Origin of the sequence: Escherichia sp. B1147 (assembly GCF_001660175.1) — a bacterium.
GTDB lineage: Bacteria > Pseudomonadota > Gammaproteobacteria > Enterobacterales > Enterobacteriaceae > Escherichia > Escherichia whittamii.
Map to the genome: position 1 here is coordinate 111,277 of NZ_LFHY01000013.1, position 193,925 is coordinate 305,201.

A 193,925-nucleotide genomic window follows, 5' to 3' on the forward strand; every position below is an offset into this window, starting at 1 on the left:
CGGCCAGCCGAGGATCGCAATGGCCATAATCGGTTTGCCGCCCATCGCGAAAATATCGCTGATGGCATTCGTCGCGGCAATGCGGCCAAAATCGAAAGGATTATCAACGATCGGCATAAAGAAATCGGTGGTGCTGATGACACTGGTGCCATTACCAAGATCGTATACTGCCGCATCGTCGCGGGTTTCGTTACCCACGAGCAAATTCGGATCAACAAACTTCGCCTGCTCGCTGTGCAGAATGGTTTCCAACACTTTTGGGGAAATTTTACAGCCGCAACCTGCTCCGTGGCTGTATTGGGTCAAACGAATCGACTTCTCGCTCATGGACATCTCCTGTCAATGCAATCCGGGTATGGTAACCTTCATTCCGTGAAGTGATAAGTGAGAGTGTCTGAATTCCTGCGCCTTTGCTCATAATCCAGACAGTTTTGCGAAAATTATCAAAAATAAGTGACAAATGGCGTCGGATCCGGAACGTTAATCGACGTTGATGCTTTCAATTGCGGCGTGCCGAGATAAAGAAAGCCAACAATTTTATCCTGCTCCCGACAACCGAACGCCTCACGCACCACCGGACTTTCGGTTAACCCACCACTACGCCAGATGCCGCCAAAGCCCTGGGCAACCGCCGCCATTTGCATCGCCATCACCGCGCAACCCGCTGACATTTCCTGTTCCCAACGTGGGACTTTATGATTTTCTTCACATTTCGCCACCACGGTGATGATGAGCGGCGCACGGAACGGGGCATTACGGGCTTTGTCGATAGCTTTATCATCGCTACCCGCAGCAATTGCGCCCTGTTGCAGAACGTTACTGAAACGTTCGCGCCCTTCTCCTTCAATCACAAAAAAGTGCCACGGTTGCATGGATTTATGGTCCGGTGCACGCATTCCGGCACGCAGGATATTTTGCAGTTGTTCGCCAGTCGGAGCAGGTTCAGCCAAACGAGAGGCGCTGCGGCGGTTGATCAATAGTTCGAGTGCATCCATTTGATTAACTCCTGTCATAATGTTTATTCACAAAATTAACACGAGAGTGGATTTTGTTACAGCACAGTCCGCGATTCCTGCTGACAAGTGCCGGTTGGGTCATTACGATAACCACATCTATTGCACCTGTAACAGGTGTGACTTTTAGTCTGGGAGAATACATGCGAACCCTTTGGCGATTTATTGCCGGATTTTTTAAATGGACGTGGCGTCTGCTCAATTTTGTCCGTGAAATGGTACTTAACCTGTTCTTTATTTTCCTCGTGCTGGTTGGCGTGGGGATCTGGATGCAGGTCAGTAGTAGCGATACCAAAGAAACCGCTGGTCGTGGCGCATTACTGCTCGATATTTCCGGCGTGATCGTCGATAAGCCCGACAGCTCGCAACGGTTTAGTAAGTTAAGCCGCCAGCTGCTTGGCGCCAGTTCCGATCGTCTGCAGGAAAATTCGCTGTTTGATATCGTGAACACTATTCGCCAGGCTAAAGATGACCGGAATATCACCGGTATCGTGATGGATCTGAAAGACTTTGCGGGCGGCGACCAACCGTCTATGCAGTACATCGGCAAAGCCCTGAAAGAGTTTCGTGACAGCGGTAAACCGGTTTACGCCATTGGCGAGAACTACAGCCAGGGACAATATTACCTCGCCAGTTTCGCCAACAAAATTTGGCTATCCCCGCAAGGTGTGGTTGATTTGCACGGTTTTGCCACCAATGGCCTGTACTACAAATCATTGCTGGATAAGCTAAAAGTTTCCACACATGTGTTCCGCGTGGGGACTTATAAATCTGCCGTTGAGCCGTTTATTCGTGATGATATGTCCCCGGCAGCCCGCGAAGCCGATAGCCGTTGGATTGGCGAACTGTGGCAAAACTATCTCAACACCGTTGCCGCTAACCGCCAGATCCCTGCCCAGCAGGTATTCCCTGGGGCGCAAGGGCTACTTGCAGGCTTAACCAAAACGGGTGGCGATACTGCAAAGTACGCACTGGACAACAAACTGGTCGACGCGCTGGCAACGAATGCCGAAATTGAAAAAGCCCTGACCAAAGAGTTTGGCTGGAGCAAGTCTGATAAAAATTATCGCGCCATCAGTTATTACGATTACGCACTGAAAACTCCAGCAGATACCGGCGACAGCATCGGTGTCGTCTTCGCTAATGGCGCGATTATGGATGGCGAAGAAACTCAGGGGAATGTTGGCGGCGATACGACCGCGGCACAAATCCGTGACGCTCGCCTTGATCCAAAAGTAAAAGCGATTGTTCTGCGCGTAAACAGCCCTGGTGGCAGCGTAACGGCTTCTGAGGTGATTCGCGCTGAGCTGGCAGCCGCCAGAGCAGCTGGCAAGCCGGTGGTTGTGTCAATGGGCGGAATGGCGGCATCTGGTGGTTACTGGATCTCCACGCCGGCCAATTACATTGTGGCTAACCCGAGCACCCTGACCGGTTCTATCGGTATCTTCGGCGTGATCACCACTGTAGAAAACAGCCTCGATTCGATTGGTGTACATACCGATGGCGTGTCTACATCACCACTGGCGGATGTTTCCATCACTAAATCGCTGCCGCCAGAAGCGCAGCAGATGATGCAATTGAGCATTGAGAACGGCTATAAGCGCTTTATCACGCTGGTTGCCGATTCGCGTAATTCGACGCCAGAGCAGATTGATAAAATCGCCCAGGGGCATGTCTGGACCGGTCAGGATGCGAAAGCGAATGGACTGGTCGATAGTCTCGGTGATTTCGATGATGCAGTTGCCAAAGCGGCTGAACTGGCAAAACTGAAGCAGTGGCATCTGGAATATTACGTCGATGAGCCGACCTTCTTCGACAAGGTGATGGACAACATGTCAGGTTCAGTACGGGCGATGTTGCCAGATACGCTCCAGGCCATGCTACCTGCGCCGCTGGCCTCGGTCGCTTCAACCGTTAAAAGCGAAAGCGACAAGCTGGCAGCCTTTAACGATCCGCAAAACCGTTACGCGTTTTGCCTGACCTGCGCCAACGTGCGTTAATCCCTGCAAATATGTGGCCGATATGCTGTCGGCCACACTCCTGAACCGGACTGTCTTTCACTTCCTCTCTCCACTACATTGCCTTGATCATTTTGCACCTGATAAGGAGTCATCAGTGAATAAGGCACCTTCTTTAATTGCCGCTATCGTCCTCGGACTGGGGATCAGCGCCTGCGGATACTTCGTAGGTGATGGTGTTAAACATTTAAAAACCAACAACCGTTATGTGAACGTACGAGGACTTTCGGAAAAAGAAGTTCGCGCCGATACGGCTGAATTAACAATTGCTATCAACTTTAAGGGTAATGTTCCTGGCGAACTTTTCCCAAAACTTGAAGATGCGCAGAACAAGATTATTGCCGAATTCCACGCTCAGGGGATTAACGACAAAGAGATAAACGTGGGTCAATGGACAAGTAAGCGAACGGAAGCCTTTTACCTCAAAGACGATCCGACGATGCCACGCTTTAACGCTGACGGGTCTGTTACGATAAAAACGCATAACGTTGCTGCTGTCGAAAAAGTCGTCGCGAAATTAAACGACCTGCAAATCGCCACAGATGGCGCCATCGCTGATAGCAAAATCGCCTATCGTTTCAACGGCATTGGCGCACTGCGCGCGGAGATGATTGCTGCCGCGACAAAAGACGCACGCAACGCAGCATTACAGTTTGCGACGGATTCAGGTAGTCAGGTAGGGTCCATTAGCGATGCGTCGCAAGGCGTGTTCCAGATCTTCGCCAGTGGCAGTGACGAAGATGATCCCTCGGCGATTAACAAAACGGTGCGTGTAGTCACGACCGTAACCTATGCGTTGCAGGATTAATCATTTGTCCCCGGCGGGATGCCAGTCCCTCTGTTCCGCCGGACTTTTCTCATATCCGCAGAGTATCCAGGTGCGCTCGCTGCCCCTCACGTATATACTTTTGCTCTTTCGGTATCATTCATATCAATATCATGCAAAAGAAATCAATTTACGTTGCCTACACGGGCGGGACCATCGGGATGCAGCGTTCCGAGCAGGGATATATTCCGGTGTCGGGCCATCTACAACGCCAACTGGCGCTGATGCCGGAGTTCCATCGCCCGGAGATGCCGGATTTCACCATTCATGAATACACGCCGCTGATGGATTCTTCTGATATGACGCCAGAGGACTGGCAGCATATTGCTGAAGATATTAAAGCGCACTATGACGAGTACGATGGTTTTGTCATTCTGCATGGCACCGACACGATGGCGTATACCGCCTCTGCGCTGTCGTTCATGCTGGAGAATCTCGGAAAACCGGTCATAGTGACAGGGTCACAAATCCCATTGGCCGAATTACGCTCTGACGGACAAATCAATTTGCTGAATGCGTTGTACGTTGCGGCGAACTATCCCATCAACGAAGTCACACTCTTTTTTAATAATCGCCTGTATCGCGGCAACCGCACCACCAAAGCTCATGCCGATGGTTTTGATGCCTTCGCGTCACCAAATCTTCCGCCATTGCTGGAAGCGGGTATTCATATTCGCCGTTTAAATACCCCCCCCGCCCCGCACGGCACAGGTGAGCTGATCGTTCATCCGATTACACCACAGCCAATCGGCGTGGTGACGATTTATCCGGGGATTTCTGCTGACGTCGTACGTAACTTCCTGCGTCAACCGGTTAAAGCGTTGATTCTGCGCTCTTATGGCGTGGGTAATGCGCCGCAAAACAAAGCATTCCTGCAAGAATTACAAGAAGCCAGCAATCGCGGAATTGTGGTGGTTAACCTGACACAATGTATGTCCGGTAAAGTCAATATGGGCGGTTATGCCACGGGTAACGCCCTCGCCCATGCCGGCGTTATTGGCGGTGCGGATATGACCGTAGAAGCCACGCTAACCAAACTGCACTACCTACTCAGCCAGGGTCTGGATACCGAAACCATTCGCAAGGCCATGAGCCAAAACCTGCGCGGCGAACTGACGCCGGATGATTAAGGAGACTGTAATGCCCCAACGCGCCCTGTTACTGGTCGATTTACAAAATGATTTCTGCGCTGGCGGCGCGCTGGCTGTTGCGGAAGGCGATAGCACGGTTGATGTCGCTAATGCCCTGATACGCTGGTGTAAAGCGCGTGGTGAAGCGGTCGTCGCCAGTCAGGACTGGCATCCGGCCAATCACGGCAGTTTTGCCAGTCAGCATGGTGTAGAACCTTATACCCAGGGTCAGCTTGACGGCCTGCCGCAAACCTTCTGGCCCGATCACTGCGTACAACACAGCGAAGGTGCGGCGTTGCACCCTCTGCTGGCGCAAAATTCGATTGATGCAGTGTTTCACAAAGGTGAAAATTCTTTAGTCGATAGTTACAGTGCTTTTTTTGATAACGGACGTCGGCAGAAAACCGAGCTCGATGGCTGGTTGCGCGACCATGAAATCAATGAGTTGATCGTTATGGGGCTGGCTACTGACTATTGCGTGAAGTTTACCGTCCTGGACGCGTTGCAGTTAGGTTATCGCGTGAACGTGATTACCGATGGCTGTCGCGGTGTGAATATCCAGCCACAGGACAGTGCGCACGCGTTTATGGAGATGTCAGTTGCTGGGGCAACATTGTACACACTGGCAAACTGGGAAGAGACGCAGGGATAATATTACGCTGGCCTACAATTCTGTACTGACGTTGTAGGCCAGACAAAGTGCGTCTGCGGTGCATCTGGCATTTGACGCAATCAACGAAGACTCAATTCATACCAGAAATTCGTTCCAGCGATACCTTCCGCGTTTCGATGCCAAAAATAGAGAGGACCAGCGCACATAACACCAACATGACACCAAGCACCATAAAGACCGTTACCGAACCATAATGCGTTAATAACGCCGCGACGCCATACGGAGTGAAGACCGCGACGATTCGTCCTACTGCATTAACAAATCCCGAGCCGCGCAGGCGTAAATGGGTTGGCCAAAGTTCCGGGATATACACCGCAGAGGCGAAGCAAACATACATATAAAGAAAGAAGATCATCATCAGGCCATAACCTAAGATGGCCCATTCTGTAGTTTGTATAGAATATATATATCCCAACACGGCAATAATTATAAGCAAAGACGAGCCAAATAATCGGCGAGGAAAGTGATCAATAACTAACGCAGCAATAAATATTCCAACCGGAGCGCCTATCATAATAACAGCCGTCATTAATATCGATTTATCAACATCAATTCCGGAGTTAACAAATATGGTAGGTATCCATACGGTGATAGTATAAAGCGAGATGTTCATCGCAATTAACACCGTAATCGCGACTAACGTGCGCTGCAACATCTCGCCTTTGAATAGCAACCAAAAAGTACCATTAATTTCATTGTTCTGACTTGTGCTTTGCCTGAAAGCAAGTGGTGTTAGATGAATACCCTTCTCTTTTTCGATTTGCTGCTCTACTTCACGAAGTTGACTTTCTGCTTCCGCTAATTGTCCGATACCCACCAGCCAACGAGGCGACTCAATAAAATATCTACCAGAAAGTAGCCATGCTAACATTATCCCAATACCGCCCAGCAAAAACATTATCCGCCAACTAAAGAAAGCAATAACGGCAACGCCTATCGCCGCTGACAACATGGGCGACCAGTTGCCGACAAATGAGAGTCTCGCGGACCATTTTCCACGCACCAGAGCGGGAATAAATTCAGTAAACGACGCATAGCCAACCATAATCAGCGCCCCCATTCCTGTCCCCATCAGGAAACGAAAGAAGATGAGCCAGTACATATCAGGGACGAAAGCAGCGCCTGTCGCCGCAATGCCAACAATAAGAAGATTTATGCGGAATGCCCGGCGCCGTCCACAGTAATCACCAATGAATCCACCGGTAAGCGAACCGATGAAATAACCAAACATCAATGCCGACGTAAAAGCAGCATTGAGGAAATTATTTGACCATCCATTGCTTACCAGTTTTGCTAAAACAACATTACCTGAATAACTTAAAAAACCAGTTAATAACAGACTAAAGCTGATTATGCCAAATATACGATAATGAAACCGGGCCAAAGGCAGGCGGTCCAGTCTTGCGCCAATTTGATCATATTGTTCCATTTGGTGCCTCGAATTTTGCTAAAAAAGGTAGCAATTGCGGCAAAGTTACTTGCCGCATTTTTATCATCATTTTATTTCACAGGCGCTGGAACAAATAATATTGACAACGTGTGATTAAATTACCACACAAGTTGGATATTATTGTCTTTGCAAAATCCTTCCCATTCTGCACCCGGTGATTTATCAGTTATTATGTAATTAATATGGCTAAAGTCAGCTAACTGGACAAAAGCTTTGCGATCAAACTTGGAGTGATCGACTAATAACGCGACTTCTGTCGCCTGGCGGATCATTGTCTTTTTGATCTCAGCTTCCGCTTCGTTAGAGTCCAGCGCGCCACTGTTAATATCAAGACCTTTACAACTCATTACCATAACATCGACGTGATAACGACTGATGATCTCTTTAGTAATTCGTCCTTGCAGGGAAAGCGTGTTTTTGTTCAGCTCCCCGCCGGTTGAAACAACCTTAATTTCTGACTGAGCCAGTACATGAATGGCTTCCGCCGAGTTGGTTAGTAATGTCAGGTCATTACGGTCCTGCAACAATTTGAGCAGTTCCATGACGGTACTACTAGAATCTGCCGCCATGGTGGTTTTATTGTCGATAAACGGCAGCGCTTTCCGAGCAATAAGCTGCTTCTCTTCATAAAACGACGAAGCTCGCTTATAGAAATGAATATTTTCCGTCAACATTGCTGTGTTCAGAACCGCGCCCCCGTAAGTTCGGGTCAAAAAACCTTCATCTTCCAGCTTCTCAAGATCGCGGCGAATGGTTTCTTCAGTTACCTGAAAAATCGAGCTCAAATTCGAAACCGTTACTTTTTTATCGTTGGCAACCATTTGTTTAATTGCCTGAATCCTGTCTTTTGCCGCCACGATTACACCCCTGTCTCTTTTTACATCACATTAGTGCGATTATCGCATAAGCGATATTTACTTTCAAAATAACCAGTCTGAATCACAGATTTAAATCATAGATTACACAGAAACAGAGGTGAATCGTATTTCACTTTAACGCTCCAGGGCTTCTGCCATTTTCCTCATCAATAATGTATCGGCATCTGATAAGTTGATTGCCAGTGCGGCCACATTTTCACGTACCTGTTCCGGTGCAGTTGCTCCACTGAGAATGGAGATTAAATCACTCTGTTTTAATATCCACGCCAGCGCCAGAGTGGGAATTGTGCACTGATAACGCGCACAAAGTGGCCGCCACTGTTCAAGCATATCAATCACTTTGAGCATGTTTTCACGCTGGAACCACACTTTATTTGCCCGAGCGCCGCCTGGAATATAATCGCGAGTGATGGTGCCTGTCAGCAACCCCTGTTCTAACGGTGAATAGACCTGAACCACAATGCCATTATCACGACATAGCGGCAGCAGTTCGTTTTCCATTGCCCGGTCGAGGATGCTGTATTTCGCCTGAATAATATCCAGCTCACCATATTGCAAATATTCGCGTATATGGTCAGCTTCGACATTAGCAGCGCCTATCGAACGAATCTTCCCTTCGGCCTTCAGTTCATTAAGTACTGCGACGGTTTCTGCAATCGGCGTAAAACAAGGCGGCACTGACTGCCAGTGCGTCATATAGATATCGATGTAATCAATGCCGAGACGTTGCAAGCTGGCATCGACTTCTTCGCGGATAGATTCCGGAGAGAGATTTTTGTACAACTGACGATCGCCGACTTTGTTGAATAAACTGCCTTCTCGTTCCCAGACAATACCGCATTTTGTTTCGACAACAATTTGTTCGCGTGGCAATTGTTTTAACGCCTGGCCGACAATAATTTCACTATTACCAAAGTTATATCCCGGCGCAGTATCAATCAGGTTAATGCCGCAACGATGGGCTTCAATAATTGTATCAATACAAATTTGCCGATCGAGATCGCCATTCCATGCAGGACCACCGCCAATGGCCCATGTCCCCAACCCCATCTGTGAAAGCGTTATATCCGTTGTGCCTAAAGGTATCTTTTTCATTTGCCTTCATTACCCTTCGTATTCTTCCAGCAATTGTTCGACCAGCTTTCTGTTTTTCACACCGGTGGTGGCACCAACACTCAATACCGATATAGCTGCCGTTGCATTGGCAAAGCGCGCGCAATCACGCAGTTCTTTACCTTCCAGTAGTGCCGCAATAAAACCCGAAGCAAAGTTATCACCCGCGCCAATGGTGTCGATAGCCGTAATTCCCGCTACCGCCGGCACCTTCATCGTCATGTCACCGCACTTGATAAAGCAGCCGTTTTTACCCGTCTTAATCACCACCGTTTTTACACCGCACTCAAGAAAGCAGTCAGCAATTTCATCTAACGTCTCTTTCCCGGTGAGTAATTTTGCCTCGGCAAAATTAGGAAACAGATAATCGACAAAACCCAATGCCTCGCGAATATCATCCAGTGTTTCATTCAGGCGCGGCTTGACCATATCGGCACAAATAATCATCTGCCGGGCTTTAGCTTGCGTAAAAATTTCTGTTAATGCGTTACCATCAAGTAGCGGACTATTGAATATACTGGCTAGCGATAATAACTTCGCCTGAGAAAATCGCGCAAAGTCGACATCATTAATATTCAATTTCCACAAACTGCCGTTGCGATTAGTGACAAATGTCCGCTCGCCGTCCGCAGTAACCAGACCTACATTAATAGATGTATCAATATTCACATCTTGCTTCAGGCTCTGAATATCGATTTTCTCTTTGCGGCAGTGCTCCAGGATAAATTGTCCTGCGACATCTTCACCGACGCGGCTCATTAATGCCGTGCGATGCCCCAGGCGAGAAATAATCGTCGCTTCATTGATTGCGTCTCCCCCCGTGGTCATAGCTATTCTTTCAAGCGGATAAGAATCTACGTCAAAAATTTTTTTACTGACCGGCTGCAATGGAATATCAACGATAGCGCCACCTATACATATAACATCAAGATTGTCCATTGCATCATTCCGCCTTGCCGTCTGAACCAAATAATTTGATTTTTTCTAATGCCCTTTCTTTAACTGCTTTACGGACTTCTCGCTCTAAATGCAAGAAAGGCTGTTCCTGATTTTCTTTCACTGCCACCATTGCGGCCTGGCACAATTCCGTATGAATATTGATTTTCGCTATACCCAATGAAATCGCGGTTTTAATATCAGCATCACTGATCCCTGATGCACCATGCAATACCAGAGGAACAGAAACGGCTTCGCGTACACGCTTTACGACTTCAAAGTTCAATTGCGGCTCAGATGTATAAACGCCATGCTGATTCCCGATAGCCACTGCCAGTGAGTCACAGCCAGTGCGCTCAACAAATTCCGCCGCCTGGTCAGGGTCAGTATAGTGATAGCCTGCCAGGGCTTCTTCATAAACCGTTTCATTACCTACATGGCCTAACTCTGCCTCTACCGGAATACCCAGTGGATGGAAGAAATCAACGGCCTCTTTGGTCAGACGTATATTTTCTTCGAAATCAAACGCCGATGCATCGCGCATTAAGGAGTTCATTCCATGAGTCCAGGCATTATGGATAATTTCCATACTCCGGCCATGATCCCAGTGGGTAATTACCGGCACCGTTGCTTTTTGTGCCATTGATACCATCATATGCGAGAAATCTTCGAATGATGTATTCCCGACAAATCCCGTACCAAAAGAAATAATAACCGGTGATTTTGCTTCTTCTGCTGCATCGATAACCCCCATTAACATTTCGGCATTCCATACATTAAAATGGGCAATGGCATAATGTTTATTTGTGGCATCTCTTTCCCAAAATCTGATATCTGCTAGCATATTCCGTTCTCCCGTATTAATTAATCGCTAATTTTAATAACGCCTTTAATAATGTCGCGTTTGTTGTTAACCGACTCTTCAAATGCCTGTTGTACATCCTGATAATCGTATATATGCGTTACCATCGATTTCACATCGAATCGCCCTGATGAAATAGCTTCAATCGTGACCGGATAACGGTTGGCATAGCGGAATACCGTCTGGATAGTGACTTCGCGATTGATTTTGAGAAAGTTGATGGCCGAATCGCCGGGTACAGTGCCGACAATCATAATTTTTCCACCGCGCATCACCAGATAAGGAGCCTGCTTTACCGTTACCGCAGAACCTGCTGTTTCGAAAACAATATCTGCGCCCATGTCATCGGTAAATTGCTGACAGCACGCAATAGTGTCTTGTTTAGCGCCGTTGATGACCAATGCCGCGCCGAGCTGTTCCGCCATTGCCAGACGTTTTTCCAGCACATCAACCACGGCAATTTCCGTTGCCCCGAGGCATTTACACGCTTGCAAAGTCATTAAACCAATACAGCCCGCGCCCAGAATGACAATCTTTTTGCCTGGTTTAACATCTGCCAACATGGCGGCGTGCATCCCAACCGCCGCAGGTTCTACCAGCGCCCCTTCCATCGTGTCCATATTGTCGGGCAATTTGTAAGTAAAGCTCTCCGGATGACACAGATAGTGCGTCAATGCACCACGGTAATTCGGTTGCGTCGCCATAAAATCAACGTCCGGGCAAATGTTGTATTTGCCTTCAAGGCAGTAACGACAGTGGCCGCAAGGAACGCCAGGTTCGATATTTACTCGATCTCCTGGTTTAAATTGACGCACGCGGCTTCCCACTGCAACAACCGTCCCCGCACATTCATGGCCCAGGCCAATTTCCTGATTTGGGTCTTTTGGCGGCATAAACGGCCCTGATTCAAAACCATGCACATCCGAACCACAAATACCGACATATTCCACTTTAATCAGAACTTCATCTTCTTTGGGTACGGGTAAATCTGCAGCAATAATTTTCATGGTGCCCGGTACTGCTAATATTGCTTTTGAATTTTTCATATCTCCCCCTAAAAATTATTTATTGGTCACAGTTTCAATACTTAGACTTTCAACCGAGACACCTTTGGTTTCTATTCCAATGGTGGCGATAGCAATTGCAACAATAATTGAAACTGAGCCAAGCAGAACAAATACCCCAGTAACACCATAGCTGCTGAGTAGCACTGCAACGGCATAAGGTGCAGCAATACCACTGATTCGCCCTACTGCATTCGCCAGACCCGAGCCGCGCAATTTAGCTTCTGTCGGCCAAATCTCCGGCACATACACCGCCGAGGCATAACACACGTACATATAGACGAAAGTAATCAGGAAAAATCCAATTAAGGTTATGAGTAACATACTGGTTTGCAGTGAATAGATATATCCGAGCACCGCAATCAGAATTAATAGCCCAACCCCCATTGTTTTACGCGGAATTTTATCCATGACTAACATGGCAATAAAAATGCCAAACGGCGCGCCAAACATACTCATAGTATTTAAGACAATGGAGTCTTTTAAATTAATCCCCTGGGTCATGAATATCGTTGGCAACCAGTTAATTAACGTGTACTGCACAACGTTCATGGCAATAAGTACACAAGAGCCTAAAATAACGCGTCTTAGTAATACTCCCGTCAGTAGGGCAGAATAAGGCACCGTTTGTGGCGCTTTACCGTCATCAGCAATAACCACTGGCGGTAAGGGTTTACCTGTCCGGCGTATGACGCCTTCTTCAATGTTCCGCATAACTTGCTCTGCTTCCTGATACCGTCCGCGCGATTCCAGCCAGCGCGGTGATTCAGGAAAGTAACACCAGGCAAGCGCAGTAGCGATAAGCGACAATATTGCGGGAATGAGCAGTTGTACCCGCCAGTTCCACTCGGCGCTAATTAGCGGTGTAAGTCCCATCGCAATCAATGAACAGAGCGGATATGACCAGTTGCCAATAAATGAAACCCGACTGGACCATGTTCCACGATTTCTGCCGGGCATATATTCAGTGAAACCGGCAAACAGAGTAACCAGTAATGCCCCCAGCCCGACCCCCATCACAAAGCGGCAGGCAATCAGGAAATCCATATTTGGCGAGAAAGCGCCGATGACCATAGAGACAATATGAATGGCCTCATAGAGGATGAACGCGTTTCTGCGTCCGGTTTTGTCTCCGATAATGCCGCCCACCAGCGCACCGAGAAACATCCCGGCAGTCGTAATTGCCGAGAATGTGGCGGTGGTGGAATTATCTGTCCAGCCCAACGCTTTTAACTGCGCGAGAATCAAGCCGCCTACGGCATTACTCCAGCAGACAAGCAAGCCAAAAGCGACGACGGCAAACATTGAGGAATGCCAGCGACAATCCGGTAAACGATCCAGCCGGGCGCCGCAATACGGTTTTGTTATCTGTTCCATGCGATAACGTTCCTTCAGGAGAGTAGTTATTCGTCAAAGTCGTAAGTCATGATCACTTTGATTGCGGTTTTATCGACCATGGCATCAAATCCTTCGCGCCATTGGGACAGCCCGATACGATGCGTAATCATAGGTTTGACGTTGATAGCACCGCTGGCCAACAGGCGGATGGCATTGCGCCAGGAAGTAGAGTCATAGGCCATATGCCCAATGATGCTTTTGTTCCAGGCGGTAATGTCATTAATCGAAAAATCAAGGGGTTTAAAGCCCATGCCAACACGCACAACTTCCCCATTCGGACGCAGCATTTCGATAGCTTGTTTCAGTGCGATATTGGCTCCGGAGCATTCAATCACCAGCCCGAGATTGTCTTTGCCACAAATTTGCTGGCAACGCGCAACGACATCTTCGGTAGAACCATTTACCACCGCCGTCGCACCTAACTGTTTTGCTACAGGGAAGCGGACTGCTACATCTTCTTGCAGACCAACGACGACGATATTTACCGCCCCCATGATCCGTGCCATCTGTACAGAGAACAGCCCGAGAGGACCGGTGCCGATGACGACCACATCCTGACCTGGCAGGAATTTTGATTGTTGAGCTATGGATTTGTAGGCATTACAGATAGGATCCAGTACGGCAGCATCTTCATAATCAACACACTCGGGAATTTCCCACAGCGCATGACGATGGATTTTGAGGATTTCGCCAGGAACCAGGCAATATTTGGAAAAGCCACCGCCCCAGGTATTGTTATCCAGACCAAGATTCACTTTTTCTGTACAACACAGAAAATCACCTTGTTCACAGGCCGGACAAACGCCGCAAACGTGACCACTGTTATCTGAGACGACACGCTGCCCCACTTTCCAGTCTTTGACTTTTTCGCCAACCTGCGCAATTCGGCCTACAAACTCATGGCCACGAATCGAGTTAAACTCATCTGAACCGCTATCGACGTTGTAGTGTTTCATGTCTGCGCCACAGATAGCTGCGGCTTTAATTTCAATCACCACATCTTCCGGGCCACAAACGGGCCGTGGGACATCAATCATCTTATAGCCGCCAAAGGCCTTGCCAAACCGAGCCAGTGCTTTCATTGCGTCATCCTCTGTGTTTTGTTTTGCTTAGATGACCATCATACTTACCCACATAATTTTTGAGGTCAACATTAAATCTGTAAAACACAGATAATGATCTGCGTTTTACAACTCAGATCACAAATACGCAGAAAACCTGAGAATGGGTTACAGATTGATGGAAGGCGGAACGCAAAAGAGGAAAATTCAGCCGTGATCCCTACTTAACGAAAGAAAGGATCCAGGGATGAAAAATTTAGGGTGTTAATACAGACTTGGTGGTACGGAAAGGGTTAAAGCTACAAACGAAATCAACGAGGGGTCGGATAATTAATTTCAGGCAATCCCCTTTATTAATCACCTGTAAAGGGGATAACGCCGTCACTTAAACATAGCAATTGGCTTCGCCGTAATACCAAAATCTTCTTTCAGCTGCTGCTTGCTCTTCATCACCATCTGACCGTTGGTGTCGATAGTCATGTGTTGCGCATCTGTATTGTTTCGGGCTTGCCACAGCATGACCAGTTGCAGACAGTTCTCTTTTTGTTCTTCAGTCAGCGCAACACCATCTGGCCATTTTCCCAGTTCAACAGCGGTCGATAGACGCTGGTAAACCTCAGGCGTCATGCTGTTGATCATTTCATCAAGATTCATGATTTTTCCGCTCCTGTGGAATAAGTTGCTGAATCGTTTTTTCAACCGTTGATTTCTTCGCCATTTTCACCATCAGTGAAACGTAAAGAGGCTGAGTTAACACAATAACGTTCGCCTGTGGGCTGCGGGCCATCAGGAAAGACATGTCCAAGATGGGCATCACAGTTACCGCAACGAATTTCGATGCGCTGCATTCCATGTGACAAGTCTTTGATATAACGAATTGATTCTTCACTCACCGGTTCGTAGAAGCTCGGCCATCCACAACCTGAATCATATTTAGACTGGGAGTGAAACAGAGGGGCATCGCAGATCAAACAATGGTAAACGCCGTCACGCTTATTGTGCAGTAAGCGACCCGTAAATGGCGGCTCCGTTCCGTGATTCTGTGTCACGTAAAACTGCATCTCGGACAATTTGTTTTTCAGTTCGTCTGCCGAAGGTTTGTTAGCCATTTGCTCACATCTCACTTTAATCACGCTCACATTACGCGACCAATTCTAACAAAACATTAACACCAACTGGCAAAAATTTGTCCTAAACTTGATCTCAGCGAAATGGCAGCGCCTGAATCGTGATGAAAATCACATTTTTATCATAATTGCCCTTTAAAATTCTCGGCGCCGCCCTCATGTGGTTTCAGGCACAAAGGAAGAGTGAGGCAAGTCAGTCGCATAATGCTTAGGCAGAGGATTGATTTGTCGCAATGATTGACACGATTCCGCTTGACGCTGCGTAAGGTTTTTGTAATTTTACAGGCAACCTTTTATTCACTAACAAATAGCTGGTGGAATATATGACTATCAAAGTAGGTATCAACGGTTTTGGCCGTATCGGTCGCATTGTTTTCCGTGCTGCTCAGAAACGTTCTGACATCGAGATCGTTGCAATCAACGACCTGTTAGACGCTGATTACATGGCATACATGCTGAAATATGACTCCACTCACGGTCGTTTCGACGGCACCGTTGAAGTGAAAGACGGTCATCTGATCGTTAACGGTAAAAAAATCCGTGTTACCGCTGAACGTGATCCGGCTAACCTGAAATGGGACGAAGTTGGTGTTGACGTTGTCGCTGAAGCAACTGGTCTGTTCCTGACTGACGAAACTGCTCGTAAACACATCACCGCTGGTGCGAAAAAAGTGGTTATGACTGGTCCGTCTAAAGACAACACTCCGATGTTCGTTAAAGGCGCTAACTTCGACAAATATGCTGGCCAGGACATCGTTTCCAACGCTTCCTGCACCACCAACTGCCTGGCTCCGCTGGCTAAAGTTATCAACGATAACTTCGGCATCATCGAAGGTCTGATGACCACCGTTCACGCTACCACCGCTACTCAGAAAACCGTTGACGGTCCGTCTCACAAAGACTGGCGCGGCGGCCGTGGCGCTTCTCAGAACATCATCCCGTCCTCTACCGGTGCTGCTAAAGCTGTAGGTAAAGTACTGCCAGAACTGAATGGCAAACTGACTGGTATGGCGTTCCGCGTTCCGACTCCGAACGTATCCGTAGTTGACCTGACCGTTCGTCTGGAAAAAGCTGCAACTTACGAGCAGATCAAAGCTGCCGTTAAAGCTGCTGCTGAAGGCGAAATGAAAGGCGTTCTGGGCTACACCGAAGATGACGTAGTATCTACCGATTTCAACGGCGAAGTTTGCACTTCTGTATTCGATGCTAAAGCTGGTATCGCTCTGAACGACAACTTCGTGAAACTGGTATCCTGGTACGACAACGAAACCGGTTACTCCAACAAAGTTCTGGACCTGATCGCTCACATCTCCAAATAAGTTGAGATGACACTGTGATCTAAAAAGAGCGACTTCGGTCGCTCTTTTTTTTACCTGATGAAATGAAGTTAAAGGACTGCGTCATGATTAAGAAAATTTTTGCCCTTCCGGTCATCGAACAAATTACCCCCGTCCTCTCCCGTCGTAAACTGGATGAACTAGACCTTATTGTGGTCGATCATCCCCAGGTAAAAGCCTCTTTTGCATTACAGGGCGCTCATCTTCTCTCGTGGAAACCTGCTGGTGAGGAAGAAGTTCTGTGGTTGAGCAACAATACCCCGTTTAAAAATGGTGTCGCCATTCGCGGCGGCGTGCCGGTTTGCTGGCCGTGGTTTGGTCCGGCAGCACAACAAGGTCTGCCTGCTCACGGTTTTGCCCGTAATCTGCCGTGGACGCTGAAATCACATAGTGAAGATGCCAATGGCGTGGCGGTGACTTTCGAACTGACTCAAAGCGAAGAAACGAAAAAATACTGGCCACACGACTTCACGCTATTAGCGCATTTCCGCGTTGGTAAAACCTGTGAAATCGATCTTGAATCACATGGCGAATTTGAAACCACCTCTGCCCTGCATACCTACTTTAATGTTGGCGATATTGCCGGGGTGAGCGTCAGTGGTCTGGGCGATCGCTACATTGATAAAGTGAATGATGCAAAAGAAGGTGCACTGACCGACGGTATTCAGACATTCCCGGATCGTACCGACCGCGTGTATCTGAATGCCCAGGATTGCAGTGTGATTAATGACGAAGCGTTGAATCGTATTATCACCGTAGGCCACCAGCATCATCTGAACGTCGTTGGCTGGAACCCAGGACCGGCGCTTTCAGTCAGCATGGGCGATATGCCGGATGATGGCTACAAAACATTTGTTTGTGTAGAAACAGCTTACGCCTCAGAAAATCAAAAAGTCACCAAAGAGAAACCTTCACATCTGGCGCAATCCATTCGCGTTGCCAAACGTTAATTTGCGTTAGTTACTGTGCCGGATGCATGCATCCGGCATTACAGCAAATCACACCATATCCAGCGCAGTTTTTCCTTTTGGTGCCGGGTACGCTTTGTCCAGCATCGTCAGTTCTTCCTCTGAAAGTGTTAATTCCAACACTGCCGCATTTTGTTGAACATGCGCGACAGTTGCCGCTTTCGGAATCGCCATCACTCCCTGATGGCTGATCACCCACGCCAGCAAAACTTGCGCCGCAGTGGCATTGTGAGCATGAGCAATTGCGTTGACCACCGCATTTTTTAGCAAGCCATTACGTAAGCGCCCGGCCTGCGCCAACGGACTGTATGCCATCACTGGCATATGTTGTTGCTGACACCAGGGTAGCAGTTCATATTCAATACCGCGCGAGCCGAGATGATAGAGTACCTGATTGGTAGCGCACTGATTTCCCCCAGGCACCTGCCAGAGTTCCTGCATGTCAGCATAATCGAGATTAGAAACGCCCCAGCGACGAATTTTGCCCTGGGCGATCAGTTTTTCCATTGCCGCGACAGTCTCTTCAAAAGCGAAACTGCCAGACCAGTGCAATAAATAGAGATCGAGATAATCGGTATTGAGACGGCGTAAACTGGCTTCGCAAGCGTTAATGGCTTTTTGCCCGCCGGCATTCCACGGATAGACTTTGGAAACGAGAAAAACCTTATCACGCAGGCCGGATAATGCTTCACCAACCACCTTTTCGGCACCGCCATCGGCATACATTTCAGCGGTATCAATGAGAGTTAAACCAAGATCAATGCCCGCACGCAGTGCATCAACTTCGGTTTTGCGCTGGCTGGCGTCTTCGCCCATATACCATGTTCCCTGCCCTACGGATGGCAGTGAGACATCGCCACTAAATTGAATCGTTTTCTGTTGCATCGCGTCCTCCCAGTTTTTGCACCACCGTAAAGCAAAACAGGGCATTACGCCCTGTTTTTATGCACAAAATGCCCTGGAAAGGTGCATTATCAGAATTTGTAGGTGATCCCGGTAGAAATCAGACCAGTCCAGGATTTATCGACCATCGGGCTGTCGGTAACTTCATCGGACAGACGGGTGTAGCGCGCAGTACCGTAGACACTCCAGTCACCGGAGAAGTTATAGTTGGCGCTCAGTTCCAGATACGGACTCCAGCTATCATTCGGGTTATAGCCACGCAGACCGCTGCGAGCGGACTCTTTACGCGATACGCCATAATAGTATTCGTTATGGTTTTCGCTGTTCCACTGCACACCGATACCTGGGGTCAGAGTCAGACCACCGTTAGTGTAACGGTACAACCAGGCCGTATCCCAGACGATACCGTTGCTGTTATCCAGTGTGTCGGCTGCCAGAGAGGTCCGCAGATAACCGTACTGGGTAAAGTGAGCGTAAGACAGACCTGCCATCATGGTGCTCTTACGGTCATCCAGGTGACGCATTTGATGATCGCCACTGTCTTTGGCTTTAAAGTAGAGCGGTGACCAGTAAGCGGTAATTGAAAGTTTATCCGTCGCGTCATTCCACAGGTAGTAACCACCACCTAAGCCACGGAACCAGAAGTTATCGCCTTCATAGTTGATTACCGGTACTGGGTAAACATCGGTATCGTAATCTTTATAAGGGTGTTCAACGACACCTACGCCTGCGCCCAGGGAAAAATTACCTTCAGCGTGTGCTACGCCTGCAGACGTTGCGATAAGCACTCCAAGTGCCAGAAGTTTGAGTTTGGTCACAATTAATCATTCCTTAAACAAATGTTTAGCGGGCGACAAAGTTTACCCGTCAATACAACGAAACCCAAACTTTTTGCGTTTTCATTTCCAAAGGTAACTGTTTAATTTTCCTGACGCTGATGACGCCGTGCTTACAGACGAATGAATTCTGCGTTACTGGCGGCCTTATTCTTTACATTAGTTATGCAATTTTTATGGATGAGTTGTTGATATGCCATTGAAATTCAGAAAGCCGTGCAGGCAAGTTTCCCAATTGCCATCTACGCTTAATTTTGAAGGTGTATCACCGGGCACGTTGTTCTCACGGTCGGCAGGATGGCATGAGAGTTGCTGTGTTTTAGCAAGAGACGTCGTTCAGTTTACCTCTTCCGGGAGCCTCTACTATTCATATCAACGGCTCTTAACCTGTGCTAAAAAACGAAAGGACGGCATACCATGAATATATTCGATCACTATCGCCAGCGATATGAAGCTGCCAAGGACGAAGAGTTCACACTGCAGGAGTTTCTTACCATTTGTCGGCAAGATCGCAGTGCTTATGCCAACGCGGCAGAGCGGCTATTGATGGCTATTGGTGAGCCTGTCATGGTCGATACAGCCCAGGAGCCCAGACTTTCTCGACTCTTTTCTAACCGGGTCATCGCACGTTATCCGGCATTTGAAGAGTTTTACGGCATGGAAGACGCGATTGAACAGATTGTCTCTTATCTGAAACACGCGGCTCAGGGGCTGGAAGAGAAGAAACAAATCCTGTATCTGCTGGGGCCTGTGGGTGGGGGTAAGTCGTCACTTGCTGAACGACTGAAATCATTAATGCAACGCGTGCCTATTTATGTATTGAGCGCCAACGGTGAGCGAAGCCCGGTTAACGATCATCCGTTCTGTCTGTTCAATCCACAGGAAGATGCGCAGATCCTTGAAAAAGAGTACGGCATTCCACGCCGCTACCTTGGCACCATTATGTCGCCGTGGGCGGCAAAACGCCTGCATGAATTTGGTGGCGACATCACTAAATTCCGCGTGGTCAAAGTGTGGCCGTCTATTCTGCAACAGATTGCCATTGCCAAAACGGAACCGGGCGATGAGAACAACCAGGATATTTCCGCGCTGGTGGGGAAAGTGGATATTCGTAAACTCGAACACCACGCCCAGAACGATCCGGACGCCTACGGCTATTCCGGTGCACTGTGCCGCGCCAACCAGGGGATCATGGAATTTGTTGAGATGTTTAAAGCACCGATTAAAGTGCTCCATCCGCTGTTGACCGCAACCCAGGAAGGCAACTACAACGGGACGGAAGGTATCTCCGCCTTGCCATTCAACGGGATTATTCTCGCACACTCAAACGAATCTGAATGGGTGACTTTCCGTAACAATAAAAACAACGAAGCCTTCCTCGACCGTGTCTACATCGTGAAGGTACCGTATTGCTTGCGTATTTCCGAAGAGATCAAAATCTACGAGAAATTACTTAATCATAGTGAACTGACTCACGCACCATGCGCACCTGGCACGCTGGAAACATTGTCACGTTTTTCCATTCTTTCGCGCCTGAAAGAGCCAGAAAACTCCAGCATTTATTCGAAGATGCGCGTTTATGATGGTGAAAGCCTGAAAGATACCGATCCGAAAGCCAAGTCATATCAGGAATATCGTGATTACGCGGGCGTTGATGAAGGGATGAACGGTCTGTCCACGCGTTTCGCATTTAAGATCCTCTCCCGTGTGTTCAACTTCGATCACGTGGAAGTGGCTGCTAACCCGGTTCATCTGTTCTACGTTCTTGAACAGCAAATTGAACGCGAGCAGTTCCCGCAAGAGCAGGCTGAACGCTATCTGGAGTTCCTGAAAGGTTATCTGATCCCGAAATATGCCGAATTTATCGGTAAAGAGATCCAGACGGCCTATCTTGAATCCTATTCTGAATATGGACAGAACATTTTCGACCGTTATGTCACCTATGCGGATTTCTGGATTCAGGACCAGGAGTATCGTGACCCGGATACCGGTCAGCTGTTTGATCGCGAGTCGCTGAACGCCGAGCTGGAGAAAATCGAAAAACCAGCGGGGATCAGCAATCCGAAAGATTTCCGCAACGAGATCGTCAACTTTGTACTGCGTGCCAGAGCGAATAACAGCGGACGCAATCCGAACTGGACCAGTTACGAAAAACTGCGCACGGTCATTGAGAAGAAAATGTTCTCCAATACCGAAGAGTTGTTGCCGGTCATTTCGTTTAACGCCAAAACCTCAACCGACGAGCAGAAGAAACACGACGATTTTGTCGACCGTATGATGGAAAAAGGCTACACCCGTAAACAGGTACGTTTACTGTGCGAATGGTATTTGCGTGTACGTAAATCGTCTTAACAGCAACGGCCCGGTGCGGATACCACCGGGCCTACAACGACAGCGACCGTGGGCCAGACAGGCGGCAACACAGGCGTAGCATACAGTTGGCAAATGCAGTACGGGGGGCATATGACCTGGTTTATTGACCGGCGTCTGAACGGCAAAAATAAAAGCATGGTGAATCGCCAGCGTTTTTTACGCCGTTATAAAGCGCAAATTAAACAGTCGATCTCCGAGGCCATTAATAAGCGTTCGGTGACCGACGTCGACAGCGGCGAGTCCGTTTCCATTCCAACGGAAGATATCAGCGAACCAATGTTTCATCAGGGGCGTGGCGGCTTGCGCCATCGCGTTCATCCAGGCAACGACCATTTCGTACAGAACGACCGTATTGAGCGGCCTCAAGGCGGCGGCGGTGGTTCTGGTAGCGGTCAGGGCCAGGCCAGCCAGGACGGCGAAGGTCAGGATGAATTCGTCTTCCAGATTTCGAAAGATGAGTATCTCGATCTGCTGTTTGAAGATTTGGCCTTACCAAATCTGAAACAAAACCAGCAACGCCAGTTGACCGAATTTAAAACGCATCGCGCGGGTTATACCGCTAACGGCGTTCCGGCCAATATTAGCGTGGTGCGTTCATTGCAAAATTCACTGGCGCGACGTACTGCGATGACCGCGGGCAAGCGGCGGGAACTGCACGCACTGGAAGAAGATTTAGCGATAATCAGCAACACTGAACCTGCGCAACTGCTGGAAGAGGAACGCTTGCGCAAAGAAATTGCCGAACTGCGAGCTAAAATTGAACGTGTTCCTTTCATCGACACTTTCGATTTACGCTACAAAAATTACGAGAAACGACCCGACCCCTCCAGCCAGGCAGTAATGTTCTGCCTGATGGACGTTTCTGGCTCGATGGATCAATCCACCAAAGATATGGCCAAACGTTTTTACATACTCCTGTATCTGTTCCTGAGCAGAACATACAAGAACGTGGAAGTCGTTTACATTCGCCACCATACCCAGGCGAAAGAAGTTGATGAACATGAGTTTTTCTACTCACAAGAAACGGGCGGCACGATTGTTTCCAGTGCACTGAAACTGATGGATGATGTGGTAAAAGAGCGTTATAACCCGGCGCAGTGGAATATCTATGCCGCACAAGCATCGGACGGCGACAACTGGGCTGATGATTCTCCGCTGTGCCATGAGATTCTGGCGAAGAAATTACTGCCGGTTGTTCGTTATTACAGCTATATCGAAATTACCCGTCGTGCTCATCAGACATTGTGGCGAGAATATGAGCATCTGCAATCTACTTTCGAAAACTTTGCGATGCAGCATATCCGCGATCAGGATGATATTTATCCGGTATTCCGTGAACTGTTTCATAAGCAAAACGCAACAGCTAAAGACTAGCACCATCAGCCAGGTCATTATTACCTGGCTGATTTTTAGCTCACTGTAAATTATTTCATTTATTATATACGTTAGCTTACAATTGCTTTAAATATCACAGCGCAACGTTTACACAATTTAGTTCCAGAAAACAATCATTCGGAAAATTGATTAGGTTAACACGCATTTTCCCGGGGTTATTCTTTAATTATTTTTTATCGATAGTGAAAATTGATCCTGGTCAAAACTATATGTCTCGGCCATCAATAAAATCGAACACTCACATTGCTCTCCTTTTTATGATTTTTATGGGTACACAAAAGCTAAAAGCACACAGCTTTTTTATCTTCAGCTTACTGCTGACATTAGTTTTATTTTGCATTACCACCTTATATAACGAAAACGCCAATATAAAACTCATCCCTCAGATGAATTATATGATGGTTGTTGTGGCTTTGTTTTTCCTTAATGCCGTCATTTTTCTTTTCATGCTAATGAAATATTTTACTAACCGTGAAGTATTTCCAACACTCATTTTAAGCCTTGCATTCTTAAGTGGTATTTTCTATTTAACTGAAACCATTGTCATTATTCATAAACCTATCAGTGACAGTACACTTATTCAGGCTAAATCAAATGATGTTTCCATATTATATCTGTTTCGCCAGCTTAGTTTCATTTGCTTAACCGCGTTGGCTCTCTTCTGTTATGACCGCAAAAGTATTCTAACGAACAACAAGAAAAAAAACTGCATCCTGTTGTTGGCACTGATACCTTTCATGTTGTTTCCTTTACTGGCACACAACCTGAGCAGTTATAACCCTGACTATTCCTTATACGTCGTAGATTACTGTCCGGATAGCCATTCTGCGACCTGGGGAATTAATTACACAAAAATTTTGGTTTGTCTGTGGTCATGCTTACTGTTCTTTATTATCATGCGCACACGATTAGCAAGTGAACTTTGGCCTTCAATAGCGTTATTATGTCTGGCATCGCTCTGCTGTAACTTACTTCTGCTGACTCTGGATGAATACAATTACACCATCTGGTACATCAGTCGTGGTATTGAAGTTTCCAGCAAACTGTTTGTTGTAGCGTTTCTGATTTATAATATTTTTCAGGAACTGCAACTCTCCAGCAAACTGGCGGTTCATGATGTGTTGACCAATATTTATAATCGCCGTTACTTTTTCAACAGCGTAGAGTCGTTATTATCGCAACCTGTTGTGAAGGATTTTTGTATCATGCTGGTAGATATTAATCAGTTCAAACGCATCAATGACCAATGGGGGCATCATGTGGGCGATAAAGTGCTGGTTTCAATTGTCGATATTATCCAGCAAAGTATCCGCCCGGATGACATTTTAGCGCGCCTGGAGGGGGAAGTATTTGGTTTGCTATTTACCGAACTCAATGCTGCCCAGGCAAAAATCATTGCTGAACGTATCCGTAAAAATGTCGAACTCCTGACCGGCTTTAGTAACAGGTATGATGCTCCTGAACCAATGACCATCAGCATTGGCAGTGTTTTTTCAACTGGTGATACGCGTAATATCTCGCTTGTCATGACAGAAGCAGATAAAGCCTTACGTGAGGCGAAAAACGAGGGCGGCAACAAAGTGATTATTCATCGTCTTTGAGTGCAAAAATATTCACAGCCATGCTTTTTGCGTGGCTTTTGCATACAATTAATTTCTGATACCACTAAATTTCTCCTCCCCAACGGCACAGAGATGAGTATAATTAGCGCCCCTGTGCCAGGCCGCAATCGAACTTTAACTGGTTTTCTCATTTCACTAACCGAAGGAGTGCCATTTATCATGAAATTGCCCCATAGAATGCTCCGGCATTTTATCGCCGCAAGTGTCATTGTGCTGACATCTTCCTTCCTTATTTTTGAACTTGTCGCCAGCGACAGAGCGATGAGCGCGTACTTGCGCTATATCGTCCAGAAAGCGGATTCCTCCTTTCTCTACGATAAGTATCAAAATCAAAGTATTGCCGCACATGTAATGCGCGCACTTGCAGCAAAACAGCCAGAGGTGTCGCCAGAACAGCGACGAGCCATCTGCGAGGCTTTTGAATCAGCCAATAATACTTATGGACTAAACCTGACGGCCCATACTTATTCTGGCTTACGCGGGACATTACAGAGCGCATCCGATGACTGTGACACAATTGTGGAAGCAGCAGCGCTATTACCCGCATTTGATCAAGCGGTGGAAGGTAATCGCCATCAAGATGAATATGGTTCCGGTCTTGGGATGGCTGAAGAGAAATTTCACTATTATCTCGATCTTAATGACCGCTATGTCTATTTTTATGAGCCGGTCAATGTTGAATACTTCGCCATGAATAACTGGTCGTTTTTGCAATCAGGAAGCATTGGCATTAACCGTAAAGATATCGAAAAGGTGTTTACCGGTCGCACGGTGTTATCGAGCATTTACCAGGATCAGCGTACTAAACAGAATGTAATGAGCTTGCTGACGCCGGTTTATCTCGCGGGTCAACTTAAAGGGATTGTGCTGCTGGATATCAATAAAAACAATCTGCGGAATATCTTTTACACTCATGACCGCCCTCTTCTCTGGCGTTTTCTCAATGTTACGCTTACCGATGTAGATTCGGGCCGGGACATTATTATCAACCAGAGTGAAGACAATCTGTTTCAGTACGTCAGTTACGTCCATGACTTACCTGGCGGAATTCGCGTCACATTATCCATTGATATTCTTTACTTTATTACGTCTTCATGGAAAAGCGTTGTCTTCTGGCTGCTGACGGCATTGATATTACTGAATATGGTACGCATGCACTTTCGCTTGTACCAAAACGTGACTCGCGAAAATATCAGCGATGCGATGACCGGATTGTATAACCGCAAAATATTGACTCCTGAGTTGCAGCAACGCTTGCAACGCCTGGTTCAGGCTGGTTCTGCAGTCATGTTTATTGCTATTGACATGGACAAGTTAAAGCAAATTAACGACACACTGGGTCATCAGGAAGGTGATTTAGCGATTACTTTACTAGCACAGGCGATTAAACAGTCGATTCGTAAAAGCGATTATGCTATCCGTCTCGGTGGTGATGAATTTTGCATCATCCTGGTCGATTCGACGCCACAAATTGCTGCGCAATTGCCTGAACGTATCGAAAAACGCCTGCAACATATCGCGCCACAGAAAGAGATTGGCTTCTCTTCCGGCATTTACGCGATGAAAGAAAACGATACGATACATGATGCTTACAAAGCTTCTGATGAACGTCTGTATGTCAATAAACAGAACAAAAACAGCAGTTCATGATAATCTTCTGTGGTTGTTTAGTTATAAACCCAGGAGCGTGAAATGACCGAAATGGCTAAAGGAAGCGTGACGCATCAGCGCTTAATCGCTTTATTATCACAAGAAGGCGCTAACTTCCGCATCGTCACCCACGAAGCTGTGGGCAAATGTGAAGCAGTGTCAGAAATTCGCGGCACTGCTTTGGGTCAGGGCGCCAAGGCGCTGGTGTGTAAAGTGAAAGGAAATGGCGTTAATCAACATGTATTAGCGATACTTCCTGCCGATCAGCAGGCCGATCTGAGCCAACTCGCCAGTCACATTGGCGGGTTACGCGCCTCGCTTGCCAGCCCGGCGGAGGTCGATGAACTCACTGGCTGCGTTTTTGGCGCCATCCCGCCTTTCAGCTTCCACCCCAAACTCAAACTGGTTGCCGACCCACTACTCTTCGAGCGATTCGAAGAAATTGCCTTCAACGCGGGCATGCTGGATAAATCCGTTATTCTTAACACCGCAGATTATTTACGCATTGCGCAACCAGAGCTGATCCATTTCCGCCGTACTGTATAACTAGCCGGTCCGTTCAAGTAGCAAAACTGACAGTACCAGTACAACCGCAATGGCAAAAAACGATGACGTGATAATCAGTGTCTCAATGAACATTTGATCGTTCATGGTTTTACCCCTGGAGATAACTGTTTTCACGTTATTGTTAGCGTACCCAAATGGCAGTTTGATGACAATTCTCCTTATTTTTGATGCAAAAAGTGTAATTAATGTCTGATTCCTGCCCTCAGCAAGCGTAAAGTACAGGGAGTAATTATTTTTTGGCAAGGAAACCACGATGTTTGATGTCACTTTGTTAATCCTCCTCGGATTAGCTGCGCTGGGCTTTATCAGCCACAACACCACTGTCGCCGTTTCAATTCTGGTGTTGATCATTGTCCGTGTCACACCGTTGAGCACCTTTTTCCCCTGGATTGAAAAACAAGGGTTGAGCATCGGGATAATTATTCTCACCATCGGTGTTATGGCCCCAATCGCCAGCGGGACCCTGCCACCATCGACACTTATTCACTCGTTTCTGAACTGGAAATCATTAGTCGCGATTGCCGTAGGCGTGATTGTTTCCTGGCTTGGCGGGCGCGGCGTAACGTTAATGGGTAGTCAACCACAACTGGTAGCCGGATTGCTGATGGGTACGGTTTTAGGCGTAGCGCTTTTTCGCGGTGTACCCGTCGGCCCGCTTATTGCTGCTGGCCTGGTTTCGCTGATTATTGGTAAGCAGTAGTTTTTGCCGCAGTCGCCATAGCCATAAAAACAAAGTGCTATAGTGGCGTGGCAATGTTGCGTGAAAGGGAGAACAAACACGATGAATATTCAGTGTAAACGCGTCTATGATCCGGCTGAACAAGGCGATGGTTATCGCGTACTGGTCGATCGTCTCTGGCCGCGTGGTATCAAGAAAACAGATTTAGCACTTGATGAATGGGACAAAACCATCACACCTTCAACGGAACTACGCAAAGCCTTTCACGGCGAAGTGATCGATTTTGAAACCTTTCGCGAACAATATCTTGCAGAACTGGCGCAGCATGAGCAAGAAGGGAAACGACTGGCGGATATTGCCCGCCAGCAGACACTAACCCTACTTTATTCGGCAAAAAATACCACGCAAAACCATGCGCTGGTGCTGGCCGACTGGCTACGCAGTTTGTGATTCCAGCCCGGCATCCGGTTGTTATTTTCTATCAGCCGGATGATCCCTCCGCCATAATGCCCATTCATCAATCGTTTCACCGCCAGGTAATTTGCAATTGTTGCTGACCCCTTGCGCTGTTTGTACCGGAATAAGCACACCTCCCTTTTGCTGGCAGTAGACCGAAGCAGGATTAGCCATTCCAACATGTGGCGGTTCAGGTGCATCGGGCTGAGAAGTGGCTGAACACCCCGCCAGAATTAGCAGGCAAGGCTTAGCAAAACGGATAATTTTCATATAGTGATCTCGCACGTTTATCTACGCTTTAGAATATCGCGGTATCGCTTTGTTTTGCAGCACTATTTCTTTTACATTCACTTAAAATATATTACGGCTAGTTTCATCTCCGTTGATGATGTTTTATCATGCCTGTAAAGATTAAATAATCAGCATTTTACCCGCAGCATCCTGGAGTTCTTTCGTGTCAGATCAGATTATTGCCCGCGTCTCGTAGTCACTCGCCTCAGAACATTCTCTGGAAAGTCTGGTTCGGCAACTCCTGGAGATGCTGGAAATGGTCACCGACATGGAGTCGACGTATCTGACAAAAGTGGATATTGACGCACGCCTGCAATACATTTTGTTTGCCCGTAATAGCCAAAAAATGCACATCCCGGAGAATTTTACCGTTTCCTGGGATCAATCATTGTGCAAACGCGCAATTGATGAGAACTGTTTTTTCAGCGATGAAGTCCCTGACCGTTGGGGCGACTGTATTGCGGCACGCAATCTTGGGATCAAGACATTTCTGAGCACGCCGATTCACTTACCGGATGGCTCATTCTACGGCACGCTTTGCGCCGCCAGCAGCGAGAAACGCCCGTGGAGCGAACGCGCGGAGCAAGTTTTGCAGCTATTCGCCGGGCTTATTACACAATACATCCAAAAAGAGGCGCTGGTTGAGCAATTGCGTGCAGCTAATGCGGCGTTGATTGCGCAATCCTATACTGACTCTTTGACGGGGCTACCGAATCGAAGGGCAATTTTTGATAATCTGACAACACTTTTTTCTCTTGCGCGGCATCTGAAGCGTAAAGCAATTATTGCCTTTATCGACCTGGACAACTTCAAATTAATCAATGATCGTTTTGGTCATAATAGCGGCGATCTGTTTCTTATTCAGGTTGGCCAGCGCCTTAACACACTACACCAGAATAGCGAGATTATTGGCCGTCTTGGTGGTGATGAGTTTTTGGTTGTTTCGCTGGCCGATGAAAATGTCGATATCCAGTCATTGCGTGAGCGTATTCAACAGCAAATATGCGGTGAATATCACTTAGGTGATGTTGACTTGTTTTATCCTGGCGCCAGCCTTGGCATTATTGAAGTGGATCCTGAAACAACCGATGTCGACAGCGCCCTGCATGCTGCCGATATTGCAATGTACCAGGAGAAAAAACACAAAGTGAAAAAACCTTTTGTCGCGCATTCAGCTCTGGATTCCTGAGGCGTATTCACATCCTTTCCTTTGGTGGTAACATGCGAATCGGTATTGTTTTTCCCGTCGTGATCTTTATTACGGCAGTCGTATTTTTAGCGTGGTTTTTTATTGGCGGCTATGCGGCCCCAGGGGCATAAAGATGAAAAAAACAACGATTATTATGATGGGCGTGGCGATTATTGTCGTTCTTGGCACCGAGCTGGGATGGTGGTAACACTGCATCTGTAAAAATAGCAAAGGCTGCGAAAAAGCAGCCTTTGTTCTATTTCAGCGTTAGCTTTTGACTTTTCTGTAGATAAACAGCACGACAAGCGCACCGATCACCGCAACTACGAAGCTGCCAAAGTTGAAGCCATCGACTTTACCAAAACCAAACAGTGTACTGATCCATCCGCCGACCACGGCGCCGACAATCCCCAACAGGATAGTCATGAAGAATCCACCACCATCTTTACCTGGCATAATCCATTTCGCCAGAATACCAGCAATAAGCCCAAAAATAATCCATGACAGAATGCCCATTTTATCCTTCCTTATCTGTTTTGTATTAGCGCGTTAGTCGCTGATAAAAAGCATAGCACAACATCAAAGAAGTAAAAATTGTGATGAGCATCACGCATATTTTTTTTGCGATGGTGCATAAAATGGCGCCATTTTCTATCAGGTGAAATTACCAGCCACAAACATCATGTTCGTTTTCCGTGTCATAAGAGCGCACCGTGTTAACAAGATCTTTTAAAACTTCCGCCGCCACTTCTGGCACCAGCAATGTCATCGGTGTCTCTGTTTCGTAATCAACAGAGACACCATTACTGTTATTGGTGACGGTTACGGTATACGTTGCTTTGCCCATAATTCATCTCCCGCTATGAATGACTTTCCGTTGTTTTGCACCTTCCATCAAGACTTCAGGAGCAACGAAGAAGTCGATGTTGAAATAAGTATCGTCAGTCATGGCTTCAATGTTGTGCCATTTTTCTGGCGGGAACACTGCAAATTGCCCCGCTTCGATAAGGATCACCTGATCAGGTTCTGTGCTGTGTTCATCAGCATAGCCGAGATATTTGACCGCCCCATGCATAACAGACAATCGAGGGTAAACCCCCGGACGCGTTCCTTTATCAAGATGACGTTCGAATATTCCGGCAGGTGCGGTTTGTTTATTCCAGAAAGGCGTTGAGCGCGTGTGAATATAATTCTGTGGGATTTGTAGCATCCTTCTCCCTCCTTCGGTAAATGCGCTGAAAACCGTTTATTCCAGCCGTTTCAGAGTACGCCTGATAATTTGCATTTTAAATACCATTTATTGGTTACTTTTTAGCACCGTATCAACGTCCAGGCGCGGTGGCGTTCAGGAGGGAAGCCCGCGGTATCGCGGGCGGAAAGCATTAAGATTGCAGCGTCGCCAGTCGTGCGGCAAAACCGACAAACATCAAACCAATCAGAGAATTGCCTAGTTTTGCCAGTTTCTTTTTCGTGCGAATGTACTGCGTGACAAAGGCGCCGGAAATAATCAGGAAGCTCAAATAACAGAAGCTGACTATCTCAAGTGTCATCGCCAGGATAAAGAACGAAATACCCGTATGTGGCGCATTAACGTCGATAAATTGCACAAAAAATGACACATAGAATAAAATAGCTTTCGGGTTGGTCAGGCTCAATATTAAGGCGCGCTTGAAAATAGCGCCATATTGCGGTTCATCCGATTTGGTCTCGCTATTGTTGCCCTTCAGGGTGGCGTAAAGAATTTTCCCCCCAAGATACAGCAAATAAAACGCGCCAAGATAACGTACGATGTTGAATAATATCGGTGTGGTCTTAATCAATGTTGCCACACCTGCCCACGCCAGAAACATTAATACCGCATCACCAATAAATACGCCACAGGCTGCAAGATAACCACCTTTCACTCCACTGCTGACGCTATTTTTAAGCACAAACAGAGTATTCGGCCCAGGCACCAGCACGATAAAAATGGCCCCAACCAGATAGGTCCAGTAATTCAGAACCCCATATTCAGCGAACACGTTAACCTCTTAAATTTTCTTTGGGAAATGCGCGATTAAAGGTGAATATGCTAACCAATCTGTAGTGGCTTAGAAAGGAGAAAATCAGGTTTTAACCTGATAATAACCCGATAATTGAATCATTAATCAGGCGTGGTCCAGTGAAAAATTCGGGTAGTGCTCGGCAAAATACTGGCGTAAAAACTCTACCGTTATCCGCACTTTCGCTGATGTTGCCAGCCTTGATACATACACCGCCCAGACATTCGCGGGCTGATAATACTCCGGTAGTACCTGCACCAAATGGCCACTGGCAATATTTTCGCTCACATCCCACCAGGAGCGCAGCGCAATACCCTGACCATCGAGACACCATTGATGCACTATTTCACCATGATTAGACGATAGCGGGCCGGTGACTTTAATGGCGTGGTTTCCTTCTTTATTGCGCAATTGCCAGACGCCAAATGGATGATCGCGCTCTTTTATAACCAGACAAGGTAACGTAGAAAGGTCCGTGAAATGTTTCGGCGCACCATGTTGTGCAATAAATTCCGGCGACGCGCAAAGAATACGGTGATTGGTCGCCAGTTTGCGGGCGATTAGGTTAGGTGCAATGTCATCGCCAATACGAATATCGAGATCGACCCCTTCATTAACCAGGTCGACCAGTCTGTCTTCCACGTCAAAGCGTAATTCCAGTTGCGGATAAGCCTTTGCCAGCGCTGATAATGCCGGAGCAACCACTCGCCGTCCAAATCCAAAGCTACTGATAACACGCAACATACCTTGTGGCACGAGGCGCACGTCGGAGAGTTCATCCATCATCTGCCCGACATCCTGCAATATGCGCTGCGCCCACTCATAAATCCGCTCACCTTCTTCGGTGATCGTCACGCGACGAGTAGTGCGGTGTAATAACACCACGTTCAGTGTTTGTTCCAGCAGAGCGATACGCTTACTAACGAAAGCCGGAGAAACACCCAATTCTTCTGCTACAGCAGCAAAACCAGCCCGGCGAGCCACCAGCATAAAGACGCGCAAATCGTTCAGCAGCGGTAAATTATTCATGATTCGTGTTTTATGTTTCACCAGTTGCGGGGATTAATTCCTTTTCAGTCAATTATAGGATGAAGGTATTGTCAATTTTGATGGTCAGGAAGTGAGAACCCAATGATGAAAACGTTTCGGATCGCTGCAATACCCGGGGATGGAATCGGCAAAGAAGTCCTTCCTGAAGGGATTCGTGTGTTACAGGCTGCTGCTGAACGCTGGGGCTTCGCCTTAAGCTTTGAGCAGATGGAGTGGGCAAGTTGCGAATATTACAGCCATCACGGCAAAATGATGCCGGACGACTGGCATGAACAACTCAGCAGTTTCGACGCTATCTACTTTGGTGCCGTCGGCTGGCCGGATACCGTTCCGGACCATATTTCGTTATGGGGATCGCTGCTGAAATTTCGCCGTGAATTTGACCAGTACGTTAACCTGCGTCCGGTCCGCCTCTTTCCTGGTGTACCTTGCCCACTGGCGGGGAAACAGCCTGGCGACATCGATTTTTACGTAGTGCGCGAGAACACGGAAGGCGAATACTCGTCTCTGGGCGGACGACTAAACGAAGGAACAGAGCATGAAGTTGTCATCCAGGAATCGGTATTTACCCGCCGTGGCGTCGACCGTATTTTGCGGTATGCTTTTGAGCTGGCACAAAGCCGCCCGCGTAAAACACTGACTTCCGCCACCAAATCTAACGGTTTAGCCATCAGCATGCCGTACTGGGATGAGCGCGTGGAAGCAATGGCAGAAAATTACCCGGCGATCCGCTGGGACAAGCAGCATATTGATATTCTCTGCGCGCGCTTTGTGATGCAACCGGAACGTTTTGACGTGGTGGTGGCATCCAATTTGTTTGGCGATATCCTTTCCGATCTTGGCCCAGCCTGCACCGGCACAATCGGGATTGCCCCTTCCGCCAACCTGAATCCGGAACGTACTTTCCCGTCGCTCTTCGAGCCTGTCCACGGTTCCGCACCGGATATCTACGGTAAAAATATCGCTAACCCGATCGCCACGATTTGGGCCGGTGCAATGATGCTGGATTTCCTCGGCAATGGTGATAAACGTTTCCAGCAAGCGCACAATGGTATTCTGGCTGCGATTGAAGAAGTGATTGCTCACGGACCGAAAACACCTGATATGAAAGGCAATGCCACCACGCCACAGGTTACTGAGGCAATTTGCAAAATCATTTTGCGTTAAGGTCAAACCAGTTTATTTGAACCGCGTCACTGACGCGGTTTTTTTATTCATTCTCTTCAGTAAATAACCTGCGTCATTTCACCTTTTATTGTTTCCGTTTCGTGTTTTATGGCTTTCCGTATTCTTGATTGTTTAATTTATGTAACACGCAAATAATCAATTTGTTAAACGCAACAAAAACTCATTACCCTGCACATAATTACAACTGGCAAAAGCCAGCGACGGGCTTTTATGCCCAGGAGATGACTCATGATGAGCAACGTTAAGAAAAAAGATGTGCCGCTGATTAGCATCAGCCTGGTGGCAATTCTTTTCATCGCCGCCACATTAAGCCTTTTTCCACAACAGTCAGCCGACGCGGCCAACGCAATATACACTTTTGTCACCCGTACGTTAGGTTCCGCCGTACAGGTATTAGTTTTACTGGCTATGGGGTTAGTGATTTATTTAGCCACCAGCAAATACGGTAATATTCGCCTCGGCGAAGGTAAACCGGAATACAGTACGCTCTCCTGGCTGTTTATGTTTATTTGCGCCGGTTTAGGCTCCTCCACACTTTATTGGGGCGTGGCTGAGTGGGCTTATTATTATCAAACGCCTGGTTTAAATATCGTGCCGCGTTCACAGCAGGCACTCGAATTTAGCGTCCCCTACTCCTTCTTCCACTGGGGGATCAGCGCGTGGGCAACTTATACGCTGGCCTCATTAATCATGGCCTACCATTTCCACGTGCGGAAAAACAAAGGTCTGAGTCTTTCCGGCATTATTGCCGCCATTACCGGCGTTCGTCCGCAAGGCCCGTGGGGAAAACTGGTTGATTTGATGTTCCTGATCGCCACTGTCGGCGCGCTGACCATTTCTCTGGTGGTAACGGCGGCAACCTTTACCCGTGGGCTTTCCGCGCTGACCGGTTTGCCAGATAACTTCACCGTGCAGGCATTTGTTATCTTGCTTTCCGGCGGCATTTTTTGCCTTAGCTCGTGGATTGGTATCAATAACGGTTTGCAACGTCTGAGCAAAATGGTCGGCTGGGGCGCGTTTCTGCTGCCATTGCTGGTCCTGATTGTTGGACCAACCGAGTTTATTACCAACAGCATCATCAATGCCATCGGCCTGACCACGCAAAACTTCCTGCAAATGAGCTTATTCACCGATCCACTTGGCGATGGTTCATTTACCCGCAACTGGACCGTTTTCTACTGGCTCTGGTGGATCTCTTACACGCCCGGCGTGGCAATGTTTGTCACCCGCGTATCACGTGGTCGTAAGATCAAAGAAGTTATCTGGGGACTGATCCTCGGTAGCACCATCGGCTGCTGGTTCTTCTTCGGCGTAATGGAAAGCTTTGCCATTCATCAGTTTATCAAGGGGATAATCAACGTCCCGCAGGTACTTGAAACATTGGGCGGTGAAACGGCTGTACAACAAGTTCTGATGTCGTTGCCAGCCGGTAAATTATTCCTCGCCGCTTATCTGGGCGTGATGATTATTTTCCTCGCCTCGCATATGGATGCGGTGGCCTACACCATGGCGGCAACCAGTACGCGTAATCTCCAGGAAGGTGACGATCCTGACCGTGGGCTGCGCCTGTTCTGGTGCGTGGTGATCACACTGATTCCACTGTCTATCTTATTTACTGGTGCGTCGCTGGAAACCATGAAAACCACCGTGGTACTTACAGCCCTTCCCTTCCTCGCCATTTTACTGGTGAAAGTGGGCGGATTTATTCGCTGGCTGAAACAGGATTACGCCGATATTCCGGCCCATCAAATTGAACATTATCTCCCGCAGACACCGGTTGAAGCCCCGGAAAAAACGCCAGTGCTCCCTGCGGGAACCGTATTCAAAGGCGACAACTGAGCGCCATCATCCTAACAATAAAGGTATCCCTATGAGCAATCTGAGCCCTGACTTAGTACTACCTGAAAATTTTTGCGCCAACCCGCAAGAAGCATGGACTATTCCGGCCCGTTTCTATACCGATCAGAACGCCTTTGAACACGAAAAAGAGAACGTCTTCGCTAAAAGCTGGATTTGCGTCGCCCACAGTAGCGAACTGGCGAATGCTAATGATTACGTAACGCGTGAGATCATTGGCGAAAGTATTGTGCTGGTACGCGGTCGTGATAAGGTTTTGCGCGCGTTCTATAACGTGTGTCCGCACCGTGGTCATCAGTTGTTGAGCGGTGAAGGAAAAGCAAAAAATGTGATCACCTGTCCGTATCACGCCTGGGCATTCAAACTCGATGGCAACCTGGCCCACGCGCGTAACTGTGAAAACGTCGCCAATTTCGACAGCGAAAAAGCGCAGCTGGTCCCGGTGCGTCTGGAAGAGTATGCCGGATTCGTCTTCATCAACATGGACCCCAACGCCACCAGCGTGGAAGATCAGTTACCTGGTCTGGGGGCAAAAGTGCTGGAAGCCTGCCCGGAAGTTCACGATCTGAAACTGGCAGCCCGCTTTACTACCCGCACACCTGCCAACTGGAAGAACATTGTCGATAACTATCTCGAGTGCTATCACTGTGGTCCGGCGCATCCTGGCTTCTCCGACTCCGTTCAGGTTGACCGTTACTGGCACACCATGCACGGCAACTGGACGCTGCAATACGGCTTTGCAAAACCATCCGAACAATCTTTTAAATTTGAAGAAGGTACGGATGCAGCGTTCCACGGTTTCTGGCTGTGGCCGTGCACCATGCTGAACGTCACGCCGATCAAAGGGATGATGACGGTCATTTATGAATTCCCGGTGGACTCTGAAACTACCCTGCAAAACTACGATATTTACTTCACCAATGAAGAGTTAACCGACGAGCAAAAATCGCTGATTGAGTGGTATCGCGATGTGTTCCGTCCGGAAGATTTACGTCTGGTGGAAAGCGTCCAAAAAGGGCTGAAGTCTCGCGGATATCGTGGACAGGGACGCATCATGGCCGACAGTAGCGGTAGCGGGATTTCCGAACACGGTATCGCCCATTTCCATAATCTGCTGGCGCAGGTGTTTAAGGACTAATGACATCGGCGGCGGTCTATTCCGTCGCCGGGCTGATTTTTGATGGAGTACAGCAATGTCAGACTATCAAATGTTCGAAGTACAGGTAAGCCAGGTTGAACCGCTTACCGAACAGGTGAAACGCTTCACGCTGGTGGCAACCGACGGCAAACCGCTGCCTGCGTTCACCGGCGGAAGTCACGTCATTGTGCAGATGGCCGATGGCGATAACCAGTACAGCAATGCGTACTCACTGCTGAGTTCGCCACTCGATACGTCTTGTTATCAGATTGCCGTTCGACGGGAAGAAAACTCGCGCGGTGGTTCGCGTTTTTTACATCAGAAGGTGAACGCAGGCGATCGGTTAACCATTTCAACGCCTAATAACCTGTTTGCTCTGGTTCCCACGGCTCGAAAGTATCTGTTTATCGCGGGCGGTATTGGTATCACCCCTTTCTTGTCGCACCTTGGCGAACTTCAACACAGCAACATTGACTGGCAATTACATTACTGTTCGCGAAGTCCCGAAAGTTGCGCCTTTCGTGATGAGTTAGTCCAGCATCCGCAGGCTGAGAAAATTCATTTGCATCATTCATCAACCGGAACGCGACTGGAATTAGCGCGGTTATTGGCGGATATCGAACCGGGTACACACGTTTATACCTGTGGCCCCGAAGTACTGAATGAAGCGGTAAAAAACGAAGCCGCGCGTCTGAACATAGCCGCCGATACGCTGCACTTTGAGCAGTTTGCTATTGAGGACAAAACTGGCAATGCGTTTACACTGGTGCTTGCCCGTTCCGGTAAAGAGTTTGTGGTGTCGGAAGAGATGACTATTTTGCAGGTTATTGAAAATAATAAAGCGGCAAAAGTGGAATGTTTATGTCGTGAAGGGGTATGCGGGACCTGCGAAACGGCAATTCTGGAAGGTGAAGCTGACCATCGGGATCAGTATTTTAGCGATGAAGAGCGTGCCAGCCAGCAAAGTATGTTGATCTGTTGTTCACGCGCGAAGGGTAAACGGCTGGTGTTAGATTTGTAGTTTGTCTGAAGCCGGACGTGGCGCTGGCTGCGCCCTGTCCGGCTCAGGAAAGTTTTACTGCGGATATTCCTGCAATAAATTGTGCAATGCTTCTGCCATCAATTCACCACGCCAGCCGGAAACCAGCTCTGGTAAATTGTTCTGTGGTTTTAATTTCCAGTGCCAGTTCAGCAGTTGGTTGATTTGCCGACGCGATGCCAGCAATTCGACGCTGATCTTGTGCGTTTCGCTCACGTCAGTAATCAGCGACTTAATCGCTTTAAACGCTTTGCGATAACCAGGCATATCCATCAGGTTAAGCATCGGCTGCGGTAATGCCTCTTCCGGCAATGCCTGCGCTTTCTCTACCAGCGCCAGCAGCGTTTTACCGTGGAAGCGAATTTCACTACCGGATAACCCCAGGCTGTCCAGTTCGCCAAGACTTCCCGGCATATAACGCGCTACCGACCACAAATGTTCTTCACGCACGACAAAGTTCACCGCCAGATCGCGCTCCCGCGCCTTGCGCAGCCGCCAGTCAGCGAGCAGTTGCAGGCAGGCCAGTTGGCGCGTTCTTAATTGCCAGGCATTGGTGATATCACGCCATGCATCTTCCGGCGCAACAATCTCCTGGCGACGCGTTTGCATCAGGCGACATTCATCCAGCGCCGCAGGTAGCCAGCCAGAGGATTCGGTTTCAACCATCAGCTTTGCGGTGATCGGCAATAAATACCAGACGTCCGCTGCCGCGTATTCGCACTGACGTTCGGTTAGCGGTCTTGCCAACCAGTCGGTGCGCGATTCGCTCTTGTCCAGCGTAACGCCAGTATACTCTTCCACCATGGAGGCAAATCCCCACGACATCGGGCGTCCGCAGAAAGCAGCAAGGATTTGCGTGTCAATTAGGGGTTGAGGTAACTCGCCAAAGACATTGAGGAACACTTCCAGATCCTCACTGCCCGCATGGAGAAATTTGGTGATGGACGGATCGCGCAGGATCGCTTTCAGCGGTGACCAGTCGGTGATCCCGAGCGGATCGATTAGCGCCAGATGCTCGCCATCGAAAAGTTGAATCAGCCCCAGCTGCGGGTAATAGGTGCGCGTACGAACAAATTCAGTATCCAGGGCTATCGCCGGAAAGGCACGGACAGCTTCACACAAAGAAGCCAGCGCATCGTCCGTGGTAATCATTTGGTAATTCAAATTGAAATCTCTTTAGTGGGCGTCAAAAAAAACGCCGGATTAACCGGCGTATGACGACTGACTTAACGCTCAGGCTTTATTGTCCACTTTGCCGCGCGCTTCGTCACGTAATTCTCGTCGCAAAATTTTTCCGACGTTAGATTTCGGTAACTCATCACGAAACTCCACCAGCTTCGGTACTTTGTAGCCCGTGAGCTGACGGCGGCAAAAGGTCACCAGTGACTCTTCGGTAAGCGACGCGTCTTTTTTCACTACGAAGATTTTCACCGCTTCGCCACTGGAGCCGGAAGGTACGCCAACAGCCGCCACTTCCTGTACGCCAGGATGCTGCATGACCACATCCTCAATCTCGTTGGGATAGACGTTAAAACCGGAAACCAGAATCATGTCTTTTTTACGATCGACAATGCGCAGGAATCCTTCTTCATCCATCACCGCGATGTCGCCGGTGTGTAACCAACCGTTTTTGATGATTTCATCGGTAGCATCCGGTCGCTGCCAGTAGCCCAGCATCACCTGTGGACCTCTGACACAAAGTTCGCCCGGTTGCCCCGGTGGTACTTCGTTATCATCATCATCCACCAGTTTGGCTTCCGTCGATGGCACCGGTAATCCAATGCTACCGCTGTGATAATCAATGTCGTACGGGTTAACGCTCACCAGCGGCGCACACTCGGTCAGACCATAACCTTCAAGCAAATATTGTCCGGTCAGTTTCACCCAGCGTTCTGCCACCACTTGTTGAACAGGCATCCCACCGCCTGCGGAAAGATGCAGACTGGAGAAATCCAGTTGCTGGAACTCTTTATTGTTCAGCAACGCGTTGAACAAGGTGTTAACGCCGGTGATGGCGGTAAACGGATATTTCGCTAACTCTTTCACCAGCCCCGGAATATCGCGTGGGTTAGTGATTAGCAAGTTCTGCCCGCCCAGTTCAATAAACAGCAGGCAGTTAATGGTTAGTGCAAAAATGTGATACAGCGGCAGCGCCGTCACCACCAGCTCTTTACCCGGATGCAGCAATGGCCCATAAGTGGCGTTAACCTGTTCCAGATTCGCCAGCATATTGCGGTGCGTCAGCATCGCGCCTTTCGCCACCCCAGTGGTGCCGCCAGTGTACTGCAGGAAGGCTAAGTCTTCCGGCACCAGTTCAGGTTTGACATACTGCATACGGTAGCCGTTATGCAGGGCGCTACGAAATGAAATGGCATCTGGCAGATGATATTTCGGTACCAGACGTTTGATGTATTTAACAACGAAGTTAACCAGTGTGCCTTTCGCTGTCGAAAGCTGATCGCCCATACGGGTCAGGATAACGTGCTGAACTGCGGTTTTATCGACCACTTTTTCCAGCGTATGAGCAAAGTTGGACACAATGACAATCGCCGATGCGCCGCTGTCATTGAGCTGATGCTCAAGCTCGCGCGGGGTATACAACGGGTTGACGTTTACGACGATCATCCCGGCACGCAAAATACCAAACAGCGCCACCGGATACTGCAATAAATTAGGCATCATCAGTGCAACGCGATCGCCCTTTTTAAGCCCCAGCCCTTGTTGCAAATAAGCGGCAAACGCGCGACTGCGTTCTTCCAGCTTGCGGAAGGTCATTACCTCCCCCATATTCATAAATGCGGGCTGATCGGCGTAGCGCGCGACCGACTGCTCAAACATATCTACCAGAGATTGATAACGGTCAGGGTTGATCTCCGTCGGAACATCCGCGGGATAACGGTTAAGCCAAACCTTCTTCAATTCTTCACCTCTATAATGCGTGTTCGTCGTCATCGCAACCCCAAGTGATAAACATGTTATTAACATAATATTAACTCATCTTACCAGCTTGATAATTACCCAAGGAAAAGGTTGCGAAGCGCGTCACTATTTATTTTTATCTTTACCGTAAGAATGCAGAAACAGCGGACCAGCCGCTGTTTCTTTTTCTTTAAAAACAAGCAATTATTCAGTCACAACTGTTTGTACTCTCGCGGGACCTGGATTATACCAGCCCCAGCCGCCGTAACCATAGGGCCAGCCCCGCCCACCATAAAACCAGGGATCAATCGGCTGTGGCGGCATAATCACCTGCTGGGTTAAATGCCAACGTTTGTAACCCGTTGCCTGCATTACCATAAATTTATAGGGCGTGTTGCCGATTTTGCCGTCAACCGTACCGGTGATAGGCCCGACAACTGTCACCAGCTGCCCTCGGAAATCGACCGGATCAAGAAAACCATTCACATCGGCATAAATGCGACCGCGAGAAGGCTCTCCCAGCGTCGGTCTGGCTCCGCTGTCCAGCGGTACGGTGGCAATTTCCAGGCGGGTTTTCCCTTGCTGGTTTTGCACCGTAACCACTTTACCGCCAAATCGCGCCTCCTGACCAACGTACAGCTGCGGCGCACTCATCACCCGAACTAAATCTTGTTGCGGCGTTGGACTACTGCCTTTAATGGCGTCCGGCACAGTGACACAACCGCTCAGTATTAGCGCAAACGTACCTGCCAGTATGCCTTTGATAACATTGTTTTGAACCGCCATGATGCGACTCCTTTTTCTCAGGGCATACTCTTAAGATTCATTCTTTGCCTGGAAGTTTCTTCCAGGCAACGTTGTTACGCAAATAAACCGGCTCGGCATGTTCCACCGCCACCGTTTTACCCTCAGTCAACATCTGACAGGCAATTGGCAGCATATCTTCTGCGGCAGGCAGTAACACTTCGCCATCGCGCAAAATCAGCCCGCTCTCTTTACCGAGATCCGGCCAGGCTTGCCAGCCTGTACCCACGGTCAGCCATTCACCGGAAAGCTGTTGCATCCGCTCATGAACAAGTTCTGGTTTGAGTACGGCTTCGGTTTCTTCACCGTGCCAGATACCGTTTTCATCACGCTGATATTCGGCCCAGTAAACTTCGCCCATTCGTGCGTCAATGGCTGCCAGTACGCGGGTTGCACCAGTTTTGCGCCATGCCCCTTGCGCCATCGTCATAAGCGTGGAGACGCCAATCATCGGCAGCTCCGCGCCAAGCGCAAGCCCTTGTGCAATGCCAATACCGATGCGCACGCCGGTAAAGCTACCGGGGCCGCGTCCGTAAGCCAGAGCATTTATGTCAGTCAGGGAGGTTCCGCTGGTGGTCAGGATATCCTGCACCATCGGTAAGATTCGTTGAGTATGTTCACGAGGGCAAAGCTCGAAATGAGCATTGACAGCACCGTCGTTCCACAGGGCGACAGAGCAGGCCTCTGTCGCGGTATCGATAGCCAGAATTCGCATGGGTCTTCGTGCTTAGATCAATAAAAAGGCGCGCATCATACCATACTCCGTCACAAATTACCTGGAGGAAGGTATCGCAAGAAAACGAACCGCACGGGCAATATCACGTGTACGCGGCGCGGGCGGCAGGCTGGCAAGGAAAGTGGCGCCATAAGGGCGCATCACCAGCCGATTGTCGCAAATCACCAGCACACCGCGATCGTCGGCGTCGCGAATTAGTCGCCCTACTCCCTGTTTGAGAGTAATGACGGCATCTGGCAGTTGCACTTCGTCGAACGGATCGCCACCGCGCAAACGGCAATCTTCCATCCGCGCTTTTAACAGTGGGTCATCCGGCGAGGTAAACGGCAACTTGTCGATAATCACCAATGACAACGTATCGCCACGCACGTCCACCCCTTCCCAGAAACTGCTGGTTGCTACAAGAAGCGCGTTACCGGCGCTGACAAACTGCTGCAACAGTTGGCCTTTGCTGGTTTCCCCCTGCAACAAGACGGGAAGCGTCATGGTGGCGCGGAACTGCTCGGCCAGATCGCGCATCATGGCGTGCGAGGTACAAAGCATAAAACAACGACCATTATTGGCTTCGATGATCGGTCGCAGCATTGCTGCCAGTTGCCGCGCAGACCCCGGCTGATTGGTTTGCGGCAGGTTACGCGGCACACAGAGTAACGCCTGGCGGCTGTAATCAAAGGGGCTGGGCAACAGCAACGATTCAGCCTGTTCGATACCAAGCCGCGAAGTGAAATGATGCAGATCGTCATTCACCGACAGCGTTGCCGAGGTAAAGATCCAGCTTCCGGGCTTTTGCTCCATTAACTCTTTGAATTTATCCGCCACGCTTAACGGCGTCAGCGCCAGGGTAAAATGGCGTGAGGTACATTCGTACCAGTAGCTATAGCCCGGCTGATTGATCTCTTTTAGCCGTTTCAGTCGTGTGCGATATAACGTGGCGCGTTCAAATGCCCCATCCAACAAGGCGGAGCGTCCCAGCGACAGTTTCGCCACGTCATAACAAAGTTCAAGGGTGTCATCGAGCAGTAAAAACGCTCGCTGAATTTGCGGATTGGCTAACAGTTCGCGCAGGTTGCCGCGATAGCCTGGCTCACCGAGTTGCAGGCGAAAATCCTGCGCGCTCTGGGCAAGGCGATCAGCGCACTTTTGTAACTGTTGGGTATCTTTTAATTCGGTGCGGTAGGCAATGGTGATGTCTTTTGCCAGGTCGAGCAGTTGTCGACTGGAGAGTGACTGACCAAAATACTGGCTGGCAATATCCGGCAATTGGTGGGCTTCGTCGAAGATCATGACGTCTGCTTCCGGGATCAGTTCGCCAAATCCGCTCTCTTTCACCACCATATCTGCCAGAAACAGATGATGGTTTACCACCACCACATCGGCGTCCATCGCTTTTTTGCGTGCTTTGACCACAAAGCAATCTTTATACATCGGGCAATCGCTGCCGAGACAATTATCGTTGGTGCTGGTGACCAACGGCCACGCCTGCGAATCTTCCGCCACGCTAACGCAGGTGCTGATATCGCCATCTACCGTCTGATTTGACCAGGAACGCAGCAGGATCACATCGCTTAAGGTTTGTACTGGTAAATCGCCGCCCGCCAGCGCCTGCTGTTCGAGACGTTCGATGCAGAGATAGTTTGAGCGCCCTTTCAGCAACGCCACGTTGCCCGTGTATTTCAATGCCTTTGAGACTGTTGGCAAATCGCGGCTGTAGAGCTGATCCTGCAACGCTTTTGAGCCGGTTGAGATAATGACTTTCTTTTTCGCCCGCAGCGCAGGGGCAAGGTAGGCGTAGGTTTTGCCCGTACCGGTTCCTGCTTCCACCACCAGCGGCTGGCTTTTTTCTATCGCCCCGGTGACGGCTACCGCCATCTGTCGCTGTGGTTCTCGCGGCTTAAAGCCAGGTATCGCTTTCGCCAGTTGACCGTCTGGTGCAAAATCGTCCGTCACACTACCCCCTGTTGATTTGAACAGGGATTATGTCAGGCCAGGTTGCTTTTCGCCAGCTGAAGTGGTGACGACGACCTTACATTGTGGCAGTCTTTGCAGCACAAAAATGGAATGATAATGAGGACAAAATGATGACTATCGTTCGTATCGACGCCGAAGCCCGCTGGTCTGATGTGGTGATCCACAACAACACGCTCTATTACACTGGTGTACCGGAAAACCTCGACGCCGATGCTTTTGAGCAAACGGCAAATACGCTGGCGCAAATTGACGCCGTGCTGGAAAAACAGGGCAGCAATAAATCGAGCATTCTGGATGCAACCATTTTCCTTGCCGATAAAAACGACTTTGCGGCAATGAATAAAGCATGGGATGCCTGGGTTGTCGCGGGCCATGCACCGGTGCGCTGCACGGTGCAAGCGGGCCTGATGAATCCGCAGTACAAGGTTGAAATTAAGATTATCGCGGCGGTTTAATTCCAGAAAAAAAATTCTATCACGGCAAAAGCCACACAATATTTTATCGAAAACACTGGCCGATTTTGAATTAAATGGCCAGTGTTTAAGCGCTGATTTTAGATGGGTAATGCCCCTTCAGGTTATTTATTCTTTATTTTTATTGATTCAGCGTTATTTATTCACAACTGATATTAATCAGCAAAATCAAATCATTATGCTAACTCTCTGAATTAACCTACTCTGGTTTTCTTCCTGCTACCTTTCTTGCCTGAAAACCCTGGCTGAAGCGATTCGATTTACAGTTAATTTGCGGTACATCACTACATAAACGGCCATGACCTGCTACCTTTAAAATACCTGAATGTCAATAGGTTAACTAATGAGATATCATTATAATCCCTTTGATATTGGACGCAATTTAAGGTCATATATAGCCTTGTTGTTCACATGGTTAATTTTAAGGAAAAGAATATGCCTGCAGTAATAGATAAAGCTCTGGATTTTATTGGTGCCATGGATGTATCAGCATCAACGCCAAGTTCTATGAATGAAAGTACGGCGAAGGGAATATTTAAATATTTGCATGATCTGGGTGTACCCGCGAGTGTCGCCGATATTACTGCGCGAGCCGACCAGGAAGGTTGGAATCCTGGATTCACGGAAAAAATGGTGGGATGGGCAAAAAAAATGGAGTCTGGTGAACGTATTGTGATTAAAAACCCAGAATACTTTTCGTCATACATGCAAGAAGAACTCAAAGCACTGGTATGAGTTAATTCTCTATCAGCAAAAATTGATCAGGACGCTTTTGTTGACCACATAAAAGCGTCTTTTTCTTGCCATCATAAACTCCGCCAAATTCACTCAACCAACACAGCTCCGTAAATCTTTGGATCAAATTCTGCAGGCCAGACGGTTCGTTTGTCATAATGCGCCCCGTTAAAACAGACATTCTGAAGATCTGTCCCTGCGAAATTAGCGCCTCTTAAATCGGCAGCGGTAAAATCTGCCCCACAAAGTCGTGCGTGGCTAAAATCAGCAGCAATAGGTCGTGACTGAGCAAAATTACAATTCGTCAGATCGGCGTGGTTTAACCAGGCACACATCAGGGCAGATCTCGAAAGGTTCCCCCCAATAAGGGAAGTTTTGATAAAACTGATATTACGCAGATGCGCATCATTAAACCGTGCACCATCCAGGCACATACCGTCAAAAATGGCACGATGTAAGTTCATGCCGGAAAAATCCCAGCCGATGAGACTATCCGTATCAAGATACAGGACGTCATCCATGACGAAATCGATACGGATCATTGTGTGTTACTCGTCTTCATCCTCAAAACGCGCCACTATCCGCTCGCCGGAATGATTGGCGCGTAACTCTTCGGCTACCAGTGCGATTGCCTGACCGCTGCTCATCCCCTGTGCCATTAATTCCTGAATACGCTCAACGGCTTTTTGCTGCTGTTCATGGGTGAGTGAAGGTAAACCTGCAAACATTGTTAACTCCTGCTAAATTGTTGGCGCTAATTATTTCATGCTACCCGGCACATAGCCAGTAGAGTCAGGACTAATGAAGACGTTATCTCCCGCTGTGATTACTTTGCCCTGGCGTCAGGACGCCGCTGAATTTTATTTTGCCCGCTTAAGCCACCTGCCGTGGGCGATGTTGTTACACTCCGGCTACGCCTGTCATCCGCATAGTCGCTTTGATATTGTGGTGGCTGACCCCGTTTGCACTTTAACAACTTACGCCAGTGAAACTGTTTTGTGTAATGGAGAAGCCCGCACAACAACCACTGACGATCCGTTAACAGTACTCCAGCAGGCGCTGGATCGCGCCAATATTCGTCCAACGCATAACGAAGATTTGCCATTTCAGGGCGGCGCGCTGGGGCTGTTTGGCTACGATCTGGGACGTCGGTTTGAGTCGCTGCCAGAAATTGCGCAACGAGATGTCGACTTGCCTGACATGGCGGTTGGTATCTACGACTGGGCGCTGATTGTCGACCACCAGCGTCAGCGTATTTCGCTACTCAGCCATCGTGATGTCAATGCTCGTCTGGCGTGGCTGGACAGCCAGCAAATAGCACCACAGCAAGATTTCCAGCTAACATCCGCCTGGCAATCCAATATGAACCGCGAGCAGTATGGCGAGAAATTTCGTCAGGTGCAGGAATATCTGCACAGCGGCGATTGCTATCAGGTGAATCTCGCCCAGCGTTTTCACTCAACCTATTCTGGCGACGAATGGCAGGCGTTCGTTCAACTTAATCAGGCAAACCGCGCACCGTTTAGTGCCTTCTTGCGTCTGGAACAAGGTGTGATTTTAAGCCTCTCACCAGAGCGGTTTATTCTTTGTGATGGTGGTGAGATCCAGACCCGCCCGATTAAAGGCACGCTCCCACGACTGCCCGATCCTCAGGAAGATAGCAAACAAGCAGAAAAACTGGCGAACTCACCGAAAGATCGCGCCGAAAACCTGATGATTGTCGATTTAATGCGCAATGACATCGGCCGTGTTGCCGTACCTGGTTCAGTCAAAGTGCCTGAACTGTTTGTGGTGGAACCCTTCCCTGCCGTGCATCATCTGGTCAGCACCATAACGGCACGCCTGCCAGAGCAGTTGCATGCCAGCGATCTGCTGCGCGCTGCTTTTCCCGGAGGCTCAATCACCGGCGCGCCGAAAGTGCGGGCAATGGAGATTATTGATGAACTGGAACCGCAGCGACGCAACGCCTGGTGCGGCAGCATTGGCTATTTAAGCTTCTGCGGCAATATGGATACCAGCATTACCATCCGCACGCTGACAGCGGTTAACGGTCAGATTTACTGTTCCGCTGGTGGCGGCATCGTTGCTGATAGCCAGGAAGAAGCGGAATATCAGGAAACTTTTGATAAAGTTAATCGTATCCTGAAGCAACTGGAGAAGTAAGACGTGGAATACCGTGGCCTGACACTTGATGATTTTTTATCGCGATTTCAACTATTGCGTCCGCAAATTAACCGGGAAACCTTAAATCATCGTCAGGCTGCCGTGTTAATCCCCATCGTCCGCCGACCGCAACCGGGCTTGCTGCTGACTCAGCGTTCCATTCATCTGCGCAAACACGCCGGACAAGTCGCATTCCCTGGAGGCGCTGTCGATGACACGGACGCGTCAGTTATCGCCGCTGCGCTGCGTGAAGCCGAAGAAGAGGTCGCCATACCGCCTTCAGCCGTTGAGGTTATCGGCGTGCTGCCCCCTGTCGATAGCGTAACGGGCTACCAGGTCACTCCCGTGGTCGGCATTATCCCGCCTGACTTACCGTATCGCGCCAGTGAAGATGAAGTCTCCGCAGTGTTTGAAATGCCCCTCGCCCAGGCGTTGCATTTGGGCCGTTACCATCCTTTGGATATTTACCGCCGTGGCGATTCGCATCGGGTATGGCTTTCCTGGTACGAACAGTATTTCGTATGGGGAATGACCGCAGGCATAATTCGTGAACTGGCGCTGCAAATTGGTGTGAAACCCTGACTATACTTATCTTTACATCTACAAAACACTACTAGAGACAATCATCGCAATATTAGTTAAATCGCGGTTTTTGATTAGTTTAATTCATGTGAATAGTTAAGCCTGTCGCCGCGTTCCCTCTTACACTATGCGCTGTTATTAGTTCGTTACTGGAAGTCCAGTCACCTTGTCAGGAGTATTATCGTGATTAGTCTATTCGACATGTTTAAGGTGGGGATTGGCCCCTCATCTTCCCATACCGTAGGGCCTATGAAGGCGGGTAAACAGTTCGTCGATGATCTGGTCGAAAAAGGCTTACTGGATAGCGTTACCCGTGTCGCCGTGGATGTTTATGGATCACTGTCATTAACGGGTAAAGGCCACCATACCGATATCGCTATTATTATGGGTCTTGCAGGTAACGAACCTGCCACCGTGGATATCGACAGTATTCCCGGTTTTATTCGCGACGTGGAAGAGCGCGAACGTCTGCTGCTGGCGCAGGGTCGACACGAAGTGGATTTCCCTCGTGACAACGGAATGCGTTTTCATAATGGCAATCTGCCGCTGCATGAAAACGGCATGCAAATCCACGCTTATAACGGCGATGAAGTTGTTTACAGCAAAACGTATTATTCCATCGGCGGCGGTTTCATCGTCGATGAAGAACATTTTGGTCAGGATGCTACCAACGACGTCAGCGTGCCGTATCCGTTTAAATCAGCAACCGAACTGCTGGCGTACTGTAATGAAACCGGTTATTCCCTTTCCGGTCTGGCGATGCAGAACGAACTGGCGCTGTACAGCAAGAAAGAAATCGACGAGTATTTCGCCCATGTCTGGCAAACCATGCAGGCATGTATCGATCGCGGGATGAATACCGAAGGCGTATTGCCTGGCCCGCTGCGCGTTCCACGCCGTGCGTCTGCCCTGCGCCGAATGCTGGTTTCCAGCGATAAACTGTCTAACGATCCGATGAATGTCATCGACTGGGTGAACATGTTTGCGCTAGCGGTTAACGAAGAGAATGCGGCGGGTGGTCGCGTAGTGACGGCCCCTACCAACGGTGCCTGCGGCATCGTTCCGGCAGTGCTGGCTTACTATGACCACTTTATTGAATCGGTCAGCCCGGATATTTATACCCGCTACTTTATGGCAGCCGGGGCAATTGGCGCGCTGTACAAAATGAACGCGTCTATTTCCGGTGCAGAAGTGGGTTGCCAGGGCGAAGTGGGCGTAGCTTGTTCAATGGCGGCCGCAGGTCTTGCAGAACTGTTAGGCGGTAGCCCGGAACAGGTTTGCGTGGCGGCGGAAATTGGCATGGAACACAACCTTGGTCTGACTTGCGACCCGGTTGCGGGTCAGGTTCAGGTGCCGTGCATTGAGCGTAACGCGATTGCCTCGGTGAAAGCGATCAATGCCGCACGCATGGCCTTACGCCGCACCAGTGCACCGCGCGTCTCGCTGGATAAAGTCATCGAGACAATGTACGAAACCGGTAAGGATATGAACGCCAAGTACCGTGAAACCTCTCGCGGTGGTCTGGCAATAAAAGTCCAGTGTGACTAATACTTTTCTTTCGCCCATCTGCAACGGATGGGCGAATTTCCCCCGCTTTCTCGTCTGCTGTAAATTTCCCCACTACACTTCCACTGTTGCGTCAGGCGATTGTTGCCATACGCTTACAGGGCGGCCCGCATGCAAAAAGCACAACGGATCATTAAAACCTATCGCCGTAATCGAATGATTGTTTGTACGATTTGCGCACTCTTTACGTTTGTGGCAACACTAAGCGTGCGATTTATTTCACAGCGGAACTTAAATCAGCAGCGGGTAGTGCTCTTTGCCAACCACGCCGTCGAGGAATTAGACAAAGTCCTGCTTCCACTTCAGGCGGGTAACAACGTACTGCTTCCCCTGATTGGAATCCCCTGCTCCGTCGCCCATCTCCCCTTACGCAAACAGGCGGCAAAACTGCAAACTGTACGGTCAATTGGCCTGGTGCAAGATGGCACGCTTTATTGTTCCAGCATTTTTGGTTATCGCAATGTCCCCGCTGAGGATATCCAGGCTGATTTACCCGCACCGCAGCCCCTTTTACGCCTAACTACCGACCGCGTATTGATTAAAGACAGCCCGGTATTGATTCAGTGGACGCCTTTACCGGGCAACGGCAGAGATGGCGTGATGGAGATGATCAACATCGACCTGCTGATGGCGATGTTGCTGGAGCCGCAATTGCCGCAAATAAGAACTGCCAGCCTGACGGTGGCCAATCGCCATTTACTCTATGATGTTGGTCTGGTTGATTCTTTACCTCCGCTTAATGGCAATGAACGTTACCAGGTTTCATCGCAGAATTTTCCTTTTATCATCAGCGTTAGTGGACCTGGCGCGACGGCGCTGGCGTTGCACTATCTTCCCAGCCAGTTTCCACTCGCGGTACTGTTGAGTTTACTGGTGGGTTACATCGCATGGTTGGCCACGGCCCATAGAATGAGCTTTTCGCGCGAGATAAATCTCGGGCTGGCGCAGCGCGAATTTGAGTTATTTTGTCAGCCCCTGCTCAATGCAAGCTCGCAGCAATGTATTGGTGTAGAGATATTGCTGCGCTGGAATAATCCGCGTCAGGGATGGATTTCGCCGGATGTATTTATCCCCATTGCGGAAGAACATCACCTGATAGTGCCGCTTACCCGCTATGTGATGATGGAAACCATCCGTCAACTCCACGTTTTTCCAATGAGCAGCCAGTTCCACATCGGCATTAACGTCGCTCCCAGCCATTTTCGCCGTGGCATATTGTTAAAAGATCTCAATTATTACTGGTTTAGTGCTAACCCGATTCAGCAGCTAATCCTCGAAATTACCGAACGCGATGCCCTGCTGGATGTCGATCACCGCATTGCACGTGAGTTGCACCGAAAAAATGTCAAGTTGGCGATCGATGATTTCGGTACTGGCAACAGTTCGTTTTCATGGCTGGAAACGTTACGTCCCGACGTCCTGAAGATCGATAAGTCTTTCACCGCAGCAATTGGTTCAGACGCAGTTAACTCAACGGTGACCGATATCATTATTGCGCTGGGGCAAAGACTGAATATTGAACTGGTGGCGGAAGGTGTGGAAACGCAAGAACAGGCGAAGTATTTGCGCCGTCATGGAGTGCATATTTTACAAGGGTATTTGTACGCGCAACCCATGCCGCTGCGTGATTTCCCGAAATGGCTGGCGGGCAGCCAACCGCCGCCCGCCCGGCATAACAGACACGTTACGCCCGTTATGCCATTGCGTTAGTGTTATTCGTCTTCATCGTGCGGCGGTTGCTCTTTAACAATGCGAACCAGTTCAACACGATAATCATTAGCTTCTACGATGGTGATATGCAGCGGTCCAACATCGATCACGTCGCCTGCGCGAGGAATGTGACCATTTGCAGAAATGACCAGACCTGCAACCGTCGCAATATCATCATCATCGGCAAGGTGCTCAACATCAAGCGCCTGCTGTAAGGCATGTAAGTCTGTACCACCTTTTACCAGCCAGCCGTCACCATCGGTAACAATTTCCGGCGTTTCATCTGCATCCGGAAACTCACCCGCAATGGCTTCCAGTACATCCAGCGGTGTAACCAGACCTTGCACCACCCCAAACTCGTTGGTGACGATAACAAAACTACCACGAGCACGGCGTAACACACCCAGCAGGTTAATAGGATCGAGGGTTTCCGGAACGATGATCGCCGGAGAAGCCGAAGCAATCGCCGTCACGTCAACACCAACTTCCAGCGCAACCAGCAGTTCTTTGGCACGCACAATACCGATGATTTCGTCCAGTTCACCACGACATACCGGAAACAGGCTGTGCGGTGAAGACAGTAGTTGCTGGCGGATTTCATCAACGCCAAGGTTCGCATCTACCCAACTGATTTCGCCTCGTGGCGTCATAATGCCGCGCAGAGAGCGTGACGCCAAAGTCAGTACGCCGTTAATCATATAACGCTCTTCTTCGGCAAAGGCACCTTCTGGAACCGGAATTGCCACTGGGTTATCGGCATCGTGCTGAATATTTGCCTGACGTTTACCCCCCATCAAACGCAGAATGGCATCGGCGGTACGCGCACGCAGCGGTAATGTCGACTGATGGCGAATAAAGTTACGGCGCGCAATCTGGTTAAACACTTCGATGATGATCGAGAAACCAATTGCTGCATACAGGTAGCCTTTTGGAATATGGAAACCAAAACCTTCAGCTACAAGGCTCAGACCAATCATCAACAGGAAGCTCAAACAGAGCACCACAACTGTTGGATGCTGGTTAACGAATCGCGTCAGCGGTTTCGATGCCAGCAACATAACCGCCATCGCAATCACTACCGCAGCCATCATTACCGGCAGATGGTTGACCATCCCTACGGCAGTAATCACTGCATCCAGCGAGAAGACAGCGTCAAGGATGACAATCTGTGTGACGACCACCCAGAAACTGGCATAACCTTTACCGTGACCGGAATCATGATCGCGGTTTTCCAGCCGCTCATGCAACTCGGTTGTCGCTTTGAACAGCAAGAATATCCCCCCGAACAGCATAATCAGATCGCGCCCGGAGAAAGAAAAATCCATTACGGTAAAGAGTGGTTTGGTCAGCGTGACCATCCATGAAATAAGTGATAACAGCCCCAGGCGCATAATCAACGCTAGCGACAGCCCCAACAAACGCGCTTTATCACGTTGTTTCGGCGGCAGTTTATCGGCAAGGATGGCGATAAAAACCAGGTTATCGATACCCAACACGATTTCAAGGACGACAAGCGTGAGCAGCCCCGCCCAAATCGAGGGATCCATTAAGAATTCCATGACAAGCTCCTGCTTAAGGAATAGCTAATCGACGCCAGAAATAATGCAGGCGAAACGAGAAAATACAAACAAAAGGTGCGGCAAAAAATGCCAATAAGGCAGGCGCTATTTGGCCTGATGCTGAAGTGACGTCGGTGACGATCCATACTGCGGGCTGCTGCCCTATACTCCTTGGTTGTTAAACGGGAGTTAAACATATCAGAGAGATCTCTGATTTGGCAAAGATTTACCTTCCTTTGCAAATGAATGTGACAACATTTTTTATTCTTTCGGAATTTTGTCAATTCAAGGTTAATTTACGGATCTTCATCACATAAAATATTTTTTTCGATATCTAAAATAAATCGCGAGGCACAAGGGGGTTTCTGGTTGTAGCCCTTATCTGAATCGATTCGATTGTGGACGAAGATTCAAAAATACATCTGGCACGTTGAGATGTTAACAATAATAAGGAGGTAGCAAGTGACCATTGCTATTGTTATAGGCACACATGGTTGGGCTGCAGAGCAGTTGCTTAAAACGGCAGAGATGCTGTTAGGCGAGCAGGAAAACGTTGGCTGGATCGATTTTGTTCCAGGCGAAAATGCCGAAACACTAATCGAAAAGTACAACGCTCAGTTGGCAAAACTCGACACCACTAAAGGCGTGTTGTTTCTCGTTGATACATGGGGAGGCAGTCCGTTCAATGCTGCCAGCCGCATTGTCGTCGACAAAGAGCATTATGAAGTGATCGCAGGCGTTAACATTCCAATGCTAGTGGAAACGTTAATGGCTCGTGATGATGACCCAAGCTTTGACGAGCTGGTAGCTCTGGCCGTAGAAACAGGCCGCGAAGGTGTGAAAGCACTGAAAGCGAAACCAGTTGAAAAAGCCGCTCCAGCCCCCGCCGCAGCGGCACCGAAAGCGGCTCCTGCCCCGGCAAAACCGATGGGACCAAACGACTATATGGTAATTGGCCTCGCGCGTATCGACGACCGTTTGATTCACGGTCAGGTTGCTACCCGCTGGACCAAAGAAACTAATGTCTCCCGTATCATCGTAGTTAGTGATGAAGTGGCTGCGGATACCGTTCGTAAGACACTGCTCACCCAGGTTGCACCTCCCGGCGTAACAGCGCATGTAGTTGATGTCGCCAAAATGATTCGCGTCTACAACAACCCGAAATATGCGGGCGAACGCGTGATGCTGTTATTTACCAACCCGACAGATGTTGAGCGTCTCGTTGAAGGCGGCGTGAAAATCACCTCAGTCAACGTCGGTGGTATGGCATTCCGTCAGGGCAAAACCCAGGTGAATAACGCGGTTTCGGTTGATGAAAAAGATATCGAAGCATTCAAGAAACTGAATGCGCGCGGTATCGAGCTGGAAGTCCGTAAGGTTTCCACCGATCCGAAACTGAAAATGATGGATTTGATCAGCAAAATCGATAAATAACGTATTGCGTTGATTATCAATCAGTTTTCACACTTAAGTCTTACGTAAACAGGAGAAGTACAATGGAGATTACCGCTCTTCAAATTGTGCTGGTATTTATCGTAGCCTGTATCGCAGGTATGGGATCAATCCTCGATGAATTTCAGTTTCACCGTCCTTTAATCGCGTGTACCCTGGTGGGCATCGTTCTTGGGGATATGAAAACCGGTATTATTATCGGTGGTACCCTGGAAATGATCGCTCTGGGCTGGATGAACATTGGTGCAGCTGTTGCACCTGACGCCGCTCTGGCATCTATCATTTCTACCATTCTGGTTATCGCTGGTCATCAGAGCATCGGTGCCGGTATCGCGCTGGCAATTCCGCTGGCAGCAGCAGGCCAGGTTCTGACCATTATCGTTCGTACTATTACCGTTGCTTTCCAGCACGCTGCGGATAAGGCAGCTGAAAACGGTAACCTGACGGCTATTTCATGGATCCACGTTTCCTCTCTGTTCCTGCAAGCAATGCGTGTGGCTATTCCAGCCGTTATCGTTGCGCTTTCTGTTGGTACCAGTGAAGTTCAAAACATGCTGAACGCCATTCCGGAAGTGGTGACCAATGGTCTGAACATTGCCGGTGGCATGATCGTGGTAGTTGGTTATGCGATGGTTATCAACATGATGCGTGCAGGCTACCTGATGCCGTTCTTCTACCTCGGCTTTGTAACCGCAGCATTCACAAACTTTAACCTGGTTGCTCTGGGTGTAATTGGTACTGTTATGGCAGTGCTCTACATCCAACTTAGCCCGAAATATAACCGCGTAGCCGGTGCGCCTGTTCAGGCTGCTGGTAACAACGATCTCGATAACGAACTGGACTAACAGGTGAGCGAAATGGTTGATACAACTAAAACTACCACCGAGAAAAAACTCACTCCGAGTGATATTCGTGGCGTCTTCCTGCGTTCTAACCTCTTCCAGGGTTCATGGAACTTCGAACGTATGCAGGCGCTGGGCTTCTGCTTCTCTATGGTGCCGGCGATTCGTCGCCTCTACCCGGAGAACAACGATGCCCGTAAACAGGCGATAAAACGTCACCTCGAATTCTTTAACACCCAACCGTTCGTGGCGGCGCCAATTCTGGGCGTAACCCTGGCGCTGGAAGAACAGCGTGCTAACGGTGCAGAGATCGACGATGGCGCAATCAACGGTATCAAAGTAGGTCTTATGGGACCGCTGGCAGGTGTAGGCGACCCAATCTTCTGGGGTACGGTACGTCCGGTATTCGCAGCGCTGGGCGCCGGTATCGCGATGAGCGGCAGTCTGTTAGGTCCGTTGCTGTTCTTTATCCTGTTTAACCTGGTACGTCTGGCAACGCGCTACTACGGCGTTGCATATGGTTACTCCAAGGGCATCGATATCGTTAAAGATATGGGCGGCGGCTTCCTGCAAAAACTGACGGAAGGGGCGTCTATTCTCGGCCTGTTTGTCATGGGGGCATTGGTTAACAAGTGGACACATGTCAACATTCCGCTAGTCGTCTCTCGCATCACCGACCAGACGGGTAAAGAGCACGTTACCACTGTACAGACCATTCTTGACCAGTTAATGCCGGGCCTGGTGCCGCTGCTGCTGACCTTCGCCTGTATGTGGCTGCTGCGCAAAAAAGTTAACCCGTTGTGGATCATCGTTGGCTTCTTCGTCATCGGTATCGCTGGTTACGCTTGCGGCCTGCTGGGACTGTAATACTGTTGTACACTACCGGGGCCTTTTGGCCCCGTTTTTTTATCTGGAGGATTAATGACAATCACGGAACTGGTACTGATTCTGTTCATCGCCGCACTGCTTGCTTTTGCGATATACGATCAGTTCATCATGCCCCGCCGCAACGGCCCCACCCTGCTGGCAATTCCTTTGCTGCGGCGCGGTCGTATCGATAGCGTTATCTTCGTCGGGCTGATTGTCATTCTTATCTACAATAATGTGACCAGTCATGGCGCACAAATAACCACCTGGTTATTAAGTGCACTGGCGTTAATGGGCTTTTATATTTTCTGGATCCGCGTTCCGAAGATCATCTTTAAACAGAAAGGTTTTTTCTTCGCCAATGTCTGGATTGAATATAGCCGGATAAAAGCAATGAACTTATCGGAAGATGGTGTCCTGGTCATGCAATTAGAACAGCGTCGGTTGATAATCCGCGTTCGAAATATCGACGATCTGGAAAAAATTTATAAACTTCTTGTTTCAACTCAATAAGTTATATCTTTAGCCAAAGCTATGTGAAGTGTATTTTTAATAACCAGACATAGCTTAGGCTATATTATCTCTTCGATAATTTGTTATTTATTTTAACGTTTCATTGAAATATAAATCTAAATGAAAATCGTTATCAATAAAACAATAAAATAATATATTCGCCCATTGTTTTATATTCTCAAAATATGTTAAGGTTGCGCCCTCATTTGGGGAGTAGCCGATTTCCAGACTCCGGAAATGTACGTGTCAACATACTCGTTGCAAAACGTGGCGCGTACGGACTGAACATTTTCAGTCAGGCGAGACCATATGCACATCAATCGCTATGCCTGCATGAGCGCGTTTTGTCGTTCATGTGTGCATGTTTGCGGGGGGCGGAGATGTGTTTTATGGATACCCCGGTCAGGACGTTGTCATGAATATCACTGCTACTGTTCTTCTTGCTTTTGGTATGTCGATGGATGCCTTCGCTGCATCAATCGGTAAAGGTGCCACCCTCCATAAACCGAAATTTTCTGAAGCCCTGAGAACCGGCCTTATTTTTGGTGCCGTCGAAACGCTGACGCCGCTGATCGGCTGGGGCATGGGCATGCTGGCTAGCCGCTTTGTCCTCGAATGGAACCACTGGATCGCATTCATCCTGCTGATATTCCTCGGCGGAAGAATGATTATTGAGGGTTTTCGCGGTGGAGATGATGAAGATGAAGAGCCACGCCGCCGTCATGGCTTCTGGTTGCTGGTGACTACCGCAATTGCCACCAGCCTGGATGCGATGGCTGTTGGTGTTGGTCTGGCCTTTTTGCAAGTCAACATTATCGCAACCGCGCTGGCAATTGGTTGTGCAACGTTGATTATGTCGACATTAGGGATGATGATTGGCCGCTTTATCGGTCCGATTCTCGGAAAAAAAGCGGAAATTCTTGGCGGACTGGTGCTGATTGGCATCGGCGTCCAGATCCTCTGGACGCACTACCACGGTTAATTTGTTCGCTGCCAGAGGTGAATATTAAAGTCCGTCTGGCAGTCGAATACTTCTTTTGCCACCAACGTTTGCCAGACATCTGGCTTCGCACGCCAGGCAAACGGCGTCATCTGTAACAACGCGACGGCTTCATCGCCGCGAAGACGCATCGGATACCGCAGTTCATCGCTCTGCTGTAATACAAAACCTTCCAGTTGTTCAGTATGGGGTGCATGCAGAAGTACTTCGTCGTAAATCAGCCCTTTCAACTCCATTAAATGTCGTGGCCCAGGGGTAACGGTAATTACCCACCCTCCCGGTTTGACGACACGCGCTAACTCTTCTGCTTTGCATGGCGCGTAGATGCGAATAATGGCATCCATACTAGCATCGGCAAAAGGCAGACGGTGGCTGGAAGCGACACAAAAGGTAACCTGCTTATAGCGTTTCGCCGCAGCTTTAATTGCCACTTTAGAGACATCAAGACCGAAGGTTGTCACTTCTGGCAATGCATCGGCAAAAGCATGAGTGTAATACCCTTCCCCACAGCCAATATCCAGTACCGCGGTTACGTGCTCATTAAGACATTCACGCAATTGAGCGACTATCGCATCACGAAGCGGCTGGTAATGACCGGCATCTAAAAAAGCACGTCGCGCCTGCATCATTTCTGCGCTGTCGCCTGGATCGCGGGATCGTTTATATTGAACGGGCAGCAAATTGACATATCCCTCTTTCGCCATATCAAATTGATGCCGCTGGGGACAGATATAGCTATTTTTTTCAAGCGATAGAGGCTGATGGCAAAGTGGACAGGAAAACGACATGAAAACTCCGGCAGGATACTAAATGCCGCAAGTGTAACGCGAATCGCGCTGCGGGCAAATATTCGAAGGTCGGAAGCGAGCATTTAACAAAGTAAAAAGCCTCGCTTTTCGACGAGGCTTTATAGCGAGATTGAAGTGCGTTAACACTTCAGATCAGTGAATTCGATCAGATAGCGGTTACGTTAACAGCTGCCGGACCTTTCTGGCCGTCCTGAATTTCGAACTCAACGTTCTGGCCTTCGGCCAGAGTTTTGAAACCATTACCCTGGATAGCGGAGAAGTGTACGAACACATCTTTGCTGCCATCAGCCGGAGTAATGAAGCCAAAACCTTTAGACTCGTTGAACCACTTAACCTGACCTTTAATCTTTGCCATTTGAAAAATTCCTTAGATTGTTTTCTTCGCCCGCAGGCATTACAGAGATAAAACTGACACATTACTGCTTGAGGCACTAATATAAGGTTCGGCAGAGAAGCGGTATTCAACGACAACGTGTTTACTCAGGACTTCTTTACTGAAAATGCCACACATAAACAGAACTGTACCTCGTTTAACCCAAAGCTGTTATCACATACAACGTTAATTATGGCAAGCCATTTTTAAACATGTCTCGATCAGCTGCACAAATCTCGATACGCCTTCCAGTTTTTTTGCACATTTATGCAACGAAATGCGTGTCGATATATCGAGACACTTAAGCAAACCAGTACAAACAGATGCCTGAACTGATGTGGTTTCTACCATAGTTCAATAAGATCCAATCTTCCAGTTCAGAAATACAATTTAATTACACAATGTGTGTGATATCACTTTTTATACTATGTAATGATAAAGTGTTATATAACTTTATCTCATAAAACAGTCAGTTAACAACATAAACAGATGCAATACTGAAGCCATATTCAAAGCATGTTAATAATGTAAAATAAGAAAAAATGATGAATAATAAAAAAATGAGGAGAGAAACGTTTCGCTTATAAACAATGCTGCAATTAATCACTATTCTGATGCAAACATCCCAATGACTCAGCACAAAAAATAACTTTTTCTGATGCCGAAATAAATGAACAAATAACAGGGTAAATAATCAAAATCCAATAAAGGATTAATTTGAATCATTATAGTGCATGTAAGAATGATGAGATGAGTAACCCATTAACACAGGGTTACTCAAATTGCAGGAAGGATTACCGTTCTGCTACCAGACGAATAATATCTTCACCCGTTTTTTGGTTCTCAGTAACCTTTTCATCCGCTTTTACAGGTTCGTTAGCTTCGCACAAGCGGCGTAACAGTACATTCTGCCGTTTTTGCTGCTCCAGCAGTGCCTCAAGCAGTTCAATCTGTTCGTTAGTCCGGGAACTGGCACGGTTGATGAAAAACCACAAGATGAGCCCAATAATGAGAACCACTACCGATACAACCAAAGACGCAATGTTCATCACGCCTGAATTTACAACTTCGTTCATTTAACCACCTCTAAGTAGAGGCGCCATTTTACCACTGCTACGCAGGAAGGAAATCAACTGATGAAAAAATGATATCACCACGGGATAAACTGATTGATGGCACAAATTCCGCTGAAAAATTGCACATCCTGATCGCACATTATGTTGAATACCTGCATCCATAGAAGCAAGCAAACCAGCACAGCGACAACCAGAACGACCCATCGAAACTTTTTCACTCCAATCTCCGTTTAACCTATCTTCTGCCTTTAAACTATCATGCGTTAGTTAAACGACGTCTAACTATGTCGATATTCGTGCTTTTTCGGAATGATACGCTTGCTTCAGTCCATATTGCCGCTACGATTAAGCAAACAAAAAGAGAAGAGGTCGTAATGCGATTTATTATTCGCACAATTATCTTGATAGCACTGGTATGGACAGGATTATTACTCAGCGGATATGGCGTTCTGATTGGAAGCAAGGAAAATGCTGCCGGGTTAGGGCTGCAATGCACGTATCTCACCGCGCGAAGCACAAGCACGGTGCAATATCTGCATACTAAAAGTGGATTTTTTGGGATTACAGATTGCCCGCTGCTACGTAAAAGCAATATCGTCGTCGATAATGGTTGATAGATAACGGTATGAATATCCACATCAAAACCACTGGATATAAAGTACTTTCATCTTCTGATCGAACGATATATCACCATTAACATTATTTAATCCACATTAAATGAAGAACCTGCCTGGATTTTATGCAGACAGGTTCTTATTCTAATCAGAATGGATAGTCGTGATATCCCATTTGTGCGGATATTTTGCGTGCTGCCGTATGCAACATCGCCACGTACTCCTGCAAACGTTCTTCAGAAAAACGCAGCGTCGGGAAGGAAATACTCAAGCCGGCAATCACCACACCAAAGCGGTCAAACACCGGAACAGCGATGCAGCGCAGTCCTTCTTCCTGTTCTTCATTATCTTCGCCGTATCCCTGCTCGCGAACCTGATCTAACACAGGTAATAACGCCTCTGTGCTGGTGATGGTCCGATCGGTACTGCGTTTATATTCCACGCCTTCAAGGATTTGCTTCACGTCATCGCGATCGCGCCAGGCCAACAGCACTTTGCCAATCGCAGTGCTGTACAGAGGATTACGACGACCAATCCGTGAATACATGCGCAAATTGTACATAGAGTCAATTTTGTGGATGTAAACGATGCTGTCTTCATCCAGTGCGCCAAGATGAATGGTTTCTTTGGTCAAACGGGAGATCTCACGCATCTGGATATCTGCACTGCGAATAAGATCGACGTTTTGTAACGCGCGAGCGCCAAGCTCAAATAATTTCAGGGTCAGAGAGTATTTCTCCGACTCCCCTTCCTGCGCAACATAGCCCAGGGTTTTCATGGTCTGTAAAAAGCGATAAACGGTGCTTTTTGACATCATGACGCGCTGTGACAGCTCGGTTATCCCTATTTCACGCTCTTCGCCCAGCGCCTGCAAAATGCCAAAAACTTTCAGTACAGAAGATACAGAATCAGGCTGTTTATCCAGATCTGCGTTAGCCATTTATCACCTCATTGCGAGTGTTTTATAAAAATCAGAACTGTTTTTTATTATAATTTCGCGCCTGGGTGGTCGCAATCCATCTTTTGCCGGTTAGTTACAATTCTGCGACATTCACCGTGAATATCAGTGCTAAAATCATAACCCTATTGATTATTGCCAAAAGATATAAAATTCCTATGCCAAAAGTTCAGGCCGATGGCCTGCCGTTGCCTCAGCGGTACGGCGCAATTTTAACCATTGTTATTGGTATTTCGATGGCGGTTCTTGACGGCGCTATTGCTAATGTCGCCTTGCCAACCATTGCAACCGATCTCCACGCCACACCAGCCAGTTCTATCTGGGTAGTAAACGCCTACCAAATCGCGATTGTTATCTCCTTACTCTCGTTCTCTTTTTTGGGCGATATGTTTGGCTATCGACGTATTTATAAATGCGGCCTGGTGGTTTTTCTGCTGTCATCATTGTTTTGCGCCCTTTCCGATTCACTGCAAATGCTCACCCTGGCGCGTGTAATACAAGGATTCGGCGGCGCGGCGTTAATGAGCGTCAATACTGCACTTATCCGCTTAATCTACCCACAACGTTTTCTGGGACGGGGGATGGGAATTAACTCATTTATTGTCGCCGTCTCCTCCGCTGCCGGGCCGACGATCGCCGCCGCAATACTATCTATCGCGTCCTGGAAGTGGTTATTTTTAATTAACGTACCGTTGGGCATTATCGCCCTTCTCCTGGCGATGCGTTTTCTGCCGCCAAATGGATCTCGCGCCAGTAAGCCGCGGTTTGACCTGCCCAGCGCCGTGATGAATGCGCTGACATTCGGCCTGCTTATTACCGCGTTGAGTGGTTTTGCTCAGGGGCAATCGCTGAAGCTGATCGGCGCTGAACTGGCGGTAATGATTATTGTTGGTATTTTCTTTATTCGCCGACAGCTTTCACTTCCCGTACCGCTGCTACCGGTAGATTTACTGCGTATTCCGCTGTTTACGCTATCAATTTGTACCTCCATTTGCTCTTTCTGCGCGCAAATGCTGGCGATGGTTTCCCTGCCCTTTTATCTGCAAACTGTGCTGAGTCGTAGTGAAGTTGAGACAGGTTTGCTTCTGACCCCGTGGCCGTTGGCAACGATGGTAATGGCTCCGCTGGCAGGTTATTTGATAGAGCGCGTCCATGCTGGATTGCTTGGTGCTTTAGGGCTGTTCATCATGGCGGCAGGACTTTTTTCACTGGTCCTGTTGCCAGCTTCACCTGCCGATATCAATATCATCTGGCCGATGATCTTATGCGGTGCAGGCTTTGGGTTATTCCAGTCACCTAATAATCACACCATTATTACCTCAGCCCCGCGTGAGCGTAGCGGAGGTGCCAGTGGAATGTTGGGGACAGCGCGTCTACTTGGTCAGAGTAGCGGTGCGGCGCTGGTGGCGTTGATGTTGAATCAGTTTGGTGATAATGGTACGCACGTCTCGCTGACGGCTGCGGCTATTCTGGCAGTGATCGCCGCCTGTGTCAGTGGTTTACGCATTACCCAACCGCGCGCGCAAAGCTAAAAAAAAGCGCGTCAACCAGGACGCGCTTTTTTAAAATGTACTGCAAGTTACTTCAGGTATTCACCCGTACGCAGGGCTTCAATACGTTTATCCAGCGGCGGGTGAGTCATGAACAACTCACTCAGCGATTTGGACTTACCATTGATACAAAAGGCCATCATGCTGGTTGCTTCCTGCGGCTCATAGCTGGTTTTCAGGCGCTGCAGCGCGGCAATCATTTTCTCACGACCAACCAGTTTGGCTGAACCTGCATCGGCATGGAATTCACGGTGACGCGAGAACCACATGGTGATAATGCTCGCCAGAATACCAAATACCAACTCCAGCACCGTCGCAACCGCAAAGTAGATCAGCGGGTTGCCGTTGCTCTCTTCACCCTCATCACGGTTACCGCCCATAAAGCCTGCGGCAAGCTGCGCCAGAATACGTGAAATAAAGATAACGAAGGTGTTCACCACGCCCTGAATCAGCGTCATGGTCACCATGTCACCATTAGCAATGTGGCTAATTTCGTGGGCAATTACCGCCTCAGCTTCATCCGGGCTCATGTTCTGCAGCAAACCGGTGCTGACAGCAACCAGAGAGGCATCACGACGAGCACCTGTCGCAAAGGCGTTGATATCCGGCGCATGGTAGATAGCTACTTGCGGCATAGCAATCCCCGCCTGACGGGCCTGGGTTGCTACAGTATTGACCAGCCAACGTTCCCTTTCGTTACGCGGTTGCTCGATCACTTCCCCGCCAACAGATCGTAATGCCATCCATTTGGACATCAGAAGCGAAACGAAGGAACCACCAAAACCGAACAGCAAGGCCATAATCATCAGCCCCTGAACGCTGCTCGACTGTATCCCTGTCAGGCTCAGTACCAGCCCGAAAACGACCATTACGGCCAGGTTCGTTAGCAGGAAGAGCGCGATTCGCATCATAATTTTCTTTTTACCTCAGTTTAACAAAACGCAATATGCGATACCCACATCGTATGGGTTACGCGACTATTTTCAAGTCTGGATAGAGCGTAAGTCACCAGAAAGACACAACTTTACATTTTGTAGCATCTGATTTACGGCATCTTGCCACTGTTAAAAAATCAGGCACAATTTCTTGTGCCTGATTGATGTTACTTGACGGGAGCGGGCTGTTCCGCTGGTCTGGATTTTTCCAGCTTCGCCAGATCGAGCGCGATATTCACTGTCTCGTCCAGATACGGATCTGGCTCCTTGTAATCTTTTGGCAAATCATCCAGCTTCTTCAACTCCGGTTTGCCTTCGCGTTTAAAGCGATCGTTCAAGCGCGCCAGACGCATCGCATCATCTTCATTGTTCTCTTTCTCACGCACAGCGTAATTCAGAGAAACAATATTGCGTTTGTCCTTCATGGCATTGAAACGAGCAATATCCTTCATGATGTTCTGGAATTCAGGATCTTTCGCGATACGCGCATTATGTTCCTTCAGCAATTCCGGCTCAAACGCCGATAAATCGCCTGATTTCACATAAGTAGCAGCATCAATGCTATCCCACGGCAGCGCGTTATCTTCGAATTTCTCTCCCGTTTCCGTCTCTTCATTGCCCGTCGGCATGATGATATCCGGCGTGACGCCCTTACGTTGGGTACTGCCACCGTTAACGCGATAGAATTTCTGGATTGTGTACTGTACTGACCCCAGCGCCGGCCATTCAGGACGTAACATCTGATCGTAGATACGATTCAGAGAACGATACTGCTGGACAGTGCCTTTGCCGAATGTCGGTTCACCTACAACCAGCGCGCGGCCGTAATCCTGCATCGCAGCGGCAAAGATTTCCGAAGCCGAAGCACTGAAACGGTCAACCAATACCACCAGCGGACCTTTATAGAACACCTGGCCGTCGGTATCACTGTCTTCGCGGACTTTACCATTGTTATCACGGACCTGAACAATCGGACCAGAAGGAATGAACAAGCCAGAGAGCGATACTGCTTCTGTCAGCGCCCCGCCGCCATTGCTACGCAGGTCGATGACGACGCTGCTGACATTCTGTTTTTCCAGCTTCTGCAACTGAACTTTGACATCATCTGTCAAGCCAACATAGAAACCGGGAATATCCAGTACGCCAACTTTTTCTTTGCCGACGGTCTTCACGGACATTTTAACTGCGCGGTCTTCCAGACGAATGCGTTCACGCGTCAGCGTTACCGTACGGGTTTTAGTCCCTTTACCAGCGGGTAAAATTTCTAAACGAACTTTACTGCCCTTCGGCCCTTTGATTAAGGCAACGACATCATCAAGACGCCAACCGATCACGTCAACCATCGGCTTGCCGGTTTGACCAACACCGACAATTTTGTCACCAACGCTGATAGCTTTACTCTTCGCTGCCGGGCCACCTGCCACCATCGAATTGATAACGGTGTAGTCATCATCCATTTGCAGCACCGCACCAATACCTTCCAACGACAAGCTCATTTCAGTATTGAACTGTTCGGTATTACGCGGGGAAAGGTAGTTGGTGTGCGGATCAATTTCGCGCGCAAACGCCGTCATTGCCAGCGAGAAAACATCTTCGCTGTTAGTCTGCGCCAGACGGCGAATGGCAAATTTGTAGCGACGAGTCAGGGTGTCACGAATTTCTTTATCCGTTTTTCCCGTCAGCTTCAGGCTTAACTCGTCGAATTTAACTTTGCTATCCCACAGTGCGTTTAACTCAGCCTCGTTTTTAGGCCACGGTGCTTTGCTGCGGTCCAGGTTATAAGTGTCGTTGCCGGTAAAATCCATCGGTTTTTCCAGTACCGACAAGGCGTACTGGTAACGTTCAAAACGGCGTTTTTGCGCCAGATTGTAGAGATCGTAGAAAACGTCAAGTTTACCGGAGCGCAGTTCATCGCCCAGCTCATTTTTCTTTTTCGCGAACTGTTCAACATCGCTTGCCAGCAGCACATTGTGGCTGTAATCAAGCAAGTTCAGGTAGCGGTCAAAGATTTTGGCCGAGAATGCCTGATCGAGGTCGAACTGGCGATAATGGGAGCGGGTAAAGCGCGACGTTACGCGCTCACTCACCGTCGCATGCTGCGTCTCTTCCTTTAATACCGGAATCTGATCAGCACGCGTAATATCTTCTACTGCGAAGGTCTGGCCTGCTATTGCAAGCAGGCCAGCTAACGCGGTAAGCCTAAAAAACATGTTCATGCCTGGCCCGGCCTCCGTTTCAGAACACCAGGTGTTCTGCGCGCACAATCAAAGACATACCCGAATTCAGCTGGACGCGGACGCCGTCTTTGGTGATTTCTAATACGGTGGCATCCATCGCATTTTGACCAGCTTTCACCTTCAGGGCTTGTCCGACAGTCAGAGCTGAAATGTCAGAAACTGGGGTGTGCTGTTCTTCGCGAGGTGCTTTTACTGTTTTTGGCGCTTTCTCAGCCGTTTTTTGCGCGCGAGGTTTGCGCTCGGCGCCTTCTTTACGGCGTTGCGCGGCAGGACGTGGCTTGCGTTCGCGGCGTGGTGCGTCTTCTTTCTCACCTGCAGCTGCGGCAGCTTCGCGTTTTTTCGCCTGCTGTTCGGCACGCTGCGCCTGGACGCGCGCTTTCGCTTCTTCAAGCTGCTTGCGAGCATGTTCTACATGCTGCTCGTCCAGCTCACCGCAGGGGTTGCCGTCGAGATCGACACGCGTCGCGCCTGGTTTAACGCCATACAGATAGCGCCAGCTCGAAGTGTAGAGACGTAAAGCGGATCGCAGTTGCGTTTTGCTAAGGTTCATTTCCCCAGCAACGCGATCGACCAAATCCTGAAAAATACCGATTTTCAGCGGACGCGCTTCACCTTCCGCACTGAAACAGTGGGGAAAACGTTCGGCCAGAAACGCGATTACTTCTTTACTGCTATTCAACTTAGGTTGATTTTCCATGAAATTTCCTGATTACAACGGACGTAGCCAACAAGCGCAGGCATGAACAGGCGTCATTATAATGACGTCATCAGTAAATGCTACGTTATCCGTTGATTATCCTGCGACGCTCGCAAAGAATTTTTTGTAATCCGTCGTTGCAAGCACCTTTTCAAGCTGTGCTACAAGCTGACGTAAGCCTTGCTCGTCCTCGTCTGTAAAGCGACCGAAGACGGTACTATCAATGTCGAGAACACCAATAATCTGATTTTTCACCACCAGTGGCAGGACAATTTCAGAATTACTCGCCGCATCACAGGCAATATGCCCGTCAAAGGCGTGAACATCCTCGATTCGCTGTACTTGATTGCGGGCAACTGCAGTGCCACACACGCCGCGCCCGACGGGGATCCGTACACAGGCAATTTTGCCCTGAAACGGTCCGAGCACCAGCGTATCGTCCTCAAGCAAATAAAACCCAGCCCAGTTTACGTCAGTCAGGCGCTCGTATAACAAAGCACTGGTATTCGCCAGCGTTGCCAGAAAACTGGTTTCTCCCGCCATCAACGCATTAAAGTCGCGGTTTAAGTCCGCGTAAAATTCTGTTTTGTTCATTATATAATCACTTGGTTGTCTTACCTGGAACTGCCAGCCTATTAAAATAAGCATTAAATGCGTTAATGCTCAAGATCATTCCCATCATGGGTTAAGATAAATGTTAATTCTTATTACATTTGGCATGTCATGGCTCTTAACACCCCACAAATTACGCCGACAAAAAAGATAACAGTGAGGGCAATTGGCGAGGAACTACCGCGTGGTGATTATCAACGTTGCCCGGAATGTGACATGCTGTTTAGCCTGCCCGAGATAAATTCTCACCAGAGTGCCTATTGCCCGCGCTGTCAGGCGAAAATTCGCGATGGACGTGACTGGTCGCTCACAAGGCTGGCGGCAATGGCTTTTACTATGTTGTTGCTAATGCCGTTTGCCTGGGGCGAACCTCTATTACATATCTGGCTGTTAGGTATCCGTATCGACGCCAATGTAGTGCAAGGCATCTGGCAGATGACCAAACAGGGCGATGCGATAACCGGCGCAATGGTGTTTTTCTGCGTTATCGGCGCGCCTCTCATTCTGGTGACATCTATTGCTTATTTATGGTTTGGCAATCGGCTGGGAATGAATTTACGCCCGGTGTTGCTGATGCTGGAGCGACTAAAAGAGTGGGTAATGCTGGATATCTATCTGGTAGGTATCGGTGTTGCTTCAATAAAGGTACAGGATTACGCCCATATCCAGGCGGGTATCGGGCTATTCGCTTTTTTCGCGCTGGTGATTTTAACAGCGGTGACATTGTCACATCTTAATGTTGAACAGCTGTGGGAGCGATTTTATCCGCAGCGCTCTGCCACGCGTAGGGACGAGAAATTACGCGTTTGCCTGGGTTGTCACTTTACCGGCTACCCCGATCCGCGCGGTCGCTGTCCACGTTGCCATATCCCGCTTCGCCTGCGCCGCCACCATAGTATTCAAAAATGCTGGGCGGCGCTTTTGGCTTCAATTGTCTTATTGTTACCTGCCAACCTGCTTCCTATTTCGATCATTTACCTGAACGGCGGACGACAAGAAGATACGATCCTTTCCGGGATTATGTCGCTGGCGAACAGCAATATTGCCGTTGCCGGAATCGTGTTTATTGCCAGTATTCTGGTGCCATTTACCAAAGTGATTGTTATGTTCACTTTATTGTTGAGCATTCACTTGAAATGCCAACAGGGGTTACGTACGCGAATAATGTTATTGCGGATAGTGACCTGGATTGGCCGCTGGTCGATGTTGGATCTGTTTGTCATTGCGTTAACCATGTCACTGATTAATCGCGATCAGATCCTTGCTTTTACTATGGGACCAGCTGCGTTTTATTTCGGCGCAGCGGTTATTTTGACTATTCTTGCTGTGGAATGGCTGGACAGCCGCTTACTTTGGGATGCACATGAGTCAGGAAACGCCCGCTTCGACGACTGAAGCGCAAATTAAAACTAAACGCCGTATCTCACCTTTCTGGTTGTTGCCATTCATTGCGCTAATGATTGCCGGTTGGCTAATTTGGGGGAGTTATCAGGATCGGGGCAATACCGTTACCATCGACTTTATGTCGGCGGACGGCATTGTCCCGGGTCGCACACCTGTTCGTTATCAGGGCGTTGAAGTCGGAACGGTGCAGAATGTCAGCCTCAGCGACGATCTACGTAAGATTGAAGTGAAGGTCAGTATCAAGTCCGATATGAAAGATGCGCTGCGCGAAGAGACGCAGTTCTGGTTGGTGACGCCGAAAGCCTCACTGGCGGGTGTTTCCGGACTGGATGCGCTGGTCGGCGGTAACTATATCGGCATGATGCCGGGCAAAGGTAAAGAGCAGGATCACTTTGTGGCGCTCGATACCCAGCCAAAATATCGGCTGGATAATGGTGATCTGATGATCCATCTGCAAGCCCCCGATCTCGGTTCATTGAACAGCGGATCGCTGGTCTATTTCCGCAAAATCCCGGTGGGACGCGTCTATGACTATGCGATCAATCCCAATAAGCAAGGCGTGGTGATTGATGTCCTGATTGAGCGTCGTTTCACCGATTTGGTGAAAAAAGGCAGCCGCTTCTGGAACGTTTCCGGTGTCGATGCCAATGTCAGCATCAGTGGCGCGAAGGTGAAACTGGAAAGCCTGGCAGCTCTGGTTAACGGTGCAATTGCCTTTGATTCACCAGAAGAGTCGAAACCTGCAGATCCGGAAGATACCTTTGGTCTGTATGAGGATCTCGCCCACAGCCAGCGTGGGGTGATCATAAAGCTGGATCTACCAGGTGGAGTCGGATTAAGCGCCGATTCAACGCCGCTCATGTACCAGGGGCTGGAAGTCGGGCAACTGACCAAACTGGATTTAAACCCAGGAGGCAAAGTCACCGGGGAAATGACCGTTGATCCCAGCGTCGTCACCCTGCTTCGTGAAAACACCCGCATCGAATTACGTAATCCGAAATTATCCCTCAGCGATGCCAACCTCAGCGCCCTGCTGACAGGCAAAACGTTCGAACTGGTGCCTGGTGATGGCGAACCACGCAAAGAGTTTGTTGTTGTGCCAGGCGAGAAAGCCCTGCTGCAAGAGCCGGATGTTCTGACGCTAACCCTGACGGCACCAGAAAGCTATGGCATCGATGCCGGTCAGCCGCTCATTCTTCACGGCGTACAGGTCGGTCAGGTTATCGACCGTAAACTCACCAGCAAAGGCGTGACATTTACCGTTGCTATCGAACCCCAGCATCGCGCACTGGTAAAAGGCGACAGCAAATTTGTCGTTAATAGTCGTGTCGACGTGAAAGTGGGTCTGGATGGTGTCGAGTTTCTCGGTGCCAGTGCCTCAGAATGGATCAACGGCGGGATCCGTATTCTGCCGGGCGACAAAGGTGAGATGAAAGCCAGCTACCCACTGTACGCCAATCTGGAAAAAGCCCTCGAAAATAGTCTTAGTGATTTACCCACAACGACCGTGAGTTTGAGTGCAGAGACGCTGCCGGATGTGCAGGCAGGGTCGGTAGTGTTGTACCGCAAATTTGAAGTCGGTGAAGTTATTACCGTACGTCCGCGAGCTAACGCGTTTGATATCGATCTGCATATTAAGCCGGAGTATCGCAACCTGCTGACCAGTAACAGCGTGTTCTGGGCAGAAGGCGGCGCGAAAGTTCAACTTAACGGCAGCGGCCTGACCGTTCAGGCATCACCGCTTTCACGGGCGTTAAAGGGAGCCATCAGCTTCGATAATCTCAGCGGCGCCAGCGCCAGTCAGCGCAAAGGCGATAAGCGAATTCTGTATGCGTCAGAAACAGCCGCTCGTGCGGTCGGTGGGCAGATTACGCTCCACGCTTTCGATGCCGGAAAACTGGCGATCGGGATGCCAATTCGCTATCTCGGGATTGATATCGGGCAAATCCAGACGCTGGATCTGATCACCGCACACAATGAAGTGCAGGCAAAAGCGGTGCTCTATCCGGAATATGTCCAGACCTTCGCCCGCGGTGGTACGCGCTTCTCGGTGGTCACACCGCAAATTTCAGCGGCAGGCGTTGAGCATCTTGATACGCTACTCCAGCCGTATATCAACGTCGAACCAGGTCGGGGTAATCCTCGCCGTGACTTTGAGTTGCAGGAAGCTACCATTACTGATTCTCGTTACCTTGATGGCTTAAGCATTATTGTCGAAGCGCCCGAAGTCGGTTCGTTAGGTATTGGTACACCAGTACTGTTCCGTGGTCTGGAAGTAGGTACAGTCACCGGAATGACGCTGGGAACATTGTCGGATCGGGTGATGATTGCGATGCGCATCAGTAAACGTTACCAGCACCTGGTGCGTAACAACTCCGTCTTCTGGCTAGCTTCGGGCTACAGTCTGGACTTCGGTCTGACGGGCGGCGTGGTGAAAACCGGCACCTTTAATCAGTTTATCCGTGGCGGGATCGCCTTTGCCACACCGCCAGGCACGCCGCTGGCACCGAAAGCCCAGGAAGGCAAACATTTCCTGTTGCTGGAAAGTGAACCGAAAGAGTGGCGTGAATGGGGAACGGCACTGCCACGATAAGCCACATAGCTCCGGCGTGCCTGCGCCGGAGCGTTTATGCTAAACTGCGCGCCTGTTTTTTTGCCAGTGGTACATACTCGTGGCCCAACAAACCGTTTATTTCCCGGACGCCTTTCTGACGCAAATGCGTGAAGCCATGCCTTCGGCGCTCTCTTTTGATGATTTTCTCGCCGCCTGTCAGCGCCCGTTGCGCCGCAGCATTCGCGTAAATACCCTGAAAATCTCCGTTGCTGATTTCCTGCAATTAACCGCGTCTTACGGCTGGACGCTAACGCCGATTCCCTGGTGTGATGAAGGTTTCTGGATTGAACGCGATGATGAAGAGACATTGCCGTTGGGCAGTACCGCTGAACATTTAAGCGGTCTGTTTTACATCCAGGAAGCCAGTTCAATGTTGCCCGTTGCGGCGTTGTTTGCCGAGGGTAACTCCCCGCAGCGGATGATGGATGTTGCCGCCGCGCCTGGTTCAAAAACCACGCAAATTGCCGCTCGCATGAATAACGAAGGGGCGATTCTTGCCAATGAGTTTTCCGCCAGCCGGGTAAAAGTGTTACATGCCAATATCAGCCGCTGTGGCATAAGTAATGTTGCGCTGACTCATTTTGATGGCCGCGTCTTTGGTGCTGCGCTACCAGAAATGTTCGATGCCATTTTACTGGACGCCCCCTGCTCTGGCGAAGGCGTGGTGCGTAAAGATCCCGACGCACTGAAAAACTGGTCACCGGAAAGCAATCAGCAAATTGCTGCGACCCAGCGGGAACTGATAGACAGTGCCTTTCACGCATTACGTCCTGGCGGTACGCTGGTCTACTCAACCTGTACCTTAAACAAGGAAGAAAACGAAGCCGTTTGTCTGTGGCTGAAAGAGACTTACCCCGACGCAGTAGAGTTTTTACCGCTTGGCAATCTCTTCCCAGGCGCGGACAAGGCGCTGACCGAAGAAGGCTTTTTGCACGTTTTCCCACAAATTTACGACTGCGAAGGCTTCTTCGTTGCCCGTCTGCGCAAAACACAGTCGATTCCTGCCTTACCCGCGCCGAAATACAAAGTGGGTAATTTCCCTTTTAGCCCTGTGAAAGATCGCGAATCCGCACAAATTCGGCAGGCAGCTGCGAGTGTCGGCTTAAACTGGGATGAAAATCTGCGCCTCTGGCAGCGCGATAAAGAACTCTGGTTATTCCCGGTGGGCATTGAAGCGTTGATCGGTAAAGTCCGGTTTTCCCGTCTGGGAATTAAGCTTGCCGAAATGCATAACAAAGGTTATCGCTGGCAGCATGAAGCTGTCATTGCTCTTGCCTCAGTCGCCCATGCTAACGCGTTTGAACTGACACCACAGGAAGCGGAAGAGTGGTATCGCGGGCGCGATGTTTACCCGCAAACCGCGCCAACTACAGATGATGTGCTGGTAACCTTCCAGCATCAGCCAATAGGTTTAGCCAAACGTATTGGCTCGCGACTGAAAAACAGTTACCCACGGGAACTGGTACGTGACGGAAAACTGTTTACTGGTAACGCCTGACTGCGCACAAAAAAAGCGCACGTTTTGACTGGCGAATCTCACTGCCTTGACTACGCTGAAAAATGGTGCGATCGGACTGGTCGTACCACAACCGGCAGATAAACGGAGAGCACGAAGATGAAAACCAGTGTGCGCATAGGCGCTTTTGAAATCGATGACGGTGAGTTACACGGCGAATCGCCAGGCGATCGAACATTAACGATTCCTTGTAAATCTGACCCCGATTTGTGTATGCAACTGGATGCCTGGGACGCCGAAACCAGCATTCCAGCTCTACTGAACGGCGAACACTCTGTCCTGTACCGTACCCGCTACGATCAAAAGTCTGATGCCTGGATTATGCGTCTTGCCTGATCCAAAAAGAACCCGTCGGCATGGCGGGTTATTTATTCTGGTTATTTCCCCGAAGTAAAATACTCTCCTAAACTTAACGGTACGGCACCACACTTCGAGGATGAAATGTTCGCGCTGGTACTTTTTGTTTGCTATCTGGACGCTGGCTGTGAAGATATTGTTGTTGACGTTTACAACACGGAACAGCAGTGCATCTACTCAATGGACGATCAACGGATCCGCCACGGTGGCTGCTTTCCTGTTGAGGATTTTATTGATGGGTTCTGGCGGCCCGCACAGGAGTACAGTAACTTTTAGTTACTGGAGTTGTTCCACCGTGAGTGTCCCTCCGAAGACGGCGCCGGTGTCTATATAATGCAAGTTTCCAATATCTACACGATGAGGTAATGGCGTATGGCCAAACCAGAAATGGTCAGCACCGCTAATTCCCTGCCCTTTTTGGCCTTCACGTAATCGCGAACGACTCCACAATACCTGGTGCAAATCGACTTCCTTTTGCCATTGATAAATGTCGTCTGGATAATCAGCATGGGCAATAACATGTTTGCCCGTGCAACTGTTTAATTCAAGAATAAAAGGCAAATGCTGGCATTTTTCGAGTGCCCTTTCTGCTTGCTTCTGTTGTTTATCTGTCAGCGCAGCAAACCAGTCGCCACCGTTCATATACCATAAAGACATCTGCTGCGCGGCCAGTGCATCTATCGCCATCTGCTCATGATTACCTCTTACCGCTCTAACCCAGCGTTGCTCCAGTAGTTGAAGACAACGCAAACTCTCCGGACCACGATCAATAACATCACCTACCGAGATCAATAAGTCTTGCCACGGGTCAAAACGGCAGTGCCATAATTTGATACGCAGTAGCCCAAGGCAGCCATGAATATCCCCTACCAACCAGATATGTCGCCAATGGCTGCCATCAATTTTCTGATAGGTGCGGCCTGCCTCTTTCATCAATTTTTTACTCCCGCGCAGAAGGTCACATTATTTTAACATAAATGTTAAAAAAGGCTGGACTGAAGCAGTAGAGTGTGTGTTATGGTTGATTGTGAAGTCAGCACAGGGAAAACAGTGATGTATTCATCCGTTGGCTTTATAGATAAAAAGAGACCGAATACGATTCCTGTATTCGGTCCAGGGAAATGGCTCTTGGGAGAGAGCCGTGCGCTAAAAGTTGGCATTAATGCAGGCTTAGTTGCCTTGCCCTTTAAGAATAGATGACGACGCCAGGTTTTCCAGTCCACATGAAAAGTGGTCAGAAAAAAGCGTCTTTATCATCCTTTAAAAAGTAAAAAACGCCCGGTCTGATAAAAGATCCCCGGCGTTTTTTTGGGAAATCAAAAGGCTAATTCAGGTAATTAGCAGAGTTTTTCAGCTCGTTCTATAAATGGCGTCAGGCTCATTTTTTCACCAGGTTTGTTGGGATCGTCAATCTGGATCACTGAAATAGGCTGGGCCTTAGTCTTCCCGCTGGAAACCTCTTTTTGCGCAACATCGTTCAAAGGGTATTGCACCAGGGTGCTGGGATTAATGACATACAGCGCATTACCCGGTCGGCATGTCAACATCACTTCTTCGCGATTAAACGCCCATTTGTCTTTGCCAATTTCAAAACGGCTGACGGTAATCACCTGAGGAGCCGCCAGCACCGCTGTGGAACTGGTGAGCAACAAAAACGCCAATATACTTTTTTTCATCATTTATCGTAATCCATCAAAACGGTTCCAGAGTTGCAAGCAGGCTGATAATCACCAGTACCACCGCACCTATCGCCCATTCGAGTTGAGTCATCCATACAAACCAGGGAACTGCCCGGACTTCGTCATGCCGCATTCTTGGGACCAGGACATAACGATTTGCCAGCGCGATGACCACCATAATCATAACCAGTATGACTTTGAGCAATAAGAGTTGGCCCCAGTAAGTGGCAAGCGTGGGGGGAAATCCCGTGATTAATAATGCATTGAGCACACCACTCACCAGCACGCCAATGACAGCAAAATGTCCGCACCAGGAAAAACGCATCAGCGCATGAATGGCGTGGCTTCTCCAGCGCCCTTTCACCAGGCGCATACACCAGATAACCGGCAGTAGCCCTCCAAACCATGCTGCAGCACAGATAAGATGTACGGCATGATTGGTCTGATGAATTTTTGCGGTTAATCCTTCATGTAATGTCGCGTGTCCCATCCCCGCCATCAGGATAAATTGCGCGGAGATCAGCATAAACAGTAACCGCAGCATATTCCGTGGTTGCATCAGGACGACGGTCAACGTAACGAGTGCGAGAACGATTTGCCAGAGCCAGACGCCTCCGAACTGCGTTTGTAACACCGACAGCCAGATACTCAGCGAAACTACATCTGGCCATCCCGCGCCCATCAACCCACCCTGAACGGCGAACATCGCTGCGGCACTGATCAAACTCCATGCAGCTGCCTGCTGTTGTAAACGCAAAAAACGCTTCGTCAATAATCGACGAATTGTCACTGGTGCCAACCATGCCCCGTACATCGCGAAGCCAAAAACCAGCATCAGAGAGATAAAATGGATAAATCGCAATGCGACCCAGGTAAGCGCTAGCATGCTTTATTTCACAGTAAAGGTGTACTGCCCTTTGGTTTTATGCCCATCCACCGAAACGACATGCCAGTCAACGGTATAACTTCCGGGATTCAGAGCGTCGGCAAGCGGAACGATCAATTGCTTTGTGTCTTGTTCATTACGCTTCGCGGGTAATGTTTTAACATTTTCATTTTTTGGGCCGATGATTTTGGCCCCACTGAATCCAGGTTCAATACCTTCAGAGAAATTTAAAGTAATGGCCTGTGGGGCAGCGGTCACCGCCGCATTCGCCGCGGGATACTGGTGCGTCAGATGCGCATGTGCCCAGACGGAAGGCGCCGCCAGCGAAACGGCAATTATTGCCAGTGTATGACGAAGAGAACGCGCAGTTGAAACCATATTATCTATTCCTTTTTGTAATGAGTTTTTTACAGAGCATAACCTTGTCTAATGAGAGAGTCGAGGATCATCAATTCAGGCTTGCCATCCTGGCTGACTCTTAGTAACTTTTGCCCGCAATTAACGAGGAGACACAGCATGCTGAAGAATCTGGCCAAACTGGATCAAACTGAAATGGATAAAGTAAATGTCGATCTGGCCGCTGCCGGAGTAGCATTTAAAGAACGGTACAATATGCCGGTGATTGCTGAAGCCGTTGAACGTGAACAACCTGAACACTTGCGCAGCTGGTTTCGTGAGCGCCTTATCGCCCACCGTCTCGCCTCTGTAAATCTGTCACGTTTACCTTACGAGCCCAAACTTAAATAAATCTTATATTAAGTTACACTTTCTTACATGGTGCCTGCTAAATTATAAGTATTTTCTCATACTCACCACTATTCGCAGACACTATGAAAAGGAAGTCATCATGTCGTACTGGAAAGTTGCAGCAGCGCAGTATGAGCCTCGTAATGCTTCACTCACTGAACAGGTAGCCCATCATCTGGAGTTCGTGAGGGCTGCCGCAAGACACCAGTGCGAACTGTTGGTTTTTCCCTCGCTTTCTCTACTGGGATGTGATTACAAACGACGTGCGCTTCCGTCTCCACCCGACCTCTCGCTTTTAGACCCGCTTTGTTATGCAGCAACAACCACGCGAATGACCATTATTGCGGGCCTTCCCGTTGAATATAATGAGCGTTTTATTCGCGGTATTGCAGTATTCGCCCCCTGGATGAAAACGCCAGGAATTTATCATCAAAGTCATGGTGCATGTCTGGATCAGCTTTCTAAAACCATCACTGTAGTGGATGGACAACCGGAAGGTATTGACATGGACCCGACTTGTTCACTTTTTACAACCGGGCAATGCATCGGTGAACCTGACATAATGGCTTCGACCCGACGCTTAGAGTTTTTCTCACATCAATACTCCATCGCCGTACTAATGGCGAACGCCCGCGGTAACAGCGCACTGTGGGACGAACATGGTCGCCTTATCGTCCGCGCCGATCGCGGTTCGCTTTTGTTGGTTGGTCAGCGCTCTTCGCAGGGTTGGCAAGGCGATATCATTCCATTACGCTAGGCGTTTTCTTCCTGGAGCATGACCATGTTGCGCATTATCGATACAGAAACCTGCGGTTTGCAGGGAGGGATCGTTGAAATTGCCTCTGTTGATGTTGTTAACGGGAAAATCGTCAACCCTATGAGCCACCTGGTGCGTCCCGACCGCCCCATCAGCCCACAAGCCATGGCGATTCACCGTATTACAGAGTCCATGGTTGCCGACAAACCGTGGATTGAAGAAGTTATCCCACACTATTACGGTAGCGAATGGTATGTCGCCCACAATGCCAGTTTTGACCGCCGGGTATTGCCAGAAATGCCCGGAGAGTGGATTTGCACCATGAAACTGGCTCGTCGTTTGTGGCCAGGAATCAAGTACAGCAATATGGCGCTGTATAAATCACGCAAGCTGAATGTCCAGACACCATCGGGTTTGCATCACCACCGCGCGCTGTATGATTGCTATATTACCGCAGCCCTGCTTATCGATATTATGAACACATCCGGCTGGACAGCGGAGCAAATGGCGGATATCACCGGGCGTCCGTCGTTGTTGACGACGTTCACGTTTGGCAAGTATCGCGGCAAAGCCGTATCAGACGTTGCAAAGCGCGATCCGGGCTATCTGCGCTGGTTATTTAACAACCTTGACAGCATGAGCCCGGAGTTACGTTTAACCTTGAAGCATTATCTGGAGAATGCTTAAACCGCTGATTGGCCTAGTAATGTCCCCTGCGCCAGGGCTATCAGAAAAGCATATTCCATTGCCACGCCTTCGTAGGATTTAAAACGCCCGGATTTACCGCCATGCCCTGAATCCATGTCGGTACAAAGCAGTAATAGATTGTTATCAGTTTTAAGCTCGCGCAACTTAGCCACCCATTTTGCCGGTTCCCAGTATTGCACCTGTGAGTCGTGTAAACCGGTCGTTACCAGCAGATGCGGATACGTCTGGGCGGTGACATTGTCATACGGGCTATAGCTTTTCATATACTCATAATATTGCGGATCCTGCGGATTTCCCCACTCTTCAAATTCGCCGGTAGTAAGAGGAATCGACTCATCAAGCATCGTTGTTACTACATCAACAAACGGTACCTGAGCAATCACGCCGTGGAATAGCTCGGGGCGCTCATTAATTGCAACGCCCATTAACATACCGCCAGCACTGCCTCCCATCGCATAACAGAGTGAAGGTGAACCGTAGCCCAGTTTTAACAATGCGTCGCAGGCATCGAGATAGTCATTAAAGGTATTTTTCTTTTTCAGGAATTTACCGTCTTCGTACCATTGCTGCCCCAGCTCACCACCGCCACGGACATGGACAATGGCGTAGACAAAACCGCGATCCAACAAACTCAGGCGGCTAGAACTGAAATCGGCATCAATGCTTGCGCCGTAAGAACCATATCCGTATACCAGCAGCGGGTTGTGGCCTTTCTGGAAATGCTTGCGATGATAGACCAGCGAAACAGGCACTTCGACGCCATCACGAGCGGTGATCCACAAGTGTTCGCTGCGATAATTCGCCGCATCGAAACCGGGAACTTCCGTTTGTTTTAGTACCCGACGCTCGCCAGTATCCATATCCAGCTCAAACAAAGTATCTGGCGTGGTCATGGAGGAATAGCCATAACGCAATCGTGAAGTTTCAGGTTCCGGGTTATAGGCAATCCAGGTGACATAAGCCGGATCATCAAAGGCAATGCCGATAACCTCCCGCGTTTTGCGGTTGATTTGCCGCAGACTGGTTAATCCACGCTGACGCTCTTCAACCACCAACCAGTCAGTAAACAGCGTAAAGCCTTCGAGCATGATGTTATCGCGCGGCGGGATTAACTCTTCCCACTGTTGCTCATCACGCATGCGGGTACGGTATAAGCCAAAATTTTTGCCGTTGCGGTTGGAGCGCAGATAAAACCGATGCTGGTAGTGATCAAGACTGTATTCGTGATCTTTGCGACGCGGTAAAAAGACAAACGGCTCGGCATCGGCCAGCTCTGCATCCAGCAAACGAACTTCGCTGGTAGTGGCGCTGGCAAGATGAATAACCACATAGTGTTTCGATGTCGTTTTATGCAGGCTGACATAAAAGGTATCGTCTTTTTCTTCGTAAATCAGTTTGTCTTCAGATGCTGGAGTGCCAATGGCATGCCGCCAGACCTGATACGGCAACAACGTCACCGGATGCTTGCGAACATAATAAAATGTCCAGGAGTCATTCGCCCAGACAAAGCTGGGTTCCACGTTATCCAGCAGTTCGGGATACCAGTTGCCCGTTTCCAGATTACGAAAACGGATACCGTACTGGCGTCGGGAAAGGAAATCTTCTGCAAGTGCCATAATCGTGTTATCGGGCGTAATCGCCATTCCGCCCATTGAATAAAATTCACTGTGCGCCGCCCGTTTGTTCGCATCGAGCAGAGTCTCCCACTCGTCCCACTCTTCACTGAACGCCGACTGACGCTGGTAGATAGCATATTCACAACCAGGTTCATAAATATGTCGGTAGCGATAGCCATTTTTGACGTAAGGTGCAGAGACTTCTCTTTGCGGTATTCGGTCAATGATTTCTTTTAATATCCGATCCTGCAAGGCTTGTTGCGAAGCCATGACCTGATGACCGTAACTATTTTCTTGTTGCAGGTAATCCAGCACTTCCGGCTGCGAGCGTGAGTCGTCCCGCAGCCAGTAGTAATTATCGATGCGCGTATCGCCATGAAGCGTCATAGCGTGGGGAATTCGAGCAGCTTGTGGTAGCATGTTATTGTTCTTTCTGGTTGAAACATCTTATAAGGGTGGCAAAACTCACCGGGGATGCAAGCGAAACAGGGTAGTCATTGCTTAGATGATGACAGGTAATGGCGTGAAAATCGAAAGGATGTAGCCTGCGAAAATTAATTCGCTCAAATAGCTGTGCGGTTTTGTATAGCCCGATACACCGACATATCAGGCTATACGGAGTGATATATTATTCAGACAAAGTACGTTTTTGCTGTTCGAGATCGCGTTCAATTCCTTCACGGACTTCCTGGGGAATTTTCAGCGCATCCCCCAGTGCATTCAGGTAACTGCGCTCCATGAAATGGTCAATATCAATAGCCGCACAGCTCAGGAAATAGATCTCCAGCGCCTCTTCTTCGTTGCGAATCCCCTGGGCCAGGCGCTGCGGGTCCAACGGTTGCTCGATTGCCTGTTCGATAAGTACACGCCCCTGCTCTTCAACACCAGCTTCACGCAATTGCTGGTCGATAGCAGCGCGTTCTTTACTATCGATATGACCATCGCTTTTGGCAGCAAAAACCAGGGCCAGGATTAAACGTTCTGTACGTTCATCCAGCGGCGTACTTTGGGTGCCGAATTGCGGTTCGTTCTGATGCGCCGCACGAATTTTATCTTTGTATTTGTTCCACAGTACTGTACCGGCAACCGCTCCGCCGCCGACCAGCAACGCGTTTGTACCGTATTTCGTTAATAGTTTACGTGCTGATTTATTCGCAACCAGCAGTCCTGCCAACCCGCCTAATGCGCCGGGGACTAAAAGTTTGCCCAATCCCTGATCTGTAGACGAAGAGGAAGAACTGCTTTGCCCAAGAAGGGATTGCAGTTGATTTAACCAGTTAGCCATGTTTGCTCCTCAATTCACCATTTTAATGGCAACAGCATAGCGAATGAGGATGTCAGAAAGTGTATATAGAGACAAAAGATGCGCAAATAAGCGGGACGGAAAGCAGTCCTCACAGGAAATTCGCGTCAGGTAAGGTGATTACTGTATATCGGGCAGTAAAGAGGGTTTTAGGTGATAGTGGTTTAACGTTTTGGGTGGCTTTGTTTGATGCTGATTGCCCGATGAGACGCTGTGGCGTCTTATCAGGCCTACGGCTCTGGCGCGTTGTTAGGCGGATAAGGCGCTCGCGCCGCATCCGCCAACGGTCAACCGAATTACCAGAAGCCATTAACGCCGCTGATACTCCGCGATTCCCGCTTTACAGTCCACATTAACCAGATAATGAATATCGGCACTTTTACCGCGTACGGTCAACGGCACTGACCATTTGTCATCTTTACCCTGAATATCCTGCAAACTAACCCACGCCACAGGATCGGCCTGACCGACGATTTTTTGATCGTCGGCCCAACGCGCAACGCGGTTTTGCTGATAATCACGTTTTACACTCGCAGCAATTCCGGCTGCATCCAAACCTTCACATTTTGGGAAAGTTACCGACTTGCTGGTTTCGTTATTGGCAGCAAAAACTGATGCACAGGCGGAAACCAACAACAGCCCCAACAACGCTCCTCTTTTTTTCATGTTTTTCTCCATAGCACAATGATTCAGGAGAAAGCATGGTACAAATTATCAGGAGCGCAAGTTGCTTCAGGCTGCGCGGGTTTCACCTTCCCCATCCGTGTCAGTCTCGACCACCTGAGGAGAAGGTAATTTACCGGTTTTCAGAATGGTACTAAGCACATCTTTTTGTTCTGCCAACCACAAAGAAAGCGCTTCACGCTGCTCGTCTTCCATTGTCACCGGAGAATTAGCCAACCATGTGTCGAGTAGATCCGCTGTATCGAGCATTTTGTCATAAGCATCGGCTTCCTTTTTGCTGGTAAACGACATCTTCTCTTCGCCCTCACGAATGACTACGTATTTAACTTCAACCGCCATTTGCAGCCTCTCATTATAACTGTAATTTTATACAGTATATTTCTTTTCAGTCGAGAAATCAACGCAAGCAATCAAGCAATAAAGACACGCGCAAACGTTTTCGTTTATACTTCACGCGGAATTAATCAGGGGATATTCGTTATGACGTTATTAGGCACTGCGCTGCGTCCGGCAGCAACTCGCGTGATGTTATTAGGTTCCGGTGAACTGGGTAAAGAAGTGGCAATTGAATGTCAACGACTCGGCGTAGAGGTGATTGCGGTTGATCGCTATGCCGACGCGCCCGCCATGCATGTCGCCCACCGCTCCCATGTCATTAATATGCTGGATGGCGACGCATTGCGCCGTGTGGTTGAACTGGAAAAACCACATTATATCGTGCCGGAAATCGAAGCTATTGCCACCGATATGCTGATCCAGCTTGAAGAGGAAGGGCTGAATGTTGTCCCCTGCGCGCGTGCAACACAATTGACGATGAACCGCGAAGGTATTCGTCGTCTGGCAGCGGAAGAGCTTCAGCTTCCCACTTCAACTTATCGTTTTGCTGATAGCGAAAGTCTTTTCCGCGAGGCGGTCGCCGCCATTGGCTATCCCTGCATTGTTAAACCGGTGATGAGCTCTTCCGGTAAGGGGCAGACGTTTATTCGCTCTGCCGAACAGCTGACTCAGGCATGGGAGTACGCCCAGCAAGGCGGCCGCGCCGGAGCGGGCCGTGTGATTGTTGAAGGCGTCGTTAAGTTTGATTTCGAAATTACCCTGCTAACCGTCAGCGCGGTGGATGGTGTTCATTTCTGTGCGCCTGTAGGTCATCGCCAGGAAGATGGCGACTATCGTGAATCCTGGCAACCGCAGCAAATGAGCCCACTGGCCCTCGAACGTGCGCAGGAGATTGCCCGCAAGGTGGTGCTTGCACTGGGTGGTTATGGTCTGTTTGGTGTCGAGTTGTTTGTCTGTGGTGATGAGGTGATTTTCAGTGAAGTCTCCCCTCGCCCGCATGACACCGGGATGGTGACGTTAATTTCTCAGGATCTTTCTGAGTTTGCCCTACATGTGCGTGCTTTCCTGGGACTGCCGGTGGGCGGGATTCGCCAGTATGGTCCTGCCGCTTCAGCCGTTATCCTGCCGCAACTGACTAGTCAGAATGTCACGTTTGATAACGTGCAGAATGCCGTAGGCGCAGGTTTCCAGATTCGTTTATTTGGTAAGCCGGAAATTGATGGCAGCCGTCGTCTGGGGGTAGCACTGGCGACCGCAGAGAGTGTTGATGAATCGATTGAGCGCGCAAAGCACGCCGCGGCACAGGTAAAAGTACAAGGTTAAATCTGACAAAAACACGCTATAAAAATGCCCGATTCACGATCGGGCATTTCAGATTGCTGACAAAGTGCGCATTTTTCATGTCAGATGGGACGTGAACGCCTTATCTGACCTACAAAATCTTATAAATTCAATATATTACGAATCACTCGTAGGCCTGATAAGCATAGCGCATCAGGCAATGTCGCGTTTGTCATCATCCTCAAAAATGCCCGCTCCATGATCGGGCATTTTGACTGTTACAGCTTCGCGCCTTCGACTGCTTCACGCGCCAGCTTAGTAATGCGGTCGTAATCGCCCGCTTCCAGCGCATCTGCCGGAACCAGCCAGGAGCCACCAATACACAGTACGCTTTTCAGCGCCAGGTAATCACGGTAGTTAGCCGGAGAAATACCGCCAGTCGGGCAGAAACGCACCTGGGAGAACGGACCCGCAATCGCCTGCAGTGCTTTCACGCCACCGTTAGCTTCTGCCGGGAAGAATTTGAACTCTTTCAGGCCGTAGTCCATACCCAGCATCAGTTCGGAAACAGTGCTGATACCTGGAATCAGAGGAATCGTACCTTCTGTCGCCGCTTTCAGCAGTGGTTCAGTCAGACCTGGGCTGATTGCGAACTGTGCGCCCGCTTCAGTCACTTCTGCCAGTTGCTGCGGATTCAGCACCGTACCGGCACCCACAATCGCTTCCGGTACTTCTTTGGCGATAGCACGGATAGCATCAACTGCACACGCCGTACGCAGAGTCACTTCCAGAACGCGCACCCCACCAGCAACCAACGCTTTTGCCATTGGCACCGCGTGTTCCAGTTTATTTACCACGATAACCGGTACTACCGGGCCGGTGGTCAGGATTGATTCTGCACTTGTTTTCCAGTTTTTCATCAGAGTTTTCTCTCGCCTGATTACAAATTTTGTCGTCTTAAAAAGTGATACAGGTTGCGCCCTGTTCAGCACCGGACAGTTTTTCACGCAAAGCGCTGAATAATTCACGTCCTGTTCCCACGCGTGACGCGCTCAGGTCAGGAATGTGTGGTTCGCGAGCTGCCAGTTCCGCTTCGTCTACCAGCAACGTCAGTTCGCCTGTCTGTCCATTCACACGAATGATGTCTCCATCGCGCACTTTCGCCAGCAACCCGCCATCGTAGGCTTCTGGTGTTACGTGGATAGCTGACGGCACTTTACCTGAAGCACCAGAGAGTCGTCCATCAGTAACTAACGCAATTTTGAAACACCGGTCCAATAATACACCAAGTGGCGGCATGAGTTTATGTAATTCTGGCATTCCGTTCGCTTTTGGTCCCTGATGACGGACAACAACCACACAATCGCGGTCCAGCAAACCTGCTTCAAAGGCCGGCATAACGTCATGCTGGCTCTCAAACACAACAGCAGGCGCTTCAATTATCTGGTTTTCAACCGGCACAGCAGAGGTTTTCATGACGGCACGCCCCAGGTTACCGCTTAACACTTTTGTCCCGCCATGATGAGAGAAAGGTTGTTCGAAGGAAGCTATCACATTGCTGTCGAGTGATTTTTCTGCGCCTTCACGCCAGTCCAGCTCGCCGTTATTCAGCCACGGTTCGAGGGTATAGCGCGAAAGACCAAAGCCTGCCACTGTATTGACATCTTCATGCAACAGACCCGCCTTGAGCAGTTCACGCACCAGAACCGGTACGCCCCCCGCCGCCTGGAAGTGGTTAATATCGGCCGGACCATTTGGATACAAACGCGCCATCAGAGGTACGACATCAGAAAGATCAGAGAAGTCATCCCAGTTAATCTGAATACCCGCCGCACGTGCCATCGCTACCAGGTGCATTGTGTGGTTAGTTGAGCCACCGGTCGCCAGCAACGCAACAATGCCATTCACTACCACTTTCTCGTCGATCATTTTACCGATCGGCATCCATTCATTACCGTTGCCGGTCATGCGTGTAACCTGGCGCGCAGCGGCTGCAGTGAGTGCATCACGCAACGGGGAATCCGGATGAACAAAAGAAGATCCCGGCAGTTGCATTCCCATAAACTCCACCACCATCTGGTTGGTGTTGGCAGTACCGTAGAAAGTACATGTGCCTGGGGCATGATAAGACGCCGCTTCTGACTCCAGCAGCGCCATACGATCCACCTTCCCTTCGGCATAAAGCTGGCGAATACGCACTTTTTCTTTATTTGGCAACCCGCTTGCCATCGGACCAGACGGCACAAACACCGCTGGCAGATGACCGAACGACAGTGCTGCCATCGTCAGCCCTGGGACAATCTTGTCGCACACACCGAGGAACAGCGCGCCATCAAACATGTTATGGGACAGCCCCACCGCCGCAGACATCGCAATGACTTCGCGGCTTAACAGCGACAGTTCCATACCGTCCTGCCCCTGAGTTACACCATCACACATCGCCGGAACACCACCCGCAACCTGACCAACCGCGTTGGCTTCATGCAGTGCTTTACGAATAATCTCCGGATAGTGTTCATAAGGCTGGTGGGCAGAGAGCATGTCGTTGTAGGAGGTGATGATAGCGATATTGTTACGCAACATGCTTTTCAGGGAGGCTTTGTCTTCTGGCTGGCAAGCGGCGAAACCGTGTGCCAGGTTACCACATGCCAACTGCGAACGATGAACGGTCGAGGTTTTCGCTTGTTCTATCCGGGCGAGGTAAGCAGAACGACTTTCGCGCGAACGTTCAATGATTCGATTTGTTACGCGTAACAATTGTGGATTCATAAAGGCTCCTGAAATTGAGTTGTCAGAGCAGGGTGATTCACAACGCGTTTCATTCAGAAGATTTATGAGTGAAACGCCTGTAACCGGAGCTCATAGGGCAGAAACGTTTCAGTCAGTGTAATAAAAAAAGCCCCGCGGGTGAATCCACGCGAGGCCTGAAAGTGTAAAAATTGTTCTACAATCTGTGCAAGATCATGTTACCGGTAAAATAATCCGTAAGGATAAGTCGAGATCTTACTCAAACTCATTCCAGGAGCGGCCATCACGGGTAATCATCGCCACCGAAGCAACCGGTCCCCAGGTTCCGGCCTGATACGGTTTCGGTGCATCGTTGTCCATCGCCCAGGCTTCAGTAATAGAATCCACCCATTTCCACGCTTCTTCCACTTCATCACGACGCACAAACAACGCCTGAATACCGCGCATCGTTTCCAGCAGCAGACGTTCGTAAGCATCAGCCAGATGCGTCTGATTAAATGTTTCTGAATAGCTCAGATCCAGCTTAGTGATTTGCAGGTTATGTTTGTGGTCAAGACCCGGGACTTTATTAAGTACCTGGATATCCACGCCCTCATCGGGTTGCAGACGGATAGTCAGTTTGTTCTGCGGCAGATCCTGCCACGACTCTTTAAACAGATTCAGTTCAGGCGTTTTGAAATAGACCACCACTTCAGAGCATTTAGTCGGCAGACGTTTACCGGTACGCAGGTAGAACGGTACGCCAGCCCAGCGCCAGTTATCAATGTCGACACGGATCGCCACGAAGGTTTCAGTGTTACTGCTTTTGTTCGCGCCCTCTTCTTCCAGATAGCCCGGCACTTTTTTGCCCTGGGCGAAGCCTGCGGTGTATTGCCCGCGTACTGTTTTTTCACGCACATTGGTGCGGTCAATTCGGCGCAATGACTTCAGTACTTTCACTTTTTCATCACGGATGCTGTCGGCGCTCAGGTCAGACGGCGGAGACATCGCAATCATGCAGAGAATTTGTAGCAGGTGGTTCTGGATCATATCGCGCATCTGACCGGCTTTATCAAAATAGCCCCAGCGCCCTTCGATCCCAACCTCTTCTGCCACCGTGATCTCAACATGATCAATAGTGCGATTGTCCCAGTTGTTCACAAACAGGGAGTTAGCAAAACGTAGCGCCAGCAGGTTCAGTACCGTTTCTTTACCCAGATAGTGGTCGATACGGTAAACCTGACACTCCTCGAAGTATTCGCCTACCTGATCGTTGATTTCACGCGAGGTCGCCAGCGACGTCCCCAGCGGTTTCTCCATGACTACGCGCGCTGGTTTGGCGTTCAGTTTTGCCTCGCCCAGCCCTTTGCAGATCGCGCCAAAGGTGCTTGGTGGCATGGCAAAATAGTTAATGGTGATACGATTTTTTTGATCCAGCATCGCGCCGAGACGACCGAATGCAGCCGTATCATTGACGTCAAGATTACAAAAATCCAGACGCGCACTCAGTGTGTCCCATAAACCTTCATCAATGGTTTCTTTCATGAAAGTTTCGAGCGCCTCGCGAACAACTTTTGTATATGCCGCTTTATCCCAGTCAGCACGCCCTACGCCGATAATACGGGTATCCGGGTTGAGCTGACCGGCTTTTTCCAGTTGATACAGGGAAGGCAGCAGTTTACGACGCGCAAGGTCGCCTTTCGCGCCGAAAATGACCAGGTCACAAGCCTGGGCTGTTTGCGTTACCGCCATGTCATTCTCCTTAAGTTAACTAACCCGGTACTTAAGCCTGGGTATACTTGTAATTTTCTTACGGTGCACTGTACTGCTTTTACGAGCTTGCGAAAACTGTAAACGCTTATCCACTCGTGCGATTACGATTAAACCGCGTAAAGTGCAGCAAAACTGATAAAAAAATCATCGTTAATGATGTTTTTTCATTCGAAAAAAATCTGACACCGATCATGTAATGAAAAAAAATGACAACTTTTTTATCCGCTTTTGTCATTAATACGACACACAGGCGTAATATCAGACCAAACTGCATTTCGATTTCTTTCAATGCGGAAATCGTCATTACCGTGAGTCTCTTTACATCATGAATATGCTGGAAAAAATCCAGTCTCAACTGGAACATTTGAGCAAATCAGAACGAAAAGTCGCCGAGGTCATTCTTGCTTCGCCTGACAACGCGATCCATTCGAGTATTGCTGCTCTGGCGCTTGAGGCCAATGTTAGCGAACCAACGGTGAATCGTTTCTGTCGCAGCATAGACACCCGCGGTTTTCCTGATTTTAAACTCCATCTGGCGCAAAGCCTGGCAAATGGCACGCCCTATGTTAATCGCAACGTTAATGAAGATGACAGCGTTGAATCATACACGGGGAAAATATTTGAGTCGGCAATGGCCACGCTCGATCACGTCCGTCACTCGCTGGACAAATCTGCCGTCAACCGTGCTGTCGATCTCCTGACTCAGGCCAAGAAAATCGCCTTTTTCGGTCTGGGCTCTTCGGCTGCCGTCGCCCACGATGCGATGAATAAGTTTTTTCGCTTTAATGTTCCGGTGGTTTACTCCGACGATATCGTGCTGCAACGCATGAGTTGTATGAATTGTAGCGACGGAGACGTGGTTGTGCTGATTTCTCACACCGGAAGAACCAAAAATCTGGTTGAACTGGCGCAGTTAGCACGGGAAAACGACGCGATGGTGATAGCCCTTACCTCCGCCGGTACACCACTCGCCCGGGAGGCAACGCTGGCAATTACTCTCGACGTACCGGAAGATACTGACATTTATATGCCCATGGTTTCTCGACTTGCGCAGTTGACCGTGATAGATGTGCTGGCAACAGGATTTACTTTGCGACGCGGCACAAAATTCAGAGATAACTTGAAGCGGGTCAAGGAAGCGCTCAAGGAATCGCGCTTTGATAAGCAATTACTTAAATTGAGTGACGATCGGTAAATCGATTATCACTGTTCTATCCTTATACGATATTCGCATGTGTTTAAATTACAACCACAATGGTTTTAATTTATGCGAATTCATGTTCAAGCAACACCTGGTTGTTTCAGTCAACGGAGTATTACATGTCCAGAAGGCTTCGCAGAACCAAAATCGTTACCACGTTAGGCCCGGCTACCGATCGCGATAATAACCTTGAAAAGGTCATCGCAGCGGGCGCAAACGTCGTACGAATGAACTTTTCTCATGGCTCGCCTGAAGACCATAAAATGCGCGCGGATAAAGTTCGTGAAATTGCCGCAAAACTGGGGCGTCATGTGGCTATTCTCGGTGACCTTCAGGGGCCAAAGATTCGCGTATCAACTTTTAAAGAAGGTAAGGTTTTCCTCAATATTGGGGATAAATTCCTGCTGGATGCCAACCTGGGCAAAGGTGAAGGCGATAAAGAAAAAGTCGGTATCGACTATAAAGGTCTACCTGCTGACGTCGTGCCTGGCGACATTCTGCTGCTGGACGACGGTCGAGTGCAGTTAAAAGTGTTGGAAGTTCAGGGCATGAAAGTGTTCACCGAAGTGACCGTCGGCGGCCCTCTTTCCAACAATAAAGGGATCAACAAACTCGGCGGCGGCCTGTCGGCTGAAGCGCTGACCGAGAAAGATAAAGCAGATATTCAGACTGCGGCATTGATTGGCGTAGATTACCTGGCTGTCTCTTTCCCACGCTGCGGCGAAGATCTGAATTATGCTCGTCGTCTGGCGCGCGATGCAGGTTGTGATGCGAAAATTGTCGCCAAAGTTGAACGTGCGGAAGCCGTTTGCAGCCAGGATGCAATGGACGACATTATCCTCGCTTCTGACGTGGTGATGGTCGCACGTGGCGACCTCGGCGTAGAGATTGGCGATCCGGAACTGGTTGGGATTCAGAAAGCGTTGATTCGTCGCGCGCGTCAGCTGAACCGCGCAGTCATTACTGCGACCCAGATGATGGAATCGATGATTACCAACCCGATGCCGACGCGTGCAGAAGTCATGGACGTGGCGAACGCCGTTCTGGATGGTACCGACGCCGTAATGTTGTCTGCGGAAACCGCCGCTGGTCAGTATCCATCTGAAACCGTTGCTGCAATGGCGCGTGTTTGCCTTGGCGCCGAAAAAATCCCGAGCATCAATGTATCTAAACACCGCCTGGACGTTCAGTTCGACAATGTGGAAGAAGCTATCGCGATGTCCGCAATGTACGCGGCAAACCACCTGAAAGGCGTTACCGCGATCATCACCATGACCGAATCCGGTCGTACCGCGCTGATGACTTCCCGTATCAGCTCCGGTTTGCCGATTTTCGCCATGTCTCGTCATGAACGCACTCTGAACCTGACTGCGCTTTATCGTGGTGTTACGCCGGTCTATTTTGATAGTGCAAATGATGGCGTGGTTGCTGCCAACGAAGCAGTAAATCTGCTGCGCGATAAAGGCTACCTGATGTCTGGTGATCTGGTGATTGTCACCCAGGGCGACGTGATGAGTACCGTGGGTTCTACTAATACCACGCGTATTTTAACGGTAGAGTAAGTTAGTTGCCGGATGCGGCGTAAATGCCATATCCGGCCTACAGTTCAATGATAATTCAACAGATTTAGAATCTTCTGAAGCAAACTTGAACTTATCATCAGGCGAAAGCCTCTCCTCGCGAGAGGCTTTTTTTATTTAATGGGATAAAGATCTTTACGCTTATACGGCTGGATTTCACCCGGTTTGCGAGTTTTCAGCAATTTTAAAATCCAGGTGTACTGCTCTGGTCGCGGACCAACAAAAATCTCAACTTCTTCATTCATACGCCGAGCAATGGTAGCGTCATCCGCCTCTAACAGGTCATCCATCGGTGGGCGTACCTGAATCGTCAGACGATGGGTCTTGCCATCATAGATTGGGAACAACGGAACGACACGCGCGCGACACACTTTCATCAGACGACCAATTGCTGGCAGCGTCGCTTTATACGTTGCGAAGAAATCAACAAATTCGCTGTGTTCAGGGCCATGATCCTGATCCGGTAAATAATAGCCCCAGTAGCCCTGACGAACCGACTGGATAAATGGCTTAATGCCATCATTTCGTGCATGCAAACGACCGCCGAAACGACGGCGCACGGTGTTCCAGACATAATCAAAAACCGGATTACCCTGATTATGGAACATCGCTGCCATTTTCTGCCCTTGTGAGGCCATCAACATGGCGGGGATATCAACTGCCCAGCCGTGCGGCACCAGAAAGATCACTTTCTCGTTGTTACGCCGCATCTCTTCGATGATCTCCAGCCCCTGCCAGTCGACGCGAGGTTGAATTTTCTCCGGCCCACGTATCGCCAGTTCAGCCATCATTGCCATCGCCTGAGGCGCGGTGGCAAACATCTCATCAACAATCGCTTCGCGTTCGGCTTCGCTACGTTCTGGAAAGCAGAGAGACAGATTGATCAACGCCCGACGACGTGAGCTTTTGCCCAGTCTTCCGGCCAAACGCCCCAACCGCGCAAGGATGGGATCGCGGAATTTCGCTGGTGTTAAGGCAATACCGGCCATTGCCGCCACGCCCAACCAGGCTCCCCAGTAACGAGGGTGACGAAAGGATTTATCAAACTCAGGAATGTATTCGCTATTATTTTTTTTCGTTTCCATGCTTTTCCAATTTCGGATAAGGCAATAATCAATCTGGTGGTAGTGTAACGGCGCAACTTGCCCCGCACCAAATAAAAAAGCCGGCACTAACTGTGTACCGGCTGCCAACGGGTATTAATTAATCAAATTGTAGCTGCGGTACAATCTCTTTGGCCTTCGCCAGGAATTCGGTACGATCGGCACCGGTCAGCCCTTCAGTACGCGGCAGTTTCGCTGTCAACGGGTTCACGGCCTGCTGGTTAATCCATACTTCATAATGCAGATGTGGCCCAGTTGAACGCCCGGTGTTACCGGAAAGCGCGATACGATCGCCACGCTTCACTTTCTGCCCCGGTTTAACCAGAATCTTACGCAGATGCATATAACGCGTGGTATAGCTACGACCATGACGAATCGCGACATAATAACCTGCTGCGCCACTGCGTTTAGCCACTACCACTTCCCCGTCACCCACCGAAAGCACCGGCGTACCCTGCGGCATGGCGAAATCAACGCCTCTGTGCGGCGCAACGCGAGCGGTTACCGGGTTCAGACGACGCGGGTTAAAGTTAGACGAAATGCGGAACTGTTTTGCCGTCGGGAATCGTAAGAACCCCTTCGCCAGGCCAGTACCGTTACGGTCGTAGAATTTGCCATCTTCAGCGCGAATAGCATAGTAATCTTTGCCTTCTGAACGCAAACGCACGCCCAAAAGTTGGCTTTGTTCACGTTTGCCATCAAGCATCTCACGTGACATTAACACCGCAAATTCGTCACCTTTTTTCACTTTGCGGAAGTCCATCTGCCACTGCATCGCTTTAATCACCGCGCTCACTTCAGCACTGGTTAAACCTGCATTTTTGGCGCTGGCAACAAAACTTGTCCCAACGGTTCCTTTCAACAGATTGTTAACCCACTCCCCTTGCTGTATTTCGCTGGTCATTTTAAAACCATTAGCGGCGGTGCGGTCATAGATACGAGTTTCGCGGCGAGACACTTCCCAGGTCAGACGCTGTAATTCGCCATCAGTGGTTAATGTCCAGGAGAGTTGTTGACCAATTTTCAGGTTACGCAGATCTTTATCAGCAGCAGCAAGTTGGGTGATATCACCCATCTCAATACCATATTGATTAAGGATGCTACTTAACGTATCGCCGGTAGAAACGACATATTCATGAACACCGGCTTCACCAGCGATTTTGTCGTCGAGTTCGTCCTGCGGAATGGCTTCATCTTCTTGCGCGGCTTGATCAATCGGCTCACTGGCCTCAGGTAAGAGAGAACGAATTTCGTTCTGTTCAAGCTCAATGGTTTTGACAATCGGCGAGGCGTCTCGGTGGTAAACATAAGGCCGCCAGACAGCGACGGCCAGTGTAAGAACGGTGAGCGACCCCAACATAACGCGGTGTGGTCGCGGTAAATTATTAAACGCCAGGGCGACAGAGCGGGCTATCTGTTGCACGTAATCACTTCCTCATTAATCTCCTTTCAGGCAGCTCGCGTACTGGTTAGCTAATTGATTCAGGAATTCTGAATAGCTCGTTTTGCCCAGTTTGATATTCGTCCCAAGGGGATCCAACGTTCCCATACGAACGGATGTCCCTCGTGCGACGCTTTCGACGACCGCAGGCCTGAACTGTGGCTCAGCAAAAACGCAGGTTGCTTTTTGCTCAACCAACTGTGTTCTTATTTGATGTAAACGCTGCGCGCCAGGTTGAATCTCTGGGTTTACGGTAAAGTGACCAAGCGGTGTCAGTCCGAATTGTTTTTCGAAGTAGCCGTAAGCATCATGAAAAACGAAATAACCTTTTCCCTTAAGCGGCGCGAGCTCGTTACCAACCTGTTTCCTACTTGAAGCTAATTGTGCCTCAAATTCCATCAGGTTGGCGTCAAGTTTGGCTCGACTTTGCGGCATAAGTTCCACTAATTTTCCATGGATTGCAACCGCTGTAGCCCGCGCTATCTCTGGGGAAAGCCAAACATGCATGTTGAAATCGCCGTGATGGTGATCTTCGTCACTTTTTTCCGCGTGGTCGTGATCATCATCAGCGTCGTGAATACTTTTCATCAGCAGCGGTTTTACACTCTCAAGCTGCGCAATGGTTACCTGTTTCGCTTCGGGTAATTTACTCACGGGCTTTTGCATAAACGCTTCCATTTCCGGTCCAACCCAGACAACTAAGTCCGCGTTCTGTAAGCGCTTTACATCAGATGGACGCAGTGAATAATCATGCTCAGAGGCCCCATCAGGAAGCAATACCTCCGTCTCTGTTACCCCATCAGCAATAGCGGAAGCGATGAATCCAACAGGTTTAAGCGAAGCGACAACGGCAGCTTCTGCTACCTGTGTTGCACTGCCCCAGAGAGCAGCAGATAATGCTGCGAAAAGAAGCGTTTTTTTATGTAACATAATGCGACCAATCATCGTAATGAATATAAGAAGTGTGATATTATAACATTTCATGACTACTGCAAGACTAAAATTAACATGACAAGTCTGGTTTCCCTGGAAAATGTCTCGGTTTCATTTGGCCAACGCCGCGTCCTCTCTGATGTGTCGCTGGAACTCAAGCCTGGTAAAATTTTGACCTTACTTGGGCCGAACGGCGCAGGTAAGTCGACACTGGTTCGTGTTGTACTCGGGCTGGTAACACCAGATAAAGGTGTTATCAAGCGCCACGGAAAACTGCGCATTGGTTATGTGCCGCAGAAGCTGTATCTCGACACCACGTTGCCACTCACCGTAAACCGTTTTTTACGTTTACGCCCCAGAACACATAAGGAAGATATTCTGCCTGCACTAAAACGCGTTCAGGCAGGGCATCTTATTGACGCACCAATGCAAAAGCTCTCTGGCGGTGAAACGCAGCGTGTACTGCTGGCACGCGCATTGTTAAATCAACCACAGTTATTAGTTCTGGATGAACCCACCCAGGGCGTGGACGTGAATGGCCAGGTGGCGTTATATGACCTTATTGACCAGTTACGTCGCGAACTGGATTGTGGCGTTTTAATGGTGTCTCACGATCTGCATCTGGTGATGGCAAAAACCGATGAAGTACTTTGCCTGAACCATCACATCTGTTGTTCTGGTACACCAGAAGTCGTTTCCCTGCATCCGGAATTTATTTCGATGTTCGGGCCTCACGGGGCTGAACAGCTGGGTATTTATCGCCATCATCATAATCACCGCCACGATTTACAGGGGCGAATTGTTCTGCGTCGGGGAAGTGATCGCGCATGATTGAATTATTATTTCCCGGTTGGTTAGCCGGGATTATGCTGGCCTGTGCCGCAGGTCCTTTGGGTTCGTTTGTTGTCTGGCGTCGTATGTCTTATTTCGGCGATACGCTGGCTCATGCGTCTTTACTTGGCGTGGCGTTTGGTCTGTTGCTGGACGTAAATCCCTTCTATGCAGTGATTGCCGTTACGCTGCTGCTGGCGGGCGGTCTGGTGTGGCTGGAGAAGCGTCCACAGCTGGCGATCGACACGTTATTAGGAATTATGGCGCACAGTGCCTTGTCGCTGGGCCTGGTCGTTGTCAGTCTGATGTCTAACATTCGCGTTGACTTGATGGCATATCTGTTCGGCGATTTGCTGGCAGTGACGCCGGAAGATCTCATCTCCATTGCGGTTGGCGTGGTCATTGTGGTGGCGATCCTGTTCTGGCAATGGCGCAATTTGCTGTCGATGACCATTAGCCCGGACCTGGCATTTGTCGATGGCGTGAAATTACAGCGCGTGAAATTGCTGTTGATGCTGGTAACAGCATTGACGATTGGTGTGGCAATGAAATTTGTCGGGGCGTTGATTATTACCTCGCTGCTGATCATTCCGGCGGCTACCGCACGTCGTTTCGCCCGTACACCGGAACAGATGGCTGGTGTCGCTGTTTTGGTGGGGATGATTGCAGTAACCGGTGGTTTAACTTTTTCAGCATTTTACGATACGCCTGCGGGTCCATCAGTGGTGCTGTGTGCTGCTCTGTTGTTTATTTTGAGTATGATGAAAAAACAGGCCAGCTAATTTCGCCTGAACACATTTGTCGGATGCGGCGCGAGCGCCTTATCCGACCTACGGTTCGTTATACATGCCAGGCCTGATAAGACACGAGCAGCGTCGCATCAGGCACATTGCCTGTGTCGGATGCGGCGCGAGCGCCTTAACTGATCTACGGCATTTCTGGCGGCGTGATGCCAAAGTGGTTCCACGCCCGCACTGTCGCCATACGCCCGCGTGGCGTTCGCTGCAAAAAGCCTTGCTGAATCAAATAAGGCTCCAGCACATCCTCAATGGTTTCACGTTCTTCGCCAATAGCCGCCGCCAGGTTATCCAGACCTACAGGCCCGCCGAAGAACTTGTCAATCACCGCCAGCAATAACTTGCGGTCCATATAATCGAAACCTTCGGCATCGACATTCAGCATATCCAGCGCCTGAGCGGCGATGTCTGCCGAGATGGTGCCATCATGCTTCACTTCGGCAAAATCGCGTACGCGACGCAGCAAACGGTTAGCAATACGTGGTGTACCGCGCGCCCGACGCGCCACTTCCAGCGCGCCATCGTCACTCATCTCAAGCCCCATAAAGCGCGCGCTACGACTGACAATATATTGCAGATCCGGCACTTGATAAAACTCAAGACGCTGCACAATACCGAAACGATCACGTAGGGGGGACGTCAGCGAGCCAGCACGCGTGGTCGCGCCAATAAGGGTGAACGGCGGCAGATCGATTTTAATCGAACGCGCCGCTGGACCTTCACCGATCATAATATCCAGCTGGTAGTCTTCCATTGCCGGATACAACACCTCTTCCACCACAGGCGAAAGACGGTGGATCTCATCAATAAACAGCACGTCATGCGGTTCAAGATTGGTGAGCATCGCCGCCAGATCGCCCGCTTTTTCCAGCACCGGACCGGAAGTCGTGCGTAAATTAACGCCCATTTCATTGGCGACAATGTTGGCAAGCGTAGTTTTACCTAAACCCGGAGGGCCAAAAATCAACAGATGATCGAGGGCATCGCCGCGCAGTTTCGCCGCTTTGATGAAAATCTCCATCTGCGAACGGACCTGCGGCTGACCAACATACTCTTCCAGTAATTTGGGGCGAATGGCGCGATCTGCTACATCTTCCGGCAAAGTCGTACCGGCAGAAATCAGACGGTCTGCTTCAATCATCCTTTACCTCATAACGCGGCGCGCAGGGCTTCGCGAATTAATGTTTCACTGCTGGCATCAGGACGAGCAATTTTGCTCACCATGCGGCTGGCTTCTTGTGGTTTATAGCCCAGCGCCACCAGCGCAGCAACCGCTTCCTGTTCAGCATCGTCGGTCGCCGGGCTGGCAGGCGACGTGAGTACCAGATCGGCGGCTGGCGTAAAGAGATCGCCGTGCAAACCTTTAAATCGGTCTTTCATTTCGACAATCAAACGCTCGGCGGTTTTTTTGCCAATGCCCGGCAGTTTCACCAGTGCCCCCAGTTCTTCACGCTCAACCGCATTAACAAACTGCTGCGCCGACATTCCAGACAAGATAGCCAATGCCAGTTTTGGCCCAACACCGTTGGTTTTGATCAACTCTTTAAACAGCGTACGCTCTTGCTTATTGTTAAAACCGTACAGTAGTTGCGCATCTTCACGCACCACAAAGTGTGTGAAAACAATCGCTTCCTGCCCTGCTTCCGGGAGTTCATAAAAACAGGTCATCGGCATATGCACTTCATAGCCTACGCCGCCTACTTCAAGTAACACCAGCGGGGGTTGTTTTTCCAGAATAATGCCTCTGAGTCTGCCTATCACATGACGCTCCTGCGTAATGAATCAAAGATAATGCTGTATGATAAAAAAATGCTGGATAGATATCCAGCGAAGGATGAAGAAAACTTGCGAGGCGTCTCGATTAACTGAAAAATGGCGCAGTATAATTCATTCGCTAAGTCATATTTAAAATAGATATTTAGTGGATAAAAGCATAAAAAAATAAACTTCTCCGCTCCTGCAAAAAATTTGTGGTATTAAGTATATTCATATTTATTTCAATGGAATGACAAAGTGAATATTAATTACCTTGCTGAATATGAAGTTGGAGATATCGTCTTTACATGTATAGGTACTGCCTTATTTGGTCAAATATCAGCTGCATCAAATTGCTGGAGTAATCACGTCGGGATCATTATTGGTCACGACGGCGAGGATTTTCTGGTCGCAGAAAGCCGAGTTCCTCTTTCGACCATAACCACCCTCTCCCACTTTATTAAACGTTCGTCAAACCAACGCTACGCCGTAAAAAGATTAGGCGCCGGATTAACAGAACAGCAAAAACAACGTCTGGTTGAACAGGTTCCCTCCCGGCTACGCAAACTCTACCACACCGGTTTTAAATACGAATCTTCCCGCCAGTTCTGTTCAAAATTCGTTTTTGATATTTATAAAGAGGCGCTATGTATTCCGGTAGGTGAAATAGAGACGTTTGGAGAACTGCTCAACAGCAATCCGAATGCAAAACTCACTTTCTGGAAATTCTGGTTCTTAGGTTCGATTCCGTGGGAACGTAAAACCGTCACGCCAGCCAGTTTGTGGCATCATCCGGGTCTGGTGTTGATTCATGCGGAGGGAGTAGAAACGCCTCAGCCCGAACTGACCGAGGCGGTATAACTTAACGCAGTCGCCCTCTCGCCAGGTTTAGTCGCGATTCGCTCATCTGCATCGCATTCTGACTAACGTGGCAGTGGGTGATGGCAATCGCCAGCGCATCGGCGGCATCCGCCTGTGGATTAGCGGGCAGTTTCAGCAAGGTGCGGACCATGTGCTGCACCTGGCTTTTTTCAGCGCTACCAATGCCCACCACAGTTTGCTTCACCTGACGCGCAGCATATTCAAACACCGGCAATTCCTGATTCACCGCTGCCACAATCGCCACGCCGCGTGCCTGCCCCAGTTTCAGGGCAGAGTCGGCATTCTTCGCCATAAAGACTTGTTCGATTGCGAAATAATCGGGCTGGAACTGGGTGATGATTTCCGTCACGCCCGCATAGATGAGCTTCAGACGAGACGGTAAATCATCCACTTTGGTGCGTATGCATCCACTGCCCAGGTAGGACAGTTGCCTGCCCACCTGACGGATAACACCGTAGCCGGTAACGCGCGACCCCGGGTCAATACCGAGAATAATAGACATCACGCGTCTCCGTTTTGTTGTTTAGCCGGCCTCATCAGAGGGTCGCTGCAACCTCATCAGAGATCTCACCGTTATGGTAAACTTCCTGCACGTCGTCACAGTCTTCCAGCATATCGATTAAACGCATCAGTTTCGGTGCAGTTTCTGCATCCATATCGGCTTTGGTTGACGGGATCATGGAAACTTCTGCGCTGTCTGCTTTCAGACCTGCCGCTTCCAGAGCATCACGTACTTTACCCATCTCTTCCCATGCAGTGTAGACGTCGATTGCGCCGTCATCATAGGTCACAACGTCTTCTGCACCTGCTTCCAGCGCAGCTTCCATGATGGTGTCCTCGTCGCCTTTCTCGAAGGAGATCACACCTTTTTTGCTGAACAGATAGGCTACAGAGCCATCAGTACCCAGGTTACCGCCACATTTGCTGAATGCGTGACGTACTTCAGCAACGGTACGGTTACGGTTGTCGGACAGACATTCAATCATGATTGCAGTGCCGCCAGGACCGTAACCTTCGTAGATGATGGTTTCCATGTTCGCATCATCATCGCCGCCCACACCACGTGCAATTGCACGGTTCAGGGTGTCACGGGTCATGTTGTTAGACAGCGCTTTATCAATGGCTGCTCGCAGACGCGGGTTGGCATCCGGATCGCCACCACCCAGTTTAGCTGCGGTCACCAGCTCACGAATGATTTTAGTGAAGATTTTACCGCGCTTTGCATCCTGCGCAGCTTTACGATGTCTGGTGTTGGCCCATTTACTATGACCTGCCATAAAAATATCTCCAAATAGCCCTGCCTGTTCAGGCAGCGTTAATTACATACTCTTCAATCGCCTGCCGGTTGCTCCAGGACATGGTGAGCGCCGCCGCAGCAGGCGCATCAAGCCACTTGTAGGCCAGATGTTCAGTGAAGACTACCTGGCGCTCGTGCGGTAGCGCAAGGCAGAACCATGATTCCGTATTACGCGTCACACCTGGCGCATAGCGATGACGTAAATGTGAAAAAATTTCAAACTCCACCGTGCGCTGACAGTCAATTAAGGTCAGTTGTTCAGCGACAACATCAATGGTGACCTCTTCCTTTACTTCGCGCATGGCAGCTTGCGACGCGGTTTCCCCTTCTTCCACACTGCCGGTTACCGACTGCCAGAAATCGGGGTCATCACGCCGCTGTAACATCAGCACCCGTTTCGTATCTTGTGCAAAAATGACCACCAGTACAGAAACGGGACGCTTATACACTTTATCCTTCACGCTGCCTCTTCGTTGGCTGTCTTCGCTCATCCCATTCACATAGTTATCTATGCTCATGGGAGTTCACTCAGTTGCCGCCTCGATGCACCGCAAATGATTTCGTGTATTTTATTCATATCAATTATTCTCAGCCTTCTTTACAACCTGAATGCTCAGTTCAGCCAGTGCAGTCGGGTTGGCAAAGCTCGGTGCTTCAGTCATCAGACACGCTGCCGCCGTTGTTTTCGGGAAGGCGATAACGTCACGGATGTTGTCGGTACCGGTCAGCAACATAGTCAGACGGTCAAGGCCGAATGCCAGACCTGCGTGCGGCGGGGTACCGTATTTCAGAGCGTCGAGCAGGAAGCCAAATTTCTCGCGCTGTTCCTCTTCGGTGATACCCAGAATGCCAAACACCGTCTGCTGCATATCACCATTATGGATACGCACAGAACCACCGCCCACTTCGTAACCATTGATGACCATATCGTAAGCGTTCGCCACCGCATTTTCTGGCGCAGCATTCAGTTCGGCTGCAGTCATATCTTTCGGTGCGGTGAACGGATGGTGCATTGCCGTCAGGCCGCCTTCACCGTCGTCTTCAAACATCGGGAAGTCGATAACCCACAGCGGTGCCCATTTGCTTTCGTCGGTCAGCGCGAGATCTTTACCCACTTTCAAACGCAGTGCGCCCATCGAGTCGGCAACAATTTTCTTGTTGTCAGCACCGAAGAAAATCATATCGCCATCTTGCGCGGCGGTACGATCCAGAATGGCTTCGATGATTTCCGCATTGAGGAATTTTGCGACCGGGCTGTTGATACCGTCCAGACCTTTCGCGCGTTCGTTGACTTTGATGTAAGCCAGACCTTTCGCGCCATAGATCTTAACGAAGTTACCGTATTCGTCGATCTGTTTACGGGTCAGCGATGCGCCGCCCGGAACGCGCAGAGCCGCTACGCGACCTTTCGGATCGTTCGCCGGACCTGCGAATACCGCAAATTCAACGGATTTCAGCAGATCAGCAACATCAGTCAGTTCCATCGGGTTACGCAGGTCCGGTTTGTCGGAGCCGTAACGGCGTTCAGCTTCCGCAAAGGTCATTACCGGGAAATCGCCCAGATCAACGCCTTTCACTTCCAGCCACAGATGACGCACCAGCGCTTCCATGACTTCACGCACTTGCGGCGCGGTCATGAAGGAAGTTTCCACATCGATCTGAGTAAATTCGGGCTGACGGTCAGCGCGCAGGTCTTCGTCACGGAAGCATTTGACTATCTGATAGTAACGGTCAAAACCAGACATCATCAGCAACTGTTTGAACAGCTGCGGAGACTGCGGCAGCGCGTAGAATTTACCTTTGTGCACACGAGAAGGCACCAGGTAGTCACGCGCACCTTCCGGCGTGGCTTTAGTCAGCATCGGAGTTTCGATGTCGAGGAAGCCGTGGTCATCCATAAAACGGCGCACCAGGCTGGTGATTTTCGCACGGGTTTTCAGGCGTTGAGCCATTTCCGGGCGACGCAGGTCAAGATAGCGGTATTTCAGACGCGCTTCTTCAGTGTTGACGTGGTTGGAGTCAAGCGGCAGAACGTCTGCACGGTTGATGATGGTCAGCGAGGACGCCAGCACTTCGATTTCGCCAGTCGCCATATCGCGGTTGATATTTTTTTCGTCACGCGCACGTACGGTGCCCGTGACCTGAATGCAGAACTCATTACGCAGTTCAGAGGCCAGCTTTAACGCGTCCGCACGATCCGGATCGAAAAATACCTGCACGATACCTTCGCGGTCGCGCATATCGATAAAGATCAGGCTACCAAGATCACGACGACGGTTGACCCAACCACACAGAGTCACCTGCTGCCCCACGTGGGACAAACGGAGCTGTCCACAATATTCTGTACGCATGAGATATCCCTTAACTTAGCTGCCGGCGGATGTCCCCTGCTGCGCAGGTGACCTAAGTCGCAGCGTTAGCTGTATGTCACAACTGAATGAAAAAAGGCGGCTATTATACTGGAAATTCTGCCGCACCGTAAGAGTCTGGCCCGCTCTGGAACGACTCGTTACCACTTTATATCAGGCCAGGAATCAGACTCTACCCTTGTTTGCTATAAAGGTGTTGCCCCAACACATAAAAATTAACAAAATTTGTCGTTCTGCCATCGGCTAATCGCATTAAGGTGAGAGGCTCGGTTTTGTTTTATCTGGAGTCATCATGCTTGAACTGAATACTAAAACCACTGCGCTGGTAGTGATTGATTTACAGGAAGGCATCTTGCCTTTTGCCGGTGGTCCGCATACTGCTGAAGATGTCGTGAATCGCGCGGGAAAACTGGCAGCGAAATTTCGCGAGAGCGGTCAGCCTGTGTTTCTCGTGCGCGTCGGCTGGTCTGCCGATTACGCCGAAGCATTAAAACAGCCGGTTGATGCCCCCGCGCCAGCCAGAACGTTGCCGGAAAACTGGTGGCAACATCCTGCAGCATTAGGTGCAACTGACAGCGATATTGAAATCATCAAACGTCAATGGGGTGCGTTTTACGGTACGGATCTGGAGTTGCAATTACGCCGCCGGGGTATCGATACAATAGTGTTATGTGGGATCTCAACCAATATCGGCGTTGAGTCCACCGCCCGTAACGCGTGGGAGTTAGGGTTTAATCTGGTGATTGCTGAAGACGCCTGTAGCGCTGCCACTACCGAACAGCACAACAACAGCATCAACCATATCTACCCGCGCATCGCCCGCGTGCGTCGCGTGGAAGAGATCCTCGACGCGTTATGATTTACATCGGTCTGCCGCAATGGTCGCATCCAAAATGGGTGCGATTGGGGATCTCCAGCCTGGAAGAGTACGCCCGCCATTTTAATTGTGTGGAGGGAAACACCACCCTTTATGCTCTGCCAAAGCCAGAAGTGGTTCTGCGCTGGCGCGAGCAGACCAGCGATGATTTCCGCTTCTGTTTTAAATTTCCGGCAACCATTTCGCACCAGGCGGCGTTACGGCATTGCGATGACTTAGTTGTGGAATTTTTAACCCGCATGTCACCGTTAGCGCCGCGCATTGGGCAATACTGGCTGCAACTGCCCGCCACGTTTGGTCCACGGGATCTGCCAACTCTTTGGCACTTTCTCGATTCTCTTCCTGGCGAATTTACCTATGGTGTGGAAGTTCGCCATCCGCAATTTTTTACCAAAGGCGAGGAAGAACAAACGCTTAATCGCGGTTTACATCAGCGCGGCGTTAATCGGGTGATTTTAGACAGTCGTCCGGTTCATGCAGCACGTCCGCATAGTGAAGCCATTCGCGACGCGCAACGGAAAAAGCCGAAAGTTCCGGTTCATGCCGTATTAACGGCGACAAATCCGCTGATCCGTTTTATCGGCAGCGATGATATGGCGCAAAATCGGGAATTATTTCAGGTCTGGTTACAAAAATTAGCGCAGTGGCGCCAGACCACTACGCCTTATCTTTTTCTGCATACGCCAGATATCGCCCAGGCACCAGAACTGGTACATACCCTGTGGGAAGACTTACGCAAGACTCTTCCAGAGATCGGAGCAGTCCCGGCTATTCCACAGCAATCTTCTCTTTTCTGAAATTGCCACCTATCATAGACAGGAGCCATCGGCCATTTTAAAGGGAGTTTGTATGGTAAGCGCGCTGTATGCCGTTTTAGGTGCGTTGTTATTAATGAAGTTCTCTTTTGATGTTGTTCGTCTGCGAATGCAGTATCGCGTTGCCTATGGCGACGGCGGTTTTAGCGAACTACAAAGCGCTATTCGTATTCATGGCAATGCGGTGGAATATATTCCCATCGCGATTGTATTGATGCTATTTATGGAAATGAATGGTGCTGAAACCTGGATGGTGCATATTTGCGGCATCGTTTTGCTTGCAGGTCGTCTGATGCATTATTACGGTTTCCATCACCGTCTGTTTCGCTGGCGACGTTCCGGCATGAGCGCCACGTGGTGTGCGCTGTTGCTGATGGTGCTGGCGAATCTTTGGTATATGCCCTGGGAGTTGGTTTTCTCCCTGCGTTAGCGCACAATACGCCACTTTCTTTTTCCCGGATTTTTACGTTATGTCTCACCGCGACACGCTATTTTCTGCTCCTATCGCCAGACTGGGCGACTGGACCTTTGATGAACGGGTAGCTGAAGTCTTCCCGGATATGATCCAACGTTCCGTTCCCGGCTACTCCAATATTATTTCAATGATTGGTATGTTAGCTGAACGCTTCGTTCAACCGGGTACGCAGATTTACGATCTGGGCTGTTCTCTGGGCGCGGCGACGCTCTCTGTGCGTCGTAACATTCATCATGATAATTGTAAAATTATCGCCATCGACAATTCCCCGGCAATGATTGAACGCTGCCGCCGTCATATCGACGCCTATAAAGCGCCTACGCCTGTTGACGTTATTGAAGGTGATATTCGTGATATTGCCATTGAAAACGCGTCGATGGTGGTACTGAATTTTACCCTGCAATTCCTGGAACCCGCCGAGCGCCAGGCATTACTGGATAAAATTTATCAAGGGCTGAATCCTGGTGGTGCACTGGTGCTGTCGGAAAAATTCAGTTTCGAAGATGCCAAAGTCGGAGAGCTGCTGTTCAACATGCACCACGACTTTAAACGTGCCAATGGCTACAGTGAGCTGGAGATCAGCCAGAAGCGCAGCATGCTGGAAAACGTAATGCTGACCGATTCCGTCGAAACTCATAAAGCACGCCTGCATCAAGCCGGTTTTGAACATAGCGAGCTATGGTTCCAGTGCTTTAACTTTGGTTCGCTGGTAGCATTAAAAGCAGAGGACGCTGCATGATCGACTTTGGTAACTTTTATTCTCTGATTGCCAAAAATCATCTTTCACACTGGCTGGAAACTCTGCCCGCGCAAATTGCCAGCTGGCAGCGCGAACAGCAGCACGGCCTGTTTAAACAGTGGTCCAATGCGGTTGAATTTCTGCCTGAAATTAAACCGTATCGTCTGGATTTGCTACATAGTGTGACGGCAGAAAGCGAGGAGCCGCTGAGTGCCGGGCAGATTAAACGCATTGAAACACTGATGCGTAACTTGATGCCCTGGCGCAAAGGGCCGTTCTCGCTATATGGCGTCAACATTGATACCGAATGGCGTTCCGACTGGAAATGGGATCGTGTTCTGCCACATCTTTCTGATTTAACCGGGCGCACCATTCTGGATGTTGGTTGCGGCAGCGGCTATCACATGTGGCGCATGATTGGCGCAGGCGCGCATCTGGCGGTGGGAATCGACCCTACGCAACTGTTCCTCTGCCAATTTGAAGCAGTGCGTAAACTGTTGGGTAACGATCAACGCGCGCATCTTTTGCCGCTGGGGATTGAACAACTTCCGGCACTGAAAGCCTTTGATACCGTCTTTTCGATGGGCGTGCTTTACCATCGTCGTTCGCCGCTGGAACATCTGTGGCAGTTGAAAGATCAACTGGTGAATGAGGGTGAACTGGTACTGGAGACGCTTGTTATTGATGGCGACGAAAACACCGTGCTGGTGCCGGGCGACCGTTACGCGCAAATGCGTAATGTCTATTTTATTCCATCAGCACTGGCACTGAAAAACTGGCTGAAGAAGTGCGGGTTTGTCGATATCCGCATTGCAGACATCAGCGTCACGACGACGGAAGAGCAGCGCCGCACCGAGTGGATGGTCACCGAGTCTTTGTCTGATTTTCTCGACTCGCATGATCCGAGTAAAACGGTAGAAGGTTATCCTGCGCCTAAACGCGCGGTGCTGATTGCGCGTAAGCCGTAAAAATTTAGCGCCCGTTTCCGGGCGTTGGGATCGATGACAAACGCCAAAACTGCCTGATGCGCTACGCTTATCAGGCCTACTCATCTCCTGCAATATATTGAATTTGCACAATTTTGTAGGCCGGATAAGGCGTTCACGCCGCATCCGGCATGAACAAGCACACGTTGTCAGCAAATTAGCGCCCGTTTCCGGGCGCTATTTATTTCTTACGCCTGAATGGCTGGCTGATCAAACGCCGTTAACTTCGGCGCATTGCCCGTATATTTTTCGATATACACCAGCGCAGAGTTACCAGCACAGGCATTCGCCAGTTGCGAGCTGGGGATATCCGCCGTTAACACGTTCGCACTGCCGTTTTTACACAAGCCATTTTCCAGATCCGGCCAGGCGCCTTCATGCACGCACACCACGCCTTTTTTGATCCCGTCAGTCACCACTGCGCCTGTCAGGATCTGACCACGTTTATTCCAGACGCGCACCAAATCGCCATTTGCAATACCAAAACGCGCGGCATCTTCGGTGTGAATAGTAATCGGTTCACGATCGGCAACCGCATATTTTTTGCGCAGTTCAGCGTAATTGAGCTGGCTATGTAAACGGTGTGCCGGATGCGCGGTCAGAAGCTGCAACTGCTTCTCGTCTGCGGTGCCTTTCCATTCATCAGGAGCCAGCCAGGTCGGGTGTGCGGGGCAATCCTTATAGCCAAATTTTTCCAGCGTTTTTGAGTAGATTTCAATTTTGCCACTTGGTGTACCCAGCGCATTTTTCACCGGATCGGCGCGGAAATCGCCATAGCGAACATATTGCTCGTTCTTCTCGCTGCGACGCATTTCAAGCAGTTTATTTTGCTGCCAGAAGGTATTAAACACTGGCATGCTAACACGCTGCGCTCGCGCGCCTTTCTGGGCGGCATCATAGAAAAATTTCAGCCACGCCATTTCATCTTTACCTTCGGTATAAATCTCTTTTCCGCCAGGTTTCAATAATTCCGCAAGGTCGGCAAATACTTCAAAATCGTTACGCGCTTCAAATTGCGGAGCGACAGCCTGCTTCATCGGCACAATATGCTGGTTGCTGTAATCGCCGGTCATCGTCAGGTCATTACGCTCAAACGATGTGGTGATCGGTAATACGATATCTGCGTGTTTGGCTGCTGCCGTCCAGTAGCATTCAGAAACGACAATCATCTCCGGTTTCTGCCAGGCTTTAATCAGGCGATGAGTATCCTGGTGATGGGTAAAGTTACCACCACCAGCCCACCAGATCATTTTGATATTCGGGTACGTTTGCTCTTTACCGTTGTGCTGATATTTGCCGCCAGGATTTTCCAGCGCATCGACAATACGGGCGACCGGAATCGCCGTCATTCCGCCATCATCAGCTTCCTCGCTTGCCTGTCCGGCTATAGCCGCAGACATTTCTGGTAGCACGCCGCCAACACGCGTTGGATTACCGCCGTTGGAGTAATGATAAGAGAAACCAAAACCGCCGCCCGGTGTACCAATTTGCCCTAACATCGCCGCCAGCGTCACCAGCATCCAGTGTTTCTGTTCGCCGTATTGCTGACGTTGGATCCCCCAACCTGCCATCAGCATCGTGCGATTCGCCGCCATCAGTTCAGCGAGTTTGACAATCTGCGCTTCCGGTACGCCAGTAATTTCTGCCGCCCAGGCCGCACTCTTCGGCGTATTATCGCTCTTGCCGGTCAGATACTCTTCAAACTGCGGATAACCAGTGGTGTATTTCTCCAGGAAGGCTTTATCGTGCTTACCTTGTGTCATCAGGGTATGCGCAATGCCTAACATCAGCGCCACGTCGGTCCCCATATTCGGCGCGATCCAGGTGGCGTTATCGCCAAAGAACTCGATCGTTTCGGAACGGATAGGGTCGATGGCAATAACCGGTTTGCCTGATTTCTTCAGCTGATGGAAGTATTCCAGCCCTTGTTCATCGGTACTGCTCCAGGCAATTTTTAAGGTATTCAGAGGGTTCATCCCCCACAACACCACCACCTGACTGTTTTCCAGAATCAGTGGCCAGGAAGTCTGCTGTTCATAGACCTCCACAGAACCAACAACGTGCGGCATGATCACCTGCGCAGCCCCGGTAGAGTAATCGCCACTATGCCCCGAATATCCCCCCGCAAGGTTCATATAACGTTGCAGTAAGGTTTGCGCTTTATGCAACACGCCAGAAGAGCGCCAGCCGTAAGACCCGGCAAAAATGGCCGAAGGACCGTTGGCCTTGCGAATGCGATTGTGTTGCTCATGAATCAGTTTTAATGCCTGTTCCCAGCTCACCTGAACGTAACTGTCTTCGCCACGACCTTTATCCGGTTGCAGTGGATTGTCGAGATAACTTTTACTCACCATCGGATGCTGAATACGCGCCGTGGTGTGTACCTGATCCGCCGCCGTAGACTGTAAGGAATTCGGGATAGACTTCGCCAGCGCGCCTGTAGAAGAAACAATCTTACCGTCCTTCACTTCTACGTTCATCGCTCCCCAACGACCCGCGGTGAGGATTTTTCCGCCCTTCTCTTCTGCCCATGCGGGTAACGGCGTAGCCGATGTCACCGCCAGCGCCCCGGCGGCAATACCACTATGTTTAATAAACTCACGTCTTGTTAATGTCATAACTTCCTCCCTGATCAACGAGGATCACTGTTTTTCGCTAATATCTTTGGCGTTGTACTGGAAGTACCGCGTCAAAATGTCCAGTTCGTTTTCGCTCATGCTGGTTCGCGCCCCCATTCCTTTGGCGATAGAGGGCCAGGCATTGACGGTGTAATGGTCAGCGGCAATAGGCGCATGGCAGCCAGCGCAATAGGTGCCATCGAGTTTTTCAGCGTATTGCCATAACGGTTTACGATCCGCTAATACGGGATCGATTAGCGCGCCCTGTAATGACGCCTGACGCCATTGATTACCGTATTCATCAGCCTGCCATTCCCAGTTTACCGTTAGCGCCTTGATACCTTCATCACTTAGTGTGGCTAATGCCAGGCGTTGACCTGCCGCCAGGTAGAGCGTGTTTTCACTGCCCTGCATTTGATAACCCTGTAACAGGACGATCGGTTGTTTGCCGCTGGCATCAACAACCGTGAGATCGGTGCCAGGATTCACAGTGGCCAGTTCGCCTATGCGGGAAGGTTTGAAAGGATAAATATGTGCGCCATTGGTCACTGAAGTGGCGGCCTGACTTTCCAGTTCATGCGCAGCGTTGTCATCCATTTTTATTTCTGGCGGGAAATGGGCAATCCCTTTATGACAATCAATACACGTTTCACCGTCCTTTTGTGCTTTGGTATGCATTTTCTGCGCAGATTCACTTTGCGATGCAATATCCATCGCATCAAAAGAATGGCAACTACGGCACGTTGCAGAGTCTGAGGCTTTTAATTCCTTCCATACTGTTTCGGCCATTTCCTGACGGTGGGCCTCGAACTTATCGTCACTGTCTATTTTGCCGCTAACAAATTCATGATAAATATCTTTAGATGCTTTTAATTTAGCAAATAAATAATCCATCCCTGATTTTGGTATATGACAATCAGAACATTCGGCACGTATACCTTTTTGATTGGAAAAGTGGACGGTTCCCTGATATTCCTCAAACGGTTTGCTCATTGAGTGACAGGAAAGACAAAATGCTGTTTCCGATGTTTTGTGTAACGCTTTTTGTGCCAGTAATAAACCGCCAGCACCAACCACCACTGCTATCAGCAGAAAAAATAACCAAATGCGTTTTTTCCCTCGCATAGATTCCTCTAATTAAATTCCAGGACACCGAAATCATTGTATAATTAAATATACAACGAATTAATAACTTACTAAATTCGGCACAACACTGCCTGAAATAACCGATAAAAAATATGATTTATTACAACTTAATCATTAATTATTAAAGAAGAGCTTACTGGTTATTTTGATATATATTTTCCAGTTTTGGTAATTTAAATCACATAATTAATATGAATATATAAAACATTTTTAGCAGCATGATTTAGCGCGCTATTACACGATAACTGTTCGTTTTTCATACTACTTAAGGATAAAAAAAGGCCCCTGTTGAAATTGCAGGGGCCTGGTACGAGCAAGCATCATATTGGGCGACATGATGCAACGGTAAAAATCATTTGGCCTGATGGCGTTCAATGATTCCTTTCATTTCAGCAACCGCCGCCCCGTCTACGACATAACGCGAATACTCGTCCGCGTGTGCATCTGATGACATGGACAATCCTTGATTACGATAGCGCATCGGTGAGGCTTGCCACGCTCCCGCGGAGCTATGGACTTCCAGCACTCCGGCATCGAGGAAGTGGTGCAGATTTTCTGCACGGACTCCTGCTCCGGCCATGATGATTGGAGTATCACCATAGGCAATAAGTTCCATAATTTTTGATAAACCTTGTAGAGCATCTGATTTTTGCCCGGAAGTCAGTACCCGGGCAATGCCCAATTGCGCAAGATTATTTAGTGTATTTAATGGGTTAGCACACATATCGAAGGCGCGATGAAACGTAACTGCCAACGGACCGGCAGCAGACATTATTTTTTCCATTCGTGGCATATCGACATTACCGTCAACATCCAGAACGCCCGTCACCAGTCCTGAAAATCCTAATTCACGTACTGTGCGGATATCCTCAAGAATGGCGGCAAACTCGCCGTCGCTGTAGCAAAAATCGCCACCTCGCGGTCGGATGATTGGATGCACAGGGATAGTAACCTGCCGGCGCACGGACTTCAGCACGCCCAGCGACGGCGTTAAGCCCCCTTCTTTCGGTGCCGCACAAAGCTCTATTCTGTCGGCACCGTTTTGCTGCGCCGTTAGTGCGCATTCCATGCTGTAACAGCAAATTTCCAGTAATGCCATTTTTGCTCCTTAATTACACCGACTGTTCACTGGCAACGATCTCTTCAATGGACCACGGATGAAACTTAATGGTTGTTCTGCCATCGGTGACCGCCAGAGTTGGATTCGGTAATCGCTCATGCTCGCCTTTTGGTGAACTTGTTTTCACCGAGATCCCCGGCAGGCTTAGTCCTTCATCAGAAAGCAACGCTAACGCGCGGGCATTCAGCGTTTCTGGCTCGCCCGGCAGAACGATTTCGATATGTTCCCAACCTTCGTGCGGGTAACGTTTTTCTCCGGGCCACGGTAACTCAACAATGGAAAACTGCCAGTGAGCAACCTGTACCGGTTCGTGCAATTTAAACAGACAAATTGGTCTGCCATTGATCATATTTTCTGACAGGAGTTCACCGCACTGTTCAAACCCGCGACGCCAGCGTTCAGCGGTGGTGTTTTGATGGCAGCGCAAGGATATGTGATCGGCAGCCAGCGGGGTGATATCCAGACCCAGACGACGAGAAAGTTCGTCTAATGCATGGATAAATCGCGGTAAATCTGTTGCAATATCCTGCAACTCGTCGATAGATTGCCAGTTCGCCATAATCACTCTTCGTCTTTCAGTAAAAGCGCTAATTTACCCTGTTGCCCTTCCCCAACCAACTGCTGATTTCATGTGGTACCCGATGCAATAGTAAAAACGGCAATGCGCCGCGCGCACGTTGCTGACGAAAACAGCCATTTGCAGTATACTCCCGCCCTAATTTCTTTAACTGGTGCGAGCAATTTTTGCTCGCTTCATCAATGTAAGGTATTCCGGTGAATATTCAGGCTCTTCTCTCAGAAAAAGTCCGTCAGGCCATGATTTCGGCAGGCGCGCCTGCGGATTGCGAACCGCAGGTTCGCCAGTCAGCAAAAGTTCAGTTCGGCGACTATCAGGCTAACGGCATGATGGCAGTTGCTAAAAAACTGGGTATGGCACCGCGACAATTAGCAGAGCAGGTGCTGACTCATCTGGATCTTAGCGGTATCGCCAGCAAAGTTGAGATTGCTGGTCCGGGCTTTATCAATATTTTCCTTGACTCGGCATTCCTTGCTGAACATGTTCAACAGGCGCTGGCGTCCGATCGTCTCGGTGTTGCTACGCCAGAAAAACAGACCATTGTGGTTGACTACTCTGCGCCAAACGTGGCGAAAGAGATGCACGTCGGTCACCTGCGCTCAACCATCATTGGTGACGCGGCTGTGCGTACTCTGGAGTTCCTCGGTCACAAAGTGATTCGCGCTAACCACGTTGGTGACTGGGGTACCCAGTTCGGTATGCTGATTGCGTGGCTGGAAAAACAGCAGCAGGAAAACGCAGGTGAAATGGAACTGGCTGACCTTGAAGGTTTCTACCGCGACGCGAAAAAACATTACGATGAAGATGAAGAGTTCGCCGAGCGCGCACGTAACTACGTGGTAAAACTGCAAAGCGGTGACGAATACTTCCGCGAGATGTGGCGCAAACTGGTCGACATCACCATGACGCAGAACCAGATCACCTACGATCGTCTGAACGTGACGCTGACGCGCGATGACGTCATGGGCGAAAGCCTCTACAACCCGATGCTGCCGGGTATCGTGGCGGATCTGAAAGCCAAAGGTCTGGCAGTAGAAAGTGAAGGCGCGACCGTTGTATTCCTTGATGAGTTCAAAAACAAGGAAGGCGAACCGATGGGCGTTATCATTCAGAAGAAAGATGGCGGCTATCTCTATACCACTACCGATATCGCTTGCGCGAAGTATCGTTATGAAACCCTTCATGCCGATCGCGTGTTGTATTACATCGACTCCCGTCAGCACCAGCACCTGATGCAGGCGTGGGCAATCGTGCGTAAAGCAGGCTACGTGCCGGAATCCGTACCGCTGGAACACCACATGTTTGGCATGATGCTGGGTAAAGATGGCAAACCGTTCAAAACCCGCGCGGGCGGCACGGTAAAACTGGCGGATCTGCTTGATGAAGCACTGGAACGCGCGCGTCGTCTGGTTGCCGAGAAGAATCCAGACATGCCAGCCGACGAGCTGGAAAAACTGGCCAACGCGGTTGGTATCGGCGCGGTGAAATACGCAGATCTCTCCAAAAACCGCAACACCGACTACATCTTCGACTGGGACAACATGCTGGCGTTTGAGGGTAATACCGCGCCGTACATGCAGTATGCCTATACCCGAGTGTTGTCCGTGTTCCGTAAAGCGGAAATTACTGAAGAACAACTGGCTGCAGCTCCGGTAATCATTCGTGAAGATCGTGAAGCGCAACTGGCTGCTCGTCTGCTGCAGTTCGAAGAGACGCTCACCGTGGTTGCCCGTGAAGGTACGCCGCACGTGATGTGTGCTTACCTGTACGATTTGGCTGGTCTGTTCTCTGGCTTCTACGAGCACTGCCCGATCCTCAGCGCAGAAAACGAAGAAGTGCGTAACAGCCGTCTGAAACTGGCGCAACTGACCGCGAAGACGCTGAAGCTGGGTCTGGATACGCTGGGTATTGAGACTGTAGAGCGTATGTAATCGATTTTTCGTGAGAGTGAAGCCTGATCAGGAGCACCTGATCAGGCTTTTTTATTACCATCTAAATGTATTCTGAAAATGAACATGCCATTGTTTTCTCGCTGTTGAGTAAGAGGTCAGAAGCGTAATATCCAGCCCCAGGAAAACGATAACGGTTGAATTTAAGGAATACAGTAGTGTTTAAATTTCTTGTATTAACATTGGGCATTATCTCTTGCCAGGCTTACGCAGAAGATACAGTTATAGTAAACGACCATGACATTTCACCCATAAAAGATTGTTGGCAAAAAAATTCAGATGATGATACTGACATTAACGTGGTCAAATCATGCCTGCGACAAGAATACAATCTCGTCGATGCGCAATTAAATAAAGCCTATGGTGAAGCTTATCGTTATATAGAACAAGTGCCACGCACAGGTGCAAAAAAACCTGATACAGAACAACTTAACCTGCTTAAAAAATCACAGCGAGCGTGGCTGGACTTTCGGGACAAAGAATGTGAATTAATTCTTTCCAATGAGGACGTTCAGGATTTAAGCAACCCTTATTCTGAATCAGAATGGCTATCATGTATGATCATACAGACCAACACGCGAACTCGTCAGTTGCAGCTATACCGTAATTCTGAAGATTTTTATCCAAGCCCTTTAACAAGAGGATAATTCACATATTGCTGGCATGTTTTGTTGCAAGCTATTCCTGATAAATCATTGCAACAAAACATGAAGCCGTTTAACCGTATTATTAAGTATGCACCTTATTTATACGTCAGCGATAATTCACAATCACTTCATTACGCTGCACCTTTAGCGGCGGAATTAACCGCCCACCACCTGGCACTTCCCAGATAAAGCGCAACGGTTCTGCCGCTGGTATATCGGAAAAGGCCACTGTACTCCCGCTCTGCCCGTCTAATTCGACACAACGAGATTGCGAACATAAGCGAACCCGCAGTCCCGCAGGGGTCGGGCCGATAAGCTGATAACGCCATGCCACCAGCGTCATTAATCCTGAAGCAGATTGTCGCGAAGAAAGAGGCGCTGACGACATCGACTCACCACGATGATTCAACGTCACGCCCGCGCTACTTGCCTGCCACATCCCCTCCCCGGCGGCTTGCGCCATCAGCGGAAACAATAACATTGCCAATAAGATTTTCATCATTTACCGCCAATTGTCGCCGTCATTCGGATTTGCCGATTATCAGAGAGTTCGAGATTCGACAGCACCACCAGTTGCGGCAGGCTGCGGCGCAGGAAGCGAGACAATAATGGTCGCAGCGCGTGGTTCACTAACAGTACCGGCGGCGCACCTAACATCTCCTGACGGGACAGCGCTTCCTGAGTCTGCGCCAGTAAACGATCCGCCAGCCCAGGTTCCAGTCCCCCTCCGCCCTGCAACGCCTGTAATAATAAACGTTCCAGCGGCGTGTCGAGGCCAATAACATTAACTTCATCTTTGCCGGGGAACCACTGCTGGGTAATCGCTCGCCCCAACGCCACGCGGACGACGGCGGTTAATTCATGCGGATCGCTCTGAATGGGCGCATGCTCCGCCAGCGTTTCGAGAATGGTGCGCATATCGCGAATCGCTACTTTTTCATCGAGCAGGTTTTGCAGCACTTTATGCAACGTGGTGAGCGTGACGACGCCTGGAACTAAATCTTCCGTCAGCTTTGGCATCTCCTGGGCGACGCGATCCAGCAGTTGTTGCGCCTCCTGGCGACCAAACAACTCTGCGGCATGCTGGCTAATGAGATGGTTAAGATGCGTTGCCACCACCGTGCTGGCCTCAACCACGGTATACCCCTGAATCTGCGCTTGTTCTTTCAGCGCACTTTCGATCCAGATAGCATTCAGACCAAATGCCGGATCGACGGTTGCCTCACCAGGTAACGTTCCGGCAGCGGTCCCCGGGTTAATCGCTAACCAGCGCCCCGGATAAGCATCACCACTGCCAATCTCTACACCTTTCATCAAAATACGATAACGTGCTGGTTGCAGATCCATATTGTCGCGAATGTGCACCACCGGCGGCAGGAATCCCATTTCCTGAGCAAATTTCTTGCGAATACTACGAATACGGCCCAACAACTCGCCATCTTGTTGGAAATCAACCATCGGAATCAGTCGATAGCCCACTTCCATTCCCAGGGAATCTTCCAGTTGCACATCATTCCACGTTGCTTCGACTACAGCATTATTCTCCGCCATTTTTACCGGCTTTGGTTCGGCAGGCGCTTTTTGTTCGCGCCCGCGTATCCACCATGCCAGCCCGAGCAATCCCGCCGTGAACAGTAAAAATACCAGGTTCGGCATTCCTGGCACCAGCCCCAGTAAACCGAGCACGGCGGCGCTTAACAACATAACGCTTGGGTTACTGAAAAGCTGATTCACCATCTGCTCACCAACGTCCTGATCGGTGCTGACACGCGTAACGATGACCCCTGCGGCGGTAGAAATTACCAGCGCCGGAATTTGTGCCACCAGGCCGTCACCAATGGTCAATAGCGTATAACTTTCCGCCGCATGCCCCATGCTCATACCATGTTGCAGCACGCCGACCAACAATCCACCGACAACGTTAATGACCATGATGAGGATCCCGGCGATGGCATCGCCACGGACAAACTTACTTGCCCCATCCATTGAGCCATAAAAATCGGCTTCCTGTGTTACTTCGGAACGGCGTTTTTTCGCTTCCTCTTCACCAATCAATCCGGCGTTGAGGTCGGCGTCAATCGCCATCTGCTTACCTGGCATACCATCGAGAACAAAGCGCGCGCCCACTTCCGCGATACGCCCGGCACCTTTGGTAATAACCATAAAGTTGATGATCACGAGGATGACGAACACCACAATACCGATAGCAAAATTGCCGCCAACGAGAAAATGACCAAATGCTTCGACCACCTTCCCTGCCGCCGCCGCGCCGGTATGGCCTTCCATCAAAATGATACGGGTTGAAGCCACGTTAAGTGCCAGACGCAACAGCGTGGTGAACAGCAGGATTGTCGGAAACGCAGCAAACTCGAGCGTACGCTGAGTAAACATCGCCACCAGTAACACCATGATCGACAACGCGATATTAAAGGTAAACAGCAGGTCGAGAATGAATGCGGGCAGTGGCAGCACCATCATCGACAATATCAGCAAGATCAAAATCGGTCCGGCAAGGATCTGCCATTGTGTTGATTTCAGATTTGCGGGCAGGCGCAGCATCGCGGCCAGATTACTCATGGGTCGGTTTCTCGTTGATAAAATCCAGGGCTTCCGGCACCGGAAGATGAGTAGGTTGTACAGGGCGTTGTCCCCCCGCCAGACGCCAGCGTTTCAGTTGCCAGACCCAGGCCAGCACTTCCGCCACGGCGGCATAGAGTTGACCAGGTATTTGTTGACCGATTTCGGCATGTCGATACAGCGCACGCGCCAGCGGCGGCGCTTCGAGAGTCGGGACGTTATTTTCAGCGGCTATTTCACGAATGCGTAATGCCACCAGCCCCACGCCCTTGGCAACGACTTTTGGCGCACTCATTTTGTTTTCGTCGTACTGCAAAGCCACTGAGTAGTGAGTTGGGTTATTGACGATAACGTCCGCTTTCGGCACATCGGCCATCATCCGCCGCCGCGCTGCAGCCCGCTGCATCTGACGAATTCGCCCTTTGACATGGGGGTCGCCTTCGCTTTGTTTGAACTCATCACGAATATCCTGCCGTGACATACGCAGTTTTTTCAGGTGGCTGAAGATTTGGAAAAAGACGTCAAATCCCACCATTGGAATAACGCCTAGCACAACCAGCAGCGCGCATAGCCCGACCAGATCCATAGCGTTTCCCATCGCGGTTATGGGGGACTCCGCCATTAAGCGCATCATCTGCGGCCAGTGGTGCCAGAGATAAAAACCAGTCACACTGCCAACCAGAAGGGATTTCAGTATCGCTTTCAGCAACTCCGCACCAGTTTGTGCCGAAAACATCCGCTTAATGCCTGGTAACGGATTAAGTTTGGAAAACTTTGGCTGCAAGGATTTACCGCTAAATACCAGGCCACCCAGCATCACCGGCGAAATGAGCGCCACCAGCACCACGCCGCTAATCAGTGGCAGCAGTGCCAGCATAGCTTCTCTGATCAGCAGAATAATTTGCCCGAGGATCAGATTCGGGTCCTTGATGATACTGTGATCAAAATGCAATCCCGCGGAGAGCATGCCCGACAATCGACGGGCCAGCGACACACCGCCAAACCAAATAACACACACGCCCACCAACAAAATCAGCAGCGACGTTAACTCACGGGAACGCGGGATTTGCCCCTCTTCCCGCGCTTTTTCAAGTCGGTGAGGTGTGGGGGCTTCTGTTTTGTCGTCGCTCTCGTCAGACACATCGCCAATCCTGGAAAGTGTAATAAGCGTGAATGATGCCAGAGCGAAAAGAGTTCAATGGTTAGAGTAAGAGGTAAAACAGGCGGGATTTATGGCTTTTGCCACCGCACACCAGGCATGGTGACATGTTTGTCGGGTACGGCGTAAACGCCTTATCCGACCTTGAAGAACTGATGTGACGGAGCCGCGTCACATCAGGCAATACAAATCAAAACCCAAGGCTATCCAACAAATCGTCCACCTGATCCTGACTGGCTACCACACCAGCTTTGCTGGTATCAACCTGTGGTCCATTCAGCAAGCTCTGGCTTTCACGCTTTGGACGTGCATCCTGTTCCGGGATATTTTCCAGCAGCACCATTAGCAGCTGGCGTTCAATCTCCTGAATGACATCCATCATCCGCTTAATCACCTGCCCGGTGAGATCCTGAAAATCCTGTGCCATCATGATTTCCAGCAACTGCGCATTGGTAAAACCAGTATGCGTCGGCACATCCGCCAGAAATTGCCGTGTATCGGTCACCAGTTCGCGGGCGTCGGCAAGGTCAATGGGATCGGCAAACCAGTCATCCCAGCGTTGGGTTAACGCTTTTGCTGATTTCTCCATGTGATCCTGATGCGGTTGTGAAGCCTCAACGCTGTTCAGCGCCCGTTCCGCAGCCTGGGCGGTCATCTGCACAACGTAGTACAAACGATCGCGGGCATCGGGGATGGCTTCCGCCGCTTCGGCAATGGCTTGGTCCAGCCCCAGCTCCCGCAGACTGTCGCGCAGCATACGCGTCAGGCTGCCGATGCGCGCAATGATATCGCCAGCTGAATTTTCATCAGCAGGTTTGATTGATGGTTGCATCATAGTCGCATCCTCACATGCCCAGTTTCTCAAAGATTTTGTTGAGTTTTTCCTCCAGCGTCGCGGCGGTAAATGGCTTAACCACGTAGCCACTGGCCCCCGCTTGTGCTGCGGCAATAATGTTTTCTTTCTTCGCTTCCGCAGTCACCATTAACACCGGCAATGCCGACATCGCACCATCAGCACGAATCGTTTTCAGCAATTCCAGGCCGTCCATGTTAGGCATGTTCCAGTCGGAGATAACAAAACCATATCCTCCCGTCTGCAACTTATTGAGAGCATCGGCGCCATCCTCCGCTTCCTCAACATTATTAAATCCAAGCTCTTTCAGCAGGTTACGCACGATGCGCCGCATGGTGGAAAAGTCATCCACAACCAAAAATTTAAGCTCTTTATCCGCCATCTCACACTCCTGATTTAAATACGTATCGCCTGTCCGGCACTGATTTTTGCCAGCATTTGCTGGCTTACCTGGCTAAGATCGACCACTTCGCAGACGCCACCCATATTGATGGCCTCGCGCGGCATGCCGAACACCACGCTGCTTGCTTCGTTTTGCGCAAGAGTCCATGCCCCTGCCTGACGCATTGCTAACATTCCCGCCGCGCCGTCGTTGCCCATGCCCGTCAGGATCACCCCAACAGCATTACGTCCTGCCTGTTTCGCCACAGAATGGAACAACACATCTACCGATGGCCGATGGCGATTAACCGCCGGGCCATCGTGAATTTTGATTTGATAATTCGCGCCGCTACGCGCCAGTTCCATATGCCGATCGCCCGGGGCGATATAGGCATGCCCCGGCAAGACGCGTTCTCCGTCCTCGGCTTCTTTCACGCCGATTTGACACAGCTTATTAAGTCTGTCGGCAAAAGAGCGGGTAAAACCGGGCGGCATATGTTGGGTAATTAACAGTGCCGGGCTGGATAGCGGCAACGGTTGCAATACGTGGCGAATCGCCTCGGTGCCGCCTGTTGAGGCGCCAATCGCAATCAGCTTTTCTGAACTCAACAACGGTCCGGCCTTCAGCGTTGTCGGTGCCGATAACGGTTTATGCGCGGTAAGGCTCGCTCTTGCGGCTGTACGCACCTTTTCAGCAATCATTTCGCTATACGCCAGCATTCCTTCGCGGATCCCCAGTTGCGGTTTGGTGACAAAATCTATCGCCCCCAACTCCAGAGCACGCAGCGTGACTTCAGAACCTTTGCCAGTCAGAGAAGAAACCATCACTACTGGCATTGGTCGCAAACGCATTAATTTTTCGAGGAAATCCAGTCCGTCCATACGCGGCATTTCGACGTCCAGCGTCAGCACATCAGGGTTGAATTTCTTAATCAAATCACGTGCGACCAGCGGATCGGGAGCGGTCGCTACCATTTCCATGTCGCTGTGGCTATTAATGATTTCTGTCATGATCTGGCGCATCAGCGCAGAATCATCGACCGACAACACCCTGATTTTGCTCATCGTTAATCCTTACTTAGCGCATACACCGTCTGTCCACGCAGGATGAAGCTGCGCTCAAGGTGGCTAAAGTTTTCAGAGTGACCCGCAAACAACAATCCGTCGGGTTTAAGCAGCGGAACAAAGCGGCGCAAAATCTCCTGTTGAGTCGTTTGATCGAAGTAGATCATGACGTTACGACAGAAGATCGCATCGAACGGCCCCGGTGCTGCGTACTGTTTCGCTAGCAAATTCAGCGGGGAAAAATCGATATAGTTCGCCAGTGCCTGACGCACACGCACCAGCCCTTGATGCGGCCCCGTGCCGCGCATGAAGTAGCGCTGGAGTTGCTGCGGCGTCAGGTCTTTCAGCTCTTCATGGCGATAAATGCCGCTTCTGGCTTTCTCCAGCACTTCGGTGTCGATATCGCTGGCGAACACTTTCCAGCGTCCGGGCGCGGTGCCCAGCGTGTCCGCCAACGTCATGGCAATGCTGTACGGTTCTTCACCTGTCGATGCCGCCGCACTCCATACGCGATACTCACCAGAACAGCGGCGGGCGTGCTCCGCGAGCAATGGGAAATGATGCCCCTCGCGGAAAAATGCCGTCAGGTTTGTGGTCAGTGAGTTAATAAACGCCTGCCACTCACCGCTGTGCTGATTAGATTCCAGTAAATTCAGATAGTGGCCGAAGTCTGCAAGCCCCAGCGAACGCAAACGACGAACCAGTCGGTTGTAGACCATGTCGCGTTTATGGTCGGCCAGGACTATCCCCGCACGTTGATAGATCAATTGACTTATCCGTCGAAAATGCGCGTCGGAAAGCGCCAGGCGCTCGGTCATCTGTAACAATAAAGACGTTTGCCCGCAGGGCAGAGATGATGTCATAGCGCCTTCTCAGTCACTTCAGGAAACCACTGATTCGCCCGTTGTGCCGTTGCAGCCGCTTCGTCTGCCAGTGCGACGTTTTGTTGCATCACCTGATCCATCTGGCTGAAATGACCGAGTGAGTAAATACTCATCAAAATGTTTCCCAGTTTGGATCTTGTTCAGAAATACGCAGTCGCGGCTGTGCGGGTGGTTGTTCAGTACCAGGACGGGATTGCGGTTTGTTCGTTTGCGAATTGGCAGCCAGACGGAATGTGGAAACGGCTTGCGTTAAACGGCTGGCCTGCTCTTCAAGGGCCGCCGCCGCGGAAGCAGATTCCTGCACCAGCGATGCGTTTTGTTGGGTGACGCGATCCATTTCCGACACCGCCAGCGCCACTTGATCAATGCCGCGACTTTGTTCATCCGATGCCGATGCAATCTCGCCCATAATGTCGGTAACTCGGGTGACGGCATTAACAATATTCGTCATGGTTTCCCCGGCACTTTCTACCAGCACCGAACCGGTATCAACGCGGGAGACGGAGTCTTCAATCAGCGTTTTGATCTCTTTTGCCGCCTGGGCGCTGCGACTGGCGAGATTACGCACTTCGCCCGCCACCACGGCAAAACCACGCCCCTGTTCCCCTGCTCGGGCGGCTTCAACAGCAGCGTTCAGCGCGAGGATATTGGTCTGGAAAGCAATGCCGTCAATAACGCTAATAATGTCGGCAATTTTCTGTGAACTGTCAGCAATTTCGTGCATGGTTTTCACCACGCCGTCCACGACTTTGCCACCATGCTGGGCAGTATCGGAGGCACTTTGCGCCAGTTGTGAGGCTTGACGAGCATTATCGGCGTTCTGTTTCACCGTCGCGGTGAGCTGTTCCATGCTGGCGGCCGTTTCTTCCAGCGCCGATGCCTGCTGTTCAGTACGAGAGGAAAGATCGGTATTACCCGCAGCAATTTCACGTGTACCAGCATAGATAGCGTCAGAACCTTCGCGCACATGGTTGACCGTGTCAGTCAGAGAGCGCTGCATATGTGAAACGCTCTGTGCCAGGTCGCCCATTTCACTTCGTCCGGCAATGCTGAGGGTATTTGCCAGATTGCCACCAGCAATTTCTCGGATGTGGGAAATGATCTTCGCTAACGGGTTAAGTAGCATGCGACGGATGCCATACCATGCCACCAGCAGAATCAATACCACCACCAACGCGATTACCGCCAGTTGCCACTGGGCAAATCGGTAATCATCCGCGTTGGCATTAACGATATCGCGATACAGTTTTTCACTACTGAGGGCGTACTGGGCAAAGGCTTCGCCCATCGCATTTTGCATTCCCTGGGTTGGCTGAGTGAAATAGGCTCCGGTATTGCCATAATCAAGATAATCAATCAGCTCTGTTAATGCTGTGTGATAGTTTTTATATTTTTCATCGATATTACGACTGGTAGCGACCATTTCAGGTAACGGCGCCATGATTTTGAATTTTTTATAATGGATTGCAGCCTGAGCCAATGTTTTCCTGGCGCTATCAAGCAATTCAGCTTTGGCGTTACTTTGTTGATTGGATGAATCCATCATCATCCGCACGGCTGAACGACTCAGGTTAATGCGCGTTTGCAGCATTAAATCCCAGGTTGAGGTCAGCTCGCTCTGCTGTTCCCGTAATTGATTGGAAACGACAAAACTTTTCTGGCTATGGTGAAGAGAAGAAAAAAACAGACTTCCGGAAATAAGCTGTAACAGTGCGAATACCCCCAGCACCATTACCAACAGCGTGACTACGCGGATACGGTTAATCATAAGGCACCTTCCTGAAAACAAGTTGATTTCGTTATCGGCAGGAAGGTGGGAAACTTTATTTCTGATGCCAGTCATGGCGAAATTAAAATAAAAAACCCGATATGCAGGGCATCGGGCTCATTTTATTTGAACACAGCGGGATAAATTATGCGACTTCTGACGCAGCGTTATCCAACAGCGCCATCTCTTCGCTATTCAGCAGCTTTTCGATATTAACCAGAATTAGCATGCGATCGCCCAGCGCGCCCAGGCCCGTGAGGTATTCTGTGGAAAGCGTCACCGCAAATTCCGGCGCCGGGCGAATTTGTTCCGCCGTCAACGAAAGAACATCTGAAACGCCATCTACCACAATGCCGACCACCCTCTGCCCAAGATTCAGAACGATAACCACCGTGTTATCGTTGTACTCCACATCGACCTGGCTGAACTTAATACGCAAGTCGATAATCGGCACAATCACGCCGCGCAGATTAGTGACGCCTTTGATAAACGCTGGCGTATTGGCAATCCGCGTGACCTGATCGTAGCCACGGATCTCCTGCACTTTCAAAATATCTATGCCGTACTCTTCGTCACCGAGAGTAAATACCAGAAACTCCTGGCCTGACGGTTCGCTGGCCAGCTTTGTTACATTTGTCATACCGGTCATATTTATTCCCTTTTTACTCAATCAGGCGGCGGTATTCGCCATACGTTGTTCGCGGTTTATTGCCTGCAAGGCGGAGACATCAACAATCAGTGCCACGCTGCCGTCGCCAAGAATGGTTGCAGCTGAAATTCCAGGGACTTTGCGATAGTTACTTTCAAGGTTTTTAACCACCACCTGATGTTGACCAATTAACTGATCCACCAGCAAGGCATAGCGGCGACCGCCACTTTGCAGAATGACAACAATCCCCTGTGTAGCTTCGGTTTTCGCGCCTGCGACGTTGAACACTTTCCACAGTTCGACGATGGGCAGATATTCACCACGCACTTCCAGTACTCGCTCGCCGCCTGCCAGTGGATGGAGATCGGCTTCAGGAGGTTGTAGTGATTCCATGACGGCGTTCAACGGCAGAATGAAAACTTCATCAGCAACGCGTACGGACATGCCATCGAGGATCGCCAGCGTTAGCGGCAGTAAAATGCGGATTGTAGTGCCAACGCCCTGCTTCGACTGGATTTCAACGTGGCCGCCCATCTCCTGGATGTTACGCTTGACGACATCCATGCCGACGCCGCGCCCGGAGACATCGGTGACCTGCTCCGCCGTGGAAAAACCAGGCGCGAATATCAACATCGCCACTTCGTCGTCAGTCATGTTGTCGCTAACGCTCAGACCTTGCGAGGCGGCTTTTGCCAGAATCCGCTCACGATTAAGCCCAGCACCATCGTCGGTCACTTCGATGCAGATGTTGCCGCCCTGGTGTTCCGCAGACAGAATTAAATTTCCAACGCTATCTTTGCCCGTAGCAAGTCGTTTTTCCGGCAGTTCAATACCGTGGTCGAGGCTATTGCGTACCAGGTGGGTCAGAGGATCGATAATGCGTTCTATCAGACTCTTGTCGAGTTCGGTGGAACTGCCCACCAGCGTCAGTTCCACCTGTTTGCCGAGTTTACCCGCCAGGTCGCGCACCAGCCGGGGATAGCGGCTAAAGACATATTCCATCGGCATCATGCGAATCGACATCACTGATTCCTGCAAATCGCGGGCGTTACGTTGTAACTGCCCCATGCTGGTAATCAAATCCCCATGATTCACCGGGTCCAGTTCACTGGAGCGCTGGGCCAGCATCGACTGAGTAATCACCAGTTCGCCAACGAGGTTAATCAGCTGATCAACCTTTTCAACCGCCACGCGGATGCTGGTAGATTCGCTACCGCGCGGCGGTTTTTCCCGTTCCACACGTCCTGCTGGCGCTTGTTCGGCTGCCAGTTTAAGTACCGGTGGCGTGGATATTTTTGGCGCGGATTCTACTGTTTCAAATGCAATCTGATCGGCCTCAATCACAAAACAGAGCACCGCTTTGATATCATCTTCCGCGATGTCGCCCGGTAATATTGCCGAAAGAGTATCAGCGGCTTTCACCACATCAGTTAACGTTGTCAGATAGCCCAGCTCTTCTTCCAGCAGATCGACTTCTCCCGCCTTCAGGCACGAAAGTAGAATCCGTCGCGGCGACTCACTGTTACTCTGCTCATCTTGCCGTTCACTTTTGGCAACCACACTTAACCGGGTCATGGCGGGTGCCGTTTCGCCTTTCGCTTCTATTGCCAGTTGACGTAAAGCCTGGCAGATATAGTCAAAGCTGGCGGCATCCGGCTCTTGCGACTGTTTATAAGCGTCGAGCTGTTCCTGCATGATGTCCTTCGTTTCCAAAAACAGATTGATAATGTCGGTGTTAAGCAGCATTTCACCGCGTCTGGCTTCGTCGAGCAGGTTTTCCATCAAATGCGTGGTTTCCTGCAATATGCTAAAGCCAAAGGTTCCTGCCCCTCCTTTGATGGAATGGGCTGCACGAAAGATGGCATTCAACTGTTCGGCATCTGGCGCTTCTGGCTGTAAATTCAGCAGATGCTGCTCCATATCGGCCAACAGTTCGTCCGCTTCATCAAAAAATGTCTGATAAAAATCGCTTATATCCATGCTCACGCTGTCACCTCGGTTCGGCTGATGGCATTGTGGGACTACTGACCTGCGGTGTTATCCCAGGTTTTTCCAGAACGCTTACCGGCTCATTCTGGCTTTCGGCGTTTTCATGCAAAATGGCCTGTTCGGCTTGTTTATTCAGTACCAACAGACTGATTCGACGATTAACGGCATCATCCGGACCGCGATCGCTTAAGCGCATGGTCGCCGCCATGCCGACAACGCGTAAAATTTTGCCGTCAGCCAGGCTCCCCACCATTAGCTCACGGCGCGACGCATTGGCGCGTTCAGTGGAAAGCTCCCAGTTGCTGTAACCTTTCTCACCATTGGCGTAAGGGAAATCATCGGTATGACCTGAAAGGCTTATACGGTTAGGAATACCGTTCAGCACCGGCGCAATGGCGCGCAGAATGTCGCGCATATAGGGCTCGACGTCTGCACTGCCAGTTTTAAACATCGGGCGATTCTGGCTATCAATTATCTGGATACGTAAACCTTCCTGTACCAGATCGATTTTGAGATGCGGACGCATCGCTCGTAGTTTCGGGTCTGATTCAATAAGCTGGTCGAGATCGCCACGCAACTTCCGCAGCCGACTTTGCTCCATGCGTTTTTTCAGCTCTTCAATATTCGGCTGCTTATTCACTTCCCCCTGGCTTTGGGTGAAATCATCACCACCGCCGGGAATTGGGCTTTCGCTATTAGAAATTCGATCGCCGCCCGTTACCGCGGTCGCCAGCGGCGTACGGAAGTATTCCGCAATCTGAATCAGCTCTTTTGGGCTGGAGATGGAGATAAGCCACATCACCAGAAAAAAAGCCATCATCGCGGTCATAAAGTCAGCATAAGCAATCTTCCATGATCCATGTGCTGCCCCGTGGCTTTTCGCTTTGCGTCGTTTGACGACAATAATCGGATGCGCGTGATTCTTCATGCTTCCTCGGTTGTCGTCTGCTGTTGCGGATTTTTCACCGCGCGCACATGCTCTTCCAGTTCAACAAACGACGGACGTTCGCTGGAATAGAGCGTTTTGCGACCAAATTCAACGGCGATGGGCGGTGCGTAACCGTTAAGATTAGAAAGCAGGGTGACTTTTACGCACTGCATCATTTTGCTGGTTTCGGCGCTTTTCTGGCGTAATACCGAGGCCAGCGGTGATATAAAGCCATAAGCTAAAAGAATGCCAAGGAAAGTCCCCACCATCGCATGTGCAATAAGCGCCCCCAGCTCGGCGGCAGGACGGTCGGCTGATCCTAATGCATGCACCACCCCCATTACGGCCGCAACAATACCAAACGCAGGAAGTGAGTCTCCGACCAACGCCAGGCTGTTCGCCGGGACTTCCGCCTCGTTTTCGTGCGTTTCTATCTCTTCGTCCATCAGGGCTTCGATTTCGAAGGTATTCATGTGGCCGCTGATAATCAGGCGCAGATAATCGACGATAAAATCCAGCATAACGGCATCCGCGAGGATGCGCGGATAACTGGCGAAGATCTCGCTCTCTCGCGGATTTTCAATATCGCGTTCCAGCGAGAACATACCCATTTGCCGCGATTTCGCCATCAGGCGGTAAAGCAGTGCCAGCAAATCCATATACATTGCTTTGGTATATTTAGAGCGACGAAACAACAATGGCAGCGCCTTCAGCGTACCTTTGATTGATTTGCCATTATTACCGACGATAAACGACCCAATGCCTGCACCGGCAATAATCACCAGTTCAGCGGGTTGATAGAGTGCTCCAAGGCTTCCACCGGTCATCAAATAACCGCCGAAAACTGTACCGAGAACAACCAGGTAACCTAATAAGATAAGCACGACATCATCCTTCCACTGTTGACCATGACAGGATGTTCAGTCGGCAGACGTTACCTTACGGCTGGAGAAAAATAAGCAGCGGCAATTACTTACCGCTGCTGGAGTGTTTCGCCATACCGTATGGGTTAAACAGCCTGTATTCTCTGTTCATCCAGCAGTTGAGGGATAATATCGGCAGGGTTCTGAGAAAGTTTACGTCTTTTTACGGCGCGCGATGGCGGTTGACATAAGCTGCAGGCAAAACTGCCAACAGGTTGATGAGCATGGGTGATAAAATTACCGCCACAGCAGTTGCAGCTGGATAGTTGTAGTAAATCACTTTCGACAAATCGTACCAAAGTCCAGGCACGCGTTAGCGCCAGCAGCGGTCCGTTTTCTGCTTGTGGACACTGTTCGAGGTATAACCGATAGGCTTTGATTACCGCATCGACGCCATTACATAACCCGGTTTTTAGTAAAAACTGCCATGCATTACAGAACATCGACGCATGGACATTTTGTTCCCAGGTCATAAACCAGTCGGTGGAGAACGGCAACATACCTTTCGGCGGCGGGCTTCCGCGTAGCTCTTTATAGAGCTTGATCAGGCGTCCGCGACTTAATTGTGTTTCGCTTTCCAGCATCTGCAAACGAGCGCCCAGTGTTATCAACTCCATTGCAAGTTGAATATCACGGGCTTCCTGAACAATGCTTTTTTCACTCATGATCAGGCCCTTTTATTTCGTTGTACTTCTTCGGGCTGATTAACATCATTCAACAAACGCGTGGAGAGCATAATACCGGTATGAATTTGCTGGAGATCGTCAACACGGGAATCCTGCGTCAGTTGGTTAATAGTCTGGGGGCTGTCAAAGCGGAATTGACAAATCAGTTGATTGGTTTCGGCCAGTTTAACCATTTGTTGAAGAGTCAGCGTCGCCAGCGTTGTTGCCATTTCTTCATTAATACCGAGACGAAACATGGCGGACGCTTTGTCCTGAACGATCAGACGCTGTGCAAGAAGTAAATATGACAAATTGATGTCATAAATATGTTTCAGCAACTCGGAGGTATGCATTATTCCCACCCAGAATAACTAACTTTATTTTTTATGCGGTATCACCGCACCCCGTGATGTCGCCGGGAAATCCCGGTAAAAAGTAAATAAAAATGGAATAGTAGCGATCAACGAAAAAACACACAGACATCATAAGAGGTGAAACACTTCTTACACAGAGTGATGCTTTTTACACTTATCTAAGATTTTTCCTAATTCGACGCAACTGTACTCGTCACCACTCTGACATACAACGGAGCGGAGCTGCGATTTTCGACAATGTGTGACGCAGATCACACAAAACACTCAATTACTTAACATTAATGTATAAGTCATACTTTTGTTTTGCACATATTTCATTCTGTTAAAAAGTTTTTCAGCTTATCTGTCAGCAAAAATGATGTGGAGGGATAAAATTGAGATATTGCGCACTGTTAATATAAATCACCGTGAATAACCATATGTCTGGCATGGGATAAATATCTTTGATCTCTATAAATCATTTAAAAACAGTTAATTAAATAATACAACGCCATTAAAGAAAAAATAAGACTGCCAACAACCGCAATGTTAATAATGTGTTTCATTAATATTACCCATTTGTTTGATAAGGAAAATAATTTTCCCGACCTCCTCATCATCCCCCGCATGACCATATAGTAACACTACGTCATTAATTAATTATATTTATTAATAATCATGCTAATATTTGCCTTTTTGACAAAGTTGTTATTGCATCTGTACCTCTTTCAGAGTAAAGCTGTTCTCACCTGAAGTTCACAGAATAAGGAGCAGGTTATGGGATATGCCAATATTCTTGTTGCCGTTGCTGTCTCACCAGAAAGCCAGCAACTGTTAGCAAAAGCGGTATCTATCGCCCGTCCCGTTAATGGGCGTATCAGTTTAATCACTCTCGCTTCCGATCCAGAAATGTACAATCAATTAGCCGCGCCGATGCTTGAGGATTTACGCAGTGTGATGCATGAAGAAACACAAAACTTTCTGGACAAATTAATTCAGGATGCTGGATATCCCGTAGAAGAAAAGTTTATAGCTTATGGTGAGTTGAGCGAACATATTCTGGCGGTATGCCGTAAACATAATTTCGATTTGGTGATTTGCGGTAATCATAATCACAGTTTCTTTTCGCGAGCATCCTGCTCGGCGAAAAGTGTAATTGCCTCAAGTGAGGTAGATGTGCTGTTGGTTCCGCTTATGGGAGATTAATCACAATTACGCCAGCTTTGGAAAGGTCGCAACTTTATCGCGCTGCTGGCTTTCCGCGCTGCGCGGAACTATCAGCTTTAGGTCGCTAATAAAGCACTCCTGCCAGTGGTTAATATCGTTTTTCACGATAATTTCCAACATTTCTGCATGACGGGAAATACGTTCCGCCAGCGACATGGTCAATGCCCGATTCAACGCCGCAGCGACTTCATCACGATCGTATGGGTTAACGATTAACGCTGATGTCAGTTCATTCGCCGCCCCCGCAAATTGTGAAAGTACCAGTACGCCGGGATTGGCAGGATCCTGGGCGGCGACATATTCTTTCGCCACCAGATTCATCCCGTCACGCAGCGGAGTCACTAATCCGACATCAGAATAGCGGAAGATTTTCATCAGTAATTTACGATCGAAATGCTGGTTCAGATAATAAAGCGGTGTCCAGCCTAATTGCCCATATTTTCCGTTAATTCTCCCGGCTTCATTTTCCAACTGATGACGAATATCCTGATACGCCTGCACATCACCACGCGAGGTTGGCGCTATCTGGGTATAACGTATTTTGCCGTGATGTTGCGGATATTTTTCCAGCAAGGCTTCATAGGCGAGAAAACGCTCAGGCAGACCTTTGGAATAATCCAGCCGTTCGACAGAAAAGATGTTTTGTACGTTTTTCAGCTCTGCTTTTAATTGCGCCAGTTTTGCCGGCAGCGGTCCGGCAGCCTGTTTGGCTATTTCATCCGGTTCAATACCAATGGGGTAAACTTCGGTACGAAATGCCTTGCCCAAGGCCGTATGATTGCGCGAGCTACGCGTCGTGACGCGCGTCAGGCTGGAAAGACAATCCAGAAACGCCAGGCGATCGTTTTCTGTCTGAAACCCCAGCAAATCATAATCACAAAGCTGTTCAAGCAACGTGTTATAAGTCGGCAGCGCGTTGAAGATTTCCGGTGTTGGAAAAGGAATATGCAGGAAGAAACCAATGCGATTATTCACGCCACGTTTACGGAGTTCATGCGCAAATGGCAACAGGTGATAATCGTGGATCCAAATAATGTCATCGTCTTCCAGCAATGGCAGTAATTTATCCGCCAACAATGCATTCACGCGTAAATAGCCTTCCCAGGCGGAACGCTGAAATTGCACCAGATCGAGTCGATAATGAAATGCGGGCCAGAGAACGGCATTGGAGAATTGGTTGTAGTATTCGTCGAGATCCTTTTCACTGAGGTTAAAAGAGGCCCAGGTGATATTTCCTTTTTTCACCTTTTTTAGCGGCTGATCCTCATTCCCTGTTTCGCCACTCCAGCCAAACCACAGTCCACCTGCGGCTTTCAGCGCCCCCAGTATGCCGACAGCAAGGCCACCGGCACTGGCGGCGTGCTCGTCTGGTGGTGCAATCCGGTTAGATACTACGACTAAACGACTCATAGTCATCACTCCTGTTATTGTCTTTTTTTAGTTGTTGTAATGCGTTGGTTATCATTTCAAGCCAGCTCCAGACATCCGGCACGCCCGCCAGCCGCCATGATGCCTGAGTTGCGCCTGTGCCAATTTTCACTGACATTCCGCCCTGCCTGTTAACGACCGAGAAACCAGACTCATCGGTTAAGTCATCGCCCAGAAAAATGGGCTTGCGACCAATAAAGGGAACTTCCTGCATAAAGGCGGCAATCGCGTCCCCTTTGCTGGTGCCTCTCGGTTTTATCTCAACGACACACTTTCCCTGTTGTAACGCCATTTGCGGCCAAATCTGGGTAATGCGTTGCGCTAATGTCAATAAGGCGTCCTCATGTTGCGGAGCCTGACGATAATGCAACGCAAACGCCATCCCTTTAGCCTCAACCTCCACCCCGGGAAGCCTGGCGATAGCCGTATGCAGTTGAACGCTAATATCCCGGGCAATCGCCTCCGGCAAATGAACAATATGCGTTTTACCATTGATGTCACGGCGCTCTGCCCCATGCACACCCGCTAACGGGAATCGATAAGGTTTCGCCAGCGCGTCAAGCTCTACCATTGAGCGCCCTGATATCAATGCCAATGCACCATCACTTGCGGTTGCCAGCAGCTGAAGTCCTTGCAGAATATTTTCAGGTACGACGACCTGATCGGGATGCGGTTTGATTTCCGCCAGCGTTCCATCGAGATCAAAAAACCAGGCATAATTCGCGGATAGTTCAGGGGGTTCGGTTAACGGTTCTGTCACCCGGTACTCCTCCTTATCTTTTTATTGTTCGCGCAGAACGCGCTGTACAGACATGTAAGTATAGACAGTGTGACGAGGCTCGCCATTGGCAAAAAGAACAGCCAACCGTTGTGGCGGTTGGCTGTGGAGGATTTTTGAACTAAATAATTATCGGATAACGCATCAAACAGTGCGTTTCGCTTTTTGCTTATAACGGTCGAAGATCACCGCAGCCAGCAGGATTAAGCCACGGACAACATACTGTGCAAACGGAGAAATATTCAGCAGGTTCATGGCGTTTTCCACGGTGCCTAAAATTAAGATACCCGCCACTACATATGAGATTTTTCCGATGCCGCCTTTCAGAGAAACGCCACCTAAAACGCAGGCAGAGATAACAATCAACTCATAACCAATAGACGTCATTGGCTGGCCACTGGTCATACGAGAAGCCAGAATAATCCCGGCAATTGCCGATACCAGGCCAGAGAGAACGAAGATAATAATTTTGGTACGGACCACCGGTACACCCGCGAGACGCGCCGCCTCTTCGTTACCGCCAATTGCCAGCGTATTACGACCAAAAGTGGTTTTGTTCAGCAGCAAACCAAAGACGACCAGGCAAGCCACAGTGAGCCAGATTGGCGCTGGCAGGCCGAACCAGTTGGCATAACCGAGTGCAAAGAAGCTTTCATCTTCGATGCCAACCGCTTTACCGTCAGAGATAATATACGCCAGACCACGGACAATCTGCATCGTCGCCAGCGTGGTAATCAAGGCGTTGATTTTCAATTTAGCGATAACAAAGCCGTTCACCAGGCCGCAGAGAACGCCCAGCAGTAAACCTGCCGCCACGCCAATCCACAGACTTTCGGTCAGGTTAATAACCACCGCAGTGGTTACCCCTGCGCAGGCAATCACCGAGGCGACAGAAAGGTCAAAATCGCCGGAAGCAAGGCAGAACAACATGCCACACGCCACCATCCCCGACATGGAGATTGCCAGGCCCAGCCCTTTCATATTAATGAAGGTGGCAAAGTTCGGTACGAAGATGGCACAGGCGATAAAAAGCACCGCAAACACCACCAGCATCCCGTACTGATCCCAGATACGCCCGAAGCTGAATGACGACTTAGGTGCGCCAGAACCCGATGTAGAAACAGAAGACATCTTATTCTCCTTACTCAGGCAACTGCCTGGCTGACTTTAGGCATCGCAAGGCTCAGTGCCTGACGCTCATCTGCCTGCTCATGTAACAATTCACCGGCGATTTCGCCTTCCCGCATCACCACAATCCGGTCGGCAACGCCGAGGACTTCGGGCAAGTCACTGGAGGCAAACAGTACCGCCACGCCCTGCGCGGCCAGCGCATAAATCACGTTATAAATTTCATGTTTGGCCCCCACATCAATGCCGCGCGTAGGTTCATCCAGCAAAATGACCTTCATCTCTTCGGATAACCAGCGCCCCAAAATGGCTTTTTGCTGATTACCGCCTGAGAGATTCATGATCAATTGCTCTGCACCTGGCGTTTTGATGTTGAGAGAACGAATGTGGTGATCGGCATTATTGGCTTCCCAGCCGTTGTTGATCACGCAACCGCCGCGCAAATGTTTGCGACGAGCGCTGATGTTGATATTGTCGCGCACCGAATGCACTGGAATAATGCCTTCCGCTTTGCGATCTTCCGGGCAGAGCATCATGCCTGCGGCAATGGCGTGGCCCGGTTTACGAATATCGATCGGCTGTTGGTCGATATAAACCTGGCCGGCAGTGATTTGCGTCCCGCCAAACATGCCTTTCATTAATTCGCTGCGCCCTGCCCCCACCAGACCAAACAGACCGACGATTTCGCCACTGCGAACAGCCAGACTTATTGGCGTACGCACACCAGGTGCCTTTACAGCATCCAGACGCAAGCGCTCCTCGCCATAGCTGCGCGGTTGCCAGCCGTAGATATCGCCGATGTCGCGGCCGACCATTGCCTGTACCAGCGAGTCATGATCTACCTGCTGCATGTCGGTAAAGGTTTTGACGTAACGACCATCTTTAAAGACAGTGATGGCATCGCTGAGGGCAAAAATTTCTTCCATACGGTGAGAAACGTATAAGATCACCCGTCCCTCTTTTCGCAGTTCACGAATAACGCGAAACAGGTTGTCTATTTCACGCGCAGATAAGGAGCTGGTTGGTTCATCAAAAGCGATAATTTTAGCGTTACGTGCCAGAGCTTTGGCAATTTCAACCATCTGCCATTGCCCAATGGAGAGATATTTCAGCGGCGTATCCGGGTCAATATCCATACCCAGATGTTTGAGCTGTATCCCAGCTTCATAATTCAGCAGTGAACGATTCACGATACCGCCTTTATGAGGAAGCTGGCCGAGATAGATATTTTCCGCGACGGTCATTTCCGGCACGAGATGCAGTTCCTGGTAAATAATCGCGACACCCGCATTAAGTGCTGCGGTCGTGTCGGAAAAGGACATTTCCTGCCCATTAATCACTACAGAACCCGTGGTTGGCGCATAGTTTCCACTAAGGATTTTTAAGAGTGTTGATTTTCCGGCGCCATTTTCACCCATCAACGCATGGACCTGACCGGCATAACAGTCAAAACTGATATCCGTAAGCGCCTTGACGCCTGGAAAGGTTTTACCAATGCCGCGAAATGAGAGATACGGGGTAGACTGTTGCATAACGTCTCCGTGAATCACTGGTCGTTTTACACCCCCTCTGCATAACGCAGAGGGGAATTTTTCCGGCAGATTACTTACCGCCTAAACCTTTTTTCTCCAGTTCTTCTTTAAAGTTGTCACGCGTGATCAGCACCACGTCGGTAACTTCGGTGAATTTTGGCGGTTCAATGTCTTTTGCTACCCAGTTGTAAAGCATTTCGCTGGATTTATAGCCATGAACGTCCGGGCTTGGCAGCAGTGAACCATAGAAACCTGTGGCCTGTGCCTTTGACAGTTCGCTCACCGCATCCACACCGTTAATACCGATACCGATAATATCTGCTGCTTTAAAGCCCTGACCTTCCGTCGCGCGTACGCCACCCAACACGGTGCTGTCGTTCATACCGACGATCAACCAGTGTTTAACTTCAGGATGCTGAACCAACATGGAGTTGGCGGCGTCAAACGCCCCCGGAATGTCGTTAGATTTGGTAGGAACCTGATAAATTTGTTTTTCCGGGAATCCAGCGGCTTTCAGCGCGTCCATAGAACCGGTAGTACGACGACGGGCGGTATCCAGTTCGTTGGCAGTAATCGCCATTACGGCGCTTTCTTTCACATCCCAACCACGTTTCTGCATCTCTTTATACAGTTCCTGGCCCTGACGTTCGCCAATTTTCGTCGCCGCCATCATCACCAACGGAACGGTATCAACCGGCTTACCTTTGGCATTAACAAACTGATCATCCACGGCAATAACTTTCATATCGTAGCCACGCGCTTTCGCCACGATGGCTGCACCCAGTTTCGGGTCCGGAGTACAGATAACAAAGCCTTTCGCGCCACTGGCTGCCAGGCTATCAATAGCGTTCAGTGTTTTTTCGCCATCAGGTACAGCTATCTTAATAACTTCAAAGCCTAAATCTTTCCCGGCTTTATCGGCAAACTTCCATTCGGTCTGAAACCACGGTTCTTCTGGTTGCTTCACCAGGAAACCGAGTTTCAGATTTTCCGCCATAGCGGATTGTGACATAACGGCAGCCAGACCGATGGCTGCAAGAGCTTTAGTAAATTTGTGCATGGTTATCTCCAGCTTTAGCATCATTTTGTGTAGGGCAAAACCTAAGAACTTTCGTTAATTCAATCGGAAAACAAAGCATTACCTTTGGCGAAAAGATAAGTGACTGTGTTGGCATAGTTTTAGCGAGAAATTAATTCTCCATAGGAGAGCAATATCACACCGCAGAATTACAGTGAGAACGTGCATAAATTTAGCAATAAAAGACATACAGAAGACGTTAATTGTATGACAAATGAGAAGTAGCCTAGCAGATTAATCCATAAGATTAGCCTGGAAATCCTTGTAGCATCATTTGATAGCTCTGGCGTGTCTTCTTTTTAATCTAATTTGCTCAGGCAAGAAGCTTGCTCATTACAGGTGAATGGAGAATCAGGTAAGAAGTATCAAAACTCCACACAAAATTCCTTTCGCTGTTAATTATCACCACCTTCATTAATTAATAATTAAATCCATAATGCGAGCACCATCGCAAAACTGAAAAAATACCAGAAAATATAATAACATCATCATGATATTAATAAATCAGTTTAATATCAATAAGATATAAAAACAGGCAACGTTGATAATTATTGCAAATCAATAACTCTAATCAATGAAATGTAAAAAAATATAAACTTTGTGATTTAAGGATTTTCTTATAATCCTTCAGGCGTTATGCTTATTTCAGATCATCGTCAGAATTGACTCCAGGATCACATTTCGGACCCGCAGAAAGGAATTATTCTGCAAACAGTAATTACGGTGTTTTGATTTATCTTGCACCTCTCGTCTTCTGGATATAAGGATATTAGGTATGGCAACCACTGGAATGCTTCTCAAACTCAACACCCAAATGAACCGCGAGTTTTATGCATCCAATCTCTACCTTCACCTGAGCAACTGGTGTTCTGAACAAAGTCTGAATGGCACCGCGACTTTTCTTCGCTCCCAGGCACAAAGTAACGTGACTCAAATGATGCGCATGTTTAACTTCATGAAAAGCGTCGGGGCGACGCCCATCGTTAAAGCCGTTGATGTACCTGGCGAAAAACTGAGCTCTCTGGAAGAACTCTTCCAAAAAACGTTGGAAGAATATGAGCAGCGTTCAAGCACGCTGGCGCAATTAGCAAATGAAGCTAAAGAATTGAATGATGATTCTACTGTCGATTTCCTGCGCGATCTGGAAAAAGAACAGCAGCACGATGGCCTCCTGCTGCAAACCATTCTTGACGAAGTGCGCAGTGCGAAACTGGCCGGTATGTGTCCTGTCCAGACCGACCAGCATGTTCTGAATGTCGTATCTCATCAGATACATTAATAAAATCGGCGCATAAAAAGATGCGCCGAATACAAAAAAATGGTGAAAACCGCTGCCTCACATCACTGAAGCAGCGGTTTTTTAATGGGATTCGTTTTGTGGGGTGAACTTTAGCTCAATCAACGCGATGGCTTTTTGAATAGCCCGCATAGTGACTGGGTCAGCAGCAGCCGGATGGTGAGTGAAATCAATATTCTTCAGCTGGCTGGACATTTTTTCACGAACCTCAACAGGCGCGATCACATCGAGCACATCGAGAATTTGTTTGATCACCAACTGGCAAGCAACAACATCAGAAACCAGTTCCTGATCGGCATTCAGCGGCTGGGACATCCTAAACTCCTGATAGCATTTTGAAAGCCGTTATAGTAGCGGCTTCCCTTCCTCAACGATAGTCACATCAGGGTACAAAAAAACCTGCCGGAGCAGGTTTTTTTATTATCTGAACATATTGCCAGGCGGTACGTCTTTGAACGTCTTGCAATAATTATTAAACATGCTTTTCAGGATTTTACGCAGTTTCATCGCGCCACTCCGATTATTTGTTATGCAGGTGTTATTGTTCTTGCTGCTTATAATATGACACTCATCACAAAAATCAATCTTTATGTGATGCAAATCACATAAATACCCCTTTAATGTTACGTAAATGATAACCATAAGATGTGTGCGTTCTGAAGAAAGCAAGGAATAGCGCTAATCCGTCGTCTTTTCTGTCCATAACCTGGCTGTGTCCACAAGTACAATACCTGTTTCTTCTCCCTCTTCAGGCTGTGACATGAAACATCTGATAATTGTTTTTTCACTTTTAACAGTAGCGGGCTGTACCGTAACTCGTCAGGCTCGCCTCAGCGATGTTGACGCCACGAGTGGCATTGTACGCCTCGTTTATAATCAGGCTTTTTTACAACACGCCCGCACTGACAACTATCTCGATCAGGGAATAGCGAACCGCGCATGTCAGCAGGTTGGATTTACCCGCGCCTTTGCGTTTGGGCAACCTGTAAGTAACTGTAGTTTGTTTGCAGGATCATTATGTCTGAATACGCAATTTACGCTGTCGTATCAGTGCCCATACTTAACCCCCTCGGCTTATCAATAAAGATTTTAATCAGCGAGGAATACTTCGCTGGTTAATTACCATCTCAAATAGCGTTAATGCGTTTTATTCACATTCGCATTTTTAATAATTAACTTTAATATTTTACCTTTTGCAAATAATAAAATAACAAATTATAGTGGCGCCACAGCAACAAATATAACCTTTGTGGAGCACTATCATGCTGAAACCAGAAATGATTGAAAAACTTAATGAGCAGATGAACCTGGAACTCTACTCTTCACTGCTTTATCAGCAAATGAGCGCATGGTGCAGCTATCACACCTTCGAAGGTGCTGCCGCGTTTCTGCGTCGCCACGCCCAGGAAGAGATGACGCATATGCAGCGTCTGTTTGATTACCTGACCGATACCGGAAATTTACCGCGAATTAATACCGTTGAATCACCGTTTGCTGAATATTCTTCACTTGATGAATTATTCCAGGAAACCTATAAACACGAACAATTAATTACGCAAAAAATTAACGAACTGGCTCACGCTGCCATGACTAATCAGGACTACCCAACGTTCAATTTCCTGCAATGGTATGTGTCTGAGCAACACGAAGAAGAGAAATTGTTCAAATCTATTATTGATAAATTGAGTCTGGCGGGGAAAAGCGGCGAAGGACTTTATTTCATCGATAAAGAACTCTCTACCCTCGACGCACAAAACTAATCTTCTCCGGCGGCAGATTTTCTGCCGCCGTTTCATATCAGTGACGGCAAATCTTACTTTTATCGGTTGAGAACCCTTCTTCGCAGGGAATAAATTTGCCTTTTGCCGCCAGAAAAGCCACCAACTCTCCCGCAGTCATCCCTTCAGCCGAGCAAGTATGAAAACGTGTCTGGTCACCAAAACGTGCTTTGATCGCCGCTTCCAGACTGGCGTGCGTATATTGCTCACCTGATTCAATCATCATATTTAACACTTCATGACCGTGAATAGATTCCATCGTTCCTCCTCAAAAAAGGCATAGCGTAACGATCCCAGCGTCTTAAGGCTTTGCGCCAGCGCAGTTCTGAATGCATTTATTGTATGTTTTTGTTTACACCAGATGTAACGCCGATTTGACGAAGTATGGATAATGCCTTAACCTGCGCCGCAGATATCACTCATAAAGATCGTCAGGACAGAAGAAAGCGTGAAAAACAGAACTCTGGGAAGTGTTTTTATCGTGGCGGGAACCACAATTGGCGCAGGTATGCTGGCAATGCCGCTGGCAGCGGCTGGCGTCGGTTTTACCGTCACTCTGACATTGTTAATTGGCCTGTGGGCCCTGATGTGTTACACCGCACTGTTACTGCTGGAAGTGTATCAGCATGTCCCTGCGGATACTGGTTTAGGCACGCTGGCAAAACGCTATCTGGGTCGCTACGGTCAGTGGCTGACCGGTTTCAGTATGATGTTTTTAATGTACGCCCTGACCGCAGCATATATCAGCGGTGCCGGTGAGTTGCTGGCCTCCAGCATCAGCGACTGGACAGGCATTTCAATGACTACAACCGCTGGTGTGTTGTTGTTTACTTTTGTTGCCGGTGGTGTGGTTTGTGTTGGGACGTCGCTGGTCGATTTGTTTAACCGTTTTCTGTTCAGCGCCAAGATTATTTTCCTGGTGCTGATGCTCGTATTGCTGCTACCACATATTCATAAAATCAATCTGCTAACGCTGCCGCTGCAACAGGGGCTGGCATTATCAGCAATTCCGGTGATTTTTACCTCGTTTGGTTTTCACGGTAGCGTGCCGAGCATCGTCAGCTATATGGATGGCAACATTCGTAAATTGCGCTGGGTGTTTATTACCGGTAGCGCGATCCCTCTGGTGGCATATATTTTCTGGCAACTGGCGACGCTGGGCAGCATTAATTCAACAACCTTTATGGGACTGCTGGCGAATCATGCTGGATTAAATGGATTGCTACAGGCATTACGCGAAGTGGTGGCCTCGCCGCATGTCGAGTTGGCTGTGCATTTATTCGCTGATTTAGCCCTCGCCACATCTTTCCTTGGCGTAGCGTTAGGCTTATTTGATTATCTGGCAGATTTGTTTCAGCGTTCCAATACCGTTAGTGGAAGACTGCAAACCGGCGCAATTACCTTTCTGCCACCACTGGCGTTTGCGCTGTTTTATCCACGTGGTTTTGTAATGGCGCTCGGGTATGCTGGCGTGGCGCTGGCAGTACTGGCGTTGATAATTCCTTCATTGCTGACCTGGCAGAGCAGGAAGCATAATCCACAAGCAAGTTATCGGGTGAAAGGTGGACGTCCAGCTCTGGTGTTGGTATTTATCTGTGGCATTAGCGTGATTTGCGTGCAATTTTTGATTGCGGCAGGGGTGTTGCCAGAAGTGGGGTGAAAATAGCCTCACATATCCTTATTGGGGGCCAGAATTAACTCTGGCCCCCAATGTGACCTCTTAATGCAGGCAGCACTGCTTATATTTCTTGCCACTACCACATGGGCAAGGATCGTTACGACCTGGTTTTTCTTCAGCTTTAATCGGTTGCTGAACCGCTTTTTCCTGAAGATGCGTCATCCAGTAAGCATGCAAATCAAGCGCCGCCAGTCGAATGGCATCCACGCTTTCTTCAAACGCTTCTGGCGACATCTTCTCTACCCGCTCGAAGTTTTCCTCAGTACCGTGCAGCGCAATCGCTTCAAGCGCCGGTTTTAATGAGTCAGGCAATGCTGACCAGTCAGAAAGCGCAACGCCACGCATATAGCCAAAGCACCACTCTTCGACAATTGTCAGCTCGCTACCGTCAACTTCTCGCAGACCAAACAACGGTTCAAACTGTTCCGGGAACTCGTTGAGGCGCTCTGCCGTATCGGCCATATGCTGAAACGCCAGGTTCATAAAGCGCGTCATCTCTTTCTCTGACGCCCAGCGCGGCACATAATCCGCCCCACCCCACACAGCAACCAGCCACTGTTCGGGTTCAATTTCTTGCGGAGAACTCAACACCGCCGTCAACAAACCGTCCAGCTCTGCCACATCAAGGATGGCGTGCTCTGTGTTGTATTTGGTCAAGATATCATCCAGCCATTCCAACTCACTTTCGTTTAACGGTCCAGTTTTCATACGCTTTTCCTTGTGGATCTCGACTCGCCAGCGCCTATCTTACATGTCGGTCTGGCATAGAGATACTTTTCGAGTGGATTACCCAGAGATTAAAAATCAGAGAGGGTGTAACGACAAGTTGCACATACAAAAAAACCACCCGAAGGTGGTTTCACGACACTGCTTATTGCTTTGATTTTATTCTTATCTTTCCCATGGTACCCGGAGCGGGACTTGAACCCGCACAGCGCGAACGCCGAGGGATTTTAAATCCCTTGTGTCTACCGATTCCACCATCCGGGCTCGGGAAAAATTGGAGGCGCGTTCCGGAGTCGAACCGGACTAGACGGATTTGCAATCCGCTACATAACCGCTTTGTTAACGCGCCGAATTCTTCAGGCTTTTCAGCCGGACACCCGCTTAACGCCGATGCCTTTTAAACTGGAGCGGGAAACGAGACTCGAACTCGCGACCCCGACCTTGGCAAGGTCGTGCTCTACCAACTGAGCTATTCCCGCAATCATCAAGCAATCAGCTAATCATTTGATTTTATTATCGTCTGGCAATCAGTGCCGCCGTCCGATGCGTTGCATTCTACTTACCTGACGCGATGAGTCAACGATATTTTTCATCACTTTTGATCGTTTGCTGAATTTTGCGCCGAAACGATCACTGATCAAGCAAATCTGCGCGAGCTGCGCTCAAATATTGCAACATAGACCACAGAGTCAGTACCGCAGCCACAAAGAAAAGGGCAATACCGGCGTACTCAACCCAAATGTTCGGACGCCATAACAGCCAGGCCAGCGCCACCATCTGGGCAGTCGTTTTCACTTTACCAATCCAGGACACGGCCACACTGCTGCGTTTACCGAGTTCAGCCATCCACTCGCGCAGAGCAGAAATAATAATTTCACGAGCGATCATCGTTGCCGCTGGCAAAGTGACCCACCAGCTATGGTAATGCTCAGTTACCAGCACCATAGCAATGGCAACCAGCACTTTATCTGCTACTGGATCAAGGAAGGCACCAAAACGGGTACTCTGATTCCAGCGACGCGCCAGAAAACCATCGAACCAGTCAGTCACCGCTGCGACGCAGAAAATGAGCGCGGCAGCAAACGGTGACCAGGTAACAGGTAGATAAAAAACCAATACAAAGAATGGGATAAGGATGACACGGAACAGTGTGAGCAACGTAGGGATATTAAATTGCATAATGACGGGTAACTATCTGTTGTCAGTAAGATTACCCCTATGTTGCTACAGAGACATCAATGTTTCAACGACCAGAAGATCTTTTCTGCCAGACCTTGCGAAATACCCGGCACTTTTGCAATTTCTTCGACGCTGGCGTTACGTAAACCTTGCAAACCGCCCATATATTTCAACAACATTTGCCGACGTTTTGGCCCGACACCTTCAATGGTTTCCAGAGTGCTGGTATTTTTGACCTTCGCCCGTTTTTTGCGATGCCCGCCAATAGCATGATCGTGTGATTCATCGCGAATATGCTGGATGACGTGCAACGCAGGCGAATCTGGCGGTAAGCTAAAGCCCTCTCCTTCCGGCTCGAAGAACAATGTTTCCAGCCCAGCCTTACGGTCGGCCCCTTTGGCAACGCCAAGTAACAGTGGATGGTTTTTATCCCATGGGACGTCCAGCTCGGCGAAGACATTTTTCGCCTGAGCAAGTTGTCCTTTGCCGCCATCAATCAGGATCACGTCCGGAATCTTACTTTCATCGATGGCTTTACCATAACGCCGACGCAACACCTGATTCATCGCCGCATAATCATCGCCCGGCGTAATGCCATTGATGTTATAGCGCCGATATTCCGCACGCAGTGGGCCATTAGCATCAAACACCACACACGAGGCGACAGTTTGTTCACCCATCGTATGGCTGATATCGAAACACTCCATCCGCTTCACTTCCGGCAATTTCAACACGCTGGCAAGCGCTGTCAGTCGCTGATGAACGGTTGATTGCTGCGAAAGTTTGGTGGTTAACGCTGTTGCTGCATTCGTCCGCGCAAGTTTCAGGTAACGCGCCCTGTCGCCACGCGGTTTGGTCTGAATGTTTATCTTGCGCCCCGCCAGTTCTGATAATGAATCGGCGAGCAGTGTTTTATCGCTAAGATTAAAGTCGAGCAGGATCTCACCCGGGAGAGTGCGCATCTGGCTGCCCTGTAAATAGAACTGACCAACAAAAGTTTCCACTACTTCACCCAGTTCCGTACCGCCCGGCACCTTCGGGAAATAGCTACGGCTACCAAGCACTTTGCCCTGACGAATAAACAAAACGTGGACGCATGCCATGCCCGCATCGAACGCAACGCCAATAACATCAAGGTCGTCGCCAGTGTTAGAGACAAATTGTTTTTCGGTGACGCGTCGCACCGCCTGAATTTGGTCGCGAATACGTGCCGCTTCTTCAAACTCCAGATTCTGGCTGGCTGTTTCCATGCGGCTAATCAGTTGCTTAAGCACCTGATCGTCTTTACCCGATAAAAACAGGCGCACATATTCAACCTGCTGGGCATACTCGTCTTCGCTAACCAACCCGGCCACGCACGGCCCAAGGCAGCGCCCTATCTGATATTGCAAACACGGACGCGAGCGGTTGCGATAAACGCTATTTTCGCACTGGCGAATGGGGAAAATCTTTTGCAGCAACGCCAGAGTTTCACGCACCGCATAACCATTCGGGAACGGGCCGAAATACTCCCCCTTAGCGTGCTTCGCACCGCGATGCATCGCCAGACGTGGATGGGTATCGCCACTGAGGAAAATAAAGGGGTAAGATTTATCATCGCGTAACAAAACGTTGTAACGCGGTTGATAAAGTTTGATGTAGTTGTGTTCCAGCAATAATGCTTCGGTTTCAGTATGAGTCACCGTGACATCGATTTGCTGGATCTGGGCGACCAACGCTTCCGTTTTGCGCGAAGCGAGATTGCTACGGAAATAGCTGGAAAGCCGTTTTTTCAGGTCTTTCGCTTTGCCGACATAAATTACCGTACCACCAGCATCATACATGCGATAAACGCCTGGCTGGCTGGTGACGGTTTTTAAAAACGCTTTTGCGTCAAACTGAACACTCACTGACTTGTTAACGTCTCCGCATTACACAGACCGTGGCGAATTGCCAGGTGAGTCAGCTCAACATCGCCATGAATGTTTAATTTACTGAACATACGGTAGCGATAGCTGTTCACCGTTTTCGGGCTGAGATTAAGCTGTTCTGAAATCTCATTGACCTTCTGGCCTTTGGTAATCATCAGCATAATCTGCAATTCGCGTTCAGACAAACTGGCAAATGGGCTTTCTGTTTTTTCTGGTTCGATCTGACTTAACGCCATTTGTTGCGCAATGTCAGAAGCAATGTAACGCTGCCCAGAATAGACAGAACGAATCGCGCTCACCACCTCCTGCGGGGCCGCACCTTTGCTGAGATAGCCCGCAGCGCCGGCCTGCATGACTTTTGCTGGTAAAGGATTTTCGGTGTGAACCGTAAGCATGATGATTTTGACATCTGCGGTTGAACGGGCGATTTTACGCGTCGCCTCAAGGCCGCCAATGCCAGGCATACTCATGTCCATTAGCACCACGTCGACGGAATTTGCCCGGCACCACTTAACGGCATCCTCACCACAGGAAGCCTCACCAACGACTTTAATACCCTTTATATCTTCCAGAATGCGTCGTATCCCTGCGCGCACCAGTTCGTGGTCATCAACAAGTAGAACGTTGATCAAAGGAATATCTCCAGAAATAGGGATAACGCTACTGATAGTTAGTCGTCCGTATATTAGCGGGTTTTATTGCAACTTTGAAACGTTAAAAATGGTGGGTATTCGATTTTTCTCTCATTTTTGATAATTCGATTGTCCACAGTTATGGTCACGTCCGTCACAAAAAAGCTACCGGAGCGTTGTAACCTGTCTGTTAGACTGAAATGTGACAAAAATTGACTTTATTCAGCATAAATGAAAAATCATCGGCATGAATATGTAACATTAATTAACTCAATAAATACGCACAAAAAACATTCATGATATAAATATTTATTAACCACTATATTAACTCATTTAATATCAATGAGGCGTCAGCGACCAAAAAACAACCACTGCTATTTTTAGCAAAGCTTATGGTATACTCCGCCGCCTTAACATTTTTTACTGCAAATTTTCATTGCAACATGACGAGGAAAATAAATGAGTACGCCTGATTTTTCTACTGCCGAGAATAATCAAGAACTGGCAAATGAAGTCTCCTGCCTGAAAGCGATGCTGACGCTGATGCTGCAGGCGATGGGACAAGCTGACGCGGGCCGCGTGATGTTAAAGATGGAAAAACAGCTTGCGCTGATCGAAGACGAAACCCAGGCTGCGGTATTTTCCAAAACGGTTAAGCAAATTAAACAGGCCTATCGTCAGTAATATAAAACCGGCTGAAAGCCCCCCTTTCAGCCGGTTTTGCATCTGGCACGCAGAATGTAATAGAGATCATATTAAGCCAGTTGCGGCAGCGTAACAGGCAACCTGGGTCTTATTCGGCGCGTTGATTTTTTTCTGCATGTTTTTCTGATGAAAATTAACCGTGTTCTCGGAGATTGACAAGATCATCGCTATCTCTGCCGATGTCTTACCTTCCGCGGTCCATTTCAAAATTTCCTTTTCCCGCTTACTGAAATTCATCTCCGGCGTCATCACTATTTGATCATTTAAACGCATCAGCGCCATCAAACTTTCGCGCACCAGTAGCTGCATTTTTAATTGCAACTCATCACTAAGAACGGGTATTTCGCGCGTGCTGCTACGAGAAAATGACAAAAATCCCAACGCCCGGTTCGGTAGCATTAAATACTGAGTGACTCCCCTGCGTAAACCATGTGCACGCGCAGCCTCCCATAATGGCTGGGCTTCACTGAATAAGTCATCATTCCACAATAAATGGCCCTGACTGAAGTTTTCAGGGTTGAGCACGGGATCAATAGCGAGAAAGTTTTTTGCCTGGTAATAACTGACCCATGACTCGGGGTAGTTGGTGTAAAACGCCACTTTTGGCCGAGTAAACGGTACTGGGTGACGCACACATAATGAATAGAAATCGTACTCAAGTTGGTGAGCCTGAAGCTCTATTTCATGGTAGACCTCTTCTGCGGCCTCCATCCTCTGAAAGCGTGACAGCATTGTGCGACGCCAGCTAAAAAAATCCGTATCCTGCATAGTAAACCGCAATGCCCCTGAGAGTGAGTATCATTTATACTGAAAACTCAAGCTATCACATAAATAAGATTTATATATAATTTATATTATTCAGATAATGAATTACTTTTGCAAGACATCGCATTCTCTTATGTTATTAATGAGTTATGCTGATTTATTGACCGTTTATTCAGCCTTCAGAAGAGTGGATCGCCCCGGTCATTAACCCACCGGGGCTGATTTTTTCTTATTATTGCAGTAGAAATTTCTCGAGAAACTGGCGGGTGCGGGGCTGCTGTGGATTGGCAAATAACGCTTTCGCCGATCCCTGCTCTACTATCCGCCCCTGGTCCATAAAGATCGCGCGGTCAGCAACGTCGCGGGCAAAACTCATTTCGTGCGTGACAATGACCATTGTGCGTTTTTCCTGCGCCAGCTGGCGGATAGTATTCAGAACTTCGCCCACTAACTCTGGGTCCAGGGCCGACGTTGGCTCATCAAACAAAATCACCTCGGGGCGCATCGCCAGCGCTCGGGCAATCGCCACACGCTGCTGTTGACCGCCAGATAAACGACGTGGATAGCTGGTTTCTTTGCCTGCAAGGCCAACTTTCGCCAACAATTCACGTGCGCGCGCCGTGGCATCCTCTTTAGGTTCACCTTTGACAATCACCGGCCCTTCAATAATGTTTTCCAGCACCGTACGATGCGGAAACAAATTAAAGTTCTGGAAAACAAAACCAACGTGCTGGCGCAACTGACGAATCAAGGATTTTTGCTGACTTAACGAACGCGCGGTATCAATGGTGATATCCCCGACGGTAATCGTCCCCGCTTCTGGTTGTTCCAGCAAATTTATACTGCGTAGCAACGTGGTTTTCCCAGAGCCGCTTGGACCTATAATCGCCACTACTTCGCCGGTTTTAACCTCCAGATCTATGCCATGCAGCACCGTCTGACCGTGGAATTTTTTCACCAGGTTTTTAACGTCAATGGCACTCATTTTGGCTCCCTCTCCTGGCGATTAAGTTGATTCTCAAAATGGTTCTGCAACGTCGATAACACCGTCGCCATAATCCAGTAGATGAGCGAAGCCGCCAGATACATGGTGAAAACTTCTAGTGTGCGCGAAGTAATCAGCTGCGCCTGACGGAACAGCTCTGGCACCTGAATCGTCGCAGCCAGAGAAGTATCTTTTACCAGGCTAATAAAACTGTTCGACAGCGGCGGCAGTGCTACCCGCGCAGCCTGTGGCAAAATAGCACGACGCATAGTTTGCCACGGCGTCATGCCGATACTGGCAGCCGCCTCCCACTGACCTTTATCAATAGATGAAATCGCTGCCCGCAGCGTTTCGGCTGCATAGGCGGCGGTGTTCAGTGACAGGCCAATCATCGCTGACGGAATCGGGTCTAATTCAATACCAAACTGCGGTAAACCGTAGTAGATCATAAACAGCTGTGCGATGAGTGGCGTACCACGGAAGATGGAGATATAAAAACGCGCCAGCCAGCGCACAGGCCAGACGGGCGACAAGCGCATCAGCGCGAGAATAAATCCCAGCAGTAAGCCAAAAAACATGCCGCCGATGCTGAGTTGCAGCGTATACCCTGCCCCTTTCAACAGGAACGGCAGAGAATCAATAACCAGTTGTATACTTTCTTGCATGAGCATTTCCGGCGCTAAACGTGGGGATGATAGGCGAACAGTGCAGGCGCGCCCCCGGTATGAATAAACAGAATCGGTCCTTCATCTTTGAAGCGTTTCTGACTTATACCATCAATCAGCCCCGCCATCGCTTTTCCGGTATACACGGGATCAAGCAGAATGCCTTCCAGACGCGCCAGCAGTTTCACCGCCTCCATGTCTTCGTCATTCGGCATACCGTAGCCAGGCGCAAAATAGTCATCCCAGAGTAAAATTTCCGCTGATGCAGTCAGCTCCAGTTCTTTCGCGATCGCCTGTTGTAGGCTAACCACTTTCGGCAACTGGTCAGCAACAGAACGTGAAACAGTCACGCCAATCAGTTCTGTTTCAGGCATCAGTTGTTCCAGCCCTACTGCAAGCCCGGCGTGAGTTCCGGCACTGCCTGAAGCCACCACCACCGACGATATGTTAACCGCCCCTTCACACTGCTGGGCGATTTCCAGCGCACTCTCCACATAGCCCAACGCGCCTAAAGCATTGGAACCGCCAACCGGAATGACGTATGGGCGAAAGCCTTGCGCCTCGACGCGAGTCGCTAACTCTTCCAGTTGGGCATCAGGATCGGTCAGCGCATCGCACATTTCAATCTGAGTATTGAACAGATCCAGCAACAAGCGGTTGCCGTTAGTTAAATAGTTTTCTGCGGTAGTACCAATGGGATTTTCCAGCAGCGCCACGCAATGCAAACCGAGTTTTGCAGCCACTGCGGCTGTCTGGCGCACATGGTTAGACTGAATCGCTCCGGCTGTAATCAGTGTGTCGGCACCTTCGCGCAAGGCGTCTGCTGCGAGAAATTCCAGTTTGCGTAACTTATTTCCGCCCATTGCCAACGGGGTGACGTCATCCCGTTTGATGAAAATGTCCCGCCCGAGATAATCAGAAAAACGTGGCAGATATTCGAGCGGTGTCGGTGCGCCGATAAACTCCAGCCGTGGAAAACGAGTTAAATTATGCAGTGGCATAAAAGCCTCCGATGTGTGTTGTTGTGATCTTGTTATTATGCACGCAGGAAACGTATAAATAAAAAATGCGCCGATTAAAGCGCCCTTTTTTGTCATTTTGCCCCGCCCAGAGTAGCGTTGACACGTTCCTGGCTGTGAGTTCAACCGAGGGATGCAACACACTGGTTGAACCGATCTGCGGATGATTCATAGTTTAGCGTTTTTCTCAGTCTTTCGTTGAGCATATGGCAACTGTAGTACCCATGGATACCGGGCGATAGCAGATAGTGTGTTAATAGAATCAGATTTGTGGTCGCGTGATACTGTTGAATGTCCGATGGGTCATCAGGAACGTAACGGTGTAAAGGCTGCTTATGTCCATAAAGCAGAAAATCTGATGTCCCCTGGTTACGGGGATAACTTCTCCTGGCATCTTAGGTTGATCAAGCATGGTTATCCATACCCGTTCATTAATATGGTAATCATTATCTCTGCATTAATTATTATTTATATCCAGGTCTGTTTTTAGGATAAAAATATTATATTCCATGACGATACTTTCAGGCACTTTTCTTATAAAAAAAGCAGAAAAACAGTCACTATCTAAAATTACGCCAATCAATAAACAAACTAACATCCAGAAAACATTACAATTTCAAATTACTCGTCAAAAAAAAATCAACCTGATTGCTTGAGATGGATTTTTTCTGTTTATTTGCAATAATGCTCGCATCGATCATTTGTATGATGATTAGATAATACATATTACTTCCCAATGACATTTACACAGTCAAAACATTTAACTCACCATTCTTAAACAAAAAAAATTGGAGCTTTTGTGAAAATCAAAATTAATAAAAAAGAAAGGTTTAATGTATATATAAACAACAGAAAAACATTCGGCGTAACGCAAGAGGGAATGAAGACTACATTACTTTGCAGTCTTATATCTGCCACTCTGACCATTCAGCCTGCTTTGGGAGCCAAAATGGAAGTCACTCTTTCTGAAGGAAACCCTGCAGAAATATCTGAAAATATCATTGGTGCTGATGCCTCGCATCACAGGCCAGATAATAATGATGATGGGGAAGCCGGTGAAGATGCTCTCATTGTTAATGTTGTACCAGGTTCATTACAGGATGAAAATATCCTGACAATTAACAGCGGTAGTCGCATTAGTGGCGGTGAAGGCGGATGTGCTGGTGATGATGATAATACGAAGATGGGATCTGCAGGAGGCCAGGGCGGCACAGCTATTACTGGAAATAATTTTACTCTTGTTAATTCTGGTGATATTTCCGGTGGTAAGGGTGGTTGGGGAGGTGATGGTAATGGCGGGGGCGATGGAGGTGAAGCAGGTACCGCTATTTCCGGAGATGATCTTACCATTACGAACAACGGAAGCATTACAGGTGGCGATGGCGGTATGCCTGGAGCCAGTGGTTATGGCGATGAGAGCAGTGGTTTAACTGGGACTCCTGCTGTTGGTGGGACTGCCATATCTGGCAATAATCTTCAAATAAGCAATAACGGAAATATCACTGCCGGGCAAGGTAGTAGTGGTGCCTGGTGGGCGGTATGGGGGTCTTCTGCCGGCAACGGAGGGAATGGAGGCACGGCAATATCCGGAAATAATATGGAGATAACAAATAATAATCACATTACAGGTGGCCAGGGGGGGGATGGTGCTCGCGGTGGTGAAGGTAGTGTCGAATTTACTACCGATCAAAATATTAATGGGAGTACCGGTGGTAGTGGTGGTATTGGTGGCACCGGGGGGATTGCCATATCTGGGAATAATATGGAAATAAATAATTATGGAAATATTATTGGCGGCACTGGTGGCACTGCTATATCCGGGAGTGATATTACGATAAATAATCATGGCAGGATATTGCCTGGTAGTGGCGGAAATGAAGGTCAAGGTGAATTTCCCGGGGGGGATAAATGGCAACAGAGGGCAAGATTGTGATACCGCAATATCTCTGAATGGTGGAACTAACTCGTTGAATCTCTACGCCGGTTCTACCATTCAAGGTGATATTGTTTTGAATAATGTTGAAAATAATGCTGATGGTAATTCTCTGTCCATTACAAATAAAGACTCCGCCAGCTCTGAAATAAAAGGCAATCTGAGAGCGGGTACAGGTACACATGTTTCCGTTTCGGGAGCTGATGTTTCCTTTAGCGGACGTTCGATATTTGACACAGATTCATCGCTGAATATGAGCACAGGTTCCAGTCATTTAACTGCCAACAGTATTCAGTTCAATAACGGTGCAGTGCTTAATGTTGATACTGCCATGACAATATGGAAGCAAAATGAGTACGGCTTGTTGACGACCTCCAAGGGCATAACAGGGCTCTCTGAAAATAATATTTATCAGCATAATAATCTACTGAGTGATGGTGCTGAAGACTATGTTTTAACATCACTTAGTGGTAACGGGCAGACAGTAAACGAGGTTAGTTCTTCCCTGAAGTGGAATGACCCTTCAGGAAATGGATATGGCACGTTTGACCTGAGATATGGCGCGGTGTTAGAGCTGAAGGTACGACTTGCAGATAACAATGCGGCTCAGTTATCTCATGGCTGGGATGGAAAAACGCTGACCAAAGCCGGCGAAGGAACACTGATTCTGTCTTCCCAAAACACTTACACGGGTGTAACAGACATCCGCGGCGGCAATGTCCGCATGAACAGCAACAGTGCTCTGGGGCAGACCAGCGAGATTCGCCTGGCAGCTGACACCATGCTGGATATGAACGGTCACAGCCAGACCGCAGGCAAACTGAACAGCGCAGCAGGTTCCATACTGAACATTAATGGCGGTAATCTGACCCTCGCAGGTGGAGGCCTGTCTGCAGGTACCCTCATCGGCTCTGGCTCCCTGAACATCAGCGGTGGCGTGTTCGATATTACTGGTGCCACCCGCGCCCTGAATGCCACCATTGCTATCGCAGATAAGGCAATGGTGAAGGTGCTTAATACTGACGGACTGGGAGCAGGCTCGGTTAACACTGTCGGCACACTGATTCTGGGCAAGGCTGATGCACCTGTCATGCTTGCTAACAGCCAGGTCACCATCGCTCAGCAGGGGACACTCTCCGGCTCTGGTGGTGTCGCCGGGAACGTAACCAACAGCGGTACTCTTGACCTGAGAGCCGATGCTCCGGGTAACGTACTGACGATCGGAGGTAACTATACCGGTAACAATGGCATACTGCTCATGAACACCGCTCTGGGAAATGACAGCTCCGCAACAGACAAACTGGTTATTAAAGGCAATGCTTCCAGTCAGACCCGAGTGGTTGTTATAAATGCAGGTGGTACCGGAGCACAGACACTGAACGGTATTGAGTTGATTCATGTCGACGGAAATGCTGACAGTGCTGCATTTATTCAGGCCGGGCGTATTGCTGCCGGGGCTTATGACTACACGCTGGGACGTGGTCGGGGAAGCAACAGTGATAACTGGTATCTGACCAGTGGTAAAAACACGCCGTTCCTGCTGCGCGCTCTGAAAGCAATGCAACCCCCTGCCCCTGAACCTGCTCCGGGTGGTAATGACAACGACTTGCGTCCGGAAGCTGGCTCCTATACGGCGAACATGGCTGCAGCAAACACCATGTTCGTATCCCGTCTTCATGAACGCCTGGGGCCGATGCATTACACCGATGTGATTACCGGCGAGCAGAAAAAAACCAGCATGTGGATGCACCATGAAGGGGAACACAACCGCTGGCATGACGGTACAGGTCAACTGAAAACACAGGGTAACCGTTACGTCCTGCAGATGGGCGGTGACCTGGCTCTGTGGAGCCAGAACAGCTCTGACCGCTGGCATCTGGGTGTTATGGCTGGTTACGGTAATGACCATAACAATACAGATTCTGTACGTACCGGATACAGTTCAAAAGGCAGTGTGAACGGATACAACACAGGTCTGTATGCCACCTGGTATGCTAATGATGAGACACATAGCGGGGCTTATCTGGATAGCTGGGCACAGTACAGTTGGTTCGATAACGATGTGAAAGGTGACGGCCTGCCGGGGGAATCCTGGAAATCAAAAGGTCTGACAGCCTCACTAGAAACCGGTTATGCCTGGAAAGCCGGTGAGTTTACCGGCAGCCATGGCAGTCTGAACGAATGGTATGTCCAGCCTCAGGCTCAGGTTATCTGGATGGGCGTAAAAGCTGATGAGCACCGCGAACGCAATGGTACCCATGTTGAAAGCACCGGTGACGGCAACGTCCGTACCCGTCTGGGCGTGAAAACCTGGATTAAGGGACACAACACAATGAACGGCGGCAAATCCCATGAGTTCCGTCCGTTCGTTGAGGTGAACTGGCTGCACAACACCCGTGATTTTGGCACTCGCATGAACGGTGTGACGGTACATCAGGACGGCGCCAGCAATATCGGAGAAGTAAAAACCGGTGTTGAGGGGCAGATAAATGACCATCTGAACCTGTGGGGCAATGTAGGTGTACAGATCGGTGACGAGGGATACAGCGACGCCTCTGCCATGCTGGGTGTGAAGTATACATTCTGAACCGGGTAGTGGAGTAGCCAGCTCTTTATCAGTCAGTGCATGAGAGAAACGGGATAACTGTGCAATAACCGATGGTTATGACTGCGACCAGAATGCGCTGGCTGAACGAATAAACGGGCTCCTGAAAAATGAGCTTTTACTCTCGCGTCCTGCTGGCCCGGGAAATAGTAAAAAAACCGAGGCCATTTATAACCATGAGCGGCCACACCTGGCACTGAAATACAAAACGCCCGATGAAGTTCATCAGGCGTTTTACAGACAGAAAACTGTCAACTTATAGCAGGACCCGTCAATACGTTGATTATTTGGTCACATCAGCACCAAACCATTTTTCCGAAAGGGCTTGCAAGGTTCCATCTTTTTGCATTTCTGCAATGGCATCGTTGACTGCTTTCAGCAAGTCTTCGTTACCTTTACGCAGCGCTACACCTGACTCCTGGCGGGAGAAGGCTTCGCCAGTTACTGCCAGTGTATCATTGGTTTTCTTCACCAAATCCAGCGCCGCCAGACGGTCAACCAGGATGGCATTAATACGGCCTACGCGCAGATCCTGGTACTTGGTCGGGTCATCATCATAGGTGCGCACATCAACACCCTGAACATTCTGACGCAGCCACTCTTCATAGTTAGTGCCTAAACCAACGCCAACTTTTTTACCTTTCAGATCGTCTGCGGTTTTAATTGTGCCTTCATTCCCTTTTTTCACCAGCGCCTGAATACCGGAAATGGTGTAAGGGGTAGAAAAATCGTATTTTTTCTTGCGTTCATCAGAAATGGTGACCTGGTTAATCACCACATCGATGCGTTTAGAATCCAGTGACGCCAGCATCCCATCCCATTTGGTCGGTTTTAATTCGGCATCAACGCCCAGATGTTTTGCCAGTTGTTGGGCAAATTCCACTTCAAAACCAGTCAACTTGCCGTCATCGCCCTGAAAGCTGAACGGCGGGTAAGTCCCTTCCAGTCCCACCAGCAACGTGCCACGCTCTTTTACTTTATTGAGCAGGCCTTCGTTGGCAAAACTTTTCACGCTCATACCCGCAACCAGCGCCACGGCCATAACACCCATCAACGCCTGATGTCCCAGATGTGCTAGTTTCATATTCACCCCGAATGTTGTTTTGTTGGTTTGCAGTGTAGAGCCATTGTTTGTAAAAACAAAAACAACTCTGCTACATCTTATTCTTATTTAATATATATCAGAAGCTGACAGGCAGGGGGAATTCTGCGCAAGATCACCGCGGGTTTGCGTCTGGTAACACTGATACTTACGTAATGCGATGCGGTAATTATTGGTGCTTGTGGTGGGTAGCCAGGGCGCCAGGTTTTCATCAAGAAAACCATCCTGCAGCAGGTCGGTGGAAATATCTTGCTCGCTTAAATAATTACCCAAACGACGCAGACGTACCACATACTCGCGCACAGTACCGGGGCTCATTTCAGTATGATCAAAGAGAAACTGCTTAAAGCCGATAATATCAAAAAAATCACTCTGCGTTTTGCAGTGTAAATCGCCGCAAAAACGACACAACGCGGACCATGATTTTTGTTCTTCCTGCCAGCCATTTTCATCAAGCAATGTGTCGAGACGGGAAATCTCGATTTTATTCAATATTTTGCCGTCGCGAACCAGCGTAATGCGATCAAGTAGTTTACGGCAAAATGCGCAATGGGTCTGACTGTGTTTAAAGTCTTTAAGATAGCGACTCAATGGCCGCCTTTTCTGGTGCTGCATCATTATTAAGAACTCCTGGTATTCAAAATTAATGTGCGGCATTTACCTAAGTTATAACTTACCCAGCTTGGTGCGTAACCGTTTAATGGCCTGACTGTGTAACTGACTGACCCGCGATTCACCAACTTCCAGCACCGCGCCAATCTCTTTGAGATTAAGCTCTTCCTGGTAATAGAGCGTTAATACTAACTGTTCACGCTCCGGCAACATTTCGATGGCTTCCATCACCCGTTGACGCAGATTACTTTCCAGTAATTTTTGTAACGGGTTTTCCCGCTGATGATCGTCACTTACCAGTTCAATACTATCGCCGTGCTCTTCGCGCCACTCATCGTAGGAAAAGAGTTGGCTGTTATTAGTATCAAGCAACATTTGTCGGTAATCGGCGATTTCGATCCCTAAACGTTCTGCCACCTCAGTTTCTGTGGCGTTACGGCCAAGTTCCTGCTCCAGTTGCCCCATTGCCTGCGCCACTTCACGCGCATTGCGTCGCACGCTACGTGGCACCCAGTCACGGCTGCGAAGTTCATCCAGCATAGCACCACGGATTCGCTGCACTGCGTAAGTTGTAAATGCCGTTCCTTGCAGGGCGTCATAACGTTCAACGGCATTAAGTAATCCAATGCCGCCTGCCTGTAGCAGATCATCAAGTTCTACACTCGCGGGCAGTCGGACCTGCAGGCGCAATGCTTCGTGACGCACCAGCGGGATATAACGCTGCCACAGCGAGTATTTATCCATTACACCTTCAGCGGTATAGAGTGATTTCACGATAAACAACCCTGCGTTATATAAGTAATCGGCATAATTATCCGTTTCTGCAGGTTTTTTAATCGGACGATTAATGGGTGAAATAAGTGGTTATTTGGGGTGATCGGTAAATAACGAGCAGAATAACCCCGCGGGAGCGGGGTTAAGGGAGCTGACAACGTACGCTTTATCTTGCCGGATACGGCGTAAACGCCTTCTCCGGCCTGGACGAATATGCAAATTTAATTAATTGCGATTCACCTTGTAGGCCTGATAAGCGTAGCGCATCAGGCAATTTGGCGTTGGCTGTCATTATCGGTTAGTCCAGTTTTGGCGATTAACCCTGCAGCAGAGACAGAACTTGCTGCGGCACCTGGTTAGCTTTAGACAACACGGAGTTACCCGCCTGCTGGATGATCTGCGCTTTCGACATGTTGGACACTTCGGTCGCATAGTCGGCGTCCTGAATACGGGACTGCGCTTCAGACAAGTTGGTGGTAGTGTTGTTCAGGTTAGTGACCGCAGAATCCAGACGGTTTTGTACGGCACCGAGGGAGGAGCGGAATTTGTCGACAGAAGCAATCGCTTTGTCCAGCAGCGCCAGTGGGTCAGAGGTAGAAGCGCCGACAAACTCATCGGTCTTCGCGCCCCCGGAGAGCGCAACGGTCGTCGCGTTGTTTGCCCCTGCGGTTTTCGTTGAATCATCCGTTAACGCACCAGCTGCCGTCACTGCAAAATTCTTGCCCTGGAAGGTGACGTACGCGGCTGGATTACCCATATCATCGGTGGCGACTTTAATTAACTGGTCAGCCTGTTTAGCCGCCGTGGTCAGCCCATTATCAGTATCCGTGTAGCTTACATCCGTTTTGTTCAGCGATACTTCGCCGTTCGAGTGGTCAATGGATGCCGCATAACTGTCACTACCATACTGAACAACGAACTGTGCAGTCGGCACGCCGTCCTTATCCAGTACGTTATGGAAGGAAAGATCGGCTGCATTAACTGTTGTCCCTAGAGAGGCTGACAGCGTGGATGCTGCCGTCTTCAGGTCAACATTCACCACTACGTCGCCTTTAGCCGCAGTCAGTTCAGTAATTGAAGAACCGACATTCAGCGCATTTTTGGAAACGGAGAAACCATTCAATCCCAGCGTTGAAGAATCAATTTTCTGCAAATCGATAGAGATGGTCTGCCCGTCATTGGCACCAACCTGAATCTTCATCGAACCGTCTTTCGCCAGCACGTTCACGCCGTTGAACTGGGTCTGACCGGAAACACGGTCAATTTCATCCAGACGGGATTTGATTTCGTCCTGAATAGAAGACAGGTCAGAATCAGAGTTAGTCCCGGTCGTCGCCTGAACGGTCAACTCACGCACACGCTGCAAGTTGTTGTTGATTTCAGACAGTGCGCCTTCTGCGGTCTGCGCCAGAGAAATACCGTCATTGGCGTTACGCGCGGCCTGAGTCAGCCCTTTAATGTTAGAGGTGAAACGGTTAGCAATCGCCTGGCCAGCGGCGTCATCTTTCGCGCTGTTAATACGCAGACCAGAAGACAGGCGTTCGATAGACGTCGACAGCGCTGACTGGTTTTTGTTGATGTTGTTCTGAGTGATCAGCGAGAGGCTGTTGGTGTTAATGACTTGTGCCATAATTTTTATTCCTGTTTTTTAGCTCTACGGTTTAAGTATTGGGCTTCCACCCTTCGGCTTCGTCGCCGTCAACCCTGTTATCGTCTGGTCACTCACAACCTTTAGAATTTTTTTCTAGCCGTCGAAATACTCCCCTTCCTCGTTGCTGTTCTTGTCATTAAGCAAAAAAATAAATCGTAAACTTTGCCCCGCTTTCGCCGATAACCCCGGTATTCGTTCTACATGTCGCATGATTAAGGAATATATATGGCTAGTATTTCAACGCTCGGGGTTGGGTCGGGGCTGGATCTCAGCAGCATCCTCGACAGTCTTGAGGCGGCGGAAAAATCTACCCTGACGCCGATATCAAAACAACAAAGCTCGTACACCGCGAAACTGAGCGCCTACGGGACGCTGAAAAGCGCGCTGGAGAGTTTTCAGACCGCCAACACAGCACTGAATAAAGCCGACTTATTTACCGCTACCTCAACCACCAGCAGTTCCTCGGCTTTTAGCGCCACCACCACGGGCAGCGCGATTGCCGGAAAATACACCATTAGTGTCAGCCAACTGGCACAGGCTCAAACGCTTACTACCCAAAACAGCCAAAAAGACAACAAAGCCGCCATCGCCACCAGCGATAGCGTACTGACCATCCAGCAAGGCGGCGGAAAAGATCCCGTCACGATTGACATCAGCGCGGCTAACTCGTCACTCTCTGGCATCCGCGATGCAATTAACAACGCCAAAGCCGGTGTCAGCGCCAGTATCATCAATGTGGGTAACGGCGAGTATCGTTTGTCTATCACCGCCAATGATACCGGTAGCGATAACGCCATGAAACTAAGCGTCAGCGGCGACAGCGCCCTGCAAAGTTTTATGGGTTACAACGGAACGTCGGGTGACAGCAGCAATGGCATGATTGAAAGCGTCACCGCGCAGAACGCCAAACTTACGGTTAATAACGTTGAGATTGAAAACAGCAGCAACACTATCAGTGACGCGCTGGAAGATATCACTCTCAACCTGAATGACGTCACCACCGGTAATCAGACCCTCACCATCAGCAAAGACACATCCAAAGCTGAAAATGCGGTTAAAGCGTGGGTGGATGCCTATAACACGTTACAGGATACGTTCAGCAGCTTAACCAAATACACCGCAGTCGATGCCGGAGCAGAAAGTCAGGACTCCAGCAACGGCGCATTACTCGGTGACTCCACGCTGCGTACCATCCAGACTCAGCTCAAAACCTTGCTCGCCAATACCCACAGCAGTTCGGCCTATAAAACATTGGCACAGATCGGTATTACCACCGACGCCAGTACCGGAAAACTGGAAATAGCGACCGACAAACTGCAAACGGCCTTGAAGAAAGATGCCGCTGGCGTGGGTGAAATGTTTATTGGTGACGGTAAAAGCACTGGCGTAACCACCAGCATTAGCAGCAACCTGACCAGTTGGCTCTCCTCCACCGGGATAATTCAGGCTGCAAAAGATGGCGTAAGCAAAACACTGAACAATTTGACCGATCAGTACAACGCAGCCAGTGAACGTATCGATACATTAATGGCGCGCTACAAAGCCCAATTCACCCAACTGGATGTGTTAATGAACTCGCTTAACTCCACCAGTAGCTATCTGACACAGCAATTCGACACCTCAAATAGCAGCTCGAAATAATTTTCAGGAGAGACTATGTACAGCGCAAAAGGCACGCAGGCCTATGCACAAATTGGCGTTGAGAGCGCCGTGATGAGCGCCAGTCAACAGCAACTGGTTACCATGCTATTTGACGGCGTGTTGAGTGCGCTGGTAAGAGCACGCCTGTTTATGCAGGACAACAATCTGGAAGGCAAAGGCATTTCTTTATCGAAAGCCATCAACATTATTGAAAATGGGCTGAAGGTGAGCCTCGAAGAAGAAAGCCAGGATGAATTAACTCAGAATTTAATTGCGCTCTATAGCTATATGGTCAGGCGTTTGCTGCAAGCGAATTTGCGTAACGATGTCTCCGCAGTCGAAGAAGTGGAAACATTGATGCGCAATATTGCCGATGCCTGGAAAGAGACTTTACTCTCCCCTTCTTTGATTCAGGACCCTGTCTGATGAACCATGCACCGCACTTGTATTTTGCCTGGCAACAACTTGTCGAAAAAAGCCAGCTCATGTTACGCCTGGCGACAGAAGGACAATGGGATGAACTCATCGCCAGCGAAATGGATTATGTGAATGCGGTGCAACAAATCGCACACCTGACGGAAGAGATGGCACCCTCTGCCAGGATGCAGGAACAACTCAAACCGATGCTGCGCCTCATCCTGGACAACGAAAGCAACGTTAAGCAGTTATTGCAGGTCAGGATGGATGAGCTTGCGAAGCTGGTTGGTCAGTCATCGATGCAAAAATCCGTATTAAGTGCTTACGGTGACCAGGGCGGCTACGTACTGGCGCCGCAGGAGAATATCATCAATTTTTCTACCCATCTGAATTTTGGCAAAGCATAAAGGTTGGATTACTCGCGAATAGCCTGATTACGGCTACGCTTCTAATGTTCCCCTTGAGTGGAGTCGAAGAATGCGTAATCCCACGCTATTGCAATGCTTTCACTGGTATTACCCTGAAGGCGGCAAGCTCTGGCCCGAGCTTGCCGAGCGCGCCGACGGTTTAAATGATATTGGTATCAATATGGTCTGGCTACCGCCTGCCTATAAAGGCGCATCGGGCGGGTATTCTGTCGGCTACGACTCCTATGATTTATTTGATTTAGGCGAGTTTGATCAAAAAGGCACTGTCGCTACGAAATATGGTGATAAAGCGCAATTGCTGGCGGCCATCGACGCGCTTAAACGCAATGACATTGCGGTACTGCTGGACGTGGTCGTCAACCACAAAATGGGCGCAGATGAAAAAGAAGCCATTCGCGTCCAGCGCGTCAATGCTGACGATCGTACGCAAATTGATGATGAAATCATTGAGTGCGAAGGCTGGACGCGTTACACCTTTCCCGCTCGTGCCGGGCAATACTCGCAGTTTATCTGGGATTTCAAATGCTTTAGCGGTATCGACCATATCGAAAACCCGCATGAAGATGGCATCTTTAAAATCGTCAACGATTACACTGGCGAAGGCTGGAATGATCAGGTTGATGATGAATTAGGCAATTTCGATTATCTGATGGGCGAAAATATCGATTTTCGTAACCATGCCGTCACCGAAGAACTCAAATACTGGGCGCGCTGGGTGATGGAGCAAACGCAGTGCGATGGCTTTCGTCTCGATGCGGTAAAACATATTCCGGCGTGGTTTTACAAAGAGTGGATCGAGCATGTACAAGAAGTTGCGCCGAAACCACTATTTATTGTGGCGGAATACTGGTCGCGCGAGGTCGAGAAACTGCAAACGTATATTGATCAGGTGGAAGGTAAAACCATGCTGTTTGATGCACCGCTGCAGATGAAATTCCACGAAGCGTCTCGTATGGGGCGTGATTATGATATGACTGAGATTTTTAGCGGCACATTGGTTGAAGTCGATCCTTTCCACGCCGTGACGCTGGTCGCCAACCACGACACCCAACCGTTACAAGCCCTTGAAGCCCCGGTGGAGCCGTGGTTTAAGCCGCTGGCATATGCCCTTATTTTGCTACGGGAAAATGGCGTGCCTTCGGTGTTTTACCCTGATCTGTACGGGGCTCATTACGAAGATGTCGGCGGTGACGGACAAACCTATCCGATAGATATGCCAATAATCGAACAGCTTGATGAGTTAATCCTCGCCCGCCAGCGTTTTGCCCACGGTGTACAGACGTTATTTTTCGATCATCCGAACTGCATTGCCTTTAGTCGCAGTGGCACCGATGAATATCCTGGCTGCGTTGTGGTTATGTCGAACGGCGACGATGGCGAAAAGACCATTAATCTGGGGGAGAACTACGGCAATAAAACCTGGCGCGATTTCCTCGGTAATCGACAGGAGAGCGTAGTGACCGATGAAAATGGCGAAGCGACTTTCTTTTGCGACGGCGGCAGCGTCAGCGTTTGGGTTATCGAAGAGGTGATCTAAAACCGATTGCTGACAATACACTCATCGTTATTGCGGGTTCGTTACAGTTCCAGGCCCGATAAGCGTGCGCATCGGGCACTTTTTTTGACATACAAATCCCCCAACTCCAGGGGGATTTCATTACGGCAACGGCGTAGGTAGCGGCGCTTTTTCCAGCGCAGCGGCACACTCTGCCGTGGGGCGAGCCACGCGTTCCATCGTCATGCCATCATACTCAATGGTGTTACCGTCACGTTCAATCTCGTACAACTCACGTTTCACAGTAACGTTAGTGAGAGAGTCAGACATCAGCGTCAGCTTACCCGGCAACGCAATCACGCGCTGCCATTGGCGGCAATCCAGGGTATCACCCTCTTTAGTGACAATCAGGCTACCAATCGCTTCCGGACTGACCAGCGCACGTTGTGGCCCTTTGGTCTGCCAGTACCCTGCCAGCCAGTCTGGCGCAGGGGTTTTTACAACATTATTATAGTTTTCGACTTCGGCACAGCCCGCCAGCAACATGAGTGCGCCTGCAATTGCGAGTTTTTTCATCATTCGTCCTGCATGAGAAGAAAAGTGGATTGTGGCATTAAAGCCCTGACGCTGCCAGCCTTTCCAGGCCCAAAGAGAAATTTGATCTAACTATTATTTTTGTGAATTATTGCCACGCAAATAAATTCTCCTGATGTATGATTCGCGACTCTTGTTTAAACCTTCTGAGTTCAGAGGCTACATACATGTCATGGCAGCAATTCAAACAAGCCTGGTTGATTAAATTCTGGGCGCCAATCCCTGCGGTCATCGCGGCGGGTATTCTCTCCACTTACTATTTTGGCATTACCGGCACCTTTTGGGCAGTTACGGGTGAATTTACCCGCTGGGGCGGTCAGCTCCTACAACTGTTTGGCGTCCATGCTGAAGAGTGGGGGTATTTTAAAATTATCCATCTGGAAGGATCGCCATTAACCCGCATTGACGGGATGATGATTCTCGGTATGTTCGGCGGCTGTTTTGCCGCAGCATTATGGGCCAACAACGTCAAACTGCGCATGCCGCGTAGCCGTATCCGCATTATGCAGGCCATTATTGGCGGGATTATTGCTGGTTTTGGTGCGCGTCTGGCGATGGGCTGTAACCTGGCGGCGTTCTTTACTGGCATTCCGCAGTTCTCGCTGCACGCCTGGTTTTTTGCCATCGCCACCGCCATCGGCTCATGGTTTGGTGCGCGCTTTACCCTGCTGCCTGTCTTTCGTATCCCCGTAAAAATGCAGAAAGTCTCTGCCGCCTCACCGCTGACGCAAAAACCGGATCAGGCGCGGCGCCGTTTTCGTCTCGGGATGCTGGTCTTTTTCGGCATGCTGGGCTGGGCGCTGCTGACGGCGATGAACCAACCGAAACTGGGGCTGGCAATGTTATTTGGCGTCGGCTTTGGCTTACTTATTGAACGCGCGCAAATCTGCTTCACTTCCGCGTTCCGCGACATGTGGATCACCGGACGTACTCACATGGCGAAAGCGATCATTATCGGTATGGCGGTAAGCGCCATCGGGATTTTCAGTTACGTACAGTTGGGCGTAGAACCTAAAATCATGTGGGCGGGTCCGAACGCAGTAATTGGCGGATTATTGTTTGGTTTTGGTATTGTGCTGGCGGGCGGCTGCGAAACGGGCTGGATGTACCGCGCGGTGGAAGGCCAGGTACACTACTGGTGGGTCGGCCTGGGCAATGTTATCGGCTCCACGATTCTGGCGTATTACTGGGATGATTTCGCCCCGGCACTGGCAACCGACTGGGACAAAATCAACCTGCTGAAAACCTTTGGTCCAATGGGCGGGCTGCTGGTGACATATTTGCTGCTGTTCGCTGCATTAATGTTGATTATCGGCTGGGAGAAACGCTTCTTCCGCCGTGCCGCGCTACAGACAGTTAAGGAGATCGCATGAAAAATATCGTTCCTGATTACCGCCTTGATATGGTGGGTGAACCCTGCCCTTACCCGGCGGTCGCTACCCTTGAGGCGATGCCGCAGTTAAAAAAAGGCGAGATCCTCGAAGTGGTCAGCGATTGTCCACAGTCGATTAACAATATTCCACTGGATGCGCGTAATCACGGCTACACGGTACTGGACATTCAACAAGACGGGCCGACCATTCGTTATTTAATTCAGAAGTAATCTTTTCTCCCGCTGTTTCAGGCAGCGGGAGTCACTTGCTACGAATACTCCGTTGTCTATTTTCTGTACCACAGTTGGATTATCATTGATTCACACAGACACAGCATTAAGTGATCGGACCAGATTGAAGGAATAACACCGATCATGCAAACTACTATCCCTCACAACTGACGAGAGATTATTTCCCTGATGGATCAGGTTGCTATTTTTCAAAAGATGTTTGAGCAAGTGAGAACGGAGCTAAATTTTTCCTGGTTTTATACTGAGTTAAAACGTCATCATATTGCGCATTATATTTACTATCTTGCCACAGATAACATCAGGATCGTCACACACGATGACAATGTTTTGTTAATAAGAGGAAGCAGAAGTCTATTAAAAGTCAGTACCACCAAGGATCCTGAGCAAGTAAAAAAAGCAGCCCGAACTCACATTTCAAGGCAGTCTACATTTCGGGAATACTGTATAACGCTTGCAAATGCTGGCGTTTTTCGGTGGGTTACTGACGTTTGTGATAATAAGCGGCGTTACTATTCTATCGATAACACACTCTTATATATTGAAGATGTTGAAAACAATAAGCCCTTAATTTAGATGTATTAGCTCATCCCAGATCTGACAGTTATCTGTTATTTATACAGGTATCTGTCAGATTATCTCTGGCTTGATTTACTCTTCCCTGACGCCACTCCCGTTCCATGAGCCTCCTGCGGGAGGTTCATGGAAAATACCTGCCAAAAATTGTTATATTATAACAACAAACAGTTTTACCATGACTGAGGAAAACACACATGAAAATCAATGGTATAGGTAAAGCCATTTTTCTTTTTGCACTGCTAACCTCAACGGCATCTGCTGCTGGCAAGGACGTTAATGTTGAGTTCAGGAAGGATCATAGTAGTGCACAGTACTCAGGAGAGATAAAGGGATACGATTACGACACATATAATTTCTATGCCAAAAAAGACCAGAAAGTACACGTCAGCATCTCCAGTGAGGATGCTGATATTGTCCTCTTCGGGCCTGGAATCAGCAATTCGGTTGATCTCTCCAGATACTCTCCCGAACTTGATGACAATGGTCAGTACATCCTTCCCGCTTCCGGTAAATATGAGCTAAGAGTACTTCAAACTCGTAATGACGCTCGTAAAAACAAGGCTAAAAAATACAGCGTCAACATACAGATTAAGTAAACAGAGAGCGACGGGGCTATCCCCGTCATTACTTTCCAGTATCTGAGGATGATTGTCAGTGCTGCTTTAATCGTGAATGCCGTGAGGATATGTCGGTAAGAATTACCTAAAAATACGATTAATTTTATAGTTTAAACCTTTTTTAGTTGTTAGTAAGATACATCTGCTTCCAAAAAACTTGGAAATTCAACAAATCATGGAAATTTTTGACCTTGTCCCGCGGCTCCAATCCGACAGCCGCGTTTCTTTTTACTATCTAGCCCATCGCTAACTTACGAACTTTGCCTTCACGCTTTCAAACGCTGTTTTGGCGCATGATTGGCGAGTTTAGTCAGCGTCCTGGTTTGTGCAATGCCGATGCCAACCGTGAGATGTTAAGGCTCCGGTGACATGATGGCTGGTTGATTATGGATAATCAATTTAAGATGAAATTCAATAATACCTCATAGTATCTAATTAATTAAATAACTGCCGAGAAAACAGATAATCCAGTGATGATTTGTATTAAATCAAAGCAGAAAAGTCTGACAATGGGGATAATGAACAGCACCGCTTGACATAAGCAATTCTCAAAAACGAATCATACCAGCCTGGTTCCACTACTCAGAGATATCACATAATCATTTTCATGCCACTATATAACACCCAAATAATAACAACCATTCATTCATTGCATTAACATCCTCATATTCCTTTGCACAGGAATAAAACCATTTATTTAATTAATAACAAGGATTTAACGATGAGCAAAATTACAGGTGTTTTAGTTGATGACCATATCTACGATATTAAAAATGACATGGAGAGTGGTTACTGCTTTCCTAACAGCTTGTTCCCTGGCGCTACCTTCAAGATGGTCATTGATAATGACCCTGCAAATAATGACAAGGTGAAATGGAGCTGTAGCACTAATGCAGATGATGATATTCTGGCTATTAGTCAAGATGGCACAGTAACCTTTCCTGACGTAGATGAAACGTGCATTGGGAAAATTTTTGTTATTTTCGCCACTGATATAATAACGAATAAACCTGCTGGCATTTATATTTTTATCGTGAAACGTTTTTTTAAATACAGCGCTGAGATTTATAATTCAGTTAAAGACATTTCACCGTGGATTGAAAGCATGGGCGGACAATTTCCGGCACCGCTTGATGTCGATAGTGGCGCTTATTGTATTGATGAAACCCATATTATCAATCGAGAAGTTAACGCAGGGCTTTACCAGGAATGGGGCAACGTAGGTCATGGTGGATGGAAAGTAAATACAACGATCCACGATGATTGTTGTATTTACACTTTTGATAAAGAAAATAATCTTTATTATTGGCTGGAAAATTTTGGATTCGTACAGATTATGACTCACTTACTTAACGCTCAGGCAGTTGCATTCTACGGTGAATCCCTCGGTCGTTAGAGCTTTTTTGCCCACTGTCATTTGCATTATTGCAGAGTAAACATTCACTGAAATTGTCAAATTTCACGTAAGCAAAACCACCCGTTTAGCGGTGGTTTTCATTTTTATTCGCTATGTGTATGAAGTTTAGAAATAAATGGTTGTTGGCTGTTTATACGGGAGTTCGTCACGGAATGAGCATAGTCAACAGGCTACAAAACCTACACCTGCATGGACATCATTTCCTGGTACGCCGCCACCAGCTTATTACGCACCTGAATCCCCATTTGCATTGAAACTGAAGCTTTTTGCATATCGGTCATCACATCGTTTAGCGCCACGCCGGGTTCGCCGAGGGTGAATTTTTCTGCCTGGGTGCGGGCGGCGGTTTGCGTATCACTTATACGATCGAGCGCGGCATGAAGTTGTCCGGCAAAACTGATGCCAGGTTGTGGTAGTGATTCCTGTGCACGGGCACTCATCACCGTAGCCTGTAACTGGCTGATAACCCCTTCAATCCCCTGTATGGCTGACATATTCATCTCCTGGATCATTTCTGGTAGCAGAGATTAACAGCAAGTCAATAAGATAAAGGCGTTAAATAACGATAAAAAACCGGGTTAATTGGCGCATAGAAAAAAACAAAACCACAAATAATGAGGCCGTTAATTTTTCGAGTGTGCTGACCCGGGAGTGCGTCTTGTTCCACTTTGCCAATAACGCCGTCTTTCATCTGCCGCGAGGTGCGCGATGAATACGACTGCAGCCCAGACAAAATCTCTTGAGTGGCTTAATCGCCTACGCGCGAATCCGAGAATCCCTTTGATTGTTGCTGGTTCCGCTGCGGTGGCAGTGCTCGTCGCGTTAATTCTATGGGCAAAAGCCCCCGATTACCGCACGTTGTTCAGCAACCTTTCCGATCAGGATGGCGGCGCGATCGTCAGCCAACTGACGCAGATGAATATCCCTTACCGCTTTAGTGAAGCCAGTGGCGCGATTGAAGTTCCGGCGGATAAGGTTCACGAATTGCGTTTGCGTCTGGCGCAGCAAGGCTTGCCTAAAGGCGGAGCGGTCGGCTTTGAGCTGCTCGATCAGGAAAAGTTTGGTATCAGCCAGTTCAGCGAACAGGTGAATTATCAGCGAGCGCTGGAAGGCGAACTTTCTCGTACTATCGAAACCATCGGCCCGGTAAAAGGGGCGCGCGTGCATCTGGCGATGCCGAAACCGTCTTTATTTGTCCGTGAACAAAAATCCCCTTCCGCGTCGGTGACAGTGAATTTATTGCCAGGACGTGCGCTGGATGAAGGGCAAATTAGCGCCATTGTGCATCTGGTTTCCAGTGCGGTTGCCGGTCTACCGCCAGGAAACGTCACTCTGGTGGATCAGGGGGGACATCTGTTAACCCAGTCCAACACCAGCGGGCGTGATCTCAATGATGTTCAGTTGAAATATACCAGCGATGTTGAAGGCCGGATTCAGCGTCGTATTGAAGCAATTCTGTCGCCTATTGTCGGCAACGGTAATATTCATGCGCAAGTCACGGCGCAGCTGGATTTCGCCAGTAAAGAGCAAACAGAAGAGCAGTATCGTCCTAATGGCAATGAATCACAGGCGGCGCTTCGTTCCCGTCAACTGAATGAAAGCGAGCAGAACGGTTCCGGTTATCCGGGCGGCGTGCCGGGCGCATTGTCTAATCAGCCCGCGCCAGCAAACAACGCGCCGATTAGTACGCCTCCGGCAAATCAAAACAACCGCCAACAACAGACGAGCACCACCAGCAATAGTGGGCCGCGCAGCACACAGCGTAATGAAACCAGCAACTACGAAGTCGATCGCACCATTCGTCATACCAAAATGAACGTCGGCGACGTGCAACGTCTGTCTGTCGCGGTAGTGGTGAATTACAAAACGCTGCCGGATGGCAAACCGTTGCCACTGAGCGCCGAACAGATGAAACAAATTGAAGATCTGACCCGCGAGGCAATGGGTTTTTCGGAAAAACGCGGTGATTCGCTCAATGTCGTCAACTCGTCGTTTACTAGTGGTGATGAAAGCGGTGGAGAACTGCCGTTCTGGCAACAACAAGCGTTTATCGATCAGTTACTGGCTGCCGGGCGCTGGTTGCTGGTGATACTGGTGGCGTGGCTGCTGTGGCGTAAAGCGGTGCGTCCGCAATTAACCCGCCGCGCCGAGGCGGTGAAAGCCGTTCAGCAACAGACACAAACTCGTCAGGAGACGGAAGATGCAGTGGAAGTACGCCTGAGTAAAGACGAACAACTGCAACAACGTCGCGCTAACCAACGTCTGGGGGCTGAGGTAATGAGCCAGCGCATCCGCGACATGTCTGATAACGATCCGCGCGTAGTGGCGCTGGTCATTCGCCAGTGGATAAATAACGATCATGAGTAACCTGACAGGCACCGATAAAAGCGTCATTCTGTTGATGACCATTGGCGAAGACCGGGCGGCAGAGGTATTCAAGCACCTGTCCCAACGAGAAGTGCAAACCTTGAGCGCGGCAATGGCGAACGTCTCGCAGATCTCCAACAAGCAGTTAACTGAAGTACTGGCAGAGTTTGAACAAGAAGCCGAACAGTTTGCTGCGCTGAATATCAACGCCAATGATTATCTGCGTTCAGTGCTGGTCAAAGCGCTGGGCGAAGAGCGTGCCGCCAGCCTGCTGGAAGATATTCTCGAAACCCGCGATACCGCCAGCGGTATTGAAACGCTCAACTTTATGGAGCCGCAGAGCGCCGCCGATCTGATTCGCGATGAGCATCCGCAGATTATCGCCACCATTCTGGTGCATCTGAAGCGCGCCCAGGCCGCCGATATTCTGGCGTTGTTCGATGAACGTCTGCGCCACGACGTGATGTTGCGTATCGCTACCTTTGGCGGCGTACAGCCTGCCGCGCTGGCTGAACTGACAGAAGTGCTGAATGGACTGCTTGATGGCCAGAATCTCAAACGCAGCAAAATGGGCGGCGTGAGAACGGCGGCCGAAATTATCAACCTGATGAAAACTCAGCAGGAAGAAGCGGTTATTACCGCCGTGCGTGAATTTGACGGCGAGCTGGCGCAGAAAATTATCGACGAGATGTTCCTGTTCGAAAATCTGGTGGATGTCGACGATCGCAGCATCCAGCGGCTGTTGCAGGAAGTGGATTCCGAATCGCTGCTGATCGCGCTGAAAGGTGCCGAACAACCACTGCGCGAGAAATTCCTGCGCAATATGTCGCAACGTGCCGCAGATATTCTGCGCGACGATCTCGCCAACCGTGGTCCGGTACGTCTGTCGCAGGTGGAGAACGAGCAGAAAGCGATTCTGCTGATTGTGCGCCGTCTTGCCGAAACCGGCGAGATGGTGATTGGCAGCGGCGAGGATACCTATGTCTGATAATCTGCCGTGGAAAACCTGGACACCAGACGATCTTGCGCCACCACAGGCGGAGTTTGTGCCGCTAATGGAGCCAGAAGAAGCCGTCACTGAAGAGGCCGAACCCAGCCTTGAGCAACAACTGGCGCAATTGCGAATGCAGGCCCACGAGCAAGGTTATCAGGCGGGCATTGCCGAAGGTCGCCAGCAAGGCCATGAACAAGGCTATCAGGAAGGTCTGGCCCAGGGACTGGAACAAGGACTGGCACAGGCAAAATCTCAGCAAGCGCCGATTTATGCCCGGATGCAGCAACTGGTCAGCGAGTTTCAGACCACCCTTGACGCGCTGGATAGCGTGATTGCTTCACGCCTGATGCAGATGGCGCTGGAGGCGGCGCGCCAGGTGATCGGCCAGACGCCAACGGTAGACAACTCGGCGCTGATTAAGCAGATCCGACAGTTGTTGCAGCAAGAACCGTTATTCAGCGGCAAACCGCAGCTACGCGTGCATCCCGATGATCTACAACGTGTTGATGAGATGCTTGGCGCAACGTTAAGTTTGCATGGCTGGCGCTTGCGCGGCGACCCGACCCTGCATCCCGGCGGCTGTAAAGTCTCCGCCGATGAAGGTGATCTCGACGCCAGCGTCGCCACCCGCTGGCAAGAACTCTGCCGTCTGGCAGCACCAGGAGTGGTGTGATGACCACTCGCCTGACACGTTGGCTAACCTCGCTGGATAATTTTGAAGCCAAAATGGCGCAACTGCCCGCGGTGCGCCGCTACGGGCGATTAACCCGCGCCACCGGGCTGGTGCTGGAAGCCACCGGATTGCAACTGCCGCTCGGCGCAACCTGTGTCATTGAACGCCATAACGGCACTGAAACGCACGAAGTAGAAAGCGAAGTGGTTGGCTTTAACGGTCAACGGCTGTTTTTGATGCCGCTGGAGGAAGTGGAAGGCGTACTGCCCGGCGCGCGCGTTTACGCCAAAAATATCTCCGGCGACGGGCTACAAAGCGGTAAGCAGTTACCGCTCGGTCCGGCGCTGTTAGGCCGTGTTCTGGACGGCAGTGGTAAACCGCTCGATGGTCTGCCCTCCCCCGACACGACTGAAACTGGCGCCCTGATTACCCCGCCGTTTAACCCGTTGCAACGTACACCGATCGAGCATGTGCTGGATACGGGCGTGCGTCCGATTAATGCCCTGCTTACCGTTGGGCGCGGGCAGCGTATGGGGCTATTTGCCGGTTCCGGCGTCGGTAAAAGTGTGTTGCTGGGGATGATGGCACGCTACACCCGTGCCGATGTGATTGTCGTTGGTTTGATTGGTGAACGTGGGCGAGAAGTAAAAGATTTTATTGAAAATATTCTCGGCGCCGAAGGGCGTGCGCGCTCAGTAGTGATAGCCGCTCCGGCTGATGTTTCTCCGCTCCTGCGAATGCAAGGTGCCGCCTATGCCACGCGCATTGCCGAGGATTTTCGCGATCGTGGCCAGCATGTGTTGCTGATTATGGACTCCCTCACCCGCTACGCGATGGCCCAGCGTGAGATTGCACTAGCCATTGGCGAACCGCCTGCCACCAAAGGCTATCCGCCGTCGGTATTCGCCAAATTACCAGCACTGGTCGAGCGTGCCGGTAACGGCATTAGCGGCGGCGGTTCGATTACCGCGTTTTATACCGTGCTCACCGAAGGCGATGACCAGCAAGATCCGATTGCTGATTCCGCGCGTGCAATCCTCGACGGTCACATCGTGCTGTCTCGCCGCCTGGCGGAAGCCGGGCATTATCCGGCGATTGATATTGAAGCCTCAATCAGCCGTGCAATGACGGCGTTAATCAGCGAGCAACATTACGCACGGGTACGTACGTTCAAACAGCTGTTGTCGAGTTTTCAGCGTAACCGCGATCTGGTCAGCGTCGGCGCTTATGCCAAAGGCAGCGATCCGATGCTCGATAAAGCCATCGCCCTGTGGCCACAGCTGGAAGGCTATTTGCAACAAGGTATTTTCGAACGCGCAGACTGGGAAGATTCTCTTCAGGGGCTGGAGCGCATTTTCCCGACGGTGTGATTACGCAGGAGATAGCAACAGATGGCAGAACATGGCGCCCTGGCGACCCTGAAAGATCTGGCAGAAAAAGAGGTGGAAAATGCGGCCCGCCTGCTGGGTGAAATGCGTCGCGGATGTCAGCAGGCGGAAGAACAACTCAAAATGCTGATCGATTATCAAAACGAATATCGCAGCAACCTGAACAGCGATATGAGTACAGGCATGACCAGTAATCGCTGGATCAACTATCAACAGTTCATTCAGACGCTGGAAAAAGCCATTACCCAGCACCGTCAGCAGCTTAATCAGTGGACGCAAAAAGTTGACATTGCCCTGAACAGCTGGCGAGAAAAGAAACAACGTTTGCAAGCCTGGCAGACCCTCCAGGAACGGCAATCCACGGCGGCCCTGTTAGCAGAAAACCGCCTCGATCAGAAAAAGATGGACGAGTTCGCCCAGCGCGCCGCCATGAGGAAAACTGAATGATTCGTTTAGCGCCATTAATTACCGCTGACGTTGACACATCCACACTGTCCGGAAGTAGCTCCACCGACACGGCACAGGATTTTCTTGCGTTGTTGAGTGGGGCATTAGCAGGAGATACAGCACCAGGCAAAGCTTCGCCATTGCTTCAGGTTGCAGTGGATACCCCACACGCGCAAGGTAAAGAACGCGTCAACGAAATTCTGCCCGGGGTACAGCCGTCTGATTTACTCATCGCTACTGACGAAACGCTGACTGAAATAACCGCAGTACTACCCGATACAACGCCGCTGGCGACGGCTCTGATTAATACGCAGGCCGCCATGCCAGAAAAGGAGACGGTCGCCGACGAAAAAACGGATGACCTTAATGAAGATGCTGTCGCCAGCCTGAGCGCCCTTTTTGCTATGTTGCCCGGTTTTGACAATACCCCCAAAGTGACTGATGCGCCTGCAACAGCATTACCGACGCAGAAGCAAACACTCTCAACAAAACTGACTACCGCGCAACTCGCGACAGCACAACCTGACGACGCCCCTGGCGCGCCAGATCAGTCATTAACACCGCTGGTCGCTGAAGCCCAGGGTAAAGCGGAAGTCATCAGCACGCCGTCACCTGTTACGACCGTCGTCAGCCCGCTAATCACTGCGCATCAGACGCAGCCATTGCCCAGCGTCGCCGCGCCTGTTTTGAGCGCCCCGCTGGGTTCTCACGAATGGCAACAGTCATTAAGCCAACATATTTCACTGTTTACTCGTCAGGGGCAGCAAAGTGCCGAGCTGCGTTTGCATCCACAGGATTTAGGCGAAGTACAAATATCTCTCAAAGTGGATGACAACCAGGCGCAAATTCAGATGGTTTCACCGCATCAGCACGTGCGCGCCGCTCTGGAAGCGGCTTTGCCGGTACTGCGCACACAACTGGCAGAAAGCGGAATTCAGTTGGGACAGAGCAATATCAGCGGCGAAAGTTTTAGCGGTCAGCAGCAGCCTGCTTCCCAGCAACAACAAAGCCCACGCACATCTGGCCATGAACATCTGACAACCGAGGATGACGATGCATTGCCGGTTCCCGCAACTCTCCAGAGAGTTTCATCTGGCCATAGCGGCGTCGATATTTTCGCCTAACGTCAGATGTAGCACCTTAATCCGCGTCTTTTCCCCGCTTTGCCGTACTTAAGACGCAGGATAATTAGCCGATAAGCAGTAGCGACACAGGAAGACCGCAACACATGACTGATTACGCGATAAGCAAGAAAAGCAGGCGATCGCTTTGGCTCCCGATTCTGGTATTCATCACTCTCGCGGCCTGCGCCAGTGCGGGTTACAGCTACTGGCATTCGCAACAAGTGGCCGCTGGTGACAAAGCGCAACAACATGTCATGCCTTCACCTGTCTTTTATGCGCTGGACACTTTCACGGTGAATCTGGGTGATGCGGACCGTGTGCTTTATATCGGTATTACTCTGCGACTCAAAGATGAAGCCACCCGTTCGCGCCTGAGTGAGTATTTGCCGGAAGTCCGTAGTCGCTTGCTGTTACTGTTTTCGCGTCAGGATGCCGCCGTGCTGGCAACGGAAGAAGGCAAGCAAAAACTGATTGCTGCGATTAAAGCCACACTTTCTCTCCCGCTTGTTGCCGGGCAACCGAAACAGGATGTCACCGACGTGCTGTATACCGCTTTTATTCTGCGATAACCACATGGGCGATAGTATTCTTTCTCAAGCTGAAATTGATGCACTGTTGAATGGTGACAGCGAAGTCAAAGATGAACCGACTTCCGGGGGGACCGGCGAAAGTGATATTCGTCCATACGATCCCAACACGCAACGCCGGGTTGTTCGCGAACGGTTACAGGCGCTGGAAATCATCAATGAACGTTTTGCTCGCCATTTTCGCATGGGGCTGTTTAACCTGTTACGTCGTAGTCCGGACATTACCGTCGGAGCGATCCGTATTCAGCCGTATCATGAATTTGCCCGTAACCTGCCGGTGCCGACCAATCTTAACCTTATCCACCTGAAACCGCTGCGCGGCACAGGGCTGGTGGTGTTCTCGCCGAGTCTGGTATTTATCGCCGTGGATAACCTGTTTGGTGGTGACGGCCGGTTCCCTACCAAAGTAGAAGGTCGCGAGTTTACCCATACTGAACAGCGCGTCATCAACCGCATGTTGAAGCTGGCACTCGAAGGCTACAGCGACGCGTGGAAGGCGATTAATCCACTGGATGTGGAGTACGTGCGTTCTGAAATGCAGGTGAAATTTACCAATATCACCACATCTCCGAACGACATTGTGGTTAACACGCCGTTCCATGTTGAGATTGGCAACCTGACCGGCGAATTTAATATCTGCCTGCCATTCAGCATGATCGAGCCGCTACGGGAATTGTTGGTTAACCCGCCGCTGGAAAACTCGCGCAATGAAGATCAGAACTGGCGCGATAATCTCGTACGCCAGGTGCAGCACTCACAACTGGAACTGGTCGCCAACTTTGCCGATATTTCGCTGCGCCTGTCGCAGATTTTAAAGCTGAAACCTGGCGACGTCCTGCCGATAGAAAAACCCGATCGCATTATCGCCCATGTTGATGGCGTTCCGGTGCTGACCAGCCAGTACGGCACCATCAACGGCCAGTATGCGTTACGGATAGAACATTTGATTAACCCGATTTTGAATTCTCTGAACGAGGAACAGCCCAAATGAGTGACTTGAATAATCCGGCCGATGACAACAACGGCGCAATGGACGATCTGTGGGCTGAAGCGTTAGGCGAACAAAAATCGGCAAGCGGCAAGAGCGCTGCCGAAGCGGTGTTCCAACAGCTTGGCGGCGGTGACGTCAGCGGAACGTTGCAGGATATCGATCTTATTATGGATATTCCGGTCAAGTTGACCGTCGAGCTGGGCCGTACGCGGATGACCATCAAAGAGCTGTTGCGCCTGACGCAAGGATCAGTGGTGGCACTGGACGGTCTGGCAGGCGAACCGTTGGATATTCTGATCAACGGTTATTTAATTGCTCAGGGTGAAGTTGTGGTTGTCGCCGATAAATATGGCGTGCGGATCACCGATATCATTACCCCGTCCGAGCGGATGCGCCGCCTGAGCCGCTAGTGATGAATAACCACGCCACGGTACAACCTTCCGCGCCAGTTTCTGCTGCGCCGCTCCTTCAGGTGAGCGGCGCGCTAATTGCCATTATTGTTCTGATTCTCGCTGCGGCCTGGCTGGTAAAAAGGCTGGGATTTGCTCCCAAACGTAATGGTACGAACGGGCTGAAAGTTAGCGCAAGTGCCTCGTTGGGGGCGCGTGAACGGGTCGTGGTGGTCGATGTGGAAGATGCGCGACTGGTGCTCGGTGTTACTGCCGGGCAAATCAATCTGCTGCATAGACTTCCCCCTTCTGCACCAACGGAAGAGTTACCTCAGGCCGATTTTCAGTCGGTAATGAAAAATTTGCTCAAGCGTAGCGGGAGAGCCTGATGCGTCGTTTGTTGTCTGTCGCACCGGTCCTCCTCTGGCTGCTGACTCCCCTCGCCTTTGCTCAACTGCCTGGCATCACCAGCCAGCCACTGCCTGGCGGTGGACAAAGCTGGTCGCTCCCGGTGCAGACGCTGGTGTTCATCACCTCGCTGACTTTTATTCCGGCAATTTTACTGATGATGACCAGCTTCACCCGCATCATCATTGTGTTTGGTTTATTGCGTAACGCACTGGGAACGCCCTCTGCGCCGCCCAACCAGGTATTGCTGGGGCTGGCGCTGTTTTTGACCTTTTTTATTATGTCTCCGGTAATCGACAAAATTTATGTCGATGCGTACCAACCATTCAGCGAAGAGAAAATCTCAATGCAGGAGGCGCTGGAAAAAGGGGCGCAGCCACTGCGTGAGTTTATGTTACGTCAGACCCGCGAGGCGGATTTAGGGTTGTTTGCCAGACTGGCGAATACCGGGCCGTTGCAGGGACCGGAAGCTGTGCCGATGCGCATTTTGTTACCAGCCTACGTGACCAGCGAGCTGAAAACAGCCTTCCAGATAGGTTTCACGATTTTCATTCCTTTTTTGATTATCGACCTGGTGATTGCCAGCGTGTTGATGGCATTGGGGATGATGATGGTTCCCCCCGCGACCATTGCTCTTCCGTTTAAACTGATGCTGTTTGTACTGGTGGATGGCTGGCAATTGCTGGTCGGTTCGCTGGCGCAAAGCTTTTACAGCTAGAGAGGCGAAATGACACCCGAATCGGTCATGATGATGGGGACAGAAGCGATGAAAGTCGCGCTGGCACTGGCTGCCCCGCTGCTACTGGTGGCACTGGTCACCGGTCTTATCATCAGCATTTTGCAGGCTGCCACACAGATTAACGAAATGACGCTGTCGTTTATTCCGAAAATCATCGCCGTGTTTATCGCCATTATTATTGCCGGACCGTGGATGCTCAATCTGTTACTGGATTACGTTCGTACCTTGTTCACTAACCTGCCGTATATCATTGGGTAATCGATGCAATGTTGCAGGTAACAAGCGATCAATGGGTTTCCTGGTTAAGCCTGTATTTCTGGCCGTTGCTGCGCGTGCTGGCGCTCATTTCTACCGCGCCTATTTTGAGCGAACGCAGCGTGCCGAAACGGGTAAAACTGGGCCTCGCAATGATGATCACATTCGCTATTGCTCCGGCAATACCCGCCAACGATGTTGCCGTTTTTTCGTTCTATGCCCTATGGCTGGCGGTGCAGCAAATCCTGATTGGCATTGCTCTCGGTTTTACCATGCAATTTGCCTTTGCCGCTGTGCGAACCGCTGGCGAAATTATCGGTCTGCAAATGGGGCTGTCATTTGCGACGTTTGTCGATCCTGGCAGCCATCTCAATATGCCCGTCTTAGCGCGCATTATCGATATGCTGGCGCTACTGTTGTTCCTGACATTTAACGGTCATTTATGGTTGATTTCACTGCTGATCGATACCTTTAACACTCTGCCAATTGGTGGTGAACCGTTGAACAGCAATGCGTTTCTGGCACTCACCAAAGCAGGGAGTTTGATTTTCCTCAACGGACTGATGCTGGCGTTACCGCTCATTACCCTGTTGCTGACGCTGAATCTCGCATTAGGTTTACTGAATCGTATGGCTCCGCAATTATCAATTTTTGTTATTGGTTTTCCATTAACGTTGACTGTCGGCATCTCATTAATGGCGGCATTAATGCCATTAATTGCTCCTTTTTGCGAACATTTATTTAGTGAAATTTTTAATTTGCTGGCAGATATTATCAGCGAGTTGCCTGTAATATGATTCCCTAATGTTTATCTTGTTATCCTAAGGATTATCCGAAAAATAATACCAGCAAACATCTTCCAGGATACTCCCGTGGCGATATATTTATTTTAATCTCACTCACATATCGCAACATTTACTTTACTTTAAGACAATTCCAGGCAAATTATACAACACTTTACGGGATAGTAAGTCCGCCTGAAAAATCGCGAGAGTGGCGCATTAGGTGACCCATGTTGTTCCGTTTAGTCATGATGAAATATTCAGGTTAGGGGAATTATCGTTACGCATTGAGTGAGGGTATGCCATGTCAACGATTATTATGGATTTATGTAGTTACACCCGGCTGGGTTTGACCGGGTATCTGTTGAGTAGAGGGGTGAAAAGAAGAGAAATCAACGACATTGAAGCCGTTGATGACCTTGCCATCGCTTGTGATTCACAGCACCCTTCAGTGGTGTTTATTAATGAGGACTGTTTTATCCACGATGCTTCTAACAGTCAACGTATCAAGCACATCATTAATCAACATCCCAATACGTTATTTATCGTTTTTATGGCAATTGCCAATGTTCATTTTGATGAATATCTATTGGTCAGAAAAAATTTATTGATCAGTTCCAAATCGATTAAGCCGGAATCTCTTGATGATATCCTTGGCGATATTCTGAAAAAAGAGACAACGATGGCCAGCATTTTAAATATGCCAACGTTATCATTAAGCCGAACCGAATCGAGTATGTTGCGAATGTGGATGGCTGGCCAGGGAACGATTCAAATATCCGATCAAATGAATATTAAAGCCAAGACCGTTTCATCGCATAAAGGCAATATTAAACGTAAGATCAAAACGCATAATAAGCAGGTTATCTACCATGTCGTCCGACTGACGGATAATGTGACAAATGGTATTTTTGTCAACATGCGCTAGGGCATACTGACTGGTGGTATTCCACCAGTCAGGCTGACAGAAATTACTCTGCTTTCTCCACAAAGATACCATCCTGATGCCCTGCTTCATTAAAGAACCAGATGCCGAGCGGGTAGTCTTCCAGCGAAACCAGGTACATTGTGCCTTCACTAAACTCCTCAACTGCCAGTACCACGCCAGGACGACGCGGACCGCCATCCGTTTTGACTGTTACCCGATCATTCACCTTCATCGTTTTCCTCCTGTGGCTTTGTGCCAGTTTAGAACAATTTCGTTTTTCTGACAGCGCCGGGCGCGTGCGAGTGCTGATTTTCTCAACGGTCTATACTTAAGAAATGCCTGGCTGACATGACGTGTCGGCAGCAACATATAAGCAACGGTTGCGAGGATAGATGATGAAAACCGCAAAAGAGTACAGCGATACCGCAAAACGTGAGGTCAGAGTCGATGTCGATGCCCTGCTGGCGGCGATCAATGAAATTAGCGAAAGCGAAGTTCATCGCAGCCAGAACGATTCGGAACACGTCAGCGTCGATGGCCGTGAATATCATACATGGCGTGAATTAGCCGATGCCTTTGAACTTGATATTCATGACTTTAGTGTCTCTGAAGTGAATCGCTAAATGCATCATAAAAAAATCCCGGCCCTTGTGGGGGTCGGGATCAAACTTGCTTAAGCAAGAAGCACTTAAAAAATTCGTTACACCAGGAAATCTGATGCGATGACCACCTTATCCGCAATTTTTTAGGCTGACAAGAAAATATTCTTGATATGAATGATTAGCGCCACTAATGAATGGAAGTGTGATCCGCGTCACCCCCTGGGGGCTCAGGCGTTCACGGGCTCGCTCCCGAAAAACTATTTTTTATTATTCGTGCTTTTTAAGAAACATCCAGGCAAGGGGAGTACTGCACGATCATGCTTTCAACTCATCAACCACTGCTGATTTTCACCGATCTTGATGGCACCCTGTTGGACAGTCATAGCTATGACTGGCAACCTGCCGCCTCCTGGTTAATCCGCCTGCGGGAAGCGGATATCCCCGTGATCTTGTGTAGTAGTAAAACCTCGGCTGAGATGCTGTACCTGCAAAAGATGTTAGGTCTGCAAGGGTTGTCACTCATTGCAGAGAACGGCGCGGTGATCCAACTGGATCAACAATGGCAGGATTTGGACGGCTTTCCGCGCATCATCTCGGGTATTGCTCATAGTGAGATCAGCCAGGTATTAAACACGCTGCGTGAGAAAGAACACTTCAAATTCACCACCTTTGATGACGTCGATGATACAACCATCGCTGAATGGACTGGCTTAAGCCGTAGCCAGGCAGCGCTGACGCAGTTGCATGAGGCTTCGGTCACGCTTATCTGGCGCGACAGTGACGAGCGAATGGCACAATTTACCGCTCGCCTGAATGAACTGGGCTTGCAGTTTGTGCATGGCGCGCGTTTCTGGCATGTGCTGGATGCCTCTGCAGGGAAAGATCAGGCCGCCAACTGGATCATTGCGGCATATCAACAATCCAGTGGAAAGCGTCCGACCACGCTCGGCTTAGGCGATGGCCCAAATGACGCACCATTACTGGAAGTGATGGATTACGCGGTGATCGTAAAAGGGCTAAACCGGGAAGGCGTGCATTTGCAACATGAGGACCCGGACCGTGTCTGGCGGACACAGCAAGAAGGTCCAGAAGGCTGGCGCGAAGGGCTGGATCACTTTTTCACGGCCGGTTAAGGGCTATCGCTCGCGCAGACCCGATTGCGCCCCGCTTGTTTTGCAAGATACAACCGCCGGTCGGCCAGAGACTGTAATTGTTCAAAATCATAATCGCCGGTTTCCTCGCTGCTACTCACCCCCAGCGAGGCACTGATGCGTAGGGTCGTGCTTTTGGCGATCAACATTTCTTTTTCATTCAGCTTCAGGCGAATACGTTCGGCAACTTCCGTTGCCTGCGCCAGGTTAGCGCCTGGCAGAATCACGCAAAACTCCTCGCCGCCCACGCGTCCCGCAACGTCCTGTGAACGCAATGAACGACTGATTAATCCGGCAGCATGCGACAGCACACGATCGCCCGCCTGATGACCAAAGCGGTCATTAATCGCTTTAAAATGGTCAAGGTCGACCTGGATGACAGAAAACGGATGTTGGTGTACCTGACACAATTCGGCAAGCGGACGCGCTTTTTCGAACAATGCACCGCGGTTATACAAGCGCGTTAAGGTGTCATGCCACGCCTGCCACTGCAACGAGTTTTGCAGGACATACATATTGCTGACCATCTGGCGAATTACATACCAGGAGATAAGTAACATCGTCGTAAAGAGCGCCCACAGAAGGGTTAACGCAATGCTGATGCTGCCGAAATCACCACGCACACCTTCACTAAGTGTATGAATACGCACCAATGCGCCGTCAAAATGGTCCAGCCGCTCCCAGCTAATGTAGCGACTGTTCATCCTGATGCCACCGCGCGTATCGTGTTCCATAGCCTGCGCCAGAGATGCCAGCTCTCGAGGATCAAATAGCTCCTCCGACGAATGTTCTGGATTAGAGGAGGTCAATAACTTCAGTTTACTGTCGTAGAGTTGATATTCGCCATCCAGTTTTTTATCAATAGCGTTTTTTAGAAATTGCTGCATCGAGCGCACAGGGATACTCATCCCCAACACGCCATACCAGTAATTATCACTGTCGACCGGTACGCTTACGGTGACCTGCGGTTCAGTAACATTGTTATGGTCATGCTGAGAGGTAAACCAACGTACGCCACGTTGACGATTTTCTCGTTCTGATTGGCCGATAAACCAGGGTTGCGTGACAAATTCGTAGTAACGCGTAGGGACATTTCGGGTAAACAACGTCGGCTGCGTCGAAACGTAGAATCCGGCACGCGAGACATACATCGCCTGTTCAACCATCGAAGAAGAGTTGTGCGCCAGTCGCAGTAAGTAGCCGACTTCCAGTGCGGCAGTAATTTCATTGTCGAGTGATTTATTTTCGCGAGAAAGCTGATTTCCCTTGCTCACTAACGCATCCGAGACACCGTTTACCGACAGAGTGCGTCGTCTGTTAAGTTCGATTTGCCAGGCGTGCTCGTCGCGATGTTGTTCAAACTCGACAACAGCGTTTCGCATAGAGGTGAAATCCAGCGGCGCAACAAGGGCTTCACGCATTCCATTACGTAAAAAAATCAGTTTATCGACGTTATATTGCAACTGCTTGTCGAGCGCGTTGGCAACGTTTTCCAGATGATTACGTTGGCTGGAGATATAGGCGTCTTCCAGCACCACGACTTCACGCCAGGTGAGCAAAGTGGAGAAGATCAACACCACGATAAAGCACAGATTAACGACATGACCAGGCCCCAGGCGGCGCGCGAGTTTTTTTAGCCAGCTCTGGTTTTCCATTTTTGTCTCGTGCTGCACCCTAACGACTCCCAACCTGCTTTTTTATGATTCTGGCATAACCTGGCGATAGCGTACCGCAAAACAGCGATAATTTTATAATGTTGGCATGATACGAGGCATCAGGCATTCGATACTGACGCTGGCGCAACTGCCGGATGCGGCGTGAATGCCTTATCCGGCCTACTTTTGATTCTACTGCCAGACATCGTTATTTTTATAACGTAGGCATGATAAGACGCGACAGCGTCGCATCAGGCATTCCATGCAGACGCTGGCACAACTGCCGGATGCGGCGTGAACGCCACATCCGGCCTGGTGTTAATTGCACACTTTCAAACTTCTTCCGACGAACTACTCCCCTCCCCCGGAACAAGCTCGGTTTCATGAAAAGCTTCCCGCTTGACCCCATAACCGTCATACCACCGGCACTCAACCATACCGCTGGAATACCCGGTGACAATCATCCGCGGGCCACCCTCTTTTACCGTGACTTCCTCACTAACCATAAAGCTCATACTCGCCTCCTTTTTTCGAGTGAAACTTGTTCACCTTAGTCGAGGATGGCGAATTTTGCATAACAGCCAATGTGAATTTTAATGTGCCTGGCCGCGCATTTTCGCTACCGCTTTCACTCCCAGCACCACGATGCCACCGATGATAAATCCAAGAATCAGATTTAAAACAGTCGGTAATATCATCGCCACCAGCGCGTTCTGCTGTTCGGCAAAATGTTCAATGGCATGGTGCAGCGGCGAGATGCCATGCACCACAATGCCGCCACCAACCAGGAACATCGCCAGCGTGCCGACAACCGATAACGCTTTCATCAGCCAGGGCGCGATAATCAACAGCCCCTTACCCAACGCCTGCATCAACGTACTGGACTTTTCTGCCAGCCAGTAGCCCAGGTCATCAATCTTAACGATAATCCCCACCAGGCCATACACGCCAATCGTTACCACCAGAGCAATCCCTGAGAGCACCAGCACCTGATTAATCAGCGGCGCTTCCGCCACAATGCCCAGCGTGATGGCGACAATTTCCGCAGACAAAATAAAATCGGTGCGAATGGCCCCTTTTATTTTGTCCTTTTCAAACTTGAGCGGGTCTTGCGCCGCCAGTTTTTCCAGACGCTGCTGACTCTGCGCCGGGTCATCTTTGTGCTTACGCGCCTCCAGCATATGTAGCACTTTCTCTACCCCTTCAAAGCAGAGAAACGCACCACCAATCATCAACAGTGGCGTAATTGCCCACGGGATAAATGCACTGATGATCAGCGCCAGCGGCACCAGAATCACTTTGTTGATTAGCGATCCCTTCGCCACGCCCCAGACCACAGGAAGTTCCCGGTTGGCACGCACACCTGAAACTTGTTGCGCATTGAGCGACAAGTCATCTCCTAATACACCGGCGGTTTTCTTCGCCGCCAGCTTGCCCATCACGGAGATATCGTCCAGCAAAGTGGCGATATCATCGAGCAACGTCAGTAAACTACTCCCGGCCAAAAGCATTCCCTCTCATTTTTTCGTTGACGCGCTAAGTATGAAGCAAAATCGGCTTGCCTGATACTTACTTGATAGGTCAACATTTTTTTAACAATTAAGCACAATTATATCTCTCGCCAGCAGAATGATTTTCACGTTTACTATGAACCACCTTTTTATTTCCACCGTGAGGGATTATGCGTTTCCGCCAGTTGTTACCGCTTTTTGGCGCGCTGTTTGCGTTGTATATCATTTGGGGCTCGACCTATTTTGTCATTCGGATTGGCGTGGAAAGCTGGCCACCGTTAATGATGGCGGGAGTGCGATTTTTGGCAGCAGGTATTTTATTGATGGCATTTTTACTGCTGCGTGGGCACAAATTGCCACCGCTACGTCCCCTGCTCAACGCCGCGCTGATTGGCCTGTTACTGCTGGCTGTCGGTAACGGTATGATAACGGTTGCCGAACATCAAAACGTCCCTTCCGGCATTGCCGCCGTGGTGGTGGCAACGGTGCCCCTCTTTACCCTGTGCTTCAGCCGCCTGTTTGGTATTAAAACGCGCAAACTGGAATGGGTAGGTATCGCCATCGGGCTTGCCGGAATCATCATGCTCAATAGTGGCGGCAATTTAAGCGGTAACCCGTGGGGTGCAATGCTGATTTTAATCGGCTCAATTAGCTGGGCGTTTGGCTCGGTTTATGGCTCGCGCATTACCTTGCCGGTGGGGATGATGGCAGGCGCGATTGAGATGCTGGCGGCAGGCGTAGTGTTAATGATCGCGTCGATGATTGCGGGTGAAAAACTGACAGCTGTCCCTTCGCTTTCAGGTTTTCTGGCTGTTGGATATTTGACGCTGTTTGGCTCGATTATCGCCATCAACGCTTATATGTATTTAATCCGCAATGTCAGTCCGGCTCTGGCCACCAGCTACGCTTATGTTAATCCCGTGGTCGCGGTATTGCTGGGTACGGGTCTGGGCAGCGAAACGCTGTCGAAGATTGAATGGCTGGCGCTGGGGGTGATTGTCTTCGCAGTGGTGCTGGTTACGTTGGGGAAATATCTCTTTCCGGCTAAACCCGTTGTCAATCCAGTCATTCAGGATACATCAAGCGAGTAAATGCATCCCCTGAGTGTCGATCTGCGCGCTGGCGCCCTCGCCGCAGATCCACTCTTCCAGACGCTCGGTAAGTGCCGCGTCCGTTAATTTCTCCCGTCCGCGTAACGCACATTCCCAGACAATCAATACGCGCCAGCCGAGTTCCTGCAAACGACTGATATCACGCCGATCGCGCTCGACATTTTTACCTATCTTCTCCAGCCAAAAATCTGTTCTCGTGGCAGGCACTTTAAACAGATAGCAATGGTGATGGTGCCAGAAGCAACCGTGGGCAAATATCACACAGCGATATTCATCAAGGACAAAATCCGGACGTCCGGGAAGATTGGCCTCCTGAACACGAAACGCCAGCCCCTGCTCAGTTAACAGGCTGGCAAGACGTTTCTCGATTGCCGTATCGCGCGTGGCAATCGCGCGCATATTTTTGCTGCGCGTGGCCTTATCGTGAACGTCGGCCATGTTGTGTTTCTCGCTGACGCAACGCCACCGCCTGTCTGATGTTTGGCTCGAGCAGTTTTGCCACCGCGGCAAAGACCGGTACGACCACCGAATTACCGAACTGACGATAGGCCTGCGTATCGGAAACCGGTATACGGAATTTCGCCTCTCCCGGCGCTTCAAAGCCCATCAGACGCGCGCATTCGCGAGGCGTTAATCTTCGTGGGCGATGTTGCTGATTCTGCGGATCGTCAAAGTCTTTCTCACCTGTCGCCATATCCCAGCCACGATCGATTAAAATTTCCGCGCCGTCTTTATAATAACGGGCAGAAAGCGTGCGCGTGACACTTTGCGGATTGTTCGGATAAACCATCCCATAACCGAAGCCGTTACCGCGCGCCTGATGTTTTTTCGCATAGCGATAGAGATACTTCCATAGCACCGGCGTCAGGATATATTTCGCTTCGACCATCGGGTCCAGCAACTGCGCCAGCGTCACTCGCTGCGCCGGGAAACAATCGCTAATGTCACGCAGGGTGAAATCATCTTTCAGATTAAGATCGCGACGGAAGCCCACCAGCACGATGCGCTCACGGTGCTGCGGTAGAAAATGTTTGCCATCGATGATTTTCGGATCGTCCGGGCCGTTATCTTCTGCATCGGCGACGTCATAGCCCAGTTCGTCCAGCGTCTGCATGATGATGCGGAACGTTTTACCCTGGTCGTGGCTTTTCAGGTTTTTGACGTTTTCGAGAACAAAAATCGCCGGACGACGAGCGTCGATGATGCGCACCACATCAAAGAACAACGTCCCCTGGGTATCGCAGGCAAAACCGTGCGCCCGCCCAAGCGAGTTCTTTTTCGATACGCCAGCCAGTGAAAATGGCTGGCAAGGAAAACCGGCCAGTAAAACATCGTGTTCAGGAATGTGCTGACGAATATGTTCCGCCGCCGCTTCATCACTCACGCCCTCTTTATGGCTCAGGGTGATATCACGGATATCTTCATTAAAATGATGAGCTGCCGGGTCGCAATAATGGTTAGCTTTATAGGTGCGCACCGCATGTTTATTCCATTCACTGGTAAATACGCACTGACCGCCAATTGACTCAAAACCGCGACGGATACCGCCAATCCCGGCGAAGAGATCGATAAAGCGAAACGCATAATGTGGATGATGTGCTGGCGGTTTGGGTAGCAACGTTTGCAGGTGCGCGAACTCATTTTCACTTAAACGGTGCCATACCGAGTCATTCGCCAGCGCACGTTTTAAAATCGCCGCGCTCCAGTGGTTCTCACCTACGCCATTAAGTTGCGCCACCAGCGTTTTAACATCATAAATTTGCAGCAGTTTCTCCAGCATTGCCTGTGCGGCATTCCCGGTGCTGTATGAATCGGTTACTGAAATATTTTCCTGCATAGATTTAACCGGCCATATGAGATGGCCGACAGGTTAACATAATTACATTGGTTTAGGGCCACGCGCACAGGCAGTTGGCGAAAACGCATCAATCACGTTGTGATCAATACCTTCATTCTCCCCCGCCAGTTCGGCACTGAGTTTAGCCATAAACTCCACCAGAAAACGGGCGTTGTGTTGCGCCAGTTGTTTACCTTTTGTGGTTTGCATCGTTTGCGGTAGTTTTAGCAGCTTGGTCTGGAAATGGTCGAGCGCGTAACGTTTATCATCGAGCGGGCGATGCTGCGCGAACGGATCTTCGCCATCAAACAGCGCCACACCCAACGCGCCTGAAACCGCAAACACACGCGCCAGGCCAATCGCGCCTAAGGCTTCCAGCCGGTCCGCATCCTGAACGATTTTAGCTTCCGCCGTTAAGGGCGTAATTTGCGCACTGAAACTGTGTGCGGCAATGGCATGACAAACGGCCTCGATTTTCTCCGCCGGAAATTGCGCGAACTCTTCATATAGCAGGCGACGCGTCTCATCTGCTGCCAGTATTGAAGATTGCTGCCGTTGCGGATGATTTTTCGCCAGGCTCACGATATCGTGAAAATAACAGGCGGTTAAAATCACCAGCATGTCCACATCTTCATCTACCGCCAGTTTTTGTGCCGTCGCCCAGACGCGGCGAAAATGACACAGGTCATGGGCCGCGTCCTGATACTGATGATGGTTCTTCAGCCAGTTCTCGAATTGTGCCTGCCAGTGTTGTAAGTCCATATGCGCTCCGCGGCCAAAGAGTCGCAACCTTAGCAGTTTTTACTCATAGCGTCTGCTACGTGCGGGTCGAGGTCGCGTGTACCAGGCAATACCGCCTAACAACGCCCCGACCATGGCCATAAACAAAAATCCCACTAACGCACCTAACCACTTTCCCGCAGTTGAACCTAAATCACTTTCAAATCCAGACACGGGGGCATCGGGGATGCGACTCATTACCCAGATGTAACGCGCCATTACCCAGACAAAATAACCACACCAGGTATAGAAAGCCCATAAAGCCAGTTTGCCGCCAGGGCTACGAGAGAGTCTTTCTTCCATTGCTGTCGAACCATTCTCCATTTTGAGATAACCCGGAAAATTCAGACTTAACATTGTTATGTGATAAAAGTCACATTTTTCCACATCGGTCGAGCCAGTCAAGTCTCACTCATTTTTTGAACAAATATATGAATCTTAACCAGTGACATTATTTGCAGGAAAAACAAGTCAGAAGACATTTTCTTTTCGTTTGAGCATAATTGATTAATTCATATTTTGAATATATTGGCATTGAATACAATTATACCTTTTTTGTTTTCTGTGTCATGATAACCGCGTTATTAGCCTTTTATCGTCTTGTTTATATTTTTGGGCCGGCATGATGCCGGCTTTTTTTATGCTTTCATTAATGTGCAGTCGATCACACTAAGTCTTTAGCTCAACAATCATTGATGCTACCCATCACTTCTGAAAAAAATAACTCATTGATATATTGATATAAATTTCATGAATGTTTATATCTACATTTCATAACCATGAATTATATTAAATAGAATAGAAACATTTTGAAATCTTTTAAATATATTTGTTACATGTAACCTTTAAAATAAAATGAACTTCATAGAATAGTATCCAAATGTGCTTTTTTTGGATAACGGCACTTATTGATATATTCATGAAGATTATAATCACAAGGGAATACATAATGAAAAGAAAAGTTCTGGCAATGCTGGTCCCGGCGTTATTAGTTGCTGGCGCAGCAAATGCGGCTGAAGTCTATAATAAAGATGGCAATAAACTGGATTTGTACGGAAAAGTAGATGGTCTGCACTACTTCTCTGATGATTCTGGCAGCGATGGCGACATGTCATATGCCCGTATCGGCTTCAAAGGTGAAACCCAGATCGCTGACCAGTTCACTGGTTACGGTCAGTGGGAATTTAACATTGGTGCAAACGGTGCTGAAGGCGACAAAGGTAATACCGCAACTCGTCTGGCATTTGCAGGTTTAGGTTTCGGTCAGAACGGTACTTTCGATTATGGTCGTAACTACGGTGTTGTATATGACGTAGAAGCATGGACCGATATGCTGCCAGAATTTGGTGGCGATACCTATGCTGGCGCCGACAATTTCATGAACGGTCGTACTAATGGTGTTGCAACCTACCGTAACAATGGCTTCTTCGGTCAGGTTGATGGCCTGAACTTTGCTCTGCAATATCAAGGTAATAATGAGAGCAGTGGACCATTCGGTCAGGAAGGTTCTGGTAAGGGACGTAGCATTACCAGAGAAAATGGTGACGGCTTCGGTATGTCCACTTCCTATGACTTCGACTTCGGCTTAAGTCTGGGTGCTGCATATTCTAACTCTGACCGTACCGACAATCAGGTTCACAAAGGTACTCATAACACTCGTTACGGAGATCGCTTCGATGCAACTGCTGGCGGTGAAACAGCAGAAGCATGGACCGTTGGTGCTAAATACGACGCTAATAACGTTTACTTAGCAGCCATGTATGCTGAAACCCGTAACATGACTGGTTACGGTGATGCTGATGCTATCGCTAACAAAACGCAAAACTTTGAAGTTGTTGCTCAGTATCAGTTCGACTTCGGTCTGCGCCCGTCCATTGCTTACCTGCAATCTAAAGGTAAGGATTTAGGCGGTGTAAATAGTGATAACTTCGACAGCCAGGGTAATCATCATTACACCAACAAAGATCTGGTCAAATATGTTGATATCGGTATGACCTACTACTTCAACAAAAACATGTCCACCTATGTTGATTATAAAATCAACCTGCTGGACAACGGCGACGACTTCTACAAAGAAAACGGCATCGCGACCGACGATATCGTTGCTGTAGGCTTAGTCTACCAGTTCTAATCAGCCTACGCGCCGCGGCACGTAACTGTAAAACATAATACCGGCCTGAGTTCGTCCCTCATTGAACTCAGGCTTTTTTATACCCCACATTAAATCACCAACAGCGGCACAGTAAGCTGCCGTAACATATCGATAAAAACTAATTCTTGCGTAGCTCCCAGCACAATAACATCAGCCAGTTGCTGTTCAGCAAGTTCCTTTATCCCTTCCGGAAGAGTGCCGAAATGAACATGCGTATGAATAAATCCTTCGGGCAAAACCAGTTGTTCTGCCATATGCGCTAAACGGCACAAAGCCTGACCACGTAGCACTTCTTTAAAACGGTGCATATCAGAAATATACCCACGATCGAGAACTCTTAAATATTCCGGTATAAAGCCAAGTAAGTGAACATGCGCGGAAGAAACATTGGCGAAAAATTGTGCATGGAAAAACGCTTGTTCTCTATCATCCCGAGAAAAAATATTCACCGGAATAACAATATTTCGGTACATAGGTATTCCCTGAAAAACTCAATATTATCAACTGCATTTGAATGATTAGTGCATATTTTTAATGCTATATTTATGTCATTATCTTTGGAAAAGTTATCGTTGCTGCTCCACTTTAGTCTCCAGTCCATTCCCTATGACAAATTGCGCAAAGAGTACATCTGATAACAAGTAATTAATCATATCTGTCATCAGTTAAACCTTAATCTGGATCATCATTTTTTCGCGATAATCTCTCGTGCCAGATGGTTTTACGATTATTTTTTTGCCAATAATCTCATTTTCTTAACTTATACTCTGATCGCACGGTCGGGGGAAGATTCTTTGCTTCAGCATTTACCTATCTTAAGTAGACCTCAGGCGAATCATCCTATTGTCGGCACATCTGGTGCCGCTCTAAGCATCACATGAACACAAAAAACCTCCACAATTAAAAATTGTGCTACCAGTGAGTCAATATCCTGATTTCTGAAAAATGGACTAAAATAAATTAACACCAATTCCGACAACTCTACGCAATAAGGAGAAAACTGGCATGACTCATATTCGACACAAGTGCAGAATAATCATCGCACATCCCCCCTCCCCGCATACCGCTTTCGATATATTGACTCCAATTTCCTATCTGGTTAAAAATAGCAACCAGCTCAGTCGCGAATATAGTGACTAACCTATATAAGTAACAACAAGGAATACACTATGACTGTTCAACAAAGTAAGAATCCGCAAATCGATATGGCTGAAGATAATGCTTTCTTCCCGTCAGAATATTCGTTAGGTCAATATACCAGCCCGATTTCTGATCTTGATGGGGTAGACTATCCAAAACCGTATAGCGGAAAACAAAAAATTCTGGTAATCGCCGCCGATGAGCGCTATTTACCAACTGATAATGGTAAGCTCTTCTCAACAGGAAACCATCCGATTGAAACATTGCTGCCGTTATATCATCTGCATGCTGCTGGTTTCGAGTTCGAGGTTGCGACGCTTTCTGGCCTGATGACAAAATTTGAATATTGGGCTATGCCGCATAAAGATGAAAAAGTGATGCCATTCTTTGAGCAGCACAAATCTCTGTTCCGTAATCCGAAAAAATTGGCAGATGTTGTCGCCAGCCTCAACGCAGACAGCGAGTACGCAGCAATCTTTGTTCCTGGCGGTCACGGTGCACTCATTGGTTTACCAGAAAGCAAAGACGTAGCTGCCGCTCTGCAGTGGGCAATTGAAAATGACCGTTTTGTTATATCCCTTTGCCACGGTCCAGCAGCATTTCTGGCGCTTCGCCACGGCAATAACCCATTAAATGGTTATTCCATTTGCGCATTCCCTGACGCTGCAGACAAGCAAACGCCAGAGATTGGCTACATGCCGGGTCATCTGACCTGGTACTTTGGTGAAGAACTGAAGAAAATGGGCATGAACATCGTCAATGATGATATTACCGGCCGGGTACACAAAGATCGTAAACTTTTAACCGGTGACAGTCCTTTCGCAGCAAACGCGTTAGGTAAACTGGCCGCACAGGAGATGCTGGCCGCATACGTAGGTTAATCGGCTGACACTTACTGTGGAGTAAAAAGTGGGGGTAACTCTCCCCCACTTACCAAACATAAAAACGCCCCCCTTCAATTGCTGACGTTTTAACGCTTCCCTTACCTTCGCATTACGCCCCCAGTCTGAAGAACGCGACATAAGCTGTTTTTAAATAGAATGATAATTTGCGAAAATGATTAACGCATAAATAATAAACATATAGTATATCTCACGTTATTATTTATCGATTTTAGAAATCAATCATTTCTGATAAACTTCACCACGTTTTAACCAGAATGGAAGCGAGGTTGGAAATGTCATTGGTATCAATTTTCAGACGTATTGCATTTGCGTATTATGATTATCGCTGCAAAAATACTGATATTGCAAAAAGTGATTTTGTAGTTATTCACATCCCCGATCAAATTGGGGATGCCATGGCTATTTACCCAATAATCCGATCGCTTGAAAAGCATAAAATAAAACACTTGTTGATTGTTACATCAACAATTAATAAATCTGTTTTTGAGGCACTTCATCTGGAACAAACAAAATTAACATTGGTCACTATGACAATGCAGGATCATGCCAGTATTAAAGAAATAAAAAATTTAGCAAAAAACATCAATGAACAATATGGCACGCCTGACCTTTGTATTGAAGCAATGCGCAAGAAAAACCTGAAGACGATGCTATTTATTAATCATTTACGGGCCAATACAAATTTGCAGGTTGTGGGTTTAACGATGAAATGTTATTCACCGATATGTAAATCGGCGTCGAAAATGGATCAGTCACTACGCGCCCCAGTGCCGCTGACATGGGCCTTCATGATGCGAGAAGTAGGATTTCCGGCGCCCCCACCATTATTTGAATTGCCCCTCAGCGAAATAGTAATAAAAGAAGTACGTTGTGAGATGCATTCATTAGGTTCATATATTGCTCTTAATTTAGAAGGTAGCGTGCAAGAGAGAACATTTTCATTAACAATGGCACAAAAAATCATCGAGGCGATCAAAATACAATCAGACATGCCAATTGTTATTGTTCATGGTCCGAAAGGTTCGGAAACAGCCGTGGAACTAACCCGGCATTTTGAAAATGTTTATCATTTGTCGTTATCACCATCAATAATGCGGTCTGCCGCAATCATTAGAGACGCCTTCCTCGCGATAACGCCAGACACATCTATTTTACACATGGCAAGTGCTTATAATGTTCCTGTCATCGCCGTGTATGCTGATTATAAGACTCGCTGGCCTGCCATGGCAGATATTTCAGAGACGATTGTGGTAGGAAAGGCTATTGATCATCTAAATTTGGATGAATTCAGCAATACGCTGAAAAGGATTATCGCGAAAATTTTAATCACAGCGTAATGAAAGCCCTAACAAAAATTCAAACAATAAAGCACGTTTGCAGAAAAGCAAAAAGCCCGCTCGAAAGCAGGCTTTTTTGAATTTGGCTCCTCTGACTGGGATCGCCGTAGCCATTAACTGGCTGATTGGTAAGCTAAACTTAAAAATAGAACTTGTCAAGACCACCAGAGTGACCACCTTTTTACTTTGAAACCAACGGCATATTTTACGCTCACCCCTCAGTCAATCGTACGCTGATAAACAACACCAACTACGGTGTTGGTATTATAGTATCTGCTCCAAACCAATTTCCAAGTGTTGCCAGTGCCGCAGGTGACAAAGCTTGGGTGAACAGGATCGCAAGGCGCTTTTGGGGTCTGGAACAAGCGACGTAAAACAAATTTCGGTTTCGTTCAAATGAGTCTTGCTTATCGGCTGGAATCATTTGGGCTCCAGCGAATTCCAACATTTCTCCGAAGTTATACTGGTTCCACCCGCGCCCAACAACAACCAAAACATTCTCAAATTCAGCACCTTTCACACCATGTTTAGTTTCGAATGGAGAATGACCATCGAGATAACGGCGAAGGGATCTGACCTCCGAATAGGAAATATTTTTCAGCTTTTCAAGTTCTTTCAATCTTCTGGGCATTTCAACATCAGCCGTTCTGTCAAAATGGAGTAACTCCTGCTCAAGTTTTTCAACCTTATCTGGAAGTCTGGGTTTCCGTTGAGCACGGATGAACTCAATTACTTCGCCGATTGAACTTGTTTCACGGAGAGCAAGAAGTTGCGTCATTACATTGTGCCAACTCACCTTGTCTGAATGTCTACGCAGCAGTGGTGTAGTACCGCCAAGCGCATTAAACATCTCTCCATACTTACGAGCGGCAAAGGCATCGCAGGCGGGTTCCAGTTTGTCTACAAAAAAGGCTATATGTTCATGCTCCTTTTTCGTGAAGGATTCATTGTATCTAAACGTTGCCACGATATTAGAATAGCCCTGCTGATTGGCTAAAAGTCGATGGGTCAACATGTAGTGGTCAACAAAAACTGGCCACAGCTTTAGAGTTTTTCCAGAACAATCGTTCTGATTC

General features: G+C 49.2%; 205 protein-coding genes, 3 tRNA genes and 2 pseudogenes (1 of these 210 running past the window's edge). 94 read left to right on the top strand and 116 right to left on the bottom strand.

The genetic code is table 11. The features are described from left to right. Both selD and A9180_RS13315 read right to left on the bottom strand, forming a co-directional pair. Positions 1-327, bottom strand: the beginning of a protein-coding gene (gene selD / locus A9180_RS13305) for a selenide, water dikinase SelD (RefSeq protein WP_064529192.1). The gene continues 717 nt to the left of window position 1, outside the view; the window shows 327 of its 1,044 coding nt (coding positions 1-327); the start codon lies at positions 325-327; the stop codon falls past the left edge of the window. 116 nt (positions 328-443) lie between these two features. Then, positions 444-995 (bottom strand): NAD(P)H nitroreductase, encoded by a 552-nt coding sequence (locus A9180_RS13315; RefSeq protein WP_064529193.1) that lies wholly within the window; start codon positions 993-995, stop codon positions 444-446. A gap of 161 nt (positions 996-1,156) precedes the next feature. Here A9180_RS13315 and sppA point away from each other — a divergent pair, with 161 nt between their 5' ends. From sppA to pncA, 4 genes are all read left to right on the top strand, one after another. Further along, positions 1,157-3,013: a signal peptide peptidase SppA gene (gene sppA / locus A9180_RS13325; RefSeq protein WP_064529194.1), complete on the top strand. Its 1,857-nt coding sequence runs from the start codon at positions 1,157-1,159 to the stop codon at positions 3,011-3,013. 115 nt (positions 3,014-3,128) lie between these two features. After that, a complete protein-coding gene (locus A9180_RS13330; protein ID WP_064529195.1) occupies positions 3,129-3,839 on the top strand; it encodes an SIMPL domain-containing protein in 711 nt (236 codons plus the stop codon). Between the two features lie 131 nt (positions 3,840-3,970). Next, on the top strand, positions 3,971-4,987 hold the full coding sequence (gene ansA, locus A9180_RS13335; RefSeq protein WP_064529196.1) for an asparaginase: 1,017 nt from the start codon (positions 3,971-3,973) through the stop codon (positions 4,985-4,987). Between the two features lie 10 nt (positions 4,988-4,997). After that, positions 4,998-5,639, top strand: a complete 642-nt coding sequence (pncA, locus tag A9180_RS13340; RefSeq protein ID WP_064529197.1) for a bifunctional nicotinamidase/pyrazinamidase — start codon at positions 4,998-5,000, stop codon at positions 5,637-5,639. Between the two features lie 91 nt (positions 5,640-5,730). Here the strand turns inward: pncA and A9180_RS13345 are convergent, their stop codons facing one another. The 10 genes from A9180_RS13345 to msrB form a co-directional block, all read right to left on the bottom strand. Continuing rightward, complete coding sequence (locus A9180_RS13345; protein ID WP_064529198.1) at positions 5,731-7,089, bottom strand: MFS transporter; 1,359 nt, start codon at positions 7,087-7,089, stop codon at positions 5,731-5,733. A 119-nt stretch (positions 7,090-7,208) separates the two neighbouring features. Next, complete coding sequence (locus A9180_RS13350; RefSeq protein ID WP_064529199.1) at positions 7,209-7,967, bottom strand: DeoR/GlpR family DNA-binding transcription regulator; 759 nt, start codon at positions 7,965-7,967, stop codon at positions 7,209-7,211. Between the two features lie 135 nt (positions 7,968-8,102). Beyond that, a complete protein-coding gene (gene ydjG / locus A9180_RS13355) occupies positions 8,103-9,083 on the bottom strand; it encodes an NADH-dependent methylglyoxal reductase (RefSeq protein ID WP_064529200.1) in 981 nt (326 codons plus the stop codon). A gap of 9 nt (positions 9,084-9,092) precedes the next feature. Then, on the bottom strand, positions 9,093-10,040 hold the full coding sequence (locus tag A9180_RS13360) for a carbohydrate kinase family protein (RefSeq protein ID WP_064529201.1): 948 nt from the start codon (positions 10,038-10,040) through the stop codon (positions 9,093-9,095). Positions 10,041-10,044: 4 nt separating this feature from the next. Then, positions 10,045-10,881 (bottom strand): ketose-bisphosphate aldolase, encoded by an 837-nt coding sequence (locus A9180_RS13365; RefSeq protein ID WP_064529202.1) that lies wholly within the window; start codon positions 10,879-10,881, stop codon positions 10,045-10,047. Between the two features lie 20 nt (positions 10,882-10,901). Continuing rightward, positions 10,902-11,945, bottom strand: coding sequence for an NAD(P)-dependent alcohol dehydrogenase (locus A9180_RS13370; protein WP_064529203.1), 1,044 nt, complete (start codon positions 11,943-11,945; stop codon positions 10,902-10,904). Positions 11,946-11,960: 15 nt separating this feature from the next. Then, positions 11,961-13,340, bottom strand: coding sequence for an MFS transporter (locus A9180_RS13375; protein WP_064529204.1), 1,380 nt, complete (start codon positions 13,338-13,340; stop codon positions 11,961-11,963). 26 nt (positions 13,341-13,366) lie between these two features. Further along, on the bottom strand, positions 13,367-14,443 hold the full coding sequence (locus tag A9180_RS13380; protein WP_064529205.1) for a zinc-binding dehydrogenase: 1,077 nt from the start codon (positions 14,441-14,443) through the stop codon (positions 13,367-13,369). A 360-nt stretch (positions 14,444-14,803) separates the two neighbouring features. Then, positions 14,804-15,076 (bottom strand): YeaC family protein, encoded by a 273-nt coding sequence (locus A9180_RS13385; RefSeq protein WP_064529206.1) that lies wholly within the window; start codon positions 15,074-15,076, stop codon positions 14,804-14,806. A 41-nt stretch (positions 15,077-15,117) separates the two neighbouring features. Then, the gene (msrB, locus tag A9180_RS13390) at positions 15,118-15,531 is read right to left on the bottom strand and encodes a peptide-methionine (R)-S-oxide reductase MsrB (RefSeq protein ID WP_064529207.1); all 414 of its coding nucleotides are present in this window, start codon (positions 15,529-15,531) and stop codon (positions 15,118-15,120) included. A 341-nt stretch (positions 15,532-15,872) separates the two neighbouring features. Between msrB and gapA the strand changes: the two genes are divergently transcribed. Both gapA and A9180_RS13400 read left to right on the top strand, forming a co-directional pair. Then, positions 15,873-16,868, top strand: coding sequence for a glyceraldehyde-3-phosphate dehydrogenase (gene gapA / locus A9180_RS13395; protein WP_000153502.1), 996 nt, complete (start codon positions 15,873-15,875; stop codon positions 16,866-16,868). Between the two features lie 83 nt (positions 16,869-16,951). Next, positions 16,952-17,836 carry a D-hexose-6-phosphate mutarotase gene (locus A9180_RS13400; RefSeq protein WP_064529208.1) on the top strand — a complete coding sequence of 295 codons (885 nt, stop codon included), beginning with the start codon at positions 16,952-16,954 and terminating at the stop codon, positions 17,834-17,836. A 48-nt stretch (positions 17,837-17,884) separates the two neighbouring features. Here the strand turns inward: A9180_RS13400 and A9180_RS13405 are convergent, their stop codons facing one another. After that, a complete protein-coding gene (locus A9180_RS13405) occupies positions 17,885-18,739 on the bottom strand; it encodes an aldo/keto reductase (RefSeq protein ID WP_064529209.1) in 855 nt (284 codons plus the stop codon). A gap of 89 nt (positions 18,740-18,828) precedes the next feature. After that, positions 18,829-19,575, bottom strand: coding sequence for a scaffolding protein MipA (mipA, locus tag A9180_RS13410; RefSeq protein WP_064529210.1), 747 nt, complete (start codon positions 19,573-19,575; stop codon positions 18,829-18,831). A 435-nt stretch (positions 19,576-20,010) separates the two neighbouring features. Between mipA and yeaG the strand changes: the two genes are divergently transcribed. The 5 genes from yeaG to yeaK all read left to right on the top strand — a co-directional run bounded on the left by yeaG (position 20,011) and on the right by yeaK (position 27,179). Beyond that, entirely contained in the window at positions 20,011-21,945 is a 1,935-nt protein-coding gene (gene yeaG, locus A9180_RS13415) for a protein kinase YeaG (protein ID WP_064529211.1), read from the top strand. A gap of 111 nt (positions 21,946-22,056) precedes the next feature. Then, positions 22,057-23,340: a YeaH/YhbH family protein gene (locus tag A9180_RS13420; RefSeq protein ID WP_064529212.1), complete on the top strand. Its 1,284-nt coding sequence runs from the start codon at positions 22,057-22,059 to the stop codon at positions 23,338-23,340. 146 nt (positions 23,341-23,486) lie between these two features. Then, on the top strand, positions 23,487-24,962 hold the full coding sequence (locus A9180_RS13425; RefSeq protein WP_074399565.1) for a GGDEF domain-containing protein: 1,476 nt from the start codon (positions 23,487-23,489) through the stop codon (positions 24,960-24,962). Between the two features lie 180 nt (positions 24,963-25,142). Then, entirely contained in the window at positions 25,143-26,633 is a 1,491-nt protein-coding gene (gene dgcJ / locus A9180_RS13430) for a diguanylate cyclase DgcJ (RefSeq protein ID WP_064529213.1), read from the top strand. A 42-nt stretch (positions 26,634-26,675) separates the two neighbouring features. Continuing rightward, a complete protein-coding gene (gene yeaK, locus A9180_RS13435; RefSeq protein WP_064529214.1) occupies positions 26,676-27,179 on the top strand; it encodes a mischarged aminoacyl-tRNA deacylase in 504 nt (167 codons plus the stop codon). On the opposite strand, the gene yoaI is transcribed toward yeaK, so the two are convergent. Further along, the gene (yoaI, locus tag A9180_RS13440; protein ID WP_064529215.1) at positions 27,180-27,284 is read right to left on the bottom strand and encodes a small membrane protein YoaI; all 105 of its coding nucleotides are present in this window, start codon (positions 27,282-27,284) and stop codon (positions 27,180-27,182) included. 169 nt (positions 27,285-27,453) lie between these two features. On the opposite strand from yoaI, the gene A9180_RS13445 reads away from it, so the two are divergent. Continuing rightward, on the top strand, positions 27,454-27,900 hold the full coding sequence (locus A9180_RS13445) for a DUF441 domain-containing protein (protein ID WP_064529216.1): 447 nt from the start codon (positions 27,454-27,456) through the stop codon (positions 27,898-27,900). Positions 27,901-27,981: 81 nt separating this feature from the next. Then, the gene (locus tag A9180_RS13450) at positions 27,982-28,329 is read left to right on the top strand and encodes a DUF488 domain-containing protein (protein ID WP_064529217.1); all 348 of its coding nucleotides are present in this window, start codon (positions 27,982-27,984) and stop codon (positions 28,327-28,329) included. Between the two features lie 21 nt (positions 28,330-28,350). Here the strand turns inward: A9180_RS13450 and A9180_RS13455 are convergent, their stop codons facing one another. Beyond that, a complete protein-coding gene (locus A9180_RS13455) occupies positions 28,351-28,605 on the bottom strand; it encodes a DUF333 domain-containing protein (protein ID WP_064529218.1) in 255 nt (84 codons plus the stop codon). Positions 28,606-28,843: 238 nt separating this feature from the next. On the opposite strand from A9180_RS13455, the gene A9180_RS13460 reads away from it, so the two are divergent. From A9180_RS13460 to yoaJ, 3 genes are read left to right on the top strand one after another with little or no spacing between them, the layout of a single operon-like run. Beyond that, positions 28,844-29,815, top strand: coding sequence for a sensor domain-containing diguanylate cyclase (locus A9180_RS13460; protein WP_262364617.1), 972 nt, complete (start codon positions 28,844-28,846; stop codon positions 29,813-29,815). A 32-nt stretch (positions 29,816-29,847) separates the two neighbouring features. Continuing rightward, the gene (locus A9180_RS13465; protein WP_032225340.1) at positions 29,848-29,946 is read left to right on the top strand and encodes a YoaK family small membrane protein; all 99 of its coding nucleotides are present in this window, start codon (positions 29,848-29,850) and stop codon (positions 29,944-29,946) included. Between the two features lie 2 nt (positions 29,947-29,948). Then, a complete protein-coding gene (gene yoaJ, locus A9180_RS23155; RefSeq protein ID WP_001386836.1) occupies positions 29,949-30,023 on the top strand; it encodes a protein YoaJ in 75 nt (24 codons plus the stop codon). A 59-nt stretch (positions 30,024-30,082) separates the two neighbouring features. On the opposite strand, the gene A9180_RS13470 is transcribed toward yoaJ, so the two are convergent. From A9180_RS13470 to dmlR, 5 genes are all read right to left on the bottom strand, one after another. Next, a complete protein-coding gene (locus A9180_RS13470; protein WP_064529219.1) occupies positions 30,083-30,331 on the bottom strand; it encodes a GlsB/YeaQ/YmgE family stress response membrane protein in 249 nt (82 codons plus the stop codon). A gap of 148 nt (positions 30,332-30,479) precedes the next feature. Beyond that, positions 30,480-30,662, bottom strand: a complete 183-nt coding sequence (locus tag A9180_RS13475; RefSeq protein WP_064529220.1) for a DUF1869 domain-containing protein — start codon at positions 30,660-30,662, stop codon at positions 30,480-30,482. A 3-nt stretch (positions 30,663-30,665) separates the two neighbouring features. Then, positions 30,666-31,016, bottom strand: coding sequence for a DUF1971 domain-containing protein YeaR (gene yeaR, locus A9180_RS13480; protein WP_225567290.1), 351 nt, complete (start codon positions 31,014-31,016; stop codon positions 30,666-30,668). A gap of 181 nt (positions 31,017-31,197) precedes the next feature. After that, positions 31,198-31,836 (bottom strand): leucine efflux protein LeuE, encoded by a 639-nt coding sequence (gene leuE, locus A9180_RS13485; protein ID WP_064529222.1) that lies wholly within the window; start codon positions 31,834-31,836, stop codon positions 31,198-31,200. Positions 31,837-31,962: 126 nt separating this feature from the next. Next, positions 31,963-32,886, bottom strand: a complete 924-nt coding sequence (dmlR, locus tag A9180_RS13490; RefSeq protein WP_064529363.1) for a DNA-binding transcriptional regulator DmlR — start codon at positions 32,884-32,886, stop codon at positions 31,963-31,965. Positions 32,887-32,988: 102 nt separating this feature from the next. Between dmlR and dmlA the strand changes: the two genes are divergently transcribed. The 4 genes from dmlA (at position 32,989) to yeaX (ending at position 38,111) form a co-directional block, all read left to right on the top strand. After that, positions 32,989-34,074 carry a multifunctional D-malate/3-isopropylmalate/tartarate dehydrogenase gene (gene dmlA, locus A9180_RS13495; protein ID WP_064529223.1) on the top strand — a complete coding sequence of 362 codons (1,086 nt, stop codon included), beginning with the start codon at positions 32,989-32,991 and terminating at the stop codon, positions 34,072-34,074. Positions 34,075-34,323: 249 nt separating this feature from the next. Further along, positions 34,324-35,934, top strand: a complete 1,611-nt coding sequence (gene yeaV / locus A9180_RS13500) for a BCCT family transporter YeaV (RefSeq protein ID WP_064529224.1) — start codon at positions 34,324-34,326, stop codon at positions 35,932-35,934. A gap of 31 nt (positions 35,935-35,965) precedes the next feature. Then, positions 35,966-37,090, top strand: a complete 1,125-nt coding sequence (yeaW, locus tag A9180_RS13505) for a carnitine monooxygenase, oxygenase subunit YeaW (RefSeq protein ID WP_064529225.1) — start codon at positions 35,966-35,968, stop codon at positions 37,088-37,090. 55 nt (positions 37,091-37,145) lie between these two features. After that, positions 37,146-38,111 (top strand): carnitine monooxygenase reductase subunit YeaX, encoded by a 966-nt coding sequence (gene yeaX / locus A9180_RS13510; protein WP_064529226.1) that lies wholly within the window; start codon positions 37,146-37,148, stop codon positions 38,109-38,111. A gap of 54 nt (positions 38,112-38,165) precedes the next feature. Here the strand turns inward: yeaX and rnd are convergent, their stop codons facing one another. From rnd to A9180_RS13535, 5 genes are all read right to left on the bottom strand, one after another. After that, positions 38,166-39,281 (bottom strand): ribonuclease D, encoded by a 1,116-nt coding sequence (gene rnd / locus A9180_RS13515; RefSeq protein ID WP_064529227.1) that lies wholly within the window; start codon positions 39,279-39,281, stop codon positions 38,166-38,168. Positions 39,282-39,362: 81 nt separating this feature from the next. Continuing rightward, a complete protein-coding gene (gene fadD / locus A9180_RS13520; protein ID WP_077883524.1) occupies positions 39,363-41,048 on the bottom strand; it encodes a long-chain-fatty-acid--CoA ligase FadD in 1,686 nt (561 codons plus the stop codon). 204 nt (positions 41,049-41,252) lie between these two features. Further along, on the bottom strand, positions 41,253-41,834 hold the full coding sequence (gene yeaY, locus A9180_RS13525) for a Slp family lipoprotein YeaY (RefSeq protein ID WP_064529229.1): 582 nt from the start codon (positions 41,832-41,834) through the stop codon (positions 41,253-41,255). A 37-nt stretch (positions 41,835-41,871) separates the two neighbouring features. Next, complete coding sequence (gene tsaB / locus A9180_RS13530; protein WP_064529230.1) at positions 41,872-42,567, bottom strand: tRNA (adenosine(37)-N6)-threonylcarbamoyltransferase complex dimerization subunit type 1 TsaB; 696 nt, start codon at positions 42,565-42,567, stop codon at positions 41,872-41,874. A 57-nt stretch (positions 42,568-42,624) separates the two neighbouring features. After that, positions 42,625-44,535: an ATP-dependent DNA helicase gene (locus A9180_RS13535; RefSeq protein ID WP_064529231.1), complete on the bottom strand. Its 1,911-nt coding sequence runs from the start codon at positions 44,533-44,535 to the stop codon at positions 42,625-42,627. A gap of 131 nt (positions 44,536-44,666) precedes the next feature. Here A9180_RS13535 and A9180_RS13540 point away from each other — a divergent pair, with 131 nt between their 5' ends. Then, positions 44,667-45,011 (top strand): RidA family protein, encoded by a 345-nt coding sequence (locus A9180_RS13540; RefSeq protein ID WP_010376144.1) that lies wholly within the window; start codon positions 44,667-44,669, stop codon positions 45,009-45,011. Between the two features lie 453 nt (positions 45,012-45,464). Beyond that, positions 45,465-45,764, top strand: a complete 300-nt coding sequence (locus A9180_RS13545; protein WP_064529232.1) for a DUF1889 family protein — start codon at positions 45,465-45,467, stop codon at positions 45,762-45,764. A gap of 89 nt (positions 45,765-45,853) precedes the next feature. Here A9180_RS13545 and A9180_RS13550 read toward each other — a convergent pair whose 3' ends face one another. After that, a complete protein-coding gene (locus tag A9180_RS13550; protein ID WP_064529233.1) occupies positions 45,854-46,306 on the bottom strand; it encodes a pentapeptide repeat-containing protein in 453 nt (150 codons plus the stop codon). Positions 46,307-46,312: 6 nt separating this feature from the next. After that, positions 46,313-46,492: a YoaH family protein gene (locus A9180_RS13555; RefSeq protein ID WP_000457334.1), complete on the bottom strand. Its 180-nt coding sequence runs from the start codon at positions 46,490-46,492 to the stop codon at positions 46,313-46,315. 73 nt (positions 46,493-46,565) lie between these two features. Here A9180_RS13555 and pabB point away from each other — a divergent pair, with 73 nt between their 5' ends. The 4 genes from pabB (at position 46,566) to A9180_RS13575 (ending at position 51,785) form a co-directional block, all read left to right on the top strand. Continuing rightward, positions 46,566-47,927: an aminodeoxychorismate synthase component 1 gene (gene pabB, locus A9180_RS13560; RefSeq protein WP_064529234.1), complete on the top strand. Its 1,362-nt coding sequence runs from the start codon at positions 46,566-46,568 to the stop codon at positions 47,925-47,927. Between the two features lie 3 nt (positions 47,928-47,930). Then, complete coding sequence (locus A9180_RS13565) at positions 47,931-48,509, top strand: CoA pyrophosphatase (RefSeq protein WP_064529235.1); 579 nt, start codon at positions 47,931-47,933, stop codon at positions 48,507-48,509. 183 nt (positions 48,510-48,692) lie between these two features. Then, the gene (sdaA, locus tag A9180_RS13570) at positions 48,693-50,057 is read left to right on the top strand and encodes an L-serine ammonia-lyase (RefSeq protein WP_064529236.1); all 1,365 of its coding nucleotides are present in this window, start codon (positions 48,693-48,695) and stop codon (positions 50,055-50,057) included. Positions 50,058-50,186: 129 nt separating this feature from the next. Then, on the top strand, positions 50,187-51,785 hold the full coding sequence (locus A9180_RS13575) for an EAL domain-containing protein (protein WP_064529237.1): 1,599 nt from the start codon (positions 50,187-50,189) through the stop codon (positions 51,783-51,785). Positions 51,786-51,787: 2 nt separating this feature from the next. Here A9180_RS13575 and yoaE read toward each other — a convergent pair whose 3' ends face one another. Both yoaE and A9180_RS24940 read right to left on the bottom strand, forming a co-directional pair. Next, on the bottom strand, positions 51,788-53,344 hold the full coding sequence (yoaE, locus tag A9180_RS13580) for a CNNM family cation transport protein YoaE (RefSeq protein WP_064529238.1): 1,557 nt from the start codon (positions 53,342-53,344) through the stop codon (positions 51,788-51,790). Further along, positions 53,332-53,490, bottom strand: a complete 159-nt coding sequence (locus A9180_RS24940) for a protein YoaL (protein ID WP_274540053.1) — start codon at positions 53,488-53,490, stop codon at positions 53,332-53,334. Before A9180_RS24940 ends, yoaE begins: the two co-directional genes overlap by 13 nt. 316 nt (positions 53,491-53,806) lie before the next feature. On the opposite strand from A9180_RS24940, the gene manX reads away from it, so the two are divergent. From manX to mntP, 5 genes are all read left to right on the top strand, one after another. Next, positions 53,807-54,778 (top strand): PTS mannose transporter subunit IIAB, encoded by a 972-nt coding sequence (manX, locus tag A9180_RS13590; protein WP_064529240.1) that lies wholly within the window; start codon positions 53,807-53,809, stop codon positions 54,776-54,778. 62 nt (positions 54,779-54,840) lie between these two features. Then, positions 54,841-55,641, top strand: a complete 801-nt coding sequence (manY, locus tag A9180_RS13595) for a PTS mannose transporter subunit IIC (protein WP_064529241.1) — start codon at positions 54,841-54,843, stop codon at positions 55,639-55,641. A gap of 12 nt (positions 55,642-55,653) precedes the next feature. Continuing rightward, positions 55,654-56,505, top strand: a complete 852-nt coding sequence (gene manZ / locus A9180_RS13600) for a PTS mannose transporter subunit IID (RefSeq protein WP_001516270.1) — start codon at positions 55,654-55,656, stop codon at positions 56,503-56,505. 54 nt (positions 56,506-56,559) lie between these two features. Next, positions 56,560-57,018 (top strand): DUF986 family protein, encoded by a 459-nt coding sequence (locus A9180_RS13605; RefSeq protein WP_064529242.1) that lies wholly within the window; start codon positions 56,560-56,562, stop codon positions 57,016-57,018. A gap of 415 nt (positions 57,019-57,433) precedes the next feature. Then, positions 57,434-58,000, top strand: coding sequence for a manganese efflux pump MntP (mntP, locus tag A9180_RS13615; RefSeq protein WP_064529244.1), 567 nt, complete (start codon positions 57,434-57,436; stop codon positions 57,998-58,000). On the opposite strand, the gene rlmA is transcribed toward mntP, so the two are convergent. From rlmA to mgrB, 5 genes are all read right to left on the bottom strand, one after another. Further along, positions 57,997-58,806, bottom strand: coding sequence for a 23S rRNA (guanine(745)-N(1))-methyltransferase (gene rlmA / locus A9180_RS13620; protein ID WP_064529245.1), 810 nt, complete (start codon positions 58,804-58,806; stop codon positions 57,997-57,999). The genes mntP and rlmA overlap by 4 nt on opposite strands. Positions 58,807-58,972: 166 nt before the next feature. Continuing rightward, positions 58,973-59,182 carry a transcription antiterminator/RNA stability regulator CspE gene (cspE, locus tag A9180_RS13625; RefSeq protein WP_001062678.1) on the bottom strand — a complete coding sequence of 70 codons (210 nt, stop codon included), beginning with the start codon at positions 59,180-59,182 and terminating at the stop codon, positions 58,973-58,975. A gap of 39 nt (positions 59,183-59,221) precedes the next feature. Then, on the bottom strand, positions 59,222-59,338 hold the full coding sequence (locus tag A9180_RS13630; protein ID WP_064529246.1) for a DUF2627 domain-containing protein: 117 nt from the start codon (positions 59,336-59,338) through the stop codon (positions 59,222-59,224). Positions 59,339-59,994: 656 nt separating this feature from the next. After that, positions 59,995-60,276, bottom strand: coding sequence for a YebO family protein (locus A9180_RS13640; RefSeq protein ID WP_064529247.1), 282 nt, complete (start codon positions 60,274-60,276; stop codon positions 59,995-59,997). 74 nt (positions 60,277-60,350) lie between these two features. Continuing rightward, positions 60,351-60,494 (bottom strand): PhoP/PhoQ regulator MgrB, encoded by a 144-nt coding sequence (mgrB, locus tag A9180_RS13645; RefSeq protein WP_064529248.1) that lies wholly within the window; start codon positions 60,492-60,494, stop codon positions 60,351-60,353. 156 nt (positions 60,495-60,650) lie between these two features. Between mgrB and A9180_RS13650 the strand changes: the two genes are divergently transcribed. Continuing rightward, positions 60,651-60,890, top strand: a complete 240-nt coding sequence (locus A9180_RS13650) for a YobH family protein (protein ID WP_064529249.1) — start codon at positions 60,651-60,653, stop codon at positions 60,888-60,890. A gap of 148 nt (positions 60,891-61,038) precedes the next feature. Here A9180_RS13650 and kdgR read toward each other — a convergent pair whose 3' ends face one another. After that, the gene (gene kdgR / locus A9180_RS13655; protein WP_064529250.1) at positions 61,039-61,830 is read right to left on the bottom strand and encodes a DNA-binding transcriptional regulator KdgR; all 792 of its coding nucleotides are present in this window, start codon (positions 61,828-61,830) and stop codon (positions 61,039-61,041) included. A gap of 176 nt (positions 61,831-62,006) precedes the next feature. Between kdgR and A9180_RS13660 the strand changes: the two genes are divergently transcribed. After that, the gene (locus A9180_RS13660; protein ID WP_064529251.1) at positions 62,007-63,380 is read left to right on the top strand and encodes an MFS transporter; all 1,374 of its coding nucleotides are present in this window, start codon (positions 62,007-62,009) and stop codon (positions 63,378-63,380) included. A 47-nt stretch (positions 63,381-63,427) separates the two neighbouring features. Here the strand turns inward: A9180_RS13660 and htpX are convergent, their stop codons facing one another. The 4 genes from htpX to msrC form a co-directional block, all read right to left on the bottom strand. Beyond that, on the bottom strand, positions 63,428-64,309 hold the full coding sequence (gene htpX, locus A9180_RS13665; protein WP_000984517.1) for a protease HtpX: 882 nt from the start codon (positions 64,307-64,309) through the stop codon (positions 63,428-63,430). Positions 64,310-64,500: 191 nt separating this feature from the next. Further along, positions 64,501-66,549 carry a carboxy terminal-processing peptidase gene (prc, locus tag A9180_RS13670; RefSeq protein WP_064529252.1) on the bottom strand — a complete coding sequence of 683 codons (2,049 nt, stop codon included), beginning with the start codon at positions 66,547-66,549 and terminating at the stop codon, positions 64,501-64,503. A 19-nt stretch (positions 66,550-66,568) separates the two neighbouring features. Further along, on the bottom strand, positions 66,569-67,267 hold the full coding sequence (gene proQ / locus A9180_RS13675; protein WP_064529253.1) for an RNA chaperone ProQ: 699 nt from the start codon (positions 67,265-67,267) through the stop codon (positions 66,569-66,571). Between the two features lie 96 nt (positions 67,268-67,363). Next, positions 67,364-67,861, bottom strand: coding sequence for an L-methionine (R)-S-oxide reductase (msrC, locus tag A9180_RS13680; RefSeq protein WP_001043882.1), 498 nt, complete (start codon positions 67,859-67,861; stop codon positions 67,364-67,366). 129 nt (positions 67,862-67,990) lie between these two features. On the opposite strand from msrC, the gene yebS reads away from it, so the two are divergent. From yebS to A9180_RS13705, 5 genes are all read left to right on the top strand, one after another. Then, positions 67,991-69,274, top strand: a complete 1,284-nt coding sequence (gene yebS, locus A9180_RS13685; RefSeq protein ID WP_064529254.1) for a membrane integrity lipid transport subunit YebS — start codon at positions 67,991-67,993, stop codon at positions 69,272-69,274. Continuing rightward, positions 69,243-71,876, top strand: a complete 2,634-nt coding sequence (gene yebT / locus A9180_RS13690) for a lipid-binding membrane homeostasis protein YebT (RefSeq protein ID WP_064529255.1) — start codon at positions 69,243-69,245, stop codon at positions 71,874-71,876. Before yebS ends, yebT begins: the two co-directional genes overlap by 32 nt. Before the next feature lie 79 nt (positions 71,877-71,955). Then, positions 71,956-73,395, top strand: a complete 1,440-nt coding sequence (gene rsmF / locus A9180_RS13695) for a 16S rRNA (cytosine(1407)-C(5))-methyltransferase RsmF (RefSeq protein WP_064529256.1) — start codon at positions 71,956-71,958, stop codon at positions 73,393-73,395. 117 nt (positions 73,396-73,512) lie between these two features. Continuing rightward, positions 73,513-73,749, top strand: a complete 237-nt coding sequence (locus tag A9180_RS13700) for a YebV family protein (RefSeq protein ID WP_002431586.1) — start codon at positions 73,513-73,515, stop codon at positions 73,747-73,749. A 105-nt stretch (positions 73,750-73,854) separates the two neighbouring features. Beyond that, positions 73,855-74,046, top strand: a complete 192-nt coding sequence (locus tag A9180_RS13705) for a YebW family protein (RefSeq protein WP_064529257.1) — start codon at positions 73,855-73,857, stop codon at positions 74,044-74,046. Here the strand turns inward: A9180_RS13705 and pphA are convergent, their stop codons facing one another. From pphA to yobA, 4 genes are all read right to left on the bottom strand, one after another. Next, positions 74,047-74,703, bottom strand: coding sequence for a protein-serine/threonine phosphatase (gene pphA / locus A9180_RS13710; RefSeq protein ID WP_064529258.1), 657 nt, complete (start codon positions 74,701-74,703; stop codon positions 74,047-74,049). It lies immediately after the preceding gene. Positions 74,704-75,107: 404 nt separating this feature from the next. Beyond that, the gene (locus A9180_RS13720; RefSeq protein WP_074399571.1) at positions 75,108-75,449 is read right to left on the bottom strand and encodes a YebY family protein; all 342 of its coding nucleotides are present in this window, start codon (positions 75,447-75,449) and stop codon (positions 75,108-75,110) included. A gap of 13 nt (positions 75,450-75,462) precedes the next feature. After that, entirely contained in the window at positions 75,463-76,335 is an 873-nt protein-coding gene (copD, locus tag A9180_RS13725) for a copper homeostasis membrane protein CopD (protein ID WP_064529260.1), read from the bottom strand. Between the two features lie 3 nt (positions 76,336-76,338). Beyond that, complete coding sequence (gene yobA / locus A9180_RS13730) at positions 76,339-76,713, bottom strand: CopC domain-containing protein YobA (protein ID WP_064529261.1); 375 nt, start codon at positions 76,711-76,713, stop codon at positions 76,339-76,341. Positions 76,714-76,851: 138 nt separating this feature from the next. Here yobA and holE point away from each other — a divergent pair, with 138 nt between their 5' ends. From holE to exoX, 3 genes are all read left to right on the top strand, one after another. After that, positions 76,852-77,082, top strand: coding sequence for a DNA polymerase III subunit theta (gene holE / locus A9180_RS13735; protein ID WP_000916763.1), 231 nt, complete (start codon positions 76,852-76,854; stop codon positions 77,080-77,082). A gap of 100 nt (positions 77,083-77,182) precedes the next feature. After that, complete coding sequence (gene yobB, locus A9180_RS13740) at positions 77,183-77,839, top strand: carbon-nitrogen hydrolase family protein YobB (RefSeq protein ID WP_064529262.1); 657 nt, start codon at positions 77,183-77,185, stop codon at positions 77,837-77,839. A 24-nt stretch (positions 77,840-77,863) separates the two neighbouring features. Beyond that, positions 77,864-78,526 (top strand): exodeoxyribonuclease X, encoded by a 663-nt coding sequence (gene exoX / locus A9180_RS13745; RefSeq protein ID WP_064529263.1) that lies wholly within the window; start codon positions 77,864-77,866, stop codon positions 78,524-78,526. Here exoX and ptrB read toward each other — a convergent pair. The 4 genes from ptrB to yebG all read right to left on the bottom strand — a co-directional run bounded on the left by ptrB (position 78,523) and on the right by yebG (position 82,489). Further along, the gene (gene ptrB / locus A9180_RS13750) at positions 78,523-80,583 is read right to left on the bottom strand and encodes an oligopeptidase B (protein WP_064529264.1); all 2,061 of its coding nucleotides are present in this window, start codon (positions 80,581-80,583) and stop codon (positions 78,523-78,525) included. The genes exoX and ptrB overlap by 4 nt on opposite strands. 208 nt (positions 80,584-80,791) lie before the next feature. Further along, the gene (locus A9180_RS13755; protein WP_064529265.1) at positions 80,792-81,448 is read right to left on the bottom strand and encodes a tellurite resistance TerB family protein; all 657 of its coding nucleotides are present in this window, start codon (positions 81,446-81,448) and stop codon (positions 80,792-80,794) included. 327 nt (positions 81,449-81,775) lie between these two features. Beyond that, positions 81,776-82,132 carry a protein YebF gene (yebF, locus tag A9180_RS13760; protein ID WP_064529266.1) on the bottom strand — a complete coding sequence of 119 codons (357 nt, stop codon included), beginning with the start codon at positions 82,130-82,132 and terminating at the stop codon, positions 81,776-81,778. Between the two features lie 66 nt (positions 82,133-82,198). Then, positions 82,199-82,489 (bottom strand): DNA damage-inducible protein YebG, encoded by a 291-nt coding sequence (gene yebG / locus A9180_RS13765; protein WP_064529267.1) that lies wholly within the window; start codon positions 82,487-82,489, stop codon positions 82,199-82,201. Positions 82,490-82,630: 141 nt separating this feature from the next. On the opposite strand from yebG, the gene purT reads away from it, so the two are divergent. After that, on the top strand, positions 82,631-83,809 hold the full coding sequence (gene purT, locus A9180_RS13770; protein ID WP_064529268.1) for a formate-dependent phosphoribosylglycinamide formyltransferase: 1,179 nt from the start codon (positions 82,631-82,633) through the stop codon (positions 83,807-83,809). Positions 83,810-84,045: 236 nt separating this feature from the next. On the opposite strand, the gene kdgA is transcribed toward purT, so the two are convergent. The 3 genes from kdgA to zwf all read right to left on the bottom strand — a co-directional run bounded on the left by kdgA (position 84,046) and on the right by zwf (position 88,246). Then, complete coding sequence (gene kdgA, locus A9180_RS13775) at positions 84,046-84,687, bottom strand: bifunctional 4-hydroxy-2-oxoglutarate aldolase/2-dehydro-3-deoxy-phosphogluconate aldolase (protein WP_064529269.1); 642 nt, start codon at positions 84,685-84,687, stop codon at positions 84,046-84,048. Between the two features lie 37 nt (positions 84,688-84,724). Next, on the bottom strand, positions 84,725-86,536 hold the full coding sequence (gene edd / locus A9180_RS13780) for a phosphogluconate dehydratase (RefSeq protein WP_064529270.1): 1,812 nt from the start codon (positions 86,534-86,536) through the stop codon (positions 84,725-84,727). Positions 86,537-86,770: 234 nt separating this feature from the next. Further along, positions 86,771-88,246 (bottom strand): glucose-6-phosphate dehydrogenase, encoded by a 1,476-nt coding sequence (zwf, locus tag A9180_RS13785; RefSeq protein ID WP_064529271.1) that lies wholly within the window; start codon positions 88,244-88,246, stop codon positions 86,771-86,773. Positions 88,247-88,592: 346 nt separating this feature from the next. On the opposite strand from zwf, the gene hexR reads away from it, so the two are divergent. Continuing rightward, positions 88,593-89,462 (top strand): DNA-binding transcriptional regulator HexR, encoded by an 870-nt coding sequence (gene hexR, locus A9180_RS13795; protein ID WP_064529273.1) that lies wholly within the window; start codon positions 88,593-88,595, stop codon positions 89,460-89,462. Positions 89,463-89,587: 125 nt separating this feature from the next. After that, positions 89,588-91,030, top strand: a complete 1,443-nt coding sequence (pyk, locus tag A9180_RS13800) for a pyruvate kinase (protein ID WP_000091159.1) — start codon at positions 89,588-89,590, stop codon at positions 91,028-91,030. A gap of 131 nt (positions 91,031-91,161) precedes the next feature. Here the strand turns inward: pyk and lpxM are convergent, their stop codons facing one another. The 3 genes from lpxM to znuA all read right to left on the bottom strand — a co-directional run bounded on the left by lpxM (position 91,162) and on the right by znuA (position 94,522). Further along, positions 91,162-92,133 carry a lauroyl-Kdo(2)-lipid IV(A) myristoyltransferase gene (lpxM, locus tag A9180_RS13805; RefSeq protein ID WP_064529365.1) on the bottom strand — a complete coding sequence of 324 codons (972 nt, stop codon included), beginning with the start codon at positions 92,131-92,133 and terminating at the stop codon, positions 91,162-91,164. 118 nt (positions 92,134-92,251) lie between these two features. After that, positions 92,252-93,574, bottom strand: coding sequence for a murein DD-endopeptidase MepM (gene mepM, locus A9180_RS13810; RefSeq protein WP_064529274.1), 1,323 nt, complete (start codon positions 93,572-93,574; stop codon positions 92,252-92,254). A gap of 15 nt (positions 93,575-93,589) precedes the next feature. After that, the gene (gene znuA / locus A9180_RS13815; RefSeq protein ID WP_074399578.1) at positions 93,590-94,522 is read right to left on the bottom strand and encodes a zinc ABC transporter substrate-binding protein ZnuA; all 933 of its coding nucleotides are present in this window, start codon (positions 94,520-94,522) and stop codon (positions 93,590-93,592) included. Positions 94,523-94,600: 78 nt separating this feature from the next. On the opposite strand from znuA, the gene znuC reads away from it, so the two are divergent. Together znuC and znuB are read left to right on the top strand one after the other, a co-directional pair. Further along, entirely contained in the window at positions 94,601-95,356 is a 756-nt protein-coding gene (gene znuC / locus A9180_RS13820; RefSeq protein ID WP_064529276.1) for a zinc ABC transporter ATP-binding protein ZnuC, read from the top strand. After that, on the top strand, positions 95,353-96,138 hold the full coding sequence (znuB, locus tag A9180_RS13825; RefSeq protein ID WP_064529277.1) for a zinc ABC transporter permease subunit ZnuB: 786 nt from the start codon (positions 95,353-95,355) through the stop codon (positions 96,136-96,138). Before znuC ends, znuB begins: the two co-directional genes overlap by 4 nt. Positions 96,139-96,283: 145 nt before the next feature. Here znuB and ruvB read toward each other — a convergent pair whose 3' ends face one another. Both ruvB and ruvA read right to left on the bottom strand, forming a co-directional pair. Continuing rightward, complete coding sequence (ruvB, locus tag A9180_RS13830) at positions 96,284-97,294, bottom strand: Holliday junction branch migration DNA helicase RuvB (RefSeq protein WP_000568522.1); 1,011 nt, start codon at positions 97,292-97,294, stop codon at positions 96,284-96,286. 8 nt (positions 97,295-97,302) lie between these two features. After that, complete coding sequence (gene ruvA, locus A9180_RS13835) at positions 97,303-97,914, bottom strand: Holliday junction branch migration protein RuvA (protein WP_000580341.1); 612 nt, start codon at positions 97,912-97,914, stop codon at positions 97,303-97,305. 252 nt (positions 97,915-98,166) lie between these two features. Here ruvA and A9180_RS13840 point away from each other — a divergent pair, with 252 nt between their 5' ends. After that, on the top strand, positions 98,167-98,769 hold the full coding sequence (locus tag A9180_RS13840; protein ID WP_064529278.1) for a YebB family permuted papain-like enzyme: 603 nt from the start codon (positions 98,167-98,169) through the stop codon (positions 98,767-98,769). Between the two features lies 1 nt (position 98,770). Here A9180_RS13840 and ruvC read toward each other — a convergent pair whose 3' ends face one another. The 4 genes from ruvC to aspS all read right to left on the bottom strand — a co-directional run bounded on the left by ruvC (position 98,771) and on the right by aspS (position 102,438). After that, positions 98,771-99,292 carry a crossover junction endodeoxyribonuclease RuvC gene (ruvC, locus tag A9180_RS13845; protein WP_010350951.1) on the bottom strand — a complete coding sequence of 174 codons (522 nt, stop codon included), beginning with the start codon at positions 99,290-99,292 and terminating at the stop codon, positions 98,771-98,773. Positions 99,293-99,326: 34 nt separating this feature from the next. Then, positions 99,327-100,067: a YebC/PmpR family DNA-binding transcriptional regulator gene (locus tag A9180_RS13850; protein ID WP_000907234.1), complete on the bottom strand. Its 741-nt coding sequence runs from the start codon at positions 100,065-100,067 to the stop codon at positions 99,327-99,329. A gap of 28 nt (positions 100,068-100,095) precedes the next feature. Beyond that, positions 100,096-100,548 carry a dihydroneopterin triphosphate diphosphatase gene (nudB, locus tag A9180_RS13855; protein WP_077883527.1) on the bottom strand — a complete coding sequence of 151 codons (453 nt, stop codon included), beginning with the start codon at positions 100,546-100,548 and terminating at the stop codon, positions 100,096-100,098. Between the two features lie 117 nt (positions 100,549-100,665). Beyond that, positions 100,666-102,438, bottom strand: a complete 1,773-nt coding sequence (aspS, locus tag A9180_RS13860; protein WP_064529279.1) for an aspartate--tRNA ligase — start codon at positions 102,436-102,438, stop codon at positions 100,666-100,668. Between the two features lie 310 nt (positions 102,439-102,748). On the opposite strand from aspS, the gene A9180_RS13865 reads away from it, so the two are divergent. The 5 genes from A9180_RS13865 to cmoB are packed head-to-tail and all read left to right on the top strand — an operon-like array spanning position 102,749 to position 106,330. Further along, a complete protein-coding gene (locus A9180_RS13865) occupies positions 102,749-103,315 on the top strand; it encodes a hydrolase (RefSeq protein WP_064529280.1) in 567 nt (188 codons plus the stop codon). Continuing rightward, positions 103,312-104,130 carry a DUF72 domain-containing protein gene (locus tag A9180_RS13870; RefSeq protein ID WP_064529281.1) on the top strand — a complete coding sequence of 273 codons (819 nt, stop codon included), beginning with the start codon at positions 103,312-103,314 and terminating at the stop codon, positions 104,128-104,130. The genes A9180_RS13865 and A9180_RS13870 overlap by 4 nt, the downstream gene beginning before the upstream one ends. Positions 104,131-104,182: 52 nt before the next feature. Beyond that, positions 104,183-104,578, top strand: a complete 396-nt coding sequence (locus A9180_RS13875; protein WP_000252971.1) for an MAPEG family protein — start codon at positions 104,183-104,185, stop codon at positions 104,576-104,578. Between the two features lie 40 nt (positions 104,579-104,618). Beyond that, positions 104,619-105,362, top strand: coding sequence for a carboxy-S-adenosyl-L-methionine synthase CmoA (cmoA, locus tag A9180_RS13880; RefSeq protein WP_064529282.1), 744 nt, complete (start codon positions 104,619-104,621; stop codon positions 105,360-105,362). Further along, entirely contained in the window at positions 105,359-106,330 is a 972-nt protein-coding gene (gene cmoB / locus A9180_RS13885; protein ID WP_064529283.1) for a tRNA 5-methoxyuridine(34)/uridine 5-oxyacetic acid(34) synthase CmoB, read from the top strand. Before cmoA ends, cmoB begins: the two co-directional genes overlap by 4 nt. 206 nt (positions 106,331-106,536) lie before the next feature. On the opposite strand, the gene torZ is transcribed toward cmoB, so the two are convergent. The 4 genes from torZ to A9180_RS13910 form a co-directional block, all read right to left on the bottom strand. Next, positions 106,537-108,966: a trimethylamine N-oxide reductase TorZ gene (gene torZ / locus A9180_RS13895; protein WP_064529284.1), complete on the bottom strand. Its 2,430-nt coding sequence runs from the start codon at positions 108,964-108,966 to the stop codon at positions 106,537-106,539. Positions 108,967-108,990: 24 nt separating this feature from the next. Beyond that, positions 108,991-110,091, bottom strand: coding sequence for a NapC/NirT family cytochrome c (locus A9180_RS13900; protein ID WP_064529285.1), 1,101 nt, complete (start codon positions 110,089-110,091; stop codon positions 108,991-108,993). A gap of 373 nt (positions 110,092-110,464) precedes the next feature. Continuing rightward, on the bottom strand, positions 110,465-111,211 hold the full coding sequence (gene cutC, locus A9180_RS13905; RefSeq protein ID WP_064529286.1) for a copper homeostasis protein CutC: 747 nt from the start codon (positions 111,209-111,211) through the stop codon (positions 110,465-110,467). Between the two features lie 13 nt (positions 111,212-111,224). Beyond that, a complete protein-coding gene (locus A9180_RS13910) occupies positions 111,225-111,791 on the bottom strand; it encodes a VOC family protein (protein ID WP_064529287.1) in 567 nt (188 codons plus the stop codon). Between the two features lie 215 nt (positions 111,792-112,006). Here A9180_RS13910 and argS point away from each other — a divergent pair, with 215 nt between their 5' ends. After that, complete coding sequence (argS, locus tag A9180_RS13915) at positions 112,007-113,740, top strand: arginine--tRNA ligase (RefSeq protein ID WP_064529288.1); 1,734 nt, start codon at positions 112,007-112,009, stop codon at positions 113,738-113,740. Between the two features lie 41 nt (positions 113,741-113,781). On the opposite strand, the gene A9180_RS24630 is transcribed toward argS, so the two are convergent. After that, positions 113,782-113,826, bottom strand: coding sequence for a hypothetical protein (locus tag A9180_RS24630; protein WP_214676922.1), 45 nt, complete (start codon positions 113,824-113,826; stop codon positions 113,782-113,784). Between the two features lie 90 nt (positions 113,827-113,916). Between A9180_RS24630 and A9180_RS13920 the strand changes: the two genes are divergently transcribed. Next, positions 113,917-114,405: a lysozyme inhibitor LprI family protein gene (locus A9180_RS13920; RefSeq protein WP_064529289.1), complete on the top strand. Its 489-nt coding sequence runs from the start codon at positions 113,917-113,919 to the stop codon at positions 114,403-114,405. A gap of 106 nt (positions 114,406-114,511) precedes the next feature. On the opposite strand, the gene flhe is transcribed toward A9180_RS13920, so the two are convergent. The 15 genes from flhe to flhD all read right to left on the bottom strand — a co-directional run bounded on the left by flhe (position 114,512) and on the right by flhD (position 128,599). After that, complete coding sequence (flhe, locus tag A9180_RS13925) at positions 114,512-114,904, bottom strand: flagellar protein FlhE (RefSeq protein ID WP_064529367.1); 393 nt, start codon at positions 114,902-114,904, stop codon at positions 114,512-114,514. Continuing rightward, a complete protein-coding gene (gene flhA / locus A9180_RS13930) occupies positions 114,904-116,982 on the bottom strand; it encodes a flagellar biosynthesis protein FlhA (RefSeq protein WP_064529290.1) in 2,079 nt (692 codons plus the stop codon). The genes flhe and flhA overlap by 1 nt, the downstream gene beginning before the upstream one ends. Next, entirely contained in the window at positions 116,975-118,123 is a 1,149-nt protein-coding gene (flhB, locus tag A9180_RS13935; RefSeq protein WP_064529291.1) for a flagellar biosynthesis protein FlhB, read from the bottom strand. The genes flhA and flhB overlap by 8 nt, the downstream gene beginning before the upstream one ends. 208 nt (positions 118,124-118,331) lie before the next feature. Beyond that, positions 118,332-118,976 carry a protein phosphatase CheZ gene (gene cheZ, locus A9180_RS13940; protein ID WP_064529292.1) on the bottom strand — a complete coding sequence of 215 codons (645 nt, stop codon included), beginning with the start codon at positions 118,974-118,976 and terminating at the stop codon, positions 118,332-118,334. 10 nt (positions 118,977-118,986) lie between these two features. Then, positions 118,987-119,376, bottom strand: coding sequence for a chemotaxis response regulator CheY (gene cheY / locus A9180_RS13945; RefSeq protein WP_064529293.1), 390 nt, complete (start codon positions 119,374-119,376; stop codon positions 118,987-118,989). Positions 119,377-119,390: 14 nt separating this feature from the next. After that, entirely contained in the window at positions 119,391-120,440 is a 1,050-nt protein-coding gene (gene cheB / locus A9180_RS13950; protein ID WP_064529294.1) for a protein-glutamate methylesterase/protein glutamine deamidase, read from the bottom strand. A 2-nt stretch (positions 120,441-120,442) separates the two neighbouring features. Then, positions 120,443-121,303, bottom strand: a complete 861-nt coding sequence (cheR, locus tag A9180_RS13955; RefSeq protein ID WP_064529295.1) for a protein-glutamate O-methyltransferase CheR — start codon at positions 121,301-121,303, stop codon at positions 120,443-120,445. After that, complete coding sequence (locus A9180_RS24540) at positions 121,300-121,437, bottom strand: hypothetical protein (RefSeq protein WP_157945698.1); 138 nt, start codon at positions 121,435-121,437, stop codon at positions 121,300-121,302. Before A9180_RS24540 ends, cheR begins: the two co-directional genes overlap by 4 nt. Then, positions 121,437-123,092, bottom strand: coding sequence for a methyl-accepting chemotaxis protein II (gene tar / locus A9180_RS13960; RefSeq protein WP_064529296.1), 1,656 nt, complete (start codon positions 123,090-123,092; stop codon positions 121,437-121,439). Before tar ends, A9180_RS24540 begins: the two co-directional genes overlap by 1 nt. Before the next feature lie 145 nt (positions 123,093-123,237). Then, the gene (gene cheW, locus A9180_RS13965; protein WP_064529297.1) at positions 123,238-123,741 is read right to left on the bottom strand and encodes a chemotaxis protein CheW; all 504 of its coding nucleotides are present in this window, start codon (positions 123,739-123,741) and stop codon (positions 123,238-123,240) included. 21 nt (positions 123,742-123,762) lie between these two features. Continuing rightward, positions 123,763-125,727 (bottom strand): chemotaxis protein CheA, encoded by a 1,965-nt coding sequence (cheA, locus tag A9180_RS13970; RefSeq protein ID WP_074399573.1) that lies wholly within the window; start codon positions 125,725-125,727, stop codon positions 123,763-123,765. 4 nt (positions 125,728-125,731) lie between these two features. Beyond that, entirely contained in the window at positions 125,732-126,658 is a 927-nt protein-coding gene (gene motB, locus A9180_RS13975) for a flagellar motor protein MotB (RefSeq protein ID WP_064529299.1), read from the bottom strand. Continuing rightward, the gene (motA, locus tag A9180_RS13980) at positions 126,655-127,542 is read right to left on the bottom strand and encodes a flagellar motor stator protein MotA (RefSeq protein WP_064529300.1); all 888 of its coding nucleotides are present in this window, start codon (positions 127,540-127,542) and stop codon (positions 126,655-126,657) included. Before motA ends, motB begins: the two co-directional genes overlap by 4 nt. Positions 127,543-127,667: 125 nt before the next feature. Then, entirely contained in the window at positions 127,668-128,246 is a 579-nt protein-coding gene (flhC, locus tag A9180_RS13985) for a flagellar transcriptional regulator FlhC (RefSeq protein WP_064529301.1), read from the bottom strand. A 2-nt stretch (positions 128,247-128,248) separates the two neighbouring features. Next, entirely contained in the window at positions 128,249-128,599 is a 351-nt protein-coding gene (flhD, locus tag A9180_RS13990; protein WP_064529302.1) for a flagellar transcriptional regulator FlhD, read from the bottom strand. Between the two features lie 777 nt (positions 128,600-129,376). Here flhD and uspC point away from each other — a divergent pair. Next, positions 129,377-129,805, top strand: a complete 429-nt coding sequence (gene uspC / locus A9180_RS13995; RefSeq protein WP_064529303.1) for a universal stress protein UspC — start codon at positions 129,377-129,379, stop codon at positions 129,803-129,805. Between the two features lie 6 nt (positions 129,806-129,811). Here uspC and otsA read toward each other — a convergent pair whose 3' ends face one another. The 5 genes from otsA to araF all read right to left on the bottom strand — a co-directional run bounded on the left by otsA (position 129,812) and on the right by araF (position 135,752). Further along, positions 129,812-131,236: an alpha,alpha-trehalose-phosphate synthase gene (otsA, locus tag A9180_RS14000; protein WP_064529304.1), complete on the bottom strand. Its 1,425-nt coding sequence runs from the start codon at positions 131,234-131,236 to the stop codon at positions 129,812-129,814. Beyond that, complete coding sequence (otsB, locus tag A9180_RS14005) at positions 131,211-132,014, bottom strand: trehalose-phosphatase (protein WP_064529305.1); 804 nt, start codon at positions 132,012-132,014, stop codon at positions 131,211-131,213. Before otsB ends, otsA begins: the two co-directional genes overlap by 26 nt. A 162-nt stretch (positions 132,015-132,176) precedes the next feature. Beyond that, positions 132,177-133,163, bottom strand: coding sequence for an arabinose ABC transporter permease AraH (gene araH / locus A9180_RS14010; RefSeq protein WP_064529306.1), 987 nt, complete (start codon positions 133,161-133,163; stop codon positions 132,177-132,179). Positions 133,164-133,177: 14 nt separating this feature from the next. Then, the gene (gene araG, locus A9180_RS14015; protein ID WP_064529307.1) at positions 133,178-134,692 is read right to left on the bottom strand and encodes an arabinose ABC transporter ATP-binding protein AraG; all 1,515 of its coding nucleotides are present in this window, start codon (positions 134,690-134,692) and stop codon (positions 133,178-133,180) included. 70 nt (positions 134,693-134,762) lie between these two features. Further along, complete coding sequence (gene araF, locus A9180_RS14020; RefSeq protein WP_064529308.1) at positions 134,763-135,752, bottom strand: arabinose ABC transporter substrate-binding protein AraF; 990 nt, start codon at positions 135,750-135,752, stop codon at positions 134,763-134,765. Positions 135,753-136,545: 793 nt separating this feature from the next. Here araF and A9180_RS14025 point away from each other — a divergent pair. Next, a complete protein-coding gene (locus A9180_RS14025) occupies positions 136,546-137,049 on the top strand; it encodes a non-heme ferritin-like protein (RefSeq protein ID WP_064529309.1) in 504 nt (167 codons plus the stop codon). Positions 137,050-137,130: 81 nt separating this feature from the next. On the opposite strand, the gene yecJ is transcribed toward A9180_RS14025, so the two are convergent. Further along, entirely contained in the window at positions 137,131-137,382 is a 252-nt protein-coding gene (gene yecJ / locus A9180_RS14030; protein ID WP_064529310.1) for a DUF2766 family protein YecJ, read from the bottom strand. Positions 137,383-137,487: 105 nt separating this feature from the next. After that, positions 137,488-137,574: a stress response protein AzuC gene (gene azuC / locus A9180_RS23195; RefSeq protein ID WP_010723106.1), complete on the bottom strand. Its 87-nt coding sequence runs from the start codon at positions 137,572-137,574 to the stop codon at positions 137,488-137,490. A gap of 253 nt (positions 137,575-137,827) precedes the next feature. Between azuC and yecR the strand changes: the two genes are divergently transcribed. Both yecR and ftnA read left to right on the top strand, forming a co-directional pair. Then, entirely contained in the window at positions 137,828-138,151 is a 324-nt protein-coding gene (gene yecR / locus A9180_RS14040; RefSeq protein ID WP_064529311.1) for a YecR family lipoprotein, read from the top strand. A 178-nt stretch (positions 138,152-138,329) separates the two neighbouring features. Continuing rightward, positions 138,330-138,827 carry a non-heme ferritin gene (ftnA, locus tag A9180_RS14045; protein WP_000917207.1) on the top strand — a complete coding sequence of 166 codons (498 nt, stop codon included), beginning with the start codon at positions 138,330-138,332 and terminating at the stop codon, positions 138,825-138,827. Between the two features lie 37 nt (positions 138,828-138,864). Here the strand turns inward: ftnA and A9180_RS14050 are convergent, their stop codons facing one another. Then, positions 138,865-139,104 (bottom strand): YecH family metal-binding protein, encoded by a 240-nt coding sequence (locus A9180_RS14050; RefSeq protein ID WP_064529312.1) that lies wholly within the window; start codon positions 139,102-139,104, stop codon positions 138,865-138,867. 189 nt (positions 139,105-139,293) lie between these two features. On the opposite strand from A9180_RS14050, the gene tyrP reads away from it, so the two are divergent. Continuing rightward, a complete protein-coding gene (gene tyrP / locus A9180_RS14055) occupies positions 139,294-140,505 on the top strand; it encodes a tyrosine transporter TyrP (RefSeq protein WP_064529313.1) in 1,212 nt (403 codons plus the stop codon). 60 nt (positions 140,506-140,565) lie between these two features. Here the strand turns inward: tyrP and yecA are convergent, their stop codons facing one another. The 7 genes from yecA to uvrY all read right to left on the bottom strand — a co-directional run bounded on the left by yecA (position 140,566) and on the right by uvrY (position 144,970). After that, the gene (gene yecA, locus A9180_RS14060) at positions 140,566-141,231 is read right to left on the bottom strand and encodes a UPF0149 family protein YecA (protein ID WP_064529314.1); all 666 of its coding nucleotides are present in this window, start codon (positions 141,229-141,231) and stop codon (positions 140,566-140,568) included. Between the two features lie 195 nt (positions 141,232-141,426). Continuing rightward, positions 141,427-141,513: transfer RNA gene (locus A9180_RS14065), tRNA-Leu, on the bottom strand. Positions 141,514-141,524: 11 nt separating this feature from the next. After that, positions 141,525-141,598: transfer RNA gene (locus A9180_RS14070), tRNA-Cys, on the bottom strand. Between the two features lie 54 nt (positions 141,599-141,652). Next, a tRNA-Gly gene (locus A9180_RS14075) sits at positions 141,653-141,728 on the bottom strand. Positions 141,729-141,879: 151 nt separating this feature from the next. Beyond that, the gene (pgsA, locus tag A9180_RS14080) at positions 141,880-142,428 is read right to left on the bottom strand and encodes a CDP-diacylglycerol--glycerol-3-phosphate 3-phosphatidyltransferase (RefSeq protein ID WP_001160187.1); all 549 of its coding nucleotides are present in this window, start codon (positions 142,426-142,428) and stop codon (positions 141,880-141,882) included. 56 nt (positions 142,429-142,484) lie between these two features. Continuing rightward, the gene (uvrC, locus tag A9180_RS14085; protein WP_064529315.1) at positions 142,485-144,317 is read right to left on the bottom strand and encodes an excinuclease ABC subunit UvrC; all 1,833 of its coding nucleotides are present in this window, start codon (positions 144,315-144,317) and stop codon (positions 142,485-142,487) included. Next, a complete protein-coding gene (gene uvrY, locus A9180_RS14090) occupies positions 144,314-144,970 on the bottom strand; it encodes a UvrY/SirA/GacA family response regulator transcription factor (RefSeq protein WP_064529316.1) in 657 nt (218 codons plus the stop codon). Before uvrY ends, uvrC begins: the two co-directional genes overlap by 4 nt. A gap of 305 nt (positions 144,971-145,275) precedes the next feature. On the opposite strand from uvrY, the gene A9180_RS24290 reads away from it, so the two are divergent. Both A9180_RS24290 and yecF read left to right on the top strand, forming a co-directional pair. Beyond that, positions 145,276-145,443, top strand: a complete 168-nt coding sequence (locus A9180_RS24290; RefSeq protein ID WP_225567257.1) for a hypothetical protein — start codon at positions 145,276-145,278, stop codon at positions 145,441-145,443. Continuing rightward, positions 145,430-145,654, top strand: a complete 225-nt coding sequence (gene yecF, locus A9180_RS14100; protein WP_000106474.1) for a DUF2594 family protein YecF — start codon at positions 145,430-145,432, stop codon at positions 145,652-145,654. Before A9180_RS24290 ends, yecF begins: the two co-directional genes overlap by 14 nt. 66 nt (positions 145,655-145,720) lie before the next feature. On the opposite strand, the gene sdiA is transcribed toward yecF, so the two are convergent. The 4 genes from sdiA to dcyD form a co-directional block, all read right to left on the bottom strand. Then, positions 145,721-146,443, bottom strand: a complete 723-nt coding sequence (gene sdiA / locus A9180_RS14105) for a transcriptional regulator SdiA (protein WP_064529317.1) — start codon at positions 146,441-146,443, stop codon at positions 145,721-145,723. A gap of 229 nt (positions 146,444-146,672) precedes the next feature. Beyond that, the gene (gene tcyN, locus A9180_RS14110; RefSeq protein ID WP_064529318.1) at positions 146,673-147,425 is read right to left on the bottom strand and encodes an L-cystine ABC transporter ATP-binding protein TcyN; all 753 of its coding nucleotides are present in this window, start codon (positions 147,423-147,425) and stop codon (positions 146,673-146,675) included. Continuing rightward, on the bottom strand, positions 147,422-148,090 hold the full coding sequence (tcyL, locus tag A9180_RS14115) for a cystine ABC transporter permease (protein ID WP_001158230.1): 669 nt from the start codon (positions 148,088-148,090) through the stop codon (positions 147,422-147,424). The genes tcyN and tcyL overlap by 4 nt, the downstream gene beginning before the upstream one ends. A 14-nt stretch (positions 148,091-148,104) precedes the next feature. Beyond that, positions 148,105-149,091 carry a D-cysteine desulfhydrase gene (gene dcyD / locus A9180_RS14120; RefSeq protein WP_064529319.1) on the bottom strand — a complete coding sequence of 329 codons (987 nt, stop codon included), beginning with the start codon at positions 149,089-149,091 and terminating at the stop codon, positions 148,105-148,107. Positions 149,092-149,332: 241 nt separating this feature from the next. Between dcyD and A9180_RS24775 the strand changes: the two are divergent. From A9180_RS24775 to A9180_RS23205, 4 genes and pseudogenes are all read left to right on the top strand, one after another. Next, a pseudogene (locus A9180_RS24775) lies at positions 149,333-149,467 on the top strand (integrase); the annotation flags it as partial. Between the two features lie 441 nt (positions 149,468-149,908). Continuing rightward, a complete protein-coding gene (locus A9180_RS24780) occupies positions 149,909-151,042 on the top strand; it encodes a hypothetical protein (protein ID WP_064529321.1) in 1,134 nt (377 codons plus the stop codon). Positions 151,043-151,373: 331 nt separating this feature from the next. Continuing rightward, a complete protein-coding gene (locus tag A9180_RS24785) occupies positions 151,374-153,629 on the top strand; it encodes an autotransporter outer membrane beta-barrel domain-containing protein (protein WP_225221267.1) in 2,256 nt (751 codons plus the stop codon). Positions 153,630-153,652: 23 nt separating this feature from the next. Further along, positions 153,653-153,909: pseudogene (locus A9180_RS23205) on the top strand (integrase core domain-containing protein); the annotation flags it as partial. Positions 153,910-153,930: 21 nt separating this feature from the next. Here A9180_RS23205 and tcyJ read toward each other — a convergent pair. From tcyJ to A9180_RS14155, 4 genes are all read right to left on the bottom strand, one after another. Next, entirely contained in the window at positions 153,931-154,731 is an 801-nt protein-coding gene (gene tcyJ, locus A9180_RS14140; RefSeq protein WP_064529322.1) for a cystine ABC transporter substrate-binding protein, read from the bottom strand. 87 nt (positions 154,732-154,818) lie between these two features. Beyond that, positions 154,819-155,370 carry a flagella biosynthesis regulatory protein FliZ gene (gene fliZ, locus A9180_RS14145; protein ID WP_064529370.1) on the bottom strand — a complete coding sequence of 184 codons (552 nt, stop codon included), beginning with the start codon at positions 155,368-155,370 and terminating at the stop codon, positions 154,819-154,821. Positions 155,371-155,415: 45 nt separating this feature from the next. Further along, entirely contained in the window at positions 155,416-156,135 is a 720-nt protein-coding gene (fliA, locus tag A9180_RS14150) for an RNA polymerase sigma factor FliA (protein WP_064529323.1), read from the bottom strand. Positions 156,136-156,451: 316 nt separating this feature from the next. After that, positions 156,452-157,765: a FliC/FljB family flagellin gene (locus tag A9180_RS14155; protein ID WP_064529324.1), complete on the bottom strand. Its 1,314-nt coding sequence runs from the start codon at positions 157,763-157,765 to the stop codon at positions 156,452-156,454. Between the two features lie 246 nt (positions 157,766-158,011). Here A9180_RS14155 and fliD point away from each other — a divergent pair, with 246 nt between their 5' ends. The 4 genes from fliD to amyA all read left to right on the top strand — a co-directional run bounded on the left by fliD (position 158,012) and on the right by amyA (position 161,809). Continuing rightward, positions 158,012-159,427, top strand: coding sequence for a flagellar filament capping protein FliD (gene fliD, locus A9180_RS14160; protein WP_064529325.1), 1,416 nt, complete (start codon positions 158,012-158,014; stop codon positions 159,425-159,427). A 15-nt stretch (positions 159,428-159,442) separates the two neighbouring features. After that, positions 159,443-159,853: a flagellar export chaperone FliS gene (gene fliS / locus A9180_RS14165; RefSeq protein WP_064529326.1), complete on the top strand. Its 411-nt coding sequence runs from the start codon at positions 159,443-159,445 to the stop codon at positions 159,851-159,853. Continuing rightward, complete coding sequence (fliT, locus tag A9180_RS14170; protein WP_064529327.1) at positions 159,853-160,251, top strand: flagella biosynthesis regulatory protein FliT; 399 nt, start codon at positions 159,853-159,855, stop codon at positions 160,249-160,251. The genes fliS and fliT overlap by 1 nt, the downstream gene beginning before the upstream one ends. Before the next feature lie 70 nt (positions 160,252-160,321). Continuing rightward, positions 160,322-161,809, top strand: coding sequence for an alpha-amylase (gene amyA, locus A9180_RS14175; protein WP_064529328.1), 1,488 nt, complete (start codon positions 160,322-160,324; stop codon positions 161,807-161,809). Positions 161,810-161,929: 120 nt separating this feature from the next. Here the strand turns inward: amyA and yedD are convergent, their stop codons facing one another. After that, positions 161,930-162,343, bottom strand: coding sequence for a lipoprotein YedD (yedD, locus tag A9180_RS14180; RefSeq protein WP_064529329.1), 414 nt, complete (start codon positions 162,341-162,343; stop codon positions 161,930-161,932). A gap of 185 nt (positions 162,344-162,528) precedes the next feature. Here yedD and yedE point away from each other — a divergent pair, with 185 nt between their 5' ends. From yedE to A9180_RS14205, 5 genes are all read left to right on the top strand, one after another. Next, positions 162,529-163,734 (top strand): selenium metabolism membrane protein YedE/FdhT, encoded by a 1,206-nt coding sequence (gene yedE / locus A9180_RS14185; RefSeq protein ID WP_064529330.1) that lies wholly within the window; start codon positions 162,529-162,531, stop codon positions 163,732-163,734. Next, complete coding sequence (yedF, locus tag A9180_RS14190; protein WP_000790504.1) at positions 163,731-163,964, top strand: sulfurtransferase-like selenium metabolism protein YedF; 234 nt, start codon at positions 163,731-163,733, stop codon at positions 163,962-163,964. Before yedE ends, yedF begins: the two co-directional genes overlap by 4 nt. Positions 163,965-164,153: 189 nt before the next feature. After that, positions 164,154-164,558 (top strand): DUF1398 domain-containing protein, encoded by a 405-nt coding sequence (locus tag A9180_RS14195; RefSeq protein ID WP_064529331.1) that lies wholly within the window; start codon positions 164,154-164,156, stop codon positions 164,556-164,558. A gap of 197 nt (positions 164,559-164,755) precedes the next feature. Then, the gene (gene pliG, locus A9180_RS14200; protein ID WP_064529332.1) at positions 164,756-165,157 is read left to right on the top strand and encodes a g-type lysoyme inhibitor PliG; all 402 of its coding nucleotides are present in this window, start codon (positions 164,756-164,758) and stop codon (positions 165,155-165,157) included. A gap of 742 nt (positions 165,158-165,899) precedes the next feature. Continuing rightward, positions 165,900-166,574: a hypothetical protein gene (locus tag A9180_RS14205; RefSeq protein WP_064529333.1), complete on the top strand. Its 675-nt coding sequence runs from the start codon at positions 165,900-165,902 to the stop codon at positions 166,572-166,574. Positions 166,575-166,774: 200 nt separating this feature from the next. Here the strand turns inward: A9180_RS14205 and fliE are convergent, their stop codons facing one another. Further along, positions 166,775-167,089, bottom strand: a complete 315-nt coding sequence (gene fliE / locus A9180_RS14210) for a flagellar hook-basal body complex protein FliE (protein WP_064529334.1) — start codon at positions 167,087-167,089, stop codon at positions 166,775-166,777. A gap of 214 nt (positions 167,090-167,303) precedes the next feature. On the opposite strand from fliE, the gene fliF reads away from it, so the two are divergent. The 14 genes from fliF to rcsA all read left to right on the top strand — a co-directional run bounded on the left by fliF (position 167,304) and on the right by rcsA (position 178,667). Beyond that, complete coding sequence (fliF, locus tag A9180_RS14215; protein WP_064529335.1) at positions 167,304-168,962, top strand: flagellar basal-body MS-ring/collar protein FliF; 1,659 nt, start codon at positions 167,304-167,306, stop codon at positions 168,960-168,962. Further along, entirely contained in the window at positions 168,955-169,950 is a 996-nt protein-coding gene (gene fliG / locus A9180_RS14220; RefSeq protein ID WP_032184453.1) for a flagellar motor switch protein FliG, read from the top strand. The genes fliF and fliG overlap by 8 nt, the downstream gene beginning before the upstream one ends. Further along, positions 169,943-170,629: a flagellar assembly protein FliH gene (gene fliH / locus A9180_RS14225; RefSeq protein ID WP_064529336.1), complete on the top strand. Its 687-nt coding sequence runs from the start codon at positions 169,943-169,945 to the stop codon at positions 170,627-170,629. The genes fliG and fliH overlap by 8 nt, the downstream gene beginning before the upstream one ends. Then, positions 170,629-171,999, top strand: a complete 1,371-nt coding sequence (fliI, locus tag A9180_RS14230) for a flagellar protein export ATPase FliI (protein WP_064529337.1) — start codon at positions 170,629-170,631, stop codon at positions 171,997-171,999. The genes fliH and fliI overlap by 1 nt, the downstream gene beginning before the upstream one ends. A gap of 21 nt (positions 172,000-172,020) precedes the next feature. Beyond that, positions 172,021-172,464 carry a flagellar export protein FliJ gene (gene fliJ / locus A9180_RS14235; protein ID WP_064529338.1) on the top strand — a complete coding sequence of 148 codons (444 nt, stop codon included), beginning with the start codon at positions 172,021-172,023 and terminating at the stop codon, positions 172,462-172,464. Next, entirely contained in the window at positions 172,461-173,588 is a 1,128-nt protein-coding gene (locus A9180_RS14240; RefSeq protein WP_064529339.1) for a flagellar hook-length control protein FliK, read from the top strand. Before fliJ ends, A9180_RS14240 begins: the two co-directional genes overlap by 4 nt. Positions 173,589-173,692: 104 nt before the next feature. Next, positions 173,693-174,157: a flagellar basal body-associated protein FliL gene (gene fliL, locus A9180_RS14245; protein WP_064529340.1), complete on the top strand. Its 465-nt coding sequence runs from the start codon at positions 173,693-173,695 to the stop codon at positions 174,155-174,157. Positions 174,158-174,161: 4 nt separating this feature from the next. After that, positions 174,162-175,166 (top strand): flagellar motor switch protein FliM, encoded by a 1,005-nt coding sequence (gene fliM, locus A9180_RS14250; protein ID WP_064529341.1) that lies wholly within the window; start codon positions 174,162-174,164, stop codon positions 175,164-175,166. Next, on the top strand, positions 175,163-175,576 hold the full coding sequence (gene fliN, locus A9180_RS14255) for a flagellar motor switch protein FliN (protein ID WP_064529342.1): 414 nt from the start codon (positions 175,163-175,165) through the stop codon (positions 175,574-175,576). The genes fliM and fliN overlap by 4 nt, the downstream gene beginning before the upstream one ends. Before the next feature lie 2 nt (positions 175,577-175,578). Then, positions 175,579-175,944 carry a flagellar biosynthetic protein FliO gene (gene fliO, locus A9180_RS14260; RefSeq protein ID WP_064529343.1) on the top strand — a complete coding sequence of 122 codons (366 nt, stop codon included), beginning with the start codon at positions 175,579-175,581 and terminating at the stop codon, positions 175,942-175,944. Further along, complete coding sequence (gene fliP / locus A9180_RS14265) at positions 175,944-176,681, top strand: flagellar type III secretion system pore protein FliP (protein WP_064529344.1); 738 nt, start codon at positions 175,944-175,946, stop codon at positions 176,679-176,681. Before fliO ends, fliP begins: the two co-directional genes overlap by 1 nt. 9 nt (positions 176,682-176,690) lie before the next feature. After that, positions 176,691-176,960: a flagellar biosynthesis protein FliQ gene (gene fliQ, locus A9180_RS14270; protein ID WP_000187358.1), complete on the top strand. Its 270-nt coding sequence runs from the start codon at positions 176,691-176,693 to the stop codon at positions 176,958-176,960. Positions 176,961-176,968: 8 nt separating this feature from the next. Beyond that, the gene (gene fliR, locus A9180_RS14275) at positions 176,969-177,754 is read left to right on the top strand and encodes a flagellar biosynthetic protein FliR (protein ID WP_064529345.1); all 786 of its coding nucleotides are present in this window, start codon (positions 176,969-176,971) and stop codon (positions 177,752-177,754) included. 289 nt (positions 177,755-178,043) lie between these two features. Then, entirely contained in the window at positions 178,044-178,667 is a 624-nt protein-coding gene (rcsA, locus tag A9180_RS14280) for a transcriptional regulator RcsA (protein WP_064529346.1), read from the top strand. A 43-nt stretch (positions 178,668-178,710) separates the two neighbouring features. On the opposite strand, the gene dsrB is transcribed toward rcsA, so the two are convergent. Continuing rightward, complete coding sequence (dsrB, locus tag A9180_RS14285) at positions 178,711-178,899, bottom strand: protein DsrB (RefSeq protein WP_000867217.1); 189 nt, start codon at positions 178,897-178,899, stop codon at positions 178,711-178,713. Positions 178,900-179,062: 163 nt separating this feature from the next. On the opposite strand from dsrB, the gene yodD reads away from it, so the two are divergent. Both yodD and A9180_RS14295 read left to right on the top strand, forming a co-directional pair. After that, positions 179,063-179,290 carry a peroxide/acid resistance protein YodD gene (gene yodD / locus A9180_RS14290; RefSeq protein WP_001743856.1) on the top strand — a complete coding sequence of 76 codons (228 nt, stop codon included), beginning with the start codon at positions 179,063-179,065 and terminating at the stop codon, positions 179,288-179,290. Between the two features lie 296 nt (positions 179,291-179,586). Continuing rightward, on the top strand, positions 179,587-180,402 hold the full coding sequence (locus A9180_RS14295; RefSeq protein WP_064529347.1) for a mannosyl-3-phosphoglycerate phosphatase-related protein: 816 nt from the start codon (positions 179,587-179,589) through the stop codon (positions 180,400-180,402). Here A9180_RS14295 and dgcQ read toward each other — a convergent pair. The 3 genes from dgcQ to A9180_RS14310 all read right to left on the bottom strand — a co-directional run bounded on the left by dgcQ (position 180,399) and on the right by A9180_RS14310 (position 183,586). Next, on the bottom strand, positions 180,399-182,093 hold the full coding sequence (dgcQ, locus tag A9180_RS14300) for a cellulose biosynthesis regulator diguanylate cyclase DgcQ (RefSeq protein ID WP_077883525.1): 1,695 nt from the start codon (positions 182,091-182,093) through the stop codon (positions 180,399-180,401). The genes A9180_RS14295 and dgcQ overlap by 4 nt on opposite strands. Before the next feature lie 314 nt (positions 182,094-182,407). Further along, a complete protein-coding gene (locus A9180_RS14305) occupies positions 182,408-182,590 on the bottom strand; it encodes a YodC family protein (RefSeq protein ID WP_064529349.1) in 183 nt (60 codons plus the stop codon). Positions 182,591-182,668: 78 nt separating this feature from the next. Next, positions 182,669-183,586: a DUF808 domain-containing protein gene (locus A9180_RS14310; protein ID WP_064529350.1), complete on the bottom strand. Its 918-nt coding sequence runs from the start codon at positions 183,584-183,586 to the stop codon at positions 182,669-182,671. 170 nt (positions 183,587-183,756) lie between these two features. Here A9180_RS14310 and yedA point away from each other — a divergent pair, with 170 nt between their 5' ends. Next, positions 183,757-184,677 carry a drug/metabolite exporter YedA gene (gene yedA, locus A9180_RS14315; protein ID WP_064529351.1) on the top strand — a complete coding sequence of 307 codons (921 nt, stop codon included), beginning with the start codon at positions 183,757-183,759 and terminating at the stop codon, positions 184,675-184,677. On the opposite strand, the gene vsr is transcribed toward yedA, so the two are convergent. From vsr to drpB, 4 genes are read right to left on the bottom strand one after another with little or no spacing between them, the layout of a single operon-like run. Continuing rightward, positions 184,666-185,136: a VSPR family DNA mismatch endonuclease gene (gene vsr, locus A9180_RS14320; protein WP_064529352.1), complete on the bottom strand. Its 471-nt coding sequence runs from the start codon at positions 185,134-185,136 to the stop codon at positions 184,666-184,668. The genes yedA and vsr overlap by 12 nt on opposite strands. After that, entirely contained in the window at positions 185,117-186,535 is a 1,419-nt protein-coding gene (gene dcm, locus A9180_RS14325) for a DNA-cytosine methyltransferase (RefSeq protein WP_064529353.1), read from the bottom strand. The genes vsr and dcm overlap by 20 nt, the downstream gene beginning before the upstream one ends. Positions 186,536-186,577: 42 nt before the next feature. Continuing rightward, the gene (locus A9180_RS14330; RefSeq protein ID WP_064529354.1) at positions 186,578-187,297 is read right to left on the bottom strand and encodes a phosphohydrolase; all 720 of its coding nucleotides are present in this window, start codon (positions 187,295-187,297) and stop codon (positions 186,578-186,580) included. A gap of 39 nt (positions 187,298-187,336) precedes the next feature. Further along, positions 187,337-187,618, bottom strand: a complete 282-nt coding sequence (drpB, locus tag A9180_RS14335; RefSeq protein ID WP_016158467.1) for a cell division protein DrpB — start codon at positions 187,616-187,618, stop codon at positions 187,337-187,339. A 646-nt stretch (positions 187,619-188,264) separates the two neighbouring features. Here drpB and ompC point away from each other — a divergent pair. After that, complete coding sequence (gene ompC / locus A9180_RS14345) at positions 188,265-189,446, top strand: porin OmpC (protein ID WP_064529355.1); 1,182 nt, start codon at positions 188,265-188,267, stop codon at positions 189,444-189,446. Positions 189,447-189,535: 89 nt separating this feature from the next. On the opposite strand, the gene A9180_RS14350 is transcribed toward ompC, so the two are convergent. Then, a complete protein-coding gene (locus tag A9180_RS14350; RefSeq protein WP_064529356.1) occupies positions 189,536-189,940 on the bottom strand; it encodes a universal stress protein in 405 nt (134 codons plus the stop codon). A 696-nt stretch (positions 189,941-190,636) separates the two neighbouring features. Here A9180_RS14350 and hchA point away from each other — a divergent pair. Together hchA and A9180_RS14360 are read left to right on the top strand one after the other, a co-directional pair. Beyond that, entirely contained in the window at positions 190,637-191,488 is an 852-nt protein-coding gene (gene hchA, locus A9180_RS14355) for a glyoxalase III HchA (protein ID WP_064529357.1), read from the top strand. Between the two features lie 296 nt (positions 191,489-191,784). Then, the gene (locus tag A9180_RS14360; RefSeq protein WP_064529358.1) at positions 191,785-192,849 is read left to right on the top strand and encodes a glycosyltransferase family 9 protein; all 1,065 of its coding nucleotides are present in this window, start codon (positions 191,785-191,787) and stop codon (positions 192,847-192,849) included. On the opposite strand, the gene A9180_RS24945 is transcribed toward A9180_RS14360, so the two are convergent. Beyond that, positions 192,835-193,071 carry a hypothetical protein gene (locus tag A9180_RS24945; RefSeq protein WP_316246032.1) on the bottom strand — a complete coding sequence of 79 codons (237 nt, stop codon included), beginning with the start codon at positions 193,069-193,071 and terminating at the stop codon, positions 192,835-192,837. The genes A9180_RS14360 and A9180_RS24945 overlap by 15 nt on opposite strands. 28 nt (positions 193,072-193,099) lie before the next feature. Then, positions 193,100-193,925 (bottom strand): 3'-5' exonuclease (locus A9180_RS14365; RefSeq protein WP_316246031.1); only part of this gene is annotated, 826 nt, incomplete at its 5' end.

Coding starts and splice junctions, on each gene's coding strand:
- A9180_RS13315 (WP_064529193.1), bottom strand. CDS start 995: ATGGATGCACTCGAACTATTGATCAACCGCCGCAGCGCCTCTCGTTTG.
- sppA (WP_064529194.1), top strand. CDS start 1,157: ATGCGAACCCTTTGGCGATTTATTGCCGGATTTTTTAAATGGACGTGG.
- ansA (WP_064529196.1), top strand. CDS start 3,971: ATGCAAAAGAAATCAATTTACGTTGCCTACACGGGCGGGACCATCGGG.
- pncA (WP_064529197.1), top strand. CDS start 4,998: ATGCCCCAACGCGCCCTGTTACTGGTCGATTTACAAAATGATTTCTGC.
- A9180_RS13345 (WP_064529198.1), bottom strand. CDS start 7,089: ATGGAACAATATGATCAAATTGGCGCAAGACTGGACCGCCTGCCTTTG.
- ydjG (WP_064529200.1), bottom strand. CDS start 9,083: ATGAAAAAGATACCTTTAGGCACAACGGATATAACGCTTTCACAGATG.
- A9180_RS13360 (WP_064529201.1), bottom strand. CDS start 10,040: ATGGACAATCTTGATGTTATATGTATAGGTGGCGCTATCGTTGATATT.
- A9180_RS13365 (WP_064529202.1), bottom strand. CDS start 10,881: ATGCTAGCAGATATCAGATTTTGGGAAAGAGATGCCACAAATAAACAT.
- A9180_RS13370 (WP_064529203.1), bottom strand. CDS start 11,945: ATGAAAAATTCAAAAGCAATATTAGCAGTACCGGGCACCATGAAAATT.
- A9180_RS13375 (WP_064529204.1), bottom strand. CDS start 13,340: ATGGAACAGATAACAAAACCGTATTGCGGCGCCCGGCTGGATCGTTTA.
- A9180_RS13380 (WP_064529205.1), bottom strand. CDS start 14,443: ATGAAAGCACTGGCTCGGTTTGGCAAGGCCTTTGGCGGCTATAAGATG.
- A9180_RS13385 (WP_064529206.1), bottom strand. CDS start 15,076: ATGAATCTTGATGAAATGATCAACAGCATGACGCCTGAGGTTTACCAG.
- msrB (WP_064529207.1), bottom strand. CDS start 15,531: ATGGCTAACAAACCTTCGGCAGACGAACTGAAAAACAAATTGTCCGAG.
- gapA (WP_000153502.1), top strand. CDS start 15,873: ATGACTATCAAAGTAGGTATCAACGGTTTTGGCCGTATCGGTCGCATT.
- A9180_RS13400 (WP_064529208.1), top strand. CDS start 16,952: ATGATTAAGAAAATTTTTGCCCTTCCGGTCATCGAACAAATTACCCCC.
- A9180_RS13405 (WP_064529209.1), bottom strand. CDS start 18,739: ATGCAACAGAAAACGATTCAATTTAGTGGCGATGTCTCACTGCCATCC.
- yeaG (WP_064529211.1), top strand. CDS start 20,011: ATGAATATATTCGATCACTATCGCCAGCGATATGAAGCTGCCAAGGAC.
- A9180_RS13420 (WP_064529212.1), top strand. CDS start 22,057: ATGACCTGGTTTATTGACCGGCGTCTGAACGGCAAAAATAAAAGCATG.
- dgcJ (WP_064529213.1), top strand. CDS start 25,143: ATGAAATTGCCCCATAGAATGCTCCGGCATTTTATCGCCGCAAGTGTC.
- yeaK (WP_064529214.1), top strand. CDS start 26,676: ATGACCGAAATGGCTAAAGGAAGCGTGACGCATCAGCGCTTAATCGCT.
- yoaI (WP_064529215.1), bottom strand. CDS start 27,284: ATGAACGATCAAATGTTCATTGAGACACTGATTATCACGTCATCGTTT.
- A9180_RS13445 (WP_064529216.1), top strand. CDS start 27,454: ATGTTTGATGTCACTTTGTTAATCCTCCTCGGATTAGCTGCGCTGGGC.
- A9180_RS13450 (WP_064529217.1), top strand. CDS start 27,982: ATGAATATTCAGTGTAAACGCGTCTATGATCCGGCTGAACAAGGCGAT.
- A9180_RS13455 (WP_064529218.1), bottom strand. CDS start 28,605: ATGAAAATTATCCGTTTTGCTAAGCCTTGCCTGCTAATTCTGGCGGGG.
- A9180_RS13465 (WP_032225340.1), top strand. CDS start 29,848: ATGCGAATCGGTATTGTTTTTCCCGTCGTGATCTTTATTACGGCAGTC.
- A9180_RS13470 (WP_064529219.1), bottom strand. CDS start 30,331: ATGGGCATTCTGTCATGGATTATTTTTGGGCTTATTGCTGGTATTCTG.
- A9180_RS13475 (WP_064529220.1), bottom strand. CDS start 30,662: ATGGGCAAAGCAACGTATACCGTAACCGTCACCAATAACAGTAATGGT.
- dmlR (WP_064529363.1), bottom strand. CDS start 32,886: ATGAATAATTTACCGCTGCTGAACGATTTGCGCGTCTTTATGCTGGTG.
- dmlA (WP_064529223.1), top strand. CDS start 32,989: ATGATGAAAACGTTTCGGATCGCTGCAATACCCGGGGATGGAATCGGC.
- yeaV (WP_064529224.1), top strand. CDS start 34,324: ATGATGAGCAACGTTAAGAAAAAAGATGTGCCGCTGATTAGCATCAGC.
- yeaW (WP_064529225.1), top strand. CDS start 35,966: ATGAGCAATCTGAGCCCTGACTTAGTACTACCTGAAAATTTTTGCGCC.
- yeaX (WP_064529226.1), top strand. CDS start 37,146: ATGTCAGACTATCAAATGTTCGAAGTACAGGTAAGCCAGGTTGAACCG.
- rnd (WP_064529227.1), bottom strand. CDS start 39,281: ATGATTACCACGGACGATGCGCTGGCTTCTTTGTGTGAAGCTGTCCGT.
- yeaY (WP_064529229.1), bottom strand. CDS start 41,834: ATGGCGGTTCAAAACAATGTTATCAAAGGCATACTGGCAGGTACGTTT.
- tsaB (WP_064529230.1), bottom strand. CDS start 42,567: ATGCGAATTCTGGCTATCGATACCGCGACAGAGGCCTGCTCTGTCGCC.
- A9180_RS13540 (WP_010376144.1), top strand. CDS start 44,667: ATGACTATCGTTCGTATCGACGCCGAAGCCCGCTGGTCTGATGTGGTG.
- A9180_RS13545 (WP_064529232.1), top strand. CDS start 45,465: ATGCCTGCAGTAATAGATAAAGCTCTGGATTTTATTGGTGCCATGGAT.
- A9180_RS13550 (WP_064529233.1), bottom strand. CDS start 46,306: ATGATCCGTATCGATTTCGTCATGGATGACGTCCTGTATCTTGATACG.
- A9180_RS13555 (WP_000457334.1), bottom strand. CDS start 46,492: ATGTTTGCAGGTTTACCTTCACTCACCCATGAACAGCAGCAAAAAGCC.
- pabB (WP_064529234.1), top strand. CDS start 46,566: ATGAAGACGTTATCTCCCGCTGTGATTACTTTGCCCTGGCGTCAGGAC.
- A9180_RS13575 (WP_064529237.1), top strand. CDS start 50,187: ATGCAAAAAGCACAACGGATCATTAAAACCTATCGCCGTAATCGAATG.
- yoaE (WP_064529238.1), bottom strand. CDS start 53,344: ATGGAATTCTTAATGGATCCCTCGATTTGGGCGGGGCTGCTCACGCTT.
- A9180_RS24940 (WP_274540053.1), bottom strand. CDS start 53,490: ATGGATCGTCACCGACGTCACTTCAGCATCAGGCCAAATAGCGCCTGC.
- manY (WP_064529241.1), top strand. CDS start 54,841: ATGGAGATTACCGCTCTTCAAATTGTGCTGGTATTTATCGTAGCCTGT.
- manZ (WP_001516270.1), top strand. CDS start 55,654: ATGGTTGATACAACTAAAACTACCACCGAGAAAAAACTCACTCCGAGT.
- A9180_RS13605 (WP_064529242.1), top strand. CDS start 56,560: ATGACAATCACGGAACTGGTACTGATTCTGTTCATCGCCGCACTGCTT.
- mntP (WP_064529244.1), top strand. CDS start 57,434: ATGAATATCACTGCTACTGTTCTTCTTGCTTTTGGTATGTCGATGGAT.
- rlmA (WP_064529245.1), bottom strand. CDS start 58,806: ATGTCGTTTTCCTGTCCACTTTGCCATCAGCCTCTATCGCTTGAAAAA.
- cspE (WP_001062678.1), bottom strand. CDS start 59,182: ATGGCAAAGATTAAAGGTCAGGTTAAGTGGTTCAACGAGTCTAAAGGT.
- A9180_RS13630 (WP_064529246.1), bottom strand. CDS start 59,338: ATGTGTGGCATTTTCAGTAAAGAAGTCCTGAGTAAACACGTTGTCGTT.
- A9180_RS13640 (WP_064529247.1), bottom strand. CDS start 60,276: ATGAACGAAGTTGTAAATTCAGGCGTGATGAACATTGCGTCTTTGGTT.
- A9180_RS13650 (WP_064529249.1), top strand. CDS start 60,651: ATGCGATTTATTATTCGCACAATTATCTTGATAGCACTGGTATGGACA.
- kdgR (WP_064529250.1), bottom strand. CDS start 61,830: ATGGCTAACGCAGATCTGGATAAACAGCCTGATTCTGTATCTTCTGTA.
- A9180_RS13660 (WP_064529251.1), top strand. CDS start 62,007: ATGCCAAAAGTTCAGGCCGATGGCCTGCCGTTGCCTCAGCGGTACGGC.
- htpX (WP_000984517.1), bottom strand. CDS start 64,309: ATGATGCGAATCGCGCTCTTCCTGCTAACGAACCTGGCCGTAATGGTC.
- prc (WP_064529252.1), bottom strand. CDS start 66,549: ATGAACATGTTTTTTAGGCTTACCGCGTTAGCTGGCCTGCTTGCAATA.
- proQ (WP_064529253.1), bottom strand. CDS start 67,267: ATGGAAAATCAACCTAAGTTGAATAGCAGTAAAGAAGTAATCGCGTTT.
- msrC (WP_001043882.1), bottom strand. CDS start 67,861: ATGAACAAAACAGAATTTTACGCGGACTTAAACCGCGACTTTAATGCG.
- yebS (WP_064529254.1), top strand. CDS start 67,991: ATGGCTCTTAACACCCCACAAATTACGCCGACAAAAAAGATAACAGTG.
- yebT (WP_064529255.1), top strand. CDS start 69,243: ATGAGTCAGGAAACGCCCGCTTCGACGACTGAAGCGCAAATTAAAACT.
- A9180_RS13700 (WP_002431586.1), top strand. CDS start 73,513: ATGAAAACCAGTGTGCGCATAGGCGCTTTTGAAATCGATGACGGTGAG.
- A9180_RS13705 (WP_064529257.1), top strand. CDS start 73,855: ATGTTCGCGCTGGTACTTTTTGTTTGCTATCTGGACGCTGGCTGTGAA.
- pphA (WP_064529258.1), bottom strand. CDS start 74,703: ATGAAAGAGGCAGGCCGCACCTATCAGAAAATTGATGGCAGCCATTGG.
- A9180_RS13720 (WP_074399571.1), bottom strand. CDS start 75,449: ATGATGAAAAAAAGTATATTGGCGTTTTTGTTGCTCACCAGTTCCACA.
- copD (WP_064529260.1), bottom strand. CDS start 76,335: ATGCTAGCGCTTACCTGGGTCGCATTGCGATTTATCCATTTTATCTCT.
- yobA (WP_064529261.1), bottom strand. CDS start 76,713: ATGGTTTCAACTGCGCGTTCTCTTCGTCATACACTGGCAATAATTGCC.
- holE (WP_000916763.1), top strand. CDS start 76,852: ATGCTGAAGAATCTGGCCAAACTGGATCAAACTGAAATGGATAAAGTA.
- yobB (WP_064529262.1), top strand. CDS start 77,183: ATGTCGTACTGGAAAGTTGCAGCAGCGCAGTATGAGCCTCGTAATGCT.
- exoX (WP_064529263.1), top strand. CDS start 77,864: ATGTTGCGCATTATCGATACAGAAACCTGCGGTTTGCAGGGAGGGATC.
- ptrB (WP_064529264.1), bottom strand. CDS start 80,583: ATGCTACCACAAGCTGCTCGAATTCCCCACGCTATGACGCTTCATGGC.
- A9180_RS13755 (WP_064529265.1), bottom strand. CDS start 81,448: ATGGCTAACTGGTTAAATCAACTGCAATCCCTTCTTGGGCAAAGCAGT.
- yebF (WP_064529266.1), bottom strand. CDS start 82,132: ATGAAAAAAAGAGGAGCGTTGTTGGGGCTGTTGTTGGTTTCCGCCTGT.
- yebG (WP_064529267.1), bottom strand. CDS start 82,489: ATGGCGGTTGAAGTTAAATACGTAGTCATTCGTGAGGGCGAAGAGAAG.
- purT (WP_064529268.1), top strand. CDS start 82,631: ATGACGTTATTAGGCACTGCGCTGCGTCCGGCAGCAACTCGCGTGATG.
- kdgA (WP_064529269.1), bottom strand. CDS start 84,687: ATGAAAAACTGGAAAACAAGTGCAGAATCAATCCTGACCACCGGCCCG.
- edd (WP_064529270.1), bottom strand. CDS start 86,536: ATGAATCCACAATTGTTACGCGTAACAAATCGAATCATTGAACGTTCG.
- zwf (WP_064529271.1), bottom strand. CDS start 88,246: ATGGCGGTAACGCAAACAGCCCAGGCTTGTGACCTGGTCATTTTCGGC.
- hexR (WP_064529273.1), top strand. CDS start 88,593: ATGAATATGCTGGAAAAAATCCAGTCTCAACTGGAACATTTGAGCAAA.
- pyk (WP_000091159.1), top strand. CDS start 89,588: ATGTCCAGAAGGCTTCGCAGAACCAAAATCGTTACCACGTTAGGCCCG.
- lpxM (WP_064529365.1), bottom strand. CDS start 92,133: ATGGAAACGAAAAAAAATAATAGCGAATACATTCCTGAGTTTGATAAA.
- znuA (WP_074399578.1), bottom strand. CDS start 94,522: ATGTTACATAAAAAAACGCTTCTTTTCGCAGCATTATCTGCTGCTCTC.
- znuC (WP_064529276.1), top strand. CDS start 94,601: ATGACAAGTCTGGTTTCCCTGGAAAATGTCTCGGTTTCATTTGGCCAA.
- znuB (WP_064529277.1), top strand. CDS start 95,353: ATGATTGAATTATTATTTCCCGGTTGGTTAGCCGGGATTATGCTGGCC.
- ruvB (WP_000568522.1), bottom strand. CDS start 97,294: ATGATTGAAGCAGACCGTCTGATTTCTGCCGGTACGACTTTGCCGGAA.
- ruvC (WP_010350951.1), bottom strand. CDS start 99,292: ATGTCTATTATTCTCGGTATTGACCCGGGGTCGCGCGTTACCGGCTAC.
- A9180_RS13850 (WP_000907234.1), bottom strand. CDS start 100,067: ATGGCAGGTCATAGTAAATGGGCCAACACCAGACATCGTAAAGCTGCG.
- aspS (WP_064529279.1), bottom strand. CDS start 102,438: ATGCGTACAGAATATTGTGGACAGCTCCGTTTGTCCCACGTGGGGCAG.
- A9180_RS13865 (WP_064529280.1), top strand. CDS start 102,749: ATGCTTGAACTGAATACTAAAACCACTGCGCTGGTAGTGATTGATTTA.
- A9180_RS13870 (WP_064529281.1), top strand. CDS start 103,312: ATGATTTACATCGGTCTGCCGCAATGGTCGCATCCAAAATGGGTGCGA.
- A9180_RS13875 (WP_000252971.1), top strand. CDS start 104,183: ATGGTAAGCGCGCTGTATGCCGTTTTAGGTGCGTTGTTATTAATGAAG.
- cmoA (WP_064529282.1), top strand. CDS start 104,619: ATGTCTCACCGCGACACGCTATTTTCTGCTCCTATCGCCAGACTGGGC.
- cmoB (WP_064529283.1), top strand. CDS start 105,359: ATGATCGACTTTGGTAACTTTTATTCTCTGATTGCCAAAAATCATCTT.
- torZ (WP_064529284.1), bottom strand. CDS start 108,966: ATGACATTAACAAGACGTGAGTTTATTAAACATAGTGGTATTGCCGCC.
- A9180_RS13900 (WP_064529285.1), bottom strand. CDS start 110,091: ATGCGAGGGAAAAAACGCATTTGGTTATTTTTTCTGCTGATAGCAGTG.
- cutC (WP_064529286.1), bottom strand. CDS start 111,211: ATGGCATTACTGGAAATTTGCTGTTACAGCATGGAATGCGCACTAACG.
- A9180_RS13910 (WP_064529287.1), bottom strand. CDS start 111,791: ATGGCGAACTGGCAATCTATCGACGAGTTGCAGGATATTGCAACAGAT.
- flhe (WP_064529367.1), bottom strand. CDS start 114,904: ATGAAAATCTTATTGGCAATGTTATTGTTTCCGCTGATGGCGCAAGCC.
- flhA (WP_064529290.1), bottom strand. CDS start 116,982: ATGAGTAATCTGGCCGCGATGCTGCGCCTGCCCGCAAATCTGAAATCA.
- cheZ (WP_064529292.1), bottom strand. CDS start 118,976: ATGATGCAACCATCAATCAAACCTGCTGATGAAAATTCAGCTGGCGAT.
- cheY (WP_064529293.1), bottom strand. CDS start 119,376: ATGGCGGATAAAGAGCTTAAATTTTTGGTTGTGGATGACTTTTCCACC.
- cheB (WP_064529294.1), bottom strand. CDS start 120,440: ATGAGCAAAATCAGGGTGTTGTCGGTCGATGATTCTGCGCTGATGCGC.
- cheR (WP_064529295.1), bottom strand. CDS start 121,303: ATGACATCATCTCTGCCCTGCGGGCAAACGTCTTTATTGTTACAGATG.
- A9180_RS24540 (WP_157945698.1), bottom strand. CDS start 121,437: ATGAGTATTTACTCACTCGGTCATTTCAGCCAGATGGATCAGGTGATG.
- tar (WP_064529296.1), bottom strand. CDS start 123,092: ATGATTAACCGTATCCGCGTAGTCACGCTGTTGGTAATGGTGCTGGGG.
- cheW (WP_064529297.1), bottom strand. CDS start 123,741: ATGACCGGTATGACAAATGTAACAAAGCTGGCCAGCGAACCGTCAGGC.
- motB (WP_064529299.1), bottom strand. CDS start 126,658: ATGAAGAATCACGCGCATCCGATTATTGTCGTCAAACGACGCAAAGCG.
- flhC (WP_064529301.1), bottom strand. CDS start 128,246: ATGAGTGAAAAAAGCATTGTTCAGGAAGCCCGTGATATTCAACTTGCA.
- flhD (WP_064529302.1), bottom strand. CDS start 128,599: ATGCATACCTCCGAGTTGCTGAAACATATTTATGACATCAATTTGTCA.
- uspC (WP_064529303.1), top strand. CDS start 129,377: ATGGGATATGCCAATATTCTTGTTGCCGTTGCTGTCTCACCAGAAAGC.
- otsA (WP_064529304.1), bottom strand. CDS start 131,236: ATGAGTCGTTTAGTCGTAGTATCTAACCGGATTGCACCACCAGACGAG.
- araH (WP_064529306.1), bottom strand. CDS start 133,163: ATGTCTTCTGTTTCTACATCGGGTTCTGGCGCACCTAAGTCGTCATTC.
- araG (WP_064529307.1), bottom strand. CDS start 134,692: ATGCAACAGTCTACCCCGTATCTCTCATTTCGCGGCATTGGTAAAACC.
- araF (WP_064529308.1), bottom strand. CDS start 135,752: ATGCACAAATTTACTAAAGCTCTTGCAGCCATCGGTCTGGCTGCCGTT.
- A9180_RS14025 (WP_064529309.1), top strand. CDS start 136,546: ATGGCAACCACTGGAATGCTTCTCAAACTCAACACCCAAATGAACCGC.
- yecJ (WP_064529310.1), bottom strand. CDS start 137,382: ATGTCCCAGCCGCTGAATGCCGATCAGGAACTGGTTTCTGATGTTGTT.
- azuC (WP_010723106.1), bottom strand. CDS start 137,574: ATGAAACTGCGTAAAATCCTGAAAAGCATGTTTAATAATTATTGCAAG.
- yecR (WP_064529311.1), top strand. CDS start 137,828: ATGAAACATCTGATAATTGTTTTTTCACTTTTAACAGTAGCGGGCTGT.
- ftnA (WP_000917207.1), top strand. CDS start 138,330: ATGCTGAAACCAGAAATGATTGAAAAACTTAATGAGCAGATGAACCTG.
- A9180_RS14050 (WP_064529312.1), bottom strand. CDS start 139,104: ATGGAATCTATTCACGGTCATGAAGTGTTAAATATGATGATTGAATCA.
- yecA (WP_064529314.1), bottom strand. CDS start 141,231: ATGAAAACTGGACCGTTAAACGAAAGTGAGTTGGAATGGCTGGATGAT.
- pgsA (WP_001160187.1), bottom strand. CDS start 142,428: ATGCAATTTAATATCCCTACGTTGCTCACACTGTTCCGTGTCATCCTT.
- yecF (WP_000106474.1), top strand. CDS start 145,430: ATGAGTACGCCTGATTTTTCTACTGCCGAGAATAATCAAGAACTGGCA.
- sdiA (WP_064529317.1), bottom strand. CDS start 146,443: ATGCAGGATACGGATTTTTTTAGCTGGCGTCGCACAATGCTGTCACGC.
- tcyN (WP_064529318.1), bottom strand. CDS start 147,425: ATGAGTGCCATTGACGTTAAAAACCTGGTGAAAAAATTCCACGGTCAG.
- tcyL (WP_001158230.1), bottom strand. CDS start 148,090: ATGCAAGAAAGTATACAACTGGTTATTGATTCTCTGCCGTTCCTGTTG.
- dcyD (WP_064529319.1), bottom strand. CDS start 149,091: ATGCCACTGCATAATTTAACTCGTTTTCCACGGCTGGAGTTTATCGGC.
- A9180_RS24785 (WP_225221267.1), top strand. CDS start 151,374: ATGACAATATGGAAGCAAAATGAGTACGGCTTGTTGACGACCTCCAAG.
- tcyJ (WP_064529322.1), bottom strand. CDS start 154,731: ATGAAACTAGCACATCTGGGACATCAGGCGTTGATGGGTGTTATGGCC.
- A9180_RS14155 (WP_064529324.1), bottom strand. CDS start 157,765: ATGGCACAAGTCATTAACACCAACAGCCTCTCGCTGATCACTCAGAAC.
- fliD (WP_064529325.1), top strand. CDS start 158,012: ATGGCTAGTATTTCAACGCTCGGGGTTGGGTCGGGGCTGGATCTCAGC.
- fliS (WP_064529326.1), top strand. CDS start 159,443: ATGTACAGCGCAAAAGGCACGCAGGCCTATGCACAAATTGGCGTTGAG.
- fliT (WP_064529327.1), top strand. CDS start 159,853: ATGAACCATGCACCGCACTTGTATTTTGCCTGGCAACAACTTGTCGAA.
- amyA (WP_064529328.1), top strand. CDS start 160,322: ATGCGTAATCCCACGCTATTGCAATGCTTTCACTGGTATTACCCTGAA.
- yedD (WP_064529329.1), bottom strand. CDS start 162,343: ATGAAAAAACTCGCAATTGCAGGCGCACTCATGTTGCTGGCGGGCTGT.
- yedE (WP_064529330.1), top strand. CDS start 162,529: ATGTCATGGCAGCAATTCAAACAAGCCTGGTTGATTAAATTCTGGGCG.
- yedF (WP_000790504.1), top strand. CDS start 163,731: ATGAAAAATATCGTTCCTGATTACCGCCTTGATATGGTGGGTGAACCC.
- A9180_RS14195 (WP_064529331.1), top strand. CDS start 164,154: ATGGATCAGGTTGCTATTTTTCAAAAGATGTTTGAGCAAGTGAGAACG.
- pliG (WP_064529332.1), top strand. CDS start 164,756: ATGAAAATCAATGGTATAGGTAAAGCCATTTTTCTTTTTGCACTGCTA.
- A9180_RS14205 (WP_064529333.1), top strand. CDS start 165,900: ATGAGCAAAATTACAGGTGTTTTAGTTGATGACCATATCTACGATATT.
- fliE (WP_064529334.1), bottom strand. CDS start 167,089: ATGTCAGCCATACAGGGGATTGAAGGGGTTATCAGCCAGTTACAGGCT.
- fliF (WP_064529335.1), top strand. CDS start 167,304: ATGAATACGACTGCAGCCCAGACAAAATCTCTTGAGTGGCTTAATCGC.
- fliG (WP_032184453.1), top strand. CDS start 168,955: ATGAGTAACCTGACAGGCACCGATAAAAGCGTCATTCTGTTGATGACC.
- fliH (WP_064529336.1), top strand. CDS start 169,943: ATGTCTGATAATCTGCCGTGGAAAACCTGGACACCAGACGATCTTGCG.
- fliI (WP_064529337.1), top strand. CDS start 170,629: ATGACCACTCGCCTGACACGTTGGCTAACCTCGCTGGATAATTTTGAA.
- fliJ (WP_064529338.1), top strand. CDS start 172,021: ATGGCAGAACATGGCGCCCTGGCGACCCTGAAAGATCTGGCAGAAAAA.
- A9180_RS14240 (WP_064529339.1), top strand. CDS start 172,461: ATGATTCGTTTAGCGCCATTAATTACCGCTGACGTTGACACATCCACA.
- fliL (WP_064529340.1), top strand. CDS start 173,693: ATGACTGATTACGCGATAAGCAAGAAAAGCAGGCGATCGCTTTGGCTC.
- fliM (WP_064529341.1), top strand. CDS start 174,162: ATGGGCGATAGTATTCTTTCTCAAGCTGAAATTGATGCACTGTTGAAT.
- fliN (WP_064529342.1), top strand. CDS start 175,163: ATGAGTGACTTGAATAATCCGGCCGATGACAACAACGGCGCAATGGAC.
- fliO (WP_064529343.1), top strand. CDS start 175,579: ATGAATAACCACGCCACGGTACAACCTTCCGCGCCAGTTTCTGCTGCG.
- fliP (WP_064529344.1), top strand. CDS start 175,944: ATGCGTCGTTTGTTGTCTGTCGCACCGGTCCTCCTCTGGCTGCTGACT.
- fliQ (WP_000187358.1), top strand. CDS start 176,691: ATGACACCCGAATCGGTCATGATGATGGGGACAGAAGCGATGAAAGTC.
- fliR (WP_064529345.1), top strand. CDS start 176,969: ATGTTGCAGGTAACAAGCGATCAATGGGTTTCCTGGTTAAGCCTGTAT.
- rcsA (WP_064529346.1), top strand. CDS start 178,044: ATGTCAACGATTATTATGGATTTATGTAGTTACACCCGGCTGGGTTTG.
- dsrB (WP_000867217.1), bottom strand. CDS start 178,899: ATGAAGGTGAATGATCGGGTAACAGTCAAAACGGATGGCGGTCCGCGT.
- yodD (WP_001743856.1), top strand. CDS start 179,063: ATGAAAACCGCAAAAGAGTACAGCGATACCGCAAAACGTGAGGTCAGA.
- A9180_RS14295 (WP_064529347.1), top strand. CDS start 179,587: ATGCTTTCAACTCATCAACCACTGCTGATTTTCACCGATCTTGATGGC.
- A9180_RS14305 (WP_064529349.1), bottom strand. CDS start 182,590: ATGAGCTTTATGGTTAGTGAGGAAGTCACGGTAAAAGAGGGTGGCCCG.
- A9180_RS14310 (WP_064529350.1), bottom strand. CDS start 183,586: ATGCTTTTGGCCGGGAGTAGTTTACTGACGTTGCTCGATGATATCGCC.
- yedA (WP_064529351.1), top strand. CDS start 183,757: ATGCGTTTCCGCCAGTTGTTACCGCTTTTTGGCGCGCTGTTTGCGTTG.
- vsr (WP_064529352.1), bottom strand. CDS start 185,136: ATGGCCGACGTTCACGATAAGGCCACGCGCAGCAAAAATATGCGCGCG.
- dcm (WP_064529353.1), bottom strand. CDS start 186,535: ATGCAGGAAAATATTTCAGTAACCGATTCATACAGCACCGGGAATGCC.
- A9180_RS14330 (WP_064529354.1), bottom strand. CDS start 187,297: ATGGACTTACAACACTGGCAGGCACAATTCGAGAACTGGCTGAAGAAC.
- drpB (WP_016158467.1), bottom strand. CDS start 187,618: ATGGAAGAAAGACTCTCTCGTAGCCCTGGCGGCAAACTGGCTTTATGG.
- ompC (WP_064529355.1), top strand. CDS start 188,265: ATGAAAAGAAAAGTTCTGGCAATGCTGGTCCCGGCGTTATTAGTTGCT.
- A9180_RS14350 (WP_064529356.1), bottom strand. CDS start 189,940: ATGTACCGAAATATTGTTATTCCGGTGAATATTTTTTCTCGGGATGAT.
- hchA (WP_064529357.1), top strand. CDS start 190,637: ATGACTGTTCAACAAAGTAAGAATCCGCAAATCGATATGGCTGAAGAT.
- A9180_RS14360 (WP_064529358.1), top strand. CDS start 191,785: ATGTCATTGGTATCAATTTTCAGACGTATTGCATTTGCGTATTATGAT.